The organism is Alkalihalobacterium chitinilyticum (assembly GCF_029028005.1).
Lineage (GTDB): Bacteria > Bacillota > Bacilli > Bacillales > Bacillaceae_F > Alkalihalobacterium > Alkalihalobacterium chitinilyticum.
Window position 1 is genome coordinate 1 of sequence record NZ_JAOTPO010000010.1, and the last position, 193,252, is coordinate 193,252.

A 193,252-nucleotide genomic window follows, 5' to 3' on the forward strand; every position below is an offset into this window, starting at 1 on the left:
GTACGCAGAAATGGAGAAAAAAAGCCTAAGGGTACGCAGAAATGGAGAAAAAAAGCCTAAGGGTACGCAGAAATGGAGAAAAAAAGCCTAAGGGTACGCAGAAATGGAGAAAAAAAGCCTAAGGGTACGCAGAAATGGAGAAAAAAGCCTAAGGGTACGCAGAAATGGAGAAAAAAAAGCCTAGGGGTACGCAGAAATGGAGAAAAAAGCCTAGGGGTACGCAGGAATACAGCCATTGTAATGTACAACCTCTGATATAGAACTTACCACCAAATGATAAAAAGTGTACCACGGAATGACAGAGTGTTTACCACTGGAATTTCTCCTGGGAAAAGATATATAATAATGGACTTTCAAAAAGTCACTCTTTATAAGTAGTCCAGATTTATTTTAGTATTATGTAGTAGACACATACTACGCAACAATATCTTCATTTTTAGCTCACGTAAGAATTTAATTAAAATAGTTTAATTAAATAAGAAAGCACACATCAATGCAACATTGATGTGTGCTTTGACTTTACTACGTAATGTGAAAATGGTGTGGATTATACTATATATTTGTGATTTAAAAGTATTTTCTATAAAATTCTTGTCTCAACCTCCCACTCAACTGAGCATAGATACGCGTAGTTTCACTCTTTTCATGCCCAAGCAAACTTTGTATGACATCAAGAGGCGCTCCATTATTTAGTAGGTGCGTTGCATAGCTGTGCCTCAACTGATGTGGATGTATTGTTTTATCAATACCGGCCCTTTTTGATATTCTTTTAATGACATACCTCATCTGTGCAATACTCATTCGATGTGGATCACGTTCGGTTACAAATAAGGATCGATCAACATCCATCCTCTCTTGAATATACCGTTTTAACCAAATGTCACACCGAATATTGAAATACACCTCTCGTTCCTTATCACCTTTTCCCTTTACAATTGCTGACCGATTTGACCAGTTAATACAATTTCGATCTAAAGAAACGATTTCTCCAATTCGACATCCTGTTGAAAACATAAATTCAAATAAGGCTTTCTCCATTGAGGTTTGACAAGCTTCCCTTAAATGTTCAATTTCCCGTTCTGTTAAAAATTTTGGAATTCTCTTTCCTACTTTTGGTTCCTTTATCTTAGCTGCTGGGTTTATAGGAATATGACCTTCTTCATGCAACCAACGAAAAAGGGAACGAATAAACCGAATTCGATGTGCAAGACTTGATGGTTTTAATCGTTCACTAGATGCAGCTAAGTAATCTTTAATTCCTTGTGTCGTAATGAAATGAGTGTTGATATCTTCGAAGTGACGGATTAAGAGGTTCGCTTGAAGATGGTAGGCATTTAATGTATGAGGTGAAAATCCTTCAATTCGCTTTTCTGCTTTGTAAGCTTCCCACGCTTTAGTTAGTAGCATGATATAATCCCTCCATTTACGTAACTTATCTTAAAGGAATTATTTCCATTTTTATAAATATTAGAACAATAACTCGTTATTTTCTGTTATGATTTGTTTATGAAGAGATGACATTGTGAAGTACTTCACTTAAACTAACGAAGCATAGAGTTAAACAAGAAGTATTTGTTAAAAAACCTATATTTAGTAAAAACGATAAATTCCTTTGACGATATAAATATGGAGGAGGGAAATAACATGACTACTATTAATGGAAACTTTCAACATCCACAATCACTACAAAAAACTTACAACAAGCAAAAAAGTACTGAAGCTAAAGGTTTTAAAGATTATCTCGAATTAGAATCAACTAATACTGTTAATAATTTAGAAGATTATAATTATTCAGCATCTATACAGGATGGCTTACAAATAGAAAAAGGTCAAAGAGATTCAAACATACAGCTTCCACCCGATTCGGCCCCAGAGGGTTTGAAAAAAGCATTTGAAAAATTGAGTAATATAGAAAAGGGAAGGATTATATTAGATATAGCAACGAAAGTAAGAATCTCCAACGGATTTCTAACAAATAATGGAACTTTTAATTCGTCAGGTAATTTTAAAAGTGAATTAATTGATTTTTTCAATCAAGAAGATTTCTCTTATGTACAATTTACTGATGAACTGATAGAAAACTGGGAAAAGTCAAAGTCATATAATACATTTGAATCTTATCAAAGTCGTATGAATACATATGAAAAATTTAAAAATGCTTTAATCGAAAATGGTGTTAATTAACCATCTATACGCTAATGTGAGACCTAATGTAAAATAATTAGATTTGTGAATGATTTCACTTAAAGTAACGGAGGCGATAGCTTAACAAAGGGTTGTCGAATATGTCTGCTCCTATTGCGCTAAAGGCGCAGTATAGCGGAAAGTGAATATTTGTTAATTTACAGGTTAAGGTAATACCTAAAAACAGTTAGGGTGATGTAAATTGACGAAAAATATTTTTCTTGTAATGCTTATTTTTAGTACCTTTATTTGTGGAGTAAACAGTGTAACAGCTTCTGCAAAGACAAACAGTGAGTCTCGACCTTTTGAAGAAATATATCCTGAAATTGGTTATAAAACGGTTGAGGAAGCTGTTAAAGAATTTGAAAATCATTTCAAAAAAGACTTAAAACTACCGCTGAGACTCCCGCCTTTAAACTTTACACACCATTTTGGAAGGTTTACAGATGCAGAAGGTGACATAAACGATTCTCTTGAATTAGAGTTTATCAATGATAAGTCACCAGAAAATCATTATTTTATCTTTGTTCGACCTATTGAGCATAAAATTCCAATCAAAGATAAGAAACGGATTGTTAAAATATTCAAACTCAAAAACGGCAATGAAGCAAAGTTTATTAACGTTTCAGACTCTTTTGAAGCCCTCGTTTTCGAAAGAGATGATTGGCAATATATGTTTAATATTCCTAAGGAGATTTCAAAAAAGGTCACTCCTGAAATGTTAGTTGAAATAGCCGATTCAATTGATTATCCAAGTAAAAAGAATAATCCATTAGAATAAAAGGTATTGTTTATCTATCAAACGAGTGCTGTTTTCTTATTAAAGTAACGAGTGCTATTCTTCAAGAAGGAGAATGGCTTTTTTTATTGCAGTAAATGAAAGGTTTATCAAAAAAATGTAACAGTATTATTACAAATATTACAGTATTATTTTAGGTTAGTAGAATACATTACCCTGAAATTGAAATAGAAGCTAATACAACGATTTTACTTCTATACAATGATTAGTATTAAAACATGCAATAACGTATCAAATCAATTAATATATACTGTTTAAAAGCGATTTTAGCATTAGATCCTCTCTCTTTGAATACTCCAGTATAATTGTTTTTTAACTCTGTTGTAACAAGGTTTATAGAAAATTTTAGTAAAATAAACAAGAGAGATATTACAGTTTTTTAGGGGGACAAATTGGTGAAGAAAACAATCTTAAATTATGATGATTTATTAGTTATGTTGGATGATTTTTTAAGAGAACCAAAAGCATTTTGGGATGATTTTTATGAAGATAGAACAAAAGAGATTCCATTTTTTAAGGTAAAGGGACCCGATGAAAATTTAGTTGAATACTTTAGTAAAGGTCTTTCCCCTGAAAAGGTTCTGGAATTAGGTTGTGGACCTGGCAGAAATGCCATATATATGGCTAAACAGGGTTGTGAAGTGGATGCTTTGGATATTTCAGAAAATGCAATAGATTGGGCAAAAGAAAGGGCAAATGAAGAAGGAGTAAACATCAATTTTCATTGTATATCTCTTTTTGAATTCGAATTTGATCCACATTCGTATGATTTTGTTTATGACTGCGGTTTGTTTCATCATTTAGCACCACATAGGCGTTTAACTTATATTAGGATGATTAAAAAAGCCCTAAAAAAAGACGGACAATTTGGTATTGTTTGTTTCAATACTGATGGAGCATTAGATACATCTGATTGGGATGTCTATAAAGAAAAAAGCTTAAAAAGAGGAATAGGCTACACAGAAGAGAGATTAAAAGAAGTATTTGAAAATGACTTTACAATTAAAGAATTTAGGAAAATGAAAAAGATTATTCAACCAGGTGATTTATTTGGAGAAGATTTTCTTTGGGGAAGTTTAATGCAGGTTAAAAATTAGAAAACTGTTGTTAAGCTAACGGATGCATTAGTGTAGGAACTGTTGAAATGGCAGTTCCAACTGTTGTTGAAGTAACCTCCTTTAAAAGGAATGCGATCAAAGAAAAAGAATAATTTATATGCTACATATCTTAATAGGAGTTTGATTATTGTGTTGAATGAGACTGACATCATTACCCTTATAGAAGAAGATGAATGGATGATGGAAATATTAAAAACTGCCCATTCTTTAAATTTACCAGATTGGTGGATTTGTGCGGGCTTTGTTAGAACAAAAATTTGGGATGTTTTACATGGATTTAGTGTAAGAACACCGATTCCAGATATTGATGTAATCTATTTTAATACAACAAAAGTTAATGTATTAGAAGAAAAGCAGTTGGAAGAAAAACTAAAATTTCGCTTACCGAATATTCCTTGGTCAGTTAAGAATGAAGCCAGAATGCATCTTAGGAATCATGTTGAACCTTACTCTTCGTCAGTTGATGCAATTTCAAAGTTTCCAGAAACAGCAACAGCATTAGGAGTAAAGTTAGATGAAAGAGACAAGGTTATTTTAACTGCTCCTTGTGGAATTAGTGATGCTGTTAATTTGAAAGTTAAACCGACACCATATTTTTTGAAAAACGCAGATCTTGCACCAATCTATAATGAGCGAATTCTTAAAAAGAATTGGCAAGCTACATGGAATAAGGTTAGTGTTCATCAAATATAAATTTGGATCTTTAACTAAAGGAGAGCTTTACTTGACGAAGTGAAGACTAATAAAAGCCCAGTTATGCATTGTTTTATTCAGACAATGCATAACTGGGCTTTTATTATGCAATAATTATACTGCTATTCTCTACATGATTCACTGCCAGATTGTTAATGAGAACATTTGATTTAATTGTATATCAGGGCGTTAATTTAAGTTAAGGTTAAGGTTATTCTAATGGCAATTAATAGTACCATTGGTCTCTAATATAAGTTTCTAATAGAAGAGACGACTAGAGAGATAGATACAATAATAGACTGATACTTTCTAGGTAAACTAGTAAGCTATAAAAATTCACTATGTATTCTATTGAAAATAATATCCCCTTGAAATCTTACCATTCTAACGTACTAAATCTAATTCCAGGTATAAATTTTGCTATTTGTTGTTGTTCATTAATAAGCAATGAATTCATAGTTTATTAAAAAATTTTTAAAGTAGACTTAAAACGGTACTTAATGGCTGTTATCATATCTTCGATTTATTAAGAAAGAGGAAATCGAGAGAGGGGATATTCAGTTGAAAGGGCAATACAGTGGTCACGAGCAAGCAAATAAATTTTTACAATCAATATTCGGAAAGATATCTAAAGGATATATTACTTTATGGACTCCAGAGGATAAAAAAACACATTGGTATGATGTAAATAACATTGATTCTGCTGTTAGTAAAGCAATGGAACTTCGAGATTGTTCAAATGTCTATTTTGGATTAGGGCTGAGAAACGCTAAACTTGGTTTATATAAACGCGGTACAAAGGACGATATTGTATCTTTACCTTGCTTATGGATTGAAATTGATGTTAAAGGTGGGGATCACGCAGCTAATAACCTTCCAACCATGTTAGAGGTTGAAGAGATTTTAAGAACGTTTCCTTTACAACCGAGCATTGTAATTCATAGTGGGGGAGGGTTACATTGTTATTGGCTATTAAACCAACCTTCAATAATTAATAAAAAGTCTGAAATGGAGTTAGCAGGTCTAATTATATCGCGTTTTCAAAGTGTTTTTATACGATTAGCGAGAACTAAAGGGTTTCATATAGATAACACTTCTGATTTAGCTAGAGTATTAAGAGTACCGGGGACCTTTAATCGAAAAACGAGTCCTAAACCTGTTGAAATGATAACTTTTAAACCTAATATACGATACTCTTTATTAGAACTTCAAGAGGCAATGGAAGCTATTGAAGATGAATTACCAGAGCAATTGATTAGGAACAAAACTAGTCAAGAGATAACGAGGGAAATTCCAAATGCAACAGATTTAGATGAGATTATAAAAGGTTGTCAATTTATTAAATATTATCTTTTTCATAAGGATACAGCTAGTTATAATGAGTGGTTAGCGGCACTTTCAATAGCTTCATATTGCGAAGGTGGGGAACATCTAGTCCAAGAGTGGTCTAAAGGCCATAGAGGATATTCAGAGTATGAAACAAATCAAAAATACAATGAAATAAGAGCAAAAATGAAGCCTAGAACCTGTCAAAGCATTAACAGAGATTTTGATAAATGCGAAGGCTGCCAATACCTAAACAAAATAAATAGTCCAATTTCGTTAGGTATGAAAAAGAGAGGAGTGGAGCAAGAAAAGTGCAAAAACTTTAATCGTACGGATTTAGGAAACGCTGAAAGGTTAATTCACTACCAAGGAAAAAATATCAAATACAATTTTATCTTTGGTAAATGGTTTTTATGGAACGGCAAGTATTGGCTTGAAGATAAAAAAAATGAAATACAACAATTTGCAAAGAAAACGGTTCGTAATATTTACAAAGAAGCCTCGGATGAAAAGGATATAGATAAAAAGAAATATTTAACAGAACACGCAATAAATTCAGAGGCGAGTGCTAGAATTGGATCAATGATTTCTCTTGCAAAGTCTGAGGTCCCTGTATTACCAGATGATATGGACAAAGATTTATGGCTATTCAACTGTCAAAACGGTGTAATAGACCTTAAAACAGGTGATTTAAAGCCTCATAATAGAGATTATATGATGATGAAAATTTCTCCAGTTGCGTATCATCCTAAAGCTGAGTGTCCTACATGGTTAAGATTTTTAGAAGATATCATGCAGGATGATGAAGGTAACGTACAGCACGAACTTATTAATTTTTTGCAAAAAAATGGTGGGGTATACGTTAACCGGGGATACTTCGGAGCAAGTAATTTTCTTTCTATACGGTAATGGGGGAAATGGAAAAAGTACATTAGTTAACATTGTTAAAGAAATACATGGAGATTATGGAAAGCAAACAAATGCGGATACGTTTACAGTAAGAAAATCAGATAGAGTTAATAATGATATAGCAGCTCTAAAAGGAGCGAGATTAGTTGCGGCTACAGAAAGTGAAGATGGTGTAAAATTGGCAGAAAGTCTAGTGAAACAGCTTACAGGTGGTGAACCAATACAGGCACGCTTTCTTCACAAAGAGTTCTTTGAATATGTTCCACAGTTTAAAATCCTCTTTACGACGAATCACAAGCCAGTTATTGTAGGACAGGATGATGGGATATGGAGAAGAATTCGTCTAGTACCATTTACGGTTCAGATTTCCGATGATAAAAAGAATAAAAAATTACCCGAAAAATTACGTGAAGAAATGTCGGGAATCCTTAGATGGGCTGTTGAAGGATGTTTGAAGTGGCAAGAAGAAGGGTTGCAGATCCCAAAAGAGGTTGAAGAAGCAACAACAGATTATCGCGATGAGATGAATATAATGGGGAGTTTTTTGCAGAAGGTCTGCACACACCACCCTAATGCTAAATGTAAGGTTTCAGACCTTTATGAAAAGTATAAAATGTGGTGCGAACAAAACGGTGAATATGAGTTATCTAAGCAACAGTTTAATCGGAAAATAGAAGAGCAAGGATACAAAAAGAAGCGTAGCACAGGAGGACAATACTATTTCTTTGAAATTTCAATAAACCAACCTTCAGGTGAAAAAGTGAAGTCAAGTGAAGAAGAAATAAGCAACTTAATATGTGAAGAGGAACTAAAAGAAGATGGTGTAAATACGTCACCTAAATTCACTTCTTCACTAGACGATAAGAAGGTGGTTCCTGAATATATATGATCCAAGCATTGTTAAAAGAAGTTGAAGGGTTAGGTTGTGAAGTCACTAGAGAAGGATATATGCTCAAGCTGCATGATCCAAGTGTGCTTACAAAAGTCCATAAAAGTAAGTTAAAAGAAGCAAAAATGGACATTTTACAACTGATTGATAGACAAGAGCAAGCAAGGTTAAATGGATGGCTTGTATATTCATACGGTGAAGCATATGAGATGAGAGTAGGGCAAAGGAATTATGTATACGTTTTTGCTGAAACAAATGGGACTTATACTGTTTGGCGTGGAACATTTGGACATGAAGCCTATCCGGTAAGAGAAAAAATAATAATTCAAGGTGTTAGTTTCGAAGTTGCTTTTGAAAAAGCAACTAATTATGTTAGGTGGGTTAAAAAATAATTGCTATTGCTTAATAGAGAATAAAAGAGAGGGTAAACTGTAAAAAATAAATTGCTTACTCTCAGTCTTTCGAATGAAACTAAATAATTTATTAAAACTCTTTTAAAAAGGATTTTTAAATGCTATATACTAATAATAACTTAATAAAACGACAAGGGATAACCCCAACTATAAACTAAGTAGGATTACACTACTTTGGTTTATTAGTTGGGGTTTTTTGTTTAGAAATAAGTAAAACGAACTTTTTCTAAACTCTTAAATAATAAAAGGGAGAGAATTAGCATGTATTTTTTAGATGATGAACATTATGAGAATTATAGATGGTTAACAAAATTATATAGTGTACAAGAGGGAAGAGGTGGGGAATACGAAGCTAATATCTACATTGCAGCTGTTCCAGATATCTTTAAAAGCTATAATAAAGAGAGAATTGATATAAGTTATGGGCCACTTGTAGGACTCATTTATGATGAACATGCTAGAGAAGGTGGTCATAATAGGGGGAGTCTGACTAACTCTTCATGGGAACTAATTAAATATGGTATGTCTTTATATAACTCTTACAATATTTCTTTAGATGAGACTTTTGCATATATTACAGATGAAGATTTAATAAAAGTCTGTGTTCAAGGAATTTATATTCGTACAAAGCTTTGTTGAGAAACGACAAGAAAGGTCAACAGAAAAATAACTTTTCTTGCGCTCTCTCACCCAACCTAGTTAGGACAAAACGACACACGCCCACTGAGAGTGGGTTATTTACTAACTATAGTTTTCTTTCACATTATCAATAGAGTTCAATTTAGTATAAGGTTTCTAAGGGTACGCAGGAATGGAGAAAAAAAGCCTAAGGGTACGTAGAAATGAAGAAACAAGAGAAAATTTTTTTCTTAGGATAGGAATTAACTTTTCTTTTCAAAATATAATCCAAAGCCTTTTCACAGAAGAAGAGATCTTAGAAGCATTCCAACCTTTCTATGAAATTACGACATTAAAAGAAGAAGTGAACTTAAATTTAATTTATGATACACAAAGTAAGTTACGTAAATTTGCATTGTATAATGACGATGATATCGTACAAGTAATGAAACTAGTAAAACAAGCACAAAAGAAGCAAAATTAGCGTTTACTAGGTCGTATATCTAGTTTATTCAAGCCTGTCATTCAGCGCTATGAGTACTTACCAGAAGATACACAATATGAATTCAGAGTAACACTACGTAATTTTGGTAAATGGTATAACTATGTCGCACAGTTAGATCGTACATTTGATATGGAATTATTAGAAGAAAACATTTATACAAGCTATTTACTAAAATTTATCCTTAAAGAAAAGCGTGAAAAAGGGTATATTGCGGATAAAGTTAAGCTTGAATATTATAAATTGCAAAAGGATTTTGAAGGCGAAATTATGCTTGTTGCTGAAAACGAAGAGGGTGGTACATTAAAGCACCCTGAAGAATTTAACGCTAACGTAAAGTCAGTAGAAGAACGTGGTTTGTTAGAAGAAATCAATCATCGAATTAACGAAAGGTTCCTAGAAAAATTTATGACCGAGTTATTGTAGAGACATTGCACAAGGCATTTACAGAAGAACGTGATGCGAAAATAGTAAACATGGCTAAAAATAATAGCCAAGAAATTTTTGAAAATAGTTTGTTTAAAGACGTGTTCCTTGATCGAGTAATCGATAAATATACCAAAGATGCAACGGCTTACCAACGATTAATAGGAGCAGATGATTCATACTTTAAAACTGTTTATGCATTTTATAGCTGCGGGTGTTTATAAGAAATTGCGGTCAGAATCATAAGTAGCAATCAGAAATATAAATTACCTTATAGTACACCCTCCTAGAGTAATTATAAATATATCTAGGGGGGTAATTTCATTCAATTACTTCAATATGTAGCACTACTATACAAAAAACGAAGATGTATTAATATAAACGATTAAGGATAATTTAAATTTATTGTAGTGGATGGAAAAGGATAAGATTTACCTCTTGGTATCTCGGAAGGTAAATGTTCATGTAACACTACTTATAATTATTTTGACTATTTATAAAACATTACCATTATTTTATATCTTTATTAATTTATTTTTGATACGATAATAGTAAAATTTAACTGCATCAGGGGAGGTAAATATGGCTGAATATGGAAAATTATTAAAAATGAATGAAATAAACGGCTTTACTGTATCCTTATGCCTTTTTGATGACTTAGGACGAACAAGTTCCTATAGTCATATCATGCAAGAAAACTATAAGAGCGGTTATACTCAGGTGATTATTAATTCGTATCTTATGTTAAAAATAGTAGAAGATATGCTCAGAGATGGTTGGACATTACTTTCTATATTTATTGATGATCCTAGTGTAGATGAGGAAACTAAAAAAGAGGTAAATTCTCTTGTTGAAGGTATAAAAAAGAATCCCTTAAATTTTAATAAGTTAAGTGAGTATTTAGAATGGGCTTTAGAGGATGGCTCGATTTTTATAGATAAAATTATGTTGGCTAGTAAGTTTAAAAATAGCTATAAAACTTGCGAATTGTATTCTAACGGAGTTCTTTTTGGAGATGCCAAACAATTGGTCTTTTCTGATTATATTAAAAATATCGTTGAGGACTATTTAAATGAAGGATAAACTCCAGTCTGATATTTTTAAAACTTTATCTACTGCTTTCCTTGCTGGAATATCATATTTTATTGCTGATTTCTTCCAGGTTAGTACCCTCATTTTTAATTTTTCAGATGTTAAATGGCATGTAACTGTAAGTGTTGCAATATATACAGCTGTTCTAAATGGTTTACTCTTGTATGCACTTTCAAAGAGAACGAACGTACAGGTAGTGATTATTGAGAGAAAAGATAGATCAGATAAAATTCGTATATTCGATAAACCAAGAGCAACGGAGGTAAGGGTTACTGTTAATGGTAATTTAAAGAAAATAAGAAATAATGTAGAGGTTATCTTTCCGCAATGGATTGACGTTATGCCAAAAGGCTCTCCAGATTTAAAACAAAGTGAAAATAATTCACATAACTACTTAATTGATTTATCCGGTATTGTTCAGAATAGTAAAAGTGAAGTTAGTATATTTTACTTTGATATTACTATGAATCCAATCTATGAAAAAACAGGTAGGGTAGGAGAAGTTCTTGCAAAAGTCAATGGAAGTACTTTGAGATATGCTAAAAGTGTAGAAAATTTAACGGTTCATTATAGTGCAGAGTAGGAGGGATTATCATTGTATAGTAAGTATATTGATAACTCAATAAATGAAGACGAGTCTTTTTTATCAATGGATGATATTTTATCGAATATTTTTAATTTCGAAGAATGGAGAACGGCTGAAATTGATCCTTTCACTCAGCGACCCTTAAAGTATGAAATTTCTAAAGTTTATGATGAAGATCAGAAAATAGAAATTAAAGGAACAGAGTTCAACTTTAACTACATTAAGTATTCTTATGATACCGTTATTTCTGGACAAGAAACTAATCCTATATCTGTAGAACGATTAAAAAATACTAATGGTGCAATTGTAATTTATACAGATAGCATACGCACTCAATATCTTGTTGATAGAGCAAGAGGAGCCTCTGCATTAAGGATTTTACGCGTGATTAATAATTCGGATAAGAATAAAATAATTGAAGCGCAATCATTCAATATAACAGAGGATTTTTTCATCTGGCTGATATCTAGATTTATGGATGGTCATAGAATAATAGATGAAGAAAATTCGTTAAGCATTAGCCGAATAATTGGTTTTAGGGGAGAGGGAAGTCAAAAACAAGCAATTCTCTCTGGCTCTGGAAATGAAGTAATGAATTTGCTAAGCTCTCTATCCTTTTTAATTGAAATGGATGTCATGACTGAAATTGAAGTTCGTATAATAAGTGGTTCAGAGACTTATGAGATAAGGTTCTACTCGAGAAAATCTCAACTTGATGTTTTAGTCGATAACTATGTAGGTGAATATATGATGGTACCAAGTGAAGAAAGGAATCCAAGGGTTTTATTAAAAGCGTTTATTGATTTAATACCAAGCATTATGAACGCATACAATGAAGAAATAGATAATGGAAATTGGACTAAGAATAGCAAAAGAGAGTTTACATTGGGTTTAGTTGATTCTGTAAAAGAAAAACTCAATATTTTATATCCATCTCAAAATACAGAGAGTTAATGTTTCTATTGGTACTGTCTATTTTTAATATTAGTAAGGACTAATGCTTTCAAATATAAAATCAAATAAATATTAAAAGGAAAATAGGCATTGGCAAATCACCAATGCCTATTTTTTTGCCTCTTAAACAATAACGGTGAACCGTATCATAAATAGTGTTAAAGCAGATAATAAAGAGTGGCTAGAAAAAATCTATTAGATTTATTTAAATTACATTAAGAAGTGCTCGTTAATATAAAAAATCCTCCAGTTTGTTAGGAAGACAAAAAGGAATTACCAATTCTATTTGAATGGTAATTCTTTTTTATCTTATTTATATATTCTTTTTATCTCTTTCTTGCATTTTTCTAACATGGTCTGAGTGGTAAGGGGAACCTTCAACTTCATTAACCACACTAAATGGGTTACCATCTAAGTCAAAGAAATCAAAAAATTTCATCCCACCAAAATCATCAATTTCAGTAGTAACGATGCCATTGTTTTTAAAGTGTTGATGGGCAGTTTCAATATCATCAACAACAAAGTTATAATAGGCATTTTTCTGGTTACCCTTTGTGGTAAAGTCAGTGGGCTGCGGAGATTCAACTTCTACCAAGGCTAATTGTGTTGAGCCAGTTGATAAATAAAAGGAAGCACCATCTCCCCAATGATCTATTATCTTAACACCAAGAAACTTCACATACCAATCTGTAGATTTTTCAATGTCTGTAACCGGAATAAATATACTACCTACTTTAAACATAATCTTCCTCCCTTTGCACATAGCTCTTATCCACATTGACTAAATTCAAGTGTAACTGCACAACCTACTGTTAGATTTTAACATTACTATTTAATGGAATGGAGATTACTGTTTTGCTTCTTTTTGGACTGGTTTTTCTGTTACTGTATGGTCTTCTTGTTTATTATATAGGCTGGAGTGGCTGGCGATGGATGAAGTTTAGGGTACAGACTGAAGTATCATGGAAAATAAAAGTCATCTACATTGCTGTATTGATGGTGGTTGCGACTTCATTTGTAACGGGTAGATTGTTTGAAAATGTTATTTTATATTTTATCGGCTCGGTATGGATGGCGTTTTTTTATTTGCTGATAATTCTTTTGCCTGTTGTGCATATTAGTGTTTGGCTTCTACGTAATACTCAATTACCAAAAGAACATCTCGACAAATGGCCTGGAATGATTATCGTTGGATTGGTTTTTTCATTCATTGGGTATGGAATGTATAATGCTTACAGTCCAACTGTGCAAACTTACGATATACATATTAAAAAAGAGAGCCCTGCGATGGAGGACCTGAATATTGTTATGGCTTCAGATATGCATTTTGGGCTTCTTTTTGGTAAAGAACAGGCTAAGAAGATGGTGAAAAACATTAATAAGCTCGAACCAGATATCGTCTTGTTACCAGGTGATATTGTTGATGATCAAATCAATCAATTTATTAACCAAGGCATTGATGAGGCTTTAGCTGAAATCGTTGCTCCTTTGGGAGTATATGTCTCACTCGGAAACCATGATAAGCATAATGGCCCTATCGATGAGTTAATTGATACACTAGAGAGAGGCAATTTACGGGTATTGTACGATGAAGTAATACCAGTTAGTGAGAATATCCTTTTAGTCGGGAGAAGAGATCGTAGAGATGCTGAACGTGAAGAGGTTGCTGATTTAACGGAAGGGATTGACCTAACAAAGACCGTTATTCTAATGGATCACCAGCCTTATGATTTAGATATTGCAGAGCAGCAAGGAATTGATCTAATGCTTTCGGGTCATACGCATCTTGGTCAAGTCTTTCCTGGCCGCTTAATTACCAAACGGGTCTATGAAAACGATTGGGGATATCTGCAAAAAGGTCAGATGCATTCCGTTGTGTCATCTGGATTTGGATTTTGGGGTCCGCCAATTCGCATTGGTACTCGTTCGGAACTTGTACAAATCGATGTTATATTTGGATTATAGACAGCGTTTCATCACGGTGGAAAGTAAGAAACCGTCCTTTCAGATGTAAAAGAGGGTTTATGCCTAATGGAAACGTTGCTATAATAAAGAATAAGTTAATATTTTTGGTTGGAGAAAAGGAGGGACCAGCTTCGTTATAACCTTTGTTATAGTGTGAGTTGCGTCTCTTTTTTGTTATGAATGAGCAGGTTAGCTAGCCAAGTAATAAAATTGTCGTGAATGCCCTTTTGTAATACAGCCTTCGCGAAAATATGTTCTGAAAGAAATTTGTTTGATTATAAGAAACAAAAAGTGGGGATGATTATTTTGCTACTACAAAGTTGGTTTAAAATGTCAGATGGTCATGAGGTATTTATAAATCAATGGTATGATGAAAATGTAAAGCCCAGGGCTGTTTTGCAGCTTGCACATGGTATGGCAGAACATTCATTTCGCTATGATGAACTTGCAAGATTTTTATTAACAAAAGGGATATTTATGGTTGCAAACGACCATCGCGGTCATGGAAAAACAGGAGAAAACAACGGAATTCTTGGTTTTTTCGCAGATAAAAATGGTTTTGAAAGAGTTGTAGAGGATATAAAAGAGATAAATGATAGTATTCATAATCAATACCCAGAAACACCAGTGTTCATCATGGGTCATAGTATGGGATCCTTTATAGTCCGCCGTTTTATCCAACGGTTTCATGATGTTGTTGAGGGGGTTATTTTGTCTGGTACAGGCGGAAACCCCGGCATTTCAGGGAAAGTAGGGAAATTAGTTGCAAAATCTCAAATACGAAAGATAGGTAATCGAACAGAAAGTCCATTACTAAATAAATTATTTTTTGGGAACTTTAACAAAGGATTCAAGGAAGCAAAAACGGAGTATGATTGGTTAACAAGAAATCCACAGGAAGTTCAAAAGTATATTGAAGATCCTCATTGTGGCTTTATCGCTACCTCAGGATTTTATTATGATTTAATATCTGGGCTTGAGACTATTCACCATCATCAAGAAGTAAAAAAAATAAACAAAGATTTACCGATTTTTATTTTTAGTGGTGATCACGATCCTGTAGGTCATAATAAAAAAGGTGTGTTAAAAGTAATTCAACAATATAAAAAGGTAGGAATGAAAAACATTAATTATACCTTTTACAAAGAAGGACGTCATGAAATGTTGAATGAATTAAATAGGGATGAAGTAATGAAAGATATTTATCAGTGGATTGATAAACAATTGGAGAACGGTCTCAATAGATAAATGACTTGGTACCTAAAGTGGTAGAAAGAAATCGGCTAGTCACTTTGGTGACATAATAAAACCAGGAAATCATAGCGATATCCTGGTTTTATTCGTTAATAGATAACAACTGGATCATAGACCCTTAAATTATCATAGACTTTTTTCATGACACTCGGTGGTACGTTGACGCAGCCGTTAGATCCTTGATTATGGTAGGCATTGCCTGACCAGTTACTACGCCAGTCTGCATCATGGAAGCCTTGACCGCTGTTTGTAAACGGTGCCCAATAATCGACGTCAATGGCATAAGTTTCACTAGTGAGTGTGTATGGCGTTCGTTTAAAGAGAATGTACCACACTCCTGGTAAGGTATCTTGTTTTTTACTTCGGTCTCCAGTAACCACATGAGTAGTTAAGACTAATTCGCCTTCTCTGTAGATCCACATGCGTTGTTGTGCGATAGACACTTCAGCATACGTATGTCCAATACCGTTGTTTGCGGTAACGCCATAACCAAAGCCTTCACCGCCCCAGCCATTTCCGTAAATATTAGAAGCAGAAATTGACGTGTCACCGTTTTCAAAAGCTTCTAAGATCAATTTTGACTCTTTTTCAACATCAAGTGCCCAGCCATACCCTTTTCCTTTAACTGATATAACAGAACCTGAATGAGTCTTAAAGGTAAAATCTTTCCCTAAAGTGGCTTGAGCGTCATTAATTTCAGCTACTTTCTTAGGAACCGTATGTTTGTTTATCACGATCTTCATATCTTCTGATACGGAAGCACTTGTAATAAGGTCGCTAGCTTTTAAGGAATAGACTTGGTCTTCTACCTCATACTTAATCGTATGCTGAAGGAAGTCCTCCAGTTTCTTTACTTGGTTTTGTACAAGTTCACTATCTTCCTTGATGGGTTCTAGATAGAGAGGCTCTAGATAGATTTCACTCGTATACTCTTGCTTGTCGAACGCATCTAAAAGACGATTCACATCAAATTGCTCACCATCAATACTTTCAGAAACGACAATTTCACCTTCTTCTAAGACGGCTTGCGCATTTACAGGGGATGTTAATTCATCATTCATAGTGATGAGTTGTTGCTCGAACTCAGTTCTCAGTACTTCGCTGCGATATTCGTCGGTTTCACTTGGCAGTATAAAATACGTTTTCGCTTCTGAAGATGGGAAAAAGGTCGCCTGACTTCTTAAAGTTTCTCTGATCTCAGGTAAGTCACTTTCTGTAAAGGCCATCTCTGTTTCTGTTCCTTCTAGAATGAGCTGGTCCCCAACATAAATTTGATTTTTAAGCACAGATGTTTGCATTTTTTCTAGCGCTTGATCAGCTGTCAGCCCGCTAACTTCTATTCCATTAATCGTAATGTTTGAATTAAAATGTGTATTTTGATAGTAGATCATTACTGTCAATATAAGTGCAGTAATAAAGATAATAATGGATAGAATGTACTTCCAGTTTTTATACCATTTATTAGGTTGTTTCTGTGGAAGATGATTTTCTTCTACAGATTGTTCTGCGGCATAACCCATATATATCCCCCCAAACCTTCGACTTTCATAAATTCTAAAACTTCTTATCTAACTTAATTATAATCTTTTACTACCATTTTACTAGATAAGAAATTTATATTTTGTCGTTTTTTGTAAGTTGGGGAAGTTTATTATAAATTTTTGGTGAACATAAGGGAGGATGTAGGATACTGGAGAAATACTTGGTGGGGTGTTGCAACTATTTCCTTTCTTTGACCTAAGAAGTGGGGGATAGGACAAGCTTTACAGGTTGAAACATAAATAGAGATTGAGTCAGATAAGCGGATAGTTATTTTATATCAACATAGAGACTTCTAATAATACAAATTGTCTAGGACACACTATTATTACAAAACGTGGAACAGGCTGTGAAACAAGATTATTCGGGGAGTCACTGTGAAGGTATCTATTAACCCTATATGAATCTTAATAAATTCACTTATAGTAAAATAAACAAACATCTAAATTCTTGAAAATGTCACCATTTTGTTATATCCTAAAAAAGGATTCTAGGAATAAAATGCCTATATCTATTTTTTGATGCTGTAAAATTAAATTGTTGATATATGTTGTTCCGGGACTGTTTTATTCATTAGCCCGCAGATCTAACAATACCATTGACAATAAGTTTTGTTAAAACGAAAAGTTAATAATTGGGTAAAGGATCTTTAGATTAATGCTAGAGTTTAAAGCCAAAGTGAGAAGTAGCCGTTGTTGTTACTCTTACTTTGGCTTTTTTTTATTGGGTTGCTTAAACGAAGAGAAGATTGAAAAATATTAATCAGAAAGATGGGAGATTCATTGGATATTCTAAAGGATGTAGTGTTGAACTTTTTCTTCATATTCGTTTGCTACTGTTTGTTCGTTTCGTTTGGATTTAAAAAACGCGGGGGAACTCAAGTCCACAAGTTCAGTTTTATTCTATTTGCATTGACTGCAGTCATTCTTTGTGTAACCTTTCCGATTCAAGTAACTGAGAAACTTTGGTTTGATTTAAGTCTCGTGCCAATTGCTATTGCAGGGTTGTATGGAGGATGGCGCATCTGTTTATTGCTCTCTATCGCCCTAATTGGATCTCGACTGCTGTGGGGAATGGACGAAATTTATCTTTCAATGATCGTTGTTGCGTTACATACTATTTTCATTGGAGTTCTATCCATCTATTTTCGTTCTCTTTCACATCAAATACGAATTCTGTTAAGTGTAATTGTCGGTCTCGTATCTCCGTTACTCGTCGTCGTTGCTGTAGGATTTGTTCTATATGAATTCATAACTCCAGTGCTATTTTTTACGATTAGCTTATCTCACTTGTTATCTATTATCTTTTTCGTGGTGCTTAGTGAGACCATTATTAAAGTTAAAAAACTGGATGAACATGTGATCCGTTCTGAAAAAATGGAAATCGTAAATCATGTGGCTTCAAGCTTTACACATGAAATACGTAATCCAATGACTACTGTTAAAGGGTTTTTACAACTTCTGAAAAGCGATGGAATTAGTAGAGTAGAAAAAGAGAAATATATTTCTATTGCAGTTAGTGAGGTTGAACGCGCTGAAAGTATTATTACAGAATATCTTTCTTTTACGAAACCAACGACAAATGATTTAAAAGTTGTTGATGGGGCGGAACTATTACAAAGTTCAATTGACGTCATTCGTCCACTCGCAAATTCCAATTGTATTGATATACAATATAATAATTCCTCATTTTTTGTTCGAGCTAATCGACAGAAGCTGCAGCAGGCCTTAATCAATCTATTTAAAAACGGTATTGAAGCTATGCCCGATGGAGGTACACTGTATATTTCTGCAGAATCAAAAAAAGATGTTATTTTTCTAACGATTAGGGATAACGGAATTGGAATGACAAAGAAGCAAGTAAATCGACTCGGAGAACCTTATTTCTCTTCTAAAGGAGAAAAGGGAACGGGCCTTGGGATGATGGTCGTTTATAATATTATTGAAGCTATTGGGGGTACAATTCACGTTGTAAGTAAACCCGGAAAAGGGACAACCTTTTTAATCAAACTTCCACAATGTACTGCATTAGGAGAAGAGGAAGTCACAACTGAAAGTAAACTGTTTAGAGTTAAGTAGATTGCTATATCAAGAAACTAGTGATAAACTAGAATGGACGAATGTCTTGCTGGCATTGGTAATGAGAATATAAATTTGTAACTAAACTTAAACTAATAATATTTCAGTATACTTTTTTGGTAAATGGAAGAAACTATTCATCATAGCCCGTCTATCCATGGCCTAACTTCTCTATTCATGAAGTTAGGCTTTTTCTGTTTTCTCTAGAAATAAATACATAAAAAGGGAGTAAATGTAAAATAGATGTTAACTAAAAGGGGAGGGAAGCCTAAGAAATGAGTACTACTTATCACCAACAAGAAGACCTCCTGCAATTGAGCAGCACGTTTAGTAAGATGCTAAAACAAAAGTTTGGGAAAGGTCCAGAGTCTTGTTTTGTAACGAATCAATCGAATAAGTTAACTATTTATATTAGGAATTTTATAACGCCGGCAGAAGAGGTTCTTGTAGAGTCTAATCTAATTAATCTGGCCTACAACTTCCGCTATGCGGTGATCGAGAGGGTTTTTCAAGAGTTTAAAAATGAAGTGGAAACTGTGTTAGGTTTAACATTTACTTCGTATCATACTGATTGGGATTATGATAATAATACTGGGATTTTAATGTTAGAGAACAGTAGTACGAATGAACGACTTGAAACAAGCAGTCATTCGAAATTAACAACAAAATTATTTGAGAAGATGAGTTCTATTTGTTCAGAAATACATAAAGCGCCGAGCAGTATAAAGATGCTCAAGTTGAATCAAAATATGTTTCTTGCTGAGTGCAAAGGAACTATGCTGCAGATCGAGAAAGTATTATATCAAAAAAAATGTATTGAAATGCTTCAGTTTCGTTCCATTGAAATTAAAAAAAGCTATATGATTCAAAGAGCATCGTTTGAAGAGGTATTTGGTAAAGAAGTTGAAGGGTTATTTATGACATGGGATTATAAAAATGACCGCTTTTATATATTCTTTTATTTACAATCATAAATTCCTTATGACATTTTTAAAATTACTTGTAAGTTTATAATTGAATTCTTAATTTGGTAGAAATTCTTTTAGAATTTCACACTAAAAATAAGCCAAAATAGCAAGGTGACACGAGTCGATCTTGCTATTTTGGCTTTTTTTGCTTCCGCCTGGGGTTTAAAGCCTAATTTTTAAATGATTGGTACATACTAAAAGTTAAGTTAAAAGTAGATATGGAATAAACGGCAAACGAGGTGATACGGATGGATCAGGAAAATCTGAATTCAATTAGCAGTTATTTAAGCAAACTGATAAGAAAGAATTTTGGAAGAGGGCCGCAATCTTGTCAATCTACTGTATGTAAGAAGATGTTTATTACGTATATTAGAGGCTTTATTTCTCCTATGGAAGAGGTATTATTTGAAAAAGGCCACTATGAACAGGTTGAAATGGCTAGAAACGTACTTATTAATCATGTGGTAGACCAATTAAAAGGAGTTGTAGAAGTATCTTTAAACTGTGAAATTTTAGAGTGGTACCATGATTGGAATTTTCCCAATAACTCCGGCCTCATAATTTTATTATTAGATAGAGAAATTACAAGTGATGTATGTTCATCTGAGCCAGTCAATTTGAAAAAACTAGAAGAAGAAGTTGCAAGAATTAGTTTAATGGTTCAAAAAGTACCTGACCAAATTCACATCTACCCTGTTTCAACAACCGTTTATATTGTTGAGCGTAAAGGGATATTAGTCCCTATTGAGAAAGCACTGATAGCAAAAGGTTTTGAGGAAGAACTTATAATAACGAAAGATGAATTAGAAAAAAGGCACTTTCACAATTACGGGAAGTTCGATGAAATTTTTAATAGGGAAGTAAAAGAAATCTTTATTGATTGGTGTTTTAAAGAGGATAAATCGTTAATGGGTTTTGTCTTGAAGGGGTGAAGGTTATTTAAAATATACAAAGCACCGAAACGTATTTGATTGTTTTACATAAATCGTATAGTTTTTAGGCAATTAAGCGTGGGAAAAGACATTGATCCATAGAACCGATATAATGAAAATAAAACAAATTAGGAGCTTGGAGACGATGTATCAAAATTTAGAAGAATGTATCCTCGATTTAGAGAAGCACGGTCATTTAATTCGCATTCATGAAGAAGTAGATCCCGATCTGGAAATGGCTGCTATTCATTTAAAGGTATATGAAGCTGGAGGCCCAGCCTTATTATTTGAAAATGTAAAAGGATCAAAGTTTCGAGCGGTTTCGAATTTATTTGGTACGGTAGAGAGAAGTAAATTCATCTTCCGTAAAACGTGGGATCTAGCACAAAGTGTTGTTGCTGTTAGGAATGATCCTGTAAAAGCATTAAAAAATCCGTTCAACCATGTTCGTACCGGTGTTGCTGCTTCAAAGGCTTTACCGATGAAAAAATCATCTTTACCAGCAAACTTTGAAGAAGTTAATATTTCGGACCTGCCACTTATTAAACACTGGCCGGATGACGGTGGGGCTTTTATTACATTGCCTCAAGTATATAGTGAAGATCCTCAGAAACCAGGCATTATGAATTCAAATCTCGGGATGTATCGTGTCCAACTGAGCGGGAATGAGTATGAACTAAATAAAGAAATAGGCGTCCACTATCAAATACATAGGGGAATAGGTGTTCACCAAGATAGGGCGACTCGAAAAGGGGAGCCACTAAAAGTAAGTATTTTTGTCGGCGGACCACCTGCCCATACACTATCTGCTGTAATGCCTTTGCCTGAAGGGTTAAGTGAATTGACCTTTGCGGGGTTACTATCTGGACGTCGTTTCCGATACAGTTACGTCGATGGCTATTGTATTAGTCATGATGCCGATTTTGTTATTACCGGGGAAATCCATCCGGAGGAAACAAAGCCTGAAGGACCATTTGGCGATCATTTAGGTTATTACAGCCTTACACATGATTTTCCCGTGATGAAAATTCATAAAGTATTTGCTCGAAAAGATGCAGTTTGGCCATTTACGGTTGTCGGTCGTCCTCCTCAGGAAGATACGTCTTTTGGAGCTCTTATCCATGAGTTAACCGGGGATGCGATACCTCAAGAAATACCAGGTGTCAAAGAAGTTCATGCGGTTGATGCTGCAGGTGTTCACCCGTTACTTTTTGCGATTGGCAGTGAGCGGTATACGCCTTATCAGAAAGTAAAGCAACCAACTGAACTCTTAACGATAGCGAACCATATCTTAGGAACAGGACAGCTTAGCTTAGCCAAATATTTATTTATTACCGCAGAAGAAGATCAAGCCCTTGATACGCATAAAGAAGTTGAGTTCTTATCATATATACTAGAACGACTTGATCTTCGTAGAGATATTCACTTTCAAACGAATACGACGATTGATACGTTAGATTATTCAGGAACAGGGTTAAATACCGGAAGTAAAGTGGTAATAGCAGCTTTCGGTGATAAAAAGAGAGACTTATGTCAAGAAGTGCCTGAGCAGTTGAAAAAGCTGAGCGGGTTTACTGAGCCTCGTTTCGTTATGCCTGGTGTTGTGGCGCTAGAAGGATCTGCATTTTCAACGTATGAGGAGGCAGAAAAAGAGCTGAATAACCTAAGTGAAGCGATTCAAACGAATGACGGAGTGCCGACTTGTCCTATGATCATCTTATGCGATGACAGTGAGTTTCTAAGCGAATCCATTAATAATTTTATGTGGGTAACGTTTACCCGAAGTAATCCGTCGCATGATATTTACGGTGTAAATGGTTCTTACGAATTTAAGCATTGGGGCTGCGATAATATGATTATTGATGTCCGGATAAAGCCACACCATGCACCACCGCTCATTCCTGAACCAATCGTTGAGGAAAATATAAAGCGATTGTTTAAAAAAGGAGCTAGCTTGGAACAAGTAAACATCGATTAAGACGCAAAGGCAAGGAGGGAGTACATTGAACGGACTCACGCGTCAAAGCCTTTCACAAACCAATGGAAGTTGGTTGATGGCACAGACATGGAGTTCTCTTTTGTTTGCTCATTATAAAGTGCCGAAATCGTTGCTGCGTCCTCTCATTCCTAGATGTTTTGAAATTGATACATTTGAAAATGAAGCTTGGATTAGTGTTGTTCCTTTTTTAATGAGTGGGATTCGAGCTCGTGGACTACCTGAATTCCCGTTTACCCCTTCTTTTGCAGAATTGAATGTAAGGACATATGTAACCTTTAACGGTAGGCCAGGCGTATATTTCTTTAGCCTAGATGCGAATAGCAAGTTGGCTGTCGCATTAGCGAATGTAACGTATAACCTTCCATATAGGCATGCAAATATGAAATGTGCCATTCAAGGAGATACGATTAAGTTTTATAGTGAGAGAACCGATCCGCGAGCAAAAAAAGGAATATTCTCGGCCAACTATCAATCGGTAGGAGACATTTATTATTCTACTCCTGGTACGTTAGAAGATTGGTTGACGGAACGGTATGCCCTTTTTGTAACTCGAAACAAAGGGATATATGAAGGGAAAATTCATCACGATCCTTGGCCATTACAATCAGCAAAGGCAGACATTTATGTAAATACAGTCTCAGAAAGTGTAGGAATTCCTGTAAAAGACCCACCTGACTTACTTCAATATGCTGAAAGGCTGGAAGTCACCGTATGGCCACCGAAAAAGGTTGGTCTTCTTGGATAATGTAAATACGAGTACACGAAAACAACCATACCTGATAAGGGGTATGGTTGTTTTTTCGTTATATTTTAAGTGGTTTTGTAAGTTATTAAATAATATGAGACTCATCTTCTGCATGTGTTGATTTCCCGCAAAACGTTTTCAACTGATAGAGTATCGGCAGCTTATTGTTTTCGGTATTAGAACTTTGCTTTTTTGTTGATTCAAGAAAGTTAATATATTCCTCTGTTGTTAATCCCGATTGAAGTGCTTCGTTTACAACATCATTCCAGATCGGGTCAAAGGTTTCTTGAGAGCACTCCATGAGTAGATCATCAACTGGAATACCTAGTATTGGAGAAATTTTTTCAAAATATTGTAAGGATGGGTTAAGGTATATCTTTTCTTCAATAGAAATAAGATACGATTTTTCAATACCCGAACGCTCCGCAAGGTCAGAAAGAGTTAATCCTTTTCTAATGCGATATTTTTTAACCGTTTCACCAATCATATGTATCCACCTTTATACTCAGTATTTTTTACACCTTTTCCATCTACCTATACGGGCGCCTGTTCTTTTTTGGGGGGGTTATAAAAAAATAAATTTTAATTATTTCTATCCTTTGACTTAGAAGTCATTAATAAGAATGACCTAGTTTTTCTATGAGATAACTTTAATATCAACAAAATAACCTTTACTAGTAATATTGACGGTTTAATAAATATCCATTCCTTCTTACTCATGGCAAAAATCAGCTAGGTCCTATTACGTCGTAAAACATGTCTGAATGACTAATTAGGTGTTTCAATAGGGCGGAAAACCGTTTTAATTGTACTATAGCGAATTCGATATTAATAACCAGTTGTCTTATAATTCGTTTAAACATCATCTAGATTATGCAATTGTCATAAGGAAAGGTGAGGGATATGGAAGGCAAAAGGAGAAAATACCTACTTGTTGCTAAACGGTATGAAGCAGCAGCGTACATATTGTATCGTAAAGCGATGAAGGATCGAAACAACTCATTTCAATATATGAATGAATACAAGGAAATAAGTGAACAAGCTTTATTTTTTTACAAGGAAGCCCATAAAAATGGAGATAAAAAAGCAACTCGTTATTACGATAGGTTAAAAAAGGATATACAACACCGAAGCAGCACGTTAAAAAAGCCTAAGGTATCATTCGTTTTACATGTTACTCGTGTATTTATTTTTATGGTTATATTTTTAGTTACTTTCTTTTTCACATTCTTGAATCCAACGAACTATTTAAACTACTTCTCTCTTTTTATTCCTGGTAATGCAATGGTTTTGCATGAGAACAAAGCCAAAGTAGACGAACAAACACCGGGTTATATGGAACCACTGCTCGTTTTAAAAAGTGCTTTATACTTCTATACGCTTGAACACCAAGCAGCACCTCAGTCTCTTCATGAATTAACACAAAAGTTCCCTAACAATTACCTTTCTTTTATTCCTGCTGACGGGATAACTGGATCAAACGAAATCTATCATTCATTCAATGGGTTAGGTGGTTGGATTTATCAACCTTCTCCAGTTCAAACATACTCACCAAATGAGGTAAGTCAATTAGTTTCTAAATGGGTTCAACCGAATATTCATAATAGATGTCAACCGCCTTCTGAGGATACGTGCGATTTTCAACCACTTGAAATCATTGTTGATAAAGAAGAGAAAGCTCTATTTTTAATCAGTGGCACAAAAATCCTCCGTCACTACCAGATTGCTGTAGGAAAAGATAACAGTACACCTACAGGTCAATTTTATATTCAAAAAAGAGTGATCAATCCTAATTATCATTTTCCATCTACTACAAAACCATTTGGCACAAGAGATCTAGAACTTTCTAACTCTAGGTTTGCTATACACGGTACTTATGAAGAAGAGAGTATTGGCAAAAATGCATCGAAAGGGTGTGTTCGCTTACGAAATGAGGATGTAGAGGAATTATTTTCAATGGCAACTCTAGGAACGTCGGTAACAATTACTGATGATAGTGGCTTAATTGCTTCTCGTTCATTAATTAATAGCAGAAAGGCTAGTTCCTTTTCTTCAGAAGAGTCTTTAAAACGGACTGATGTTGAAAAGGAGGAAGATATGTCAACTATGTATCAGTGGTCTCATTAAGTGAGTTGTACATTCAGTCTTAAACGTATTAGTAAAAAAATCAAGGGTAAGTTGGAAACTAAAAGTAAATATTTTTATAAACTCGATGAAAAGTTTTTATGAAAGACCGATTTCATGTAATAAGTCAGCCTCAGTGTGTTATGACTGACAGAAAGGGAGTTAGACTTCCTATTTTATCTTCGAATATAATGCAAGTAAGAAACTGGAATGGTTTCGGATTTAAAGTTCCACAAGTATTAATTTATTCAAATATATTGTTTATGCCATTTATAAGAGAGGAGCTTCGATTAGATGAACCTTAAGGGCGAAAATAAAGTACAAAAAGACGACAATGATTTTCAGAATATTTATTCTTTTTCAACTTGGGACCTTGATGTCAAATGGAGAGAACTTGTTATAGAAGCTATGGATTCTGGGGTATCCAAAGATGAATTTCGCAAGTTTTTAGATTTAAAGAAAGAACAAAAATACTAGATTTAGAGTTAGAGGAGGAAAAAAATGAAGCCATTAAAGCTATTTAATCATTACATGAGTAAATTTTGGGCTGAACTCATACATGAAGATTGGCATATAGAAATTGTAACTTTGAATCGTTCCTATATCGATTTTGACCAGCTGGAGAATATTATATCGCCAGAACATGAAAGAGTTAGATGTATCGTTTTCTTTTCGTTACACGAAGAAGGTATTGAAATTAACATGTTACAAAATGATACCGGATCTACTAATTTAGCTATTGTTTTTATGAAGAGGGGAGAGCTCGTTCATGCGATTACAGCGGAATCTGTAATCAGTAGTCCTCTTCCAGGGGGCCATTTTAACTCTCTTCTTGAAGCAAATTAAGGAGTCGCGAATAAATATAATAAAAATCTCGATAGGCATAAAGATTAGAAAATAAAAAGATAAGTAAAGTAGGGGAGATGGGGGAGCTCTATAAATATTATTAAGAAAGTCATTTCACTTTAAAAGCTCTCAATTAAATGATAATATAGTCCTAGTTATATGTGCTTATTAAAGGAGGAAGGGATGAAAAGCATACGAGTGATTATTGCCGATGATTGTAGTATATCTAGAAGGTTGCTTAATAAACTTTTAAAATCTGAACCTGATATTTATTCAATAGTAGAGGTAGAAAACGGCAGTGAAATGATTTCTCGAGTGTTAGTAGAAGAACCGGACCTTGCCTTAGTAGATGTAACAATGCCTATGGTCAATGGTATTGATGCGGTGAAAGAATGTATTACATTCATGCCTCATATGAAAGTCATTTTCATCACTGGCCATAATAATTATGCATTAGAAGCATTTGATGTTTCGGCAGTAGATTACATTGTAAAGCCGATTAATCGGGAAAGATTATTTTGTGCGTTAGAAAAGGCTAAACAGGCTATCTATTACCACCGTCAATTAGAGCGAGCAAAAATAGAAAACCCTAAGCCGTTACATGACGGAAGGAAAAAGTTAGTTTGCAGGTATGAAGGGACGACTTTTTATATAGCTTTTCAGAATATTATTTTTATAGAAAAAGAGGGCAGAAAAGCTCTTATTCACACGCCCCAAAAAGTTATTGAAACGAACGAAACAATGAGTTCACTACTAGAAAGGTTAGATGTAAGGTTTATACAATCTCACAGGTCTTACATTCTGAATATTGAGCAAGTTTCTGAAATAAATAACATTGGGGACTCCTACTTAGCGAGGTTTGATAATTATCCTGAAAGAGCATACATTTCGAAGAGTAACTTTCAACGAGTCGCCCACTATATTGAACGATTGGTTTCAATAGATACTAATCGCTCTAGTGAATCCTAAGGTAATTATCAGTTTAAGATAATTTGTGCAAGTTAGGGTAGGGGATAGAGTTACACTAGACACTTTTAAGTAAAGCTGCTAATGCGGCTTTTTTTGTTGTAATGCAACAGAAGAGAAGGTGGTAATGGCTGGATGACACCTAAGAAGGACGATCTTGAGTTACTGGGTTTACGTTTGAAGTCAGTTCAAATAACTAACATCAAAGGTAAGGAGGTAGTTTATTTTACCCAACCAGTAGGGGAGGGGAGCGTAGCAATAGTATAGCTTTTCTTTTAGTAGGAAAATTTGTCTAAAAAAATTATATTTATTTTTCAATATAAGTTATTAGGTCTATTATCTAAAGCTGTAGAAAGAAGTAGTCTAGAGTCGAATTATAAGATGAAAAGCGAAAATAAACCAATGTACACAATAACGTACACAAGTAAACAATAAGTATACTTAGTGTTTACTTTAATGTGTACATGAATACAAACACGTACACATGGCTGTATAATGGTATGTATACAACTTTGTATATGTTGTATACAAAATAAGTGTATTTGTACACAGGAATGTATTCATGTATACAAATGAACGCAACTTATGCATTATTGACCTTTCTAGCAATTGTTTGATACCCTTAAAATAATGTAAGGATACTAGTTTAAATACCTTATCTTGGAAGGATGATAGAATGAGTGTTTCTCGAATAGCTGCGATTGATGTTGGTAATGATTGTGTGAAGGCGATTTTCGGAAAATATGAATCAGAGTTGTACATACCAAACGTAATTGCTAGAGATACAGAAGATCGACCTGTTATTGGAATTGAAGAATTAAATGAAAAGGATCCACTAGACGGAATTCATATCCGTATCCACTCCCCTGCTCTGAACGAAAACAATGTTATTTATCGTGTAGGGAATTTAGCAACGAAAAGTGACAATGCAAACGAACTTGATCCAGGAAGCAGTAAATCCGAAGAAGATCAAACGTTAGTTATGCTGTTTACTACGTTAGCATTAGATGCAGTTGGGATCGAAACTGCTAAATCTCCTAATAACACTAAGAATGTAATTGATGCTAATTACACTCTAGGAACAGGTTTACCACTTCGAGAAGTAAAAGAAGGTAAAGATGTAGGCTATCGTTCGCAACTATTAGGATCAGTTCATCAAGTTGAATTTCTTGTAACACCAAAGTATCAAGGTTTAAAAGTTAATATTAAGTTTGACGAAGTGAAGGTTTACCCAGAAGGCTTTGCTGCTTATATTAATTTAGTTATGGATAAAGATTTAAACATTATTAATAGAGACCTAATTGATAAGCGGATCTTAATACAAGACATCGGCGGCTTATCAACCGACGTGGCTGTTATTAAAAACAGAAACGTTGACGATGATAAGGCACAAGGCTTTAATATTGGTGTTTCTGAGTCATTAGAGGCGATCCGTGAAGAAATTCGTTCGAAGCACGGCGTTGAACTTGATAGTCGCCGTGATGTCGTAGAAATTATTACGAGAAAGAACGACCGTAACCATATTATGGTAAAGGGAAGCCGGACAAGCGTTCACGATATAACGGACCGTATTCTTTTAGAGTTAGCAAAGAAACAATACCGTCACCTTCGTAATGTATGGCAAAAGAACTCGCAAACGGAGATCTGCTATTTTGTTGGTGGTGGAGCAATGGTGTTAAAGGAATATATTAAAACACTAAATAACAACCTAGACGGGTACAATATTGAATTCTTTGAAGATGAAAAAGAAAGTATCTGGATGATGGCGAATGCGTATTATAAGCTAGTTTCAGATTTTGTAAGAAAAAATAGCAAGGAAACGAAAGTGGCACAAAAACAAACCGTAGAAAAATAGGGTGATCCGATGAAGAAAAAGGGGACAACGGAAATACAACGAGGACAGGCGATAACGTTTCGCCTTCCTTCGGACACACCTGATCATATTATTAAGCAACTCCAGAAATTAAAAGAAACTGAGCGTAGAAACTTCTCTAGTAAAATTGCTCAGTTTGCTTTGGAAGGTGTCAATCAATCGTTAGTAAAAGAAAGAGAAACACTAACGATTCCGCTTCCAAAGCCGTTAAGTAAAGAACAACGAAACTGGCTGAAGCATTCTCATTCCGAAGCATTATTAGGAACGATTGTCTACCAATTACTAAGCGATCCAGTTCGTGCGACATCCATTTTAGCTGCTTTAAATAGTAATTCACTAGATATTGATGAGGCTCTTTATTTACAAGAAGTTGAAAGTGAAGAGCCTGAAGTCGAGCAGAAGGTGACCGCTAGTATGGAAAGTCCATTGGAAGACCAAAACCTAGAAGATATTGAGGAAGAAGTTGAAGAATCAAAGGATATCGACTTCGATGATGACTTAGAAAACTTCAATTGGAACGAGGCGAAGCAAGAAATTGTTGCTTCTGCTGAAGAACCTGAAGAAAAAGAAGAAGACATCGAAGACCTGCTCGGCGGCTTCCTCGCCCAAATGAATAAATAATAAACAAATAGGTAGCAGGTTCCTGCTACCTATTTGTTTACGCTTTGCTCAGCAAGTTTTGAATGACGTTGTTCGTTAAGTTCGGGACGACTTCAAGTGAGTATTTCAATTCCATTCGTTCGAACTGCTTATGTGCATCGAAGCCGTAGGGCCCTATGTTAATGACGGGTACATTAATATCCCTTATATCCTGATAGTTTACATAATGCTTTGTCCCCCAGCTTGGATTATTACTCGAAACCGCTTGAATGCCAGCTTCATCATCACTTAAAGCGACAAAGCTCATATCTGATATATAAGGGAAAAAGTTTTTGGTTGCAATCGGATATTCATAATGCGGTTGAATATCAGAAATGGCTTGCTCAAGCGAAGCAATTAAGTTTTCCTCTTTTTCATCTTTCCCCGTGACTTCAATTCGAGGTGAATATAAAGAAGAGTAGAAAAGAATAATCGCTGGGCTTCGGTCACCCATCCATTTCCATGCTTCTTCAACGACCCTTGCAGCATACATCCTTGTATCTAGTTCTTTATCTAATAACAGTTGTTCTTTAAATTGAGTCATATGGTCAATATAATCAGTGCCATTTTCCTCAATAAGCAACTGGTTCATTTCTTCATAAGTTAACACTCTAGCTTTCCACGGAATATCCATATACGGCTGTCCGCTTGCTAGACTAAATTGCTTATACTTTTTATTAAACTCCGTTAATGCATTCGTAAACGCAATTTCAGCTTGGTCTTTTAACTTTTCTAACACTTCTTTCGGGGACCAGGAGTGAATAAAGAAATTGTAATAGACGTATGCCGATAAGGCCGTTTGAACGGTGTAGGTTGGCTTTAAATCGGTTTGTTTTAACGAAACAGGCGGTACAGTCGTTTCTCCAAACGCTTCATTACATAAATCTGGATTATAACTAATTTGCTTTGTTAATTCAGCTGCAATAAAATTGGGATCAATTCCTTCAAAGCATGAACCCACATGTGTTTCAGCTCCAGTTATAAAAAACGACGGCAGTAATTTCCCAACGGTACCTTTATAAATATAGCGGTTTTCATCACCTTCATAACGAGGAGAGACAAAGTCTGCATTAATCGCTGCTGTATAATCAAATCCGTGCTCTTCTTTTAAATGCTTTAACTCTTTTAAAGCCGATAAGATTCCGTGAGAACCGTCTTCCTCATCACACTCAATGACCACAAGAAGATTGCCCTCCAATTCCTCAGGGTGCTCAGAATAGTATTTTAATAAATAAAGATGACTTGCAACCCCGCTCTTCATATCGAGGACGCCTCTGCCAAATAAGTAGTCACCCGAATTTAAATGATCTTCGACGGCAGCTGGGAGCTTCTCTTGTTTTAACGCCTCCATTAGTTCTGCAGGTTGGCACGCCTTATCTTTTAAATGATTATAGTCGTCAATACCAACCGTATCCATATGGCCCATTAATATAACTGTTTTATCACTTTTGTTTTTTGTTCCTTTAACGAACGCCAGTATATTGTAGCGCTCTTGTTCATCAGCGATAGTTTGCTGCTTAATGATCTGTTTAGGCTTTTCAATAAAATAAGGGAAGGAAGATAATAACATATAAATAGCCTGGCTGATTTCTTTTTCGCCATCTGAATTGACAATGCTTTCTATATTCACAAGTTGCTTTGTTAAAAATAACACGTCATCACGACAATGTAGCATAAGTGAGAACTCCTTTACTTTATTAATGTATTAATATAATTATACAATAATATTATAACGATTATTTCGCTTCTCGAGGTACTTTTTTGCAACATCTTAGACAAATAACTATTGATAAAAATAAAATGGTTGAAAAATAAAAAAAGCAACCGCCTCCTCAAAGCAGAAACGGTTGCAATAGTTAGTTTTGATTATGTTTCGTGAATGTCCCCTGTTGTTTAGCCAGCAACTCTTTGACCTGATTGTAAGTTAATCCAGACTGAGCATTGGCCCGTTTCACCTCTTCAATATCGGTACCAGCAATCGTTGTTTTCCGTTTATTCATCATGGACCTCCTCATTTTTGTTAGTTGTAGTCTTTACTAAAAAAATAATATTATTTTGCCGAAAAATAAGAAGTTTTCAAAATCTTGTTGACACAATTATTGGAAAAATATACACTAATAAAGCAAATATACATTGAAAAGGAGGGTTACGACATGAAGCAGTTCCAATTGACACGAAACACAACTTCAAATGTACTTGTGACCCGCCATAAGGACCGAGTGTAAGCTGCGTCTATTGTTGTACGCGTATACTCTAATTCAGCCGTAGGTCACAATCAAAGTGACGTACGTTATTTTTATGTCTTTTTTAGGCACCGTGCGCCCAAGCATGGTGCCTTTTTTGCGCTTTAGTACATGCAACACTAAAGTTGCAGAGATGTAATTACAGTTTCCATCCAAGGATGTAGTTTGATTTCGTTCCTGTCTCTGATGGAATAAGTGATCTGTTTAATTACACTAAAGCTGAATGCGCTACATTGTTAGTGCTGAGGTTTCGTATGTTGTGGTTGTTCCGGGCGGTTTCATGCTCGTTTCAATAAATAAATAAGTTGAAAGGGAGTTTTTAACATGCTGAAAAAGATGGTTATTCAAATGATTGGGTGGGGGTTGATAGATAGCGGCTAACGATCTTTTATGAATTGAGCAACTGAGGAGGAACGTAGATTATGTTTTCAGTCCTGTGGAAATTAGGCTGGTTTTTTAAACAATATTGGAAGCGATATACTGTCGCAATTACATTATTAATTATTGTAAGTTTTTTAGATGTCATTCCACCTAAACTTATTGGGATGGCGATTGATGATATACACTTCGGACAAATGACAACCGAGCGACTTGTTGAACTACTCGTATTTTACGGCGGACTCATCGTTGTCAGCTACATCATTACGTATGTGTGGATGTACCAATTATTTGGTGGCGCTTATTTAATTGAACGAATTATGAGAACACGCTTTATGGCTCATCTTCTAAAAATGACGCCAACCTTTTATGAGAAAAACCGTACCGGTGACTTAATGGCGAGAGCTACTAATGACTTAAAAGCCATTTCAATGACGGCAGGGTTTGGAATTTTGACGTTAGTCGATTCAACGATCTTTATGATCATTATTATTGGCGTCATGGGCTTTACGATCAGCTGGCAGCTGACACTTGCTGCATTGTTGCCGTTGCCGTTCATGGCCCTGGCGATCAACTATTTCGGAAAGCTTATTCATCAACGTTTTACGATTGCCCAAGACTCATTTGGGAACTTGAATGATAATGTTCTGGAATCCGTTTCAGGTGTTCGAGTCATTCGTGCGTATGTTCAAGAAAAGGCAGATGAAAAGCGTTTTAACGACATGACCGAAGATGTGTATAACAAAAATATTGCGGTAGCAAAAATCGATGCGTTATTTGAGCCGACTGTAAAAATTCTCGTCGGTATTAGTTACGTCATTGGACTAGGATATGGAGCGTATCTAGTGTTCCATCAGACGATAACGCTCGGGGAATTAATTTCCTTTAATGTGTATTTAGGAATGTTAATTTGGCCGATGTTTGCTGTAGGTGAACTGATTAATGTCCTGCAAAGAGGAAACGCCTCATTAGACCGAGTCAATGAGACTCTGGACTACGAAGCGGACGTTCAAGATGATGCTGAACCGACAGACCTTAAGGTACCTGGTACCATCTCCTTCTCTCAGTACTCGTTTCGTTATCCGTCTTCAGCGGCAGATAACTTGAAAGACATTTCATTATTTGTTGATAGAGGCGAGACCATAGGAGTTGTCGGAAAAACAGGAAGCGGTAAGACGACGTTACTGAAACAGCTTCTGCGAGAGTATCCGGTTGGTCAAGGTGATCTTCATATTGACAATTTCCCGCTTCAAAAAGTGCAGCTCGATACGGTACACTCTTGGGTCGGATATGTACCGCAAGAACAAATTCTTTTTTCACGTACGATCCGTGAAAATCTTCAGTTTGGAAAGGCAGAAGTGAGCGAAACGGAGATTGATCAAGCACTGGAATTAGCTGCGTTTGAAAAAGACTTAATGGCCCTGCCAAAGGGCCTCGATACGTTAGTCGGAGAAAAAGGAGTAGCTCTTTCAGGTGGACAAAAACAACGAATTTCGATAGCAAGAGCGTTAATTAAAAACCCTGAAATCCTGATCTTGGACGATGCGATGTCAGCGGTTGATGGCAAAACCGAGGCAAAAATTATTGAAAATATTCGACGCGAGCGTGCAGGAAAGACTACATTCATTACGGCACATCGCCTTTCAGCCGTACAGCATGCAGATTGGATTGTTGTTATGGACGAAGGACAAATTGTTGAAGAAGGCACACACGATCAGCTTCTGCAACAAAATGGCTGGTATAAAGAACAATATGACCGCCAGCAAGCTGATTCATACGGTGAGGTGAGTTAAATGAAACAACAAACAACAGGAAAGCGCCTTTTTCAATACGCAATGCTTTATAAAAAGACAATTTTTATCGCACTAGCCATGCTGACCATTGCTGTTGCAGCGGAATTAACCGGTCCGTTTATTGCTAAGAAAATGATAGATGACCATATGCTAGGAATTGAAAGTCCATGGGTTGAGGTTACGGTGGAAAGTGATCGAACGGTCTGGTATAACGGCGGTTACTATACACGCAGCATTCATGCAGTACCAGAACAGCAGACAGGTAACGAAATGCAAATTGTTCAAGCTGGACGTTCTTTTTACGTCGTTTCAGAGCATTTGCCTTTCAATGGAAGTCGAACAGTTGAAGGCAACACGCTAACCGTAACGCAAGGAACAGAGACAGCAAGCTTTGAAGTTGAAAAGCTTAGCCAGCAACAGATTATTGCCTTTTATCAACCTGAAATTAAGCCGATGGTGATGCTCTTATCTTTTTATGTGGTGTTGCTCATTATTGCAGCGTTTTTCCAATACGGTAAGGCGTTAATGCTTCAAACAGCGGCGAACCGAATCATTCAAAAGATGCGTACAGACGTGTTCGAGCATATTCAGCGTCTGCCAATTACGTACTTTGATAATCGGCCAGCAGGGAAAATTGTTTCACGTGTAACAAATGATACAGAAGCGATTCGGGAACTTTATGTGAAAGTGTTAGCCACCTTTTTTACAAGTGCAATCTATATGACAGGGATATTTATTGCTTTATTCCTACTAGATTCGAGATTAGCGATGATTACGTTGCTTCTCGTACCAGTTATTGTTCTTTGGATGATCTTGTACCGCAAATTCGCTTCAAAGTATAATCATCTCATTAGATCAAGAGTAAGCGACATTAACGGAATGATTAATGAATCGATTCAAGGTATGCCAATCATTCGTGCTTTTCGCCGAAAAGAACAAACGGCGAAAGAGTTTGAGAAGTTAAATGAGGAGCATTTTACGTATCAAAACAAGCTGTTAAGTTTAAATGCAATGACGTCGCATAACTTAGTGTTTGTACTTCGTAATATCGCCTTTGTTGTTCTGATTTGGTATTTTGGCGGGCAGTCGATTGGAATGGCAGGAGTCATCTCCATTGGTATGTTGTATGCCTTTGTTGACTATTTAAACCGCCTGTTTCAACCGGTTACTGACATTGTCAATCAACTCGCTCAATTAGAACAAGCACGGGTTGCGTCTGTACGAGTGTTTGAACTTCTTGATGAAACGGGAGAAGTTGTGAATGAAGGCGAAATTCCGCGTTATGAAGGAAATGTACGTTTTGAGGACGTATCTTTCTCTTATGACGGGGAGCATGATGTTTTAAAAAACATTTCGTTTTCAGCCAATAAAGGAGAGACCGTTGCATTAGTTGGGCATACGGGGTCTGGGAAAAGCTCGATCATTAATCTCCTGTTTAGGTACTATGATATCAATCGAGGCAAAATTACGATTGACGGCATGAATGCAAACGATATTCCAAGACAGCAACTGCGAAAGCACATGGGAATAGTTTTGCAAGATCCATTCTTATTTTCAGGAACGATTGCTTCGAACGTCAGCTTAGATGATCCTAATATTACTGAAGAACAAGTGAAAAAAGCGTTACAAGACGTTGGTGCAACCAGGTTTATTGAAAAACTACCACAGCAATACGATGAACCGGTACTAGAAAAAGGAAGCACTCTATCAGCGGGACAACGTCAATTGATCTCATTTGCAAGGGCATTAGCTTATGACCCAGCGATTTTAATTTTAGATGAGGCGACGGCAAATATTGATACAGAAACAGAAGCGATGATCCAACATGCATTAAATGTAGTAAAAAAAGGAAGAACGACTTTCATTATTGCACATAGGCTGTCAACGATTCGAAATGCAGATCAAATTCTCGTATTAGACCGCGGTGAAATCGTCGAACGAGGAACACACGACGAGCTATTGCAACGAAAAGGCAAGTATTATCAAATGCATCAACTGCAACAAGGTAAAAAGGTATCGCAAGCTGTATAAAAGTAGAGCCAAACTTCTTCGGAGGTTTGGTTGTTTTTAGTAGGATCCAAGCTTTATATAAAGGGACAGGAATTACGAGTGTAGTTTACACCTTAACGTTCACAATACCCAATGCAAAAAGTTAACAAGCACTAGTTTTCTTATGTTGGGCTTGAACAATAGGAACTACGTAAAAGGATGTCTTTTTGCTCAAAACTAGTAAAGATTGAAAAAGAGAATTGGAATAAGGAAAAAAGACACAGTACTAATATTCCATAAATTTACAATCCTTACATTCTCTCAATAAATTACTTACACTTTAACCAAATTTTCTTAACACTGTTTATATATTATTTATTTCGTTGGGACATAAAAATTTTATCAAGAGGTGTAGAAAAATGGATGTAAGTCGTAGAAAGTTTTTAACCTATGTAGGTACGGGGATGACCGCATTAACAGTTGCTTCTACAGGTTTAGGAGCACTAGCACCGAAGGTTTCGGCTGCAGATAAAGGAAGAAGCAGTTTATTTGGATATGAAAATCGTGCATCAAGAATTGACTTTGAGCCAATTGCACCGACAACAATGGACGAGATTGTTCTTCCAGACGGATATACATACAATGTCGTTGCAGCATATGGAGATGTCATCAATCAAAGGGGAGATACATTCGGATTTAACTGTGACTTTACAATGTATTTACCAATCCAAGGAAGTCAACGAGGCCTTCTTCTTGTAAACCACGAGTATACGAATCCATTGTTTGTTGAGGGCGACGTTTCAAAAGGCTATTCTCCAAAACAGATTGAATCATTGTTATACAATCAAGGATTAGCAATTATTGAAGTGTATCAAGACCCTAAAACGAAAGAGTGGAAGATGGATACAACATCTAAATATGCTCGCCGAATTTCTGGACTAGCTCCGTTTGAAATGGTAGGACCGGCAAGAGGGACTGCCGCTGTAAATGGGGCAACGACAGTGCAAGGAACATTTGCTAACTGTTCAGGTGGAGCAACGCTTTGGGGCACCGTTTTATCATGTGAAGAAAACTGGGAAAGAACAGCTGGCACCGCAGGACTTGATACGACACACTATGGCTGGGTAGTTGAAGTTGATCCATTTGATAAAGACGATAAATACTTCAAGCCTCGCAAGCATACTGCATTAGGTCGTTTCCATCATGAAAACTGTGCGATGGGTCTATCAAAGGATCGTCGTGTAGTGGTGTATTCTGGTGACGATAAGAGAGATGCTTGTGTCTACAAATATATTAGTAAAGGCAAATATAACGAAGCTAAAGGAAAAGAAAACTCTAAATTACTTGAGGATGGCACACTATATGCAGCCGATATGGCAGCTGGAAAATGGGTGGCTTTAACGATTGAGAATGTTCGTGAAGCAGCTAAAGGTAAAGATAATGAGAGTGCGTTATTAAACAAGTTCCAAACTCAAGCAGATGTGCTTGTAAATGCACACGATGCAGCGATCTTACTTGGGGCAACTCCAACAGATCGACCAGAAGATATTGAAATTAGTCCGATAGATAACACAATCTTTATTGCCCATACTAACAACTCAAATAGAGGTAACTTCCATGGTCACATTACACGTTTCTTTGAGAAAAATGATGACCTCGGTTCACTGGAATTCTCGTTTGAAATTTTTGCTGTTGGTGGAACGCAAAGCGGGTTCAGTGCTCCAGATAACCTAGACTTCGACCGTCACGGGAACCTTTGGACAGTCACTGATATATCAACAAGTTCGTTAAACAAAGGGGCCTATGAACCTTTCAAAAATAACGGAATGTTTGTTATCCCTACGACTGGTGACAAGAAGGGACAAGCCTTCCAATTTGCTTCTGGTCCAGTTGAATCGGAACTGACAGGGCCTTGGTGGACGCCTAACCAGAAAACATTGTTCTTATCTGTTCAACATCCAGGTGAACAAACAAGAGATATTAACAATCCTACAAGTATGTGGCCACACCGCCCGGGGGATACAATGCCTAGACCTGCAGTTGTTGCGATTAAAGGATTTTAAGAAAGGAGTGATATGATATGTTACAGAACATCGGAATACCAGGTCTTATTTTAGTACTAGTCATTGCTCTAATCATTTTTGGACCGTCGAAACTCCCTGAGATTGGACGAGCTTTCGGGCAAACTTTACGTGAATTTAAGCGTTCTACAAGTGAAATTATGAGTGATGAGCCAAGCAAAACAGAAGAACCGAAAAAAGAAAAAGCAGTATAAATTAAAATGGGAAAGGTGTCGGTAAGTTGATCTTATCGACATCTTTTTATTATGTCTGAACACTTTACAGGTAAACAAAAAGCCTTAAATACGCATTTAAGGCCGTTTCGTTATTATACTATTTATCAATGGATTTTTGTTGCTTTTGGTAAGAGGAAAAACTATCTAGCTTATAATCTGCACTTAAATGACAAAACTGACACTTACACGTTTTTTTCTTCTCGTCATTCTTTTGGTCTATTTTATACACGTGCGGGACATCTAGAACATCTAAACCTTCTTTTACGTGTCTAGGACAAACCGATACCATTGGAATACTCCTCCTCTTTAACTAGAAGCTGCTTCAGTTTCAGTAGATATCACTTTACTTTTTCTGTAGACGATCTTACTTAAGGTAATACTAATCTCATACAAAACTAATAAAGGAATAATAACTAGAACATCTGATATAAAATCCGGTGGTGTTATTAATACAGACACAACAATGAGAATGAAATAAGCAAACTTTCTTCCTTTAACAAGCTTTTGTGGATTAACGATCCCTAACTTCGTAAGGAACATAACAACAGCGGGCATTTCAAATAAAAAACCGAATGGTAAGGTTAGGTGGAGCATGAATTGAAAGTACCGTTCTGCTGTAAAAAAGGTTTCAAATTGATCACCCGCAATATTTAATAGGAAGGAAAGGACGAGTGGGAAGAGAACAAAGTACCCAAATGAAATTCCGCCAATAAATAAGAAAAATAACCCTGGAATAAACATGAGAGTCGCTCGTTGTTCTTCCTTTTTTAAAGCTGGCTTGATAAACTTCCATACTTGATAGGCTGCAACTGGTATGGTCACAGCAATCGCAACAACAGCTGCCAGCATCATATAAACCCAAAGGATATCACCAGGACCTAATAAAGCTAATTTTCCGTCCAAATCTTTGACAAGGTACTGATAAATGTCTTGTACGAAGACAAAAGCACCAATGAGTGCCATGAAAAAAATGACGAATGTTACAATAATTCTTTTTCTTAACTCGGTTAAATGATCAACGAGCTGCATTTCTTCTTTTTCCATCTAGAGCCCTTCTTTCTCGAGAAAAGAGGTGTAGGTAGATAAAACTTACCTGCACCACCCTATGTTTACGTATTGATTTACTTTTTTTGTTCAACAGCTTGAAGTCTAGTTTTTTCTTCAGATTTGACTTCATGATCATCATTGACTAATTCATTTGTGGCTTTCTTAAACTCTTTAAGGGTACTTCCAAATGCTTTTCCGATCTCAGGTAACTTAGAAGGCCCAAAAATAATAAGGGCAATGACTAATACGAGAATTAATCCTGGAATTCCGATATTGGCTAACATAAAAAACAACCTCCGTTTATTAAAATATTTAAGGTTTAGATATTTACACCGTGACGATCTAATACTGCTGCTGCTAATGGAGATATTCCATTTTGTTCAGCAAAGTCGGCTACATTGTTTGAGATCTTTGGCGCATAATGAGCAGGAGGTGCAGCATGACCCATCACAACTTGTCTAGCTGCGTTTCTGCGAGCAAAAGGATAAACATTTCCTTCAGGTGTTAAGCCAATTACACGGTCGTGACCGCTTCCATCTTCAGCAATCCAAAGGTCTCCCCATGGAGTGATGGTTATATTGTCCGGAGATTTCAAGTCGTTAGCGTCAGAAGACTCATAAAAAAGCTCTAACGTATTTGTCGACGGGAAGTAACGATAAACACGGCGTGCAGTTGTATCGTCAAACCAGAAAACACCAGCCGAAAAACAAGCGCCTTCGAGACGTCTAAACTGAATACAGCCTTGGTTTAAGGCAGATTGATGAGCGTCTTCTGGATTTACTTCCTTCCAAACGATGCCAAACTTTTGACCATTAATAAATTGACTTGCAGCTGAGTGAGGCAGTTCATCGATAGCTGCCGCTTCGAGCTTTCCGCCTTTCTGCAACGATCCTAATTTTTGGCTTCTGTCATTTGGCGTGAAGCGGTAAAGAAAGCTGATAGGCCGAGCGTCTTCTGTTAAATACCAAATGCCAGTAGCTGGGTCGACACTGCAAGCTTCGTGTGAAAAGAAGCCCATATCTCTTATCGGTGTTTTAGACATTTGGTTTTCTGGATCGGTTGGGTCTACTTCAAACACAAAACCATGCTCCATCAAACCGTCGTTGTATGCAACTTCCTCACAGGTTAACCAAGTTCCCCATGTAGATGGACCTCCTGCACAGTTAACTGCAGTTCCAGAATTCGTTACATACTCCTTAACAACTTCTCGATCAGGCCCTACAACAAGAGCAGTCGTTCCACCAGCTACCATACTATTAAACGGGTTACTGCCGTAAACGGGGTACTTAGCATCTAATGCTTGCTCATGGTTTCGAACTAGAACAGTTGTATTGTGCTTTCCTTGGAAGGCTGCCATTCCATCCATTGCGCCAGGAATAGGAGCGCCATTGGAGAGTTTATCTCCTGTTTGAGAGATGATCTTATATTGAAACCCTTGTGGGAGATCGAGAATCCCGTTTGGATCTTTTACTAATGGACCGTATCCGCCAAACCCACTCGTAGGCTTATTAGCACGTCCCTGGGGGATCGTTTTAGCTTGTCCACTAAGAGAAAAAAATCCTGTTGTACCTAAAGTTAAGGCAATTGTACTTATTCCACTTACTCGTAGAAAATCACGTCTATTCATTTGTTTATTGTCCATCTATGTACCTCCCTTGTTTTAAAAGCCTGATATGTTAAGAAACTCTATTAAAAATTTAGCAGAGAAGTGTTAATGGTTTATGTATAGTCTGTGTTTAATATGTAAAAATAAGGATTTAATACCAAGGAACTACTTTTTTTGTAAAACATCAAGTCTACTAGAATACTTCTGTACTAATTGAAAGTTTTAAAACTGAAGGTCATACTGTTTTCAAGATAAGAGGGATATATGTTCAGGTCTTTTGTATCGTATTTGAAGAAAAAAGAAAGGCATGTTCTAAATTCTTTGTTAATTTTTATTAATTATTTGTAAACTTAGATAAAATACGAGTTGTTCCAGTTTAGTAGATTGAATAACGAGTGCGGGTGATACGATCTGGGGAATGACGGCTGTTTACTTAAGGAGAAAGAAAGATGTAAGCGATAGCCAGTACCTACTTACATCTTTCCACCATGTAATTAACTTCCTGTTTTACTACTATTCGTCTGTTCGACAGCTTGGAGTGTTGTTTTTTCTTCTGTGTTGCTTTTTTCATTACTATCACTATTAACTAATTCATTCGTTGCTTTCTTAAACTCTTTTAAAGTACTTCCAAATGCTTTTCCAATTTCAGGTAGTTTAGAAGGGCCAAAAATAATTAACGCGATGACAAGGACAAGAATAAGACCTGGAATACCAATGTTTGATAACATAGATGAACCTCCTTAAATGGGTAGCTGACACTTAATGACTCAATTATAAAGTGACCCCATGGCGATCTAATACAGCTGCAGCTAATGGAGACATTCCTTCTCTTTCTGCATAGGCTAAAACTTTATCCGAAAGCTGTGGAGCAAACCCGGCTGGAGGAGCTGCATGGCTCATCGCAAATTGTTTAGCGCTATTTCTTCTAGCAAATGGTCCCCAAATCGCAAGGGTCATACCAGGCTTATTTTGAATATTGACAAACATTGTTCTGCCATCAGGAGAGAAACAAACACCAGCAAATTCATCGATGAAGTTTTGAGCAAATGTATACACATTAGCTTCTGGAGTTAAACCGATGATACGATCTCCAAGTGGGTTGCCATCTTCCGCAATCCAAAGATCTCCCCAAGGTGTGATCGTTACATTATCTGGACGACGTAAATCATTCATATCATTGGATTCAAAGAATAGCTCTAATGTATTAGTGGCTGGGAAGTAACGGTAAACACGGCCGTGACGAGCAGGTGCAGTTTCTGAACGTGCGCTAGTATCATCAAACCAGAATGCCCCGCCTCCAAACCAAGAACCTTCAAGTCGTGTAAAACGAATGCAACCGAGATCTCTAGCATCTTCTTTTGCACGTTCTGGATTTACTTGTTTCCATACAATACCTACTTTTTGTCCAGGTGCAAATGTACTTGCCATATTACCAGGAAGCTCATCAAGTGCAGCAGCTTCAAGAATTCCGCCCTTTTGAAGGGAACCTAATTTTTGGCTGCGGTCGTGAGGTGTAAATCGATAGAAGAAGGAAGGTTCACTATCCTCTGTTAAGTACCAAATGCCAGTAGCTGGATCGACACTACATGCTTCATGAGAGAAGTATCCCATATCACGAATTGGTGTTTTTGACATTTCATTTTCAGGATCAAGAGGGTTTACTTCAAATACAAACCCATGCCCGAGGTTACGTGTTTCTTCACACGTTAACCATGTACCCCAAGTCGATGCACCACCCGCGCAGTTACGAATGTTCCCTGAGTTGGTTACGTACTCATCAATGACTTCACGATTTGGGCCAACGACAAGTGCAGTCGTTCCACCAGCTGCACCTTTGCTCCAAGGGTTTTTACCGTTTACAGGGAATTGGTGGTTTGTACCACACTCATGGTTACGAACAAGGATAGTCGTGTTCTTTTTTGGACCTTGATAAGCAGCCATTCCATCAGGTAAACCAGGAACTAAATCACCACTTGGATTTACCATGGCTGTTCCAGTTGTAGATATGATTTTGTAATTAAATCCTTCTGGCAGGTCAATAATTCCATTCGGGTCTTTTAATAGAGGGCCGTATCCACCCCAGCCTCTGCCTTTTGTTGGATCTGCTGTTGATGCTAATGCCTTTGTTTGATCTGCTAAAGACATTACACCCGTTGTACCTAGTGTTAATGCAAGCGTACTCATTCCTCCAACTTTCAAAAAGTCTCTCCTGTTCATACCACTGTTTACCATTAATATGCCTCCCTAATTTTAATAGGTTGCAAAACATAGAAGTTGTTCTAAGGAAAATCTAGCAAACGAGTATTAAAGAATTATTTAAAAACTGTTTCTATATTGTTAATGTTGGAAAATAATTCTATAGAGTGGTTTTTAAAAGTAGAAATCAATTGCTGGTGGTACTTTTGGAGTGTATTGGGGTAGTTAATAGGAGTATTTGTTATTGTATGAGAGAACATATAAAGTGCAACTACAACTTTTGCCTTAAAAAAGACAAGAACACCAATCGATAATATTGAGTTTATGTTAAATTTTTATAGTAGAATGGTAAATAAATGGTGTTATAACAGAATGTTTAATTTTTGTATGCTATAAAATAGATATATATAGAAATTTTTAAGGATAGGTTTTTCTTACTAATAGATAAGTAGCAGATTTAATAGTTTCTTTAAGAATATAAGCCGCAGGGAGTGACAGGAATGGATACGGGGATGCAGTCACCGAGAGAAGTTGAGTTGAATAAGCGGATAGAAGAGCTGGAAAAAAGAGAGGCTGAACTTTTACTTCAATTACGTACGGAAGAAAAATTGAATACAAAAATTCTTGATGCACTACCGATTAATATTTTTTTAGAAGATTATGAAGGAAGAACGGTTTTTGCCAATAAGCAAGCTTGTGATTGTAATGGGTTAACAAGTGAAGAGTTAGTTGGGAAGACGGTGTTTGATTTTTTTACGAAGCCCATTGCTGAAAAAGTTCGCCAAGATGATTTACACGTGTGGGAGACGAAGCAGCTGTTTACAAAAGAAGTAATGACTGATTTCCTAGGTCAAGAAGGCTATGTTTATACAGGGAAAACGATTATTTCGATAGAAGATGAAATAAAAAAAGAGTATCTTCTTGGGTTTGCACTCGACATAACGGACCGGGTGAAGGCTGAAAAAAAGTTAAAAGAAAGCGAAGAGCTTTTTAGAAAATTAGTGGACCAAGCAGCAGACAGCTTTTTTCTAAGTAATAGTGAGGGTAAAATAATAGACGTGAATACCGCTGCGTGTAACCACTTAGGCTATTCTAGGGAAGAACTGTTGAATTTATCAATTAAAGATATCGTCTCTTTATCGGCTGATGGATTAGCAGATGTCTATGAAAAAGTAGCTCAATTAAAAACCTATAATTATGAACACGAAATGTTGCGGAAAGACGGATCTGTTTTTCCCGCTGATACGAATGTAGGGTTAGTACATATTGGAGATCGTACATTATACTTAGGATTAAGCAGGGATATTAGTGATCGTAAAAAAGTAGAAAAACAAATAGAACACATGGCTTACCATGATCCCCTCACTGGACTTCCTAACCGCTGGTATATTCATACCTATATTAAGAGTTATTTAACGAAGGAACGAAGACAGGACGAGAAACTGGCCTTCTTATTGCTAGATTTAGATCACTTTAAGGTGATTAATGATAGTTTAGGGCATCAAGCCGGTGACCTTTTGTTGCAGCAAGTCGCAAAACGTTTACATTATTCCATTGGTGAAAATGATACGCTGGCGAGACTAGGGGGAGATGAGTTTATTATTATTCTTCCTAACTTAAAGGATCATAGAGAAGCTGTTACGGTGTGTGAGAAAATCATGAAAGCGATGGAGGAGCCGTTTTTTATTGAAGGGCAAAATTTTAAAGTATCAACGAGTATAGGAATTAGCATCGTTCCTGGCCACGGTGAGGACATCCATACATTAATTCAAAATGCAGACATTGCGATGTATCGTTCTAAAGAGCAGGGTAGAAACAGCTTTCGTTTTTTTAATAAGGTCATGAAGGAAAGTGCAAAGAAGCGAATGGAAATGGAAATATCCTTGAGGCAAGCATTAGAAAATAACGAGTTTATTCTTCATTACCAGCCGAAGCTGAACATAAAAACGAGTGCTGTCTATGGAATGGAAGCACTTATCCGTTGGCAGCCAGAAGACAGTAAGCTCATATATCCCGGTCAGTTTATTGAATTAGCAGAAGAGACAGGCCTAATTATTCCAATGGGAGAGTGGGTTCTACGTGAGGCATGTAAACAATGCAAGATGTGGCACGACGCAGGTTATCCTTTAACGGTCAGTGTTAATTTATCTGCGCAACAGTTTCAAAAGCATGACCTTACTGAACTAATTGCAAAAATAATAGTAGAGACAGGTCTCAATCCAGACGCTCTAGAATTGGAATTAACCGAAAGTACGGTGATGAAAGAACCAAAACAGGCAGCGTATATGCTGCAGCAGTTAAAAGAATTAGGGGTTTCCATCTCTATTGATGATTTCGGCACAGGATTCTCGTCTTTAAGCTATTTAAATCAGTTTCCAATTGATACGTTAAAGATCGACCGTTCTTTTATTAACGATGCACACGAGAATGAAGCCAATCAAGCCATTGCAGCAGCCATTATTTCTCTTGCTCATGGTTTAGGATTAGGGGTTGTGGCCGAAGGTGTTGAAAATGAAGAGCAGTTAAGGTTTCTTAAGTTAAAGCAATGTGACGCTGCACAGGGGTATTTTGTTGGGAAGCCGATGGGGGAAGAGTTAATTTTAGATTATATTAAGAAGAACACGGGATGAAAATTTTAGACTAAGTGCAAATTTAGATACTATAAAAAGGATCAGAGAGTTGTTATTCTCTGATCCTTTTATGTCTTTCTATTTAATTATGGACGTGGATCGCCAACAAATAGAATGGTTGGAACTTCGTAAGTTTCTTTTCCGTTACTTACTGTAATTGTTCCTTCGTAGTATCCAGGTGCTAGATTAGCATCCACATGTACATTGAAGTTTACATCTTGTGAACGGTTAGGTTGTACGACAAGATTTCGGCTTGTTGTTACTTTAACACCTTTTTCTTTAAATTTCACATCAAATGAATAGCGGTTACGTTCATTTGATAGGTTATTAATTGTAAATTGTTGAGATCTTACTTCCGTTTCTTCACCATTTAAGAATACACCGAATGAGTGGCTACCAGGCGTAACCAAAGTTTTTGCATTAATTGCATCAACGACACGAATACTTCCAGCCCCTTGAGAGTTGTGAGGATATAAATTACCGTTAATGTCATAAAGGTTTTCAGCTGTATTCATAAGAGAAGCTTTGACAAAGTCTACGCTCCAGTTCGGATTCGCTTGTAAAATAAGTGCTGCAGCACCCGCTACGTGTGGAGCAGCCATGCTTGTCCCTTGTAGTGATGCATATCCATGTGGACTATCTGGGTTATGAGTCGGTATTGGACTTACAATTGCTACACCAGGAGCTGAAACGTCAGGTTTGATCATCCATGTATCCATAACTGGACCACGAGAAGAGAAGTTTGCCATTGTTTCGCCGACTTCACGAGCAAATGCGATATCGAATGAAACTGTGTTATTACCAGCATTAAGTTCTTTAACAATTTTCTGTCCATCTACATCATCTAATTTAATAGTTGGTAATGCTAATCCAGAAACATCTGGCATTTCACCTGGAAGATGGTTGTACATGATTACACCAATTGCACCAGCAGCTTTAGCATTTGTCGCTTTATCTACGAATGCAAACTCACCACGGCTAATTAATGCAATTTTACCTTCAACGTCTTTACCTGCAAAGTTCTCTGCATAACCTAAGCCTACATTAACAAATTCAAATTCTTCGTCATTAAGTGATAGTAAGTCTTCTAGCTCAGGGAAGCCCATCACTTTTGCAGATGGATATTTTACACCTTCTGAAGTAAATAGTTCTGAACTATATAAATCATAAGGAAGCTGTGTAGCACCAACAGAAATCGCTTCACGAGATGTACCAGGAGAACCAACTGTCCAGTTGCTTGGACCGCTGTTACCGTTAGAAGTAACGGCTACAACACCTTCTGCCATCGCCCAATCTAGTGCAAGACTTGTTGCAAAATCTGGATCGTTCGTAGAGTTTCCTAGTGATAAGTTCATAATATCGGCACCATCTTGTACCGCTCTTTCAATACCTGCAATAACACCTTCAGTTGTTCCACGTCCACCAGGACCTAATACACGATATGAAAGTAATGTAGCATCTGGAGCCACACCTTTAATATCCTCTCCTTTAGCAGCAACGGTACCAGCTACGTGCGTACCATGATTTGTTGAACCACCGCGAGGGTCACCAGGAGCTGTTTCTTGTGGGTCATCGTTGTTATCAACAAAGTCCCATCCTTTATAGTCACCAAATGCGTGAGCTAAGTCAGGGTGAGTGTAGTCGACACCAGTGTCAAGAATAGCTACTGTAATGCCTTCACCAGTGTAACCTGCCTTCCATGCTAAATCAGAACCAATAAATGGGGCACTCTCCATCATTTCAGGAGAAACCTCTGACGCTTCGATTGCGATACCTTCACCAACTGTATCAACAAAATATTCAACGTTAGGGTATACAGCCTTTACACCAGGAACTGTTAAAAGATTTGGAATGTCACTTTCCTTTAATTCTACTGAAAAACCAGAGAATACGTAATCATATTCATGGTTAACGTCTGCGCTTTTTGCAGCTCTTTGTACGTGAGCTGTTACATTGTCACGTACTTTTTTTAAGTTTTGCTTGGATTGCTTTTGGCCTTTATGTTTCGCCTCAATGATTGAAGGCTCATTCATCTCAACGATAACTGAAACTTTGTCAGATGAAGAGAAATTAAACTCTCCATAAACCTGTACTGAATTTTGTTTTGCGTTTGCTCCAGCAAAACCAGCAAACGATGAGAACGCTAATAAGAATACGAGTGAAAAGATAATTCCTTTAAAGGAATTTTTGCTGCGTTGAAACAATAAAATCCTCTCCTTAAATAATAATAGTTTGTGAAAATCCAGCTCTGTATAGGAGAATGAATTTTCTAAAAAGTCACGGTAGTTAGTATATTAATATAAAGTAGGTTATAAATCTTGGTATAAAAGATCGATTTAATAGAGTGAAAATTTTATATATTAGCATAAAAAACTGCAAAAATCGGTCGAAACGGGATTAATTTCCCATTCCTAAAGTTTCGAGTTACGAAATAATGGAGAGTAATTAAGTAGTAGGTGGAACATGAAATGATAGAGAAGTAGAAAGATAGGAATATGATCATATAACTGTGGTAAATACTGGAGTTTAATTTTTGTTTATTAAGGAAAAAAAGCAGAGGCAAATCAATCTGTCTATTAAAAACTAATTACCGTATATTACAAATTTCGACAGGAATAGTCGTTGTAACTTTATGGTAACTGCTCTAAAATGAAAGTTGTTTCTACTACTATTGTAGGTATAACTAAGGAGATTAACATGTCATTTGCACTAATGTATTTACAGAAAATTATACTTGGATTTAGGTGGGTAGTGCTGTTTATACTATTTTTACTTTATGGTAAAACAGAATCTATTATTATCTCTAGCTTCTTCATTTTTATTTTTATTAATTTAGTTTGGGTACTGCTATTTTTCTATTCGTTGAAGCAAAAGTATTGGATTTGGCTGGCAGTGTTTGATTTGTTCTTAAGTATTAGTATTTTAATTATTTTAGGAGGGGCTAATAACCCCTTCATATTATATACTTTTCTATCTTTGCTTTGGTTTAGTACTTTTTTAAGAGAAAAGTCCGTTTATAGTTACACTGTATTTTATGTGCTAACCACGTTGTTCATTTGGTTTGGATTATTTTATTCTTCTGGAGGAATAGAATGGACTGGTCAACATCATTTTCTATTAAAGGCCGTCTCAGTGTACTTGATCTATCTTATTTTTTATTTTTTATTAAAAACGATAAGAGAAACCAACAAAAGGTGGGGACAAGTTGCGAGATTTATCCAACGACTAAATATGGTGACTGCGATCAGTGAATTGAATATGGCCACAGAAAAAGTGATCAAGTCTGTTTTTAAAATAGAACAAGTTTATATTTGCTGGTTTGATACGTTTGTCAATGATGATTGGAGTGTTAGTTACTATACGAGGGTATTAATTGATCAACACTATGACCGATATAAGCGAAAATCAGTTATCACTATACAAGATTACTTGGGTAAGTCGCAAAACTTTTTCTTTTTTCCACTCTCAAATTTGGGGGATGAGAAAAATACAGGAGCAATAATAATTCCTATAAAAGAGAAGAGTGCTATTAAACCGTTTTTCTATATTTACTTACATATCATTGCAGCTAGTATAGTAAGCCAAAACAAGCATATTAAGCTTCAGCAAGAAGTAGAAAGTGCGATGAAAGAAACGGTTCGAAAAAAAATGGCACAGGACATGCATGATGGATTAGCGCAACAACTGTTCTTTTTGTCTGCTCAATTATTTCAAGTGAAGAATACCCTAAAACAAGGCAATCAAGATAATATGAATGATCTAATTTGTAAAATGGAAGATCAAGTGAAGCAATGCCATTTAGAAGTACGTAACTATATTTCATATTTAAGAGATGAACATAGAATATCAAATATTCTAGACGCCATTGATCAATTGTTAACTCGAGTGAAAAAAACGACAGGTATAGAAGTCGAGCTCATCGTAAAAGGGCATGTCAATGAAGAAACTGTCGACATTGAAGAAGTTATTTATCGGTTAATTGAAGAGTGTGTTAATAATAGTTTAAAACATGCTACACCGACCAAGGTCACCGTAACAATTGAAGCAACAATGGTCCAGTGGACAGTAAAAATAACAGATAATGGAAAAGGTATGGAACAAAAAGTGAGTCAATCAACGAAAAAAAGCTACGGTATGATTGGAATTCATGAACGAGTGGATAGTGTAGGAGGAAACTTATTTGTACGTTCAACTCTAGGAGAAGGAACGGAAATTGTAGCCATTATACCGAGGGGGAGAATACAAGCCTATGTATAAGATACTTTTAGCTGATGATCATCAAATCGTCCGAGATGGATTGAAATTAATTATTGGAAGTCATGGAGATTACACCATTGTCGGCGAAGCAAGTAATGGTGATGAATTGCTTACTAAAGCAATCGACTTACAACCTGACTTGGTGTTATCTGACTTGAAAATGCCAGGAAGATCTATTATTGATCACTGCCCAGCTATAAAAGAAAATAACCCCAATGTAAAAGTCATGGTTTTGACAGCCTATGATGATAGTGAGGATATCTATAATGCTATAGATGCAGAAGTGGATGGCTATATTATGAAAGACACGCCTCCAGAACAAATTTTAAATACCATTCAGATGGTACTCATGGGCATCACATGCTTTCAACCGAAAGTGAATGCAAAAAGAGCATTAGATCATAAAGACACTAAAAACATATTAAATCTCACGCAAAGAGAAAAGGAAATATTCCATAGCATTGTTGATAATTTAAGTAACCAGGAAATTGCAGCGAAATTATTCATTTCAGAGGCAACTGTGAAAACACACGTAAGCAGTATATTAAGAAAAACGGGACAACCGAATCGTTCTCAAGCTGTACTATATGCCATTAAACATAATTTATTAGAAGTTCAACTATAAGGGGGACGTTATGTGAGTTTTTTAACTCGTGAGCTAAAAGTTAGAGGAGACCATATTTTACTTGGCTTAACAAGTCTTATGACACTTGGTGTTATTTTCAGCCTTGTCCTCTATGTCTTTACTAGAAGTGATACATCGTTGTCGATGTTGATCGGCTTTGCATTCTGTTCCCTTTTTCATTGGGCTTTTTATTGCTTGCATAGGCAATTTAATAAAAATACGAGTTTACTACAGCATATAACAGCAGGCACTATTTTTCTTTTATTCTTTTTTGTGACGTTATATAATCCATTGAATTATATCGAGATGTGGGTATACTTATTGTATTTCCCTATCATTTTAGGTTTATTAGAAAATGAGAAAGTGTTTCGCGTTTGGGGAGCTTTGTTCCTTGTTTTTTACTCTCTATTTCTACTAATGGATCCTACGCTTTATATGAATTTAGTTGTTGAAAATATGATGATGATAGTAAGTCGATTTCTGTTCGGACTTGGGAGTCTTGTCTTTGGTTATCTGATGGTTAAGCATTTAACGCTTGTAAAAAAGTTAACGATTAATGATACAGAGATACAAAGTAAAGAGCACGTCGTGTATGTATTGAACACATTAGTTCCTATCGTTGAAACCAAGACACAGACATCGCGCAGTGAAATTGATCAGTCTTCTCAATTAATGAAAAAAATGGCTGCTCATTTTCCAGAAGAGCGAATAGAAGATTGGGAAGTTGAGCTTCTTGCATTAGCTCATTACGTCAGTCGCGTTCAGTGGCCAGATTATTTATTTGAAAAGGGTGACAAACTGACGAGTTACGAATTTAAAATTGTTCAAGAACATTGTTTGCTTGGTGCAAAGCTTCTAGGAAACTTTCAAGCATTTGAAAGGATACGGACTGCCTTTTTAAATCACCACGAACGAATTGATGGCTCCGGATATCCGTATGGATTAAAAGAAAGAGACATCTCAGTACTAGCACAAATACTCGGAATCGTTGAGACCTTCCTAGCGATGACGAAGCCGAGGGTATATAGAGACGAGTTTTCATTAGAAGAAGCCTTCTCGGAAATTGAGGAAATGAGCGGTGAGATATTTAGTGCCGACATCGTTGCTGCTTTAGTTACCTCTATAACTGATGAGAAGATCGAGCATAAGGATCGAAATATTAGTTGATATCGAAAAAAATGAGGGGATCCTCATTCTTCAGTATGATATAAAATCATCCCCACTATTGAAGGTAATCGTCCTCAATGTTGATGTAGAGTTATTGAAGGCTCTGATATGATGAAAGCAAACATCATATAGGAGAGATCACATGTATCACAAAACATGTAGTCATTGTCAGCAAAAATCATATAGCAGTTACTCAGAAGGTCATTGGGGATGTCCATATTGTCAACATGATATGACCTATCAAAAGGCGGTCGCCAATTCCGAGCAGCCGCCGTATATCATTCGCTACTTTCTATCAAAACTGCATAAAAAGCTATTGTTAAAAAGGAACTCAATCTAGTGAACTAGTGAGTTCCTTTTTTCTATGGAGAAACGAATGATTATACTTTGATGTTTGCTTAGATGAGCGTTAGGATCCCTCCACAGTAGCGAAAAGCATATAGAGTCTTTATTGTGACAAAAGTATGTAGGATCTCATACTGAAGTATGAGAAAAAATCTCCACCTCATAGATAGCGAGTTTCAACCTGGTGCATGATACCTAGTTATCTAGAAATCTAATATGATAGTAAATGTAAACAGCGAGCGAACAACAGCAGAATTCGCGAAGAAGAATTCGGAGGAAGTAAATATGGTTCAGAAAATACTAGGGTTTCTTTTCACAACGATTGTCTTACTCTTTATTGGTGGAGCCTGGATGCTCCATATACTGAGTGATGATAAAAGTCACAATCCAATCTTCGGTTATCAACCACTGATCGTTCTATCGAACAGTATGATGCCAGAGTTTAAAGCAAGTGACATGATCATCATTAAAGAGAAGGAAATTATTCAGGAAGGTGATGTCATAACATTTCGTGCTGACCAAAACTTAGTCACACACAGAGTGATCGACGCACAAGGTGAATACTTTGAAACTCAGGGTGATAACAACGTATACCCAGATAGTGAGTTGGTACATATGTCATCGATCTTAGGTGTTCACCAATTTACCATTCCGAGTTTCGGAAAGATCTCTTCATTTATTGCTTCACCGCTAGGGATTATCGTCTTTGTCATAACCCCTCTAGTCCTGGTAGCAGTAATTGAAATTTTCAGAAGGTTATTCCCATCTACAGACAAGTCTAATTAAAAATTAAAAATTTATATAACTAATAGGAGGAATTTAAAATGAACAAATTTCAAAAGGCTTTAATCGGAACAGCATTATCTGCAACATTAATCGCGGGTGTAGGAGTAGGGACGTATTCGAGTTGGACTGATGGGCAAACGTTAGCCTCTCTAAGTAACCCTGCAGCTGATATGGCTGTTTTAAAATTAGATCTTGAGACCGATAGAGGTATTGTTAATGGTGACACTGAATTTAAAATTTTTAGTGATGAAGATAATCTAGCATTACTTCCAGGTGAAACGGCATCTGCAAATCCATTCTTTATTTCAAATAATGGTAATCGTGCATTCGATCTTGATGTGAGCTATAATGGAACAACTAACCATTTTAATTTTAGACTAGATAATACAGGAATAGTAGGTAATAGAGAACTTTTCGATCCTTTTATTGTAACAGTTGATTATACTTTCCTTGATGCAGAAGGAAATGTTAAGAAAGTTGAAACGGTAAGTGGAAGACTCTCAGATAATGATACGTATTCATTATTAGCAAGAGGTCAACGCCATAATATTAATCCATTAGCTAAGAATAAAACATTGTTACCAAACGAGAAAATTAAAGTTGAAATGTCTTTAAAACTAGCTGAAAATGCAACTAATGAATATCAAGGTAAGAAAATTAGTGCAACGTTCTCTGCAAAAGCAACTCAAAATACACAGAGGTTAGAAGCAGGTAGAGAATAATTAATAGGTGAATAAATAAAGAACCAGTGAAACATCTGGTTCTTTTTCCAAAGGAGGAAAATGCCTTGAAAAAATTTATTTTTGTATTCTTGACCATTTTCTTCATCGGTCCGTTTACATCTAAGGTCGATGCACTTTTTACCAGTGAAGCTTCCTTTATTGCTACACCAATCTATACAGCTACAACTTCTAACCTTTTAGACTATAGGATCCATGATATAGTCTACGAAGAAGGTGGGCATGTATCTGCTCAACTAACGCTAACAAATAAAGTGAACAGTCAAATACCGATTATGTTAGAAGGTAATTACACTAACTTCAGTAAAACAAAGTTTAATCTTGCACCTAATTCTAATAAAACAATAGAAGTTAACTTACTAGTTCCTGAGGGTAAATCTAAAAAGGTAAAAAACACCTTTCAATTAATTGGATTTACCGGTGGTTATATTAATGAACATTTAACTGTAGAATATAACGTAGAAAAGCTTATATATCCTGAGGAAACATTAGAGGTGCCAGAACAAGAAAATACAGAAAAGGAAGATCTTTCGGGTAATGAAGGCATAGAACATGAACATGAGCATGAGCATGTAAGTAGTGAGGGCATTAAAGAAAATGATAGCTCAAACGAGAGTGAGGATTTACCTAAGACTACAGAAGAACCCCTTAATACAAGTGAACAAGGGACCGATGAAGTAGACAGTGAAGAAATTATTAGTGATGTTGAGGTAGTAACGGTTGCCTCTCTAAGCTATAATTCAGAACAAGAAGTACTTATAGATTGTTCAGAGAGAGGCAATGATGCAGAAGTAACTGAAAATGAGAAGGAATATGTAGAACTTCAAGAGCCGAATATGATAGAAACTGATAAAACACAACTAAAATATAGAGAAGTAAAATGCAAAAATAAAGATTCTATGCCGGTTCAATCTGAAGAAGAAACTTCTAAAGTAATAGCAGTCAGAAAAAGTGAAAAGCTTGAGTTGGAAGAAGTTAAAGAAGATAACAGTGAACAAGAGAATATTATTATCGATGAGCAATAAATTAACGAGACAATTAAAGAAATAGAGAGGATAGTACCTGTAGCACCTATCAGGTATTATCCTCTTTATTGTTGATTTTTTTATAGAAGCAATCAATTCCAGCAAATTTCGGACTATTTTTCTAAGTATTGTTATTCCCTGTATAGTTGATCTCCCATACCAATGTTAAGTTATCTTCATGAACTGAAGGTAATGTGAATGTTATTTCAGTCCTCCAGTGCGTTAACACACCCTAAAAACTAAATACCACCTACCACTTCGTCACCTCATCTAACTGCTACCGACTAACGACTATCCACTTCTTTCACATAATAAGAAAACCCATCTCCAACAGCCCCATTAATTTCGGTTACATTGCCTTCTTGATCTTTTATAACAGCTTTTCCGAGTTTCACTTTTTTATATAATGCTTCATCAGCTTTCAAAAGTGCGTGCTTCAGTTTTGCCCCATAAAAAATCTCGATAGGAACATCGTTCACTTTAATTCTCAACAGGAACACTCCTTCTAAAAATATGCATTCATTTTACAGTCTTTAATGACAAAGTCCAAATATTAGATGATAATCGCTAACTAGTTAAGAGTCGATGAGCGATTTTAGCCATAAAGCCAGCACCTAATTACTGCTACAAAAGATAAATCATGTACGAAAGGTAGTCACTAAGCAGTAGATTAATACTTTAGTCGTGATGTTAGAAGTAACTGACTAGCACTAAACGATCATTTATATGATTTATACGAAAATTTACAAAAAATTAATTAAGAGCACATACTAATGGTTTAGTATTGTATGTGCTGTCAGAATAAAAAACAATTTCAGGAGGGATACAATGATTTCTTTTACAAAGAATAATAGAAAAATGTATTCTATTATTTTAGTATTCGCAATGTTGTTTTATTCATTATTTGGGTCGATAGGAACAATTAGTGCAAACACAACAGTGAATTCGAACGATAACATCGTAGAATTAAAAATACTCCATACGAACGACATTCACTCACACATCAATCCATTAGGGAAAGCTGCTGCATACATTAATAAAGAACGATCTGCAGCGACTCATTCACTTTACTTAGATGCAGGGGACATCTTTAGTGGAAACCCTGTAGTAGATTTAAACAATGGTAAACCAATCATTGAAATACTTAACATGATGAACTTAGACGCTATGGCTTTCGGTAACCATGATTTTGATTATGGACAAGCTGAGACAATTGATAGAATAAAAGAGTCTAACTTCCCTTGGTTAAGCGCGAACATGACGGTAACGGAAGAGGCGATGGAAGGATTTCCACAGCCTGAGCCATACACAGTGTTTGTGCAAGACGGGTTAAGAATAGGTGTATTCTCATTAATTGAAACACCACCGTCCACAGCTCCAGTGAACATTGCAGGTATTAACTTTCACAATCCTATTGCAACTGCAAAAGAATATGGAACATTAAAAGAAGACGAGGATTTAGATGTTCTTATCGCACTTACTCACCAAGGTTATAGTGAGGATAGAAGATTAGCAGAAGCCGTTGATTTCTTTGATGTCATAATCGGTGGTCACTCTCACACAGCGTTAGCAGCGCCGGCAGTAGTAAACGGTACTCCTGTGTTCCAAGTTGGTTCCAACGCATTAAACGTGGGTAACTTAACGTTAAAAGTAGATACAGAAAAGAGAGAAGTAGTAGAAGTAACAGGTTTTAGTCAACCTGTACATGAATTAACTGAAGTAGACGAAGCAATCCAAGAAAGAATTGATTACCATAATTCAAAAATGGACGAAGTTTTAGGAGTAGTTATTGGTCACTCTACAACAGGATTATCACGTGATGGTCGTACTGTTAGAGACGCTCCACTAGGAAACTTCTGGACGGATGCAATGAGACACTCTGTTAATGCAGACGCTGCATTAACAAACAACGGTGGAATTCGTGATAGCATTCCAGCTGGTGACATTACAAAAGGCCACATTTACACAGTAGAGCCATTTGCTAATGAAATTATGGAATATGAGATGACAGGACAAGCACTGAAAGACGTTATCGAATTTTCTTATAATCGTCGTAACTCAGTAGATTTACAAACTTCAGGATTAACTTACAAAGTATTAACTAACACAGTTGGTCAATTAATAGATTTAGAACTTATGATTGATGGCCAGCCTATTGATTTAGAGAAGAAATATAGAGTAGCAGTAGCTGACTATATTGGTTCTGGCGGTGGAGGTTACAACTTCGTAGGAGAAGTAATTACTCCTGATGCTGGTTACATGACAGACGCAATGATTGAATATGCGGAGTACCGTACAGCAAAAGGTGAAAAACTTGATTACGTTTCAGAAGGACGTATTAAAGTAGAAGTTGGAGACCCTTCTGCAATTGGAAATGTAATTGGTTCAACGGAAAAAGGATTGAATGATTCTTTCAATAAAAAGGGAGATTCAGGGTTAGGGAACCTTTACGCTGACTCAGTTCGTGCCATTGCTTCTACAGATGTTGGTTTATTAAACAACTCTTCTGTATCTGGTACAATTCCAGCAGGTGATATTACAGATGCACAAATTCAATTTCTAGATAGCTTTGGTAACGAAGTTGTAGCTGTAACTACTACAGTAGAAAGATTAAAAGAAGTATTAGTTACCCAAGCAGATTTTCATAATGGTGTTGACTTACAAGTTTCGGGTATTAAATATGAGTTAGTTAAAGAGAATGGTAAATTTGTAGATGTTAAAGTAATGAACGAGGCTGGAGAAGTTTTATCAGACTCTACGGAACTAACAGCTGCATACAACGACTTTATGCATGGCCGCGGTTTTTATAACTTAGGTGCTGAAGTAATTGACACGTACGGCAAAGTTTGGGAGTCAGTAATTGAGTTCGTAACAAACCACGACGGCCCAATCGATTACGAAGAAGGTTCTCGTATTACTATTTCAGGTGAAGAACCAGCACCAGGTAACCCTGGCGATCTACCAGAAGGAGTTATGACGGTAGCTGAGGCAATTGCGAATAACTCTGGAGAAGGTATAGTTCAAGGATATATTGTAGGAACGAACAATGTGTTTGACGGTGAATTTACAGTAGCGACAAACATCGCTTTAGCAGATGATCCTAATGAAAAATCTTTGGCAAAAACATTACCTGTTCAATTGCCGAATACTTCGATAAGAACAGACTTAAATCTAGTCGATAATCCAGAAAACCTAGGTAAGTTAGTTCATATTACTGGTGATTTATCAGCTTATTTCTCAAGACCTGGATTACGTAATGCAAGAGCTTATGAATTCGTAGAAACTCCAGAGCCTTCTAATAAGTTAGAGGATATTCGCACACTTGCTCAAGGTACAACCGTTGAAGCAACAGGTATCGTAACTTCTACACCTGGAGCATGGGGTAACAAAGGTTTCTATATTCAAGATGAAACTGCAGGTTTATATGTATTCGTTCCAACTAATTATAGTGGAAATTTTGATGTAAAAGCTGGTGATGAAGTTACTGTTAATGGTAAACTGGGCAATTTCAATGGGGAACTTCAAGTAACAGATGTTACAAATATAATGGTTAACAGTTCGAACAACGATTTACCTGGGGCGTTAAATTTAACACCAGGTCAAGTTTCTAAAGATAACGAAGCACAAATTGTTACACTTGAAGGAGTTACAATTACTGAATTAGCTCCATCTGGAACATTTGGAACTTTTGAATTCAAAGCAGTGAAAGGTGAAGAATCTGTAGTTATTCGCGTAGATAACCGTACAGGCTTACACTTTAACGATTTCACATTTGAAAATGGCGATATCGTAACTGTCACTGGTGCATCCAGCGTATTTAACAATACAATTCAAGTAAAGCCTCGTCATGCAGGCGATATTATTGAATACGTTGAAGTAGGAGAGCCGATTATTGAAAAAATCTCAATTGCTGAAGCACGCTCGGTTGCTACGGGTACTGAAGTGACTGTAGAAGCAACGGTTACAACCACACCAGGTGGCTGGGGCCAAAAAGGATTTTACATCCAAGATGAAACAGCTGGGATCTATGTCTTCCAAAATAGCTTTGATGTTAAAAAAGGTGATATCGTTCGCATAACGGGAACAAAAGGGGCCTTTAATCAAGAGCTTCAAATATCAAACGTAACATCACTAGAAGTAATTGGAAAAGGAGAATTACCTTTACCTCTTCCATTATCACCAGCACAAGCATCAACTGAAAATGAAGCACAGCTTGTCATGTTAGAAGAAGTTGTTATTACTGACCTAAAGAGTATAAATAGCTTTGGTACGTTTGAGTTTACGGCAGTAAAAGATGGAGAGACAGTCATTGTTCGTGTCGATAACCGTACAGGACTGAAGTTTGATGATTTTGCATTTACGAATGGCGATGTCGTCTCTATTACTGGGATCTCGAGCCGTTTCAATAATACAATTCAAGTGAAACCACGCGGAGCAGAGGATATTATTGAAAGACATGCAAAGGCTGATAAGATCAACGTATCTTTAACGGATGGAAAAGAAAATGAAGTTCACTCATTAGCAAGAAACTTAAAAATTAATGTAAGTGCAGCGATCGAGAATCATTCAAAAGAAGTGAACGGAACAAAAGATTACATCGTTTCAGTTCGATTGATTGACAAGCATGGTCGTGTTCAGTTTTCTCACATTGATGTTACAACTGTAGCTTCAGGAAGTCATGAAACTGTAAATTCTGAAGTCATTGTACCTCCAAATCATAACGGTCAACGCTACACGTTAGAAGTAGTCGTTTATGAAGGCAATAATAGAACAGAACTAGAATATAATAAGAAATTAATTGAACATAAAATCAAGTAAGTATAAAGAAGTCTAGTTCCTTAATATCTACTATTAGGGAGCTAGACTTCTTTTGGTGTATTATTTTTATCCCATTTAACTGGCGCTATGACTTCTACTTCAAGCCTTTGTGGAATTAAAGCCAGTAGAAACCTGATTGGTTTAACTTTCAGTGGGGGTTGAAGATCACGCTCACTAAAGAGTTTCACTTTATATATATTACTTGAAAGACAGTCTCTTAGCTGTTTCCAAATACACGTTAAACTCACTAAATACATTTTCTACCAATTCTTTACCATCGCTAGTTAACATTCGTTGCTCGCTATCAAAATGAACGGGGTCTAAGACGAGTTGGCGAGGAATGGCATTGCCGTATAACCCCCGGACGACCGTCCTCATGTTGTTTAAGGCATTGATACCGCCTTTACCGCCACCTGCAACAGCGATTAAAGCAACGGGTTTATTTTTGAAGTGGTCACCGCCAAGGAAATCTAGCATATTTTTTAATGCGCCGCTCATTCCTGAATGATACTCTGGTGTACATAAAATAAAGCCTTCTGCTTCTAGTGCCATTTCTTTTAATTGCTTTACTTCTTGCATGTCTTGTTGGTCTTTTTCTCCATTGTATAGAGGAAGTGAGAAGTCGCTTAAATCTATATAGTTTGTATTATGCGTATGAGCTAAGTGTGAAGCTAATATACGTGTTCTTCCGTGCTTTCTTGGTGTTCCGTTTATAACTAATACATTCATTATTTTTCTCTCCTATGCTCGTTGTCTATAGTATTATTATATAAAAAAATAATAGCTAGATCATCCGTGAAAGGATTGAAATTTTACTAGAGAAATAGACGGAAAAAGGCTGAAATCTTTCTACAACTTTTGAATGAGATCTTTATTTAAGTCCATGCTTAATCGCATAAAGGGCAGCTTGTGTTCGGTCGGACAATTCAAGTTTACTTAAAAGATTGGAGACATGTGTTTTTACCGTTTTTTCTGTGATAAAAAGTGTCGCCGCAATTTCCTTGTTGCTTTTTCCGTTTGTAATTTCAAGCAGCACTTCTTTTTCTCGCTTTGTTAGTGTATCAATTAATTGTTCTTCTTTTCCTCCAGACATATGCGTTAACACGTGATGTGTGACTTCTGGATGCAATTGACTCTGTCCGTTATAAACAGCTTTTATCGTTTTAACCAATTCATCTGGTTCAATGTCTTTTAGTTGGTAGCCGTTAGCTCCTGCTCGTATAGCAGGAATGACATGGTCCTGATCGGAAAAACTCGTTAAAATAAGAATCTTTATCGTACGGTGCGTTTCTCTGATTTTTTTTGTTGCTTCAATTCCATCCATTGTCGGCATGACCAAATCCATTAAGACGACGTCTGGATGTAATTCATTGACTTTGTTAATGGCATCCTGGCCATCGGTCGCTTCGCCAATTATTTCAATGTCTGATTGCATATCTAGAAAAAAGCGTAATCCTCTACGTACCACATGGTGGTCATCCGCAATGAGAATACGAATGGTCATTTTCATCTCTCCTTACATAGGGAAAGAAATAGATAGAACGGTTCCTTTTCCTACGGTTGTATTCATTTGAAAGGATCCTCCAAGCAGTTCGACTCGTTCCCTCATACTAGAGAGACCGATGGAAGCACCATTTTTGACGGTATCAGGGTCAAACCCAATTCCTTCATCTTCTATTATCATATTGACTTGCTTTCTTCCGGCTTGAACGTTTATTTTCGCTCTAGATGTATGCGCATGCTTTTTAATATTATTTAATGCTTCTTGTCCAACACGCCACAGGCACTCTTCAATTGAATGAGGTACATTGAGCACTCCGGATAACTCGACGTTGACGTTTAATTTTAACATGTCACCATAGGACTTTAATGCACTTATGACCCCATTTTCTAAACCAGATGGCCGCAACTGCCAAATGAGACTTCGCATTTCCTGAAGGGCTTCTTGTGATAATTCTTGGATGTAGGACAGGGAGTTGTGCAGCTTATCCAAGTCTTTTAAGTCTTTCATACCGCGAGCTGTAAGAGAAAGTGAGAATAATAGCTGATTGACTGAATCATGTAAGTCTCTTGCGAGTCGATTACGTTCTTGGATGAGGGCAATCTCTCGTGATTTTGCTTCAATCCGTGTATTTTCAAATAAAATACCAAGATGGTGACTTAGCTTTTGGATGATTTCGTTATCGATTGAATCAAGTTGTTCATGTGAAATGGTTAATTTTCCACTCGTTTCACCAATCTGGAACGGTTTTTCTATCGTATGAAGGGGTTTGTTTGTAATCGGCTGTATGGCTGCTTTTAGTTGGTTGCATTGCAGTTCTATTCCGGACCAGAAAAATGCACGGTATATTTCATTCACAGCACAATGTATTAGATCTTCTTCGGTTGCTCGCTGGGCGTTAAGGTTGGCGCTGAATTGACCTAACGTTTGATAGAGTTCGGCACGTTTTTGTTCATTATGGTATAGTTTCATTCGTTTAATGGCGGTTCCGATTTGAAAGGCAACGGCCTCTAGCAAATCTAGCTCATTTTTCTCAAAACGTGATTTATGGGGTGCTGCAACATTGAGCAGGCCGAAACGTTCGTCTCCTGCTTGAAGGGGAACCGTTGCATGGTGGGTGATTTCGTTGGTTTCGCCCCATTGATATTTAATGGCATTTTCTATTCGTTTACAGCCGATAATATTAAATGCTCTATTTAAGGTATTGTCATTGTATTCTTTAATACACCAACAGTTTCCTTCGCACATCGGTTTTTTCGCTTGCCAGCTTAAGGCTGGGGGGAGGTCGATGTCAGCGACTAATTGATAGTTTCCTTCTGGATCAATTAAGTAGATCCAACCCGTTTGTAGTTCGGTCACATGTAATAGTTCCTTTAAAACCGTTTGGAGCATTTCTTCCATGTTATTTCCTTGATTTAATGTTTCGGCAATCGCCTTAATCGTTTTTAACTTTGTCATCTCCTGATGGCGGTCCACTTGTATACCCCCTTATAAAGAAAGGTGCCAGGCACCTTTGATGCGCTGTTGCGGTACTGCGATGTCGGTGCCAGGTACCTTTAATAAGATGCTGCGCTACTGTGTTGAAGGTGCCTGGTACCCTAGCAGCAGTGTGTATTAAGATTTATTCTCTTTTTTGGGTTGACTTTCCTGTTTAGTTTATTGAACCAAGATTGTTTGTTAAGGGGTTTTGAGGAGAATTTCCAACCATCTTTTGAGATTTGGTTAACTTTTCTTTTCTTTTCCTTGATTAATCCATCGTATCCAAAATGTTGCACCTTTCATCACTCCTGTAAATTTGTTACTTTCATTTTAGAAGGGATTTAATTTGGAAACGTCTGGCAGATGGTTGAAGTTGGATTACGTACTTAGTTGGGGAATTTATGTGGGAAAAATCAGACTTTAGATGGAGGGTTAGACTTCACGTTTACAATGCCGTGATGGTGAGTAAGATAGTAGTGGATGAATTTTACTTTAATGGCGTGTCATTCATAGCTATCTTTGTATTTTTATGATATAACTACTAGTAAAATGAACTGTGAAATAGAGAGGTTGAGGTGGATGGAGAGTACGAATAATTCGTCAAACTTTATTAAGCACATTGTGACTGAAGATTTAAAATCAGGAAGAAACGATGAGGTAGTCACTCGGTTTCCTCCAGAGCCAAATGGATACTTACATATTGGTCATGCTAAATCGATCGTTTTAAACTTTGAACTAGCTGATGAGTATAAAGGAAAAACGAACCTACGATTTGATGACACAAACCCGCTAAAAGAAGATCAAGAGTTTGTTGACTCGATTAAGGAAGACGTAACATGGTTAGGTTACGATTGGGATGGACTCTTCTATGCTTCTAACTATTTTGATGAGATGTATGAGCGTGCAGTACTTCTTATTAAAAAAGGTTTAGCTTATGTGGATGATTTAACAGCTGAACAAATTAGAGAGTACCGTGGAACGCTGACGGAGCCTGGTAAAGAAAGTCCAAATCGCAATCGTTCGGTTGAAGAAAACCTAGATTTATTCGAGCGCATGAAGAACGGTGAATTCGGTAACGGTGAAAAAGTATTACGGGCAAAAATTGATATGGAGTCTCCTAACCTAAATATGAGAGATCCTGTTCTTTATCGTATTTCACACACGACACACCATAATACAGGAGATAAGTGGTGCATCTATCCGATGTATGACTTTGCTCATCCGCTAGGTGATGCGATTGAAGGAGTCACTCATTCGATTTGTACGTTAGAGTTTGAAGATCATCGTCCGTTATACAACTGGGTCGTTGAACATTGTGAAATGGAAGCTACTCCAAAGCAAATTGAGTTTGCACGTTTGAACTTAACCAACACGATTATGAGTAAACGAAATTTAAAGCAATTAGTGGATGAAAATGTAGTAGACGGCTGGGATGACCCACGCATGCCAACAATTTCAGGACTAAGACGAAGAGGATTTACGCCTGAATCGATCCGAAATTTCTGCAGGGAAATTGGAGTGGCGAGAAGCTATAGTACGGTAGATGTACAAATGCTGGAGCACTTTGTTCGTGAAGATTTAAAATTAAAAGCTCCACGTACCATGGGAATTATCAAACCGTTAAAGGTGGTTATTACGAATTATCCTGAAGGGCAAGTAGAAATGCTTGATGCGGAGATTAACCCTGAAAATCCAGAAATGGGGACACGTCAAATTCCATTTTCTCGTGAAATTTACATTGAGCAAGAAGATTTCATGGAAGATCCACCGAAAAAGTACTTCCGCTTATTCCCGGGAAATGAAGTCCGTTTAAAACATGCGTATTTTATTAAATGTGAAGAAATGATTAAAGACGAGAATGGAAATGTCGTTGAACTTCGTTGTACGTATGATCCGGAAACAAAGAGTGGTACGGGCTTTACGGGAAGAAAAGTAAAAGGAACACTTCACTGGGTAGAAGCGACAAATGCTGTACCTGCGGAGTTCCGTTTATATAACCCTCTGATCTTAGACGAAGATAAAGAAGAAGGCAAAACATTCTTAGATCACGTAAACCCAAATTCGTTAGAAATCTTAAAAGGGTTTGTAGAACCGAACATGACCGAAGCAAAAGCGAACGATAAGTTCCAGTTCTTCAGACATGGTTATTTCAATGTCGACCCTAAACATACAACAGCCGATCAATTAGTCTTTAACTTAATTGTATCGTTAAAAAGTTCGTTTAAACTTTAATAAAAGAGTGCCAGGTCCTTTAGTGTACTAAAGGTACCTGGCACCCTTTTTTGTATGGGTACCTTTATTGTTGTATTGATCTATTTATGTGCTGCATCTTTTATTGTGTCGATTTCAAAAGATTACATATTAGACTGGTTATTAAAGAATTTCTTTTACACGCCCAACGAAACCGTCTTGAAGGCGAACTTTGATGCCGTGAGGGTGAAAGCTTGATTTCGTTAAGATGTCTTTCACAATTCCGTTTGTCAATTTTCCTGTTCGTTGATCTTGTTTTAGAACGATATTAACTTGAATACCTGGTGATATATCACTTCGGTTTTGTCCGTTCATTACGTTCCCATCCGTTTGCGCTGGTTATTGATCTTTTTCGTTTGTTGGCTTGTCATTTTTTTAGGTTGATTTGAAGTATGTCCTTTTGCATTTCCTTGACTTAGATTTTGCTTCTTATTGGCAAGCTGTTGTTTAATTGCTTCTTGTAAGTTAATTTTTTTCTTTTCAGTCATCTTGTTATAGCTCCTTTAATTTTCATTCATACTATTACAGGTTATCATAAAAATAGATTTATTCTATTATGTTTTCTTTTACAGTAAAAAAATAAACCGATTACAGTGATAGGCTGATGAACATGTTAAAATAAGAGTAAGTTTAAGACTATTGATGTAGGTGAGACACGATGAAAAGAATATGTGTGTTTGCAGGTTCAAATGTAGGGGCAAGTCCTGAATTTGAACAGGGAGCTGTTCGCTTAGGGCAATTATTAGCGGAACAAAATATTGAATTAGTGTATGGCGGTTCGAAAATTGGTTTAATGGGAAGTATTGCTGACAGTGTTCTACAATCCGGTGGTAAAGTAACAGGGGTTATGCCGAAAAATTTATTTAAAAGAGAAATCATACACCCTTTAGTAACGGAGTTTCACGAAACAGAAACGATGCATGAGCGAAAAGCGCTGATGTCCGAATTAGCCGATGGTTATATTGCATTACCAGGTGGAATAGGAACGTTCGAAGAGTTATTTGAGGTGTTGTGCTGGGCCCAAATTGGCATACATAAGAAGCCGATTGGCGCTTTAAATGTCTTAAATTACTATGACCCAGTTAGCGAGTTGATCAAAAAAGCGGCAACAGCAGGATTTATGCCACAAGCTAATGTAGATTTACTCATTATTGAAAAGCAACCGGAAATGCTTTTAGAAAAGATGTTTAACCAGAACAAAGGAATCCGGACAGAAGAAGAGATCGACCTATAATTAAATAAAAAGACAAGCTGACTCCCAAAAAAAGTGCGAGCCCTCTCCAAAGTAGCTAATACATTAGCCTTTAGAGGATCTCACACAGGGAGTCAGCTTTTTTATTGTGGAAAGATTAACGAACTTTTAATTTTGCTTAGATAGAAATGCATATATTACCAACACTAACTAATAATAATAGCTATTAGTATCAGGTAATAAAAAACTATTGATTTTCACCATCAAGTACTGTTACGATAAAACTAATCAAAGTTAATTAGAAATTTTAGTGTTTAAAGGAAGATTTTATAGAAACAATAGGAAATGTATGAAAACAATTTGAGTGAAATCGGAAGGGGAAAGAAATGAAAGAAATGAAAGAATATCAATCGTTATCTTGGTACGCTGCCCGAATAAAACCTCATCTTCCTAAAGAAGCGTTTAAGCCAGTACCGTCTCGTTTATTAGGTGGATTAGCATTTTTGGTTGTGATTGTCGCAGGCTTTTTAGCTGTTGGTTTGCTTGAGTTAAACCTTTGGCTCAATCTGCTTATAGCTTTTGTATTAGGAGCTTGTTATGCTAGTCTTGGCTTTTTAGGACACGAAATTTTACATGGAACTGTGGTAAGAAAACCGTGGCTCCGTGATTTATTGGGAGCAATATCCTTTTGGCCGTTATGTACAGGGCCAAGCTTGTGGCGCAAATGGCATAATATGAATCACCATGTTCACACGCAAGACGAACATAAAGATCCAGATGCATGGATCACAGCTGAGCATTTAGAAAAAAATAAGTTAGTGCGTTTAATGTATCGTATTCCTTTCTTTATTCGTGCTACATTTAGTTTATTCTCACTCGCAATGACGTTTACTGTACATTCATCAAGAATGTTTAAAGTATACATTAAAGATTTTGATCCAAGAAACCGCCCTAAAGTTTGGTTACAGTTAATCTTGCCTTGGGCATCATGGATTGGTCTTCTGTTTTGGATTGGATTTACAAATTGGATCTTTGTTTTCTTACTTCCATTATTAATAGCAAATTTCATTGTCATGTCGTATATTTCGACGAACCATCGATTGAATCCACTTGTACCTGTCAATGACCCGTTAGCCAACAGTTTATCAGTGACGGTTCCGAAGTGGGTAGATGCAATTCACTTTAATTTTTCGTATCATACAGAGCATCACTTATTTCCATCGATTAGCCCGAAATACTATCCATTAGTAAAAGAGCAAATCAAACAGCGTTGGCCTGAGCGCTACCATGAAATGCCTTTCTTACAGGCAATGATTGCGTTATTTAAAACGCCGCGACTGTATTATCAGCAAAATGAATTGGTCGACCCGCGTGCAGGTAATAGATATGGGTCACTCGGACATGGATTGGACCCGAATAATATTAGTTATCAAAATCCGGGTGAAGCATTACCGACTAGTGAAAAACCTAAGAATAAAGATGTGTAAAATCAGGGAGTGATAGTCGAACTATCACTCTTTTTGTAAGTATTTCTAAATGTCCTTTTTTCGTTGACAATGGTTATTGATCTCCCTATAATTAATTTCGTTATAAAAGAATATTAAAACTGTGGAAACGCAGGAGAGGTTCTAGCACAAACCCTCTATAAAAAACTAAGGGAATCCATACGTATCCTTCCTTAGGGTGCGTTTTTTATTTTTTTAGTGACAAAATTAACGATGTTGCTTGAGAAAGTAGCTTAGCATCTCTTTAAAAAGGATTTGCAAACTAAATATTGTCCAAGTTCGGCTATTTATTGTCCGATTATTAATTTTATTGTCGGTATGGAAGCATTTATTGTCCAGATTTTGATTTTATTGTCCGAATTCACCATTTTATTTGCCAAAATGTGAATAGAACAACGACATTGAATATAAGCTCGAAAACGAGAAAGGTGGAATATATAATGGTAGGCCGCAAAGATGAAGACTTACAGGATGTTACATTATTAGGAAATCAAAATACAAAATACAATTATCAGTATGACCCAAGCGTATTAGAGACGTTTGATAATCAACATCCGGGAAGAGATTATTTTGTAAAATTTAACTGTCCGGAATTTACAACGCTGTGCCCCAAAACAGGGCAACCGGATTTTGCTACGATTTACATTAGTTATATCCCTGACGTTAAAATGGTGGAAAGTAAATCGCTGAAATTGTATTTATTTAGTTTCCGTAATCACGGTGACTTTCATGAAGACAGTGTTAATACAATCATGAATGATTTAATTGACTTAATGAACCCGAGATATATTGAAGTTTGGGGGAAATTTACGCCGCGTGGAGGGATCTCCATTGACCCTTACTGCAACTATGGAAGACCAGGAACTAAATATGAAGAAATGGCAAACTTCCGCTTAATGAACCACGATTTGTACCCTGAAACGATTACAAACCGATAATGTCATTTGCTTTTTAGGATAAAAAGTAATATAGTTAAAATAGTGTTAATAAGTCAGGAATTGATTTCGCTTCGGCCTCTTTATTCAGTTAGAGTTGTACCGGATCATCAGTTTGCTACTGTTAACAAAGTTTGTTTTTTTTAAGGAGGCCATATAACATGGTAGGAAAAGTAAAATGGTTTAATGCAGAAAAAGGTTTTGGATTTATCGAGCGCGAAGGTGGAGACGACGTATTCGTACACTTCAGTGCAATTCAAAGTGAAGGCTTCAAGAGTTTAGAAGAAGGCCAAGACGTTGAATTTGAAATCGTTGAAGGAAACCGTGGTCCACAAGCTGCTAACGTAACTCGTCTATAATCGATTGATATCATATACGTTAAGATAATGGCCATATTCCATATGACTGGAATATGGTTTTCTTGTTTCCATTCCTACTACCAAAAATTGGCCCCTATGTAGATTATTTACGAAGGTAATTTGATTAACTCCATGAATTCAGTATGATAAATCTCTGAGAAAAAGCAAACGCTATTAATATAAATTAATTTAGATACAAAGGAGATTAAGATCCATTGACAACTTTTTATGACTTTGGAATACACCAACAAATTGTTAAAGCAATTACAGACATGGGATTTGAAGAGGCAACGCCAATTCAAGAACAAACGATTCCTACAGCACTTTCTGGGAAAGACGTTATCGGACAAGCACAAACAGGAACAGGGAAAACAGCAGCTTTTGGAATTCCGTTAATTGAGAAGATGGATGTAGATGCAGGGACAATTCAAGGTCTTGTATTAGCACCTACTCGTGAGTTAGCGGTTCAAGTCGCTGAAGAACTAAATAAAATTGGGAATCTTCGCGGCGTCAACGCTTTACCGATTTACGGTGGACAAGATATTGTCCGTCAAATTAAAGCATTAAAGCGTAAACCTCAAATCATTGTAGCAACACCTGGTCGTTTTATGGACCATATGCGTCGTAAAACCGTTCGTATGGATAACATTCAAATGGTTGTACTAGACGAAGCAGATGAAATGCTGAACATGGGGTTCATTGAAGACATTGAAACGATTTTAGCGGAAGTTCCTGATGAGCGTCAAACGCTATTGTTCTCTGCAACAATGCCAAAGCAAATCCGTCGTCTTGCAGAAAGATTCATGAAACCAGACGCCGAAGCGATTGTTGTAAAATCAGTTGAAATTACAACAGCTAACGTGGAACAAGAATATATGGAAGTACCTGAATCAAAGAAATTCGATGTACTATGCCGTATGTTAGACGTCCATTCGCCGACACTGGCAATCGTATTTGGTCGTACGAAGCGTCGTGTTGATGAAGTGTCTGAAGCGTTAAATAAACGAGGTTACGGCGCTGAAGGTTTACATGGTGATATTAACCAAAACCAACGTGACCGAGTAATTAAGAAATTTAAAGAAGGTACAGTTGAAGTTCTTGTTGCGACAGATGTTGCTGCTCGTGGTTTAGATATTTCAGGTGTGACGCATGTTTATAACTTTGATATTCCGCAAGACCCTGAAAGCTATGTTCACCGTATTGGACGTACAGGTCGTGCAGGAAATAAAGGATTAGCATTAACTTTAGTTACACCAAGAGAACTTCCGCATTTAAAAACGATCGAAAAAACGTCGAATCGTAAAATTACACGCAAGCCTGTACCGACTTTAGCTGAGGCAATGGAAGGTCAACTGCGTATGACGGTTGAAAGCCTAATGAAGATGGTAGAAGAAAATGACTTCCAATCGTACCGCATGTCTGCTGAACAGCTTCTTGATGAGACGGATTCGGTTACGTTACTTTCAGCTGCCTTAAAAATGTTAACGAAGGAGCCAAATGATGTTCCAATTAAGTTAACAGAAGAAGCACCGTTACGCATCAAAGGCTTTAAATCTGGCGGCGGTGGCCGAGGCAAAGGTAAAGGCGGCGGCGGCGGTTATGGCCGTGGAAATAAAGACCGTGACCGTAATCGTGGTGGCGGCGGTGACCGCGATCGTAAAGGTGGATCACGAGGAGGTAATTCTAAAAACAGCAACAAAGTAAGAGTTGCTGCTTCTCGTAAAAAGAAAAAAGACTAATGAAATAACATATAGAGGGGACGAAAAATAAATCGTTCCCTTTTTATTTTTATGTTCACACATTAAGATAGGACAAAAAAACGCTCAGATTAAAAAAACGCCCTCCAATTGTTAGACACAACTAACAATTGGAGGGCAGTTTTTTTTTGAGCTAATGCTTAGTAATGGCGACTAATAAAGGTTATATCTAGGGAAAAAAGGAAGGTAGAAGGATGTCCTAATGATCTTGTACTCAGGTCATTTTAAATAAATAAAAATCACCGTGTCAGATTACCTGACAAAATCGTTGAAGTAATTTTTAGATAATTTAAAATAAGAGTTAACAAGAGATGTTAATAAAGATTACATGAAAGGGAAGTGTTAATTATGAGTACAGTTTCTTCTACAAAAGAGTTAACTTTAGAGGCAATTAAAGAGATTATTAAGGAAAAGCATGTGGAGCTTCTGCATATGCAATTCGTTGACATTGAAGGGACATTAAAACATGTAACGATTACGGCAGAACAAATCGATGCGGCAGCTGAAGGTAAAATTATGTTTGACGGATCATCGATTACTGGATTTTCTCCAATTAATAAATCCGACTTATATCTACTGCCAGACTTAAATACATTTTGTGTTCTTCCTTGGTCCGTAGAAGAAGGGTACTCAGAAGCTCGCTTTCTTTGCGGGGTAAAAAATCCGGACGGTAGTGATTTCGAAGGCGATCCGCGCCATGTACTAAAAAGAACGGTAAATAAAGCAAAAGAACAAGGTTATGGGATTAGTGTTGGTCCAGAATTAGAGTTCTTCTTATTTGAAACAGATGAAAAAGGCCGTCCTACATTAAATACACAAGACGTTGGTGGATACTTTGAGCCGTCTCCACATGACTACGGTGAGAAAGTTCGCCTAGCCATCTATCGTACGTTAAAAGAAATGGGCTTTACGATTGAAGCTTCTCACCATGAAGTTGCTGAAGGTCAGCATGAAATTAACTTTAAGTATGCTGATGCACTTGGTGCAGCAGACAATGCAACAACGTATAAATGGGTAGTAAAAACAGTGGCGAGACAATTTGGGCTTCATGCTTCGTTTATGCCAAAACCGATTGCTGGGGCGAACGGAAGCGGAATGCATACGAACATTTCATTGTTTGATCTTGAAAAGCAAGAAAATGCATTTTACGACCCAAGTGACAGTCGAGAGCTTTCAGAAAAAGCGTACCAGTTTATCGGTGGTTTAATTGACAATATTGAAAAATTCGTAGCGGTAATTAATCCGCTAGTTAACTCTTATAAGAGACTAGTACCTGGTTACGAAGCGCCATGCTATGTTGCTTGGTCTGCATCAAACCGTTCAGCGTTAATCCGTATCCCAGCAACACGCGGTGCAGGAACTCGTGTAGAAATTCGCTGCCCAGATCCATCAGCGAACCCTTACTTAGCATTTGCGATTATTGCATCAGCGGGTCTAGATGGTGTGAATCGTAAACTAGAAGCACCAGCTGAAGTAGTCGATGACATTTTCAGTATGTCACCAGCTGAATTAAAAGAAAGAGGAATTAGCAATTTACCAACGAGCTTAGAAGCGGCAGTTGATGCATTAGAAGAAGGCAAGATTGGACGCGAAACATTAGGAGATCACGTATTCGGCGAATTTGTAGACTTAAAACGTGCGGAATATGACAGCTTCAGAACAGCAGTTCATGGATGGGAAATTGACAATTATCACGCAAAATTCTAAGAATAGAACTAGAAACACCGCATAGCAGTGACGCTATGCGGTGTTTCACGTGAAACTTTTTTCTTGGTCAGAGCCTCCATTTAAATGAATGAAATAGAGGCTCTGACTAACATTTAGTCATTAAAAGAATAAAGCCAGAAACGCTCATACTTGAGTCGGTCCATCGCTTCATCATTACCTTCTTGAAGGGCAATTTCGGTTTGTCTGATGACTTCTTGAGTTTGTGTTTTATGTGCTTTTAAGGCATCGAGCTTTTCTTGATGAAAACGACTAATTTCATTAATAATTTGTGGTTCACCTAAATCATCGATGCAGTCTCTTGAAAAGGCTAGTGCATGTACCGTTGGTCGCTGCTCCTTTGGCATCGAAGCGACAGCCTTGATCACGACGGCACCACACGCGTCGTGGTCAGGGTGTACGGCATATCCTGGGTAAAATGTAATAACGAGCGTCGGCTTGCAATCTTCTATTAATGTTCGCATTCGCTCGGCTAATTTATCTTCATCTTCAAACTCAATCGTCTTATCTCGCAACCCGAGTAAGATCAAATCATCAATCTTTAAAATTTTTGCAGCGGCTTCAAGCTCTTGCTTACGAAGTTGGGGTAATGTTTCACGGTTGGCAATCGGCGGGTTCCCCATGTTTCGTCCCATTTCTCCTAATGTCATACAAGCGTATGTAACCTTCCACCCGTTTTCTTTATAGTTTAACATCGTCCCTGCAACCCCAAATGATTCATCATCCGGGTGCGGCAAGATCACTAGTAAATGATTTTCCATAAGAGCCTCCTTTATTTAAATGGATGGGGACTTAATTGAAGTGATACGGCTAAACGTCCTTGATCATCTAAGCCGGCTAAAAGTAATTGGTCTCCGTTCATTTCACAATGCGTAAGTCCTTCTGCGTAGATCCAGCCTAAGTCTATTTTAAGTCCGACTCGGTGGGGGCCGTTACCTGTGATTTTCCCGTGTTCATAGGACACTTTCCCGTTTCGAATAAAAACGCCTGATGAGAATGGGGTTCCATTTCGGTAAGCGGTGTAGGCCCCGTTTGTTGTTTCGAGATGAACGTATACATCTTGATTGGCCATTTTATTTATCATTTCTTGAACGAATTCTTTATTAATCGCTTCCATTTGCTATTCCTCCTTTACACAATTCGTTTGTAAAGTTTGTATTATTTGTTCGTAAGTAATGGGGGAAATGTAAGTGTCCATTAATTCACTACTCTTATCATACTAAATACTAAAAGGGAGCGCACGTAGTAAGCAAGTTTGAAGCCCTCATTTTACTTTTTTAGCCAATAAACTATTCATACTGTTACGAAAATTTTATAATAAATAAAGAAGACAAGCATTAAAAATGAAAAACTAGAGGTTGTTTGATGAAAAATAAAATTCTACTTTACATGGTTCCTATACTAACCGTCATTGTCGCCGTTTTTTTCTTATTTTTCTATGAAAAAAGTGAAAGAATGTACTCTGCAGTTGACGGAAAACTAGACTTATCAACTACTTCCATTAAAGAGTTAGGTCCTACGTCGTTAACGGGAGAATGGTATTTTTATTGGAACGAGTGGTTAGACCCTGCACATTTACCGAATGATGCGGGTATGCTGATTGATATGCCCGCCAAATGGAATGATCAGGTGTGGCAAGGGGAACAGGTGCCAGGAGATGGTTATGCGACCTATCACTTGAAAGTCCAACTAGCTGAGGATGACCTGAATACGATGTTAGGGCTTTATTTACCAAATGCTTTTACATCCTATAAAGTGTGGATCGATGGAGAAGAGCTTGGTGGAGCAGGGGTACCTGGTACCACTCGGGAAACTACGAAACCGGCCTATCAACCTCAAGTGGTTTACTTTAAGCCCAGTTCTCAAGAAATCGATCTTGTTTTTCATGTTGCTAATTTTCATCATTCGAAAGGTGGATTGTGGCGCATCATTCGAATAGGTGAAGACAAAGCGATTACAAGCCTGCGGGAAAAACAGCTGGCCTTTGAAATGTTCCTGATTGGCAGCCTGCTTGTTATGGGTCTCTACCATCTAGGATTGTTTATGTTAAGGCGAAAAGAGAAATCAACGCTGTTTTTTGGCTTGTTTTGTCTCGTCATTGGCATACGGGCGATGATGGTAGGGGAAGTTTTTTTCAATCAAGTGTTACCGGACTTCCCGTGGGAATGGTTAAAGAAAATCGAATATATTTGTTTTTATATCGCAGTTCCGCTTTTTGTTTCATTTGCTAGACAACTATATCCTAATGAAGTACATAAGAATTTGACTCGTACATTATGGGGAATTGCCAGCTTGTTCGTTTTCGTGATCATTTTTACACCAGCGCGAGTTTTTACCTTGACATTAACTGCCTATCAAATCATCACGGTTGTCGCTATCATGTTAGTGGTCGTGGCAGGGATGAAAGCATTAAAGAATAGGCGGGATATGATTAGACTCAACCTTGGAGTAGGGATCATTTATGTCATTACGGTAATTAATGATTTCTTATTTTACAATCAATTGATCACAACGAGAGAATTATCTCCATTTGGACTGTTTATCTTTTTGTTTGGGCAATCCTTTCAGTTATCTACCCAATTCTCACGTGCGTTTACTAAAGTGGAGGAAATGTCTCAAGAGCTGCAAGAGTTGAATGAAAATCTTGAAAGGAAAGTAGAGGAACGAACGGTTGGGCTAGAAAAATCTCAAAAAGAGACGGTCGAAGCACTAATTGAAATGTCGGTGCTTGAAGAAAGGAACCGAATTGCGCACGAACTTCATGATATTATCGGTCATTCGTTAACAACGGTTATTGTGCAGCTTGAGGCAGGAAAGCGTCTGTCCAAGGCCAAGCCAGACCAAGTCTATGAAAAGATGGAACTCTCACAAGAATTGTTACGTAAAGGGTTGGATCGAATCCGAGAGTCTGTAAAAGTGCTTGGGGAAGTGCAAGAATCGATTGAAATAGAAGAGGCATTAAAAGGGTTAGTTGATGATACGGTGAAAGCGACAGGTGTTTTGATTACAAGTTCAATAGATGAGATACCAAAGTTAAATCACGCACAAAAGAAAGTCATTTATCATGCTCTTCAAGAAGGAATAACCAACGGAATCCGCCACGGGAAGAGCACGCACTTTCATTTTACATTGCAAGTGAAGGACAAGTTCCTGGAGTTTAAATTAGTAGATAATGGTGTTGGCGAGGAAAAGATAGAGTATGGATTTGGCTTAAATGCCATGGAAAATCGAATTGAGATGCTGAACGGCGAATTGACGGTAAAAACAGAAAAAGGCAGAGGCTGCGAGTTGGTCATAACTTTGCCTTTACAACAAGAGTTGCCTACAATAGTAAACGAATAAGTATTCCTTAGGAGTGGATCAATAATGGAACAATGGCTAGCGATAAAAGAAAATATAAAGACGTGGGTAAGAGAAGTAGGAAAAGAACAATTAATTCGTATGGAACAGCCGTTTCAGATGAAATCGAAGTCATCTGACATTGACTTAGTCACTGAAGTTGATGAATGGAGCGAGCAATTTCTTATCGATAAAATTCATACCGAATACCCGGAACATTCCATTATGTCAGAGGAAAGCGGATGGCATGAAGGGCAAGCAGATTACGAATGGGTGATCGATCCGATCGATGGAACGGTAAACTTTGCTCATCGTTTTCCTTTCTTTTGTATTTCGATTGGAGTTAAATATAAAGGGGAAACAGTCATTGGAGTCGTCTACGTGCCAAAACTGGATGAAATGTATGAGGCGGTTAAAGGAAGCGGGGCGACGTTAAATGGTAGAAGCATTACCGTTTCGGTTACGGAGCGATTAAATCAAGCGGTAGTAGCAACAGGCTTTCCGTATGACCGTGCAACAGACCCGGATAATAATGTTGGTAACTTTAATGCCATTATTACGAAAATCGGCGGTATTCGCAGAACAGGAAGTGCAGCGATTGATTTATGCCAAGTAGCAGCAGGGCGTTTTGACGCTTATTGGGAGATCAAGCTGAAAGAATGGGACATTAGCGCAGGTCTATTAATCGTTGAGGAAGCAAAAGGCCAAACCTTTAGTGTAAAAAAAGAAAAGGGCTATCAAGTGTTGGTCGGAACTCCAGCGATATATGATGAGCTTTCAGCAATTTTGGAGTGGGAAAAATAACATGAAGCTAAGGTTGTCGTATAGAATAAAAATTTAAAGCAAGTGAAAGTTAGTTGTGCTTAATGGTGGTTTAGAATAAAAGTTTTACAGTATTAGGAATATAGTGGCTTTAAGTGGGTTTGAGCCCTACAGTCTGGAATAGGGGAGAAACGGTTTTGTGGAATGTGAGTAATGATTGGAACAGGGTACTAGAAAATGAATTTACAAAAGATTATTTTTTGAAGCTGCAGCAATTTTTACAGGACGAATATAGCAATGCAACAGTTTATCCGCGTCAGTCGGACGTATTTAATGCCTTTCACTATACCCCTTTTTCAGAAGTGAAAGTCGTTATTCTCGGACAAGACCCGTATCATGGTCCCAATCAAGCACACGGATTAAGCTTTTCAGTAAACGCGGGAGAAAAACTGCCGCCATCTCTGAAAAATATTTATAAAGAGCTTCATCAGGACCTTGGATGTGAGCCTAGTCAAAATGGTTGTTTAATCAAGTGGGCCAAGCAAGGGGTTCTCCTATTAAATACCGTATTGACGGTAAGAGAAAGTGAACCGAATTCGCATAAAGGAATAGGCTGGGAGTTATTTACGGATCGTGTCATTCAAAGCTTGAATGAGCGTGAAAAACCAGTCGTGTTCATCTTGTGGGGACGCCACGCCCAAGCAAAAGAAGTATTAGTGACAGGAGAGCAGCATGTCATCATTAAATCTGCCCATCCGAGTCCGCTGTCAGCAAGGCGCGGCTTCTTTGGAAGCAAGCCATTCTACAAAGTAAATGAACATTTAACGAAGATGGGCGAAACACCGATCGATTGGCAAATCGTCTAATAGATGGAGTTGATATAAAATGAAGTTTAAACACGGTTGATCCTTATATCTGGGGTCAACCGTGTTTTCTTATTAGGATTAGGGAGTGAGGCTTGAAGTTGGCAGTTGATGAAATTTGACTTTTTTTGTCGAGAAATCTTTAAAACGGGAAAGTTGATAATATTTGAGATGAAGTTGAAAATAAATCGGCTAAACTTAAAAATAAATCATCAAAAGTTAAAAATAAATCAGCCGAACTTGAAAATAAACGCGAGCAGATTGGAAATAGGATCATTTTGAACGTTGATAGAAGCTGCGTGAACAGCATATGACTATCGAGATATCATTAAAACAGCTGAAGATCCGTATTTATATTATAGAAACTCACAAAAAAGCAGTAAGAAAATAAGGAACCCCCAACGACTCTCATAATTGCTGGAACCCCCGATATAACTAGAATAGGAGCCCACTTTAACTCCCCATAAAAACGTTGTTCGAGAAACAGTGTCAGATCATCTTCCAAAAATATAGTTTCTGAAAATTGAGAATGTATAATTAAGTTAACAAAAGATGTTAGCTAAGCTAACGCAGAAACGAAGGGAGAGGTTGACAGATGGAACAAATTTTAATGGATAATTTGTGGGTCATTATTGGTACTTTTTTAGTTTTACTTATGCAAGGTGGATTTATTTTACTTGAAGCAGGTTCGACTCGAATGAAAAATGCGGGTCACATTGCAGGGAAAACGGTATTCACAATTAGTCTTGGTTCGATGGTTTTCTGGGCAGTAGGTTGGGGCTTCATCTATGGTGAGTCAGCAGGTGGATTTCTAGGAATTTCTGATTTCTTCTTCGGAGATGCTTCAGGTCCAGATGGCGGATTAGCAGGATCGGTAGACTTCATGTTCCAAATGATGTTCGCACTTATTGCTTTAACCATTGCATTCGGTGGTTTCGCTGAGCGTGCAAAACTATCAGCTTACGTCATTTTCGCCGTTTTATTCTCGGCTCTAGTTTATCCAGTCGTCGCACATTGGGTATGGGGTGATGGTTGGTTAGGTGGTCTTGGCAAACAAGACTTCGCAGGTTCAACGGTCGTTCACTTAACAGGTGCAATGGCAGCTCTTGCCGCAACGATTATCTTAAAACCGCGTATTGGGAAATACAATAAAGATGGTTCATCTAATGATTTAGCAGGTCATAACCAAGTTTACACAGCGTTAGGGGTTCTACTTCTATGGGTAGGTTGGTTTGGATTTAACGGTGCTAGTACATTTGAGGTAGCAGATGCATTCTTTGGATATGTCATTCTTAACACGCAATTAGCAGCAGCAGCTGGGGCGATTGCCGCGATGTTCTTAATCTGGATGATGAACGGAAAAGCAGATGTTCCGACGACATTAAACGGTGCTTTAGCAGGTTTAGTTGCCATTACAGCATCATGTGGTTTCGTAGCACCTTGGGCAGCAGTTGTTATCGGTATTATTGGTGGTCTAATCGTAGTGGTAAGTATGAAAATCTTTGATCGTGCAAAAATTGATGATCCGATCTTTGCCTTATCAGTTCACGGTATGGCAGGGATTTGGGGAACCATCTCAACTGGTTTCTTCGCAGTACCGGCACTATCTACAGAAATTGGCTGGGGGCAAGCAGGTTTATTTTACGGAGGCGGCTTTACACAATTAGGTGTTCAAACGTTAGGTGTTGTCGCTGGAGGAATTTACGCGTTTGTCATTTCATTCATTATCCTATATGTAATGAATAAAGTGATGGGAGGACTTCGTGTAACTGAAGAAGAAGAAATTATGGGTCTAGATATCAGTGAGCATGGAAGCTATGGATACCCTGAAAATATGAAATCAGAAAAAACAGGTGCTTAACAATAAGGTGGTGTACACCACGTGAAACAACCGATGGTAAACACGTATGAGCAGTTAAAAGGGTGGAGAATGTCGTCTATTGAGCAAGTAAAATATGATCATACGAAACTAAACGAATTCCACGATGAACTGATCACAAAAACAGTAAAAGCAGCCATCGAAAACGTTACAAGTGAGTGGGGTCCTCCCCCTGCTCACTTTGCTTTCTTTATGATGGGAAGTGCCGCACGTTTTGAACAAGCGCTTTGGAGCGATCAGGATCATGGGCTTGTGTATTTATCTACAAATGATCGTGAAAAAGACTACTTTTTAAAGCTAGGAAAAGAAATTTCAACAGCGTTAGCGTGTGTAGGTTACGTTAGATGTGATGGATTGGTCATGGCCTCGAGTGAGAGATGGTGTAAATCACTTTTATCTTGGAATGCGCAAATTCAAGACTGGATCGAAGAAGAGAGTTTTGAAACGTTGCGTCACTTGCTCACTTTTTTTGATTCACGAGTGTTTATTGGAAACCCGTCACTGCTAGATGAGTTAAAAGACGTTATTTTTTTAAATCTAAAGGAAAACCCATCCTTAATGCAACGGTTTTATGAAAACGTAGAGCGGCGTAAAAAAGCAATTGGTGTGTTTGGTCAGTTGTTGGTTGAATCGTATGGTTCACATCATAATGTCATTCACTTAAAAAATACCGTTCTTTTTCCGTATGTGAATTCATTGCGGCTTTTAGCGTTACAAGAACAGATCAAAGCGCCTGAAACATTAGTGAGGTTTGAGCAACTGCCTGATCAATTGATAGAAGTAAAAAAGCTGAGAGAGACATTTGCAAGACTTTTACAGTTCAGGCTTCGTTTCCAAGGAAATGAACAAAGCTATGAAACGATTCATCTATTAAAAGTCGACAAGTTAACTTCTAACGAGAAGCAGGAATTAAAAGAGTATATTCGTTCGGGTGCACGCCTCTATAAACTAACGAAAAAGCACATCGACAAAGGGTGTGGCATGAAGTGATCAACCACATGATTCAATATATGAAACAACTATCAGGAAAGTTAAGTCCGAATGTATATACCTCTGTACAGCACCAGTCGAGTGCTTCACAAATGGCCTACATGAGACAACTCCAAAAAGAATTAAAGAAGGAAAGTGTGCTAAATAAACGGTTTGAAGAACTTGAAGTCGTTGTGTTTGATATAGAAACAACAGGTTTTTATCCCGACCGTGGAGACAAAATTCTCTCAATTGGGGCGGTAAAAGTAAAAGGAACTAAGCTTGGAGAAGAAGAAGGATTTTATTCGCTAGTCCGCCACGAAGAGCCATTGCCTCAGCCGATTTTAGAGTTCACAGGAATTCAACAAGAAGATCTTTTTACAGCACCGACGATTGAGCAAGTTCTCGAGCAGTTTTTTCATTATGTTGAAGGTCGTACATTAGTGGCCCATCATTCACAGCATGAAAAATCGTTCATGCAGCACGTCTCCTGGCATGTGTTACGGACGAATTTTATTCATCGTGTCATTGACACATCATTTTTAATCAAAGTAGCGTTACCTCATCAAAGTTTAAAAACGTTGGATGAGTGTTGTGATTTTTTTAATATTCCGATCTTAACACGGCACCATGCGTTGGAAGATGCGAAAATGACGGCCCATTTATGGATCAAGAATGTACAAATTGTAAAAGAATTAGGATTTCACACTTTGCAAGATGTGTATACCGAGTTAGCAAAATAAAGAAGATTACACCCATTACAGGGCTTAAAGGAGGGAGGGGATGAATAAAAATTTCCCTCGTCATGTGGCGATTTTCCCAATTAGTGTTGTCAAAGAAATGACTCAGCTAACAGCAAGACAAATTCGTTACTATGAAGAGCAAGGACTCATTAAACCGGCTCGTAATGAAGGTAACCAGCGGATTTTTTCACTAAACGATATAGAGCGATTTACAGAAATTAAGTCTCTGATTGACCAAGGTGTAAATATTGCTGGAGTTAAAGCGATCCTTATGACTAGACGATATGATGAAGAAAATGTCGTTCCTAACTCAAAAGACCGCTCGATGCTGCGTTTCACCGAGGAAGAATGGTTTGAATTGATTGAAAAGTATCGGGCTGGCGGGTTTTCGTAAAGAAAATAGTGCCTTCTAGACTATGAAAAGACTTGGGAACTCCAGACCATGAAAAAGGCTGGGGAACTCGAGTCTTTTGTTTGTTTTTTAGAAGCGGTGTTAAGCGAATACGAGGGGAGTTGGTGCGTCCATTCTGTAGATGCGATTTAGTTAACAAGTTAGCGAGAGAGGTGACATTGGTAGAATTATTGCTATAGGAAATTAAGCGGACTCCAGGGCCGCTATTTCGATTAAAATTGTACTTTTTAGAGCGGAGCGGACTGAGAAGCCTTTATTTCCTATTTTTCGAGGTCGCTTTTGATGAATTAAGGCATATAGCGTCCTCTCAGTCCTCTATACTTGAAAAGACGATGGTTTTTACTAAAATAGGGGCTTCTGAGTCCGCAAAAAAATCCTTTTCCCTATGATTGTGCCTGTTTGCTGTCAGTCAATAAACCATTAAAAGATCAATACACTGCACGCGCATCTTCCTGTATATAAATCAAATATCACACTTGACCTTACGATAGCTGCATCACGTGCATTGTCCTTTTCTCAGTTCAGATTTGAAGACCCAATAAAATTAGCCAACTGAGTCATAATAAATACAGAAAGGCCCATCTCATTTAATCCTTCAATATGAAGTAGTTTAAAACAAAAATAAGCTTTACTAAGGATGGATAGGGGATTTTAATTTTATTTCCCCGGGAAGTGTTGTAAAATATTTAGGGTAGCGAAACAAAGTTTGAGAGGAGTAAGAGGCATGCAAACAAAGTATAATCAACTATGGGATTTAGACAGCATTTTTCCAGGTGGCAGCGAATCAACTGAATTACGAGGGTTTATTCAAGAGACAAAAGAAGAGTTGATCGCACTTGAACAATCTCTTCAACAATTAACGGAATTACATAAAGAACAAGAAAAATTGATTAAAATTATTGAAAACGCACAACAGGCTGTTGCAAAAGTAAGAGAAGTCGGTGCATTTGTCGGTTGTTTAACAGCGCAAAATATGGCAGACAAGAAAGCGGTGCAATTAAGTGGAACAGCAAAAGAGCTTTCGTCACTTTATCAAGGGGTTTTAACGAGCATCGATGAAAAAATTCAGCAGCTAGATGAAACAGACTTACAAGCGATGATCAATAACCATTTTCCTGGAGTTGCGTTTTATTTAAATGAACGAGCCGAGCGTGCCAAAGATAAGTTATCGCCAGCAGAGGAAAAATTAGCTCAAAAGTTATCGACAAGCGGGTACCATGCTTGGGCAGACATGTACAATGCCCTTGTTAACAGTATGAAAATTACGTTTGAAGAAAATGGACAAACCGAAGAACTTTCAGTAGGGCAAGCTGAAAATAAGTTAGCCAATAATGACCGTAATGTTCGTGTCGATGCTTTCGAAAAGTGGGAAAAGACATGGACTGAAAATGAAGATTTATTCGCTACGACAATTAATCATCTTGCTGGCTTTAGGCTCGGTCTTTATGAAAAAAGAGGCTGGACAAATGTTCTAAAAGAGCCGCTTGAAATTAACCGGATGTCAGAAGCAACATTAAATGCGATGTGGGATACGATTACTAAAAACAAATCACGTTTTATGCCGTACTTAGAGCAAAAAGCAAAGTATCTCGGATTAGAAAAACTAGCTTGGTATGATGTACATGCTCCAATTGGAAGTGCAAGTTCATCGATCCCTTACGAAGAAGCGGCAGAGTCAATTATCGATCAATTTGGTAAGTTTAGTCCGAAAATGGCTGAGTTCACAAAAATGGCGTTCGAAAAAGACTGGGTTGAAGCAGAAAATCGTGCTGGAAAACGCCCAGGCGCTTTCTGTACGACGTTACCGGCAAGCGGTGAGACACGCGTCTTTATGACGTACAGCGGCAGCGCATCCAACGTATCGACTTTAGCTCATGAGTTAGGTCATGCCTACCATGCATATGTAATGCGCGACATGCCAAACTTTGCACAGTCTTACGCGATGAACGTTGCAGAAACGGCTTCTACCTTTGCAGAGCTTATTGTAAGTGATGCAGCGGTCCAGCAAGCAGAAACGGATGAAGAAAAGTTGGTTCTTATTGAAAGTAAACTTGGTCGAGCGATTGCTTTCTTTATGAACATCCATGCGCGCTTCTTATTTGAAACGAGATTTTATGAAAAGAGAAAAGAAGGGCTTCTTTCGGCGCAAGAGTTAAACGAGCTCATGGTCGAAGCACAGAAAGAAGCGTATTGTGACTCTTTATCAGAATACCATCCGCATTTCTGGGCGGCTAAGCAGCATTTCCATATTACAGGCGTACCATTCTATAACTTCCCGTACACATTCGGTTTCTTATTTAGCCTTGGTGTATACGCACACGCTCTTGAAGAGGGTGCATCATTTGAAGATGGCTATGTTGCATTGTTACGTGACACAGGTAGCATGAATGTGGAAGAACTAGCACAAAAACACTTAAATGTAGATTTAACAAAAGAAGAATTCTGGCAGAAAGCCATTGACCTCGTCGTTAAAGATGTAGACCAATTCTTAGAACTGACAAAATAAAAATATGGTGCCAGGCACCTTTAGTCCGCTAAAGGTGCCTGGCACCTCTTTTTTCTTTTTGGGCGTTAACATCAGTTTTGAAGTAATGGTATAATAGAGGAAAACATGTCGAAAAATGGAGAAGTGTATGGGTATCGATAAGCACAAGCGTTTAGATCTTATTTTTAAACGAAATCAATTAATGGCAAAACTGTTAATGATTTTTTATGCATCTAGCATAGTGATTAATACTTTTATTGATCCAGTCATACTTGTTTTCGTCGCTCCGATAGGTTTATTTTTCTGTATTCTTATTTATTTTTTATCAAAACAGAAGCAGCTAACAATACTTACGATGTATTTATCGATCCTTTTTGTTTTTAGTTTTTTCTTCTTGTTAATTATCTATGAACCGTTACTCATTAATTTTATATACATTTGGTTAGGATTAATTATTAGTTCCATTTTTCATATGGTACGGCCGATTTTGTTTGCTAGTTTTCTGACGACAGCTGCAACCATTTATTTTTTCTTTCGATACCAAAACGAGTTATTCCCAGGATCTGATAAAGTGGATGTGATCTATGTTGCATTATTTGGAATACTTATTACCATATTTTTAGTGTTTTCTAGCCGGTTTACGGAAGGTTTATTGGAAAAGGCCCAATTGAAAACGGAGAAAACATCTAAAGCGTTAATCGAGGCCAAAGGATATTTGAACACTTTATTTAACCAGTTAAAGGATCCGATTGTCATCCATGATGAAAAAGGCAGGATCTATCAAGTGAATCACGGGTTTACAGAAACATTTGGTTGGAATACTGAAGAATTGGTCGGCCAAACGATGCCGCAATTAAATGAAGTCCAACTTAAGTATTTACAAGAGCAATGGGAGTCGGTTTCAAGAGGGGAAATGGTCCGAGAAATCGAATTAAAGAATGGGACGAAGGATGAAAAACAATTAGACGTTGCTATATCGGTATCTGCAATTCGAACGGAAGAGGGGCGAGTTGTTGCATTAGCATCTATTTTAAGAGATATTACAGAGCAGAAACAAACCGAAGAATATATAAGAAGGTCCGAAAAACTTTCTGCAGTTGGTCAGTTAGCAGCTGGTGTTGCTCATGAAATCCGTAATCCGCTTACGGTTATTTCTGGGTTCCTTCAGTTAATGCAGCAACGAGAACAAAATACAAATAACCATGTACCCGTTATGTTAAGTGAGCTTGCAAGAATCAATAAAATTATCAGTGAGTTTCTTTTATTAGCAAAACCGGGGGTTCAAAAGTTTGAAAACGTAAAAATCTGTTATTTAATCCGAGAAGTAGTGACGCTGTTAGACACTTCAGCAATCATGAAAAGTATTTCGATTACGTCCGAGTTTTCAATTGACGATACGACAGTCGAATGTGATCCTGATCAAATCAAGCAAGTGCTCATTAACTTACTGAAAAATAGTATTGAAGCAATGGATGACGGGGGACAGATTCATATCCACGTCTATGAGAAGGATAATATGATCTATATTCAAATTAAAGATACAGGTAACGGAATTCCTCAGGAAGTTCTTGAACGAATCGGTGAGCCGTTTTTTACGACAAAACCAAAGGGGACAGGGTTAGGTTTAATGATTTGTGATCGTATTATTGAGCATCATCATGGAAAAATGGACATTTCAAGTGTTCAAGGAAAAGGCACAACTGTAACTATTTATTTAAATAAAGTGATTAGTGAACAGGAGGGAAAAAATGAATATACCAGTTCAGAATATTATCGCGAAAGTCGAACAGCAACTGAACGAAATGAAGTCAGAAGCGGCTGAAGGTAATGAACGGGGAGTGCAAGAAGCGGCTAAGCTGATTAAAGCTTATTGTGAGTTAGTGTTGGATAAAGAAAGTACGGCTACAAAAAAAACGACCGTATCGGAACAACCACGCATTTTACCAAGTGCTAATGTGACGACACCTTCAACAAGCAGTTTGAATTCAAACAAAGATGAAGGTAGTTTGTTGGATTTTTAACAGGCTAGGTGGTCGAAGTGTAAAGTTCCATTTTGTTAATTACCAGGCGAGATGTGATATTCTATGATTATTAGAAATGAAAAAGTAAAGGAGATTTTCAGATGTTCAACATATTTATTGTACTTGGCAGTATCGGTGCGGCATTAGGTGTTGCTTTAGGTGCATTTGGAGCTCACGGTTTAGAAGGTCGCCTGACAGAACACTATCTTAAAATTTATCAAACGGGTGTGCAGTACCATATGTATCACGCACTCGGACTGATTTTAATTGGATTAATCAGCTGGAAAGGTGTCGAAACTAGTTTAGTTCACTGGGCAGGGTGGCTTATTGTATTAGGAATTATCTTATTTTCTGGCAGCTTGTATGTTCTAGCAATTACAGGAATCTCAAAGCTAGGAATGATTACGCCATTAGGCGGGGTAGCCTTTATCGCTGGTTGGGTACTTCTTGCTGTAAGTATGTTTAGAGCATAAATCAAAAAATAGGCTGACTCTAATGTCAGGCCCTCATGTGCACACAGACAATGCAGATCGATAATAAATGATTGCAACTAAAGTGTGCGGGGAGGGGCCTGACTTTTTTTACGAGCCAGCCTATTGTATTAGTTTGTTATTTTAGTCTTCCTCACGTGGCGGGTATGCAGCTAAAGGTGCCTGACCAAACGGATAATCATATTCGATTTCCTCATCAAACTCGACGTAATCAAGGTTTACCATTAATAATAAGTACCACATTCCTGTTTGCGGATCACTAATGACAATATGATCGCGACCTGCTTCTTGAACAAGACCTGTAAATACTCGAGATGGCCATTCTGGATTATTCTCAAATGTCATATACACTCTAACTCGTTTTCCGCGGTTGAGACGGAGAATGTTTTCAATATAGGACATCTCCATTGGGAGCATCCCTGGGATTTGCGGGAATTGCTGCTGTAAGTGTGGCTGTGGTGCATAAAATAGTGGTGGCATCATAGGCTGTTGCATCATGGGTTGCTGCATCATGGGTTGCTGCATCATGGGTTGTTGCATCATATGCTGTTGCATCATAGGTTGTTGCATCATATGATGATCCATCATGGGCTGATGCATCTTATGTTGGTCCATCATAGGTTGTTGCATCATTTGATCCATTGTTGGTTGCTGGTGTTGCATATGTGTGTGGCCATCCATTCCAGGTTGATTATCCCATTGTTGCTGATACATTGTATCACTCCTTTTTCTTTTCTGAATGTATATTTTTTTTAAAATGTACTATAAACTTGCGGACACTCTGATGCTAACGGTGTATAGAAGCAATGGAGCTTATAGCGGCCCGAGTTCCACTGTCCCCACCATTGAGCAGGACAAGAGCCTTCAGGTCGGAAAAACCATAAGGCGAATTCTGCTGGGTGATGTCGATCGCCTCTAATGACTTGTCGAGCAAGTCTTCTTTCTTTCTCACGCGCTCCTTGATAGAAATATCCTTTTTGGGTGGCCTCAAATCCGCCGGGTGATTGCCAAACCATTCGTGTAACCGAGTTAATATCAACAAAATCCAGACATGCAGATCGAACTCGGTTGACCATTACATTGCCTGCCATTAACATGCCAAGCTCTCCTTCACCTTCTGCTTCAGCACGCATTAAACGAGCCATCAAGTCAATATCACTGCTGTTGGCTTTAATAACGGCCATCTGTTCACCTCCTAATTCATTAGGTGCCGTACGTGGTGAGTTGGAGGACTGTCAATTGACTATGGTTTTTTACAGCTTAATTGTGTTACGGCATACCCAAGCACAGTTAGTTCAAATATATGTAACGAAAAATGGGACTATGACTTTTTCATAAAAACCTCATCAAAAAATCCAGCTTCTCGTCTAGAGAGGCTGGATCTTTTTTAGGCATTAATCCCTTTAGTTTTAGGGATTAAAAGCTTTATTGTGAGCTAATTTTAATTTTTAATTAAAGCTACACGTGAAAATAACGCTCAATACCGTCGATATTTAAAAGATTACCGACGTAGAAAGAACCAAATTCGCCGAAACGTGCTGATACTTCATCGAAACGCATTTCATAAACAAGCTTTTTGAATTGAAGAACATCGTCAGCAAACAGCGTTACGCCCCATTCCCAATCGTCAAATCCAACAGAACCAGTAATAATCTGTTTTACTTTTCCTGCATATTGACGTCCGATCATACCATGGCTGCGCATCATGTTGCGGCGGTCTTCCATCGGAAGCATGTACCAGTTATCATTGCCTTGACGACGCTTGTCCATTGGGTAGAAACAAACATGCTGTGCTTTAGGTAGCTTAGGGAAAAGACGTGCACGGACTTCTGGGTTCTCCATCGGGTCTCCGCCATCTTTACCAGCCATATAGTTACTTAATTCAACGACTGAAACGTAGGAATACATTGGAATTGTATATTCTGCAAAACGAGTTTTATTAAAGGCTGTCTCGATTTCATTAAGTTGTTGCATAGTTGGACGAAGTAGCATAAGCATAAAGTCAGCTTTTTGACCAACAATCGTGTAAAGCGCATGACTACCTTCATTATTTTCTTCGGTTTGGTTCCACTCTTCCAGCATACCGATAAATTCATTTAATACTTGTTGACGCTCTTCGCTAGAAAGCGTTTTCCATGCAGGCCAATTGATTGCGCGAAATTCGTGTAATGAATACCAACCATCTAGAGTAACTGCTGCTTCACTCATACTTTCCACTCCTTTAAAATATAAAATATATGTATCAAACCATACTATACCATAAACAGATAAACCTATTCCATAAACAAACAAAACCAACGAAACGGTGCCAGGCACCTTCAACGCTTTACTGTGTTGAAGGTGCCTGGCACCATATATAAAAATCTATTTGGTTAGAAAGCGTTGTACGGCCATGGTGTGTTCTTTTGTTTTTCCGGCAGTTGTTTGGGCTTCTTCTTCCATTTGAAGGACTTCAGCGAGTGTATGCTCATAGCTGCTCGCCATAACATTTTTCATTAGACCGTAAGCTGTTGTTGGAAGGGTAAGAAGTTGCTGAACGAACTCTTCGGGTTGTCCAATTTTATGGACGAGTCCAATGCGGTATGCTTCTTCGGCTGAAATCGGCTCTCCAAGAGACATTTCTAATGCTTTACCTACCCCAACAAGGCGTGGAAGGTAGTAGGAAGCGCCTGCATCAGGAACGAGACCGATTTTTAAAAAGCTGATTCCCATCTTTGCATCATACTCAGCAATACGGAAGTCACATGCTAGTGCGAGGCTCAGCCCGGCTCCAACTGCAATTCCGTTGATATAGGCTACAGTCGGTTTCTGGATCGTATCCATATAGAGTAACAGCTTATTGTATGTTTCTTTTAGGTAGTCACCATAATCGATGTCTCCTAATTTTTCTGTCGCGACGCTTTTTAGATCAGCCCCAGAGCTAAAGGCATCTCCGGATCCTGTCAAAACAATGACACGTACGTCTGAATCTTCATTGGCTTGTACAAACGCACTATATAACTCACGATGCATGTCCGAGTTAATTGCGTTTTTCACCGCTGGGCGATTTAAAGAGATTGTTGCTACGTTCTGTTGCACTTCATAAGTTACAGTTTTTTGCTCCATTCCATCCACTCCCTTAAATTGTTGAAACTTCTTCCATTATAATGAATAGTCATTCATTTAATCAATGTATATACGAAAATTCAGAAAAAACAACAAGCTGTTATTTCTGTAAAATATTAACGAGCAGGCTTCTGCATGAGTACAATCGAATAAGGAAACGATGAAAAAGAGTACTTTAATCGTAGTAAAAGTCCATAAAAGCTCTAATAAAGTTTTCTAATATAGTTTGTTCTTAAATTAGCGGAACCGTGAGAAAATTTCTATTTTTACTACAATAACCCAAGTAGTTTATTTTTTAAATAAAGAGGAGTATGCTTATTGGTAAGGTCATCTGATCAATGTAGGAGGAATTTATAGTGAGTGATCTCTTTACAGAAATTAAAGCGCAAGTCAAAAGCCATTATCCGAATGTAGTATTGCCAGAAGGTATGGATGAGAGAATTATTGAAGCTGCCAGCCAGTTATCAAATGATGAAGTCGTGAAGCCGATCATCATTGGAAAAGAAAGTGATATTTACGCAAAAGCGAAAGAACTCGGGGTTACTTTTAAAGATGTTGAAATTATTGAGCCCGCAACATATAAACATTTAGATGAATTAATTGCTTCTTTTGTTGAACGCAGAAAAGGAAAAGAAACAGAAGACAGTGCACGTGAAAAATTAATGCAAGAAAATTACTTTGGAACGATGCTTGTACATGTCGACAAAGCAGATGGCCTAGTTAGCGGCGCTGCACATTCAACAGGAGATACTGTGCGCCCGGCCCTGCAAATTATTAAAACACAGCCTGGAATTCAAAAAACGTCCGGGGTATTCGTTATGGTAAAGGGCGATAAAAAGTTTGTCTTTGGTGATTGTGCGATTAACATTGCTCCCAACGCAGACGAATTAGCTGAAATTGCCATTGCTACAGCTGAAACGGCTAAAGTATTCGGACTTGATCCGAAAGTAGCGATGCTTAGCTTCTCAACGAAAGGTTCGGCATCCTCAATTGAAACACGTAAAGTGTCTGAAGCGACGAAGTTAGCACAGCAACAACGCCCAGACTTAGTCATCGATGGTGAATTCCAATTCGATGCTGCGTTTGTACCGGCAGTTGCCCAAAAGAAAGCTCCAGATTCACCATTAAAAGGTGAGGCAAACGTATTTATTTTCCCAAGCTTAGAGTCTGGGAACTTAGGCTACAAGATCGCACAACGTCTTGGTGGATATGATGCGATTGGTCCGATCTTACAAGGTTTAAATAAACCAGTGAACGATCTTTCTCGTGGTTGTAACGTAGCAGATGTGTATAAGCTTTCATTAATTACAGCGATGCAATCGATCACAAGAAAAGTACTTGCATAAAATAAAAAAACGGTGCCAGGTACCTTTAATGCTTTACAGCATTAAGGGTGCCTGGCACTTATGCGTTCGTTACGTTTGATAATGCGGATGTATTGTTCTTCGTAGGCTTGTCTTTCTTCTTCCGTAATGGAAGAAGAGGTGAGACGGGCTCCTTGTTCTTTAAACGTAAGGAGGAGGCGGTGAATGACAGACTGTACCGTCAGTGCTTCGCCTGTTAGTTCCGTTAATGACGCCATCGTTTCAGGGACAATTCGAGGGTATTCAAACGTTGTCGGCTGTCCTTGGACGGCACGGTCATAAAATGTTTGAATAAGCTTCGCCCGTTCGCTGCCGCTGCCTGACACACAGAGGTAAATTTGAACCGCGACACCCCCGCGTATGCGACGCTGGGAAATGCCGGCAAATTTCTTGCCGTCAATGCTCAAGTCATATGAGCCTGGACAATAGGACCCGACGATTTCACGGGCTTCAACCGTAACTCCATAAGGACGTAACATTTCCTGAATCAGTGCAAACATAAGCTCATAGCCTTCGTTAATCGAGAACTTTTTCTCTTCCTTCAATATAAGAGAGATATTTAATATCCCTTCATCAAGTACGACAGCAAGTCCACCTGAATTGCGAACAATGACGTTATAGCTTTGTTCATTTAAGAAATCAATCCCTTCCTGAACAAAAGGCAGTCGGCTGTCTTGAATACCGAGGACGATCGTATCGTGGTGCACCCACGTTCTTAACAAAGAATCAGAGCACTCGTTTCCAACTGAGATACATAATGCATCATCATAGGCAAACGACTGAAGAGCGTCAAAGTAAACGCCTACTGATGATTGATCTATAAAACGCCAAGTTTGATTGGAGAGATGATGGGTGATTGTGTTCATTTTCTATACTCCTCAAAGATAAAAAATATAAGCAGGTCTAAAATTACTTAAGATTGCGAACGATAGTAGATATGGTATACTATCCTTTGTGAATAAAAGACACTATCTCATCTTACCATAAAGAAACGAAAGGAATTAACTCCAATGGCAAACGAATTTCGCATATGTGACATTTGCCAAGCCACAAATATAAAAACTTTATTGCCTCGGTTAAAAAAACTGGACCCTGATGCAGAAATTCATATCGGGTGCCAATCTTACTGCGGACCAGGCCGAAAAAAGTCTTTTACGATGGTTAACAACCGTCCCATATCGGCTGCAAATGAAGACCAACTTCTTGAGAAAATTGATAAAAAACTGAAATAAGTTATCTGGACCATCCATTTGGTCACAGGTAACTTCTTTTGTTTTCTTTTAATCCACTGGCTTTTGGATGACAAAAGTGATGGCGTTTGTTTTTAATTGGACGACCTTTTCACCTCGGTTGATCGTGTACTCTAACGGTTTAACAACAACTTCAAGTTCGGACCAACCGCGGTAAACCTCTTGGAGTAAACTCATCATTTTTTCTGTCGGCAGATTTACTTCAAACAGCGGATCTAGTTGATTGCCAGTTACGCCATCAATTTCTTCAACTCCTGAATTGATCACGAGGTAATGGACCCCGCCGGCACGCGTACCACGGATCATCCTATGTAAGACGTCTGTGAACTGATCGACGGACTCGACATGTTCTAGACTGGATACCGCTACAATATAATGATAGGCCTGTTCCTCAATTGGAAACTCCTCGATCAGCGATAAAACCGGATGAATATTCGCTTGAACATTAAAATGAGTACTGTATTCTCTTAGCTTTTCAACTGCAGTTTCAAGGTAATCGACACAATCGACAACCCCGTTTGTTTGTCTTACTTTTTCAGCAAGAGGAATGCTATGACGACCCACACCACAACCAAGGTCAAGAATGCGCATATTCTGCTTTTTACTAATAGCATTTAAATATCGTAGCACGTTTGGAACAGGCTTAAAAAGCCATGAACCTTTCTCAAACAGCTTATTTTCTTTGTAAAATTCATTGTGGTACTTCGCTTCTTCTTGCCGAATGTAGTCAATATTTATATTCATTACTATAACCCCTCCCAAAAGACAAACTCCCAATATTTTACCATAAAATTCTGAAAGATTATAATTTCGTTAAGCTATTAGAGGACTTGAGACATCCTGTTACAACTTTTGTATAATATAAGTAGATAAAATGGAGATGGAGTGTGCTTGATGCAAAATATAAACGGTCAATTAAGTGAAGAAAAAGTATTTAAAGACCCTGTCCATCGATATATTCATGTCCGTGATACACTCATTTGGGAATTAATCGGTACAAGGGAATTCCAGCGTCTGCGACGAATACGTCAATTAGGGACAACCTTTTTTACGTTCCATGGTGCTGAACATTCTCGCTTTAATCACTCGCTCGGAGTTTATGAGATTATGCGGAGAATTATTGAAGTGTTTCAAGGCCGTCCGCATTGGGATAATAATGAACGTTTATTATGTTTAAGTGCAGCCCTTTTACACGATGTCGGTCATGGACCTTTCTCGCATTCCTTCGAAAAAGTGTTTAATACGGACCACGAAGAGTGGACGCGAGAAATTATTTTAGGAGAAACCGAAATTAATCAAGTTTTACGTAAAATGGGTGAAGATTTTCCACAGAAGGTGGCTGATGTAATTGAAAAAACATACAGCAATAAGCTAGTCGTTAGTTTGATTTCGAGCCAGATTGATGCCGACCGAATGGATTATCTGCAACGAGATGCCTATTTTACAGGAGTGAGCTACGGTCATTTTGATATGGAGAGAATCCTAAGGGTTATGCGCCCAATGGAAGATCAAGCCGTGATTAAACAGAGTGGGATGCATGCAGTTGAGGACTATATTATGAGTCGCTATCAAATGTACTGGCAAGTGTATTTCCATCCCGTCACGAGAAGTGCTGAAGTCATTCTAAGTAAAATTTTAATGCGGACAAAACACTTATATGAAGCAGGATATGAGTTTAAACAAGAGCCCGTACATTTTTATTCTTTATTTAATGAAAAAAAGAGTATTGAAGACTATTTACGGCTTGATGAGGCGATAATCCTGTATTATTTCCAAATTTGGCAGGAAGAAGATGATCGCATTTTACGTGATCTTTGTGGTAGATTTTTAAATAGAAGATTGTTTAAATACGTCGAATTTAATCCGAATTTGCAGATGAAAGAGTGGCCGATTCTTTACCAACTTTTCCATGAAGCTGGTATTGACCCTGAGTATTACCTTGTAGTAGATTCATCTTCTGACCTGCCGTACGATTTTTATCGTCCTGGTGAGGAAGAAGAGCGTCTGCCGATTCACTTGCAAATGCCGAACGGAAAAATTCGTGAATTGTCACGAGAATCAGACGTCGTTGAGGCGATATCTGGAAAAAAACGAACCGATCATAAATTATACTTTCCATTCGATTTTCTAGAAGATGAAACAGAGAATGCAACGATAAAACAAAAAATTAAAGCTATACTTTTTAAATGAAGGGGAGGAGCGTTTTGCTAAAGGAACATGTAAAGCTGCTATCGATGTTCCAACAAGCAGGTGAGATTGTTGGGCGGAAAAAACTGCAGAAGATCGTATATATTTCTAAAAAGTTAGATATTCCATTTTCAGAACGGTTTAAATTTCATATGTTTGGTCCGTACTCTGAAGAGCTGACGCTTCGGATCGAAGAACTTTGTAACCTTGGCTTCTTACAAGAAATTCTTGAAACGAAAAGCGGTTATCAACAGTATCGGTACATATTAACAGAGGAAGGTGAGAAGTTCCTTGATATGTATAACCTTGATTTACCAAACATCCAACCTTGCGTTTCTAGCATGAATGGTCAAAGTTCACGTTTTCTCGAGTTAGTGTCTACGGTCCTTTATTTTGAAGAGATGGAAAAAGAGGAAATTGTTGAAAAGGTCATGACGGTAAAAAAGAAACAAAATTACACAGAAGAAGAAATGGAACGAGCTTTCACATATATTGAACAATTAAAATCAGTTCAGCATTAATGAACAGGGGCTTACTTTTAAAGGGGAACTTTAGGAAGCGGGCTTATAGAATGAGCAAAGGCGCATGGAGTGTACGAGCATTCATGCGTTTTTTTTCATTAAGAATTTGCACATTAGGAAAGCACATTAGGAAAGTAAAAAATTTTAGAATAGATGGTTCTTTAAGGGTGAAATTTTTAAAGGACCAAGTATAAGGCAACTACGCTTAATCTTCGCCCCTAAGGCACGCTAAGCGCCGAGCTTATTGTACATCAGCTTACTTTTTTCGGTATGTAATGAAATGAAATGAAATGGAATGGAAACTTTACTTGCAAAAAAGACGCAAAACACAAATAAAATGGTTTCACGTCTTTTTTTACAATATTCAGCTGTCAAAGCGCTGCTAGTATGTTGGAGCAACTTTTGGATTATCTATTATTACTCAGTGTCGCTTAAGCGCTTGCCAGCAACTGCATAGTGATTTTTTGGCATTTCTTCAATAAAAACGACGATGTTTTCTTTTGGAGCGTTAACCGTCTCAGATACGGCTTCTGTTACTCGTTCAACGAGTGCTCTTTTTTGTTCTTCGTTGCGGCCTTCTAGCATTTTTACAGTAATGTATGGCATAGGAACTCTCCTTTTTTATGTAGATGAAGTTAAAATATCTTCATTAGCATATGATAGATAAGGAAACTTTACTCACGTGCGGACGCTGTTTCACGTGAGAAATGACCTAACTTTCATCATGTGATAAACTAAAAGATAGAATGAACGCATCATGAAACGTGTATGCTGATTATAGAATATGGATGAAGGGATGATCGATGAATGGATCTCTTTGAAAAGGATAACCAGAAAAAAACAAAAACAGGCTTTAATATTTTGAGCACGGACTCAACAGATGGACATGGTGGATACGGTACAGGAGTTATTGACTTAAATAATGTTTCACCGATTATCGTTAACACAGAAAATGACGAAGCTTTCGTTGACATGGGAGCTTTACACGCACGCTCGGCTGTAGAAAAGCGTATAAAATTTACACCCAATCGTGAAGACTCGCCAAACGGTAAGCTGTATTGGTTAGTCTGGGTTTCTGTGAACAATAAAGGAGCAAAGCCTTTCTATGCAGGCGTAACGGCATGCGAAATGGTCATTGATATGGAAACGAGACGCGGCTATAAGAGTCTGCCAGAACACGTCAATCGCATGGATAAGTCATTAAAAGGACATATTATTGTGGATCATATGGATGAAAAATCAAAGAAAATTTTAGGAGATTTCCTAAAATCACATAACGAAGACATGTGGAAACATTCTGAATTAAAGCTGAGACAAGAACTTCTTGGTGAAGAACAATAAATTTCGGTTTGTCTAGCCCATTATTTTGTTATCTATGAACGATTTATGAACTCTTATTCAAAGGGTTGAGCTTTTGGTGAAATCGAATTAAACTTAAAACTAGTATAAATCGACACATATTTATACTAGGACCGACAAAAGGCAGAGGAACCCACCTCTGCCTTTTGTCGTTTTTTTGTTTTGGGTAATACAATGATCAACTAAGGAGTAGCAGGTACCTTTAATGCATTACTTTGTTAAAGGTACCTGCTACCTTCCGCTTTTCTTCTGTCTAGCTCCAGCGGTCAGCGTCTAGTGAACTTCGCTCTCCTCCTTACGATAAGTCAACATCAGTTCGTTGCCTCGCCGTGTTTCCTTTATCTCATGCGGAGGAGCTCCAGTTCTTACGACGCTAAACGACCGCTTCCGCTTTTCCACTGTCTAGCTGCAGGTGCCATCGGCTCGAGGTCGCTTCGGTCCATCAAACGTGTCCGAAGAACAGGACACGTATTGCTGGCCCTCCAGCGCTTGTCGCCGATAAGCAGGCACCTTCCGCCTTTTTTAGTTAAACCACTTGATGAAGCGGTCGAGGAATTTTTCTTTTTCGTGGACTTCTTCCTCGGTCATTTCGACTTCTGGTTCTTCTGGCATATGGGCTTGGCAATATTCTGTCGGCTCAGTGCCGGAAACGAAATAGGTTAAGCGCTTAACGGGGCACTCATCGGTTGCAAGTAAACCGTTTTTCGGATTAATGTAAACTCCGGTTACACCAGGTGGTTTATGGAAATCTAATTTTAAATCATCTTTAAGTGCGTGTTCGGTGAATTGGGCCCAAATGCGTTTGGCGATCTGTCCTTCTGTCGCGTGATTGAGCCGTTTTTCAAGATCATAACCAACCCACACTCCTGTCACAAGTTGTGGAGTATAACCGACCATCCAACTGTCAAATGGAGTCGAGCCTGATTTTCCGGCAACAGGCCGATTCACAAGGTGTGCAACAGATCCACCGGTTACGCTCGCATAATCATTAATGGAGCGGTCGAACATCGCTGTCATTATATCCGTCATGATAAACGCTAACTTCGGATCTAGGATTTGTTCAGTTACCGGCTCTTTTTCAAAAATAACCTGCCCGGTTTTATCAATGACTTTTCGAATAAACCTCGGTTCTACTCGTTTTCCACCGTTAGTAAAGCTCGAGTAACTGTTAGTCAACTCCAATAATTGCACATCATTTGAACCTAAAGCTAGCGAAGGGATGTTTTCTAATCGACTATTGATGCCGAATCGAGCTGCAGTTTCCACTAATGTTTCAGTATCTAAAAAGAGATGTGTTTTTACAGCAAAAATATTATCAGAAAATGCGAGTGCTTGTAGTAAAGTGACAAAGTCATTCGCATAGTTATTATTAAAATTTGAAGGTGAATAATCAGGCCTTCCATCATCAAACGTAAATGTTGTCGCTTCACTTAATAATGTCGATGACGGAGTAAACCCGTGTTCCAAAGCAGCATAATACAAAAAGGGCTTGAACGTTGACCCTGGAGATCGCCGTGCTTGTGTGGCGCGGTTGAATGGGCTTTGAAGGTAATTCCTGCCCCCCACAAGTGCCTTTACATCTCCTGTTCGCGGATCAACCGCCACTAGTGCAGCTTGCAATTCTTCAGTTGGTCCCAGTTCAATTTCTACCCAACGTTCTGCTTCAGCTTGCATATCACGATCTAAAGTAGTAAAAATTTGTAAACCACCTTGCTCAACTAACGCTTCATCGATGTTATATTCTTCTATTAATAAATTTCGAACATACTCTTGAAAATACGGGCCAATCGCACCCGTATCCTCTTTTTCAGATATCGCGAGTTCTAATGGCTTATTTTTCGCTGCCTCAGCTTCTGCTGAAGTAATATGTCCGGTTTGTACCATTGATCGTAAAATGAGCTCTTGTCGCTGTTTGGCGCGTTCAAAATCATTTTGCGGTGAATAGTAACTTGGCCCTTTAGGAATTCCGGCAAGAAGACTAGCTTCGGCTAAATTTAGATCCGAAGCTTTTTTATTAAAAAAGTGTCGTGCCGCTGCCTCGATGCCGTAAGCACCGTGTCCATAGTAAATCGTATTTAAGTAGCCTTCTAAAATTTCATCTTTCGTATAATACATTTCAAGACGAAGGGCATAGAGTGCCTCATTAAACTTTCGTTTCCACGTTTTATCATGAGTTAAGTATAAATTTCTAGCATACTGCTGCGTAATCGTGCTAGCCCCTTGAGCTTTTCCGCCAGACTTTACATTGGCTACAACAGCACCTGCAATTCGTGTCGGATCAAACCCATAGTGATCATAAAACTTACGGTCTTCAATGGAGAGAGTGGCATTCAGCAATTGTTCACTAATCTCTTCAAGCGGGACCCAATATCGGTTTTGTCCTTGATGGCTTTCACCGATTATGACGTCATTCGCATCCAAAAGCCGTGTCGTCTGAGAAACTTGTAATACGGGGGCACCCTCCATTTTTAAATAGGTTAATAATAAGACCGCAGCTAACATCGATAAAACGATCAGTAATAATGAAAAGCGGAATAGTCTGCGAAACCAACTTACTTTTCGTCTCGAACGTCTCTTTACGATGACTTCCATGTCAGTCACCTCTTTACATTTCAGATTTATAAAAATAAAAACCTTAACGGTGAATCGTTACAAAAAATGGGAATACGTTGTTGGATATAAATTTTGAATAAAACTCTTGGAAATTTATTAGAGTGGCTGCTAGTACGTAAGCGCTCAAATTACTCTTTTAGTTAAAAAGGAACCTTGATCAGCCAGGATGTATTTTTATATAAACATCACTATTTTTGGAAGATTAATGAATTTTTAAACACGAATATCCTGAATATCTAAAAATTCTCTTGCTTTTTTGTACATTTCATTTATACTTTTTTTGTTTGGCACAGAAATTGCACTAAAGTGCGTTAATCGTAGTCGGAATAGAAACTAAAAATTAATGATTAATCCAGTATTTTTGGACAACCTTTTAGTAAGAGCATGAAACTAGGGCAATCTTCTTAGGAAGAAATCATATTAAGAGGTGACAATCATGGAATTATGGTTTACAGAAAAGCAAACGGATCGCTTTGGAATTACGATGAAAATTAAACGCACGTTACATACAGAACAAACAGACTTTCAAAAGCTAGATATGGTTGAAACCGAAGAGTTCGGAAACATGCTCGTTCTTGACGGAATGGTCATGACTACACAAAAAGATGAGTTCGTTTACCACGAGATGGTAGCGCACGTTCCTCTTTTTACACACCCTAATCCAGAAAATGTACTCGTTGTTGGCGGCGGTGACGGCGGGGTGATCCGTGAAGTGTTAAAGCACCCGTCAGTAAAAAAGGCAACACTTGTTGAAATTGACGGTAAGGTCATTGAGTACTCGAAAAAGTACTTACCGGAAATCGCAGGAATGTTAGATGATGCTAGAGTCGAAGTAAAAGTCGATGATGGCTTTATGCATATTGCCAACAGTGAAAACGAGTATGACGTCATTATGGTTGACTCTACAGAACCGGTTGGACCAGCTGTCAACTTATTCACAAAAGGGTTTTATGCGGGTATTTCCAAAGCGTTGAAAGGAGATGGTGTTTTTGTGGCACAAACCGATAACCCTTGGTTTACACCTGAACTGATTACGAATGTACAACGTGATGTAAAGGAGATTTTTCCAATCACTCGTTTATACATTGCTAACATTCCAACGTACCCAAGTGGCCTTTGGACGTTTACAATTGGTTCGAAAAAGCATGACCCGATAGCCATTGAAGACAGTCGTTTCCACGACATTGAGACAAAATACTATACAAAAGATCTTCATAAAGCGGCATTTACTTTACCGCGTTTTGTAGAAGATTTAATTAAGTAAGGGGAGAACTTATTTTGCGATTTGACGAAGCGTATTCAGGAAAAGTTTTTATTATGAGTAGACCGGACTATGAAGAAAGTGATGCGGTCATTTACGGAATGCCGATGGACTGGACGGTTTCTTTCCGCCCGGGATCTCGTTTTGGCCCTGCAAGAATTCGTGAAGCTTCATTAGGGTTAGAGGAGTACAGTCCTTATTTGGACAAGCATCTTGAAGAAGTAAATTTCTTCGATGCCGGCGACATTCCGTTGCCTTTTGGTAATCCGGCACGAAGCTTAGATATGATTGAAGATTATATCGATAAGCTAATTGCTGATGGAAAATTTCCGATTGGATTAGGCGGGGAACACTTAGTATCTTGGCCGATTTTCCGTGCGATGTTTAAAAAATACTCAGATATGGCAATCATTCATATTGACGCACATGCGGATTTAAGAGAGCGATACGAGGGAGAACCATTGTCTCACTCCACGCCGATCCGGAAAGCATGTGAACTGATCGGGCCTGAAAATGTCTATTCATTTGGCATCCGCTCTGGCATGCGTGAGGAGTTTCAGTATGCAAAAGAGTCTGGCATGCACATGTCGAAGTTTGATGTAGCTGATCCTTTAAAAGAAGTGCTGCCTCAGTTAGCGGGCCGAAATGTATATGTAACGATTGATATTGACGTTTTAGATCCTGCACATGCACCGGGTACAGGAACAGCAGAAGCAGGAGGAATAACATCTAAAGAATTATTAGAGGCCATCCACCTGATTGCAAATTCGGACGTAAATGTGATTGGTGCAGACTTAGTAGAAGTCGCTCCAGCATATGACCCGACAGAACAAACACCAATTGCAGCAAGTAAATTTATCCGTGAAATTATTCTAGGATGGGTAAAAAAGTAAAACCGCACCCTAAGAGCTGACTCAAAAGTTCCTTGAGTCAGCTCTTTACTATAAAAGCATGTACAGTGCATCGGCGAAGTAATGCGGCGCGCACACACGCGCACACGCGCGCGGTGCCAGGTACCTTTAATGCTTTACATTATTAAAGGTACCTGGCACCGTTCCACCGCAGCACAGGATTGTTCTTGCAACGGCGTGACAAACTCGCTAAACTTGAAAAAAGAAAGGTGGGCAAGTCCAATGTCCGTGGAAGACAAAAGAAAACCAATCTCAGTATTAATGAAGACAACGATACGCCAAGGCGATAAAAAGGAATACCTCTCCCTCAAAGGAAAGGGTAACGTTTATGTGAAAAATGGGTATACATATTTATTATTTAAAGAAATACATAACGATAAACTAAATGTTCAGACGACTGTAAAAATTGGTGAGCAAGAAGCTACGATCATCCGAAATGGTGATCTATCGATGCGGCAAATATATACCGTTGGTGAAAAAACAGAAGGAACATACCGGAGCCCTTATGGTTACTGGCAAACTTCTGCAAAAACGCATCACTGTCAATATGAGTGGCCTGCGAATCAAACAAGTGGAAAACTAAAGCTTAAATACGATTATTATTTACAAAATGAACCGTCAGGAACATTTGATGTGACGATTACCATTGAGGAGGAAAACGAATGAACAGTGTAGAGCAAATGAAAGAAAATCTAAAAGCAGAAATCGTAGCTGCCGTAATTGCTTCAGGAATAGATGAGAGTCAAGTTCCAGAAGTGGTGTTAGAAAACCCAAAAGATAAAGCGCATGGAGATTATGCAACGAATATGGCGATGCAATTAGCGCGAGTAGCCAAAAAGGCACCACGTATGATTGCTGAAGATATTGTCTCTAACATCAATAAAGAAAAGGCGTCGATTGAAAAAATTGAAATTGCCGGCCCAGGATTTATTAACTTTTATATGGACAACGTCTATTTACGCGACATTATTTCGGCTGTACTTCAAGCAGGAGAGGAGTATGGACAGACGAATATAGGCAATGGGACAAAAATTCAAATCGAGTTTGTTTCTGCCAATCCAACGGGAAGCCTTCATTTAGGACATGCTCGCGGGGCTGCAGTCGGCGATGCTTTATGTAATGTGTTAAGTAAAGCTGGCTACGACGTTCAAAGAGAGTATTACATTAATGATGCGGGTAATCAAATCAACAACTTAACAACATCTGTTGAAGCACGTTACTATCAAGCACTTGGATTAGAAAAAGACATGCCGGAAGATGGCTATCATGGGGAAGACATCATAGGATTTGGCCATGATTTAGCGAAGGAATACGGCGATCGTTTTGTACATGTCGATGAAGAAGAACGAATGGAATTTTTCCGTGCCTATGGCTTAAAGCGTGAGCTGGAAAAATTGAAAAAAGATTTAAGTGATTTCCGTGTTGAATTTGATAACTGGTTTTCAGAAACATCTCTTTATACTTCAGGGAAAGTGATAGAAACATTAAAGCTTTTAGAAGAAAAAGGGGAAACATACGAACAAGATGGAGCAACATGGTTCCGTTCGACAACGTATGGTGACGATAAAGACCGCGTCCTCATTAAGAATGATGGTTCGTATACGTACTTAACGCCAGATATCGCGTATCATAAAGATAAACTAGAGCGTGGCTTTGATAAATTAATCAATATTTGGGGAGCAGACCACCACGGGTATATTCCTCGTATGAGTGCAGCCATCCAGGCGCTAGGCTACGGCAAAGAACAAATGGACGTTCAAATCATTCAAATGGTTTCTCTATTCCAAAACGGTGAAAAAGTGAAAATGAGTAAACGTACCGGAAAAGCAGTAACCTTACGTGACCTAATGGAAGAAGTAGGAATCGATGCAACTCGTTATTTCTTTGCAATGCGAAGTGCGGACACTCAATTAGATTTCGATATGGATTTAGCCGTAAGTAAATCGAATGAAAATCCTGTATTCTACGTTCAATATGCACACGCACGTATTTGCAGTATGCTTAGACAAGGCGAAGAACAGGGATTACCTGTCGATGATACAAGCAATCTGAACCTGATTGCTTCGGAAAAAGAATTCTACTTACTGAAAAAAGTCGGTGAATTCCCTGAAGCGATTGCTGAGAGTGCTGAAAAACTGTCACCGCACCGCTTAACGAACTATGCGTTTGACCTAGCATCAGCTCTACACAGCTTTTACAATGCTGAGCGAGTGATCGACCCAGAAGACGTTGAAAAAAGTAAAGCCCGCCTGGCACTCGTTAAATCAGTCCAAGTCACACTCCAAAATGCATTAAAACTAATCGGAGTATCCGCACCAGAACGCATGTAGTGGGAAAAGCGGAAGACGCCTGCTCATCGGCGACAAGCGCTGGAGGGCCAGCCAAAAGTGTCCTTTAGTTTGGACACGTTGGATGGACCGAAGCGACCTTTTGAAACTAAGTGAGGGACGGTTGACCTTAGATCTCTCCTTTAGAGCACTGAGGGGCCCTTATTTTAGCGAAAACCTTCAAAAGAAACATTTTAGGGAACTCAGAAGACCCTATTTGCTTAGTTTTATTAAAATTATGCATAAATATTATGGAATAAGGGCCTCTGAGTTCCCTTTGAACTAAAAAAGGGTGTTTTTTATGGAAATAAGGACCTGTGGAGCCCGCAAAGTTTTCGAGAAACCTATTATTCCCGACAAACACCACAACCTCCTTACAATAAGTCATCACCTGCCTCAAAATGACTGACCGGCACAAGGAGAGCATATAAATTAAAAATGTCCCTCTATTTGGTATAAATAGAGGGCTTGTTTTTTGGAGACTTTAATAAAAGATACTGAAAAGGTGTGAACAGCATGCAAGAAGTTTTATTAGCAATATTAGCAGGATTAATTGTTGGGTTTTTATTTGCATTAATTAAATTACCTATTCCAGCACCCCCAGCGTTACCAGGGATAGCCGGAATCGTCGGAATATATTTAGGTTACAAATTATTTCAATGGATACTGCCGTATTTTAGTGGCTAGATCAAAAATGAAGTAAGTTGAGGGGGATTCTCATGCCGTATGTACAAGGTCGTTTTGAGTCACCGATATACTACGAAACGATAGGCGAAGGGCTTCCGATTGTATTTATACACCCACCAGGAATGGGGCTGGTGACCTTTGATAAACAACGGGAGTTAGCGAGGCATTTTCAATTAATCTTTTTTGATATCAGAGGAAATGGAAAAAGTGGAGCAGGGAGTGAACGGATCACGATGTCCCTGCTCGCAGAAGATATTATCCGCATATTAGACGATCTCAATGTTAAAAAGGCAGTGATATTAGGGTATTCTAATGGTGGTTCACTCGCACAAGAAGTGGCGATCTCCTATCCTGAACGAACGTTAGCGGTAATGATGAGCGGTTCTTTTCCTGAAGTAAACAGCTTTTTATTAAGAAACGAATTTCGGCTCGGCCTCCTCGTTACTCGCTTAAAAGGAATCAACTTTTTAGCGAATGTACTTGCGATGGCTCACGCTAAAAAAACTGAAACAGCTTTTAGAGAGAAAATGGCAGCATATTTTGCACATGCTAATCCACATATCACCTATCAACTTTATAACGAAGGGTTACATTATCGGTCGACAAACCGGTTAAACAAAATTCAAGTACCCGTCCTTGTCATTTACGGGAGGCTATCGTTTTATCTCCATCACTATGCAAGAATGTTTATGGAGCGTCTGAAAGATGTTGAAATCGTTACAGTCGACAAAGCTACGCATCAAATTCCTACGAAGCACGCACCGGAGTTTAACCGAATTATTGTTGATTTTTTAAAAAGAAAAGTCCGACCTTAATTCTTAAGCAGGCGAAGGCCATTCAATATAACGAGAATTGTACTGCCTTCATGTCCAATGACCCCAAGCGGTAAAGAAACGTGTTGCATGAAGTTTCCAACAATAAGTAAAAGAATGACAGCTATAGAAAAAATGATGTTCTGCATGACAATTCGATTTAATCGTTTGGAAAGTTGAATGGCTTTTGTAATTTTTGCTAGATCATTTTTAACAAGTACGATATCAGCTGTTTCAATGGCAGCATCTGAGCCTGCTCCCATCGCTATCCCAATGTTTGCTCTCGCTAGCGCTGGAGCATCATTGATCCCATCTCCAACCATCGCTACTTTTTGAAATTGTTTTTTTAACTTTTCGATTTCAATTACTTTTTCTTCTGGAAGACAATTGGCTGAATAACCATCGAGTTCAACTTCTGAAGCAATCTTTTTCGCTGTTTTTTCATGGTCGCCAGTAATCATATATGCAGTGATACCTTCGTTTTTCATACTTTTAATCGCTTCGATGGCTACGTCACGAATCGTATCTTCAATAGCAAATACAGCAATTACTTCGTCCTGATTTTCTTTTCCAGCAAAAACAAGTGTTTGCCCAGCGTCGCTCATCCCTGCAGCTATTTCTTGAAAAGCTTCCTCTTTTTCAAATGAAAAGAAGTCAGGTTTCCCAATTTTCCAACCTTCACCATCAACAGTTCCAATGATTCCCCACCCACTTTTATTCTCAATGAAATCGGGCTTAACCGGTTCAATGCCTTGTTGTTTACAGTACGTAACAATAGCTTTTGCTAATGGGTGAGAAGATTGGTTTTCAATCGCACAAATGGCATATAATAAATCGTTTTCGTTAAATACAGGATGAAAATATACATTCGTTACAACAGGTGTGCCGTTAGTGATCGTGCCTGTTTTGTCTAGAGCGATAGCCTTAATGTGAGCGAGTTGCTCAAGGTGTACGCCACCCTTAAAGAGAATTCCTTGCCTTGCTCCATTCGATATGGCTGAAAGAGTAGCAGGCATAACGGAAGCTACTAAAGCACAGGGAGAGGCAACAACGAGCAAAACCATAGCACGGTAAAAACTTTCATGCCAGCTCCATCCGAGGAAAAAATAAGGCAGCAACATCATAAGCGTTACAAAAATAAGTACAACCTTCACATAAGGCCCTTCAAACTTTTCAATGGTTAGTTGAGAAGGTGATTTTTCATCCTTAGCTGATTGTACGAGAGTGATAATTTTCTGGAATAACGTTTCTTCAGCCGGCTTTGTAACAGATACATCAATCATTCCTGAAAGGTTAACGGTTCCAGTAAAAACCTCCTCATCCACTTGTTTTGAAATTGGCAATGATTCACCTGTTAGAGCAGACTCGTCAATCGTTGTTCTTCCTGTAAAAATAACACCATCTGTTGAAATGCGCTCACCAGGCTTAACGCGAACGAGGTCACCGATTCTTAATTCGGAAACAGCTACAGTCTTTTCCATTCCGTCTTTTAATAGGGTAGCTTCTTCGGGTTGCAGGTTCATAAGCGCAGAAATTTCTTGGTGGCTTTTATTCATGGTGTACGTTTCAAGGGCGCCACTTAACGCAAATATAAATATGAGAATGGCACCTTCCATCCAATAACCGATCGTTGCTGCACCAATGGCAGCTAGTATCATTAAAATTTCAACAGAGAACTTTCGCTCGTTAATAAATTCCTCAATACCTTCTTTTGCTTTATAAAAACCACCAATGAGATAGGCAATGATAAAAATACTAACTGTCAAAAAAGCGGGGCTTGCTGAAAGTTCCAATGCCCAAGCGATCACAATAAGAATTCCACTGGCCAGTGCTAGAAGGAGTTGACGGTGTTCTATCCATTTTCTTAGCAAAATCATTTCCTCCTTATTAGTTAATTGAGAAATACAATCAACATCAATTGGCTACTAAAACAACGAAAGCTGCCACCAAGGGGTGACAGCAGACTTCAACAACGATTAAAAACCGTTATAAAGTTAGAAACGTTATAATTAATTCAGTCGTCTTTTTTATACTTATTATAATTCAATCATACTATATCTGGAAAAAAATATATAGATGAATTTAAAAAATGGGCTCAAAGTAATCCAGAAAACATGGTAGCAAATCGTTCTTTTCCTTTTTGGAAAATGGAACGTTGATTATATTGTTTGAGCGTAAGTCTTTCGGATATGGATATATCATATTCGACTTCGTCTACAACGCTTTGAATAAAGGAACTATCGTAAATCAAACAGTTAATTTCATGGTCGATATGAAAGCTGCGTTTGTCAAAGTTAGCTGTACCAATATCGCAGATTTCGTCGTCTATAATAAGGATTTTTGCATGGTAAAAGCCTCTATAGTATTGATAAATATCAACACCAACATCAAGTAAGTCTTTAAAATAAGGATAAGACGCTTCTTTTACTAAAGGATGATCTGCTTTTTTAGGTACAATTAACCGAACGTTAACTCCACGTTTTGCAGCATTAATTAATTCGCCTTGTAGTGCCATACCCGGAATAAAATAAGGTGTCCCAATCGTTACTGTATTTTCAGCCTGGCGAATAAGGCCGGCAAATGTATCTTCAAGATAAACACCGTCCGTTGGCAAAATACGAAGTGCAACATCTCCCTTTATTAAAGGTGGATACAAATAATCTCGTGAAATTTTTTCCTTTGTTGCAGCATGCCAGTCTTCGTAAAACTGTTCTTGTAAATCTTGAACGCCGTCTCCGTCTAACCTTAGATGAAAATCACGCCAGTTGCCAAACTTAGGATCCCTGCCTAAGTATTCATCTCCTACATTATATCCGCCAACATAACCGATCTTGCCATCGATAACCGTAATTTTTCGGTGGTTCCGTCGATTAAGGGTAAAAAACAAATAAGGAAATTTTACGGGATGCGAATATGAAAAAGACACTCCGGCTTCTTTTAATTTTTTTAAGGAGCTTCCTTTAATGCCACCACCGATCCGGTCAACGAGCAGTCGGACTTTTACCCCTTCTTTTGCTTTGTCGATTAATAATGACATCATTTTCTTGCTGATATTGTCATCCTTTATAATGTAAAATAATATATGAATATGGTTGGAGGCTTGTTTAATATCTTGAAAGAGGTGATCGAATAAGTCATCGCCAGTTGTAAGTAAATTAACATTGCTGTAACGCATTTCTTGATGAAAGCGCTTTGCTTCTTTTCTTTGTTTTTTGAGGCCAAATTTAAAGTCTAATCTAAGTAATATTGCAATAAGAATAATAATGCTCAATATAATTAAAAAAAGTGCCATATAAACCTCCTAGGTTATTGTAAATTTTTTTAGAATATTAAGTTGAGCTTCTTCATATGTAGTTAGAAAAAAGCAATTCATTGGACATGTATTATCTACGCAACGCTCAAATTTATACCTGAGTAAACAATTGCTTTTATTTTTCTGAACGACCGCTTCCGCTTTTCTTTTTGTCTAGCTGCAGGTGCCATCGGCTCGAGGTCGCTTCGGTCCATCCAACGTGTCCAAAGTACAGGACACTTTTGGCTGGTCCTCCAGCGCTTGTCGCCGATAACCAGGCACCTTCCGCTTTTCTATGTCTAGCTGCAGCGGTCAGCGTCTAGTGAACTTCGCTCTCCTCCTTACGATAAGTCAACATCGGTTCGTTGCCTCACCGTGTTTCCTTTATCTCATGCGGAGGAGCTCCAGTTCTTACGACGCTGAACGACCGCTTCCGCTTTTCTTTTTAGTATTTACCAAAAGGGGCTTGTTTTAAGATGGAAGTAATATCCTGAAAAAAATTTTTATAAATTTGATCGACTGAATGCTCATTCATGATTAAAATATGTTATAATGTTGAAAACGAATTCAATTTTCAGAAATTTAGCTATTGTTATTATCTTTTAAGGATTGAAATAGGAAGGGGATTTATTATGGGTGTATTTAAGATAGTTAATCTTGTACTATTAATTATCGTTGCAAGTTATGCAATCTATCTATTTGCTAATCTATTATTCACTCGCTATCAGTACATTAAGCTCGGGAAGAAAGAAGAGTTTGACAGAGATTTCAAAGAACGCTTTCGAGGTGTATTGGTAAACGTAATTGGTCAGCGCAAGATGTTTAAAGATGTTAAAAGTGGGATTATGCATTTAATCATGTTCTATGGATTTTTCATTATCCAAGTCGGATTAATTGAAATCATCATTAAAGGATTTATTGAAGGGTATCAGTATCCAATAGGTGCCTTGCACAAGCCATTCCATGCCATGCAGGAGTGGACGGCATTCCTTATGACCGTTGCCATTCTTTATGCTTGCTACCGTCGTTACGGTGAAAAGCTAAACCGATTACAATGGAAGAAAGATGGAAAAGCTCTTTTTGTATATATCGCATTGTCTACCTTATCGGCAACGATTCTGTTGACGCTTGGTTTCGAAAGAATTATGTTTGGTTATGAAGCAAACTATGCATATGCTCCTTTTTCTAGTATCATTGCAACTGTATTTGCTGGTGTAGGAACAACTGTGGGCACGGCTTTATTCTATGCTTCTTGGTGGATCCACCTAGTTACGGTTCTTACATTCATGGTATTCGTACCACAGTCTAAACAAGCACACGAAGTGTTTGCGATGTTCAACGTATTCTTCAAAAAGGGCGGTCCGGTTGGAAGACTGAAGCCAATCAACTTTGAAGAAGAAGATGTAGAAGTGTTTGGTGTTGGTAAAGTAGAAGACTTCACTCAACAGCAGTTACTCGACCTTTATGCCTGTGTTGAGTGTGGACGCTGTACGAATATGTGTCCTGCAACAGGAACTGGAAAGATGCTCTCGCCAATGGACTTAATGATTAAAGTTCGTGACCATTTAACAGAAAAAGGTGCAGCTGTAACATCTCGTACACCTTGGTTACCTGCTTTTGCATTTAGCCATACAACAGGAAATCAAATGGCTGCTCAAGCAGCTGGAGGCCAAGAAGTTGCGGCTGGTTATGATGTTAACTTAATTGGTGATGTCATTACGGAAGAAGAACTTTGGGCCTGTACTTCATGTCGTAACTGTGAAGACCAATGTCCAGTTATGAATGAACACGTTGATAAAATTATTGATATGCGTCGTTACCTTGTCTTAACTGAAGGAAAAATGCCAGCTGAAGCGCAGCGTGCTATTTCTAACATTGAACGTCAAGGAAACCCTTGGGGAATTAACCGTAAAGAGCGTGAAAACTGGCGTGACGGACGTGATGATATTCACGTACCAACAGTTAAAGAAATGCAAAAAGCTGGTGAAGAATTCGAATACCTATTCTTCGTTGGTTCCATGGGATCTTACGATAAGCGAAGCCAAAAAATCGCTCAATCATTTGCAAAAGTTTTAAATGAAGCTGGAGTGAAATTCGCAATTATCGGAAGTAAAGAAAAGAACTCGGGTGATACGCCTCGTCGTATCGGTAACGAATTCTTATTCCAAGAGCTTGCCCAAGCGAATATTGAAATGTTCCAAAAGTTCGAAGTGAAAAAGATTGTAACCATCGATCCGCATGCTTACAATACAATTAAAAATGAATATCCTGACTTTGGTTTAGAAGGTGTAGAAGTGTATCACCATACAGAGCTTCTAGCTCAACTAATCAAAGAAGGAAAAATTACACCGAAATATGAAGTCAATGAAACGATCGTTTACCATGACTCCTGTTACCTAGGACGCTATAATGATGTATATAGTCCGCAAAGAGAAATCTTAGAAGCGGTCCCTGGAGTGAAGGTTGTCGAGATGGAACGTAATCGTCAAGACGGTATGTGCTGTGGTGCTGGTGGAGGTATGATGTGGACGGAAGATCATTCTGGACAACGTATTAACATCGCCCGTACTGAGCAAGCGCTAGAAGTAAATCCGAGCGTAATCGGTAGTGCATGTCCATACTGCTTAACGATGTTAAGTGATGGAACGAAAGCAAAAGAAGTAGAAGATACAGTCAAAACAATGGATCTTGCAGAAATTTTAGAAAAATCTATTGTGAAGCAAGAAGAAAAAGTCGTACAATAAGAATATAAGAGTCGAGGCTGCCTTTTTTAAGTCAGCCTCGCACTTATAAATAAAATAGTGAATACTTTATTAATATAGCTAGTTGAAAGCGTAAACATTGTCAAACTATGTCTTTTTATAGTGATTTATTTTTTTTAGATAATAGTCGAGCGAACGCTCGGTCGAAATGAGGGGGAAACATACAATGTCAACAACTGTTATTGTTGGGGGAGCAAGAACACCATTTGGAAAATTCGGTGGTGGACTATCTTCTTTAACAGCAAGTCAACTTGGTGGAATTGCGATTAAAGAAGCATTACGTCGTGCAAATGTAGATCCTAATGAAGTGCAAGAATTGATCATGGGAAATGTTCTTCAAGGCGGACAAGGACAAATTCCTTCTCGCCAAGCGAGTAGTTATGCAGGACTGCCTTGGCATGTTCACACGGAAACAATTAATAAAGTATGTGCATCTGGTTTGCGAAGTGTCACAATGGCCGATCAAATCATCCGCGCGAAAGATGCAGAAGTGATTGTAGCAGGTGGAATGGAATCGATGAGTAATGCTCCATATTTTATTCCAAATGCACGTTGGGGAATGCGCATGGGTGACAGCAAAGTCGTCGATTTAATGGTACACGATGGATTAACTTGCTCATTTAACAAAGTTCATATGGGTACTTACGGAAACTCAGTAGCAGAGGAACTTGGTCTTACTCGTGAAGCACAAGATACTTGGGCATCCAGAAGTCATGAGCGAGCGCTCGCTTCCATTGAAGAAGGAAAGTTTGCTGAAGAAATCGTTCCGGTTGAAGTTCCGCAACGAAAAGGAGATCCAATTTTCGTTTCACATGATGAGTCACCGCGTGCTGGAACATCTGTAGAAGGATTAAGTAAATTAAAGCCTGTATTTGGTAAAGAAGGAACGATTACAGCAGGGAATGCTCCTGGTGTGAATGATGGTGCTGGTGCAGTGGTCCTCATGTCTGAAGACCGTGCGAAGCAAGATGGAAAAGAAGTGTTAGCAAAAATTATCGGTCATGCAGCGATTTCTATCGAACCAAAAGATTTCCCGAAAACACCAGGCCTAGTTATTAATAAACTTTTAGAAAAAACAGGAAAAAAACTAGAAGAAATCGACTTATTCGAAGTAAATGAAGCCTTTGCAGCTGTAGCACTTGCGAGTAATCAGTTAGCTGGGTTAGATCCTGAAAAAGTAAATGTCAACGGTGGCGCTGTTGCCCTTGGACACCCAATTGGTGCAAGTGGAACTCGTGTTATTTTAACCCTTGCCTACGAATTGAAGCGTCGTGGCGGCGGAATTGGAATTGCCTCCATTTGTAGCGGCGGTGGCCAAGGCGACGCCATCATGATCGAAGTTTAATAGAAAAGCGGAAGGTGCCTGGTTATCGGCGACAAGCGCTGGAGGGCCAGGAATAAGTGTCCTGAACTTTGGACACGTTGGATGGACCGAAGCGACCTCGAGCCGATGGTGCCTGGAGCTAGACAGATAGAAAAGCGGAAGCGACCGTTCAGCGACGAAGGGACTGGAGCTCCTCCGTATGAGAGCAAAAGCTATCTTGTATTCTAGGAATCAAGTATCTGATCTATTTAAGCGGACTCAGAAGACGCTATTTCCACAAAAAACAGCAATTTTAAGCACTTAGCGGACTGAGAGGCCCTTATTTGCTTAAAATTGCCCATGTAAGGTAGGAAAATTAGTAAATAACGGCCTCAGAGTCCGTTACCATAAGAAAAAAGCGACATTTGCCGAATATAAAGGCCTGTGTGTCCGCTAAATTTCGGTACTGGTGCTTCTCTTTTCTCTAATGTAGAACCTTATGAATGCCAAGATGTGCAAAGTTCACGAAACGCTGTTCACAATAGCTAAACTAAACTAAAATCTTTTGAAATTAAATAGTGAGATTGGAGAGAAGAAACATGACAGTTCAAACAGTAATGGTAATTGGTGCAGGACAAATGGGATCAGGAATCGTTCAAGTTCATGCAATGGCTGGAGTTCAAGTGTTTATGCATGATTTAAAGGCTGAATTCGTTGAAAGAGGAATGAACACGATTACGAAAAACCTAGATCGCCAAGTAGAAAAGGGCAGAATGACAGAAGACGATCGTAACGCAATCCTTGCACGCATTACGCCTTCAACAGATCTTCAAAATGCAGCAAAAGTAGATTTAGTGATTGAAGCTGCGGTTGAAAACATGGAAATCAAGCAAAAGATCTTCAGTGAATTAGATCAAATTGCACCTGAACATACGATTTTAGCAACGAATACATCATCTTTACCGATTACAGAAATTGCAGCCGTAACAAACCGTCCAGAAAAAGTAATTGGAATGCACTTTATGAACCCAGTACCTGTTATGAAGTTAGTTGAAATCATTCGTGGTTTAGCGACAACGGACGCAGTATACGGTACAATCGAAGATCTTTCTCGTCAATTAGGTAAAATTCCTGTTGAAGTTAACGACTTCCCTGGATTTGTTTCAAACCGAATTTTAATGCCAATGATCAATGAGGCTATCTATACGGTGTTTGAAGGAGTAGCAACTCCAGAGGCAGTGGACGAAGTGATGAAATTAGGTATGAACCACCCGATGGGACCTTTAACACTCGCTGACTTTATTGGTTTAGATACTTGCTTATACATCATGGAAACATTACACGAAGGCTTTGGTGACGATAAATACCGTCCGTGTCCATTACTTCGCAAATATGTTAAAGCTGGATGGCTTGGTAAGAAATCAGGTCGCGGCTTCTATGTCTACAACTAAGACTTTTTAAAAGTGGAGTGATAAAAATGAATTTACGTTTTACTGAAGAACAAGAGATGATGAGAAAAATGGTTCGTGATTTTGCAAACGAACAAATTACACCTTTTATTGAAGAAATGGAAGAAAACGATACATTTCCTCGCCAGATCGTAAACCAAATGGGTGAGCTTGGTTTAATGGGAATTCCAATTCCTGAAGAGTTTGGCGGAGCAGGAATGGACTTTACTTCTTATATTATTGCGATTAATGAGTTATCGAAAGTAAGCGCAACAGTTGGAGTTATTTTATCTGTACACACTTCAGTTGGTACAAATCCAATTCTTTACTTTGGAACAGAAGAGCAAAAGCAAAAGTATGTACCCAAATTAGCTTCAGGTGAATTTCTAGGAGCGTTTGGTTTAACAGAACCGAGCGCAGGATCTGATGCGGGAAGTTTAAAAACTTCTGCAGTAAAAAAGGGTGATCATTACGTTTTAAATGGCTCTAAAGTTTTTATCACAAATGGTGGAGAAGCTGATACGTATGTGGTCTTCGCCTCAACGAATTCAGAAGCAGGATCACGTGGAATTTCTGCGTTTATTGTTGAGAAAGATACACCTGGATTTACAGTAGGGAAGAAAGAAAAGAAAATGGGTCTTCACGGATCAAATACGGTTATGCTTATGTTTGAAGATGCGATCGTACCAGCAGAAAATCTACTCGGTCAAGAAGGCGAAGGGTTTAAGATCGCGATGTCTAACTTAGACAATGGCCGTATTGGAATTGCAGCGCAAGCTCTAGGCATTGCAGAAGCCGCTTTAGAAGCAGCGACGAATTATGCGAAAGAGCGTAAACAATTTGGCCGTGCAATCGGTACACAACAAGGTATAGGTTTTAAATTAGCAGATATGGGGACAAAAGTGGAAGCAGCAAAACTATTAGTCTATCAAGCAGCTAACTTAAAAGACCGCGGGCTAAAATGTGGTCAGCAAGCTTCAATGGCGAAACTGTTTGCCTCACGTACGGCAGTAGAAGTTGCGATTGAGGCGGTTCAAGTATTCGGCGGCTATGGCTACACGAAAGAATATCCAGTGGAGCGTTTCTTCCGAGATGCAAAAGTAACTGAAATCTATGAAGGAACAAGTGAAATTCAAAAGATGGTTATCAACAAGTATTTGATGGCTGATTAATTCAAGCCTGTTTCTAAATACGCCTGTATAAATGACGATGGTCAATAAAATGGGAACTAAAAACAAACCAAAGGGAGAGATAACAATGAACTTTCAATTAACAGAAGAACAAGAAATGCTAAGAAAAATGATTAGAGACTTCGCTGAAAACGAAGTAGGTCCAACGGCTGAAGAGCGTGATGAGGAAGAACGTTTTGACCGTGCTATTTTTGATAAAATGGCTGAGCTTGGTCTTACAGGGATCCCGTTCCCTGAAGAGTACGGCGGAATTGGAGCGGACTATGTAAGTTACGCGATCGCTGTTGAAGAGCTTTCACGTGTTTGTGCTTCGACAGGTGTTACACTATCAGCACACGTTTCACTTTGCAGCTGGCCAATCTACAAGTTCGGAACAGAAGAGCAAAAGCAAAAATATTTACGTGCATTAGCTGAAGGGCGCAGTATCGGTGCTTACGGTTTAACGGAGCCAGGCGCAGGTTCTGACGTAGCGAGCATGAAAACAACAGCAAAAGAAGATGGCGATCACTACGTTTTAAACGGCTCTAAAATCTTCATTACAAACGGTGGAGTTGCAGACGTTTACGTGGTATTCGCTGTAACAGATGCAGATAAAAAACACAAAGGAATCACAGCATTTATCGTAGAAAGCGACATGCCAGGATTTTCAGTAGGGAAGAAAGAAAAGAAATTAGGAATTCGTTCATCGCCTACAGCTGAGATCATCTTTGAAGACCTACGTGTACCAAAAGAAAACATTCTTGGTAAAGAAGGCGAAGGATTTAAGGTTGCCATGATGACACTAGATGGCGGGCGTAACGGTATCGCTGCTCAAGCATTAGGAATTGCACAAGGTGCATTAGATGCTGCTATCGGCTATGCGAAAGAGCGTAAACAATTTGGTAAATCAATCGGAGCACAACAAGGAATTGGCTTCAAACTAGCAGATATGGCGACAAAAATCGAAGCGGCTCGCCTATTAACGTACCAAGCGGCTTGGCAAAAAAGTGAAGGAATTCCAAACGCGCTAGAGGCTGCGATGTCAAAACTATTTGCTGGTGACATCGCCATGGAAGTAACAGTAGAAGCAGTTCAAGTATTCGGTGGATACGGTTATACAAAAGATTACCCAGTAGAGCGCTACATGCGTGATGCGAAAATCACTCAAATCTATGAGGGAACGCAAGAAATCCAACGTCTCGTTATCTCAAAAATGCTACTAGCAGACTAATTCGTTTCTATAGAAAAAGAGAGGCGGTAGCAGGTACCTTTAACACAACACAGGACTAAAGGTACCTGCTACCTGAATAAAGTGAGGTGTCTTATATTGCGAAAAAAGAAAGTGCCTTCGATGGTAAAGGATCAACAGCTCATTAAAAAGCGACGTGAGCAAATGATCAAAGGTGCAGTTAACTTATTTAAAGAGAAGGGCTTTCACCGAACGACCACTCGAGAAATAGCAAAAGAGTCAGGGTTCAGTATTGGGACACTTTACGAATACATTGGTTCAAAGGAAGATGTTCTATATCTTGTCTGTGATGCGATTTATGAGGAAGTTCGTGATCGCCTGAAACAATATTTAGATAATGACAGCTCAGGAATTGACAGGCTCAAACAAGCCATTGCTTCTTATTTTAAAGTCGTTGACGAAATGAAAGACGAAGTACTTGTCATGTACCAAGAAGCCAAATCGTTACCAAAAGAAGCGTTACCGTATGTTCTTCAAAAAGAAAATGAGATGACCGAAATGATCGAATCGATCGTTCGAGATTGCGTTGAAGACGGTCTGCTCGATTTAGAGGAAGAAGCTGAAATTAAGCTAGTTGCTCATAACATTCTTGTTCAAGGACATATGTGGACGTTCAGACGCTGGGTCTTGAAAAAGCAATTTACATTAGAACAATATACAGAGCTTCAAATAGAACATATTTTAAAAGGCATTATTAAATAACCATCAGCACTGTAGAGAAGAAAGGGTGGAATTAAGTATGCAAACAGTTGAAATTTATCGTCCAAAACACGCAGTACGTTTTGTAACAGCTTCAAGTTTATTCGATGGACACGATGCATCGATTAATATTATGAGACGTATTATTCAAGCGAGTGGGGCAGAGGTTATTCACTTAGGACATAACCGCTCGGTTGAAGAAGTAGTTGAAGCGGCTATTCAAGAAGATGTACAAGGAATAGCGATCTCGTCTTACCAAGGCGGTCACATGGAGTACTTCAAATACATGTATGACTTACTGCAAGAAAAAGGTGCAGGCCACATTCGCATTTACGGCGGCGGTGGTGGAGTAATCACGCCTCCAGAAATTAAAGAATTACACGAGTATGGAATTACACGTATTTTCTCTCCAGAAGACGGGCGTCAACATGGTCTTCAAGGAATGATCAACGGAATGCTTGAAGATTGTGACTTCCCAACAGTACGTGACCTTTCTGATGAAGTCGATCAACTAAAAGAAAAAAATGCTCGTGCGGTTGCAAGACTGATCTCTCTAGCGGAGCAACAAGCAGTAGGTTTAAATGAAGCTGCAGCAACAGCAGAGAAAACATTAAATGAACTGAAGCAAATGACGCAAAACGTTCCGGTTCTTGGAATTACAGGAACAGGTGGAGCAGGTAAAAGTTCATTAACAGACGAAATCGTTCGTCGTTTTCTAAATGAATTCCCAGAGAAAACAATCGCTATCCTTTCTATCGACCCTACAAAACAAAAAACAGGCGGAGCACTACTAGGTGACCGTATTCGTATGAATTCGATTAACACGCCACGTGTGTTCATGCGTAGTTTAGCAACAAGAAGCTCAAGAAGTGAGATTTCGGAAAGTATTCAAGATGCAATTAACGTAGCAAAGGCAGCAGGATATGATCTTGTAATCGTTGAGACGAGCGGAATTGGTCAAGGGGATGCTGAAATCACAGAGATTTCTGATGTAGCGATGTACGTGATGACAAGTGAGTTCGGAGCGCCTACACAGCTTGAAAAAATCGATATGATTGATTTTGCTGATCTGATTGCGATCAATAAATTTGAACGTAAAGGTTCTGAAGATGCACTTCGCCACGTTCGTAAACAATATCAACGCAGCCGTAACTTATTCGATCAAGACTTAGAAAGCATGCCTGTATACGGTACGATTGCAAGCCAATTCAATGACATTGGTACAAACACATTATTTAAAGCGATCGTTGATACGTTAAATACAAAGTGTGGAACAGACTGGGTAACAAACATTGAAACAAGTAAAGATGTGGTGAAGGATAACTTAATCATTCCACCAGACAGAACACACTACTTACGTGAAATCGTACAATCGATTCGTGAGTATAAAAAAGTAACAGAAGAGCAAGTTGAAATCGCTCGCAAGTTATTCCAAATTACAGGAACCATCTCAGCTCTTGAAGAAGTAGGAAATGCGGACGAGAGCGTTATCGCTCAACTTGAGCAAACGAAAGCACACTACGAAAACAAGCTTGATCCACAAGCAAAAGAGATTCTTGATAACTGGGAAAGCTTGAAAGAGAAATATTCTGGAGACTCTTTCGTTACGAAAATCCGTGACAAAGAAATTGTGACAGAACTGACTACAGAAAGCTTATCTGGTTTAAAAATTCCTAAAGTAGCACTACCTAAGTTTAAAGACTGGGGCGAAATTTTAAATTGGTCCATGAAGGAAAACGTTCCTGGTTCATTCCCTTACACAGCTGGAGTATTCCCATTCAAACGCAAAGGGGAAGATCCGAAGCGTCAGTTCGCTGGTGAAGGTACACCAGAACGTACAAACCGCCGTTTCCACTACTTATCAAAAGACGACGATGCTAAACGTCTAAGTACAGCGTTTGACTCCGTTACTTTATATGGAGAAGACCCAGATTACCGTCCAGACATTTACGGTAAAGTCGGTGAGAGTGGCGTAAGCATTTGTACACTCGATGATATGAAGAAACTATATGCTGGCTTTGATTTATGTGCGCCATCAACGTCTGTTTCAATGACAATTAATGGTCCAGCGCCGATCATTTTAGCGATGTTTATGAATACAGCAATTGAGCAGCAATTACAAAAGTTTGAAGAAGAAAAAGGTAGAAAAGCAACAGCAGAAGAAGTAGCTCAAGTGAAGGAATATACACTTCAAACGGTTCGTGGTACGGTTCAAGCTGATATTTTAAAAGAAGACCAAGGACAAAACACGTGTATCTTCTCAACAGAATTTGCTCTTCGTATGATGGGTGACATTCAACAATACTTCATCGATCAAAAAGTAAGAAACTACTATTCGGTATCGATCTCAGGCTATCACATTGCTGAAGCTGGAGCGAACCCAATCAGTCAGCTTGCGTTTACACTAGCTAACGGCTTTACTTATGTAGAGTACTACTTAAGCCGCGGAATGAGCATTGACGATTTTGCTCCAAACCTATCATTCTTCTTTAGTAACGGTTTAGACCCTGAGTATACAGTAATCGGCCGTGTCGCTCGTCGTATTTGGGCAACGGTTATGAAGAAAAAATATGTTGCAAATGAGCGCAGCCAGAAGTTAAAGTACCACATCCAAACTTCAGGTCGTTCATTACATGCTCAGGAAATTGATTTTAATGATATTCGTACAACGCTTCAAGCGTTAATGGCGATCTACGATAACTGTAACTCGTTACACACGAATGCATACGATGAAGCGATCACAACACCAACAGAAGAATCAGTTCGTCGTGCGATGGCGATTCAAATGATCATTACAAAAGAGTTAGGACTTGCGAAAAACGAAAACTCACTTCAAGGTTCATACATCATTGATGAGTTAACAGATTTAGTGGAAGAAGCAGTACTTCGCGAGTTAGAAAGCATCAATGACCGCGGCGGCGTGTTAGGTGCAATGGAAACACAGTACCAACGTTCGAAAATTCAAGAAGAGTCGATGCACTATGAAATGCAAAAACATACAGGTGAATTACCAATCATCGGTGTAAACACGTATATTAATCCAAATCAACCAGAAGAAGAAGAGTTTGAAATGGAATTAGCACGTGCAACGAAAGAAGAAAAAGAGCAGCAAATTGCGAACTTAAGAGCGTTCCAAGAGAGCCATAAAGACGAATCAGCGGCTGCTTTAAAACGTCTGCAAGAAACAGCAATGAGCGGCGGAAACATCTTTGCTGAGTTGATGGAGACTGTTAAAGTAGCGAGTCTTGGCCAAATCACATCAGCATTATATCAAGTCGGTGGCCAATACCGTCGTAACATGTAAGAAAGTAGAAATAACCTTTTGCAGGTAACCGAAGCTGACTCAATGTGTTTGCAACAGCGTAGAGCTGACAGACACCGCGAGTCAGCTTCTTTTTCAGCTTAGGGGCCTGGATCTCGTTTAACTGGGGTTGAAGCCCGGCTTCAACGTGTTAGTATATTAGATTGCTCACTTGTAATCGACTAATTGGATGAAAATTTTTGTGATTATATATAGGAGCGCTGGACATACTTTGGACAATAAAATCACGAATTCGGACAATAAAATAAAAAATCGGACAATAAACTTTCCAATTTAGACAATAAAACTAAAAATCGGACAATAAATACTTCGATTCGGACAATAAACTAAAACTACAAACCAGATCACTCTTGGATCTAAGACTTACAAAGTCAAAATACAGTCAATTGAACACCAGTACCCAATAAAATTTACTATAATCAGCAAAAAATAAAAAACTGACAACTATTTCGACAGCTGTTTCACGTATCTGCCAATTGGAACCACAAACTGCAATACAACAATTAACGAAGTCCTCGCGTCAAGTAGTAGATTTTAGAATTTTTTTTAACATTTCTAGCATATTACCTTAAAATATGTTTATAATGAAAAGTATGATTTTTTATATACTTAAAGGAGACTGAACTTCTTTTAACGAATGATATGTAAGAAAAGCCAACGACTTTCACTATTCTCGGTGTTAAAGCGTGTTTTTCTACCAGCTAAACTAGAACATTACATAATAGATGAACGAAATGACAAAGGAGTGCGTGAGTATGAGTATTAGTGCATACAGCCGTGAAGAACTAGAAGAACTATCAATGGTTGAAGTGGCCTATCATGTTTTAAAAGAAAATAAACAACAAACTTTTAATTATTTTGACTTACTAAACCGAGTAGTAGAACTAAAAGGTATGTCAGAAGAAGAAAAGAAAAAGCGCATCTCATACCTCTATACAGATTTAAACGTCGACGGCCGATTTATGTGTATTGGTAATAACGAATGGGGCCTTAAGGCGTGGTATCCAATTGAAAAAATTGAAGAAGATATCATTACAGCTAAGCCGCGTAAAAAAGCGAAAGCAACTGAAGAAGATGACTTCGAAGTTGATGAAGAGTTCGAGGATTTCGAAGATGAATTTGAAGAAATCGAAGATGAGCTGGATGAATTAGCTGATAATGAAGACAGCGAAGATTTTGAAGAGGAAGATTTAGATGGCTTCTCGGATGATGAAGAGGAAGAATTTGAAGAAGAAGATGAAGACGCTGCCGAAGAGGACGATGAATTAAGTTAACAGTCATTCATTGAAAACAGACGAGCCAATCAACAAAAGTTAGGAATAAAACATATATAATATTGACTTTTCTTGTCGAACTAGGTAAAATCATTTTTGGGCTATTGAAGAAGAATTAAATATTCGAATATATATAAACTGTAGTTTTAACAAAAGTGAGCGCCCCCTTTTTAGGGAGAAGTCTCACTTTTGTTTTTTTATTGGGTTCTTTCACCAATACAAGGATATACTAACCGACATACAGTTACATATTGAGCCAACCGATAAATGGAATTTATTTTTAATTTTTTTACAGATAAATATTTTTCAAAAGGGGTAGATGAGATTGAGTACGAAGTATATTTTTGTTACCGGAGGCGTTGTTTCCTCATTAGGAAAAGGAATTACAGCAGCTTCACTTGGACGTTTATTAAAAAATCGAGGGGTAAAAGTAACGATTCAAAAATTTGACCCTTATATTAACGTGGACCCAGGAACAATGAGCCCATATCAGCACGGGGAAGTGTTCGTAACAGATGATGGAGCGGAAACAGATCTAGACTTAGGTCACTATGAGCGTTTTATCGATATTAACTTAAGCCAAAACAGTAACGTGACAACGGGTAAAATTTACTCAACTGTTATTAAAAAAGAACGCCGTGGCGATTACCTAGGTGGAACGGTACAAGTTATTCCACATGTTACGAACGAAATCAAAGAGCGTGTATTCCGTGCCGCCCGTGAAACAAAAGCAGATGTTGTTATTACAGAGATCGGAGGTACTGTAGGGGATATCGAGAGCTTACCGTTCCTTGAAGCGATCCGTCAAATTAAAAGTGACGTGGGCGTAAACAATGTTATGTATGTTCACTGTACGTTAATTCCTTACTTAGCAGCTGCTGGTGAAATGAAGTCAAAGCCGACTCAACATAGTGTAAAAGAACTTCGCAGTCTGGGAATTCAGCCGAACGTTATTGTCGTTCGTACAGAAAAGCCAGTACCTCAAGATATGAAAGAAAAAATTGCGTTATTCTGTGATATCGATAAAAATGCGGTCATAGAAGCACGCGATGCAGAAACATTATATCAAGTACCATTAGACCTTCAAGCTCAAGACTTAGATGATATTGTATGTAACTATTTAGGTCTGCAATGCGGCGATGCAGACATGGTCGAGTGGCAAGCTCTTGTTAATAAAGTACAAAACCTCTCGAAGAAAACGAAGATTGCTCTTGTTGGTAAATATGTAGCGTTACCAGATGCATATTTATCAGTTGCAGAAGCGCTTCGCCATGCAGGGTATGCATTCGATTCAGATATTGAAATCAAATGGGTAAACTCTGAGGAAGTAACACCAGAGAACGTGAAAGAATTACTTGGAGATGCTGACGGAATTCTAATTCCTGGTGGATTTGGCGACCGCGGTGTTGAAGGTAAAATTGCAGCGCTTCAATATGCAAGGGAAAACAAAGTGCCTATGTTAGGAATTTGCCTAGGAATGCAACTAGCATCAATCGAATTTGCACGCAACGTTCTTGGCTTAGAAGGAGCAAACTCAGCTGAGCTAAATCCAGAAACAAACTATCCGATCATTGACCTCTTACCAGAGCAAAAAGATGTTGAAGATATGGGCGGAACGTTACGTCTAGGGCTGTATCCTTGTAAATTAGTTGAAGGCAGTGTGGCTCAACAAGCATACGAAGAGCAAGTGGTGTACGAGCGTCACCGTCACCGTTACGAGTTCAATAATGAGTATCGCCAACAAATGGAAGAAAAAGGTTTTGTTTTCTCAGGGACGAGCCCAGATGGTCGCTTAGTAGAGATCATTGAAATCCAAGACCATCCGTTTTACGTAGCATCTCAGTTCCACCCAGAATTTGTTTCAAGACCAACAAGACCACAACCGTTATTCCGTGAGTTTATTAACGCATCATTAAATAAAGGCGCTGTTGTAAAAGAAACAACTTCAAACGGTGCATTTTAAGAGCTGAATAAGGCCGAATTTTATATTTAAGCGAAAAAACGAGTAAGATCCCTGTGATCCTACTCGTTTTTTTTATTTTTTTGCTGGGAATCCGGTTTGGCGACGAAGAAGCATAAAGTTATCGGCCCAATTGCACCAGATATCGGCGTAACTTTTAATATATCGACGAAGTCGCAACAGATATCGGCGAAATTTCTACTATATCGGCGAAACTGCATCACATATCGGCGTAACGCTAAATAGAAGCTCAATTGCTATCTAGAACGTTCTGCAGCACCGATCACTCATACTCAGCTAAAATATCTGTTGTAGTTAAGTGAAGGCAATGAAAGACAAACAGCGCAAGAAGAGCTGTGGGCGTTCCGATACGGGAGCCGTCATCGGTAGGAACCATTGGACTAGCTTGTAATTGAAACGTCAGGTCAGTTAAAGAATGTAACCCGCCGTCATCATCCTGGTCTTCCTTCGTTTCACCGAGGACTGCAATAAACGATTTATTTTTAGCTGTTATTGCATGGGCGATTTCCAGTGCCTTTTCATCGTGGCTGGAAGGTGAGAAGATGAAAGTGGTATCTTGATCCTCTAAAAGGGGTAAATCCTCCACGCTTTCAATTACTTTTACATTTTCAAAGCTGTCGATGCCATCTATAAACTGAGGAATAACACTTTTCATTTCTCCTGAAGCAAATAAATAAAGAGAATGTCCACTGACCACTGATTGGGCCATCATACGGCTGCAATCCTCAATCAATTCCTCGTGCTTTTCTTTTAACGACTTCATTTTTCCACTTAATTGCGTTGTAAATATTTGTATCATTTTCAATACTCCTCTAATTCTTTCAAATAATTTTTCTCATTGAATATAACCAAAAAAGAGGAAAATCACAAATGTATAGAGAATATAAATAATTGGATTAAACAGTATTTTAAGAATAAAACCTAAAATATAGATAACCAACAGGAGGGTAAACCATTGCCAAAAAAAATATTAGTCGTAGACGATCAGTATGGAATTCGTGTGTTATTAAATGAAATTCTTCAAAAAGATGGGTATACAATGTTTCAGGCTGCTAACGGAGTTCAAGCGCTGAAAATCGTGGAAGAGGAAGTGCCGGACCTCGTTTTATTAGATATGAAAATTCCAGGAATGGATGGACTTGAAATTCTTAAACGTATTAAGGAAATTAAACCGCATGTCGATGTGATGATGATGACGGCGTACGGAGAATTGAATATGATCAATGAGGCACTAAACCTAGGAGCGATTAATCACTTCGCTAAGCCTTTCGATATTGACGATGTGCGTAATGTTATTAAAGAGAACTTCAAGTCAAAAAATATTGGATAGACAAAAATTCGCCTTAAAGAATTAACACAGTCTCCTTTTTTACAAAAAGCATTGTTATGCTATAATGGGTTACGGTCATATTACGCTTACCAGTCATGGAAATGATTTGAATACATATTATTGGTTTTGGATATTTTTTTCTCATTAAGGGTATCTTGAAAAAGAATTTACCCGCGAATATCGGTAAGTTAAGATGGCTAGATGTAGCTTTAATTTAAGGAGGATGAAGAAATGCCTTTAGTTTCAATGACAGAAATGCTTAATAAAGCAAAGGCTGAAAAGTACGCTGTTGGACAATTTAACTTAAATAACTTGGAGTTTACTCAAGCGATTTTATTAGCGGCTGAAGAAGAAAAATCTCCAGTCATTTGTGGAGTATCTGAAGGTGCTGCTCGCTATATGGGTGGCTTCAAAACAATTGTAAATATGGTGAAATCTTTAATGGAAGAGTACAATGTTACGGTTCCAGTAGCAATTCACTTAGACCATGGATCTAGCTTCGAAAAGTGTGTAGAGGCTATTCACGCTGGATTCACTTCCGTTATGATCGACGGCTCTCACCACCCGCTTGAAGAAAACATCGCTATCACAAAACAAGTTGTTGCTGTTGCACATGCTCTCGGAGTATCTGTAGAAGCTGAACTTGGACGTATCGGTGGTCAAGAAGATGATTTAATCGTTGATGAAGCAGAAGCAGCATACGCGATTCCATCTGAGTGTGAGCAATTAGTTCGTGAAACAGGTGTAGATTGCTTCGCGCCTGCATTAGGTTCAGTTCACGGTCCATATAAAGGTGAGCCTAACTTAGGTTTTGACCGTATGAAAGAAATAGACGAATTAGTTGGTATTCCACTAGTTCTTCATGGTGGAACAGGTATTCCGACAAAAGATGTTCAAAAAGCGATCGAATATGGTCACGCAAAAATCAATGTAAATACAGAAAGCCAAATTTCTTCAGCGAAAGCAGTTCGTGAAGTTTTAGCTGAAAAGCCGGATCTTTATGACCCAAGAAAATTCTTAGGGCCTGCACGTGATGCAATTAAAGAAACGGTTAAAGGCAAAATGCGTGAATTTGGTTCTTCAAATAAAGCATAATACTCATCAGCAAGAGTTAAGAGCAGAATATAATCTTCTGCTTTTAACTCTTCATTATTAATAGTCGAAAAAATGAAAATCGACAACGATGGATAGGGGGAGCAAAATGAAATTCTTTATCGATACAGCAAATATTAATGAAATTCGCGAAGCGAATGATCTAGGTATTTTAGCAGGAGTGACGACGAATCCTTCACTTGTTGCTAAAGAAGGTGTTGATTTTCATGAACGTTTACGTGAAATTACAGCAATTGTATCAGGGTCTGTGAGTGCAGAAGTAATTGCAACAGATGCTGCAGGAATGATTGAAGAAGGAAAAGAGCTTGCAGCAATTGCCCCTAATATTACAATTAAAGTCCCGATGACAGTAGACGGGCTTAAAGCAGTACATGCTTTTTCTGAGTTGGGGATTAAAACGAATGTGACGCTTATCTTCTCAGCGGTTCAAGCACTGCTTGCTGCTAGAGCAGGTGCTACATATGTATCACCATTTCTTGGGCGCTTAGACGATATTGGGCACAATGGTTTAGATTTAATCACTCAGATTGTTGAAATTTTTGACGTCCATGGAATTCAAACAGAAATTATTGCTGCATCGATAAGACACCCCGTTCATGTGAGCGAAGCAGCGGCAAGAGGTGCACACATTGGAACGATTCCATATAAAGTCATTCATCAACTCGTTAAGCACCCTTTAACGGATCAAGGAATTGAAAAGTTTTTAGCCGACTGGGAAAAACAAAAAAGTAAATAGATAAAAAACAGAAAAAGCAGCTGACTCAACGATAGTGTCAGGCACCCTACTTACCGATTACTGATGCTAGAACATCTTTATTTTACTAATCAGGTGTTGGAGGGAGCTACACAACCTGAGTCGGCTTTTTTTCTTTGTAAGTTACCAAAATGGTATGAAAAAATACTTAAAATTTTAAAAAAACCCTTTATCTGAATTGAAATTGGTTATAATGGGAAGTATGTGCATGATAACATGAGCAAAACGATAGATCATTCACTTTAAAAAAGATGAGATTGGATGAGGAAGTGAATCAGTATGGAGAAATTACTTATCGAAGGTGGTTACCCTCTAGAGGGAACAGTACAAATTAGCGGAGCGAAAAACAGTGCTGTAGCCCTGATTCCGGCAGCAATATTAGCTGATTCCACTGTAACGATTGATAACTTACCGAGAATATCAGATGTACAATTATTAGCAGACTTATTAGAAGAAATAGGTGGAAAGGTCGAGTTAAAAGACCATGAAATGATTGTCGATCCTAAAGATATGGTAGCCATGCCTCTGCCTAATGGAAAAGTGAAGAAGCTTCGTGCTTCCTACTATTTAATGGGTGCGATGCTCGGAAAATTTAAAAAAGCAGTGATTGGTTTACCGGGTGGTTGCAATCTAGGGCCAAGACCAATTGACCAACATATTAAAGGCTTTGAAGCACTTGGAGCAACCGTAACAAATGAGCAAGGAGCCATTTACTTACGAGCGGATGAACTGCGAGGCGCAAAGATTTACTTAGATGTTGTGAGTGTCGGTGCAACGATTAACATTATGTTAGCGGCTGTAAAAGCAAAGGGCCGCACGATTATTGAAAATGCCGCAAAAGAGCCGGAGATTATTGATGTGGCTACATTGCTGAACAGCATGGGTGCTAAGATTAAAGGGGTAGGAACCAATGTCATTCGAATCGACGGTGTAGAAGAATTACATGGTTGCCGTCATTCGATTATCCCGGATCGAATTGAAGCAGGAACCTACATGATTATGGCTGCTGCCATCGGACAAAAAATCTTAATCGATAATATTATCCCATATCACGTCGAGTCGTTAATTGCGAAGCTTCGAGAAATGGGTTTAAAGATTGAGACCAATGACGATCAAGTGTTAATCCACAATTGCCTTGCGAAAACTGGCGTTGATATTAAAACCTTAGTTTATCCAGGGTTCCCGACGGATTTACAGCAACCATTCGGCACTTTGCTCACTCAAGCCGAAGGAACGAGCATTGTAACAGATACGATTTATAACGCCCGCTTTAAGCATATTGATGAATTACGCCGTATGGGAGCTAATGTAAAGGTTGAAGGTCGTTCAGCGATTATTTCAGGACCAACAAAACTTCAAGGTGCAAAAGTTAGAGCTAGTGACTTGCGTGCAGGTGCGGCTCTTGTTATTGCCGGCTTACTAGCAGAAGGTGTTACAGAACTAACGGGCCTAGAACACGTGGACCGGGGCTATGAGGACCTGGAAAATAAACTGTTAAACTTAGGTGCTAAAGTATGGCGTGAAAAAATGTCAGATGAAGAAGTCGAACAAGTAAAAAGTTCATAGAGACTTCAATCCTAAAGCTGGAAGTAGTATAGTATAAGAGAGATTAATTTTATGACAGTTTATAGTTAGGAAAGATGCCTTGCTTAATGTGATTTATGTTGTATGGTTTTTCAACGGTGTCTAACGTTAGGCACGTATGGGCAGCCAGCTGCTCGTAAGCAGGCACTTCAGCTTTCCAAACAACTGAATAAAAGGGGAGAATCGATATGGAACGAAGTCTATCAATGGAGCTTGTACGAGTAACAGAAGCTGCAGCCCTTGCGTCTGCACGTTGGATGGGTCGCGGGAAAAAAGATGAAGCAGATGAAGCGGCAACAGGAGCTATGCGTGATGTATTTGACACGATTCCGATGAAAGGAACTGTTGTTATCGGTGAAGGTGAAATGGACGAAGCACCGATGTTATACATAGGTGAAAAGCTAGGGACAGGCTATGGCCCTCGTGTCGATGTTGCTGTAGATCCGTTAGAAGGAACAAATATCGTAGCATCCGGTCAATGGAATGCACTGGCTGTCATTGCTGTTGCGGACCACGGCTGTTTATTACATGCACCAGACATGTATATGGATAAAATTGCAGTAGGACCAGAATCAGTGGGTAAAGTGAATATTGATGCACCTATCGCTGAGAATTTAGCTGCTGTTGCGAAGGCCAAAAATAAGGATATTGAAGATTTAGTTGTCGCGATCTTAAATCGTGAGCGCCATGCGCAAATGATTAAGGAAATTCGTGAAGCGGGTGCTAGAATTAAACTTATGCCTGATGGTGATGTTGCAGCTGCTATTAATACCGCATTTGAGGATACAGGTGTAGACATTATGCTAGGTTCTGGAGGGGCGCCTGAGGGTGTACTAGCAGCGGTCGGACTAAAATGTCTAGGCGGAGAACTTCAAGGAAAGTTATTACCGCAAAATGAAGAAGAATTAGAGCGTTGCCGTAAAATGGGAATTGACGATCCGAATCGTGTTTTAATGATGGATGATTTAGTAAAAGGTGACGATGCGATCTTTGCAGCTACGGGTGTAACGGATGGAGAGCTTTTAAGAGGAGTCCGTTATAAAGGGACTACTGCCGTAACACAATCGTTAGTTATGCGTGCAAAATCAGGAACGGTTCGATTTGTCGATGGAAAGCATAGTATGAAAAAGAAACCAGACTTAGTTATTAAATAAAGTTAATTGGATGCCACCAGCGAATATCTGTGGTATCCAATTTTTTTATGAATTTTAGTAAAGAATAATTGAATAAATCTCTATAGTGTGGTTAAAATAGTAACTATACGCAAAATAAATAGATCCTACATTTTCAAATGCTATTAAACTTCATTTTACTCCTTCTTTTATTAAGAGATCGTTTCCCGAATGAATTCATTCATTTTATTCAGCTTAAAATCATTTTTTAGATAAAGCAGTGTTCGTTGATTTAATTTTTAAAAAAATAACACAAAGTACATAAGTGTGGCTGCTGACGTATGAAAGTGTTTATTTGATTCAAATAAGGGTATTTTTTAGTATAAAAGAAAAGCGTGGTGTCCCAATGGGAATTAATTTAGCAGAATTAGAAAATAAGAAATTGAAAGAACTTTATGAGCTTGCGAAAGAATATAAAGTTTCTTACTATAGTAAGTTAAACAAAAAAGAATTAATCTTTGCGATTTTAAAAGGACAAGCTGAAAAAGATGGATTAATGTTTATGGAAGGTGTTCTTGAAATTATTCAATCAGAAGGATTTGGATTTTTAAGACCAATTAATTATCTTCCAAGCCAAGAAGATATTTACATTTCCGCATCGCAAATTCGCCGATTTGATCTAAGAAATGGTGATAAAGTTTCAGGTAAAGTAAGACCGCCAAAGGAAAACGAGCGTTATCACGGACTTTTACATGTAGAAGCGGTAAACGGTGAAGACCCAGATACTTCAAAGGAACGTCCTCACTTTCCGGCCTTAACTCCTCTTTATCCGAATGAAAAAATTCAGTTAGAAACACCAAACCCTAAGAAAATTTCATCACGAATTATCGATGTCATTTCACCGGTTGGATTTGGACAACGTGGTCTGATCGTAGCGCCGCCGAAAGCAGGTAAAACGTCATTACTGAAAGAAGTAGCCAACAGCATTGCTGAAAATCAGCCGGATGTGGAACTAATCGTTTTACTTATTGATGAGCGTCCGGAGGAAGTAACAGATATCGAACGTTCTGTAAAAGCAGAAGTTGTTAGCTCAACGTTTGATGAAGTCCCAGAAAATCATATTAAAGTCGCCGAGTTAGTATTAGAACGGGCAATGCGTCTAGTGGAGCATAAGAAAGACGTTGTCATTTTAATGGATAGTATAACTCGACTGGCGCGTGCTTATAACCTTGTCATTCCGCCGAGTGGACGTACATTATCAGGGGGGATTGATCCTGCAGCGTTCCACCGACCGAAACGTTTCTTCGGTGCCGCAAGAAATATTGAAGAGGGTGGAAGCTTAACGATCTTAGCTACAGCCTTAGTGGAGACAGGTTCTCGAATGGACGATGTTATCTATGAAGAATTTAAAGGTACAGGTAACATGGAATTACACTTAGACCGTAAATTGGCTGAACGTCGTATTTTCCCTGCGATTGATATTTTACGTTCAGGAACGCGTAAAGAAGAGCTGCTTTTACCGAAGGATCAGTTAGAAAAAATGTGGGCGATTCGCAAAACAATGACAGACTCTCCAGACTTCATGGATCACTTCATTCGCAGAATTAAAGAAACAAAGACAAATGAAGACTTTTTTGAAGCGATGGAAAAAGAGATGAGCGGGTTTAAGAAAGGCAGAAGATAAAGTTCCGGTATTATCCAGCAACTATATTCAAAATAAAGTTGCAAAATGGTCTATGCCTTGTTATAATTTCGTCATGTGTGATTTTAAACTCTGTTTCGAAAAGATTCAGGGCGGAAGGAGTTGAAACGAATGAGACCAGAAATCCATCCAGATTACCGTAAAGTGGTATTCTTAGATACAACTACTGGATTCAAGTTTCTAAGCGGTTCTACGAAGTACTCAAACGAAACGATTGAGTGGGAAGACGGTAACGAGTATCCATTACTTAAAGTGGAAATTAGTGCTGATTCACACCCATTCTACACTGGTAAGCAAAAGCTTGCTGATGCTGGTGGCCGTGTTGACCGCTTCAAGAAAAAATATAATCTTAAGTAATATCCGATTAGGAAGATACAGGCAAGTACCAACTTGCCTGTTTTTTCATATCTAGAGATGTAAAAACTAAACAATATCAGCTCTAGCTCCCGTGTACAATTGCTATGGATTCTATTCACATTGAAGAGAAACGATTAGCAAAAATGTTTTTTTCGCATAGAAATATTACGAGTGACTTGGAAGCTTTTTATATAGAACAACAATGCATAAGGGTGGGGAACGTTGCATGTACTTAATGAAAAAGGAAGGCTGGATTGAGGTCATCTGTGGAAGTATGTTTTCTGGAAAGTCAGAAGAACTCATTCGACGTGTCCGAAGAGTCAGCTACGGAAATTTAAAGGTTCAAGTCTTTAAGCCGGTGATCGATAATCGATACAGTGAAGTCGAAGTTGTTTCACATAGCGGTTCGAAAGTAATGGCACAGCCAGTCGGACAAGCAATAGACATTTTAAAATCGGTAAAAGAAGATACACAAGTAGTTGCCATTGATGAAATCCAATTTTTTGACGAAAACATTGTTGGTGTGGTCGATGAGCTGGCTAACAAAGGAAAAAGGGTCATCTGTGCGGGATTAGATCAGGATTTCCGTGGAGAGCCATTTGGTCCAATGCCACTACTCTTGTCATTAGCCGAAGAAGTGCAAAAATTACATGCCGTTTGTCCTTGCTGTGGTTCACCAGCGAGCAGAACACAGCGCTTGATTGAAGGACGACCGGCGAGTTATCATGACCCGATTATTTTAGTCGGCGCTTCTGAAAGCTATGAACCGCGTTGTCGTCATTGTCATGTTGTACCTGAAAAACCGCAGCTCGTTAAAGTGGAAAAAGTCAGATGCTGACGAAAAGTTAAGGTTGGGTAAATTTGTGCAGTAAGTAATGACGGGTAACGGGTACTCTATAAATGCAGCTTCATGAATGTTGCAATGGAGGTGCCCTACAATGAAGAAGTTCATAATTGGCTGTGGATTAAGTGCTTTACTGCTTTCGGCTTGTACGCCGGCCAATCCTCCGCAAGCGTTAGGGGGAAACCCAGGCGGATCTGGACAACAGGCGGCAGGCCAAGACATTAGCTATGGGATGTTAGGACCTGGTCCGATTAATTACCACGTCATTAATCACCGGCCAATTCCTCTACATGAAGGAGAAGTAAATCATAGTGCAAGTTTCCGTACATTAACACCAGACAGGCAAGACTTAGGTGACGATCAAGATAAAATTAGAGAAATCGTCGAGTTAAAAGGCTTTAGGCCAGGGATGATTATTATGGCTGGAAGTCATGTTTGGGTGAATGTCGATGACGCCGGAAACTTCCAGGGGAAAGCAAAAGAAAAGAAACTCAAGGAATTGCGAACTGCTTTACGGCAAGGGATTCCGCGGTATCAAATTCACGTAAATACAGGGGAACAACAACAATAATCTCTTGTTATGAGGTCGACTCGTTCGTATGGATCAGCGCTTCTAGTCTGGTAAGGCAGAAGCTTAAGATCTATACGCCCTGAGTCACCTCATTTTTGTTTCATCAGTTGCGCCAAAGCAGAGAAAAACATTGCTACACGAGTTTAGTGTCAGAAGCCACGTTGATGCATTGAGGGTGTGGCATTATTTTATTAGAATAAGGAATAGTCCTGTTCTAAAACGAGTGACAGAGCACATTTTTACATAAAAAGGAATAATTAAACTCTAAAGCAAGAGATAGAGCTCAATTTTGTAAATAAAAGGAATAAATGAAACCTAAAGCAAGAGATAGAGCTCAATTTTGTCACTAAAAGGAATAAATGAGCTCTAAAGTGAGAGATAGAGCAAAATTTTTCCAGTAAAAGGAATAATGGAGCTCTAAAGCAAGAAATAGAACAATATTTTGCCAGTAAAAGGAATAATTGGGCTCTAAAGCGAGAGATAGAGCATTGTTTTACCAGTAAAAGGAATAAATGAGCTCTAAAGCGAGAATAGAGCATTATTTTACCAGTAAAGGGAATAAATGAGCTCTAAAGATAGAGAAGCGCTGTCTTAACAAAAATTAAAATTGAACCCATGCTAATGCATTGCAAAATATAGAAACCACTCAAAAACAAGCTATCGCTGCCGGCGAGCTAATTGTTGGATGGGGTCCCAAACGCCATTATAAGGAGGCGCATAGGCCAAATCTAAGTCCTCTAATTCGGTGACCGTCATTTCATGGTAGAGAGCGACAGATAAAACATCAATGCGCTTATCGACGCCTGCTTCACCAATCACTTGGGCACCTAATAACCGGTTCGTAGCTTTATCGTAAATCATTTTTAACTGTAGTTGTTTCGGGTCAGGGTAGTAACCTGCGATGTGCAAGGCCTCACCTGAAATAATTTCGTATTCCAATCCTAATTGCTGGGCTTCTGTTTCATTCAAACCGGTTCGAGCCAACGTGAGATCAAAGAATTTTAAAATCGATGTTCCTGTCACGCCCTTAAATAGCCGGTGAATGCCTGCCATATTTAACCCCGCAACTCTTCCTTGCTTATTGGCGTGGGTGCCTAGAGGAATATGATCATTTTTTTGCTTCACCCGGTGAAATTGAGTAGCGCAGTCTCCTGCAGCCCACACATCCTCGAGATTCGTTTTCATATAGGCATCAACCATAATTGCCCCGTTTACGAAAAAATGAAGGCCAGTGTCTTTTAAAAAGCTTGTATTAGGTCTTGCTCCAACAGCAACGATGACGAGATCGGTATCGAGTTGTTGTTTATCGGTATTTATTTTTTGTACCATTCCATTTGCGCCTTCAAACGATTTAACGGATTCGTTTAAGTATAAGTGAACACCGTGTTTTTCCGCTTCATCGTGTATGAGGTTGGCCATGTCTTTATCAAAGATGGTTGCCAATTGGTTTTGTTGTTCAATGATAGCCACTTCAAGTCCGATATCTACGAGGTTTTCCGCCATCTCTAAACCAATGTAGCCCCCGCCGATAATCGTTGCTTTTTTCACCTGTCGACCGAGGTTTTCCTGTAGATCTTTAATATCGGGTATCGTTTTAATCGTATGAATTCCTTTTAAATCGCGGCCTTCCCAATTAGGCAGAACAGGATCAGCGCCAGTGGCGATCAGTAGTTTATCATATTCAATTGTAAATCTTTCGTTATTTTTTAGATTAGTGCCGCTTACCGTTTTTTTGTTTGGGTCGATTTGATTGACTTCATGATAAGTACGCGCATCGATTTTATATTTTTCACGAAACGTTTCTACATCTCTCGCGACTAGCTTTTCGGTCGTAGGAATATGCCCGCCAACAACATAAGGAAGACCGCATTGTGCATAGGAATAATAGCCGCCTCTTTCTAACGTAATAATAGTAGGGTTTTCTTCGTTTCTTACAATCTGCATCGCAGCACTCATTCCCGCTGCATCGCCTCCAATGATGACATACTTCATTTCAATCACCTCTTTTTTTCGTTTCATCCTTTTCATAGGACCTGTCGCACTACTACTATTCCCGAATACGGCTTTTGAAAACCAATGATGATAGAGTGAAAAAGTCTAAATTATGCCGTTAAACGGACTGAATTGCGGTTAGACTGAATAGATAAGAGGTTTGAGATTATGAAAAAAGCTGCAGGATGCAAAAGATTATACTCATTTTGACTCCCGAGGTGGCTTATACTATAATTAGACTGTTATGGACTGAAATAATGAGGTGAAGCGTGTGTTAGAACGTCTGCAATCACTAGAAGACAGATATGACCGATTAAATGAAATGCTAAGTGACCCTGAAGTCATTAGCGACTCGAAAAAATTACGTGAATATTCAAAAGAACAATCCGATCTAGAAGAAACGGTGCAAGCTTATCGCGAATATAAGAGTGTTGTCGAGCAATATAAGGAAGCGAAAGCAATGCTTGAAGAAAAGCTTGATAATGAAATGCACGAAATGGTAAAAGAAGAAATTAGTGAATTAGGAAAACAACAAACAGAGCTTGAAGCTCGTTTGAAAGTTCTTTTACTGCCAAAAGACCCGAATGATGACAAAAACGTTATCATGGAAATCCGCGGTGCTGCTGGAGGAGACGAAGCGGCATTATTTGCTGGCGACTTGTATCGTATGTACAGCCGTTTTGCAGAAACGCAAGGCTGGAAGACTGAAGTCATGGAAGCAAATACAACAGGTGTGGGTGGCTTTAAAGAGGTCATCTTTATGATTAATGGTAAAGGTGCTTATTCGAAGCTAAAGTATGAAAACGGTGCTCACCGTGTACAACGTGTTCCTGAAACGGAATCGGGCGGACGTATTCATACATCAACAGCAACGGTTGCGGTTTTACCAGAAGCGGAAGAAGTAGAAGTTGAAGTTCACGACAAAGATATCCGTGTCGATACGTTCGCTTCGAGTGGACCTGGTGGGCAAAGTGTTAATACGACAATGTCTGCTGTTCGCTTAACGCACTTACCAACGGGAATCGTTGTATCATGTCAAGATGAGAAGTCACAAATTAAAAATAAAGATAAAGCGATGAAAGTTCTTCGTGCGCGTATTTATGATAAGTTCCAACAAGAAGCTCAAGCTGAGTACTCAGAAAACCGTAAGCTTGCAGTTGGGACAGGTGACCGTTCGGAACGTATCCGTACGTACAACTTCCCGCAAAGCCGTGTAACGGACCATCGTATCGGGCTGACGTTACAAAAATTAGATCAAATTCTTCAAGGAAAGCTTGATGAAATCATCGATGCTTTAATCGTTGAAGAACAAGCAGACCTTATGACAAAGGCTGATTCGTAATATGAAGCAACCGATGAAAGTACACGAAGCCCTTAAATGGGCTTCTTCTTTTTTAGAAGAGCGGAACTTGGAGCAGCCTGTCGCACAAATTTTATTAAAGCATCATTTACAAAAAGATTTAACGCAATTATACATGGCCATGCATGATGAATTGTCAGAAGAGCAACATCAACATTTTATCGCCGACATTCATTCCTATGCTGACGGGACGCCTGTTCAACATTTAACGGGTGTGGAGCAGTTTTATGAGCGAACTTTTATTGTAAATCAAGATGTATTGATTCCAAGACCGGAAACGGAAGAGCTGGTTCAGGGCGTTTTGCAACGAATGGCAAAGAAATATTCAGAGCAAACGACGGTAAAAGTGGTTGATGTCGGGACAGGCAGTGGGGCGATTGCGATTACCCTAGCGTTAGAGAGTGAAAAAATGCAAGTAACAGCAGTAGACATTTCGGAAGCTGCACTCACTGTTGCGAAAGAAAATGGGACAAAGTTAGGTGCTGATGTAACTTGGATCCATGGAGACTTGCTACAACCACTCATTCGCTCAAATGACAAGGTCGATATCGTCGTTTCCAATCCACCGTATATTCCGATTGGGGAGCAAGAGACGCTATCACCGTATGTCAGCGAGAAAGAACCGGCTAGTGCTCTTTATGGTGGTGAAGACGGTCTCGATTTTTACCGACGGCTTACAGACGAAATTCCTTTTGTAACCGGTGATCATGCAATGGTTGCCTTTGAAATTGGGGCTGGTCAAGGGGAAGCGGTCTCACAACTTTTAAAAGACAAATTTCCGAAGGCTAGTGTTGAAGTCGTGTTTGACATTAATGGAAAAGATCGAATGGTCTTTGCGGAGTGGTAGAGTCTAGCATCTCTCGAGGAAGCGTGCTATAGGGATAGAAGAGCTGCTATTTTATAAGAAGAAAACGTTGTTGAATTTGTCGAATACTTTTTAGTTTAAAAGTGCTTCACCTAGACGACACTGTTGGTGTAGAAAGGTGGGAGCACTTATATGAATTTTAAAGTTCTTTTTTATCTATTATTCTTTGTTTTTATTCTAGTAATGAATTGGGAGTCTCAAAATTATATGGCAGCTGCTTCTTTCCACGATGAAGTCAGCCAAGAGGATGCGATTCGCTTACGGATCCTTGCTAATAGCGACTCGATTAAAGATCAAATGTTAAAAAGAGACATTCGCGATGAGGTGAATGCGACGATCACCGACTGGGTGCTGCATATCGACTCAATGGATGAAGCGAAAGATGTAATCGAAGCGAATTTAGAAGAAATAGAAGCAATTGTTGCAAAAAAACTAGCAAATAACGGAATTAAGCAATCCTTTAATGTAGAGTTTAATAGAGTTCAATTTCCAACGAAGTTATATGGTCACTTAGTTTATCCAGCGGGAGAATATGATGCCGTATTAATTACACTTGGTAGTGGCAATGGCGAGAATTGGTGGTGTGTCTTATTTCCACCGTTATGTTTCTTAGATTTTTCAAATGGTGATGCAATAGAGCATGAAGAGAATCATGAAGCGGTGGAAGTAGAAAATGAAGTAGAAGTAAAATTCTTCGTCTTTGAAATTTTTGATACGGTAAAAAGTTGGTTTGCCTAATAATAGAAAAAGTAGAATAATTGATAGAGTCCACTCATATATTGGTTGTAGTTAATAGATAACTGATTTTAAGGGAGGACGAGTTCGTGTCAATTGTTATACGAATTGCTGAAGCAAAGGATTTACTACCGATTCAACGCCTAGTGGCAAAAGCCGGTTTAACGGAAGAAGGAATTGAAAAAAGGCTCGATCACTTTTTAGTTGTAGAAACGGACGAAAAAGAAATTGTAGGAACAGTTGGAATTGAACCGCTTGGAAAAGATGGATTACTTCGTTCACTCGTCATTAAATCAGAACATTGGAATGCGAAAATAGGACTCGATTTTTTAGAAATTGCATTAGCTTACGCGAAACAAAAGGAATTAGATCAGCTCTATTTAATTACACCCCGTTCATTAGAATTCTTTGAATATCTAGGGTTTAAGATTATTGAGGACGAGCACATCCCGGAACATGTGGAAAACTCCCCGCACTTTGGCCAATACGTAAAAGGCGTAACGAAACTCATGGCCCTCGATCTACAAAACCTAGATAAAGCAAAGTAAATGCGGGCAAGAAAAGTCGACAGTGTGGTACCTGGTACCAATTGTATGGTACCAGGTACCTTTATTATATGTGATGAGGTATGCGGCACCTTTACTTAATTGAAGTGTCCACATGTGAGTAAGATGGAGAAATGAAGAGAAAATGGGAAGAAAAGCTGTTAATATCCATAAAGTTATACACAGGTTATCCACAAAGTGTGGGTAACTTTTTCTTTTTGTACATTATTGAAAATTCAGCAGGAGACAGAACTGCTGATTCTCCAGCGTTTTTCGACTTTGTTTGACAGGGTTATGAAAAGTAATAGAAAATAGAGTTTGAGGTGGATAAATCGTGAGTAATAAACAAACTGTGTATTGGACTGTGGATAAAAATAAAGATAACTTACATAAATGCAGTGAAATCAAGGAAGCCGCATTGTGGATAAAACAAGGTGAAGTTATCGCTTTTCCGACAGAGACCGTGTATGGTCTAGGTGGAAATGCAATGATGGATGAAGCGATAGAGAAAATCTTTACGGCAAAAGGAAGACCGAGCGACAACCCGCTTATTGTCCACGTGGCTTCAAAAGAACAAGTACGAATGTTAGTTTTGGAGATTCCTGCTTTAGCGGAAAAGTTAATGGATGCATTCTGGCCGGGCCCTTTAACGATCGTTTTACCAAGCAACAACAGCGTTTCGCAACGGGTAACTGCCAATTTACCGACCGTTGCTGTCCGCATCCCTGATCATCCTGTTGCTAAAGCGTTGTTGGAAGAAGCAAATGTACCGGTGGCGGCTCCAAGTGCTAATGTTTCGGGGAAGCCAAGCCCGACAACGGCGCAACATGTGAAACATGATTTGAATGGAAAAATCAAAGGCATTGTAGACGGCGGGAAAACAGGAGTCGGTGTCGAATCGACAGTTATTGATTGTACTGAAGCAATACCGGTTATATTAAGGCCGGGTGGAATTACCAAAGAACAACTCGAACATGTCGCAGGCCCTGTAAAAGTGGACCCTGCGCTGGAGCAAGAAGGCAACACACCGCGTTCTCCAGGTGTAAAATATACACACTATGCCCCGAATGCCGAGATGTACTTAGTTGCCGAATATCCACAAAGACTGCAGATGGTTGTGGATACGTATCGTCAAGAAGGAAAGCGGGTCGGTGTATTGACGACCGAAGAAGCGGTCAGCAACTATGAAGCAGACCTTATTCTTCCAAGTGGTTTTCGAGAAGATTTAGAAACGGTAGCCAGTCAATTATATGCGACGCTTCGTCAATTTGATGAGCATGAGATTGACATCATTTTAGCCGAAACTTTTCCTAAACAAGGTGTAGGTGAAGCCATTATGAATCGGCTAGAAAAAGCAGCGGGTAAAAAGGTGCTGCTTTAGCGGGTGACTTTTGATGAGCACAGCAGGACGTTAGTAACCGATTGTGTTGACTATAACTAACTGGGGGCTTTCCGTAACGAGGAAATCACAACGGCTCACGGGCGCCGCAATAGTTAGCGGACTCAGAAGCCCTTATTTCGGCAAAAAGAGTATTTTTTAGAGTTTAGAGGACTCAAAAGCCCTTATTTACTATAGTTTGAGGTATTTTTAGCGAAGTTTAGCCATATAAGGGCCTCTCAGTCCGCCAAGTACTCAAAATAGGTAGTTTTCGTTAAAATAAGTTCCTCTCAGTCCTCTTAGATTATGACGGGGGCGTTGAACAGTGTTAGGCTCAGCCTCCTGTAAATTTTTGGAGTCGGTGCCCTGTAATTTGAGCTTCAATGGCCTAACATCCTGAATTTACGGAAACTTACATTAACTATTAGCCCAAAATGATCTGTAATTATGGGAAGCTAACCGCGTGAACTCAATGCCAGCCCTTCCTCCTAACTCCCGCTCGAAATCTCTTTGTCTATTTCTCTTTGGACGTGCATACATTGAAGTAGCACGGACAAGGAGTGGTCACATTTGGGAGGAGAATTACTTACACTTTTTATTATGGCAACTGCACTAGGGATGGATGCCTTCTCGGTTGCGTTAGGAATGGGTTTAGTTGGACTCAGATACCGCCAAATGTTTAAGATCGGTATTGTAATTGGCGGTTTTCATATTATTATGCCTTTATTAGGAATCGTAACTGGAAAGCTCGTATCCAATTATTTTGGCTTGTTTGCCACTTATTTAGGAGGAGGACTCCTACTTTTCCTCGGTTTACAAATGTCCATCTCATCATTAAAAAAAGATGGGGGACGGATGATGAAACCGATTGGATTCGGTTTAATCATTTTTGCGCTAAGTGTCAGTCTCGATAGCTTTTCTGCGGGTCTGAGTCTCGGGATGCTAGGAGCTAAAACCGTCATCGCTGTGGCTGCTTTTGGTTTAATGAGTATGATTCTATCGTGGACCGGCCTTGTGATGGGTTCACGCTTTAAGGGCATCATTGGATCATACGGTGAACTTCTCGGCGGTTTAATTTTAATGGGATTTGGGGTTAAGTTACTTTTGCCCTAAATTGTATGATTTGAAAATAATGAAGTTGTGGTAAAATAAAAGAAAACTTAAATAATTAGGCAAAAAAGCTAGAAAGGATACGCGATTCAATGAAACGAGTACTTTTCGTATGCACAGGAAACACGTGCCGAAGTCCTATGGCAGAAGCCATACTAAAGCAAAAAATTAGTAATGAAATTGAAGTACAATCAGCTGGAATCTATGCAGCTCCAGGAAGTGAAGCGAGTTATCAAGCGATTGAAGTTCTTAAAGAGCGGGGCATCACCTCTGATCACCGGTCACAACAGCTGTCAGAGGAATTATTAGATTGGGCAACGATTGTATTAACGATGACAGCCAATCATAAGCAAGCCATCGTTACGCGATTTCCAGAACTACAAGACAAAGTATTTACATTAAAGGAATTTGCATTAGGGGAAGATAGTTTTACGGGGGATATCGCCGATCCATTTGGTGGTTCGGTTGAACAATATCGTGCAACTGCAGATGAAATTGAAAAATTACTAGAGAAATTTTCGGGTTCATAATATTTCTATTTAAATCCGAGTCATTTTTATTATTATGAGCGAGAGGTGTACCGTGGGGGAGAAAAAATCGTATAGTTTTAGTATTCGAAAGAAATTGGTGTTAGGAATAAGTGGACTTGCTATTATTACGTATGGAACAAGTGCATTTTTTATTTTCTTTTTAGCTGATTATTTACAAGGTCTTCTAAATGTTAACAGTGATCTATTTATCATCATTACATTAATTTTAGGTGTGATGTGGTGTGGGATTTTAGGATTTTTAGCAGCACCGCTCATTACAAAACCGTTACATGAACTTGAAGACGCGGCACGAAAAGCAACTGCAGGCGATATTGGCGTCGATGTTGCCATTTCTAAATCAGATGATGAGATTCGTGCATTAGGGTTAGCTTTTAATGAAATGCTGACAAGCCTGCGACACATGGTTCGAGATATTGATGAAAATTTTCAACAAACCAATCAAAAAGTAGCAGAGATTACAAATGCATCTGAACTAGCTTCCGAAAAAGCAGAAAATATCAGTCGTACGATTGAAGAAATTGCAAAAGGAGCAGAAGGTTCGGCGAATGCAATCCAAAATACAGCGGAGTCGATGGAAGATGTATCGACGATTGCGACACAAGTTCAAGACCGTGCATCGGCTTCTAAAAACTCTGCAGAACATATGGTCGAAAAGCTTACAGACAGCCGTCAAGTCATTGACCACCTCGTCACGGGAATAAAAAAATTAGCCGAAGATAATCAACATTCATTAACGGCGGTAGAACGATTAAACCACCAAGCAAAACAAGTCGAGGATATTATATCTTTAGTTGGTGACATTGCGGCGCAAACGAATTTGCTGGCGCTTAATGCATCGATTGAAGCTGCGCGTGCAGGAGAGCAAGGAAAAGGCTTTGCCGTTGTAGCCGATGAAGTCAGAAAATTGGCAGACGAAAGTTCAAAAGCTGTTCAAGGCATCACAAAACTAATTACTGATATCCAGCATGAAGTGCAAAATGTAGTGACACAAATTACAAATCAAGTAAAAGTCGCTAACGAACAATCGGTAAAAGGAACAGAAACGAACCAAGCGATTCGTCTGATGGAACAGTCAATTTTAGAAGTATCTGAAGCCATCCATGAGATTTCACAGTTGATTGATAACCAGTTAGGCTCTATTATGACAACAACGCAAGAAACACAAGAAGTAGCCGCCATTGCGGAAGAAACTTCAGCGGGTGCACTTGAAGTGGCAACGGCAACCGATCAACAAACGACGATTATAGAAGAGGTTGCAGCGACTGCACAGATATTAAATGGACAAGCTCAAAAGTTAAAAGCAACGATTGGAAAGTTTTCTACATAAAAATGGGGGTATTCAAGTGAAAGTAGCAATTGGATCAGATCATGGCGGTGTAAATATTAAAGAAGAGATTAAAACATTAATGGGCGAAATGGGCATTGAGTTTGAAGATGTAGGCTGCGAATGTTCAGAGTCAGTCGATTATCCAGACTATGCATTGCCAGTCGCTGAATTAGTAGCAAATGGTAAGGCGGACCGGGGAATTTTAGTGTGCGGCACAGGAATTGGCATGTCAATTGCTGCGAATAAAGTGAAGGGTGTCCGCTGTGCATTAGTACATGATTTATTTAGTGCGAAAGCAACGCGTGAACATAACGACAGTAACGTTTTAGCGATGGGTGAACGAGTAATTGGTCCAGGTCTAGCGCGTGAAATTGCAAAAGTTTGGTTAGAAACCGAGTATGAAGGTGGAAGACACGAGCGTCGTGTGAGTAAAATAAAAGAGTACGAAAATAAGTAATTGAGAGAAGGTGTACCCAGGATGGCCGATTTGATGGAGCAAATCAAAAAGGATATTCTGCAAGTGCTAAACGAACTTAATGAAGAAATGCCGTTATCAGCTGAACACATTCTTGTCATTGGAACGAGTACGAGCGAAGTAATTGGTAAAAAAATAGGAACAAGCGGATCAGAGGGTGTCAGTGAGACCCTCTTTTCCGCTTTTGCTGAATTTAAAGAACGAACAGGCGTGCAGTTAGCGTTTCAATGCTGTGAACATCTGAATCGAGCTATAGTCGTTGAAAGAGAAACGGCGAAAGAACAACGGCTTGAAATCGTTTCTGTCATCCCTGTAAAAGGGGCAGGCGGATCAATGGCAGCTCATGCCTATCTCAACATGAAAGAGCCTGTTGTTGTTGAAACGATAGCAGCCGATGCCGGCATCGATATTGGTGATACGCTGATTGGTATGCACTTAAAACGTGTGGCGGTGCCGTTGCGCAGTACGATTCGTTCTATTGGAGAAGCGCACGTTACACTTGCGAAAACGAGACCAAAGCTAATCGGCGGCGAGCGTGCCATCTATAGAAATCAAGGAAATGGTGAAGATTGTTTTTGATTTTTAAAAAAAGGTACGGATTTTGTCGTATATTGTGGTAGAATGAAATTGAATTTAAAAGTATAAACCGAAAAACACGAAGAATGCTTGCTACTGAAAGGGGAATAAAGATGGAAATGTTAAAAAATCAAGATCCTAAAGTATATGAAGCAATCCAACTTGAGTTAGGTCGACAACGAGATAAAATTGAAATGATTGCATCTGAAAACTTTGTAAGTGAAGCGGTAATGGAAACACAAGGTTCTGTTCTTACAAACAAATATGCAGAAGGCTACCCAGGTCGCCGTTACTATGGCGGTTGTGAATATGTAGACATCGTGGAAGATTTAGCTCGTGACCGTGCGAAAGAAATCTTCGGTGCAGAGTACGTGAACGTTCAACCGCACTCAGGCGCACAAGCGAACATGGCGGTTTATTTTACGATTTTAGAGCAAGGCGATACAGTACTTGGAATGAACTTATCTCACGGTGGTCACTTAACACACGGAAGCCCAGTTAACTTCAGTGGCGTTCAATACAATTTCGTAGAGTACGGTGTTGATAAAGAAACACAAACAATTGACTACGATAAAGTTCTTGAGCTGGCAAAAGAACATAAGCCAAAACTAATTGTAGCGGGTGCGAGTGCCTATCCGCGTGAAATTGACTTTGCTAAGTTCCGTTCAATCGCGGATGAAGTGGGCGCGTACTTAATGGTCGATATGGCACATATTGCAGGACTTGTAGCAGCTGGTTTGCACCCAAGCCCTGTACCGCACGCTCATTTTGTAACGACAACAACCCATAAAACATTACGCGGTCCTCGTGGTGGGATGATTCTTTGCCTTGAAGAATTCGGTAGAAAAATCGATAAATCGATTTTTCCTGGAATTCAAGGTGGTCCGTTAATGCATGTGATCGCTGCTAAAGCAGTTGCATTCGGTGAAGCATTACAACCGGAATTTAAAACATATGCAGAAAACATCATCAAAAATGCAAAGCGTCTAGGTGAAAAGCTAATGAGCGAGGGAATCCAAATCGTATCAGGCGGTACAGACAACCACCTTTTACTTTTAGACTTAACGGGCTTAAAGTTAACAGGTAAAGTAGCTGAGCATGCACTCGATGAAGTTGGAATTACAACGAACAAAAACACAATTCCATTCGATCCAGAAAGCCCATTCGTAACAAGCGGAATTCGTATCGGTACAGCGGCAGTAACATCACGCGGTCTTGACGAAGAAGCAATGGATGAACTTGGCGAAATCATCGCGCTCACATTGAAAAACATCGACAACGAAGAAAAGCTGAAAGAAGCAAGTGCACGTGTCGATGCCCTGACAAAAAAATTCCCAATGTATCCTAATCTATAAGTTTTAAAAGTGATCGAAAAGGCTGTCTCTAACTGTTAGAGGCCGCCTTTTTATTTTGGTATGGTGCAGTGGGTAGCGATTAGTCTTAGGCGGGGCGGTGTTTTACGTGAAGGGCAGGAACGCATGAATAAGAGCTTTGGTGTCAAGAGGTGTGGTAGCAGTGAGTAAGATTAGAGCACTCACAGGACCTTATTTTGCATAAATCATAAGATTTTTAAAAGTAAGGGACTTGAGAGGCCTTTATTTGCTGATTTTACAACTAATTATTGATCATTTTAGCCAAATAAGAGCTTCTGAGTTCCCCAAACTAACAAAACAAGCCGTTTTCTTTAAAATAAGAGCCTCTCAGTGCCCTATACTCAAATAGACTCGTTTCAAACTCATACTCAAGCTGCGGTAGTACTCATATCCATTGCAGGTAATTCACATTCAAGCTACGGTAATACTCAAATCGGTTGCAGACAATTCCATTCACAGCAGCAATATTAACAATATTAATTCTTATATTCTTTGCGAAATAACTATCATTCAAGTTCGCGATTAACCTCAAACGGAAGTTGCAAATCGCATTAAGAGCCACTGAGTCAAGTAATTATAGAGTGCAAGACAGTATTTCTCGCAACTTACTATGAATGACCGCCGGCAATGCTGTTTTATTCTATAATGAAACGTAACCTTGAATATTTTTGTTTTTTTTTGTAGAATTTTGAGGAGTGATTTACATATCTAAAATGCTCGTCAAAACATTTAAAAAGGAGCTAACATAATGAGCAAAGTATTTGTGTTTGACCACCCGTTAATTCAACATAAGCTAACTTACATTCGTGATAAATCTACAGGAACTAAAGAATTCCGTGAACTTGTTGATGAAGTAGCTGCCCTTATGGCATTTGAAATTACACGTGAACTACCACTGCAAGAAGTTACAGTAGAAACACCGGTTGGACCAGCAAAATCGATGACAATCGCAGGTAAAAAATTAGGTCTTGTCCCAATCTTACGTGCAGGACTTGGTATGGTAGACGGGATTTTACGCCTTATCCCAGCAGCGAAAGTAGGTCACGTAGGTTTATACCGTGACCCGGAAACTCTTCAACCGGTTGAGTATTATGTAAAATTACCAGCGGATGTAGAAGAGCGTGAGTTTATCGTCATTGACCCGATGCTCGCAACAGGAGGATCAGCCGTTGAAGCGATTCACAGCCTTAAAAAGCGTGGCGCGAAAACGATTAAATTAATGTGCTTAATCGCAGCACCAGAAGGCGTAGAAGTTGTTAAAGAAGCACACCCTGACGTAGATATTTACTTAGCTGCGCTCGACGAAAAACTAAACGAAAAAGGTTATATCGTACCAGGTCTTGGAGACGCTGGAGACCGTTTGTTTGGAACGAAGTAATCCTTAAAATAAAAAATAATAATACTACGGCTTCACGAGAGTAAGTCGACTAAAAATTAAATTAACCAAAGAGGCCGCCGAAGTGCCGTGCATCTCTAAATGCTGAATGACAGAAGACGAAATCCCGAAAGACTGTCGTTTCAGCGAGTTGAGTTGCATTGTACTTCAAGTTGTGGCCTCTTTTTCTATTTTTTTACTCATGAAAATCGCCCAATTGTTACATACTAACTAAACAATTCTTCTCAAAGAAAGGGGAAGCTCCCAAATGAAACAACGGAGGCTAGTTGCTGTAATCGTAATTGTCCAACTTGTCATACTAGCATTAACAAGCCATACTGCAGGGGCGAGCCAATTTCCAGAGCGACCACCTTTAGGCGAAATACAAGGCGAAGAAAAACAAATCGTTATGGTAGAAGTCAGTCAAAAAAACATGGACCGCGTGATTAAAAAAATTCAAAAAGCGATCCCTGAAAGTAACGTAAGAAAACGCTTTAAACTTGTTTACTCAGGATTTTCGCTGGAAGTAAAAGAAAAAGACGTGGCTCAATTAGAAAAGATGACAGGGGTCACACGAGTTGATCACGTCATGACCTATCAGACGACAATCGATGACAGCGTCCCTTTTATTGGAACGGAGAACATCCGAAATCAACTGGATCGAGATGGGGAAAAGCTGACAGGTAAAGGTGTAAAAATAGCAGTAATAGATACTGGCATTGATTATAGTCATCCAGATTTAAAACCGAATTTTAAAGGCGGTTACGACGTCGTTGATAACGATAAAGATCCAATGGAGACGATGCCACGACAGGGTGGAATTACCATTCATGGTACACATGTTGCGGGGATTATAGCTGCCAATGGAAAAATAAAAGGCGTAGCTCCAGAAGCTGAAATCTATGCTTATCGTGCGCTGGGGCCTGGAGGGCAAGGAACGACAGAGCAAGTCATTGAATCCATTGAAAGAGCAGTAGAAGATGAAGTTGATATTATCAACTTATCGCTTGGTAATTCGGTGAATGGACCAGACTGGCCGACAAGTGTTGCATTGGACCGTGCAGTCGAACTTGGTGTTGTTGCAGTGACATCCAACGGTAATAGTGGGCCGAATATGTGGACGGTTGGCTCGCCGGGAACATCAACAAAAGCGATATCCGTAGGAGCGTCCTCACCGCCATTAAAAACGCCTTACATCACTATATTTGGAGAAGACCGTGAAATCTCCGTCAACTCGATGTCAGGTGCCTTACCGTGGAACTTACGGCGCGACCATCCACTTATGTTTGCTGGATTAGGCAGGAAAGAAGATATGGAAGACGCTGCCGGAAAAATTGTCTTAGTTCGCAGAGGGATTATTCCTTTTGCTGAAAAGGCAAGAAATGCGATGGAGAGCGGTGCAAAAGGGTTGATCATTTACAATAATACGTCAGGTCCGTTTATGGGGGCTATTGACGGTGATCCACTCCAATTCCCGGTAGCAACAATTTCAAAAGAAGATGGGGAATGGATGAGGGAACAGCTTGAGGAAAAGCAAAAACGTCAAATCAGAACGATCTTCCGTCATGAGGAAGACTTGCTTGCACCTTTTTCATCGAGAGGTCCTGTCACTCACACATGGGAAGTGAAGCCGGATGTTGTCGCCCCCGGTGTATCGATTGACAGTACTATACCAAAAGGTTACTTAGGGTTGAATGGAACTAGTATGTCAGCACCGCACGTCGCGGGTGCAGCCGCATTAATTAAGCAAGCGCATCCGAATTGGAGTCCAGAACAAATCAAAGCTGCGCTTATGAATACAGGAAAGCAGCTCTTTGACCTAGAAGGCAAACCATACATGCCTCATGAACAAGGGGCAGGGCGCATTCAAGTTGATAAAGCTGTCCGAACAGATACACTCGTGTACCCAGGGGCTGTAACATTTGGCAAATGGGCAGCAGATGACCGTCGCGAAGTAAAACGTGTGAAGCTAACAGTAGAAAATCATAGCGATACAGTAAAAAAATATTATGTCTCACCGCCACTTGATGCTCCAGATGGCGTTCAATGGAAAGTGCCTTTTTCGTTTGAAATCGAAGCTGGTGAGAAAAAAGAAGTGGAAGTTGTAATGGACATCTTTCCGGCTGTTCTGAAGGAAGGAATCCACCATGGAGATATTTTCATAAAAGGTGGCAGTGAAGAAATTCGAGTTCCTTACCTCTTTTTTATTGAAGAACCCGATTACCCGCGTGTAATGGCTTTTGGGTTTGAAAGAGGAGATTCGGTAGATTCATACCGATACGAGGTGTACCTGCCGGGGGGAGCTTCAGAAGTAGGTATCGCATTATATGACCCAGATACGTTTAAATTTATCAAGTACCTCGATGCGAAGAAAGATATTGGCAGAGGGTTGCTGGAAGTCGAGCTTGAAGGAGTCGACCTCGCGAATGGTGTTTACAAAGCATTGGTCTTTGCTGAGCAAGATGGAAAAGAAGATACATTGGAAACGATGATTTTCATAGGAGATGAACTCCATTCTAATGCAGATAAAAATAATCGTGATGAGTAGCAGTTCTATGCTCATCACGATTATTTTTTTATGTTATATTAATATAAATTTACACATGATTATATTATATTGTTTACAAAAGGAAGTTAGCAGGTATACGTAATGAATAGTATAGTAAAACTTTGGAAACATAATATTACAAAGGTGTGAATTATGACAAAAATGTGAACAGAAATAATTAGCATAATTCACCTGTGTTTTTATTGCTAAAACACGTTGACATCAGGTTTTCCCTATTGTACGATTACAAAGGATGTTATGAGAGGGTTTACATATTTATATCAAGGATTAAGAATTTTGTTACATATTGAATTGAAATAAAAAGACAACACGTAAACCTCATCATGAAAACGAAAAATACGTGTAAAGTCCATGGAGGTCAGGGAATGGCAGATAAAAAGCCTCAAAAACCTTATCGTGCAATGGCCTTAATGACAGCAATCACATCGTATTTAGTAGGACCAGTTCTAGTAGGCGTATTAGCAGGAAGATGGTTAGATGGCTATTTTGATAAGAGTCCATTGTTTATGATCATCGGCTTATTTTTAGGTTTAGGATCTGGTATTTATGGTTTAATTCGACTGCTCGGGAGTTACTTAGGAGAAGATGATTCATGACTAGTTATAGTGGAAACATGAGACGATATGTCCAATACACGTTTTACTTATTGGCGTTACTCGTCTTAGGTTGGGGCTTTACTCCGTACGAATCTTTTTTTCTAGGATTTATAGTAGGGGCAGTACTAAGCTTGCTCATCCTTTGGAGTTTGTACAGCAGAGTGAAACGGTTTGGACAAGCTGTAACAGAGGGTAGGAAAATGTATTCCTTAGGGATGCTGACAAGATTTGCATTAGCCATTATTGGAGTCATTATCGCAACAAGATATCCAGATGCGATCCAACTTTATGGGGTGGTAATAGGTTTAATGTCAACCTATATTATCATATTTTTAGATTTCATTATTCAAAAAATACGTTTTAAGTAAGAAGAGAGGTGAAAACATTTGGATTACAAAAGTTATCCTGTCGTAGAGAATATTTTTGGTATTTCAGGGCTTAACGCTAACCTAGCTAACATTTTAATGATTACTGTATGTTCAGCTATCGTTCTTCTTATTGGAGTTCTTAGTGCAAGAGCAATTCAAATGAAACCTACGGGTATGCAAAATGTCTTTGAATGGTTAATCGATTTCGTAAAAGGAATTATTAATAATACGATGGATTGGAAGACTGGGGAACGCTTCTTAGGTTTAGGATTAACAATTTTCCTTTATATCCTAATAGCCAACCTGTCAAAGCTTCCGTTCGTTATTACTACGGAACCAGGTCACGTAGTTTGGTGGAAAGCACCGACAGATGATCCGCTAATCACATTAACGCTAGCGGCAATTATCATTGTTCTTACACACTTCTACGGAATTAAAATTAAAGGTTTTGGAGGATATGGGAAAGATTACTTCAAACCGGTTCCATTTTTATTCCCGTTAAAAGTAATTGAGGAGTTTGCAAACACACTAACTCTTGGAATGCGTCTATTCGGTAATATTTACGCAAAAGGAATTTTAATGGCGCTTCTTGTTTCGTTAGGTGTAAGTGGATTTTTCGGGTTTTTCGCAGCAGCGTTACCGACAATCGCTTGGCAAGCATTCAGTCTTTTCATTGGGGCAATTCAAGCTTTCATCTTCTTAATGCTAACAATGGTTTACATGGCACATAAAGTGGCTGACGACCATTAATCAATTCAGTTCATTCATTTTGCTCTACAAATTTAAATTGTTAAGAGCTTAAATTAATAAAAATTTTATTTTATACATTTTAAGGGAGGAATTATTCATGGGAAGTTTAGCAGCTGCAATCGCAGTAGGTTTAGCGGCACTTGGTGCGGCTATCGGTAACGCAATGATCGTAAAAAGTACAGTTGAGGGGATCGCTCGTCAACCAGAATTAAAAGGTACTTTACAAACAGTTATGTTCATCGGGGTTGCACTAGTAGAGGCATTACCGATCATCGCGGTCGTTATTGCATTCTTAGTAATGGGTAACTAATAGACCTTTGAAGTTTATAAATGGCGGAGTCCGTTCTATAGTAATAGAAGCTTCGCCATTCCTTTTGTATAACCATTGAAAGGAGTGAATTCTATGTTTGGTAGTATTAACTGGTTCGACGCAATCTATCAGTTAATCATGTTCTTCATCCTTATGGCGTTACTTCGTAAGTGGGCTTGGGGACCGATTATGAACATGATGAAACAACGTGAAGAACATATTGCAAATGAAATCGACACAGCTGAAAAGAACCGTAAAGAAGCTGTGAAATATCTAGAAGAGCAACGCGAGGCAATCAAGGGAGCTCGTCAAGAAGCACAAGAAATCGTTGAAAATGCGAAGAAACTTAGTGCAAAGCAAGGTGAAGAAATCGTTGCTACAGCAAAAGCTGAAGCTGAACGTTTGAAAGATAGTGCTCTAGCTGAAATCCAACGTGAAAAAGAACAAGCTGTTTCTGCTTTACGTGAACAAGTTACATCATTATCAGTTCTAATTGCTACTAAAGTAATTGAAAAAGAATTAGATGAGAAACAACAAGATCAGTTGATTCAAGAATATCTTAAAGAGGTAGGCGAAGAGCTATGGGCAACAAAGCGGTAGCTAATCGTTATGCTGTTGCTCTTTTTCAATTGGCAAAAGAAAAGGATATTCTGAAGCAAATTGGCGAAGATCTCCAGCTTGTAAAAGCGGTTTTCGAACAAACAGAGCGTTTAAGTAATGTACTTGAACATCCAAAAGTTCTAGAAGAGCAAAAAGTAAAGTTAATTAAGGACAGCTTTGCAGATGCAGTAAGTGCTTACGTTCTTAATACACTTTTAATTATGGTGAAACAAAAAAAAGGAAACTTAGTTATTCCATTCATTAATAAATACCAAGAGCTTGCTTATGAAGCGCAAGGTGTGGCAGTAGCAAAGGTTTATACAGTGAAGGCGTTGTCTGAAGAAGACAAACAGCAAGTTTCTACAACTTTCGCTAAGAAGGTTGGAGTAGAAACACTTCACATCGAAAACATTATTGATCCTGAACTTATTGGTGGAATGAAAATTCGTATTGGTGACCGTATTTATGACGGAAGCATCAAGCGCCAGTTAGATCGATTACAGCGCACATTAGTGGCTGGAAACCGTTAGAAGAAGATAGGGGTGAACGATATGAGCATCAAAGCTGAAGAAATTAGCTCTCTTATAAAGCAGCAAATTGAAAACTTCCAATCTGATATCGAAGTATCTGATGTAGGTACAGTAATTCGTGTCGGTGACGGTATCGCCCTTGCTCATGGATTAGAAAACGTTATGGCCGGTGAGTTACTTGAGTTTTCAAATGGTGTAATGGGTATGGCCCAAAACCTTGAAGAAAACAGTGTAGGTATCGTTATCTTAGGTCCATTTACGGATATCCGTGAAGGCGATGAAGTTAAACGTACAGGTCGTATCATGGAGGTACCTGTAGGTGAGGCGTTACTAGGTCGTGTAGTAAACCCGCTAGGTCAACCTCTTGATGGTCAAGGACCAATTGAAACAAACAAAACTCGTCCGATTGAAAGTCCAGCACCTGGTGTAATGGATCGTAAATCAGTACACGAGCCATTACAAACAGGTATCAAGTCAATTGATGCTCTTGTACCAATTGGCCGTGGACAACGTGAGTTAATTATCGGTGACCGTCAAACAGGTAAAACATCTGTTGCGATCGATACAATCTTAAACCAAGCTGACCAAAACATGATTTGTATCTACGTTGCAATTGGTCAAAAAGAATCAACAGTTGCAGGTGTTGTAGAAACCCTTCGTCAAAAAGGTGCTCTAGACTACACTATCGTAGTTACAGCAAGTGCATCTGAACCAGCTCCATTACTATTCTTAGCTCCTTATGCTGGGGTAACAATGGGTGAAGAGTTCATGTACAATGGCAAGCACGTACTAGTTGTGTATGATGACTTAACAAAACAAGCATCTGCATACCGTGAGCTTTCATTATTACTTCGTCGTCCTCCAGGTCGTGAAGCATTCCCAGGGGATGTATTCTACCTTCACTCTCGTTTATTAGAGCGTGCAGCGAAGTTAAGTGATGCTAAAGGTGGCGGTTCAATTACTGCTCTTCCTTTCATCGAAACTCAAGCAGGGGATGTATCAGCATACATTCCAACAAACGTAATCTCTATTACAGATGGACAGATCTTCTTACAATCTGACTTATTCCACTCAGGGGTACGCCCAGCGATCAACGCAGGTCTTTCTGTATCTCGTGTAGGGGGATCAGCACAGATTAAAGCAATGAAACAAGTATCAGGTACATTACGTCTAGATTTAGCGTCTTACCGTGAGCTTGAAGCATTCGCTCAGTTCGGATCTGACTTAGATAAAGCAACTCAAGCGAAGTTAAACCGTGGTCAACGTACAGTTGAAGTATTAAAACAAGGTCTTCACGAGCCGTTAGCGGTTGAGAAGCAAGTAGCAATTCTTTATGCATTAACTAAAGGATTCCTTGATGATATTCCAGTTGAAGACATTCGTCGTTTTGAAGCTGAAATGTTCACTTTCTTAGACCATAACAAGAAAGATCTTTTAGATACGATTCGTACAACTGGTAAACTTCCAGAAGAAAGTGCATTTAACGCTGCGATTGAAGAGTTCAAAAAAGGCTTTAATACAAGCAGCAAGTAATCGTTGAATACGTGAACAACTTCTAGGAAAACCAGTTAGCGAAAAGGTGGTGAAATTAAGTGGCTTCACTTCGAGATATAAAAACGCGGATCAACTCCACAAAGAAAACGAGACAGATCACAAAAGCGATGGAAATGGTATCGGCTGCAAAGCTGAACCGTTCTCAAGAAAAGGCAAGGTCATTCCTTCCTTATACTGAAAAAATTCGCGATGTTGTAGCGAGTATTGCTTCAGGAAGCACGGATGTTGATCATCCAATGCTTCAAGAGCGTCCTGTTAAGAAGACTGGTTATATCGTTATTACGTCTGACCGTGGTTTAGCAGGTGCGTACAACTCTAGCATTATTCGTGGTGTTTTAAATACAATCCAAGAGCGTCATAGTTCTCCGGACGAGTATGGAATTATTGCAATTGGGAAAATTGGCCGTGATCTATTAAAGCGCCGTAACCTTCCGATCATTCAGGAGGTTACTGGCCTAGGTGACCAACCAACGTTCAATGACATTAAAAACCTAGCTCGTACAACGGTTGAAATGTTCTCGGATGAAATCTTTGATGAGCTGTATATTTGGTATAACCATTTCGTCAGCCCAATCACACAAGAAGTAACAGAACAAAAAGTATTGCCACTAACGGACATCTCTACAGGAAGTGCGAAAGCATCTTATGAGTATGAGCCTTCAGAAGAAGCCATTTTAGAACATCTTCTTCCACAATATGCAGAAAGCTTAATCTACGGTGCACTCCTTGATGCAAAAGCAAGTGAGTTCGGTGCTCGTATGACAGCGATGAGTGCAGCGACAGATAATGCGTCAGCATTAATTGACAGCTTAACTCTAGTGTATAACCGTGCACGTCAGGCTGCCATTACTCAAGAAATTACAGAGATCGTCGGCGGTGCAGCAGCACTTGAATAAAGAATATATCTAGTTTCTATCAGGTCGATAAGAAGATGGATAGAAATGTAACGCAGGGCTGACACGTCATTAAGTTCTCACAAATGCATGGTTCATGTGGGCGTGAGAACTTAATAGACGCTAATTCCCTGAACGTACAATCATGAGCGTTTCAAAAGCAAGTATTAGGAGGGAAACTGATGAATAAAGGTCGCATTACTCAAGTTATGGGTCCAGTTGTTGACGTAAAGTTCCCAAGTGGTCAACTTCCTGAAATCTATAATGCACTTAAAGTTGAACAAGTAGGTTCAACGAAAAATGCGGTTGATGTAACAGTAACACTTGAAGTTGCTTTACATCTTGGTGACGATACAGTTCGTACAGTTGCGATGGGATCTACGGACGGTCTCGTACGCGGTGTAGATGTACTTGACACTGGTGCTCCAATTTCAGTACCAGTTGGGGAAGCTACATTAGGACGTGTATTTAACGTATTAGGAGAAGCAATTGACCTTGATGAGGCTCTTGCTGCAGATGTTCCAAAATCACCAATTCACCGTGAAGCACCTAAGTTTGAAGAGCTTTCTACACAAACAGAAATTCTTGAAACAGGTATTAAAGTAGTAGACTTACTAGCTCCTTATATCAAGGGTGGTAAGATCGGTCTATTTGGTGGTGCCGGTGTAGGTAAAACGGTATTAATCCAAGAATTAATCAATAACATCGCTCAAGAGCACGGCGGTATCTCGGTATTTGCTGGTGTTGGTGAGCGTACACGTGAAGGAAATGACCTTTACCATGAAATGACGGATTCTGGTGTTATCAAGAAAACGGCAATGGTATTCGGTCAGATGAATGAGCCACCAGGAGCACGTATGCGTGTTGCTCTTACTGGATTAACAATGGCAGAACACTTCCGTGATCAACAAGGTGCAGACGTACTTCTTTTCGTTGATAACATCTTCCGCTTTACACAAGCCGGTTCAGAGGTATCAGCACTATTAGGACGTATGCCATCAGCGGTAGGTTACCAGCCTACGTTAGCAACAGAAATGGGTAAACTACAAGAGCGTATCACATCGACAAAAGTTGGTTCAGTAACATCGATCCAAGCGATTTACGTACCAGCCGATGACTATACGGATCCAGCTCCAGCAACAACTTTCGCTCACTTAGATGCAACAACGAACCTTGAGCGTAAGCTTTCTGAGATGGGTATTTACCCTGCGGTAGATCCACTTGCTTCAACTTCTCGTGCATTATCTCCTGAAATCGTTGGAGAAGAGCACTATGCAGTTGCTCGTCAAGTACAGCAAACTCTTCAAAAATATAAAGAGTTACAAGATATTATCGCAATCCTTGGTATGGACGAGCTTTCTGAAGAAGATAAGCTTATTGTACACCGTGCACGTCGTATCCAATTCTTCTTATCTCAAAACTTCCACGTAGCTGAGCAGTTTACTGGTCAAAAAGGTTCTTATGTACCAGTAAAAGAAACAGTACAAGGATTTAAAGAGATCTTAGAAGGTAAATACGATGACCTTCCAGAGGATGCATTCCGTCTAGTTGGACGTATTGAAGAAGTGGTTGAAAAAGCTAAGCAATTTGCATAATCAACAACTAAGCGTAGCGGTGGGTGTTCAGCACTCACCACTACTTTTGAGAATAAAAATAGATCAAACCCGTATTGCTATTGAGGAGGGTTTTACATGCAGACAATGACTGTCAGTGTCGTAACTCCTGATGGCACGGTTTATGAAGGCGAAGTAGAAATGGTTAGCGCTCGCGCACAAAGCGGAGAGCTAGGTATTCTTCCTCGACACATTCCTTTAGTAGCTCCACTAGACATAGGAGCTGTTCGTCTTAAGAACGGTTCTAATGTTCAACTCGTTGCTGTATCTGGCGGCTTCATTGAAGTACGTCCTGACAAAGTAACGATCTTAGCGGAAGCTGCTGAACTGCCATCAGATATCGATGTTGCTCGTGCCCGTGCTGCAAAGGAACGTGCAGAGCGTCGCATTAGTGAAGCAAGACAAGATGAAATTGACTTTAAGCGTGCACAGTTGGCCTTACGCCGTGCTGTTAACCGCTTAGGAGTTACTGAGAAGTAATAGAAAAAGCACGGAGGCCTAGTGATGCCTTTGTGCTTTTTGTATTTGTATGAGCATTTTTAATGTGTATGAGATATTGAAAGGTTTAAGCCTCGCAGTGGTGCTGGTTCTATTTTTACGACTGCACAGCGACTTGATATGGGCAGGGTTTCCAACTATAAATGAAGTGCAGGTTTGGAGTTATCCTATGAATTTTATTTTTATGAGCAAGCATATAACTGTTACGCAGCATACCGTGGGAAGTAGTCATATCTTTGTGTGTTCACATTTTCGCATATAAAATAACGCAAACGGACAATATATTTTTAAAATGGACAATAAATCTGTCAATCCGCTAATAAATTTTGAAAACGGACAATAAAGTAGAGAAATCCGACAATAAGTTAGATTGCGCACTTCGAAAGTTCATCAAACTGCCCCTCAATACCATGTTCCATTACCTTTACCTATCAACACAATCGAAATATACGCGAAAATCCCGACTTACTCCGCCTCATGTATAAAAACGATGCCATTCTTCCAAACAAATCTTCTATTTCTTACTGTGACTTCATCCCATGAGCGTTCAGGGTGTAAAAAGCGAGACACTTGTAAATATGAATCTGGATATTGATCCAGTAATCTGCCAAGAACGTTTCTGCATTGGATAACCTCTGGTGGAAAGTTATCAAACGATACACAGTCTAGTAATTTACATTTCTCTAAAGCTTGAAAAAATGCTTCTTTTTCTTCAGATGTGGCTTTTTTCTTAAAGTAACCCCATATGTGTTCAAGTGTTGTAATAACTGCCCCTTTTTTATAGGGTAGGTTTAAAATCTCGTTGATCTGAAAGTAAACCGCCTCTATTCTAGTAAAAGAGTCAAGTAATCGAAAAGATTTAGAAATCTCCTTATACTGATCATAGCCTTTAGCCATTATTTCATATTTATTGACAGCCCAAATGCGTTCAGCAACGCGGCGAGCTACCTTCAAGTGCTTTACGTTTTCCATAAGAACCTCCGTTACTTTATCCATCACACTATTTATTATCGAAATATTCCGTCACATAAACCAACTGTAACAAAGAAAATACACAGGACATCACATTTATCAGTAATTAAAAAAATACTTTAAAATAATTTTTTCTTTAATTATTATATAAGTAAAGTAATTGGTAATCGAGTTTAGCAGAAATCGATATTGTATAAGTTGCAGAAGTATATATATTAAGGCTTTTACATAATGTGGTAGAGATTTCTTTCCTTTAAATTTACCAATAATTCATTTCCTTATAAAGTTTTTTACAATTTTGTGACAGTCGACACCATATATAGGATTTGCTATAATGGTTACGATTACATATAGTGAAACTTCCAGCATTGGAAAAAGAACTGTTTTTGAAATTACTGTTGGATGTTTTACAATTTGAGGTGTAACATCCGTTATCAACTAAATAGATACATAAAATAGCATGGTCACGGGAGTTGCACAAGAAATACGACTTTAGAATAAGGCATGGAGGGTGAGGTGAGGCAAGATGGATCCGCTTTATCACTTGTATCAAAACAACTACTTAGTTGTAGCCGTCTTTATTTTACTAGGAATAATTTTACCTTTGGTTGCGCTTACAGCAGGACGTTTTCTCAGACCAAGTAACCCAACCAAAGAAAAGCAAACAACGTATGAAAGTGGTGTTGAACCAACCGGAAGCAGTTGGGTTCAGTTTAATGTTCGCTACTATATGTTTGCGTTATTATTCGTATTGTTTGATGTAGAAACAGTGTTTCTATATCCTTGGGCAGTTGCTTACGATTATTTAGGAATTTTTGCTTTAATTGAAATGGTTATCTTTATGTTTATGTTATTAATCGGATTAATTTATGCGTGGAAGAAGAAGGTGTTAACATGGATCTAAATTTGGATAGCATCACTAAGGCAGAGCGGGAAGAGCTAGAACGTAACGTCTTTTTTACCACATTAGAACAAGTGAAAGCTTGGGCTAGAAGTAACTCGTTGTGGCCATTGACCTTCGGGTTAGCTTGTTGTGCCATCGAAATGATGGGGACGGGTGCGTCTCACTATGACCAAGACCGTTTTGGCGTTATTTTTAGAACGTCTCCAAGACAATCAGACTGTATGATCGTTTCTGGAACGGTGACAAAGAAAATGGCACCAATCCTTAAGCGTCTATATGACCAAATGCCAGAACCGAAATGGGTAATTGCTATGGGCTCCTGTGCAACCGCGGGCGGACCGTATGTAAAATCCTATGCTGTCGTTAAAGGGGTTGACCAAATCGTACCAGTTGATGTGTATATCCCTGGTTGCCCACCGAATCCGGCAGCTTTAATTTATGGAATTAATAAATTACAAGAAAAAATCCGCTATGAAGCTAAGACTGGGAAGCGGGTGATTAGCCGATGAGTGATGAAAAGGCAAAAGCCGCGGCCGCCGCTAAAGCGAAAGCAGCAGCGATGAAAAAATTAAGAGAAAAAGAGCTCGAAATGGCTGAACAATCGGAAGCGGTTTCAAGTGAAAATAAGGAAGTACCGGAAGAAAAATCAAGCGCAGATGCGAAAGCCAAGGCAGCAGCCGCTGCCAAAGCGAAGGCAGAAGCGCTGAAAAAAATGAAAGAAAAAGAAGCTGAAGCAAGCGCATCAGAAGCGCCGGCAGGAGCAGACGAGAAGGCCAAAGCGGCAGCCGCCGCGAAAGCGAAAGCAGCCGCAGCTGCAAAAGCGAAAGCAGAAGCGCTGAAAAAAATGAAAGAAAAAGAAGCTGGGGCAAGCGCATCAGAAGAGCCGACAGGAGCAGACGAGAAGGCGAAAGCCGCAGCTGCAGCAAAGGCCAAGGCAGCAGCCGCAGCCAAAGCGAAGGCGGTAGCATTGGCAAAGCAAGGTTCAGCAGAAGAGCCAGCAGGAGCTGATGAAAAAGCCAAGGCAGTTGCAGCTGCGAAGGCGAAAGCCGCGGCCGCAGCCAAAGCGAAGGCGGCAGCATTGGCAAAGCAAGGTTCAGCAGATGAACCAGCTGGAGACGATGAGAAAGCCAAAGCAGCTGCTAAGGCAAAAGCCGTCGCCGCAGCCAAAGCGAAAGCCGCAGCGGCCGCTGCAGCTAAGAGAAAAGCTGCTGGTGGAGCAGCTGGCGATAGTGATGATGAAAAGGCGAAAGCGAAGGCCGCAGCCATCGCGAAAGCAAAAGCAGCCGCAGCAGCGAAGGCAAAAGCGGCAGGCGGGGAAGCACCTGCTGCTGATGCGGAGCAAGAGCAACCATCGCCAAATCAACAGTATCTCGATAAATATTTAAAGGTAATTAAAGAAAATTTAGGCGAAGATGTCCTAGAAGATGCCTATATTAATAGACTAGGCAAAGACGTACCTACTTTAGTAGCGAAGAAGGAAACGTACTTTAAGCTTGCTCAATTTTTAAAACATAACGAACAGCTTGCGTTTGATTATTTGTCTGAGCACCATGGTTCAGATTTTGAAACACATATGGAAATTTATAATCACATGTATTCTTTTAAAACGAAGGAAAATATCGCATTAAAAGTAAAAATTGATCGCGATGAACCGACAATTGAGTCGATTACTCCAATTTGGGAAGGCGCGAATTGGCCAGAACGTGAATCATATGATTTGCTAGGAATCGTATATACAGGTCATCCGAACTTAACGCGAATTATGCTTACTGATGATTGGGTAGGGCATCCCCTTCGAAAAGATTACGAGCAGCACGACGAGGAGGTGTAACGAATGTTACGTACGGAAGAAATGTTATTAAACGTAGGTCCACAGCATCCGAGTACACACGGTGTTTTCCGTCTAGTTGTAAAAATTGACGGGGAAATCATTAAAGAAGCGATACCAGTCGTAGGTTATTTACATCGAGGTACCGAGAAGCTGGCGGAAAACCTCCAGTATACGCAAATCATTCCTTACACAGACCGTATGGACTACTTATCCGCGATGACGAATAACTATGTGATCTGTCATGCGGTCGAAACGATGATGGAATTAGAAATTCCAGAACGTGCCGAGTATCTGAGGGTCATCGTAATGGAGCTAGGTCGAGTCGCTAGTCACCTTGTCTGGTTTGGTACATATTTACTTGATATCGGGGCGATGAGTCCATTCTTATATGCGTTCCGTGAGCGTGAGATGATCATTAACCTACTAAATGAAATCTCAGGTGCGAGATTAACGTTTAACTATATGCGTGTCGGTGGCGTGAAATGGGATGCACCTCCAGGTTGGATTGAAAAGGTAAGAGATTTAGTTCCATACTTGCGCAAGGAGTTAGAAGGCTATCATAACCTTGTGACAGGGAACGAAATTTTCATGAGCCGTATTAAAGATGTAGGAACGTATACGAAAGAAGAAGCGATCAAATACTCGTTGAGTGGTGCAAACATTCGTTCAACAGGTGTGAACTGGGATTTACGTAAAGATGAGCCGTATTCGATTTATGATCGTTTTGATTTCGATATTCCTGTGGAAGAAAAGGGCGACTGCTGGGCACGGTACATGTGCCGTATGAAAGAAATTGAAGAGTCGATCAAGATTATCGAGCAAGCCGTAGAACAATTTCCAAGTGAAGGACCGATCCTGGCGAAAACACCAAGAATTATTAAGCCGCCAGCAGGAGAGACGTTCGTTCGTATCGAGTCACCACGTGGAGAAATCGGCTGTTATATAGCAAGCCAAGGCAAGAAAGAACCTTACCGATTAAAGTTTAGAAGACCATCTTTCTATAACCTTCAAATTTTACCGAAATTATTAGTAGGGCAGCCAATTGCCAACTTAATTGCTATTTTAGGTGGAATTGATATTGTCCTTGGGGAGGTTGACGGCTAATGATTAATGATCTCCTGACATCAGCGCCGAGTTGGACAAACTTTTTGATTTACTTTGCTTTAGGAGCTGCACTTTTAGGAGCCGTGCTAGGTTTTGTTACGTATGCGATCTTAGCAGAGCGAAAAGTATTAGGTTTCATGCAGCTTCGTGTAGGACCGAACCGTACAGGTGGCGGACTTGGGTTATTACAAACAGTGGCCGATGTATTAAAGCTTTTATTAAAAGAAGATACCATTCCTAAGAAGGCAGATAAACCGCTGTTTATTTTAGCTCCAATCATTGCCTTCGTCCCTGCATTTGTAGTTTTAGCCGTTATTCCTTTCTCTGAAAATCTTTATTTTACAGACATTGGAGTCGGACTTCTATTCTACATTGCTGTTTCAGGAATTACGACCATTGGGATCGTAGCTGGTGGTTGGGCATCGAATAATAAGTATGCCTTAATGGGTGGAATGCGAGCGGCGGCTCAGATGATTTCTTATGAAGTGCCGCTAGTCTTATCAGTTGTAGGGGTCGTCCTTTTAACTGGTAGCTTGAACTTAATCGAGATTGTTAACGCGCAAGCTAATCTATGGTTCTTTATTCCGCAAATTTTAGGTTTCCTAGTATTTGTGATTGCGGCAACCGCTGAACTAAATCGAGTCCCGTTTGACTTACCTGAAGCTGAGTCAGAGCTAGTTGCTGGGTATCATGTTGAGTATTCAGGTTTCCGTTGGGCATTTTTTATGTTAGCTGAATATGTCTATTTATTTGCAATGGCGTCATTAACGACTGTATTGTTTTTAGGTGGGTGGCAGCCACTGCCGTTCTTAGACTTTATTCCTGGTGTCGTTTGGTTTGCCCTTAAATTCTCAGCTGTTGTCTTCTTCATGATTTGGATGCGTGGTACATTCCCGCGTTTACGTGGAGATCAACTGATGGAATTTGCATGGAAAATCTTATTGCCAATTGCGTTAGTGAACATTATTATTACAGCGTTAGTTAAAGAATTTTTCTTATAAGAGGAAATTCAAAAAGTCCCGGGAAAACCTCTAATAGCAGCAGGGCTTAGACGATAGTACCCTGTACTTTGCGGGGGAACGTCGACAGCAATCCGATGTAAGTGCAGTACTCGAACGAGCAGCTCGAACTTCTTGGAACTTTTTGTCCTCCTTTTTGAACTATACTATTGAAGCACGTTTAAGAAGTAGTATTTTAAGAGTAAACGCAGAGTCTAACGAGGTTGGGCTATTCAACTTTCTCATGAATACTACATCTATCACGACTAAGGAGTGATCACATTGTTAGGTCAAGGATTAGTCAAAGGGTTGAAATACACACTTAGTAACTTGACGAAAAAAAATGTGACGACAAGTTATCCGGACGAACCGATTGATATGCCGGATCGCTTTCGTGGCATACAGAAGTTTTATCCGGAAAAGTGTATCGTCTGTAATCAGTGTGCCAATATTTGTCCGACCGATTGTATTCAATTAACTGGAAAACCACATCCAGACCCGAATAAAAAAGGGAAAATTATTGACACATATGATATTAACTTTGAGATTTGTATCTTGTGTGATTTATGCACAGAAGTTTGTCCGACAGAAGCGATCGTCATGACAAATAACTTCGAACTAGCTGAATACAGCCGAGATGATTTATTTAAAAACCTAGAATGGCTAGATGAAAACGATACGAACGTGAGGGAGGAAAATAAAGCATGAGTGGAGAATTTCTCGCTTTCTTTGTCCTTGCCCTTATTGCAATAAGCGGCGGCGTCTTAATGATTAACCTGCGAAAAGTAGTTCATATCATTATCGCCTTAGCTTTTACGTTCATAAGTATCGCAGGGCTGTACGTCCTTTTATCAGCTGAGTTTCTTGCATTCGTTCAAGTGCTCATCTACGGTGGCGCAATCACGATTATGATGCTGTTTGGTATTATGTTGACGAAACATGATGATAAAGTAGCATCCGTCAGTATTTGGCGCACTCTAGCTGCACTAGTTGGTGTAGCGGTGTTCTTCGTTATTATGTTTGTCGGAATTAATGATTTATCATTTGGTGAGCAAGCTTCAAACCTTCATGAAAACAACGTCCGACAAATTGGTATTGAAATCTACTCTAAGTTTGTCATACCGTTTGAAACGGTTGGGGTGATTCTTTTAGTTGCCCTTGTTGGTGCGGTAGCTCTAGCAAAAAGTGATGAAGATGAGGAGGTTGGTGAGAAATGAGCAGTATACCTTTATCGGTCTATCTCGTTGTAGCTCTTCTCCTCTTCTGTATTGGTATGTTCGGAGTGTTGACGAAACGCAATGCAGTTATCGTTCTGATCTGTATCGAATTGATGTTAAATGCGGTTAATATTAACTTAGTAGCATTTGCAATACACGGTGTGAACCCTGGGATTACAGGTCAAGTGTTTGCGCTATTTACAATAACGGTTGCCGCAGCAGAGGCAGCTGTAGGTTTAGCCATCTTGATTGCCCTTTACCGTAACCGAAAAACGGTAAATGTCGATGAGATGGACTTAATGAAGCGATAGAAAGGGGCAGGTGATAGATATGATGGAAATTGCATGGTTAATACCACTGTTACCGTTGTTATCCTTCGTCATCCTCGTCCTCTTTGGTCGCAGGTTGAAGGAAAGCGGTGCATACGTCGGTATGGTACTTTCTTTCATCGCATTGATCATGTCAATCCTCGTGTTATTCGAGCGAATGGCAGGTGAAAATGTATTAGTACAATTTGACTGGCTAGCGATTGGAGACCGAACGATCACGATGGGCTTTGAAGTCAATCAACTGAATGCCTTAATGCTCGTTATCGTGACGCTTGTTAGTTTCTTAGTACATACGTATTCAAAAGGTTACATGACTGCAACAGACAGCTATCGTGTACCGGTATTCTATTCTTATTTAGGACTTTTTACATTTTCAATGTTAGGGTTAGTTCTTTCTCCTAACCTTTTACAACTTTATATTTTCTGGGAGCTTGTTGGTGTATGTTCCTTCTTACTGGTCGGGTTCTACTTCTTCAAGACGGAAGCGAGAGCCGCTGCGAAAAAGGCGTTCATCGTTACAAGAATTGGGGATGTCGGGTTATTCATCGGGATGATCCTCTTATTCTGGCAAGTTGGAAGTTTCGAATATGCAGTCATCTTTGAAACCGTTAATGCAAACGGATTAACGGAAGGAATGATTACACTCATTGCGATCCTTATTTTTGTAGGGGCAATCGGTAAATCAGGTCAGTTCCCGCTCCACACATGGTTACCAGATGCAATGGAAGGTCCGACACCAGTTTCGGCACTCATCCATGCTGCAACGATGGTAGCTGCAGGGGTTTACTTAGTCGCTACAATATTCCCGTTATTCGCAGCTTCACCAGTTGCCTTAACAACAGTAGCTGTCATTGGTGGATTTACTGCGATTTTCGCAGCGACAATTGCGTTAACGCAAAAAGATATTAAGCGTGTGCTTGCTTACTCAACCGTAAGTCAATTAGGGTATATGATGCTTGCCTTAGGTTCTGCAGGCTATGTTGCCGCTGTTTTCCACTTAATGACACATGCTTTCTTTAAAGCATTATTGTTCTTAGCAGCAGGTAGTGTCATCCATGCCGTTCATACGCAAAGCATTGAAGAAATGGGCGGACTGTGGAAGAAGATGAAAACCACGGGTGTATTATTTTTAATCGGTTGTTTAGCGATTGCCGGTTTCCCGCTTTTCTCAGGCTTCTTCAGTAAAGAGGAAATTTTACTCACAACGTTTGAAGACGGACGTTACGTATTGTTTGCTCTTGCGCTAATTACCGCTTTATTAACCGCGATTTATATGTTTAGATTATTCTTTATGGTCTTTACAGGTAAACCGCGCGGAGATCAAAGCAAAGTTCATGAGTCACCAGCGATTATGACGGTTCCAATGATGGTACTCGCTGTTCTGGCCGTTGTTTCTGGGTTCGTTCATACGCATTGGTTTGGAACGTTTTTAGGTGATTGGCTCAGCGATAGTCCGTGGACGAGAGGGCATACGTACCTTCACGATCCAGGCTGGATTATGCCAGTAGCGATCTTGGTTTCACTACTCGGTATTTTCATTGCTTGGTTAATTTACGGAAAAGGTGTTATTTCCCGAGAAAAATTAGCCGAAGACAGCAGCCTGTATATGGTGCTTTACAACAAGTATTATATTGATGAGCTTTATAACAAAACGTTTGTTAGAGGAACGACGATTGTAAGTTATACGATGTTATATATTGAGAAATATATTATTGAGTTTACGGTTCAAGCCGTTGTAGGTGTGACAGATACGCTTGGACGATTGAACGCTCGATTACAAAACGGTCAAGTCCAAACGTATGGAGCTGTGGCGTTTCTAGGATTAGTCATTATCCTTGCCGTCTTGACCTTGACAGGGGGGTACTTCAGATGATCGATTCATATTTACTTTCCTTACTCATCTTCTCCCCGCTTGTAGGGATTATCATTTTAGCTTTTGTACCTAAAGGGCAACACCAGCTGTTGAAAGCGATAGGGTTTTTAACAACATTACTGCCACTTGTTTTAGCGCTAATGGTTTATGTAAACTTTGATCATGCTGGTTCAGGCAATCAGTTTGCGGAAACAAGAGACTGGATTAGTTTTAGTAACAGCAGTCTGTTAGCGTATGGTATTGATCTTGCCATTCCTTATGAACTAGGGTTGAATGGATTTGCGATGGTGCTTGTGTTATTAACAGCGATTGTTTCTACACTAGCTGCACTAGCATCTATTATTCAAATTAAGTCAGGTTTTAAAGCGTACTTCATGTTGTTTCTTTTACTGGAAATTGGAATGCTTGGGGTATTTGCTTCACAAAACTTATTCTTGTTTTTCTTATTCTTTGAATTAACACTCATTCCGATGTATTTCTTAATCGGCAGATGGGGCTTCTCAGATCGAGAAAAAGCAGCCAATAGCTTCCTGATCTATAACGGACTAGGGTCTGCGGTTTTATTAATCGTGATCGTTACATTGTTTGTCGTTACAAGTACAACCAATATTGATCAAATTTCAATGATGATGCAAATGGTTGGTCCAGAAGGGGATAACCTGAAGTGGGGATTACTCATTGCGTTACTCGTAGCGTTCGGTGTGAAACTGCCAATCTTTCCGTTACATAGCTGGATGCTCCGCGTGCACGTTCAAGCGCCGCCAGCCATCGTTATGCTTCACTCAGGGGTCTTATTGAAAATTGGTGCTTACGGATTAATTCGTTTTGGAGTAGGCTTTTTCCCAGAGCAGGTGAGCCAAATTGCGGCTATCCTTGCGATCTTAGGGGTTATCAACCTTTTATATGGTGCGTACTTGGCACTCATTCAAACCGATTTAAAGATGGTGTTAGCGTACTCGAGTATTTCGCACATGGGGATCGTTCTGATTGGGGTTGCGGCGTTAAATGATGTCGGACTGCAAGGAGCTGTCTTCCAAGTGGTTTCTCACGGATTAATTTCCGCGTTACTATTTTTCTTAATTGGTGTATATTACGACCGTACGAATACATCGCTTATTCCAAATTTAAGCGGGTTAGCACGTTCAATGCCGATTGCTTCAGGGTTTTTATTAGTTGGAGCTATGGCTTCACTCGGACTGCCAGGTATGTCTGGGTTTATCAGTGAGTTTTTAGCGTTTTTAGGTTTATTTAGAGAAATGCCGATTATTGCAGCTGTCGGTACATTGGGGATAATTTTAACAGCAGTATACTTATTAAGAGCCACATTAAATGTGACATTCGGTCCGACGCCTGAGAAGTGGAAAGAGCTTCAGGATATCCGACCGGTGGAAATGGTTCCAGTCCTTGTTTTACTGGCATTTATCGTTCTAATTGGTGTATATCCAAGTGTGTTAGCTGAACCGCTGCAAGCATCACTACAATTCATCTTAGCAGGGATAGGGGGGTAACGATTATGGATTTAGAAACACTACTTAGCTACCCGTGGGGGATAATGGCACCTGAGTTTACCATTCTAATCGTTGCTACTCTCCTATCGATCATGGATCTATTCATGAAAGATAAAGTAAACCGAAACGTTCTAGGATGGTTTGCAATCGGCGGGGTTGTGCTCGCGTTGATCTTCTTAATTGGTCAATTCGGCGCACCTGTCCAAATGATTTTATATGATACGTACCGGTTAGATTCGTTTTCAGTTGCATTTAAGCTGATATTATTAATCGGAACATTGTTTGTATTATTACTTGGGTTAGATTATGGTAAAAAAGAAATCAAATACCGCGGCGAATTTTTCTACCTATTGTTAACAGCATTACTTGGTGGAATGATCATGGCATCAAGTGCCGATATGATTACATTGTTCGTCGGTTTAGAATTATTATCTTTATCATCATACGTCATGGCAGGTCTTAGAAAAAATAATCTCCAATCGAATGAAGCGGCATTTAAATATGTCGTTAACGGTGGAGTAGCAACAGCGATTACGTTATTCGGTATGAGTTATGTGTATGGTCTGACAGGCTACACGAACTTATTCGATATTAGTGACGCGCTTCAAAATCCGGTCGTACTGGAAAACGGTTTTCTATTAGCCTTTGCGTTCTTCTTAGTATTTGTCGGACTCGCATTTAAAGTGGCAGCAGTTCCGTTTCACATGTGGTCACCAGATGTGTATCAAGGTGCACCAACACCAGTTACTGCGTTTTTAAGTGTCGTTTCTAAAACAGCTGGATTTGCTCTTATTTTAAGATTTTTACTCGTTGTCTTTGGTGGAGCACACGGTATTCAACCGCTTCAACCATTACTATTAGATACGCAAATCTATATAGCTGTTGTGGCTGGTTTAACGATGATCGTCGGTAATGTAATGGCCCTGCGCCAAACGAATGTCAAACGATTATTTGCGTATTCAAGTGTCGCTCAAGCTGGATATTTATTAGTACCGTTTGCGACATTATCAATCGTGATGTTTGAAAATGTTTGGTTCTACCTAGTGGCCTATCTCTTTATGAACTTAGGGGCGTTTGCCGTTTTACAACTCGTAACTACGCAATCAGGTACGGAAGATCTGAGAGGATTTGCCGGATTAGGTCAGCGTTCACCGTTAATGGCCGTCGGGATGGGAGTATTCCTCGTTTCCTTAGCAGGTATTCCTGTAACGGCTGGGTTTATGGGTAAATTCTATATCTTTATTGGAGCATTAAGTACGGGACACTTCATCTTAGCATCAGTTATGATTGCGACATCGGTAGTTTCGTACTTCTACTATTTTGGAATTATGACGCAAATGTTCTTTAGAAAAGCGCCGACAACGGAAGCGATGCGAGTGCCAATTGGTGCCTCAATCGTCATTGTCATTGCCGTTATTGCAACGATCGGACTAGGTATCGTGCCGCAGTTAGCGATCGACTTTTTCAATACAAACTTTGACTTCTCACAAATATTTATGCGTGTATAATTCAAATAAAATAATTGAGAAAAGAGCCTTCTTCATTGGGGGCTCTTTTTTGTGCTGGAAAACAGTGAAGGGTGGATTGTATAAACTTCATTTATTGGTAACCGAAGTGATTTACGTTTGATAGAAATAATTGGAATGGGACTTTACCTATGTAAATATATCTATTTTAGTAATAAAATTTTTTTATTATCGTTGGAACCATACGCTTCAGAACCCGTATATAAAGTATGTATATGGAGGTCAAAATAGGTTTCAAATAGCTGAAATGGTGGAATGTAATGAAGAGTGTTTGTTGGAGTATTGGTTTTGCGGTAAAAGCATTTCAACTAATTTTGTACTTTTGTGTATATTTCCAAGGAAATGTAGATTTTTATCGAAAAATCAGTTATGATGTATTTTGCATTGCTTTGTTCACTTTAGGTAAAACGTCCCTTTTCACGGAAAAGAGAGTTACAGTATAGTTAACAATGCAGTGATCTTTTCAGACCAAAAAAGGAGTAAATGTGATGGATGGCTTTGGAATGCAAGGTTTGCTACATATTACAGTTAATCTTATGTTCGTAGTGGTCACCTGGTGGGCGCTTCAGTCTTTTAAGTTTGATCTTTTTTTTCGAGATCCTAAAGGACCAAAAGCGAAAACTCTGATGATCTTACTTACGATTGCAATTGCACATCTAGTGAGCAGCTTCTTTTTGGATTATCTTAATTGGTCAACGATGCTGAAATACTTATTTTAAAATCAAGTGAAGTCAATCCATAGATTGTCGAAAGTTGACTGTAACTTCCATGTATGTAAAGCCTCTCAATGGAAAAAATGTTACTAATTAATTGTTTATGTAACGGAGAGGGGCTTACAGAGAGAGATGAAAAAAATAGTGCCGATTTTAGGATTGGTTTTTTTATTCGCAATGAGTGTTTTAACTCACGGGGAATTGAAAGAACAAACACAACTAGTTGACATTGTTCACTTGATGGAAGAGCAAGAAGTTCAGATTGAAAATTGGAGACTGTACACGAGAGGGACTGGAAAAGAAGTCAGAGACATTCATGAGTATGAAGAAGAACTTGAGCAAATGATGGCTTCTGAAAAAAACTTTCAATGGGATCTGAAAGATTGGAAACAACACGAACATTGGAAAGTAACCGGAACAAACGATGTTGAAAAACTAACTGTTGTAGCTTACCCTCAAGAAGAACAATACTCCATGTACCTCATTTATGAATTTATGGGAACAGGTAACCCGCAAGATGTAGAGACCATTACTTCATTTTTTCTAAAACGCTTGGACCAGTTGTATGTAGAAACCCCTACTGTATTTACAACCGTAACAGGTTACCACGAAGAAATCAAACCAAGTTTGATGTATGATTTCGGATCGGAACTCGTAGAAAAATTCTCGGCTGAGAAAATTGAAGAATTAAAAGAGGAAACTTTTATCTCAATCTCTGCATATAATGAACAGTGGGAAGACTCTCTCAATACGAACGGTAACAACATGAACTTACAGGTTGCGTTAAGACAAGATCCAAGGTTGGGCGCTAAAACAACCATTACAATAGGAACGCCTATAATAACGACTGAATATTGATATATAAGAGACGTTGAAAAAAAGACGCGGAGGGGAATATGTTGGAAAAAATTATCGTCCAAGGTGGTAACCAGCTCTCTGGCTCTGTAAAAGTTGAAGGAGCTAAGAATGCTGTCTTACCCGTTATCGCTGCATCTATTCTCGCTAGCCGTGGCACTAGCAACATATATGATGTGCCATCTTTGGCTGATGTATACACGATGGAAGAAGTATTAAGAAATTTAAATATTGATGTGAAGTATGAAAACGGAACATTCTCTGTAAAAGCAGATAAACCATTAAAGATTGAAGCACCATTTGAATATGTAAGAAAAATGCGTGCCTCTTTCTTAGTCATGGGACCTTTACTTGCTCGCGTCGGTCATGCAAGAATTGCTTTACCTGGTGGTTGTGCGATTGGTTCAAGACCGATTGATCAACACTTAAAAGGGTTCGAAGCAATGGGAGCGGTAGTTGAAATTGGTAATGGTTTTATTGAAGCGAAGATCGACGGCCGTCTAAAAGGAGCAAAAATTTATTTAGATTTCCCAAGTGTAGGTGCAACTGAAAACATTATGATGGCAGCTGCGATGGCAGAAGGTACTACGATCTTAGAAAATGCAGCTGAAGAGCCTGAAATTGTTTGCCTTGCGAACTACTTGAATGCGATGGGAGCTAAGGTTCGTGGAGCCGGAACGGGAACGATTCGCATTGAAGGTGTCGATGAGCTTGTCGCTGCGGATCATACCGTAATTGCTGATCGAATTGAAGCAGGTACATTTATGGTAGCTGCCGCTATTACTGGCGGGGATGTACTTGTAGAAGGTGCTGTTTCTGAACATTTACGTCCACTGGTTGCAAAAATGGAAGAAATGGGCGTTGAAATAATTGAGGAAGAAACGGGTCTTCGTGTAATCGGTCCGAAAGAGTTAAAACCGATTGATATTAAAACGATGCCACATCCGGGCTTCCCAACGGATATGCAAGCACAAATGATGGCACTGCTTCTTAAGTCAAATGGAACGAGTGTGATTACTGAAACAGTATTCGAAAATCGTTTTATGCACGTAGAAGAATTCCGCCGCATGAATGGAAATATTAAAATTGAAGGACGTTCAGCGATTATTAGCGGCCCAAGTTCACTTCAAGGCGCTGAAGTGTCAGCTACTGACTTACGTGCGGGTGCGGCCCTCATTCTAGCTGGTCTAGTTGCTGATGGAGTAACACGTGTCGTTGAATTAAAGCATATCGACCGCGGCTATGTCGATCTAGCTGGTAAGCTAAAACAATTAGGTGCTAATGTGGAACGCATTGAAGAGATTGTTGAAGAAGAACTTGAAAATAAAGAAGCACCAGCACCATTAAAAATGAATTCAAATCTTGTTTAAATACAATTAAGGTGTCTTACGCTTTTCAGTGTAAGGCATCTTTTTTTGTGTGGTTTTTTAATAAGAAATTTCACGGCAAGAAAATCAACATTGAAAAAGCTTTGATTACGCACTAATGGAACTAACCATATATCCATTATTAACAGAATTTTATAAAAATATATAGAAAAAACGAAAGAATATGTAAAAAAATTAAATTTGTAAAGGAACTGAAAAATAAGTTCTATATGATGACAAGCCCGCATAAACTGATTGAGAGAGAAAAAACATATCCCAAAAATGAGTAGGTAGCGCACCTTATAGTGCGTGTTCAAAAAGGAGGACAAAAAGATCCAAGAAGTTTGAGGCGGTGCAGTTGCGAGTACCACAGCGTATGTTATTAATACGTGAGGAACGCAGCAACAAACCAACGAGCTTCCACAGGATGTGGTGACTTCGACGTTCCCACAGGACGTGAGGGGCTTAGTCGAAGATCATCTATGACAGAGATTTTTCCCGGACTTTTTGAACATCGTCTTATATTAGCTTTCTCAGCTTGCAATTATTACTTTTACCATCAGTGGGGGGTACACTGGTGGAACTTTTAGTTTAAATACTGGAGGCTTGGCATGAAACGAATATTAATTATCGGAACTATTTTATGCTCTATTATTGTAGGATTACCTGCTATGCTCGTCATCATGTTTTCTTCAGACGAAATTAAAAGCACACAACCCGTCCAAACCGCCGCCTCGACAGGTACCGGACAAGAGCTGTTAGAGAATGCGACACCGATCTCAATTGCAGTGTACCGGTCGCAAGAAAGCCGAATAGAAGAAGTTCCTCTCGAAGAATATGTCGTTGGGGTGGTAGCTTCAGAAATGCCCGCAAGTTTTGAAATTGAAGCATTAAAAGCACAGGCATTGACAGCGAGGACTTATATTTTAAAACAAATGCTGGAACCAAGTGACATTGCTATGCCGGATGGAGCAATGGTAACTGATACCGTCCATCACCAAGTATATAAAAATCTTGAGCAGTTGAGACAAGAATGGGATAAAGATTTTGACTGGCGGATTAATCGAATTCGTGAAGCGGTATTACAAACGCAAGGGCAAGTATTAACGTATAACGGTGAACCGATTACCGCTGCGTTCTTTTCAACAAGTAACGGCTTTACAGAGAACTCGGAAGACTATTGGCCAAATGAAATTCCATACTTACGAAGTGTTGAAAGTCCGTGGGATACAAATTCACCAAGATTTACAGGGACCACTGCTTTTTCAGTAGGTGAATTCCAACAAAAATTAGGAGTACAGCTGCCAGCTGATGGTTCTGTAGGGAAAATTACGAATCGTACTGATGGAAAACGTGTCGCTTCTGTCAATATTAATGGAAAAGAATTAACAGGTCGTCAAGTACGAGAGAAATTAGCGCTAGACTCGAGTGATTTTAACTGGAGACGTCAAGGAGATCAAGTCATTATTGAAACAAAAGGCTGGGGACACGGTGTTGGGATGAGCCAATACGGTGCAAACGGCATGGCACAAGAAGGAAAGACCTACAGAGAAATTATCGAACATTATTATCAAGGAGTAGCCGTTTCACCGGTCGACCCGTATATTGGTCAGCTCGTCGTTCAGAAGGATTAAGGGCATTGCAGCTCATACAGACTTTTTGTTTTTATAAGGTAGGTCTAAAGTATTTACTAATGGAAGAAAATGATCGACTGGTCTATTTTTCCTATTAATAGAGCTGGGTTGACTTAAAGATATTAACTAAGAATAAGATTAGGGCAGGAGCTGTGCTTTATCTGGGTAGAATGAGTTAGATTGATCATGGTTTAGGTCAAAATATCCTTAAATTAAGAAGCGATCATATTAAGTTTCGTTTTAGGGTAGTTTTTTTCCTTTAACTGGAAATGGCTCAAAACTAAGTTAAGGTTTAGGGTAATAATTTTACTATAACTGGAAATTAAGTGATCTAAAGCGGAATTTAGGGTAATAATTTTACTATAACTGGAAATATGGTGATCTAAAGTAGAACTTAGGATAAAAAACTTCCTTATATTAGAAAATTTATGGACTAAAGTGTTGTTTAGGATTAATTTTTTCCTGTAAATGGTATTATTATGATCTAAAGCGGAATTTAGAACAATGATTATCCTATAACTGGGAATAATCTCTGTTAAATCAAAGTACAAAACAATAAATTCCCTAAAATTGGTATTGTGGTTATCTTAAGTCTACTTAGAACAATAACTAGAGACGGGGCAATAAAACATATAAATGATAAAAAAGGTCGCGTGGGGATAGGTGATAAAAACCCATGCGATTTTTTTCATTGATGCTCGCTATGGCTGTGCTCTGAATAGGGAGAGGATATAGAGGACTAAGGACTCTATTGGTAGAAAAACGACTCTTTAAGCGTTTTAGAGGACTAAGCCGACGTTATTCATTCAATAGAAACAACCTAGTAACTAAGACAAATAGTTCAAATAACAGCTTAACTGTCTGCTGCCACCACCCCATTAGACCAGGTCATTGCCTTCTTTATAAACAGCAGTATCTAAGTCCTCTAAAACCAGCTGTTTTATTGAACAAAAAAATATTTTTAAATAGCATGCATAATATTAATCACTTTGTCGAAAAATAATCAGAAAAGTTTTTTTTAGAAAATGTATATAATTTCTTCAATTTGATCAGAATGATTGCTGAGGTGATGATCAAATGAGAGATGAAGAAAAACAACAATCTTCAAAACAATCAGATGAAGTGAAAAAATTTAATGTTCAACGTTTCTTACGTAAGAAATGGATGTTACCTGCTGTTTACTTAGGAGCTGCTGCAATCGTACTTAGTGCTTTTTTCCTCATGCAAAATCAAGATAATACAGCTTTAGAAGATCCATCAGGGGTCAGTCAACCAATGGAAGATGGGATTGAAGTAATCGAAGGCGAAGCGGTACCAGTAACAAGTGCTAACGAAGTTATTAAAATGCCAGTAGCAAATGAAAGTGAAGTTGATATTGTAGGATACTTTTACGACTTCAACTCTTCAGCTGAAGAGCAAGAAGCTGCATTAGTGTATTACAATAACATGTACTATCAGAACAGAGGTATTGATATTGCTAAAGAAGACGGCGAAAGCTTTGAAGTAACAGCTGCACTTAGTGGAACTGTCGTAAAAGCAGAAAAAGATCCTTTACTAGGACATGTAGTAGAAATTAACCATGAAGATGGTGTGATTACACATTACCACAGTTTAGAAGGTCTTGAAGTAGAAGAAGGTACTTCAGTAAAACAAGGTGACATTATTGGACGTGCAGGTCGTAACTTATACAACGCCGATGCAAACGTTCATGTTCATTTCGAAATTCGTCATAACGGAAATGCAGTCAATCCGTTAGACTACTTCAACCAAAATCTTGAAACACTTGTCGACGAAAGCCATCGTATGGACGAAGACATCGCAAGTGCTGAAGAAGATACTGCGGATGAAGAAGACGTAAAAGATGACGAAGAAAAGAACGAAGACGAAGACAAAGCCGTTGACGAAGACAAAAACAAACAAGAATAAGTAACTACCGGTGCCAGGCACCTTTAACGAAGCAATGTGTTAAAGGTGCCTGGCACCTCTTTTTTTGTTTTTTAGCTGTCTAGCTGCTGCTGAAACGGGCACTTACGCTTTTCTAATATGTTGATGGTGAAATCTTAATCTATCAATGGTTGCGAGATTTGTAATAAAAAAATTACAAAAAATCTCAAAAAAATAGTTGACTAAGTATCTGAAAATTTGGAATAATGTGTACTATAAAACAATAAATTAAGACTGAGCAAAATGAAATTCAGTTAACCTTTCAATGAAATTCTGTTATGTAATAATTATTTTTTCTAAGAACCTCATTCAACTTGGTATAGAAATGAAAGAAAGAAAATAAGTATTACAAGAAAAATAAATGCTAGAATTTTTAAAAACAAAAATGGTAGCGTATCAACGATTGACTCCGACTAGGCCACTAGATGGCAATCGGAGATCAGCTGGGGCTTATCCCCGGCGAGCTGCGAGATACATAAGAAAAAACTAGGTTGACCCCGGCAACTATGTCCGGTTCATTTTTATCATAGTTACTCTAGCGTTCAGTCTAACAAGATATATCTTGATTTCATGATGCTCTTTTAAAAAGCTGAATATGCAGTCAGTTTTTAGTGAAGTAATCCATTAAGGAGGGAAAGTAATATGATTTATGTCTTTTTACTTATCACACTGTTCAGCTTTATATTCGCCTTCCGTAAAAAGAAGCCGTTGTTCTTATCTGTTCCGTTCGCTTCCATCTTTGTCTATTTGATTGTTCAAGTGATCATGGTACCGCTACCCTTTTGGGAAACTGTTAAATTTATTTTCAGTTTAAGGTGATTGAATGACAAATCCGAGTTGTACGAAATGTAATAGCGAAGAAACGGTAGTAATGAACAAGTGGCAATACTTCTTTTTCTTATCAACCTTACCCATCATTGTCTCTCTCATCTTTAGTTATATTTTTCATCCCATTCTACTAACTTTCATTTTGTTTGTATTTGTTGTCAACATGAGAATTGCAAAAAAGAAAACACCTTATGTCATTTGTCGAAATTGTAAGCAAGTGCAGCAAGGATCTGGAAATAAGACATTGCGTTCTTAGATCTAAAAGCTAACTTAAAAGAAATGAAGGTCTAAAAAAGCTTTAGAGTAAAACTTTAATAACCCAAATGTTTTGAAAGCGTTTACAAAAAACTACAATTAAAAAAGCTCATTCATTATTTAAAGGAGGTGAGAATATGAAAAAAATCGATAAGTCTGTAGCAGATGCATATTTCAAAGCGAGAAATACGGTTGTCATTATTTGTTTAATCATAGGTGGGTTAGCGTCATTTGGGATTGTTGCTTTTGCAGAATCTCTAGTAGACGTAACATTTATGGGAATGCCTTTCCACTACTATATGGGGGCTCAAGGAGCAGTAGCAACTTTTGTCATCTTGTTATTTGTAAATGCGGTCATCAGTGACAGAATTGACAAGAAGTTTGGCATTGATGAAGAACAAAATACCCGTATCGGGGCAGGAAAAGCACTCGATCATTAATCTATTGCATCTGATTCAGACACTGACCTCGTGTTCAGTCGAACCATCTCTTTAAAAAACAGACAAAAAAAGCGGCTCAGACTGTATGCACAGCGCTGAGCCCAATTAAGCGACATTCATCATTAAGAAAAAAAACTTAATGAATGAAATGAAAAAAGAACACTATAATTTTACCAGAAAAGTAACGAAAGAGAAACCTTATTCCGTTGAGGGGGGAATACTATGGATAATCAATCAATCGTATCGATATTAATGATTATGGCAACATTCGGCCTTTATATCGGTATTTCTTTTTATAATCGTGCAAAAGCAACATCTGACTTCTACGTAGCAAGTCGTGGGGTACCGCCATTCTGGAACGGTATGGCGATCGGTGGAGACTGGATGAGTGCGGCTTCATTTATTGGTATGGCCGGGACACTCATGATTTTAGGTTATGACGGTCTAGCTTACATTATGGGTTGGACTGGTGGTTACTTATTCTTAACGTTCTTATTAGCACCGCAACTTCGTAAATATGGCCGTTACACGGTACCTGAGTTTATCGGTGACCGTTTTGATAGTAATGCGGCTCGTTTAATTGCTGCGATTGCAACAATTATTATCTCATTCGTATATATCATCGGTCAGCTTTCTGGTTCAGGGGTAGTTATCGGACGTATCCTTAACATTGAAGCGATGTATGGAACGATGATTGGGGTTGTCATCATCGCGATCTACGCGACATTAGGTGGTATGAAAGGGATTACGTGGACACAGGTTGCACAGTACATCATCTTAATTATTGCTTACATTATTCCAATCGTCTTCATGTCTTTACAAGTAACAGGAAATCCAATGCCATGGTTAACATACGGGAACATTGTTTCACAGCTTGGTGAACTTGATAAAGAACTCGGTATCAGTGAATACTTCGCGCCATTTGCGCAAAGTGATAAATCACAGTTTATCGCATTACTATTTACATTAATGGTAGGTACAGCAGCATTACCACACGTAATCGTTCGTTTCTATACGGTTTCAACGATGAAAGCTGCTCGTTGGAGTGGTGCGTGGGCGCTTTTATTTATCGCTTTACTATACTTATCAGCTCCTGCTTATGCAGCGTTCTCTCGTTTCATTCTTATGACGCAAGTGGCAGGCAGCCCAATTGATAGCTTGCCAGCTTGGACAACAAACTGGGTAGATACAGGTCGTTTAAAAGTTGCCGATGAAAACGGTGACGGCATTCTTCAATGGCAAGAGATTGTTATCAGTAATGACATTGTCGTAATGGCAACACCTGAAATCGCAAACTTAGGGATGTTTGTTATCGGTTTAGTAGCAGCTGGTGCGATGGCGGCGGCATTATCAACAGCAGGTGGTCTATTAATTACGATTTCATCATCATTTGCACATGATATTTACTATCGTCTAATGAACCCGCAAGCCAGTGATAAGAGACGTTTAGCAGCTGGACGTTGGGCAATCGTACTATCGACGATCGTTGCGGGTATCGTTGCACTTGACCCACCAGGAGTTATTACGCAAATTGTGGCTTGGGCATTTGCTATTGCCGGCGGAACCTTCTTCCCAGTCCTTTTACTAGGCGTATGGTGGAAGCGTTGTAATGCAAAAGGTGCAATTGCCGGAATGCTTTCAGGATTATTTGTCACAATTACGTACATTCTTTTAGCTCGTCAAGGAATTACAATCTTTGGTATACTAGACACAGGTGCAGGTATTATCGGTGTTCCGGTGAACTTAATCGTAACGTATCTAGTGTCTAAAGCTACAGCTGCACCATCTCAACGCATCCAAGACGAAGTCATTGACCTACGTTACCCGGAACAAATGACTTATAAAGATGGCGAGGTATGGATGGATGAATCAGCTGGAAAATAAAGATTTATTTGAACAAATTCACAAGCACCCCCTTTTTCAAGGGGTGCTTGATTCTGAATTTACGACTCTCATGGAAAAATGTACATTAAAGCATTATAACAAAGCGGAAAAAGTCCTTTATTCGAAGACGCCACGAGAAGGGCTTCTTCTCATTTTAACTGGAATGGCCGAAGTCTACGTTCAAGGAGATGACGGTCTTTTTCAGCAGGAAGTACTCGAAGTGCTTCAAACCGGCGATATGATTGGTTTTTCCAGCTTAGCCGATTTTCTCGGTGAGCCGAATCCTCATGTGGCCAAATATACGGTTGAAGTCCGTGCTGTCGAAGACTCCTACTGCTTGAAAATCCCTTATTCTGTCGTTGAAGCCAGGTGGGACGATGAAACGGTTCGAGACTTTGTTCTTCGCCAGGTAGCGGTTCGCCTGAGAGATATCTACGGATCATTAGCGGAGCAAGTAAAGTTAGCGAACCAATGGGGCGAAAGTGACCCGTTTATTCGCCGAATTCAAGACTTAATGAATGAACCGGTTATTTCGGTGGTCAAAGATGAATTAATTCAAGTTGTTGCCAAAAAAATGGTCGAACAACGAGCAAGCTCAGTTGTTGTCAATGATTTTGATGGAATATTAATCGGGATTATTACGGAAAAAGATATTGTCCAACGCGTCGTTGCGAATGTAAGTAACGGGCCGCTTCAAGCGAAAGATATTATGACAGCTAATCCTATTACGATATCGCGTTATGGCTATTATTATGAAGCCATGTCTAGTTTTCTATTAAACGGCATCAAACATTTGCCGGTTGAAGAAGATGGAAGAGTCGTCGGAATGGTCACTTTGTCTGACCTATTACGAAAGAAAAACCGCGGCTCCATGGAAATTTTACAAAAAATAGAGCAATCTACTTTTTCAAATCTGCCAACCGTGAAGAGTGCCATCTATGATGTATTAGGGCAGTTGATTAATGATGAAATTCCAACGACACATACGCTAGAAATCATAACGAAGCTGTACGACCGCCTCGTTAACCATTGTTTAGATTTAGCCGTTGCCTCTTTAGAAGCGAAAGGGAAAGGAAAACCTCCTGTGCCGTTTTGCTGGTTTACGATGGGAAGCAGCGGACGCGGGGAGCAGTTTTTACTTACCGACCAAGACCATTTTCTTGTCTATGATAATCCAGATAGTGGCGACAGTGAACGTGTGGAAGAATACTTTGCACTTCTCGGTCAAGAAATCGTCGATCACCTCCATAAGGCCGGTTATAAGCTTTGTATCGGAAAGATGATGGCTAATGAGGAAAACTGGCGCGGTACGCTTAAAACGTGGCAGGAACGACTGCGTGGATGGGCGCTTAGAGCAACGAATGATAATGTGTTGTTAGGACATAATTTTATGTCATTCCGGTTTTTATACGGGGACGAAAACCTTCACGATGAATTTGTAAAAATGGTGAAAGAACAAGTGTCGCGCTCGCGCATTTATCTGTATCGAATGGCAGAACAAGAAAGAGAACATCCGGTTCCGACACTCGATCATCCGATCCGCGCGTTGTTCGGTTTAAGGAGAGACTCGATCGACATTAAAAAGCATGCGTTATTCCCGCTTCACCATTGCTTGCAAGTTTTATCTGCACATAACGGCATTGTCGAAGGAACACCATTACAGCGACTCGATGCACTCGTCAAATTAAACGTGTTTACACCAGAAGTAGCCGACGATATCCGCTTTGCCTATGAGATCGTGTTAAAAGTAAGAGTAGAGCAAGCGTGGGGCAGATACTTGCGCAAAGAAGAGGGAACGAGTGAAGTGAAATTCACCCACCTCCGCTCCCGCGATAAAGAAGAACTCATGATAGCACTCAAGGCAATCCGTTCTTTGCAAAATCAGACGCTTGGTGCTTTTGGGATGTTGTAAAATAGATGATGATACCTTTTTCGATATTGATAAAAATGAGTGACCACTATTGGATATTGCGAAGTGGATGAACACTTGGATATTCCGCAAAATCAATAATCACACCGAACCAGCACTTGTGTTGGTTCTTTTTTGCTATTTTAAATGAAAATAAATCAAGGAACAAAAAATAATAGACTTAAGCATCAGGTATAAATACATCCTAAAAAATTACATTTAATTATATACGGAATCTATTTTTTTACAATTCTTTTTTTTATCTTTTTTTCGGCCTATATTAAATATGAAGGAACTAATTTATTTTAGGGGGAAATCTAGTGAAGCGTCTCTTTATATCGTTGGCTTCTATCGTATTTTTATTGACATTTTCATTTTCTGCAACAAGCTTTGCAGCACCAAGTGAGGACGAGTTATCACAGTATCTAACTGATCTCAGATGGACACAAGAGGAGTTAGAAGAGTATTTAGAGGATTTTTATGGTATGTCACTGGACGATTTTAATTCCGTCTCAGATTTAGAAGAACTTCTTGGTCCGATCATTAATGAACAGACGTTACAAGAGTTACTAGATTTATATGATTTAACGCTGGAAGAATTAGAAGAGTTACTTGCTGAACATGGAGAATTTTTAGAAGAATACCGATTTATTGAAGACCTTGAACTAGCTATAATCTTCTACCAGGATTTTGATGATATTGACTGGGAAGAGCTATTTACTGAGATTGATGCATTATTTGCTGAGTTTGATCTAACCGATGAAGAGCTTGAGAGACTAATGGATCATTTTTTAACTCTTGATTTAGAAGACCCAGCTTTTGAAGAGCGTTTAAATCAGATCGCTGAACGTGCCCTTGCACTTCCAGACTTTGATAGTGCATCAGATTTAACTGCTGAAGAGATTGCGGAAGTTTTATCGATTTACTCAGATTTAATGCAACTATTTAAGTTAGATGCAAAGTACTACCTGATTCAAGGAAAAAATAAAGAAAGTAAACAGCCAATTACTTTGCAAACGTTAGTGACGCTGGAGAGTTTAGAGGGATATAACTTATTAATAGAACTTTACAATCTAGAAGGTGTTTTCCTCGCTGATATTATCATAACTGCTGATATGTTTGGTGATGAATTGATAAAACAACCGACACAAGACTTAAAGGAAGTAAAAGAAATTGTAAAGAAAGCTCCAGCCAAAGATCAAGTGAAGACAGAAAAAGGAGCTAAAATGCCAAAGACCGCTTCCAATTCGGCACAGAACGCACTCATTGGCTTAGGCATGATGTTAACAGCAGGTATCATTTATCGTCGTCTCAAAGTTAAAGAGGCTTAATACGATGAGACTTGAAGAATATAAGAGAAGAAGACGGAAGAAACAGCGTCTTCTTCTTCTGTCTTTATGCATTGTTCTTTTTGGCGGGGGCTTATGGTTTACAACAACCAATGCATATACCTTAATAAAGGGGTATGGGCTATATAAAGTGAATGAAGTTACGAAGGAAGTTCCTCCGCCTCTCGAGAAGGCTCCAAGTGTTGAAAAAAAAGAAGAAGATGGACCTCTTTATCCAGTTCGACCAGAACAAGGTGACCTAATAGGTGAGCTTTACATTCCAAAGCTTGAAGCCACGCTGCCCATTTATCACGGAACAGATGAAGATGAGTTAGAACGTGGGGTAGGGCACTTTCTTGGAAGCGTATTACCTGGCGAGGTAGATAATAGTGTGTTATCAGGGCATCGCGATACAGTCTTTCGTAAGTTAGGAGAGGTCGGAGAACGAGATGAACTGATCGTAACAACTATTGCTGGACAATTTACCTACAGGGTTAATAAGGTTCGTATCGTCGATGAGGATGATCGAACGGTCATTGTCCCTAAGCCCCGAGCGACGCTTACTGTAACGACTTGTTACCCTTTTCAGTTCATTGGTAATGCACCTGAACGTTATGTGTTAGTTGCACATTTAGTGAAAACGGATCTAGAGATAAAATTTGATACAAAATAGGCGTGATATGAGCTTACCAATATAGTCATCTTACCATTAGGTACTACGAAGTAACTAGTGATATTCTTAAAAATAGTAAATTAGGAAGGCGTTAGTTTTAACCCTTATGTTGTTCAGAGGGTAAGAACTAACGCTTTTTTTATGGGCATCTGCCCTTTTTTCGAAAAGCCCAAATAAAAACTAGAAATTTTAGTAATTAAGTGTAGAAAAAAGTTTGAAAATTCGGTAAAATAAAATCATTGTCATATAACAGTGAAAATATTCCTGCGGAAATAATGAACAGTTTTTTGCTTAATGCAGGACAAATCAAGTTTTAAGCCAAATAAGAGTTTGCTTTTTTTTGTAAGCGTTTAACAAAGAAGTTGCTTGCTTATTAGTTGGATTAGATACCTGATTTGAAATCAGAGACTGAGCATTCACTAGAAAAACAAAGTAGTGAACTAGCTAAGAAATGTTTTAAATATAGAATATAAACAAGGGGAGATTGTTATGTTCTGGAAAAAGAAATTACTGCATTACCAACTAGACCAACAGCCCTCACTTGATACACCGTTGCGGGATTTATCTTTTACCGTATTTGATACAGAAACGACAGGTTTTGCTGTCGGTGGCAAAGACCGTGTCATCGAAATAGGTGCTGTCCAGGTCGAAGGTTTAATGGTAACTGACAATCGGTTTCAAACGTACGTCAACCCAGAACGAAACATTCCGCCAGAAATTACAACGCTGACGGGCATTGCTCAGCACCACGTGGAAAACGCTCCCAAATCAGTCGAAGCCATTGAGTCGTTTTTTCAATTTATAGAAAAGACGAAAAGCGGTGGTTGGGTTGGTCATTACTTAAGCTTCGATGTCATGGTCCTTCGTAAAGAACTTCAACGAGCGAAATTCACCTTCGAACAGCCGCTCTACATTGATACACTCGATATGCTCGGTTATCTCTGTCCTTCATGGGATATGCGCGACTTAGAACAGTATGCAAGGTCGTTCGGCACAAATATTTATGAACGACACAGTGCGATCGGTGATGCGCTGACAACAGCTCATCTTTTCGTTGAGCTGCTACGCCTTCTCGAAGATCGAGGCAAGACCACACTCGCTGACCTCGTCCAAGTAACAGATGCCAATAACCGCAACCGCGTCCTCCAATTCTAAACCAACCGGTGCCAGGTACCTTTAATGCTATACTGCATTAAAGGTACCTGGCACCGTTTTTTTTTACACTCGTAAACCGTTCCCCACAATGTGTTTACGCCAATAAATCACTCCACCGTCTCGAAACTTCCATTCTTTTTTCCTATTTACTTAAAGAAATACTAATAAAATTTTCGGAGTTGCCATATAATCTCGGGAATAAACAAAAACCGCGTCATACGAACGGTTGAGCGCTTCTGAAGGAGACTCAAAAAGTTCACAATAATATAATTTTTTCACACATAATTCCTTCACCGTATGAAAAAATGCCTTGTCCTACTTGACTTTTTGGTATATATACCCTTCCGCCTTAATAAAATGTACCAATCACCAACATTGATTAGGAGGCGAGTGGTGTGCACGATTACATCAAAGAACGTACTATCAAGATAGGCAGGTACATCGTCGAGACAAGGAAAACGGTCCGAACGATTGCAAAAGAGTTTGGCGTATCCAAGAGCACTGTACACAAAGACTTAACCGAACGATTACCTGAAATCAATCAAGAGTTGGCAAATGAAGTAAAGGAAATCCTCGAATACCATAAGTCGATACGCCATTTACGCGGTGGTGAGGCAACGAAGGTGAAGTACAAAAAATCAGACCAACCGAACGAAAAAGTTGTAAAAACCCAAAATTGAAAACAAAAAATCAATCCCTGTATTGACAAAATATGATAAAATAAAACATTAGTAGGATACAGCAAACCGCTGTCGATTGATTAGCGAAAACAGGGAGGATAATACTAATGTTCGGACGGGATATAGGGATTGATTTAGGTACAGCAAATGTTCTTGTTTATGTAAAAGGGAGTGGGATTGTTTTAAATGAGCCATCTGTTGTAGCTTTGGATACAACGACTGGAAAAGTACTTGCTGTAGGAGAAGAAGCGTTTCGAATGGTCGGACGAACACCAGGAAATATCGTTGCTTTACGTCCCATGAAAGATGGGGTTATCGCAAATTTTGAACTCACAGAATCAATGCTCAAACACTTCTTAGGTAAAATTAATGTCAAAGGATTTTTCTCAAAGCCGAGGATCTTAATTTGTTGTCCTACAGAAATTACGTCTGTAGAGCAAAAAGCGATTCGAGAAGCTGCAGAGAAAAGTGGTGGAAAAAACGTTTACTTAGAGGAGGAACCGAAAGTCGCTGCGATTGGTGCTGGAATGGATATCTTTCAACCGAGCGGTAACATGGTGGTAGACATAGGCGGTGGGACAACAGATGTTGCTGTTCTTTCAATGGGTGATATCGTCACCGCCTCTTCTATTAAAATAGCTGGGGATAAGTTCGACCAAGACATCCTCCACTATATTAAAAGAGAGTACAAGCTCCTGATTGGAGAACGAACCTCTGAAGAAATTAAAAAACAAGTAGCAACGGTATTTCCAGGTGCTCGTCAAGAAGAATTGGAAATTCGCGGACGTGATATGGTTAGTGGATTACCAAGAACAATAACGGTTAAATCAGATGAGATTCAAGATGCGCTTACTGAATCAGTATCGTATATTGTACAAGCTGCTAAATCAGTACTTGAAAGAACACCACCAGAACTTTCGGCAGACATCATTGACCGTGGTGTGATCTTAACTGGTGGAGGAGCGCTTCTGCATGGAATTGATCAACTTTTAGCCGAAGAACTAAAGGTTCCCGTTTTTATTGCAGATGAGCCGATGCACTGCGTAGCTAAAGGTACAGGCATACTTTTAGAAAACCTAGATAAATTAGGTAGAAAAGTTCGCTTGTAAAACTTAAGCGATTCATTCATGGTTAGGTTAAAGCCTGGTCTATGTTGTAGGTGAATTTTGTTATTCCCAATCCAAGCAACCTGCTTTAATTAGGATTTGGTAAGAACTGTATTGGACCACATGAACAGCAACAGAAAAAATTACCTCTATCCATTCTATAGTAGGTAGACGATATAATAGAAGAATAGACTAAAAGCAAATTTAAAACGATGACCCAAAAATATAAAGTGCGTCTTAAAAATAAGTAGGTACCTTTAATACGTTAATCGATTAAAGGTACCTGGTACCGCACAAACAACATAACATCCATAAGGAGGTACGTCATGCTTCGCGGTATTTACGGTTCAGCTGCAGCGATGATTGCCCAACAACAGCGTCAAGAAATGCTGACAAATAACTTAGCGAATGTCAACACGCCTGGTTTTAAAGCAGACCAAGCGTCACTACGTTCGTTTCCCAATATGCTCATTCAAGCGATGAATACGTCCAATATGAAACCCAATTCTCATTTTGTCGGTTCGTTGGCAACAGGTTCATACTTACAAGAAAGAACGCCAAATTTCCTTCAAGGTGACCTGCAGCAAACGGGGAATAATACAGATCTTGCACTTCTTCAAGGAACGGTACCTGTAAATGAGGATGGCAGACAAGGTGCTTTATTTTTTACCGTACAAAATGCTGATGGCGAAGTTCGCTATACACGCAACGGAAATCTAGCAGTAGACGGTCAAGGCTTTTTAGTCAACAGCCAAGGGTTTAATGTCCTAAATACGGCTGGACAACGGATTCAAGTTGGTAATGAAGGATTTCGTGTCGACCGAGAAGGTTTTGTTTTTACAGAAGATGAAGTTCCTTTAGGTCAAATTCAAGTAGCGCTCGCTCAAGATCCGATGCTACTTGTTAAAGAAGGAGACGGATTACTTCGTTTTACAGAAGACGGTGCACTTCCAACAGCGATTGGAAATGGACAAGCTACGTATCAGATCCAACAGGGCTTCATTGAGCGTTCAAATGTAGATTCTGCTCAAACGATGACTGAGATGATGAGCGCATATAGAAATTTTGAGGCCAACCAAAAAGTTTTACAAGCTTACGACCGCAGCTTAGAGAAAGCTGTGAATGAAGTCGGACGAATTGGTTAAGGAGGTGTAGGACATGAACACATCAATGATGACAGCATCTGTTACAATGGGACAATTGCAGAAAAAGATGGATACGATCGCTAACAATATGGCGAACAGTAACACAACAGGATTTAAGCGTCGTGAAGCCTCGTTTTCTGATTTATTATTCCAGCAAGTGAACAATCAAATCGTGCCATCTATGGAAACTGGACGTCTTACACCGAATGGCTTGCGTGTTGGATCAGGTGCTAAAATTGGACAAACGGCCTTAAGAACTGAGCAAGGTTCCATTCAGCAGACAGATCGACAGCTAGATATCGCCATTCAAAATCCAAACCATTTCTTCCAGATCGAAGTACGCAATGATAATGGTGAGCGTGAAGTGCGTTATACGAGAGACGGAGCTTTTTATTTTTCTCAAACACCTAACAATCCGAATGCATTGAATATTGTTACCAGTCAAGGGCATTTTCTCCTCGGTCAAAATGGTCCAATTACTGTGCCAGCTGATCACTCAGAAGTGCAAATAGATGAAAATGGGGTCATCTCTGTTATACTAAGAGATGGAACGACTACCGTTCCCGCTGGTCAGTTGGAAATGGTTAGAGTTCAACGACCGCAAATTCTTGAGCAACTTGGCGAGAATTTGTTCGGACTACCGGGGAATTTAATTGAACAAGGCTACGTGCCTGCTGATATTTTAGGTGTAGTTGCACCAGGGCAAGCCAGCCTTAGACAAGGTGCATTAGAAATGTCAAACGTTGATATGGGCAGAGAGATGTCCGAAATGATCTTAACCCAACGTTCTTATCAATTTAATGCCCGCTCGATCTCAATGGCAGACCAGATGATGGGCTTAGTGAACTCGATTCGTTAGTTTTTACGATGGTATAAATAGATGAACAGGCTAACGCTCCCGCATTGATTGGATTAGCGCTAGCCTTAGCTTTTAGAAACGGCAATCACCTAGCAAGCTCGTTAACCCTACGATACTATGTATGACAGGACAGGGAGTAGTTATGGAAAATCGTGATCTAGAAAAAGACAAACTAAATACAGATAAAGAACAAGACCGAAACGAAGCAACTACAACTTCAGAACCTGAAACAACGACTCGTGTAGACGGTGATGGTGGTGCGGTACAGCGCCCTGCACCTGAGACAGGAAGTAAGGATGAAGTTGAGGGAGAAACGAAGGTCTATGAAGCTGACGTTTTAGCTGCATCGGAAAGATCGAGTGATGAAGCGGAAGAAACGAAGGTTTTCTCTGGAGCTGATCAGTCCCCAGCGGAGAAATCTACTGAAGATGCAGTGGATGGTGGAGAGAATAAAGAGGAAACAGAAGAAGCGAGTGATACGAAGGTATACTCATCAGCAGGACCTTCTGATCCATCCAGTGAAGCTGAAGGTACAGTCGACTTAAGTCAAGATACGATTGTCACTAAGGGACCTCTAACTCGAGCAGCTGTTCAGTCTCGTTCAGGCGAAGTAGCTGTGCAGGCGGATGCAAACGAGGAAGAGAAAGCTGGCGCTACTACGGATGAAGAAGAAAAAGATACACGTGAAAAAAGGAATAAGAAGAAGCGGAAAAAAAGGGAACGAATTCGTTTAATCCCAATTTGGCTGCGTATAGTCATCGTCATTTTGTTATGCGGTCTCAGCTTAGTGGCAGGTTTAATGTTTGGTTACGGTGTGGTAGGAAACGGTACACCGACAGATATCCTGCAACGCGAAACATGGGAACATATTGTAAACATCATCAGCGGTGCCGAGTAAGTTTACTAGGTCTCGTTGGTGATTTTTTTTGTTTTTGTTAAAAATGTAAAATTTGTTGATAGAAATGTACCTCTAGCACATTGCCTACTATAATAGGTGGTAGAATGATGCTCTCATCAATTACACACCTATACCTCTTTCCGCGCCCCTGTTTCATTCCTCCACTTTAAAAAGGAAGTGATCCTCCTCATGCCACGTAAACAAAGAGTTTGGTATCCTGGCGCTGTGTTGCATATTGCAAACCGAGGAAACCGAAAGCTCCCGATCTTTCATGATGAAAAAGATTACATGCAATTTCTTCAATTGATGGAGACTGCACGGCGGCGCCATCCATTTTATCTGCATGCTTATTGCCTCATGAGCAACCACTATCATCTTCTATTAGAAGCAATTGATGACTCACCGGCTCACGCGATGCATTTCTTGAATGTAAGCTATGCTAAATACTACAATGACCGGTACATGCAAAGCGGCCATGTGTTTCAAGGCCGGTATTATTCAAAGGTAGCCCCAGCGATCGACTACATCCTTGATGCCAGTAAATACATTCATCTCAATCCCGTAGAGGCTGGTATCATAGGTAACCCGGCAGACTATCAATGGAGCAGCTGTGCAGCGTATATCTATCACACCGAAAATCCTCATATCACAACGTCAACGGTACTATCCTATTTCCCCAAACCACCTTCCTATCACTATCAGAAGTTTCTTCATAGCGACCGCCCATCAAAATTTCAAGACTTAGTCTTCCCTGTGGTACAATATAACAATAAAATCTAACTTCGGTGCGCGGTCCAATTTTCGAATTTTCGGTACCAGGTACCTTTAGTGCTTTAGGGAGGTAAAGCTTTTGTTAACTATTGAAGAAATTAAAGAGATTATTCCCCATCGTTATCCATTTCTACTAATTGACAGGATCTTAGAAGTCGAAGAAGGCCAACGTGCGGTTGGTTTGAAAAACGTTACAGCTAATGAAGAATTTTTTAACGGTCATTTCCCGGATTATCCGGTAATGCCTGGAGTATTAATTATTGAAGCATTAGCACAAGTCGGTGCAGTGGCTATACTTAAGAAAGAAGAGAACCGCGGAAAGCTCGCATTCTTTGCAGGCATCGATAACTGCCGTTTCAAAGAACAAGTGAAACCTGGGGATCAATTACGCTTAGAAGTAGAAATCGTACGCCTGCGCGGACCGATTGGTAAAGGAAAAGCAACAGCATCGGTTGACGGCAAAGTCGTCTGCGAAACCGAGTTAATGTTCGCCCTCAAATAAAAAACGACAACCGGTGCCAGGTACCTTTAACGCTTCATTGTGTTAAAGGTACCTGGCACCATTTTCTCTTCATTCTTTCCCCATTTTCCCCATCATTCTATTATTATTCAACTACCAATTCTGCCAAAATAATCTATATTTTAAAAAAATAAATTTTTTAGTAGGATTTTGCCGAAATTTATAGAATTATAATAAAATAATCTAAAAGGACTGGATACAAACTACTATTAATAGAGAGAAAACACTTTTAAAGAAAGTGGGGGAGGCTTCATGGGCGACATTAAACCAACTGGAAGCCAACGGTAATGAAACCAATACTTGAAAAGTTTTCAAAAGACCATAGAAATGTTTGGCATCTATTAAATCACATGAATGATGGCCTAATGATAACAGACCATAATCAGAGCATCGTCGCTGTTAACCCTTCCTTTGAAAAAATCACAGGATACACGTTTGAGGAAGTAGCTCATAAAAATCCAAGGTTCTTGCAGTCGGGTCAAACATCACGTTCAGTTTTTAATGAAATGTGGGAAAAGATTAGAACGGACGGTACATGGACGGGCGAACTTATAAATAAACGCAAAAACGGTGAAAGATTCTGGTCATTCATTACAATCACCCATATTAAAAAGGAACGCGAAGAAGATTGTTTTTATATAGGGATGATGCGAGACATTACAGAGCGAAAGCAAGCCGAAAAACAAATTACACATCTTGCATACCACGATGCCTTAACACAGCTTCCAAACCGAATTCTATTTAAAAAACAGTTAAAGGAAGCGCTGCTTCATGCTAAATATAACCGCGAAAAGTTTGCGGTATTATTTCTTGATTTAGATCATTTCAAGAAAGTTAATGATTCATTAGGACACCACATCGGGGATCAGCTGCTTCAGCAGATTTCAACGAGGCTGCAACATATCGTTGGAACTGACGGAATGGTAAGTCGGTTTGGCGGAGATGAATTTACGATATTACTTCACCCTTTAAAAGATAAACTAGAAGCATACCGGAAAGTGAAACGGATTGTCCAGTCGTTCCAAGCCCCTGTTGAGTGTTCTGGTGAAAGAATATACACCAATACGAGTATTGGCTTAAGCTTTTACCCCGAACACGGTCTAGATTTTCATGCCCTATTAAAAAATGCAGACAGCGCAATGTACAGGGCCAAAGAAGAGGGAAGAGGGCAATTCCGTGAATATACGACCGCAATGGACGAAGAAACAAGAGGGCGGTTACAACTTGAAAGAGAGCTGAGGATTGCAATACAAAAACAGGAATTTGAGGTCTATTACCAGCTACAAGTCAACGTAGAAAATAATAAGCCCTACGGAATTGAAGCGCTCGTCCGCTGGAATCATCCTAAAAAAGGCATCCTGTCACCGCATGCCTTTCTGCCTGCTGCTGAAGAAACCGGGCTTATTGTAAAAATTGATGATTGGGTGCTTCGAACAGCGTGTCTACAAACGAAGAAGTGGCATGATGAAGGCTTCGGAGATCTCGTCATCTCGGTTAATATTTCAAAAAAGCAATTCGATCGAGCGGATTTTGTGGAAAGAGTCAAACAGATCATCGAAGAAACGGGAATTAACCCTCACCTGCTTAGTTTGGAAATTACAGAAAACATGGCGATCACACAAATCCAGGAGGCAGTAGAAAAGCTAATTCAACTTAAAAAAATCGGTGTTCAGCTTTCGCTCGATGATTTTGGAACAGGATACTCCTCACTCAGTCAATTGAAAAACATTCCAATCGATACGTTGAAAATCGATAAATCGTTTATTCAAGACACCAACAGTCAAAACCAAGAAAATCTGGCACTCGTCAAATTGATTATAGCGATGGCAAAGAGCTTAAACTTCTCAGTAATATGTGAAGGAGTAGAAACCGAAGAACAGCTTCACCTGATCCAAACCGAAGGATGTCACCACGCACAAGGCTACCTGTTCAGTAAACCTCTTAATTACGAGAAATGCGGTTCCATTATGCAGAGCATGAATGAAAATGTAAAAGTGGTATAACTATCAAACCCGGTGCCAGGTACCTTTAATACAATAAAGTGTTAAAGGCACCTGGCACCCAATTAGATAAACACTCCTCTGCAGAATATGTCTACAAAGTTCCTCAGCATTCATTTAATTTCTAAATATCACCTGTACCATAAAGACTAGCATTGCTATAAAGAGCCTAACTCTTTCAAACAAAACTATAAACAATCACACACGATTATGAAATATGTAAAAATCTATTACAATTTGTAATAATAACGTAACATTACCAAAAATCCCTGAATTAGGTAGACGTAGTTTTCTACGTTTGCTAAGATAGCTTCAGACTAACAGAAACAAATAAATGGTTAGTCATAATAAAAACCATTACGGGGGTTCGATTATAATGAAAAAATTCGTATTAACTTTAGGTACAGCTGTATTAGCTTTAGGCGTATTAACTGCATGTGGTGACGCAGAAGAAACACCAGTAGAAGACGATGTAATGGAAGAAGCTCCAGCTGAAGAGGCTGAATTAGAAGAAGCACCAGCTGAAGAAGAAGCTGAGTTAGAGCTTGAAGAGCCAGCTGAAGACGATGCTGACCTTGAAGAAGAAGAGGAAGAAGAAGAAGCTTAAGATTAATAACAATTATACTTATATAAAAAAGACTGCGTATGTGTGATATGCTCCCCTATAGGTAGACAGATTAAAAAATAAAAATCTGTTTACCTTGGGGGAGTTTTTCTATGCCTAATAGTAAGTATTCTAAAGAATTTAAAAATGAAGTTTTACTGGCTTATGAAA

At 38.8% G+C, this 193,252-nt stretch carries 176 protein-coding genes and 1 riboswitch; of the genes, 142 read left to right on the forward strand and 34 right to left on the reverse strand.

Annotated features, from left to right (window positions below):
* Positions 1–567 precede the first annotated feature (567 nt).
* The gene (locus N7Z68_RS14365; protein ID WP_275119181.1) at positions 568–1,407 is read right to left on the reverse strand and encodes a tyrosine-type recombinase/integrase; all 840 of its coding nucleotides are present in this window, start codon (positions 1,405–1,407) and stop codon (positions 568–570) included.
* 237 nt (positions 1,408–1,644) lie between these two features.
* On the opposite strand from N7Z68_RS14365, the gene N7Z68_RS14370 reads away from it, so the two are divergent.
* The 14 genes from N7Z68_RS14370 (at position 1,645) to N7Z68_RS14435 (ending at position 12,509) form a co-directional block, all read left to right on the forward strand.
* The gene (locus tag N7Z68_RS14370; RefSeq protein ID WP_275119182.1) at positions 1,645–2,184 is read left to right on the forward strand and encodes a hypothetical protein; all 540 of its coding nucleotides are present in this window, start codon (positions 1,645–1,647) and stop codon (positions 2,182–2,184) included.
* 202 nt (positions 2,185–2,386) lie between these two features.
* Positions 2,387–2,965: a hypothetical protein gene (locus N7Z68_RS14375; protein WP_275119183.1), complete on the forward strand. Its 579-nt coding sequence runs from the start codon at positions 2,387–2,389 to the stop codon at positions 2,963–2,965.
* A gap of 413 nt (positions 2,966–3,378) precedes the next feature.
* Positions 3,379–4,080, forward strand: a complete 702-nt coding sequence (locus tag N7Z68_RS14380; RefSeq protein WP_275119184.1) for a class I SAM-dependent methyltransferase — start codon at positions 3,379–3,381, stop codon at positions 4,078–4,080.
* 198 nt (positions 4,081–4,278) lie between these two features.
* Positions 4,279–4,794: a nucleotidyltransferase family protein gene (locus N7Z68_RS14385; protein ID WP_373323156.1), complete on the forward strand. Its 516-nt coding sequence runs from the start codon at positions 4,279–4,281 to the stop codon at positions 4,792–4,794.
* 561 nt (positions 4,795–5,355) lie between these two features.
* Positions 5,356–7,029: a hypothetical protein gene (locus N7Z68_RS14390; RefSeq protein ID WP_275119185.1), complete on the forward strand. Its 1,674-nt coding sequence runs from the start codon at positions 5,356–5,358 to the stop codon at positions 7,027–7,029.
* Positions 6,971–7,918: a DNA primase family protein gene (locus tag N7Z68_RS14395; protein ID WP_275119186.1), complete on the forward strand. Its 948-nt coding sequence runs from the start codon at positions 6,971–6,973 to the stop codon at positions 7,916–7,918. Before N7Z68_RS14390 ends, N7Z68_RS14395 begins: the two co-directional genes overlap by 59 nt.
* The gene (locus N7Z68_RS14400; RefSeq protein WP_275119187.1) at positions 7,915–8,310 is read left to right on the forward strand and encodes a hypothetical protein; all 396 of its coding nucleotides are present in this window, start codon (positions 7,915–7,917) and stop codon (positions 8,308–8,310) included. Before N7Z68_RS14395 ends, N7Z68_RS14400 begins: the two co-directional genes overlap by 4 nt.
* 282 nt (positions 8,311–8,592) lie before the next feature.
* On the forward strand, positions 8,593–8,970 hold the full coding sequence (locus tag N7Z68_RS14405) for a DUF2538 family protein (protein WP_275119188.1): 378 nt from the start codon (positions 8,593–8,595) through the stop codon (positions 8,968–8,970).
* 172 nt (positions 8,971–9,142) lie between these two features.
* A complete protein-coding gene (locus N7Z68_RS14410; protein WP_275119189.1) occupies positions 9,143–9,433 on the forward strand; it encodes a hypothetical protein in 291 nt (96 codons plus the stop codon).
* A 150-nt stretch (positions 9,434–9,583) separates the two neighbouring features.
* The gene (locus tag N7Z68_RS14415; protein ID WP_275119190.1) at positions 9,584–9,877 is read left to right on the forward strand and encodes a hypothetical protein; all 294 of its coding nucleotides are present in this window, start codon (positions 9,584–9,586) and stop codon (positions 9,875–9,877) included.
* A gap of 5 nt (positions 9,878–9,882) precedes the next feature.
* Complete coding sequence (locus tag N7Z68_RS14420) at positions 9,883–10,101, forward strand: hypothetical protein (protein ID WP_275119191.1); 219 nt, start codon at positions 9,883–9,885, stop codon at positions 10,099–10,101.
* Between the two features lie 358 nt (positions 10,102–10,459).
* Positions 10,460–10,960, forward strand: coding sequence for a hypothetical protein (locus N7Z68_RS14425; protein WP_275119192.1), 501 nt, complete (start codon positions 10,460–10,462; stop codon positions 10,958–10,960).
* Positions 10,950–11,552 (forward strand): hypothetical protein, encoded by a 603-nt coding sequence (locus N7Z68_RS14430; protein WP_275119193.1) that lies wholly within the window; start codon positions 10,950–10,952, stop codon positions 11,550–11,552. The genes N7Z68_RS14425 and N7Z68_RS14430 overlap by 11 nt, the downstream gene beginning before the upstream one ends.
* A gap of 12 nt (positions 11,553–11,564) precedes the next feature.
* Positions 11,565–12,509 carry a hypothetical protein gene (locus N7Z68_RS14435; RefSeq protein ID WP_275119194.1) on the forward strand — a complete coding sequence of 315 codons (945 nt, stop codon included), beginning with the start codon at positions 11,565–11,567 and terminating at the stop codon, positions 12,507–12,509.
* Positions 12,510–12,822: 313 nt separating this feature from the next.
* On the opposite strand, the gene N7Z68_RS14440 is transcribed toward N7Z68_RS14435, so the two are convergent.
* On the reverse strand, positions 12,823–13,251 hold the full coding sequence (locus tag N7Z68_RS14440) for a VOC family protein (RefSeq protein WP_275119195.1): 429 nt from the start codon (positions 13,249–13,251) through the stop codon (positions 12,823–12,825).
* A 191-nt stretch (positions 13,252–13,442) separates the two neighbouring features.
* Between N7Z68_RS14440 and N7Z68_RS14445 the strand changes: the two genes are divergently transcribed.
* Positions 13,443–14,474, forward strand: coding sequence for a metallophosphoesterase (locus tag N7Z68_RS14445; RefSeq protein ID WP_308447227.1), 1,032 nt, complete (start codon positions 13,443–13,445; stop codon positions 14,472–14,474).
* A 297-nt stretch (positions 14,475–14,771) separates the two neighbouring features.
* A complete protein-coding gene (locus tag N7Z68_RS14450; protein WP_275119343.1) occupies positions 14,772–15,722 on the forward strand; it encodes an alpha/beta hydrolase in 951 nt (316 codons plus the stop codon).
* Between the two features lie 95 nt (positions 15,723–15,817).
* Here the strand turns inward: N7Z68_RS14450 and N7Z68_RS14455 are convergent, their stop codons facing one another.
* Positions 15,818–17,248, reverse strand: a complete 1,431-nt coding sequence (locus N7Z68_RS14455) for a L,D-transpeptidase family protein (protein ID WP_275119197.1) — start codon at positions 17,246–17,248, stop codon at positions 15,818–15,820.
* Between the two features lie 801 nt (positions 17,249–18,049).
* Here N7Z68_RS14455 and N7Z68_RS14460 point away from each other — a divergent pair.
* From N7Z68_RS14460 to N7Z68_RS14480, 5 genes are all read left to right on the forward strand, one after another.
* On the forward strand, positions 18,050–19,345 hold the full coding sequence (locus N7Z68_RS14460) for an ATP-binding protein (RefSeq protein ID WP_275119198.1): 1,296 nt from the start codon (positions 18,050–18,052) through the stop codon (positions 19,343–19,345).
* Positions 19,346–19,620: 275 nt separating this feature from the next.
* Positions 19,621–20,319 (forward strand): Na-translocating system protein MpsC family protein, encoded by a 699-nt coding sequence (locus N7Z68_RS14465; RefSeq protein WP_275119199.1) that lies wholly within the window; start codon positions 19,621–19,623, stop codon positions 20,317–20,319.
* Between the two features lie 242 nt (positions 20,320–20,561).
* A complete protein-coding gene (locus N7Z68_RS14470) occupies positions 20,562–21,245 on the forward strand; it encodes a Na-translocating system protein MpsC family protein (RefSeq protein ID WP_275119200.1) in 684 nt (227 codons plus the stop codon).
* Positions 21,246–21,390: 145 nt separating this feature from the next.
* The gene (locus tag N7Z68_RS14475; protein WP_275119201.1) at positions 21,391–23,223 is read left to right on the forward strand and encodes a UbiD family decarboxylase; all 1,833 of its coding nucleotides are present in this window, start codon (positions 21,391–21,393) and stop codon (positions 23,221–23,223) included.
* Positions 23,224–23,248: 25 nt separating this feature from the next.
* Positions 23,249–23,989, forward strand: a complete 741-nt coding sequence (locus N7Z68_RS14480; protein ID WP_275119202.1) for a YqjF family protein — start codon at positions 23,249–23,251, stop codon at positions 23,987–23,989.
* An 85-nt stretch (positions 23,990–24,074) separates the two neighbouring features.
* On the opposite strand, the gene N7Z68_RS14485 is transcribed toward N7Z68_RS14480, so the two are convergent.
* On the reverse strand, positions 24,075–24,476 hold the full coding sequence (locus N7Z68_RS14485) for a helix-turn-helix domain-containing protein (RefSeq protein WP_275119203.1): 402 nt from the start codon (positions 24,474–24,476) through the stop codon (positions 24,075–24,077).
* Positions 24,477–24,892: 416 nt separating this feature from the next.
* Between N7Z68_RS14485 and N7Z68_RS14490 the strand changes: the two genes are divergently transcribed.
* From N7Z68_RS14490 to N7Z68_RS14515, 6 genes are all read left to right on the forward strand, one after another.
* Complete coding sequence (locus N7Z68_RS14490) at positions 24,893–26,116, forward strand: L,D-transpeptidase (RefSeq protein ID WP_275119204.1); 1,224 nt, start codon at positions 24,893–24,895, stop codon at positions 26,114–26,116.
* A 291-nt stretch (positions 26,117–26,407) separates the two neighbouring features.
* A complete protein-coding gene (locus N7Z68_RS14495) occupies positions 26,408–26,590 on the forward strand; it encodes an anti-repressor SinI family protein (protein ID WP_275119205.1) in 183 nt (60 codons plus the stop codon).
* Between the two features lie 24 nt (positions 26,591–26,614).
* On the forward strand, positions 26,615–26,959 hold the full coding sequence (locus N7Z68_RS14500) for a hypothetical protein (RefSeq protein ID WP_275119206.1): 345 nt from the start codon (positions 26,615–26,617) through the stop codon (positions 26,957–26,959).
* 183 nt (positions 26,960–27,142) lie between these two features.
* Complete coding sequence (locus N7Z68_RS14505; RefSeq protein WP_275119207.1) at positions 27,143–27,928, forward strand: LytR/AlgR family response regulator transcription factor; 786 nt, start codon at positions 27,143–27,145, stop codon at positions 27,926–27,928.
* A gap of 673 nt (positions 27,929–28,601) precedes the next feature.
* Entirely contained in the window at positions 28,602–29,780 is a 1,179-nt protein-coding gene (locus N7Z68_RS14510; protein ID WP_275119208.1) for a ParM/StbA family protein, read from the forward strand.
* 9 nt (positions 29,781–29,789) lie between these two features.
* On the forward strand, positions 29,790–30,419 hold the full coding sequence (locus tag N7Z68_RS14515; RefSeq protein WP_275119209.1) for a hypothetical protein: 630 nt from the start codon (positions 29,790–29,792) through the stop codon (positions 30,417–30,419).
* Positions 30,420–30,456: 37 nt separating this feature from the next.
* Here N7Z68_RS14515 and N7Z68_RS14520 read toward each other — a convergent pair whose 3' ends face one another.
* Together N7Z68_RS14520 and N7Z68_RS14525 are read right to left on the reverse strand one after the other, a co-directional pair.
* Complete coding sequence (locus N7Z68_RS14520; RefSeq protein ID WP_275119210.1) at positions 30,457–32,112, reverse strand: M20/M25/M40 family metallo-hydrolase; 1,656 nt, start codon at positions 32,110–32,112, stop codon at positions 30,457–30,459.
* A 181-nt stretch (positions 32,113–32,293) separates the two neighbouring features.
* Positions 32,294–32,437, reverse strand: coding sequence for a hypothetical protein (locus N7Z68_RS14525; protein WP_275119349.1), 144 nt, complete (start codon positions 32,435–32,437; stop codon positions 32,294–32,296).
* A 665-nt stretch (positions 32,438–33,102) separates the two neighbouring features.
* On the opposite strand from N7Z68_RS14525, the gene N7Z68_RS14530 reads away from it, so the two are divergent.
* From N7Z68_RS14530 to N7Z68_RS14545, 4 genes are all read left to right on the forward strand, one after another.
* Entirely contained in the window at positions 33,103–34,851 is a 1,749-nt protein-coding gene (locus N7Z68_RS14530; protein WP_275119211.1) for an ABC transporter ATP-binding protein, read from the forward strand.
* Entirely contained in the window at positions 34,852–36,882 is a 2,031-nt protein-coding gene (locus N7Z68_RS14535) for an ABC transporter ATP-binding protein (RefSeq protein WP_275119212.1), read from the forward strand.
* Positions 36,883–37,259: 377 nt separating this feature from the next.
* On the forward strand, positions 37,260–38,903 hold the full coding sequence (locus tag N7Z68_RS14540) for a PhoX family protein (RefSeq protein WP_275119213.1): 1,644 nt from the start codon (positions 37,260–37,262) through the stop codon (positions 38,901–38,903).
* A 17-nt stretch (positions 38,904–38,920) separates the two neighbouring features.
* Positions 38,921–39,115 (forward strand): twin-arginine translocase TatA/TatE family subunit, encoded by a 195-nt coding sequence (locus tag N7Z68_RS14545; RefSeq protein ID WP_275119214.1) that lies wholly within the window; start codon positions 38,921–38,923, stop codon positions 39,113–39,115.
* Positions 39,116–39,233: 118 nt separating this feature from the next.
* On the opposite strand, the gene N7Z68_RS14550 is transcribed toward N7Z68_RS14545, so the two are convergent.
* From N7Z68_RS14550 to N7Z68_RS14575, 6 genes are all read right to left on the reverse strand, one after another.
* Complete coding sequence (locus N7Z68_RS14550) at positions 39,234–39,425, reverse strand: hypothetical protein (protein WP_275119215.1); 192 nt, start codon at positions 39,423–39,425, stop codon at positions 39,234–39,236.
* 17 nt (positions 39,426–39,442) lie between these two features.
* Positions 39,443–40,180 (reverse strand): twin-arginine translocase subunit TatC, encoded by a 738-nt coding sequence (gene tatC / locus N7Z68_RS14555; protein WP_275119216.1) that lies wholly within the window; start codon positions 40,178–40,180, stop codon positions 39,443–39,445.
* Positions 40,181–40,257: 77 nt separating this feature from the next.
* Entirely contained in the window at positions 40,258–40,467 is a 210-nt protein-coding gene (locus N7Z68_RS14560) for a twin-arginine translocase TatA/TatE family subunit (RefSeq protein WP_275119217.1), read from the reverse strand.
* A 35-nt stretch (positions 40,468–40,502) separates the two neighbouring features.
* Positions 40,503–41,825, reverse strand: a complete 1,323-nt coding sequence (locus N7Z68_RS14565) for an alkaline phosphatase PhoX (RefSeq protein WP_275119218.1) — start codon at positions 41,823–41,825, stop codon at positions 40,503–40,505.
* A 458-nt stretch (positions 41,826–42,283) separates the two neighbouring features.
* Positions 42,284–42,517 (reverse strand): twin-arginine translocase TatA/TatE family subunit, encoded by a 234-nt coding sequence (locus tag N7Z68_RS14570; protein ID WP_275119219.1) that lies wholly within the window; start codon positions 42,515–42,517, stop codon positions 42,284–42,286.
* 43 nt (positions 42,518–42,560) lie between these two features.
* Positions 42,561–44,021 (reverse strand): alkaline phosphatase PhoX, encoded by a 1,461-nt coding sequence (locus tag N7Z68_RS14575; RefSeq protein WP_275119220.1) that lies wholly within the window; start codon positions 44,019–44,021, stop codon positions 42,561–42,563.
* Positions 44,022–44,485: 464 nt separating this feature from the next.
* Between N7Z68_RS14575 and N7Z68_RS14580 the strand changes: the two genes are divergently transcribed.
* Positions 44,486–46,615, forward strand: a complete 2,130-nt coding sequence (locus N7Z68_RS14580; protein WP_275119221.1) for a sensor domain-containing protein — start codon at positions 44,486–44,488, stop codon at positions 46,613–46,615.
* Between the two features lie 86 nt (positions 46,616–46,701).
* Here the strand turns inward: N7Z68_RS14580 and N7Z68_RS14585 are convergent, their stop codons facing one another.
* Positions 46,702–48,819 carry a S8 family serine peptidase gene (locus tag N7Z68_RS14585; RefSeq protein ID WP_275119222.1) on the reverse strand — a complete coding sequence of 706 codons (2,118 nt, stop codon included), beginning with the start codon at positions 48,817–48,819 and terminating at the stop codon, positions 46,702–46,704.
* Positions 48,820–49,312: 493 nt separating this feature from the next.
* Between N7Z68_RS14585 and N7Z68_RS14590 the strand changes: the two genes are divergently transcribed.
* The 6 genes from N7Z68_RS14590 (at position 49,313) to N7Z68_RS14615 (ending at position 55,560) form a co-directional block, all read left to right on the forward strand.
* On the forward strand, positions 49,313–50,872 hold the full coding sequence (locus tag N7Z68_RS14590) for an ATP-binding protein (RefSeq protein WP_275119223.1): 1,560 nt from the start codon (positions 49,313–49,315) through the stop codon (positions 50,870–50,872).
* The gene (locus tag N7Z68_RS14595) at positions 50,865–51,497 is read left to right on the forward strand and encodes a response regulator (protein ID WP_275119224.1); all 633 of its coding nucleotides are present in this window, start codon (positions 50,865–50,867) and stop codon (positions 51,495–51,497) included. The genes N7Z68_RS14590 and N7Z68_RS14595 overlap by 8 nt, the downstream gene beginning before the upstream one ends.
* Positions 51,498–51,509: 12 nt before the next feature.
* The gene (locus N7Z68_RS14600; RefSeq protein ID WP_275119225.1) at positions 51,510–52,664 is read left to right on the forward strand and encodes an HD-GYP domain-containing protein; all 1,155 of its coding nucleotides are present in this window, start codon (positions 51,510–51,512) and stop codon (positions 52,662–52,664) included.
* 630 nt (positions 52,665–53,294) lie between these two features.
* Positions 53,295–53,795, forward strand: coding sequence for a signal peptidase I (locus N7Z68_RS14605; protein WP_275119226.1), 501 nt, complete (start codon positions 53,295–53,297; stop codon positions 53,793–53,795).
* A 38-nt stretch (positions 53,796–53,833) separates the two neighbouring features.
* A complete protein-coding gene (locus N7Z68_RS14610; protein WP_275119227.1) occupies positions 53,834–54,517 on the forward strand; it encodes a hypothetical protein in 684 nt (227 codons plus the stop codon).
* Between the two features lie 65 nt (positions 54,518–54,582).
* Positions 54,583–55,560, forward strand: a complete 978-nt coding sequence (locus N7Z68_RS14615) for a hypothetical protein (protein WP_275119228.1) — start codon at positions 54,583–54,585, stop codon at positions 55,558–55,560.
* A 284-nt stretch (positions 55,561–55,844) separates the two neighbouring features.
* On the opposite strand, the gene N7Z68_RS14620 is transcribed toward N7Z68_RS14615, so the two are convergent.
* Complete coding sequence (locus tag N7Z68_RS14620; RefSeq protein WP_373323152.1) at positions 55,845–56,051, reverse strand: hypothetical protein; 207 nt, start codon at positions 56,049–56,051, stop codon at positions 55,845–55,847.
* A 337-nt stretch (positions 56,052–56,388) separates the two neighbouring features.
* Between N7Z68_RS14620 and N7Z68_RS14625 the strand changes: the two genes are divergently transcribed.
* Positions 56,389–60,378 carry a 5'-nucleotidase C-terminal domain-containing protein gene (locus N7Z68_RS14625; RefSeq protein WP_275119230.1) on the forward strand — a complete coding sequence of 1,330 codons (3,990 nt, stop codon included), beginning with the start codon at positions 56,389–56,391 and terminating at the stop codon, positions 60,376–60,378.
* A gap of 198 nt (positions 60,379–60,576) precedes the next feature.
* On the opposite strand, the gene N7Z68_RS14630 is transcribed toward N7Z68_RS14625, so the two are convergent.
* From N7Z68_RS14630 to N7Z68_RS14640, 3 genes are all read right to left on the reverse strand, one after another.
* A complete protein-coding gene (locus N7Z68_RS14630; RefSeq protein WP_275119231.1) occupies positions 60,577–61,107 on the reverse strand; it encodes an NADPH-dependent FMN reductase in 531 nt (176 codons plus the stop codon).
* Positions 61,108–61,249: 142 nt separating this feature from the next.
* The gene (locus N7Z68_RS14635) at positions 61,250–61,882 is read right to left on the reverse strand and encodes a response regulator (protein WP_275119232.1); all 633 of its coding nucleotides are present in this window, start codon (positions 61,880–61,882) and stop codon (positions 61,250–61,252) included.
* Between the two features lie 12 nt (positions 61,883–61,894).
* On the reverse strand, positions 61,895–63,355 hold the full coding sequence (locus tag N7Z68_RS14640) for a GAF domain-containing sensor histidine kinase (protein ID WP_275119233.1): 1,461 nt from the start codon (positions 63,353–63,355) through the stop codon (positions 61,895–61,897).
* Positions 63,356–63,937: 582 nt separating this feature from the next.
* On the opposite strand from N7Z68_RS14640, the gene N7Z68_RS14645 reads away from it, so the two are divergent.
* Positions 63,938–65,590: a glutamine--tRNA ligase/YqeY domain fusion protein gene (locus N7Z68_RS14645; protein ID WP_275119234.1), complete on the forward strand. Its 1,653-nt coding sequence runs from the start codon at positions 63,938–63,940 to the stop codon at positions 65,588–65,590.
* A gap of 141 nt (positions 65,591–65,731) precedes the next feature.
* Here the strand turns inward: N7Z68_RS14645 and N7Z68_RS14650 are convergent, their stop codons facing one another.
* Positions 65,732–65,923 carry a YwbE family protein gene (locus N7Z68_RS14650; protein WP_275119235.1) on the reverse strand — a complete coding sequence of 64 codons (192 nt, stop codon included), beginning with the start codon at positions 65,921–65,923 and terminating at the stop codon, positions 65,732–65,734.
* Positions 65,923–66,096 (reverse strand): hypothetical protein, encoded by a 174-nt coding sequence (locus N7Z68_RS14655; RefSeq protein WP_275119236.1) that lies wholly within the window; start codon positions 66,094–66,096, stop codon positions 65,923–65,925. The genes N7Z68_RS14650 and N7Z68_RS14655 overlap by 1 nt, the downstream gene beginning before the upstream one ends.
* A gap of 170 nt (positions 66,097–66,266) precedes the next feature.
* Here N7Z68_RS14655 and N7Z68_RS14660 point away from each other — a divergent pair, with 170 nt between their 5' ends.
* From N7Z68_RS14660 to glnA, 6 genes are all read left to right on the forward strand, one after another.
* A complete protein-coding gene (locus N7Z68_RS14660) occupies positions 66,267–66,842 on the forward strand; it encodes an LOG family protein (protein ID WP_275119237.1) in 576 nt (191 codons plus the stop codon).
* Positions 66,843–67,195: 353 nt separating this feature from the next.
* Entirely contained in the window at positions 67,196–68,287 is a 1,092-nt protein-coding gene (gene desB, locus N7Z68_RS14665; RefSeq protein WP_275119344.1) for a Delta(10) desaturase DesB, read from the forward strand.
* A 129-nt stretch (positions 68,288–68,416) separates the two neighbouring features.
* Positions 68,417–68,462: riboswitch (PreQ1 riboswitch) on the forward strand.
* Between the two features lie 283 nt (positions 68,463–68,745).
* The gene (queF, locus tag N7Z68_RS14670; RefSeq protein WP_275119238.1) at positions 68,746–69,243 is read left to right on the forward strand and encodes a preQ(1) synthase; all 498 of its coding nucleotides are present in this window, start codon (positions 68,746–68,748) and stop codon (positions 69,241–69,243) included.
* 158 nt (positions 69,244–69,401) lie between these two features.
* Complete coding sequence (cspD, locus tag N7Z68_RS14675; RefSeq protein ID WP_236035100.1) at positions 69,402–69,599, forward strand: cold-shock protein CspD; 198 nt, start codon at positions 69,402–69,404, stop codon at positions 69,597–69,599.
* A gap of 215 nt (positions 69,600–69,814) precedes the next feature.
* The gene (gene cshA / locus N7Z68_RS14680; RefSeq protein ID WP_275119239.1) at positions 69,815–71,338 is read left to right on the forward strand and encodes a degradosome RNA helicase CshA; all 1,524 of its coding nucleotides are present in this window, start codon (positions 69,815–69,817) and stop codon (positions 71,336–71,338) included.
* Between the two features lie 366 nt (positions 71,339–71,704).
* Positions 71,705–73,063, forward strand: a complete 1,359-nt coding sequence (glnA, locus tag N7Z68_RS14685; protein ID WP_275119240.1) for a type I glutamate--ammonia ligase — start codon at positions 71,705–71,707, stop codon at positions 73,061–73,063.
* A 113-nt stretch (positions 73,064–73,176) separates the two neighbouring features.
* On the opposite strand, the gene bshB2 is transcribed toward glnA, so the two are convergent.
* Together bshB2 and N7Z68_RS14695 are read right to left on the reverse strand one after the other, a co-directional pair.
* Positions 73,177–73,842: a bacillithiol biosynthesis deacetylase BshB2 gene (gene bshB2, locus N7Z68_RS14690; protein WP_275119241.1), complete on the reverse strand. Its 666-nt coding sequence runs from the start codon at positions 73,840–73,842 to the stop codon at positions 73,177–73,179.
* An 11-nt stretch (positions 73,843–73,853) separates the two neighbouring features.
* Positions 73,854–74,198, reverse strand: a complete 345-nt coding sequence (locus tag N7Z68_RS14695; RefSeq protein ID WP_275119242.1) for a YojF family protein — start codon at positions 74,196–74,198, stop codon at positions 73,854–73,856.
* A 248-nt stretch (positions 74,199–74,446) separates the two neighbouring features.
* Here N7Z68_RS14695 and N7Z68_RS14700 point away from each other — a divergent pair, with 248 nt between their 5' ends.
* From N7Z68_RS14700 to N7Z68_RS14750, 11 genes are all read left to right on the forward strand, one after another.
* Positions 74,447–76,423: a sensor histidine kinase gene (locus N7Z68_RS14700; protein WP_275119243.1), complete on the forward strand. Its 1,977-nt coding sequence runs from the start codon at positions 74,447–74,449 to the stop codon at positions 76,421–76,423.
* A 24-nt stretch (positions 76,424–76,447) separates the two neighbouring features.
* Entirely contained in the window at positions 76,448–77,224 is a 777-nt protein-coding gene (locus N7Z68_RS14705; protein WP_275119244.1) for an inositol monophosphatase family protein, read from the forward strand.
* 155 nt (positions 77,225–77,379) lie between these two features.
* Entirely contained in the window at positions 77,380–78,048 is a 669-nt protein-coding gene (locus tag N7Z68_RS14710) for a uracil-DNA glycosylase (protein ID WP_275119245.1), read from the forward strand.
* Between the two features lie 592 nt (positions 78,049–78,640).
* Positions 78,641–79,906, forward strand: coding sequence for an ammonium transporter (locus N7Z68_RS14715; protein WP_275119246.1), 1,266 nt, complete (start codon positions 78,641–78,643; stop codon positions 79,904–79,906).
* A 21-nt stretch (positions 79,907–79,927) separates the two neighbouring features.
* Positions 79,928–80,914, forward strand: a complete 987-nt coding sequence (locus N7Z68_RS14720) for a DUF294 nucleotidyltransferase-like domain-containing protein (protein ID WP_275119247.1) — start codon at positions 79,928–79,930, stop codon at positions 80,912–80,914.
* Entirely contained in the window at positions 80,911–81,636 is a 726-nt protein-coding gene (locus N7Z68_RS14725; protein ID WP_275119248.1) for an exonuclease domain-containing protein, read from the forward strand. The genes N7Z68_RS14720 and N7Z68_RS14725 overlap by 4 nt, the downstream gene beginning before the upstream one ends.
* Before the next feature lie 40 nt (positions 81,637–81,676).
* Positions 81,677–82,030: a MerR family transcriptional regulator gene (locus N7Z68_RS14730; protein WP_275119249.1), complete on the forward strand. Its 354-nt coding sequence runs from the start codon at positions 81,677–81,679 to the stop codon at positions 82,028–82,030.
* 742 nt (positions 82,031–82,772) lie between these two features.
* Positions 82,773–84,554 (forward strand): M3 family oligoendopeptidase, encoded by a 1,782-nt coding sequence (locus N7Z68_RS14735; RefSeq protein ID WP_275119250.1) that lies wholly within the window; start codon positions 82,773–82,775, stop codon positions 84,552–84,554.
* Positions 84,555–84,681: 127 nt separating this feature from the next.
* The gene (locus N7Z68_RS14740; protein ID WP_275119251.1) at positions 84,682–86,355 is read left to right on the forward strand and encodes an ATP-binding protein; all 1,674 of its coding nucleotides are present in this window, start codon (positions 84,682–84,684) and stop codon (positions 86,353–86,355) included.
* Positions 86,282–86,554 (forward strand): DUF5327 family protein, encoded by a 273-nt coding sequence (locus N7Z68_RS14745; RefSeq protein ID WP_275119252.1) that lies wholly within the window; start codon positions 86,282–86,284, stop codon positions 86,552–86,554. Before N7Z68_RS14740 ends, N7Z68_RS14745 begins: the two co-directional genes overlap by 74 nt.
* Positions 86,555–86,655: 101 nt before the next feature.
* Entirely contained in the window at positions 86,656–87,027 is a 372-nt protein-coding gene (locus N7Z68_RS14750) for a DUF423 domain-containing protein (protein ID WP_275119253.1), read from the forward strand.
* A 141-nt stretch (positions 87,028–87,168) separates the two neighbouring features.
* Here the strand turns inward: N7Z68_RS14750 and gerQ are convergent, their stop codons facing one another.
* From gerQ to N7Z68_RS14770, 4 genes are all read right to left on the reverse strand, one after another.
* Positions 87,169–87,759, reverse strand: coding sequence for a spore coat protein GerQ (gerQ, locus tag N7Z68_RS14755; protein ID WP_275119254.1), 591 nt, complete (start codon positions 87,757–87,759; stop codon positions 87,169–87,171).
* Positions 87,760–87,797: 38 nt separating this feature from the next.
* Positions 87,798–88,229, reverse strand: coding sequence for a cell wall hydrolase (locus N7Z68_RS14760; RefSeq protein WP_275119255.1), 432 nt, complete (start codon positions 88,227–88,229; stop codon positions 87,798–87,800).
* A 274-nt stretch (positions 88,230–88,503) separates the two neighbouring features.
* Entirely contained in the window at positions 88,504–89,253 is a 750-nt protein-coding gene (gene hemQ, locus N7Z68_RS14765) for a hydrogen peroxide-dependent heme synthase (RefSeq protein ID WP_275119256.1), read from the reverse strand.
* 156 nt (positions 89,254–89,409) lie between these two features.
* Positions 89,410–90,150, reverse strand: coding sequence for an enoyl-CoA hydratase/isomerase family protein (locus tag N7Z68_RS14770; RefSeq protein ID WP_275119257.1), 741 nt, complete (start codon positions 90,148–90,150; stop codon positions 89,410–89,412).
* Between the two features lie 356 nt (positions 90,151–90,506).
* Between N7Z68_RS14770 and pta the strand changes: the two genes are divergently transcribed.
* Positions 90,507–91,496 (forward strand): phosphate acetyltransferase, encoded by a 990-nt coding sequence (gene pta, locus N7Z68_RS14775; RefSeq protein ID WP_275119258.1) that lies wholly within the window; start codon positions 90,507–90,509, stop codon positions 91,494–91,496.
* Positions 91,497–91,537: 41 nt separating this feature from the next.
* Here pta and lipL read toward each other — a convergent pair whose 3' ends face one another.
* On the reverse strand, positions 91,538–92,380 hold the full coding sequence (gene lipL, locus N7Z68_RS14780; protein WP_275119259.1) for an octanoyl-[GcvH]:protein N-octanoyltransferase: 843 nt from the start codon (positions 92,378–92,380) through the stop codon (positions 91,538–91,540).
* Between the two features lie 144 nt (positions 92,381–92,524).
* Between lipL and N7Z68_RS14785 the strand changes: the two genes are divergently transcribed.
* The gene (locus N7Z68_RS14785; protein ID WP_275119260.1) at positions 92,525–92,746 is read left to right on the forward strand and encodes a YuzB family protein; all 222 of its coding nucleotides are present in this window, start codon (positions 92,525–92,527) and stop codon (positions 92,744–92,746) included.
* A 48-nt stretch (positions 92,747–92,794) separates the two neighbouring features.
* Here N7Z68_RS14785 and N7Z68_RS14790 read toward each other — a convergent pair whose 3' ends face one another.
* The gene (locus N7Z68_RS14790; protein WP_275119261.1) at positions 92,795–93,508 is read right to left on the reverse strand and encodes a class I SAM-dependent methyltransferase; all 714 of its coding nucleotides are present in this window, start codon (positions 93,506–93,508) and stop codon (positions 92,795–92,797) included.
* Between the two features lie 150 nt (positions 93,509–93,658).
* Here N7Z68_RS14790 and N7Z68_RS14795 point away from each other — a divergent pair, with 150 nt between their 5' ends.
* Entirely contained in the window at positions 93,659–94,954 is a 1,296-nt protein-coding gene (locus tag N7Z68_RS14795; RefSeq protein ID WP_275119262.1) for an HD domain-containing protein, read from the forward strand.
* Between the two features lie 14 nt (positions 94,955–94,968).
* The gene (locus N7Z68_RS14800; protein WP_275119263.1) at positions 94,969–95,472 is read left to right on the forward strand and encodes a YwgA family protein; all 504 of its coding nucleotides are present in this window, start codon (positions 94,969–94,971) and stop codon (positions 95,470–95,472) included.
* Positions 95,473–95,889: 417 nt separating this feature from the next.
* Here N7Z68_RS14800 and thmT read toward each other — a convergent pair whose 3' ends face one another.
* Positions 95,890–96,078, reverse strand: coding sequence for a 2-hydroxymuconate tautomerase (gene thmT, locus N7Z68_RS14805; protein WP_275119264.1), 189 nt, complete (start codon positions 96,076–96,078; stop codon positions 95,890–95,892).
* 201 nt (positions 96,079–96,279) lie between these two features.
* Between thmT and N7Z68_RS14810 the strand changes: the two genes are divergently transcribed.
* Positions 96,280–96,813: a YwhD family protein gene (locus N7Z68_RS14810; RefSeq protein ID WP_275119265.1), complete on the forward strand. Its 534-nt coding sequence runs from the start codon at positions 96,280–96,282 to the stop codon at positions 96,811–96,813.
* A gap of 540 nt (positions 96,814–97,353) precedes the next feature.
* Here the strand turns inward: N7Z68_RS14810 and N7Z68_RS14815 are convergent.
* On the reverse strand, positions 97,354–99,423 hold the full coding sequence (locus N7Z68_RS14815; protein WP_275119266.1) for a transglycosylase domain-containing protein: 2,070 nt from the start codon (positions 99,421–99,423) through the stop codon (positions 97,354–97,356).
* Positions 99,424–99,880: 457 nt separating this feature from the next.
* Here N7Z68_RS14815 and speE point away from each other — a divergent pair, with 457 nt between their 5' ends.
* The 6 genes from speE to N7Z68_RS14845 all read left to right on the forward strand — a co-directional run bounded on the left by speE (position 99,881) and on the right by N7Z68_RS14845 (position 105,445).
* Positions 99,881–100,708 carry a spermidine synthase gene (speE, locus tag N7Z68_RS14820; protein ID WP_275119267.1) on the forward strand — a complete coding sequence of 276 codons (828 nt, stop codon included), beginning with the start codon at positions 99,881–99,883 and terminating at the stop codon, positions 100,706–100,708.
* A 14-nt stretch (positions 100,709–100,722) separates the two neighbouring features.
* Entirely contained in the window at positions 100,723–101,598 is an 876-nt protein-coding gene (speB, locus tag N7Z68_RS14825; protein WP_275119268.1) for an agmatinase, read from the forward strand.
* 240 nt (positions 101,599–101,838) lie between these two features.
* Positions 101,839–102,282 (forward strand): YwiB family protein, encoded by a 444-nt coding sequence (locus N7Z68_RS14830; RefSeq protein ID WP_275119270.1) that lies wholly within the window; start codon positions 101,839–101,841, stop codon positions 102,280–102,282.
* The gene (argS, locus tag N7Z68_RS14835; RefSeq protein ID WP_275119271.1) at positions 102,279–103,946 is read left to right on the forward strand and encodes an arginine--tRNA ligase; all 1,668 of its coding nucleotides are present in this window, start codon (positions 102,279–102,281) and stop codon (positions 103,944–103,946) included. The genes N7Z68_RS14830 and argS overlap by 4 nt, the downstream gene beginning before the upstream one ends.
* A 513-nt stretch (positions 103,947–104,459) precedes the next feature.
* The gene (locus N7Z68_RS14840) at positions 104,460–104,630 is read left to right on the forward strand and encodes a XapX domain-containing protein (protein WP_275119272.1); all 171 of its coding nucleotides are present in this window, start codon (positions 104,460–104,462) and stop codon (positions 104,628–104,630) included.
* A gap of 32 nt (positions 104,631–104,662) precedes the next feature.
* Positions 104,663–105,445, forward strand: coding sequence for an alpha/beta fold hydrolase (locus tag N7Z68_RS14845; RefSeq protein ID WP_275119273.1), 783 nt, complete (start codon positions 104,663–104,665; stop codon positions 105,443–105,445).
* Here the strand turns inward: N7Z68_RS14845 and N7Z68_RS14850 are convergent.
* On the reverse strand, positions 105,442–107,319 hold the full coding sequence (locus tag N7Z68_RS14850) for a heavy metal translocating P-type ATPase (RefSeq protein WP_275119274.1): 1,878 nt from the start codon (positions 107,317–107,319) through the stop codon (positions 105,442–105,444). The genes N7Z68_RS14845 and N7Z68_RS14850 overlap by 4 nt on opposite strands.
* A gap of 218 nt (positions 107,320–107,537) precedes the next feature.
* The gene (gene cls, locus N7Z68_RS14855) at positions 107,538–108,734 is read right to left on the reverse strand and encodes a cardiolipin synthase (RefSeq protein WP_275119275.1); all 1,197 of its coding nucleotides are present in this window, start codon (positions 108,732–108,734) and stop codon (positions 107,538–107,540) included.
* A gap of 632 nt (positions 108,735–109,366) precedes the next feature.
* On the opposite strand from cls, the gene N7Z68_RS14860 reads away from it, so the two are divergent.
* The 9 genes from N7Z68_RS14860 to pyrG all read left to right on the forward strand — a co-directional run bounded on the left by N7Z68_RS14860 (position 109,367) and on the right by pyrG (position 123,923).
* Complete coding sequence (locus tag N7Z68_RS14860; RefSeq protein ID WP_275119276.1) at positions 109,367–111,478, forward strand: (Fe-S)-binding protein; 2,112 nt, start codon at positions 109,367–109,369, stop codon at positions 111,476–111,478.
* Between the two features lie 184 nt (positions 111,479–111,662).
* Entirely contained in the window at positions 111,663–112,841 is a 1,179-nt protein-coding gene (locus tag N7Z68_RS14865) for an acetyl-CoA C-acetyltransferase (protein ID WP_275119277.1), read from the forward strand.
* A 557-nt stretch (positions 112,842–113,398) separates the two neighbouring features.
* Entirely contained in the window at positions 113,399–114,250 is an 852-nt protein-coding gene (locus N7Z68_RS14870; RefSeq protein ID WP_275119278.1) for a 3-hydroxybutyryl-CoA dehydrogenase, read from the forward strand.
* Positions 114,251–114,276: 26 nt separating this feature from the next.
* Positions 114,277–115,419, forward strand: coding sequence for an acyl-CoA dehydrogenase (locus tag N7Z68_RS14875; protein WP_275119279.1), 1,143 nt, complete (start codon positions 114,277–114,279; stop codon positions 115,417–115,419).
* Positions 115,420–115,504: 85 nt separating this feature from the next.
* A complete protein-coding gene (locus N7Z68_RS14880) occupies positions 115,505–116,647 on the forward strand; it encodes an acyl-CoA dehydrogenase (RefSeq protein WP_275119280.1) in 1,143 nt (380 codons plus the stop codon).
* A 96-nt stretch (positions 116,648–116,743) separates the two neighbouring features.
* A complete protein-coding gene (locus tag N7Z68_RS14885) occupies positions 116,744–117,367 on the forward strand; it encodes a TetR/AcrR family transcriptional regulator (protein WP_275119281.1) in 624 nt (207 codons plus the stop codon).
* Positions 117,368–117,404: 37 nt separating this feature from the next.
* Positions 117,405–120,668 (forward strand): fused isobutyryl-CoA mutase/GTPase IcmF, encoded by a 3,264-nt coding sequence (icmF, locus tag N7Z68_RS14890; RefSeq protein WP_275119282.1) that lies wholly within the window; start codon positions 117,405–117,407, stop codon positions 120,666–120,668.
* A gap of 773 nt (positions 120,669–121,441) precedes the next feature.
* Entirely contained in the window at positions 121,442–121,960 is a 519-nt protein-coding gene (gene rpoE, locus N7Z68_RS14895; RefSeq protein WP_275119283.1) for a DNA-directed RNA polymerase subunit delta, read from the forward strand.
* Positions 121,961–122,285: 325 nt separating this feature from the next.
* Positions 122,286–123,923, forward strand: coding sequence for a CTP synthase (pyrG, locus tag N7Z68_RS14900; protein ID WP_275119284.1), 1,638 nt, complete (start codon positions 122,286–122,288; stop codon positions 123,921–123,923).
* Between the two features lie 280 nt (positions 123,924–124,203).
* Here the strand turns inward: pyrG and N7Z68_RS14905 are convergent, their stop codons facing one another.
* Complete coding sequence (locus tag N7Z68_RS14905; RefSeq protein ID WP_275119285.1) at positions 124,204–124,740, reverse strand: DUF2529 family protein; 537 nt, start codon at positions 124,738–124,740, stop codon at positions 124,204–124,206.
* 156 nt (positions 124,741–124,896) lie between these two features.
* On the opposite strand from N7Z68_RS14905, the gene N7Z68_RS14910 reads away from it, so the two are divergent.
* The 9 genes from N7Z68_RS14910 to N7Z68_RS14950 all read left to right on the forward strand — a co-directional run bounded on the left by N7Z68_RS14910 (position 124,897) and on the right by N7Z68_RS14950 (position 133,308).
* Positions 124,897–125,271, forward strand: a complete 375-nt coding sequence (locus tag N7Z68_RS14910) for a response regulator (RefSeq protein WP_275119286.1) — start codon at positions 124,897–124,899, stop codon at positions 125,269–125,271.
* A gap of 231 nt (positions 125,272–125,502) precedes the next feature.
* Positions 125,503–126,366 (forward strand): class II fructose-1,6-bisphosphate aldolase, encoded by an 864-nt coding sequence (gene fba / locus N7Z68_RS14915; protein ID WP_275119287.1) that lies wholly within the window; start codon positions 125,503–125,505, stop codon positions 126,364–126,366.
* A gap of 106 nt (positions 126,367–126,472) precedes the next feature.
* Positions 126,473–127,120, forward strand: a complete 648-nt coding sequence (fsa, locus tag N7Z68_RS14920) for a fructose-6-phosphate aldolase (protein WP_275119288.1) — start codon at positions 126,473–126,475, stop codon at positions 127,118–127,120.
* A 297-nt stretch (positions 127,121–127,417) separates the two neighbouring features.
* Positions 127,418–128,704 carry a UDP-N-acetylglucosamine 1-carboxyvinyltransferase gene (gene murA, locus N7Z68_RS14925; RefSeq protein ID WP_275119289.1) on the forward strand — a complete coding sequence of 429 codons (1,287 nt, stop codon included), beginning with the start codon at positions 127,418–127,420 and terminating at the stop codon, positions 128,702–128,704.
* Between the two features lie 206 nt (positions 128,705–128,910).
* Positions 128,911–129,876, forward strand: a complete 966-nt coding sequence (gene glpX / locus N7Z68_RS14930; RefSeq protein ID WP_275119290.1) for a class II fructose-bisphosphatase — start codon at positions 128,911–128,913, stop codon at positions 129,874–129,876.
* Positions 129,877–130,240: 364 nt separating this feature from the next.
* Positions 130,241–131,518, forward strand: a complete 1,278-nt coding sequence (rho, locus tag N7Z68_RS14935; RefSeq protein ID WP_275119291.1) for a transcription termination factor Rho — start codon at positions 130,241–130,243, stop codon at positions 131,516–131,518.
* A gap of 129 nt (positions 131,519–131,647) precedes the next feature.
* Positions 131,648–131,893, forward strand: coding sequence for a type B 50S ribosomal protein L31 (locus tag N7Z68_RS14940; protein ID WP_216829967.1), 246 nt, complete (start codon positions 131,648–131,650; stop codon positions 131,891–131,893).
* Between the two features lie 226 nt (positions 131,894–132,119).
* The gene (locus N7Z68_RS14945; protein WP_275119292.1) at positions 132,120–132,731 is read left to right on the forward strand and encodes a thymidine kinase; all 612 of its coding nucleotides are present in this window, start codon (positions 132,120–132,122) and stop codon (positions 132,729–132,731) included.
* Between the two features lie 100 nt (positions 132,732–132,831).
* Positions 132,832–133,308, forward strand: coding sequence for a hypothetical protein (locus tag N7Z68_RS14950; RefSeq protein WP_275119293.1), 477 nt, complete (start codon positions 132,832–132,834; stop codon positions 133,306–133,308).
* A 657-nt stretch (positions 133,309–133,965) separates the two neighbouring features.
* Here N7Z68_RS14950 and N7Z68_RS14955 read toward each other — a convergent pair.
* Positions 133,966–135,300, reverse strand: coding sequence for an FAD-dependent oxidoreductase (locus tag N7Z68_RS14955; protein WP_275119294.1), 1,335 nt, complete (start codon positions 135,298–135,300; stop codon positions 133,966–133,968).
* A 271-nt stretch (positions 135,301–135,571) separates the two neighbouring features.
* Here N7Z68_RS14955 and prfA point away from each other — a divergent pair, with 271 nt between their 5' ends.
* The 23 genes from prfA (at position 135,572) to N7Z68_RS15070 (ending at position 157,233) form a co-directional block, all read left to right on the forward strand.
* Positions 135,572–136,642: a peptide chain release factor 1 gene (gene prfA / locus N7Z68_RS14960; RefSeq protein ID WP_275119295.1), complete on the forward strand. Its 1,071-nt coding sequence runs from the start codon at positions 135,572–135,574 to the stop codon at positions 136,640–136,642.
* 13 nt (positions 136,643–136,655) lie between these two features.
* Positions 136,656–137,507 carry a peptide chain release factor N(5)-glutamine methyltransferase gene (prmC, locus tag N7Z68_RS14965; protein ID WP_275119345.1) on the forward strand — a complete coding sequence of 284 codons (852 nt, stop codon included), beginning with the start codon at positions 136,656–136,658 and terminating at the stop codon, positions 137,505–137,507.
* A gap of 150 nt (positions 137,508–137,657) precedes the next feature.
* Positions 137,658–138,263 (forward strand): stage II sporulation protein R, encoded by a 606-nt coding sequence (gene spoIIR / locus N7Z68_RS14970; RefSeq protein WP_275119296.1) that lies wholly within the window; start codon positions 137,658–137,660, stop codon positions 138,261–138,263.
* 86 nt (positions 138,264–138,349) lie between these two features.
* Positions 138,350–138,808: a GNAT family N-acetyltransferase gene (locus N7Z68_RS14975; protein ID WP_275119297.1), complete on the forward strand. Its 459-nt coding sequence runs from the start codon at positions 138,350–138,352 to the stop codon at positions 138,806–138,808.
* A 331-nt stretch (positions 138,809–139,139) separates the two neighbouring features.
* Positions 139,140–140,186, forward strand: a complete 1,047-nt coding sequence (locus N7Z68_RS14980; RefSeq protein ID WP_373323154.1) for an L-threonylcarbamoyladenylate synthase — start codon at positions 139,140–139,142, stop codon at positions 140,184–140,186.
* A gap of 597 nt (positions 140,187–140,783) precedes the next feature.
* Entirely contained in the window at positions 140,784–141,296 is a 513-nt protein-coding gene (locus N7Z68_RS14985; protein WP_275119347.1) for a manganese efflux pump MntP, read from the forward strand.
* A gap of 89 nt (positions 141,297–141,385) precedes the next feature.
* The gene (locus N7Z68_RS14990) at positions 141,386–141,823 is read left to right on the forward strand and encodes a low molecular weight protein arginine phosphatase (protein ID WP_275119298.1); all 438 of its coding nucleotides are present in this window, start codon (positions 141,386–141,388) and stop codon (positions 141,821–141,823) included.
* A 52-nt stretch (positions 141,824–141,875) separates the two neighbouring features.
* A complete protein-coding gene (locus tag N7Z68_RS14995) occupies positions 141,876–143,171 on the forward strand; it encodes a methyl-accepting chemotaxis protein (RefSeq protein WP_275119299.1) in 1,296 nt (431 codons plus the stop codon).
* Positions 143,172–143,187: 16 nt separating this feature from the next.
* Entirely contained in the window at positions 143,188–143,628 is a 441-nt protein-coding gene (rpiB, locus tag N7Z68_RS15000; RefSeq protein ID WP_275119300.1) for a ribose 5-phosphate isomerase B, read from the forward strand.
* A gap of 21 nt (positions 143,629–143,649) precedes the next feature.
* On the forward strand, positions 143,650–144,225 hold the full coding sequence (locus N7Z68_RS15005) for a TIGR01440 family protein (RefSeq protein ID WP_275119301.1): 576 nt from the start codon (positions 143,650–143,652) through the stop codon (positions 144,223–144,225).
* 110 nt (positions 144,226–144,335) lie between these two features.
* A complete protein-coding gene (gene glyA / locus N7Z68_RS15010) occupies positions 144,336–145,577 on the forward strand; it encodes a serine hydroxymethyltransferase (RefSeq protein WP_275119302.1) in 1,242 nt (413 codons plus the stop codon).
* 766 nt (positions 145,578–146,343) lie between these two features.
* Positions 146,344–146,973, forward strand: coding sequence for a uracil phosphoribosyltransferase (gene upp, locus N7Z68_RS15015; protein WP_275119303.1), 630 nt, complete (start codon positions 146,344–146,346; stop codon positions 146,971–146,973).
* A gap of 265 nt (positions 146,974–147,238) precedes the next feature.
* Positions 147,239–149,518, forward strand: a complete 2,280-nt coding sequence (locus N7Z68_RS15020; protein WP_275119304.1) for a S8 family serine peptidase — start codon at positions 147,239–147,241, stop codon at positions 149,516–149,518.
* A gap of 386 nt (positions 149,519–149,904) precedes the next feature.
* Positions 149,905–150,135, forward strand: a complete 231-nt coding sequence (locus N7Z68_RS15025) for an AtpZ/AtpI family protein (RefSeq protein ID WP_216829952.1) — start codon at positions 149,905–149,907, stop codon at positions 150,133–150,135.
* The gene (locus tag N7Z68_RS15030) at positions 150,132–150,503 is read left to right on the forward strand and encodes an ATP synthase subunit I (RefSeq protein WP_275119305.1); all 372 of its coding nucleotides are present in this window, start codon (positions 150,132–150,134) and stop codon (positions 150,501–150,503) included. Before N7Z68_RS15025 ends, N7Z68_RS15030 begins: the two co-directional genes overlap by 4 nt.
* An 18-nt stretch (positions 150,504–150,521) precedes the next feature.
* A complete protein-coding gene (gene atpB, locus N7Z68_RS15035) occupies positions 150,522–151,253 on the forward strand; it encodes a F0F1 ATP synthase subunit A (RefSeq protein ID WP_275119306.1) in 732 nt (243 codons plus the stop codon).
* 97 nt (positions 151,254–151,350) lie between these two features.
* Positions 151,351–151,563 (forward strand): F0F1 ATP synthase subunit C, encoded by a 213-nt coding sequence (atpE, locus tag N7Z68_RS15040; protein WP_075385277.1) that lies wholly within the window; start codon positions 151,351–151,353, stop codon positions 151,561–151,563.
* Positions 151,564–151,656: 93 nt separating this feature from the next.
* Positions 151,657–152,163 carry a F0F1 ATP synthase subunit B gene (atpF, locus tag N7Z68_RS15045; protein WP_275119307.1) on the forward strand — a complete coding sequence of 169 codons (507 nt, stop codon included), beginning with the start codon at positions 151,657–151,659 and terminating at the stop codon, positions 152,161–152,163.
* Positions 152,145–152,693 (forward strand): F0F1 ATP synthase subunit delta, encoded by a 549-nt coding sequence (locus tag N7Z68_RS15050; RefSeq protein ID WP_275119308.1) that lies wholly within the window; start codon positions 152,145–152,147, stop codon positions 152,691–152,693. Before atpF ends, N7Z68_RS15050 begins: the two co-directional genes overlap by 19 nt.
* Before the next feature lie 21 nt (positions 152,694–152,714).
* Positions 152,715–154,226, forward strand: coding sequence for a F0F1 ATP synthase subunit alpha (gene atpA, locus N7Z68_RS15055; protein WP_216829947.1), 1,512 nt, complete (start codon positions 152,715–152,717; stop codon positions 154,224–154,226).
* A 59-nt stretch (positions 154,227–154,285) separates the two neighbouring features.
* Positions 154,286–155,143 (forward strand): F0F1 ATP synthase subunit gamma, encoded by an 858-nt coding sequence (locus N7Z68_RS15060; protein ID WP_275119309.1) that lies wholly within the window; start codon positions 154,286–154,288, stop codon positions 155,141–155,143.
* A gap of 179 nt (positions 155,144–155,322) precedes the next feature.
* Positions 155,323–156,735, forward strand: coding sequence for a F0F1 ATP synthase subunit beta (gene atpD, locus N7Z68_RS15065; protein WP_275119310.1), 1,413 nt, complete (start codon positions 155,323–155,325; stop codon positions 156,733–156,735).
* A 96-nt stretch (positions 156,736–156,831) separates the two neighbouring features.
* A complete protein-coding gene (locus N7Z68_RS15070; protein ID WP_275119311.1) occupies positions 156,832–157,233 on the forward strand; it encodes a F0F1 ATP synthase subunit epsilon in 402 nt (133 codons plus the stop codon).
* Between the two features lie 483 nt (positions 157,234–157,716).
* Here N7Z68_RS15070 and N7Z68_RS15075 read toward each other — a convergent pair whose 3' ends face one another.
* Positions 157,717–158,223 carry a DUF1722 domain-containing protein gene (locus N7Z68_RS15075; protein WP_275119312.1) on the reverse strand — a complete coding sequence of 169 codons (507 nt, stop codon included), beginning with the start codon at positions 158,221–158,223 and terminating at the stop codon, positions 157,717–157,719.
* 526 nt (positions 158,224–158,749) lie between these two features.
* Between N7Z68_RS15075 and N7Z68_RS15080 the strand changes: the two genes are divergently transcribed.
* From N7Z68_RS15080 to N7Z68_RS15240, 33 genes are all read left to right on the forward strand, one after another.
* Positions 158,750–159,127 carry an NADH-quinone oxidoreductase subunit A gene (locus N7Z68_RS15080; RefSeq protein WP_275119313.1) on the forward strand — a complete coding sequence of 126 codons (378 nt, stop codon included), beginning with the start codon at positions 158,750–158,752 and terminating at the stop codon, positions 159,125–159,127.
* The gene (locus tag N7Z68_RS15085) at positions 159,118–159,636 is read left to right on the forward strand and encodes a NuoB/complex I 20 kDa subunit family protein (RefSeq protein WP_216829941.1); all 519 of its coding nucleotides are present in this window, start codon (positions 159,118–159,120) and stop codon (positions 159,634–159,636) included. The genes N7Z68_RS15080 and N7Z68_RS15085 overlap by 10 nt, the downstream gene beginning before the upstream one ends.
* Positions 159,633–160,958, forward strand: a complete 1,326-nt coding sequence (locus N7Z68_RS15090; protein ID WP_275119314.1) for an NADH-quinone oxidoreductase subunit C — start codon at positions 159,633–159,635, stop codon at positions 160,956–160,958. The genes N7Z68_RS15085 and N7Z68_RS15090 overlap by 4 nt, the downstream gene beginning before the upstream one ends.
* Positions 160,959–160,961: 3 nt before the next feature.
* Positions 160,962–162,062 (forward strand): NADH-quinone oxidoreductase subunit D, encoded by a 1,101-nt coding sequence (locus N7Z68_RS15095; protein ID WP_275119315.1) that lies wholly within the window; start codon positions 160,962–160,964, stop codon positions 162,060–162,062.
* Entirely contained in the window at positions 162,062–163,063 is a 1,002-nt protein-coding gene (gene nuoH / locus N7Z68_RS15100; protein WP_275119316.1) for an NADH-quinone oxidoreductase subunit NuoH, read from the forward strand. The genes N7Z68_RS15095 and nuoH overlap by 1 nt, the downstream gene beginning before the upstream one ends.
* A 279-nt stretch (positions 163,064–163,342) precedes the next feature.
* On the forward strand, positions 163,343–163,768 hold the full coding sequence (nuoI, locus tag N7Z68_RS15105; protein ID WP_209123351.1) for an NADH-quinone oxidoreductase subunit NuoI: 426 nt from the start codon (positions 163,343–163,345) through the stop codon (positions 163,766–163,768).
* The gene (locus N7Z68_RS15110; RefSeq protein ID WP_275119317.1) at positions 163,765–164,277 is read left to right on the forward strand and encodes an NADH-quinone oxidoreductase subunit J; all 513 of its coding nucleotides are present in this window, start codon (positions 163,765–163,767) and stop codon (positions 164,275–164,277) included. Before nuoI ends, N7Z68_RS15110 begins: the two co-directional genes overlap by 4 nt.
* On the forward strand, positions 164,274–164,588 hold the full coding sequence (gene nuoK, locus N7Z68_RS15115) for an NADH-quinone oxidoreductase subunit NuoK (protein ID WP_275119318.1): 315 nt from the start codon (positions 164,274–164,276) through the stop codon (positions 164,586–164,588). The genes N7Z68_RS15110 and nuoK overlap by 4 nt, the downstream gene beginning before the upstream one ends.
* 19 nt (positions 164,589–164,607) lie before the next feature.
* Positions 164,608–166,479 (forward strand): NADH-quinone oxidoreductase subunit L, encoded by a 1,872-nt coding sequence (gene nuoL, locus N7Z68_RS15120; RefSeq protein ID WP_275119319.1) that lies wholly within the window; start codon positions 164,608–164,610, stop codon positions 166,477–166,479.
* Positions 166,476–167,987, forward strand: a complete 1,512-nt coding sequence (locus N7Z68_RS15125) for a complex I subunit 4 family protein (protein ID WP_275119320.1) — start codon at positions 166,476–166,478, stop codon at positions 167,985–167,987. The genes nuoL and N7Z68_RS15125 overlap by 4 nt, the downstream gene beginning before the upstream one ends.
* A 5-nt stretch (positions 167,988–167,992) precedes the next feature.
* Positions 167,993–169,495: an NADH-quinone oxidoreductase subunit NuoN gene (gene nuoN / locus N7Z68_RS15130; RefSeq protein WP_275119321.1), complete on the forward strand. Its 1,503-nt coding sequence runs from the start codon at positions 167,993–167,995 to the stop codon at positions 169,493–169,495.
* Positions 169,496–170,001: 506 nt separating this feature from the next.
* Complete coding sequence (locus N7Z68_RS15135) at positions 170,002–170,232, forward strand: DUF1146 family protein (protein WP_308447228.1); 231 nt, start codon at positions 170,002–170,004, stop codon at positions 170,230–170,232.
* Between the two features lie 126 nt (positions 170,233–170,358).
* On the forward strand, positions 170,359–171,084 hold the full coding sequence (locus N7Z68_RS15140; protein WP_275119323.1) for a YwmB family TATA-box binding protein: 726 nt from the start codon (positions 170,359–170,361) through the stop codon (positions 171,082–171,084).
* 41 nt (positions 171,085–171,125) lie between these two features.
* Complete coding sequence (gene murA, locus N7Z68_RS15145; RefSeq protein ID WP_275119348.1) at positions 171,126–172,451, forward strand: UDP-N-acetylglucosamine 1-carboxyvinyltransferase; 1,326 nt, start codon at positions 171,126–171,128, stop codon at positions 172,449–172,451.
* A 608-nt stretch (positions 172,452–173,059) separates the two neighbouring features.
* On the forward strand, positions 173,060–174,082 hold the full coding sequence (gene spoIID / locus N7Z68_RS15150) for a stage II sporulation protein D (protein ID WP_275119324.1): 1,023 nt from the start codon (positions 173,060–173,062) through the stop codon (positions 174,080–174,082).
* A 1,077-nt stretch (positions 174,083–175,159) separates the two neighbouring features.
* Positions 175,160–176,008 (forward strand): stage II sporulation protein SpoIIQ, encoded by an 849-nt coding sequence (gene spoIIQ / locus N7Z68_RS15155; protein ID WP_275119325.1) that lies wholly within the window; start codon positions 175,160–175,162, stop codon positions 176,006–176,008.
* A gap of 660 nt (positions 176,009–176,668) precedes the next feature.
* On the forward strand, positions 176,669–176,845 hold the full coding sequence (locus tag N7Z68_RS15160) for a hypothetical protein (RefSeq protein WP_275119326.1): 177 nt from the start codon (positions 176,669–176,671) through the stop codon (positions 176,843–176,845).
* Positions 176,846–176,849: 4 nt separating this feature from the next.
* Positions 176,850–177,110, forward strand: a complete 261-nt coding sequence (locus N7Z68_RS15165; protein WP_275119327.1) for a hypothetical protein — start codon at positions 176,850–176,852, stop codon at positions 177,108–177,110.
* Positions 177,111–177,246: 136 nt separating this feature from the next.
* The gene (locus tag N7Z68_RS15170; RefSeq protein WP_275119328.1) at positions 177,247–177,549 is read left to right on the forward strand and encodes a DUF4212 domain-containing protein; all 303 of its coding nucleotides are present in this window, start codon (positions 177,247–177,249) and stop codon (positions 177,547–177,549) included.
* A gap of 222 nt (positions 177,550–177,771) precedes the next feature.
* On the forward strand, positions 177,772–179,433 hold the full coding sequence (locus N7Z68_RS15175) for a sodium:solute symporter family protein (RefSeq protein WP_275119329.1): 1,662 nt from the start codon (positions 177,772–177,774) through the stop codon (positions 179,431–179,433).
* Complete coding sequence (locus N7Z68_RS15180) at positions 179,414–181,345, forward strand: DUF294 nucleotidyltransferase-like domain-containing protein (RefSeq protein WP_275119330.1); 1,932 nt, start codon at positions 179,414–179,416, stop codon at positions 181,343–181,345. Before N7Z68_RS15175 ends, N7Z68_RS15180 begins: the two co-directional genes overlap by 20 nt.
* A 317-nt stretch (positions 181,346–181,662) precedes the next feature.
* The gene (locus N7Z68_RS15185) at positions 181,663–182,673 is read left to right on the forward strand and encodes a processed acidic surface protein (protein ID WP_275119331.1); all 1,011 of its coding nucleotides are present in this window, start codon (positions 181,663–181,665) and stop codon (positions 182,671–182,673) included.
* A 4-nt stretch (positions 182,674–182,677) separates the two neighbouring features.
* The gene (gene srtD / locus N7Z68_RS15190; protein WP_275119332.1) at positions 182,678–183,343 is read left to right on the forward strand and encodes a class D sortase, LPxTATN-specific; all 666 of its coding nucleotides are present in this window, start codon (positions 182,678–182,680) and stop codon (positions 183,341–183,343) included.
* Between the two features lie 489 nt (positions 183,344–183,832).
* Positions 183,833–184,498 carry a 3'-5' exonuclease gene (locus N7Z68_RS15195; protein ID WP_275119333.1) on the forward strand — a complete coding sequence of 222 codons (666 nt, stop codon included), beginning with the start codon at positions 183,833–183,835 and terminating at the stop codon, positions 184,496–184,498.
* Between the two features lie 395 nt (positions 184,499–184,893).
* Positions 184,894–185,178: a sporulation transcriptional regulator SpoIIID gene (gene spoIIID, locus N7Z68_RS15200; protein WP_209121801.1), complete on the forward strand. Its 285-nt coding sequence runs from the start codon at positions 184,894–184,896 to the stop codon at positions 185,176–185,178.
* Positions 185,179–185,285: 107 nt separating this feature from the next.
* Positions 185,286–186,287, forward strand: coding sequence for a rod shape-determining protein (locus N7Z68_RS15205; protein WP_275119334.1), 1,002 nt, complete (start codon positions 185,286–185,288; stop codon positions 186,285–186,287).
* A gap of 323 nt (positions 186,288–186,610) precedes the next feature.
* The gene (locus tag N7Z68_RS15210) at positions 186,611–187,429 is read left to right on the forward strand and encodes a flagellar hook-basal body protein (RefSeq protein ID WP_275119335.1); all 819 of its coding nucleotides are present in this window, start codon (positions 186,611–186,613) and stop codon (positions 187,427–187,429) included.
* A gap of 13 nt (positions 187,430–187,442) precedes the next feature.
* Entirely contained in the window at positions 187,443–188,288 is an 846-nt protein-coding gene (locus tag N7Z68_RS15215; protein WP_275119336.1) for a flagellar hook-basal body protein, read from the forward strand.
* A 142-nt stretch (positions 188,289–188,430) separates the two neighbouring features.
* On the forward strand, positions 188,431–189,186 hold the full coding sequence (locus N7Z68_RS15220; protein ID WP_275119337.1) for a DNA-directed RNA polymerase subunit beta: 756 nt from the start codon (positions 188,431–188,433) through the stop codon (positions 189,184–189,186).
* Positions 189,187–189,375: 189 nt separating this feature from the next.
* Positions 189,376–189,966, forward strand: a complete 591-nt coding sequence (locus N7Z68_RS15225) for a transposase (protein ID WP_275119338.1) — start codon at positions 189,376–189,378, stop codon at positions 189,964–189,966.
* Positions 189,967–190,036: 70 nt separating this feature from the next.
* Positions 190,037–190,459 carry a 3-hydroxyacyl-ACP dehydratase FabZ gene (gene fabZ, locus N7Z68_RS15230; RefSeq protein WP_275119339.1) on the forward strand — a complete coding sequence of 141 codons (423 nt, stop codon included), beginning with the start codon at positions 190,037–190,039 and terminating at the stop codon, positions 190,457–190,459.
* A 305-nt stretch (positions 190,460–190,764) separates the two neighbouring features.
* Positions 190,765–192,480, forward strand: coding sequence for an EAL domain-containing protein (locus N7Z68_RS15235; protein WP_275119340.1), 1,716 nt, complete (start codon positions 190,765–190,767; stop codon positions 192,478–192,480).
* A gap of 373 nt (positions 192,481–192,853) precedes the next feature.
* Complete coding sequence (locus N7Z68_RS15240) at positions 192,854–193,084, forward strand: hypothetical protein (protein ID WP_275119341.1); 231 nt, start codon at positions 192,854–192,856, stop codon at positions 193,082–193,084.
* Positions 193,085–193,252 lie beyond the last annotated feature (168 nt).

Coding starts and splice junctions, on each gene's coding strand:
- N7Z68_RS14365 (WP_275119181.1), bottom strand. CDS start 1,407: ATGCTACTAACTAAAGCGTGGGAAGCTTACAAAGCAGAAAAGCGAATT.
- N7Z68_RS14370 (WP_275119182.1), top strand. CDS start 1,645: ATGACTACTATTAATGGAAACTTTCAACATCCACAATCACTACAAAAA.
- N7Z68_RS14385 (WP_373323156.1), top strand. CDS start 4,279: ATGATGGAAATATTAAAAACTGCCCATTCTTTAAATTTACCAGATTGG.
- N7Z68_RS14400 (WP_275119187.1), top strand. CDS start 7,915: ATGATCCAAGCATTGTTAAAAGAAGTTGAAGGGTTAGGTTGTGAAGTC.
- N7Z68_RS14405 (WP_275119188.1), top strand. CDS start 8,593: ATGTATTTTTTAGATGATGAACATTATGAGAATTATAGATGGTTAACA.
- N7Z68_RS14410 (WP_275119189.1), top strand. CDS start 9,143: ATGGAGAAAAAAAGCCTAAGGGTACGTAGAAATGAAGAAACAAGAGAA.
- N7Z68_RS14415 (WP_275119190.1), top strand. CDS start 9,584: ATGGAATTATTAGAAGAAAACATTTATACAAGCTATTTACTAAAATTT.
- N7Z68_RS14425 (WP_275119192.1), top strand. CDS start 10,460: ATGGCTGAATATGGAAAATTATTAAAAATGAATGAAATAAACGGCTTT.
- N7Z68_RS14430 (WP_275119193.1), top strand. CDS start 10,950: ATGAAGGATAAACTCCAGTCTGATATTTTTAAAACTTTATCTACTGCT.
- N7Z68_RS14440 (WP_275119195.1), bottom strand. CDS start 13,251: ATGTTTAAAGTAGGTAGTATATTTATTCCGGTTACAGACATTGAAAAA.
- N7Z68_RS14445 (WP_308447227.1), top strand. CDS start 13,443: ATGAAGTTTAGGGTACAGACTGAAGTATCATGGAAAATAAAAGTCATC.
- N7Z68_RS14450 (WP_275119343.1), top strand. CDS start 14,772: ATGATTATTTTGCTACTACAAAGTTGGTTTAAAATGTCAGATGGTCAT.
- N7Z68_RS14455 (WP_275119197.1), bottom strand. CDS start 17,248: ATGGGTTATGCCGCAGAACAATCTGTAGAAGAAAATCATCTTCCACAG.
- N7Z68_RS14465 (WP_275119199.1), top strand. CDS start 19,621: ATGAGTACTACTTATCACCAACAAGAAGACCTCCTGCAATTGAGCAGC.
- N7Z68_RS14470 (WP_275119200.1), top strand. CDS start 20,562: ATGGATCAGGAAAATCTGAATTCAATTAGCAGTTATTTAAGCAAACTG.
- N7Z68_RS14475 (WP_275119201.1), top strand. CDS start 21,391: ATGTATCAAAATTTAGAAGAATGTATCCTCGATTTAGAGAAGCACGGT.
- N7Z68_RS14485 (WP_275119203.1), bottom strand. CDS start 24,476: ATGATTGGTGAAACGGTTAAAAAATATCGCATTAGAAAAGGATTAACT.
- N7Z68_RS14490 (WP_275119204.1), top strand. CDS start 24,893: ATGGAAGGCAAAAGGAGAAAATACCTACTTGTTGCTAAACGGTATGAA.
- N7Z68_RS14495 (WP_275119205.1), top strand. CDS start 26,408: ATGAACCTTAAGGGCGAAAATAAAGTACAAAAAGACGACAATGATTTT.
- N7Z68_RS14500 (WP_275119206.1), top strand. CDS start 26,615: ATGAAGCCATTAAAGCTATTTAATCATTACATGAGTAAATTTTGGGCT.
- N7Z68_RS14505 (WP_275119207.1), top strand. CDS start 27,143: ATGAAAAGCATACGAGTGATTATTGCCGATGATTGTAGTATATCTAGA.
- N7Z68_RS14510 (WP_275119208.1), top strand. CDS start 28,602: ATGAGTGTTTCTCGAATAGCTGCGATTGATGTTGGTAATGATTGTGTG.
- N7Z68_RS14515 (WP_275119209.1), top strand. CDS start 29,790: ATGAAGAAAAAGGGGACAACGGAAATACAACGAGGACAGGCGATAACG.
- N7Z68_RS14520 (WP_275119210.1), bottom strand. CDS start 32,112: ATGCTACATTGTCGTGATGACGTGTTATTTTTAACAAAGCAACTTGTG.
- N7Z68_RS14525 (WP_275119349.1), bottom strand. CDS start 32,437: ATGAATAAACGGAAAACAACGATTGCTGGTACCGATATTGAAGAGGTG.
- N7Z68_RS14530 (WP_275119211.1), top strand. CDS start 33,103: ATGTTTTCAGTCCTGTGGAAATTAGGCTGGTTTTTTAAACAATATTGG.
- N7Z68_RS14535 (WP_275119212.1), top strand. CDS start 34,852: ATGAAACAACAAACAACAGGAAAGCGCCTTTTTCAATACGCAATGCTT.
- N7Z68_RS14540 (WP_275119213.1), top strand. CDS start 37,260: ATGGATGTAAGTCGTAGAAAGTTTTTAACCTATGTAGGTACGGGGATG.
- N7Z68_RS14545 (WP_275119214.1), top strand. CDS start 38,921: ATGTTACAGAACATCGGAATACCAGGTCTTATTTTAGTACTAGTCATT.
- N7Z68_RS14550 (WP_275119215.1), bottom strand. CDS start 39,425: ATGGTATCGGTTTGTCCTAGACACGTAAAAGAAGGTTTAGATGTTCTA.
- tatC (WP_275119216.1), bottom strand. CDS start 40,180: ATGGAAAAAGAAGAAATGCAGCTCGTTGATCATTTAACCGAGTTAAGA.
- N7Z68_RS14560 (WP_275119217.1), bottom strand. CDS start 40,467: ATGTTAGCCAATATCGGAATTCCAGGATTAATTCTCGTATTAGTCATT.
- N7Z68_RS14565 (WP_275119218.1), bottom strand. CDS start 41,825: ATGGACAATAAACAAATGAATAGACGTGATTTTCTACGAGTAAGTGGA.
- N7Z68_RS14570 (WP_275119219.1), bottom strand. CDS start 42,517: ATGTTATCAAACATTGGTATTCCAGGTCTTATTCTTGTCCTTGTCATC.
- N7Z68_RS14575 (WP_275119220.1), bottom strand. CDS start 44,021: ATGGTAAACAGTGGTATGAACAGGAGAGACTTTTTGAAAGTTGGAGGA.
- N7Z68_RS14580 (WP_275119221.1), top strand. CDS start 44,486: ATGGATACGGGGATGCAGTCACCGAGAGAAGTTGAGTTGAATAAGCGG.
- N7Z68_RS14590 (WP_275119223.1), top strand. CDS start 49,313: ATGTCATTTGCACTAATGTATTTACAGAAAATTATACTTGGATTTAGG.
- N7Z68_RS14595 (WP_275119224.1), top strand. CDS start 50,865: ATGTATAAGATACTTTTAGCTGATGATCATCAAATCGTCCGAGATGGA.
- N7Z68_RS14605 (WP_275119226.1), top strand. CDS start 53,295: ATGGTTCAGAAAATACTAGGGTTTCTTTTCACAACGATTGTCTTACTC.
- N7Z68_RS14610 (WP_275119227.1), top strand. CDS start 53,834: ATGAACAAATTTCAAAAGGCTTTAATCGGAACAGCATTATCTGCAACA.
- N7Z68_RS14625 (WP_275119230.1), top strand. CDS start 56,389: ATGATTTCTTTTACAAAGAATAATAGAAAAATGTATTCTATTATTTTA.
- N7Z68_RS14630 (WP_275119231.1), bottom strand. CDS start 61,107: ATGAATGTATTAGTTATAAACGGAACACCAAGAAAGCACGGAAGAACA.
- N7Z68_RS14635 (WP_275119232.1), bottom strand. CDS start 61,882: ATGACCATTCGTATTCTCATTGCGGATGACCACCATGTGGTACGTAGA.
- N7Z68_RS14645 (WP_275119234.1), top strand. CDS start 63,938: ATGGAGAGTACGAATAATTCGTCAAACTTTATTAAGCACATTGTGACT.
- N7Z68_RS14650 (WP_275119235.1), bottom strand. CDS start 65,923: ATGAACGGACAAAACCGAAGTGATATATCACCAGGTATTCAAGTTAAT.
- N7Z68_RS14655 (WP_275119236.1), bottom strand. CDS start 66,096: ATGACTGAAAAGAAAAAAATTAACTTACAAGAAGCAATTAAACAACAG.
- N7Z68_RS14660 (WP_275119237.1), top strand. CDS start 66,267: ATGAAAAGAATATGTGTGTTTGCAGGTTCAAATGTAGGGGCAAGTCCT.
- desB (WP_275119344.1), top strand. CDS start 67,196: ATGAAAGAATATCAATCGTTATCTTGGTACGCTGCCCGAATAAAACCT.
- queF (WP_275119238.1), top strand. CDS start 68,746: ATGGTAGGCCGCAAAGATGAAGACTTACAGGATGTTACATTATTAGGA.
- cspD (WP_236035100.1), top strand. CDS start 69,402: ATGGTAGGAAAAGTAAAATGGTTTAATGCAGAAAAAGGTTTTGGATTT.
- glnA (WP_275119240.1), top strand. CDS start 71,705: ATGAGTACAGTTTCTTCTACAAAAGAGTTAACTTTAGAGGCAATTAAA.
- bshB2 (WP_275119241.1), bottom strand. CDS start 73,842: ATGGAAAATCATTTACTAGTGATCTTGCCGCACCCGGATGATGAATCA.
- N7Z68_RS14695 (WP_275119242.1), bottom strand. CDS start 74,198: ATGGAAGCGATTAATAAAGAATTCGTTCAAGAAATGATAAATAAAATG.
- N7Z68_RS14700 (WP_275119243.1), top strand. CDS start 74,447: ATGAAAAATAAAATTCTACTTTACATGGTTCCTATACTAACCGTCATT.
- N7Z68_RS14705 (WP_275119244.1), top strand. CDS start 76,448: ATGGAACAATGGCTAGCGATAAAAGAAAATATAAAGACGTGGGTAAGA.
- N7Z68_RS14715 (WP_275119246.1), top strand. CDS start 78,641: ATGGAACAAATTTTAATGGATAATTTGTGGGTCATTATTGGTACTTTT.
- N7Z68_RS14730 (WP_275119249.1), top strand. CDS start 81,677: ATGAATAAAAATTTCCCTCGTCATGTGGCGATTTTCCCAATTAGTGTT.
- N7Z68_RS14735 (WP_275119250.1), top strand. CDS start 82,773: ATGCAAACAAAGTATAATCAACTATGGGATTTAGACAGCATTTTTCCA.
- N7Z68_RS14740 (WP_275119251.1), top strand. CDS start 84,682: ATGGGTATCGATAAGCACAAGCGTTTAGATCTTATTTTTAAACGAAAT.
- N7Z68_RS14745 (WP_275119252.1), top strand. CDS start 86,282: ATGAATATACCAGTTCAGAATATTATCGCGAAAGTCGAACAGCAACTG.
- N7Z68_RS14750 (WP_275119253.1), top strand. CDS start 86,656: ATGTTCAACATATTTATTGTACTTGGCAGTATCGGTGCGGCATTAGGT.
- gerQ (WP_275119254.1), bottom strand. CDS start 87,759: ATGTATCAGCAACAATGGGATAATCAACCTGGAATGGATGGCCACACA.
- N7Z68_RS14760 (WP_275119255.1), bottom strand. CDS start 88,229: ATGGCCGTTATTAAAGCCAACAGCAGTGATATTGACTTGATGGCTCGT.
- hemQ (WP_275119256.1), bottom strand. CDS start 89,253: ATGAGTGAAGCAGCAGTTACTCTAGATGGTTGGTATTCATTACACGAA.
- N7Z68_RS14770 (WP_275119257.1), bottom strand. CDS start 90,150: ATGGAGCAAAAAACTGTAACTTATGAAGTGCAACAGAACGTAGCAACA.
- lipL (WP_275119259.1), bottom strand. CDS start 92,380: ATGAACACAATCACCCATCATCTCTCCAATCAAACTTGGCGTTTTATA.
- N7Z68_RS14785 (WP_275119260.1), top strand. CDS start 92,525: ATGGCAAACGAATTTCGCATATGTGACATTTGCCAAGCCACAAATATA.
- N7Z68_RS14790 (WP_275119261.1), bottom strand. CDS start 93,508: ATGAATATAAATATTGACTACATTCGGCAAGAAGAAGCGAAGTACCAC.
- N7Z68_RS14795 (WP_275119262.1), top strand. CDS start 93,659: ATGCAAAATATAAACGGTCAATTAAGTGAAGAAAAAGTATTTAAAGAC.
- thmT (WP_275119264.1), bottom strand. CDS start 96,078: ATGCCATACATTACTGTAAAAATGCTAGAAGGCCGCAACGAAGAACAA.
- N7Z68_RS14810 (WP_275119265.1), top strand. CDS start 96,280: ATGGATCTCTTTGAAAAGGATAACCAGAAAAAAACAAAAACAGGCTTT.
- N7Z68_RS14815 (WP_275119266.1), bottom strand. CDS start 99,423: ATGGAAGTCATCGTAAAGAGACGTTCGAGACGAAAAGTAAGTTGGTTT.
- speE (WP_275119267.1), top strand. CDS start 99,881: ATGGAATTATGGTTTACAGAAAAGCAAACGGATCGCTTTGGAATTACG.
- N7Z68_RS14830 (WP_275119270.1), top strand. CDS start 101,839: ATGTCCGTGGAAGACAAAAGAAAACCAATCTCAGTATTAATGAAGACA.
- argS (WP_275119271.1), top strand. CDS start 102,279: ATGAACAGTGTAGAGCAAATGAAAGAAAATCTAAAAGCAGAAATCGTA.
- N7Z68_RS14840 (WP_275119272.1), top strand. CDS start 104,460: ATGCAAGAAGTTTTATTAGCAATATTAGCAGGATTAATTGTTGGGTTT.
- N7Z68_RS14845 (WP_275119273.1), top strand. CDS start 104,663: ATGCCGTATGTACAAGGTCGTTTTGAGTCACCGATATACTACGAAACG.
- N7Z68_RS14850 (WP_275119274.1), bottom strand. CDS start 107,319: ATGATTTTGCTAAGAAAATGGATAGAACACCGTCAACTCCTTCTAGCA.
- cls (WP_275119275.1), bottom strand. CDS start 108,734: ATGGCACTTTTTTTAATTATATTGAGCATTATTATTCTTATTGCAATA.
- N7Z68_RS14860 (WP_275119276.1), top strand. CDS start 109,367: ATGGGTGTATTTAAGATAGTTAATCTTGTACTATTAATTATCGTTGCA.
- N7Z68_RS14865 (WP_275119277.1), top strand. CDS start 111,663: ATGTCAACAACTGTTATTGTTGGGGGAGCAAGAACACCATTTGGAAAA.
- N7Z68_RS14870 (WP_275119278.1), top strand. CDS start 113,399: ATGACAGTTCAAACAGTAATGGTAATTGGTGCAGGACAAATGGGATCA.
- N7Z68_RS14875 (WP_275119279.1), top strand. CDS start 114,277: ATGAATTTACGTTTTACTGAAGAACAAGAGATGATGAGAAAAATGGTT.
- N7Z68_RS14880 (WP_275119280.1), top strand. CDS start 115,505: ATGAACTTTCAATTAACAGAAGAACAAGAAATGCTAAGAAAAATGATT.
- icmF (WP_275119282.1), top strand. CDS start 117,405: ATGCAAACAGTTGAAATTTATCGTCCAAAACACGCAGTACGTTTTGTA.
- rpoE (WP_275119283.1), top strand. CDS start 121,442: ATGAGTATTAGTGCATACAGCCGTGAAGAACTAGAAGAACTATCAATG.
- N7Z68_RS14905 (WP_275119285.1), bottom strand. CDS start 124,740: ATGATACAAATATTTACAACGCAATTAAGTGGAAAAATGAAGTCGTTA.
- fba (WP_275119287.1), top strand. CDS start 125,503: ATGCCTTTAGTTTCAATGACAGAAATGCTTAATAAAGCAAAGGCTGAA.
- fsa (WP_275119288.1), top strand. CDS start 126,473: ATGAAATTCTTTATCGATACAGCAAATATTAATGAAATTCGCGAAGCG.
- murA (WP_275119289.1), top strand. CDS start 127,418: ATGGAGAAATTACTTATCGAAGGTGGTTACCCTCTAGAGGGAACAGTA.
- glpX (WP_275119290.1), top strand. CDS start 128,911: ATGGAACGAAGTCTATCAATGGAGCTTGTACGAGTAACAGAAGCTGCA.
- rho (WP_275119291.1), top strand. CDS start 130,241: ATGGGAATTAATTTAGCAGAATTAGAAAATAAGAAATTGAAAGAACTT.
- N7Z68_RS14940 (WP_216829967.1), top strand. CDS start 131,648: ATGAGACCAGAAATCCATCCAGATTACCGTAAAGTGGTATTCTTAGAT.
- N7Z68_RS14945 (WP_275119292.1), top strand. CDS start 132,120: ATGTACTTAATGAAAAAGGAAGGCTGGATTGAGGTCATCTGTGGAAGT.
- N7Z68_RS14950 (WP_275119293.1), top strand. CDS start 132,832: ATGAAGAAGTTCATAATTGGCTGTGGATTAAGTGCTTTACTGCTTTCG.
- N7Z68_RS14955 (WP_275119294.1), bottom strand. CDS start 135,300: ATGAAGTATGTCATCATTGGAGGCGATGCAGCGGGAATGAGTGCTGCG.
- prmC (WP_275119345.1), top strand. CDS start 136,656: ATGAAAGTACACGAAGCCCTTAAATGGGCTTCTTCTTTTTTAGAAGAG.
- spoIIR (WP_275119296.1), top strand. CDS start 137,658: ATGAATTTTAAAGTTCTTTTTTATCTATTATTCTTTGTTTTTATTCTA.
- N7Z68_RS14985 (WP_275119347.1), top strand. CDS start 140,784: ATGGCAACTGCACTAGGGATGGATGCCTTCTCGGTTGCGTTAGGAATG.
- N7Z68_RS14990 (WP_275119298.1), top strand. CDS start 141,386: ATGAAACGAGTACTTTTCGTATGCACAGGAAACACGTGCCGAAGTCCT.
- N7Z68_RS15005 (WP_275119301.1), top strand. CDS start 143,650: ATGGCCGATTTGATGGAGCAAATCAAAAAGGATATTCTGCAAGTGCTA.
- glyA (WP_275119302.1), top strand. CDS start 144,336: ATGGAAATGTTAAAAAATCAAGATCCTAAAGTATATGAAGCAATCCAA.
- upp (WP_275119303.1), top strand. CDS start 146,344: ATGAGCAAAGTATTTGTGTTTGACCACCCGTTAATTCAACATAAGCTA.
- N7Z68_RS15020 (WP_275119304.1), top strand. CDS start 147,239: ATGAAACAACGGAGGCTAGTTGCTGTAATCGTAATTGTCCAACTTGTC.
- N7Z68_RS15025 (WP_216829952.1), top strand. CDS start 149,905: ATGGCAGATAAAAAGCCTCAAAAACCTTATCGTGCAATGGCCTTAATG.
- N7Z68_RS15030 (WP_275119305.1), top strand. CDS start 150,132: ATGACTAGTTATAGTGGAAACATGAGACGATATGTCCAATACACGTTT.
- atpE (WP_075385277.1), top strand. CDS start 151,351: ATGGGAAGTTTAGCAGCTGCAATCGCAGTAGGTTTAGCGGCACTTGGT.
- atpF (WP_275119307.1), top strand. CDS start 151,657: ATGTTTGGTAGTATTAACTGGTTCGACGCAATCTATCAGTTAATCATG.
- N7Z68_RS15050 (WP_275119308.1), top strand. CDS start 152,145: ATGGGCAACAAAGCGGTAGCTAATCGTTATGCTGTTGCTCTTTTTCAA.
- atpA (WP_216829947.1), top strand. CDS start 152,715: ATGAGCATCAAAGCTGAAGAAATTAGCTCTCTTATAAAGCAGCAAATT.
- atpD (WP_275119310.1), top strand. CDS start 155,323: ATGAATAAAGGTCGCATTACTCAAGTTATGGGTCCAGTTGTTGACGTA.
- N7Z68_RS15070 (WP_275119311.1), top strand. CDS start 156,832: ATGCAGACAATGACTGTCAGTGTCGTAACTCCTGATGGCACGGTTTAT.
- N7Z68_RS15075 (WP_275119312.1), bottom strand. CDS start 158,223: ATGGAAAACGTAAAGCACTTGAAGGTAGCTCGCCGCGTTGCTGAACGC.
- N7Z68_RS15080 (WP_275119313.1), top strand. CDS start 158,750: ATGGATCCGCTTTATCACTTGTATCAAAACAACTACTTAGTTGTAGCC.
- N7Z68_RS15085 (WP_216829941.1), top strand. CDS start 159,118: ATGGATCTAAATTTGGATAGCATCACTAAGGCAGAGCGGGAAGAGCTA.
- N7Z68_RS15090 (WP_275119314.1), top strand. CDS start 159,633: ATGAGTGATGAAAAGGCAAAAGCCGCGGCCGCCGCTAAAGCGAAAGCA.
- N7Z68_RS15095 (WP_275119315.1), top strand. CDS start 160,962: ATGTTACGTACGGAAGAAATGTTATTAAACGTAGGTCCACAGCATCCG.
- nuoH (WP_275119316.1), top strand. CDS start 162,062: ATGATTAATGATCTCCTGACATCAGCGCCGAGTTGGACAAACTTTTTG.
- N7Z68_RS15110 (WP_275119317.1), top strand. CDS start 163,765: ATGAGTGGAGAATTTCTCGCTTTCTTTGTCCTTGCCCTTATTGCAATA.
- nuoK (WP_275119318.1), top strand. CDS start 164,274: ATGAGCAGTATACCTTTATCGGTCTATCTCGTTGTAGCTCTTCTCCTC.
- nuoL (WP_275119319.1), top strand. CDS start 164,608: ATGATGGAAATTGCATGGTTAATACCACTGTTACCGTTGTTATCCTTC.
- N7Z68_RS15125 (WP_275119320.1), top strand. CDS start 166,476: ATGATCGATTCATATTTACTTTCCTTACTCATCTTCTCCCCGCTTGTA.
- nuoN (WP_275119321.1), top strand. CDS start 167,993: ATGGATTTAGAAACACTACTTAGCTACCCGTGGGGGATAATGGCACCT.
- N7Z68_RS15135 (WP_308447228.1), top strand. CDS start 170,002: ATGGATGGCTTTGGAATGCAAGGTTTGCTACATATTACAGTTAATCTT.
- N7Z68_RS15140 (WP_275119323.1), top strand. CDS start 170,359: ATGAAAAAAATAGTGCCGATTTTAGGATTGGTTTTTTTATTCGCAATG.
- spoIID (WP_275119324.1), top strand. CDS start 173,060: ATGAAACGAATATTAATTATCGGAACTATTTTATGCTCTATTATTGTA.
- spoIIQ (WP_275119325.1), top strand. CDS start 175,160: ATGAGAGATGAAGAAAAACAACAATCTTCAAAACAATCAGATGAAGTG.
- N7Z68_RS15160 (WP_275119326.1), top strand. CDS start 176,669: ATGATTTATGTCTTTTTACTTATCACACTGTTCAGCTTTATATTCGCC.
- N7Z68_RS15165 (WP_275119327.1), top strand. CDS start 176,850: ATGACAAATCCGAGTTGTACGAAATGTAATAGCGAAGAAACGGTAGTA.
- N7Z68_RS15170 (WP_275119328.1), top strand. CDS start 177,247: ATGAAAAAAATCGATAAGTCTGTAGCAGATGCATATTTCAAAGCGAGA.
- N7Z68_RS15175 (WP_275119329.1), top strand. CDS start 177,772: ATGGATAATCAATCAATCGTATCGATATTAATGATTATGGCAACATTC.
- N7Z68_RS15180 (WP_275119330.1), top strand. CDS start 179,414: ATGAATCAGCTGGAAAATAAAGATTTATTTGAACAAATTCACAAGCAC.
- srtD (WP_275119332.1), top strand. CDS start 182,678: ATGAGACTTGAAGAATATAAGAGAAGAAGACGGAAGAAACAGCGTCTT.
- N7Z68_RS15195 (WP_275119333.1), top strand. CDS start 183,833: ATGTTCTGGAAAAAGAAATTACTGCATTACCAACTAGACCAACAGCCC.
- N7Z68_RS15205 (WP_275119334.1), top strand. CDS start 185,286: ATGTTCGGACGGGATATAGGGATTGATTTAGGTACAGCAAATGTTCTT.
- N7Z68_RS15210 (WP_275119335.1), top strand. CDS start 186,611: ATGCTTCGCGGTATTTACGGTTCAGCTGCAGCGATGATTGCCCAACAA.
- N7Z68_RS15215 (WP_275119336.1), top strand. CDS start 187,443: ATGAACACATCAATGATGACAGCATCTGTTACAATGGGACAATTGCAG.
- N7Z68_RS15220 (WP_275119337.1), top strand. CDS start 188,431: ATGGAAAATCGTGATCTAGAAAAAGACAAACTAAATACAGATAAAGAA.
- N7Z68_RS15225 (WP_275119338.1), top strand. CDS start 189,376: ATGCCACGTAAACAAAGAGTTTGGTATCCTGGCGCTGTGTTGCATATT.
- N7Z68_RS15235 (WP_275119340.1), top strand. CDS start 190,765: ATGAAACCAATACTTGAAAAGTTTTCAAAAGACCATAGAAATGTTTGG.
- N7Z68_RS15240 (WP_275119341.1), top strand. CDS start 192,854: ATGAAAAAATTCGTATTAACTTTAGGTACAGCTGTATTAGCTTTAGGC.